206 protein-coding genes are annotated in these 230,686 nt (G+C 44.9%); 130 read left to right on the top strand and 76 right to left on the bottom strand.

Translation table 11 applies throughout. From position 1 onward, the window contains the following. Window positions 1-192: 192 nt before the first annotated feature. From QQL66_RS07015 to QQL66_RS07005, 3 genes are all read left to right on the top strand, one after another. The gene (locus tag QQL66_RS07015) at window positions 193-684 is read left to right on the top strand and encodes a CHAP domain-containing protein (RefSeq protein ID WP_284380334.1); all 492 of its coding nucleotides are present in this window, start codon (window positions 193-195) and stop codon (window positions 682-684) included. Between the two features lie 134 nt (window positions 685-818). Continuing rightward, a complete protein-coding gene (locus tag QQL66_RS07010; RefSeq protein WP_284380332.1) occupies window positions 819-1,280 on the top strand; it encodes a helix-turn-helix domain-containing protein in 462 nt (153 codons plus the stop codon). A 38-nt stretch (window positions 1,281-1,318) separates the two neighbouring features. Further along, window positions 1,319-1,864, top strand: coding sequence for a dienelactone hydrolase family protein (locus QQL66_RS07005; protein ID WP_284380331.1), 546 nt, complete (start codon window positions 1,319-1,321; stop codon window positions 1,862-1,864). On the opposite strand, the gene QQL66_RS07000 is transcribed toward QQL66_RS07005, so the two are convergent. Next, a complete protein-coding gene (locus tag QQL66_RS07000; RefSeq protein WP_284380330.1) occupies window positions 1,861-2,724 on the bottom strand; it encodes a LysR family transcriptional regulator in 864 nt (287 codons plus the stop codon). The two genes, QQL66_RS07005 and QQL66_RS07000, sit on opposite strands and share 4 nt — an antisense overlap. Window positions 2,725-2,842: 118 nt before the next feature. Here QQL66_RS07000 and QQL66_RS06995 point away from each other — a divergent pair, with 118 nt between their 5' ends. Continuing rightward, the gene (locus QQL66_RS06995) at window positions 2,843-3,496 is read left to right on the top strand and encodes an FMN-dependent NADH-azoreductase (RefSeq protein WP_284380329.1); all 654 of its coding nucleotides are present in this window, start codon (window positions 2,843-2,845) and stop codon (window positions 3,494-3,496) included. A gap of 56 nt (window positions 3,497-3,552) precedes the next feature. On the opposite strand, the gene QQL66_RS06990 is transcribed toward QQL66_RS06995, so the two are convergent. Further along, window positions 3,553-3,789 carry a hypothetical protein gene (locus QQL66_RS06990; protein ID WP_284380328.1) on the bottom strand — a complete coding sequence of 79 codons (237 nt, stop codon included), beginning with the start codon at window positions 3,787-3,789 and terminating at the stop codon, window positions 3,553-3,555. 166 nt (window positions 3,790-3,955) lie between these two features. Here QQL66_RS06990 and QQL66_RS06985 point away from each other — a divergent pair, with 166 nt between their 5' ends. From QQL66_RS06985 to QQL66_RS06925, 13 genes are all read left to right on the top strand, one after another. Next, window positions 3,956-4,780, top strand: coding sequence for a CbbQ/NirQ/NorQ/GpvN family protein (locus QQL66_RS06985; protein ID WP_284380327.1), 825 nt, complete (start codon window positions 3,956-3,958; stop codon window positions 4,778-4,780). Window positions 4,781-4,951: 171 nt separating this feature from the next. After that, the gene (locus tag QQL66_RS06980; protein ID WP_284380326.1) at window positions 4,952-5,371 is read left to right on the top strand and encodes a hypothetical protein; all 420 of its coding nucleotides are present in this window, start codon (window positions 4,952-4,954) and stop codon (window positions 5,369-5,371) included. Window positions 5,372-5,635: 264 nt separating this feature from the next. After that, entirely contained in the window at window positions 5,636-6,037 is a 402-nt protein-coding gene (locus QQL66_RS06975; RefSeq protein ID WP_284380325.1) for a c-type cytochrome, read from the top strand. Next, on the top strand, window positions 6,034-7,224 hold the full coding sequence (locus tag QQL66_RS06970; RefSeq protein WP_284380324.1) for a cytochrome D1 domain-containing protein: 1,191 nt from the start codon (window positions 6,034-6,036) through the stop codon (window positions 7,222-7,224). Before QQL66_RS06975 ends, QQL66_RS06970 begins: the two co-directional genes overlap by 4 nt. Before the next feature lie 34 nt (window positions 7,225-7,258). Continuing rightward, window positions 7,259-7,711 (top strand): Lrp/AsnC family transcriptional regulator, encoded by a 453-nt coding sequence (locus tag QQL66_RS06965; RefSeq protein ID WP_284380323.1) that lies wholly within the window; start codon window positions 7,259-7,261, stop codon window positions 7,709-7,711. 26 nt (window positions 7,712-7,737) lie between these two features. Further along, entirely contained in the window at window positions 7,738-8,340 is a 603-nt protein-coding gene (gene ahbB / locus QQL66_RS06960; RefSeq protein WP_284380322.1) for a siroheme decarboxylase subunit beta, read from the top strand. Next, window positions 8,333-8,776, top strand: a complete 444-nt coding sequence (locus QQL66_RS06955) for an Lrp/AsnC family transcriptional regulator (protein ID WP_284380321.1) — start codon at window positions 8,333-8,335, stop codon at window positions 8,774-8,776. The genes ahbB (QQL66_RS06960) and QQL66_RS06955 overlap by 8 nt, the downstream gene beginning before the upstream one ends. Beyond that, window positions 8,751-9,335, top strand: coding sequence for a siroheme decarboxylase subunit beta (gene ahbB / locus QQL66_RS06950; protein WP_284380320.1), 585 nt, complete (start codon window positions 8,751-8,753; stop codon window positions 9,333-9,335). Before QQL66_RS06955 ends, ahbB (QQL66_RS06950) begins: the two co-directional genes overlap by 26 nt. Window positions 9,336-9,380: 45 nt before the next feature. Then, window positions 9,381-10,679 carry a heme d1 biosynthesis radical SAM protein NirJ gene (gene nirJ, locus QQL66_RS06945; RefSeq protein WP_284380319.1) on the top strand — a complete coding sequence of 433 codons (1,299 nt, stop codon included), beginning with the start codon at window positions 9,381-9,383 and terminating at the stop codon, window positions 10,677-10,679. A gap of 133 nt (window positions 10,680-10,812) precedes the next feature. Further along, a complete protein-coding gene (gene cobA, locus QQL66_RS06940; protein WP_284380318.1) occupies window positions 10,813-11,724 on the top strand; it encodes a uroporphyrinogen-III C-methyltransferase in 912 nt (303 codons plus the stop codon). A 4-nt stretch (window positions 11,725-11,728) separates the two neighbouring features. Continuing rightward, window positions 11,729-13,285, top strand: a complete 1,557-nt coding sequence (locus QQL66_RS06935) for a nitrite reductase (RefSeq protein ID WP_284380317.1) — start codon at window positions 11,729-11,731, stop codon at window positions 13,283-13,285. A gap of 486 nt (window positions 13,286-13,771) precedes the next feature. Continuing rightward, window positions 13,772-14,137: a hypothetical protein gene (locus QQL66_RS06930; RefSeq protein WP_284380316.1), complete on the top strand. Its 366-nt coding sequence runs from the start codon at window positions 13,772-13,774 to the stop codon at window positions 14,135-14,137. Window positions 14,138-14,233: 96 nt separating this feature from the next. Continuing rightward, window positions 14,234-15,427 carry a DUF4062 domain-containing protein gene (locus QQL66_RS06925; protein ID WP_284380315.1) on the top strand — a complete coding sequence of 398 codons (1,194 nt, stop codon included), beginning with the start codon at window positions 14,234-14,236 and terminating at the stop codon, window positions 15,425-15,427. Window positions 15,428-15,878: 451 nt separating this feature from the next. Here QQL66_RS06925 and QQL66_RS06920 read toward each other — a convergent pair whose 3' ends face one another. Next, window positions 15,879-16,769 carry a LysR family transcriptional regulator gene (locus QQL66_RS06920; RefSeq protein WP_284380314.1) on the bottom strand — a complete coding sequence of 297 codons (891 nt, stop codon included), beginning with the start codon at window positions 16,767-16,769 and terminating at the stop codon, window positions 15,879-15,881. 129 nt (window positions 16,770-16,898) lie between these two features. Here QQL66_RS06920 and QQL66_RS06915 point away from each other — a divergent pair, with 129 nt between their 5' ends. The 3 genes from QQL66_RS06915 to QQL66_RS06905 all read left to right on the top strand — a co-directional run bounded on the left by QQL66_RS06915 (window position 16,899) and on the right by QQL66_RS06905 (window position 18,485). Continuing rightward, entirely contained in the window at window positions 16,899-17,339 is a 441-nt protein-coding gene (locus QQL66_RS06915) for an SRPBCC family protein (RefSeq protein WP_284380312.1), read from the top strand. A 167-nt stretch (window positions 17,340-17,506) separates the two neighbouring features. Then, window positions 17,507-17,968, top strand: a complete 462-nt coding sequence (locus QQL66_RS06910) for a DUF4267 domain-containing protein (protein ID WP_284380311.1) — start codon at window positions 17,507-17,509, stop codon at window positions 17,966-17,968. 25 nt (window positions 17,969-17,993) lie between these two features. Beyond that, window positions 17,994-18,485, top strand: coding sequence for a GNAT family N-acetyltransferase (locus tag QQL66_RS06905; RefSeq protein WP_284380309.1), 492 nt, complete (start codon window positions 17,994-17,996; stop codon window positions 18,483-18,485). Between the two features lie 75 nt (window positions 18,486-18,560). Here QQL66_RS06905 and QQL66_RS06900 read toward each other — a convergent pair whose 3' ends face one another. The 3 genes from QQL66_RS06900 to QQL66_RS06890 form a co-directional block, all read right to left on the bottom strand. Beyond that, on the bottom strand, window positions 18,561-19,262 hold the full coding sequence (locus QQL66_RS06900) for a hypothetical protein (RefSeq protein WP_284380308.1): 702 nt from the start codon (window positions 19,260-19,262) through the stop codon (window positions 18,561-18,563). 370 nt (window positions 19,263-19,632) lie between these two features. After that, window positions 19,633-21,030, bottom strand: a complete 1,398-nt coding sequence (locus QQL66_RS06895; protein WP_284380307.1) for a sensor domain-containing diguanylate cyclase — start codon at window positions 21,028-21,030, stop codon at window positions 19,633-19,635. Between the two features lie 12 nt (window positions 21,031-21,042). Beyond that, the gene (locus QQL66_RS06890; RefSeq protein WP_284380306.1) at window positions 21,043-22,206 is read right to left on the bottom strand and encodes an acyl-CoA dehydrogenase family protein; all 1,164 of its coding nucleotides are present in this window, start codon (window positions 22,204-22,206) and stop codon (window positions 21,043-21,045) included. Window positions 22,207-22,539: 333 nt separating this feature from the next. Between QQL66_RS06890 and QQL66_RS06885 the strand changes: the two genes are divergently transcribed. Together QQL66_RS06885 and QQL66_RS06880 are read left to right on the top strand one after the other, a co-directional pair. Next, window positions 22,540-23,241 (top strand): hypothetical protein, encoded by a 702-nt coding sequence (locus QQL66_RS06885; RefSeq protein WP_284380305.1) that lies wholly within the window; start codon window positions 22,540-22,542, stop codon window positions 23,239-23,241. Between the two features lie 62 nt (window positions 23,242-23,303). After that, on the top strand, window positions 23,304-23,519 hold the full coding sequence (locus QQL66_RS06880) for a DUF6500 family protein (protein ID WP_284380304.1): 216 nt from the start codon (window positions 23,304-23,306) through the stop codon (window positions 23,517-23,519). Between the two features lie 98 nt (window positions 23,520-23,617). Here the strand turns inward: QQL66_RS06880 and QQL66_RS06875 are convergent, their stop codons facing one another. Further along, window positions 23,618-25,117 (bottom strand): UDP-N-acetylmuramoyl-L-alanyl-D-glutamate--2,6-diaminopimelate ligase, encoded by a 1,500-nt coding sequence (locus tag QQL66_RS06875; RefSeq protein WP_284380302.1) that lies wholly within the window; start codon window positions 25,115-25,117, stop codon window positions 23,618-23,620. A gap of 373 nt (window positions 25,118-25,490) precedes the next feature. Between QQL66_RS06875 and QQL66_RS06870 the strand changes: the two genes are divergently transcribed. The 12 genes from QQL66_RS06870 to QQL66_RS06815 all read left to right on the top strand — a co-directional run bounded on the left by QQL66_RS06870 (window position 25,491) and on the right by QQL66_RS06815 (window position 44,976). Beyond that, window positions 25,491-25,763, top strand: coding sequence for a DUF4242 domain-containing protein (locus QQL66_RS06870; RefSeq protein WP_284380301.1), 273 nt, complete (start codon window positions 25,491-25,493; stop codon window positions 25,761-25,763). A gap of 416 nt (window positions 25,764-26,179) precedes the next feature. After that, on the top strand, window positions 26,180-27,898 hold the full coding sequence (locus QQL66_RS06865; protein ID WP_284380299.1) for a hypothetical protein: 1,719 nt from the start codon (window positions 26,180-26,182) through the stop codon (window positions 27,896-27,898). A 332-nt stretch (window positions 27,899-28,230) separates the two neighbouring features. Beyond that, window positions 28,231-29,454 (top strand): DUF445 domain-containing protein, encoded by a 1,224-nt coding sequence (locus tag QQL66_RS06860; protein ID WP_284380297.1) that lies wholly within the window; start codon window positions 28,231-28,233, stop codon window positions 29,452-29,454. Window positions 29,455-29,807: 353 nt separating this feature from the next. Next, window positions 29,808-30,248 carry a c-type cytochrome gene (locus QQL66_RS06855; protein WP_284380296.1) on the top strand — a complete coding sequence of 147 codons (441 nt, stop codon included), beginning with the start codon at window positions 29,808-29,810 and terminating at the stop codon, window positions 30,246-30,248. 10 nt (window positions 30,249-30,258) lie between these two features. Next, the gene (locus QQL66_RS06850; protein ID WP_284380295.1) at window positions 30,259-31,668 is read left to right on the top strand and encodes a cbb3-type cytochrome c oxidase subunit I; all 1,410 of its coding nucleotides are present in this window, start codon (window positions 30,259-30,261) and stop codon (window positions 31,666-31,668) included. Between the two features lie 228 nt (window positions 31,669-31,896). After that, entirely contained in the window at window positions 31,897-32,886 is a 990-nt protein-coding gene (locus QQL66_RS06845; protein ID WP_284380294.1) for a 4Fe-4S binding protein, read from the top strand. Between the two features lie 20 nt (window positions 32,887-32,906). Then, window positions 32,907-34,763, top strand: coding sequence for a nitric oxide reductase activation protein NorD (locus QQL66_RS06840; RefSeq protein WP_284380293.1), 1,857 nt, complete (start codon window positions 32,907-32,909; stop codon window positions 34,761-34,763). Window positions 34,764-35,226: 463 nt separating this feature from the next. Further along, window positions 35,227-39,255: a TOMM system kinase/cyclase fusion protein gene (locus QQL66_RS06835; protein WP_284380292.1), complete on the top strand. Its 4,029-nt coding sequence runs from the start codon at window positions 35,227-35,229 to the stop codon at window positions 39,253-39,255. A gap of 50 nt (window positions 39,256-39,305) precedes the next feature. After that, on the top strand, window positions 39,306-40,133 hold the full coding sequence (locus QQL66_RS06830; RefSeq protein ID WP_284380291.1) for a BMA_0021/BMA_0022 family TOMM bacteriocin: 828 nt from the start codon (window positions 39,306-39,308) through the stop codon (window positions 40,131-40,133). Window positions 40,134-40,393: 260 nt separating this feature from the next. Then, a complete protein-coding gene (locus tag QQL66_RS06825) occupies window positions 40,394-41,551 on the top strand; it encodes an amidohydrolase family protein (protein WP_284380289.1) in 1,158 nt (385 codons plus the stop codon). Window positions 41,552-41,604: 53 nt separating this feature from the next. After that, window positions 41,605-43,896 carry a YcaO-like family protein gene (locus tag QQL66_RS06820; protein WP_284380287.1) on the top strand — a complete coding sequence of 764 codons (2,292 nt, stop codon included), beginning with the start codon at window positions 41,605-41,607 and terminating at the stop codon, window positions 43,894-43,896. 108 nt (window positions 43,897-44,004) lie between these two features. Beyond that, on the top strand, window positions 44,005-44,976 hold the full coding sequence (locus tag QQL66_RS06815) for an FHA domain-containing protein (protein ID WP_284380286.1): 972 nt from the start codon (window positions 44,005-44,007) through the stop codon (window positions 44,974-44,976). 96 nt (window positions 44,977-45,072) lie between these two features. Here the strand turns inward: QQL66_RS06815 and QQL66_RS06810 are convergent, their stop codons facing one another. From QQL66_RS06810 to QQL66_RS06800, 3 genes are all read right to left on the bottom strand, one after another. After that, entirely contained in the window at window positions 45,073-46,347 is a 1,275-nt protein-coding gene (locus tag QQL66_RS06810; protein WP_284380283.1) for an NAD(P)/FAD-dependent oxidoreductase, read from the bottom strand. A 68-nt stretch (window positions 46,348-46,415) separates the two neighbouring features. Continuing rightward, window positions 46,416-48,488, bottom strand: a complete 2,073-nt coding sequence (locus tag QQL66_RS06805) for a LodA/GoxA family CTQ-dependent oxidase (protein WP_284380282.1) — start codon at window positions 48,486-48,488, stop codon at window positions 46,416-46,418. A gap of 14 nt (window positions 48,489-48,502) precedes the next feature. Further along, a complete protein-coding gene (locus QQL66_RS06800; RefSeq protein WP_284380281.1) occupies window positions 48,503-49,495 on the bottom strand; it encodes a ferritin-like domain-containing protein in 993 nt (330 codons plus the stop codon). 403 nt (window positions 49,496-49,898) lie between these two features. Here QQL66_RS06800 and QQL66_RS06795 point away from each other — a divergent pair, with 403 nt between their 5' ends. Continuing rightward, complete coding sequence (locus QQL66_RS06795) at window positions 49,899-50,693, top strand: YopT-type cysteine protease domain-containing protein (protein ID WP_284380280.1); 795 nt, start codon at window positions 49,899-49,901, stop codon at window positions 50,691-50,693. 201 nt (window positions 50,694-50,894) lie between these two features. On the opposite strand, the gene QQL66_RS06790 is transcribed toward QQL66_RS06795, so the two are convergent. The 3 genes from QQL66_RS06790 to QQL66_RS06780 all read right to left on the bottom strand — a co-directional run bounded on the left by QQL66_RS06790 (window position 50,895) and on the right by QQL66_RS06780 (window position 52,939). Continuing rightward, the gene (locus QQL66_RS06790; protein ID WP_284380279.1) at window positions 50,895-51,641 is read right to left on the bottom strand and encodes a substrate-binding periplasmic protein; all 747 of its coding nucleotides are present in this window, start codon (window positions 51,639-51,641) and stop codon (window positions 50,895-50,897) included. A gap of 171 nt (window positions 51,642-51,812) precedes the next feature. Beyond that, window positions 51,813-52,109: an AzlD family protein gene (locus tag QQL66_RS06785; protein WP_284380278.1), complete on the bottom strand. Its 297-nt coding sequence runs from the start codon at window positions 52,107-52,109 to the stop codon at window positions 51,813-51,815. Then, window positions 52,106-52,939, bottom strand: a complete 834-nt coding sequence (locus QQL66_RS06780) for an AzlC family ABC transporter permease (protein WP_284380276.1) — start codon at window positions 52,937-52,939, stop codon at window positions 52,106-52,108. The genes QQL66_RS06785 and QQL66_RS06780 overlap by 4 nt, the downstream gene beginning before the upstream one ends. A gap of 142 nt (window positions 52,940-53,081) precedes the next feature. On the opposite strand from QQL66_RS06780, the gene QQL66_RS06775 reads away from it, so the two are divergent. Further along, entirely contained in the window at window positions 53,082-53,546 is a 465-nt protein-coding gene (locus tag QQL66_RS06775) for an Lrp/AsnC family transcriptional regulator (protein ID WP_284380275.1), read from the top strand. Window positions 53,547-53,567: 21 nt separating this feature from the next. Here the strand turns inward: QQL66_RS06775 and QQL66_RS06770 are convergent, their stop codons facing one another. After that, on the bottom strand, window positions 53,568-53,957 hold the full coding sequence (locus QQL66_RS06770) for a hypothetical protein (RefSeq protein WP_284380273.1): 390 nt from the start codon (window positions 53,955-53,957) through the stop codon (window positions 53,568-53,570). A 219-nt stretch (window positions 53,958-54,176) separates the two neighbouring features. Between QQL66_RS06770 and QQL66_RS06765 the strand changes: the two genes are divergently transcribed. The 3 genes from QQL66_RS06765 to QQL66_RS06755 all read left to right on the top strand — a co-directional run bounded on the left by QQL66_RS06765 (window position 54,177) and on the right by QQL66_RS06755 (window position 56,087). Beyond that, a complete protein-coding gene (locus QQL66_RS06765) occupies window positions 54,177-54,590 on the top strand; it encodes a hypothetical protein (protein WP_284380271.1) in 414 nt (137 codons plus the stop codon). 22 nt (window positions 54,591-54,612) lie between these two features. After that, entirely contained in the window at window positions 54,613-55,134 is a 522-nt protein-coding gene (locus QQL66_RS06760; RefSeq protein ID WP_284380270.1) for a MerR family transcriptional regulator, read from the top strand. A 98-nt stretch (window positions 55,135-55,232) separates the two neighbouring features. Beyond that, window positions 55,233-56,087, top strand: a complete 855-nt coding sequence (locus QQL66_RS06755) for a type 2 periplasmic-binding domain-containing protein (protein WP_284380269.1) — start codon at window positions 55,233-55,235, stop codon at window positions 56,085-56,087. 102 nt (window positions 56,088-56,189) lie between these two features. Here QQL66_RS06755 and QQL66_RS06750 read toward each other — a convergent pair whose 3' ends face one another. Then, entirely contained in the window at window positions 56,190-56,846 is a 657-nt protein-coding gene (locus QQL66_RS06750; RefSeq protein WP_284380268.1) for a bacteriohemerythrin, read from the bottom strand. A gap of 589 nt (window positions 56,847-57,435) precedes the next feature. On the opposite strand from QQL66_RS06750, the gene QQL66_RS06745 reads away from it, so the two are divergent. The 3 genes from QQL66_RS06745 (at window position 57,436) to QQL66_RS06735 (ending at window position 61,758) form a co-directional block, all read left to right on the top strand. Further along, window positions 57,436-59,067: a cytochrome D1 domain-containing protein gene (locus tag QQL66_RS06745; protein WP_284380267.1), complete on the top strand. Its 1,632-nt coding sequence runs from the start codon at window positions 57,436-57,438 to the stop codon at window positions 59,065-59,067. A gap of 180 nt (window positions 59,068-59,247) precedes the next feature. After that, the gene (locus tag QQL66_RS06740) at window positions 59,248-61,104 is read left to right on the top strand and encodes a NapC/NirT family cytochrome c (protein ID WP_284380265.1); all 1,857 of its coding nucleotides are present in this window, start codon (window positions 59,248-59,250) and stop codon (window positions 61,102-61,104) included. Between the two features lie 339 nt (window positions 61,105-61,443). Further along, window positions 61,444-61,758, top strand: coding sequence for a cupredoxin domain-containing protein (locus tag QQL66_RS06735; RefSeq protein WP_284380263.1), 315 nt, complete (start codon window positions 61,444-61,446; stop codon window positions 61,756-61,758). 176 nt (window positions 61,759-61,934) lie between these two features. On the opposite strand, the gene QQL66_RS06730 is transcribed toward QQL66_RS06735, so the two are convergent. Continuing rightward, window positions 61,935-62,540, bottom strand: a complete 606-nt coding sequence (locus QQL66_RS06730) for a nitroreductase family protein (protein ID WP_284380261.1) — start codon at window positions 62,538-62,540, stop codon at window positions 61,935-61,937. Window positions 62,541-63,127: 587 nt separating this feature from the next. Beyond that, window positions 63,128-64,036 (bottom strand): LysR family transcriptional regulator, encoded by a 909-nt coding sequence (locus QQL66_RS06725; protein ID WP_284380259.1) that lies wholly within the window; start codon window positions 64,034-64,036, stop codon window positions 63,128-63,130. A 187-nt stretch (window positions 64,037-64,223) separates the two neighbouring features. Between QQL66_RS06725 and QQL66_RS06720 the strand changes: the two genes are divergently transcribed. From QQL66_RS06720 to QQL66_RS06700, 5 genes are all read left to right on the top strand, one after another. Then, on the top strand, window positions 64,224-65,186 hold the full coding sequence (locus tag QQL66_RS06720) for a DMT family transporter (RefSeq protein WP_284380257.1): 963 nt from the start codon (window positions 64,224-64,226) through the stop codon (window positions 65,184-65,186). Between the two features lie 74 nt (window positions 65,187-65,260). Next, window positions 65,261-66,214 carry a DUF808 domain-containing protein gene (locus QQL66_RS06715; protein ID WP_284380255.1) on the top strand — a complete coding sequence of 318 codons (954 nt, stop codon included), beginning with the start codon at window positions 65,261-65,263 and terminating at the stop codon, window positions 66,212-66,214. Window positions 66,215-66,366: 152 nt separating this feature from the next. Next, window positions 66,367-67,353: a DUF2157 domain-containing protein gene (locus QQL66_RS06710; RefSeq protein WP_284380252.1), complete on the top strand. Its 987-nt coding sequence runs from the start codon at window positions 66,367-66,369 to the stop codon at window positions 67,351-67,353. After that, the gene (locus QQL66_RS06705) at window positions 67,343-68,452 is read left to right on the top strand and encodes a DUF4401 domain-containing protein (protein ID WP_284380250.1); all 1,110 of its coding nucleotides are present in this window, start codon (window positions 67,343-67,345) and stop codon (window positions 68,450-68,452) included. Before QQL66_RS06710 ends, QQL66_RS06705 begins: the two co-directional genes overlap by 11 nt. Before the next feature lie 2 nt (window positions 68,453-68,454). Further along, window positions 68,455-69,033, top strand: coding sequence for a GDYXXLXY domain-containing protein (locus tag QQL66_RS06700; RefSeq protein ID WP_284380247.1), 579 nt, complete (start codon window positions 68,455-68,457; stop codon window positions 69,031-69,033). Between the two features lie 16 nt (window positions 69,034-69,049). Here the strand turns inward: QQL66_RS06700 and QQL66_RS06695 are convergent, their stop codons facing one another. Beyond that, window positions 69,050-69,847 (bottom strand): DUF1223 domain-containing protein, encoded by a 798-nt coding sequence (locus QQL66_RS06695; RefSeq protein WP_284380244.1) that lies wholly within the window; start codon window positions 69,845-69,847, stop codon window positions 69,050-69,052. 153 nt (window positions 69,848-70,000) lie between these two features. Here QQL66_RS06695 and QQL66_RS06690 point away from each other — a divergent pair, with 153 nt between their 5' ends. From QQL66_RS06690 to QQL66_RS06665, 6 genes are all read left to right on the top strand, one after another. Next, complete coding sequence (locus QQL66_RS06690; RefSeq protein WP_284380243.1) at window positions 70,001-70,597, top strand: glutathione S-transferase family protein; 597 nt, start codon at window positions 70,001-70,003, stop codon at window positions 70,595-70,597. A 12-nt stretch (window positions 70,598-70,609) separates the two neighbouring features. Continuing rightward, window positions 70,610-71,377 (top strand): fructosamine kinase family protein, encoded by a 768-nt coding sequence (locus QQL66_RS06685; RefSeq protein ID WP_284380241.1) that lies wholly within the window; start codon window positions 70,610-70,612, stop codon window positions 71,375-71,377. Window positions 71,378-71,387: 10 nt separating this feature from the next. Further along, the gene (locus QQL66_RS06680; RefSeq protein ID WP_284380239.1) at window positions 71,388-71,699 is read left to right on the top strand and encodes a cupin domain-containing protein; all 312 of its coding nucleotides are present in this window, start codon (window positions 71,388-71,390) and stop codon (window positions 71,697-71,699) included. Window positions 71,700-71,837: 138 nt separating this feature from the next. Next, window positions 71,838-72,059: a DUF1289 domain-containing protein gene (locus QQL66_RS06675; RefSeq protein WP_284380237.1), complete on the top strand. Its 222-nt coding sequence runs from the start codon at window positions 71,838-71,840 to the stop codon at window positions 72,057-72,059. A 181-nt stretch (window positions 72,060-72,240) separates the two neighbouring features. Continuing rightward, a complete protein-coding gene (locus QQL66_RS06670) occupies window positions 72,241-72,948 on the top strand; it encodes an MOSC domain-containing protein (RefSeq protein WP_284380234.1) in 708 nt (235 codons plus the stop codon). Window positions 72,949-73,111: 163 nt separating this feature from the next. Beyond that, window positions 73,112-73,612, top strand: coding sequence for a DUF3592 domain-containing protein (locus tag QQL66_RS06665; RefSeq protein ID WP_284380231.1), 501 nt, complete (start codon window positions 73,112-73,114; stop codon window positions 73,610-73,612). Between the two features lie 28 nt (window positions 73,613-73,640). On the opposite strand, the gene QQL66_RS06660 is transcribed toward QQL66_RS06665, so the two are convergent. Together QQL66_RS06660 and QQL66_RS06655 are read right to left on the bottom strand one after the other, a co-directional pair. Beyond that, window positions 73,641-74,099, bottom strand: a complete 459-nt coding sequence (locus tag QQL66_RS06660; RefSeq protein ID WP_284380229.1) for a hypothetical protein — start codon at window positions 74,097-74,099, stop codon at window positions 73,641-73,643. After that, the gene (locus QQL66_RS06655; protein ID WP_284380227.1) at window positions 74,100-75,086 is read right to left on the bottom strand and encodes a carbon-nitrogen hydrolase family protein; all 987 of its coding nucleotides are present in this window, start codon (window positions 75,084-75,086) and stop codon (window positions 74,100-74,102) included. It lies immediately after the preceding gene. Between the two features lie 111 nt (window positions 75,087-75,197). Between QQL66_RS06655 and QQL66_RS06650 the strand changes: the two genes are divergently transcribed. From QQL66_RS06650 to QQL66_RS06620, 7 genes are all read left to right on the top strand, one after another. After that, the gene (locus QQL66_RS06650; protein WP_284380225.1) at window positions 75,198-75,932 is read left to right on the top strand and encodes an AraC family transcriptional regulator; all 735 of its coding nucleotides are present in this window, start codon (window positions 75,198-75,200) and stop codon (window positions 75,930-75,932) included. A gap of 167 nt (window positions 75,933-76,099) precedes the next feature. Further along, window positions 76,100-76,747, top strand: a complete 648-nt coding sequence (locus QQL66_RS06645) for a class I SAM-dependent methyltransferase (protein WP_284380223.1) — start codon at window positions 76,100-76,102, stop codon at window positions 76,745-76,747. Between the two features lie 346 nt (window positions 76,748-77,093). Continuing rightward, complete coding sequence (locus tag QQL66_RS06640) at window positions 77,094-77,876, top strand: lysozyme inhibitor LprI family protein (RefSeq protein ID WP_284380220.1); 783 nt, start codon at window positions 77,094-77,096, stop codon at window positions 77,874-77,876. A 71-nt stretch (window positions 77,877-77,947) separates the two neighbouring features. After that, window positions 77,948-78,553 carry a hypothetical protein gene (locus QQL66_RS06635; RefSeq protein ID WP_284380218.1) on the top strand — a complete coding sequence of 202 codons (606 nt, stop codon included), beginning with the start codon at window positions 77,948-77,950 and terminating at the stop codon, window positions 78,551-78,553. Next, on the top strand, window positions 78,550-80,424 hold the full coding sequence (locus tag QQL66_RS06630) for a caspase family protein (protein WP_284380216.1): 1,875 nt from the start codon (window positions 78,550-78,552) through the stop codon (window positions 80,422-80,424). The genes QQL66_RS06635 and QQL66_RS06630 overlap by 4 nt, the downstream gene beginning before the upstream one ends. A 103-nt stretch (window positions 80,425-80,527) precedes the next feature. Further along, the gene (locus tag QQL66_RS06625) at window positions 80,528-80,836 is read left to right on the top strand and encodes a hypothetical protein (protein WP_284380214.1); all 309 of its coding nucleotides are present in this window, start codon (window positions 80,528-80,530) and stop codon (window positions 80,834-80,836) included. Window positions 80,837-81,362: 526 nt separating this feature from the next. Next, window positions 81,363-81,776, top strand: coding sequence for a hypothetical protein (locus QQL66_RS06620; RefSeq protein ID WP_284380212.1), 414 nt, complete (start codon window positions 81,363-81,365; stop codon window positions 81,774-81,776). 113 nt (window positions 81,777-81,889) lie between these two features. On the opposite strand, the gene QQL66_RS06615 is transcribed toward QQL66_RS06620, so the two are convergent. The 4 genes from QQL66_RS06615 to aptA all read right to left on the bottom strand — a co-directional run bounded on the left by QQL66_RS06615 (window position 81,890) and on the right by aptA (window position 86,713). Then, entirely contained in the window at window positions 81,890-83,188 is a 1,299-nt protein-coding gene (locus QQL66_RS06615) for an NAD(P)/FAD-dependent oxidoreductase (RefSeq protein ID WP_284380210.1), read from the bottom strand. A 125-nt stretch (window positions 83,189-83,313) separates the two neighbouring features. Next, on the bottom strand, window positions 83,314-83,670 hold the full coding sequence (locus QQL66_RS06610; RefSeq protein WP_284380208.1) for a cupin domain-containing protein: 357 nt from the start codon (window positions 83,668-83,670) through the stop codon (window positions 83,314-83,316). A 117-nt stretch (window positions 83,671-83,787) separates the two neighbouring features. Further along, window positions 83,788-85,275 (bottom strand): CoA-acylating methylmalonate-semialdehyde dehydrogenase, encoded by a 1,488-nt coding sequence (locus QQL66_RS06605; protein WP_284380206.1) that lies wholly within the window; start codon window positions 85,273-85,275, stop codon window positions 83,788-83,790. 133 nt (window positions 85,276-85,408) lie between these two features. After that, window positions 85,409-86,713: an omega-aminotransferase AptA gene (gene aptA / locus QQL66_RS06600; protein WP_284380204.1), complete on the bottom strand. Its 1,305-nt coding sequence runs from the start codon at window positions 86,711-86,713 to the stop codon at window positions 85,409-85,411. Window positions 86,714-86,974: 261 nt separating this feature from the next. On the opposite strand from aptA, the gene QQL66_RS06595 reads away from it, so the two are divergent. The 4 genes from QQL66_RS06595 to QQL66_RS06580 all read left to right on the top strand — a co-directional run bounded on the left by QQL66_RS06595 (window position 86,975) and on the right by QQL66_RS06580 (window position 90,992). Further along, on the top strand, window positions 86,975-88,471 hold the full coding sequence (locus tag QQL66_RS06595) for an aldehyde dehydrogenase (RefSeq protein WP_284380202.1): 1,497 nt from the start codon (window positions 86,975-86,977) through the stop codon (window positions 88,469-88,471). A 300-nt stretch (window positions 88,472-88,771) separates the two neighbouring features. Further along, window positions 88,772-90,064, top strand: a complete 1,293-nt coding sequence (locus QQL66_RS06590) for a DUF3137 domain-containing protein (RefSeq protein ID WP_284380200.1) — start codon at window positions 88,772-88,774, stop codon at window positions 90,062-90,064. A gap of 29 nt (window positions 90,065-90,093) precedes the next feature. Beyond that, window positions 90,094-90,660, top strand: a complete 567-nt coding sequence (locus tag QQL66_RS06585) for a LemA family protein (protein ID WP_284380198.1) — start codon at window positions 90,094-90,096, stop codon at window positions 90,658-90,660. A gap of 38 nt (window positions 90,661-90,698) precedes the next feature. Continuing rightward, window positions 90,699-90,992 (top strand): YciI family protein, encoded by a 294-nt coding sequence (locus QQL66_RS06580; protein WP_284380197.1) that lies wholly within the window; start codon window positions 90,699-90,701, stop codon window positions 90,990-90,992. On the opposite strand, the gene QQL66_RS06575 is transcribed toward QQL66_RS06580, so the two are convergent. Then, window positions 90,989-91,918 (bottom strand): substrate-binding periplasmic protein, encoded by a 930-nt coding sequence (locus QQL66_RS06575; protein ID WP_284380194.1) that lies wholly within the window; start codon window positions 91,916-91,918, stop codon window positions 90,989-90,991. The genes QQL66_RS06580 and QQL66_RS06575 overlap by 4 nt on opposite strands. Beyond that, window positions 91,919-92,674, bottom strand: a complete 756-nt coding sequence (locus tag QQL66_RS06570; protein ID WP_284380192.1) for a transporter substrate-binding domain-containing protein — start codon at window positions 92,672-92,674, stop codon at window positions 91,919-91,921. A gap of 186 nt (window positions 92,675-92,860) precedes the next feature. Here QQL66_RS06570 and QQL66_RS06565 point away from each other — a divergent pair, with 186 nt between their 5' ends. The 3 genes from QQL66_RS06565 (at window position 92,861) to QQL66_RS06555 (ending at window position 94,489) form a co-directional block, all read left to right on the top strand. Next, window positions 92,861-93,112 (top strand): VF530 family protein, encoded by a 252-nt coding sequence (locus QQL66_RS06565; protein ID WP_284380189.1) that lies wholly within the window; start codon window positions 92,861-92,863, stop codon window positions 93,110-93,112. 151 nt (window positions 93,113-93,263) lie between these two features. Further along, window positions 93,264-93,983, top strand: a complete 720-nt coding sequence (locus tag QQL66_RS06560; protein ID WP_284380187.1) for a YebC/PmpR family DNA-binding transcriptional regulator — start codon at window positions 93,264-93,266, stop codon at window positions 93,981-93,983. Between the two features lie 200 nt (window positions 93,984-94,183). Beyond that, a complete protein-coding gene (locus tag QQL66_RS06555) occupies window positions 94,184-94,489 on the top strand; it encodes a hypothetical protein (protein WP_284380184.1) in 306 nt (101 codons plus the stop codon). 129 nt (window positions 94,490-94,618) lie between these two features. Here QQL66_RS06555 and galU read toward each other — a convergent pair whose 3' ends face one another. Next, window positions 94,619-95,539 carry a UTP--glucose-1-phosphate uridylyltransferase GalU gene (gene galU / locus QQL66_RS06550; RefSeq protein ID WP_284380181.1) on the bottom strand — a complete coding sequence of 307 codons (921 nt, stop codon included), beginning with the start codon at window positions 95,537-95,539 and terminating at the stop codon, window positions 94,619-94,621. A gap of 366 nt (window positions 95,540-95,905) precedes the next feature. On the opposite strand from galU, the gene QQL66_RS06545 reads away from it, so the two are divergent. After that, complete coding sequence (locus QQL66_RS06545; RefSeq protein ID WP_284380179.1) at window positions 95,906-96,382, top strand: DUF695 domain-containing protein; 477 nt, start codon at window positions 95,906-95,908, stop codon at window positions 96,380-96,382. Between the two features lie 262 nt (window positions 96,383-96,644). Here QQL66_RS06545 and QQL66_RS06540 read toward each other — a convergent pair whose 3' ends face one another. From QQL66_RS06540 to QQL66_RS06530, 3 genes are all read right to left on the bottom strand, one after another. Continuing rightward, the gene (locus tag QQL66_RS06540) at window positions 96,645-98,903 is read right to left on the bottom strand and encodes a molybdopterin oxidoreductase family protein (RefSeq protein WP_284380178.1); all 2,259 of its coding nucleotides are present in this window, start codon (window positions 98,901-98,903) and stop codon (window positions 96,645-96,647) included. A 122-nt stretch (window positions 98,904-99,025) separates the two neighbouring features. Further along, entirely contained in the window at window positions 99,026-99,382 is a 357-nt protein-coding gene (locus QQL66_RS06535; protein WP_284380176.1) for a 4a-hydroxytetrahydrobiopterin dehydratase, read from the bottom strand. A gap of 71 nt (window positions 99,383-99,453) precedes the next feature. Next, entirely contained in the window at window positions 99,454-99,990 is a 537-nt protein-coding gene (locus QQL66_RS06530) for a YaeQ family protein (RefSeq protein WP_284380174.1), read from the bottom strand. A 180-nt stretch (window positions 99,991-100,170) separates the two neighbouring features. Here QQL66_RS06530 and QQL66_RS06525 point away from each other — a divergent pair, with 180 nt between their 5' ends. The 6 genes from QQL66_RS06525 to QQL66_RS06500 all read left to right on the top strand — a co-directional run bounded on the left by QQL66_RS06525 (window position 100,171) and on the right by QQL66_RS06500 (window position 105,625). Then, the gene (locus tag QQL66_RS06525; RefSeq protein WP_284380172.1) at window positions 100,171-101,694 is read left to right on the top strand and encodes a hypothetical protein; all 1,524 of its coding nucleotides are present in this window, start codon (window positions 100,171-100,173) and stop codon (window positions 101,692-101,694) included. A gap of 109 nt (window positions 101,695-101,803) precedes the next feature. Next, window positions 101,804-102,616, top strand: coding sequence for a DUF4198 domain-containing protein (locus QQL66_RS06520; RefSeq protein ID WP_284380171.1), 813 nt, complete (start codon window positions 101,804-101,806; stop codon window positions 102,614-102,616). A 117-nt stretch (window positions 102,617-102,733) separates the two neighbouring features. Next, the gene (gene cbiM / locus QQL66_RS06515; RefSeq protein WP_284380169.1) at window positions 102,734-103,336 is read left to right on the top strand and encodes a cobalt transporter CbiM; all 603 of its coding nucleotides are present in this window, start codon (window positions 102,734-102,736) and stop codon (window positions 103,334-103,336) included. 42 nt (window positions 103,337-103,378) lie between these two features. Next, window positions 103,379-104,083: a hypothetical protein gene (locus tag QQL66_RS06510; RefSeq protein ID WP_284380168.1), complete on the top strand. Its 705-nt coding sequence runs from the start codon at window positions 103,379-103,381 to the stop codon at window positions 104,081-104,083. Further along, a complete protein-coding gene (gene cbiQ, locus QQL66_RS06505; RefSeq protein ID WP_284380165.1) occupies window positions 104,076-104,864 on the top strand; it encodes a cobalt ECF transporter T component CbiQ in 789 nt (262 codons plus the stop codon). Before QQL66_RS06510 ends, cbiQ begins: the two co-directional genes overlap by 8 nt. Then, on the top strand, window positions 104,861-105,625 hold the full coding sequence (locus tag QQL66_RS06500; RefSeq protein WP_284380163.1) for an energy-coupling factor ABC transporter ATP-binding protein: 765 nt from the start codon (window positions 104,861-104,863) through the stop codon (window positions 105,623-105,625). The genes cbiQ and QQL66_RS06500 overlap by 4 nt, the downstream gene beginning before the upstream one ends. Window positions 105,626-105,665: 40 nt before the next feature. Here the strand turns inward: QQL66_RS06500 and QQL66_RS06495 are convergent, their stop codons facing one another. Next, on the bottom strand, window positions 105,666-106,304 hold the full coding sequence (locus QQL66_RS06495) for a ChrR family anti-sigma-E factor (RefSeq protein WP_284380161.1): 639 nt from the start codon (window positions 106,302-106,304) through the stop codon (window positions 105,666-105,668). After that, window positions 106,271-106,867 carry a sigma-70 family RNA polymerase sigma factor gene (locus tag QQL66_RS06490; RefSeq protein ID WP_284380157.1) on the bottom strand — a complete coding sequence of 199 codons (597 nt, stop codon included), beginning with the start codon at window positions 106,865-106,867 and terminating at the stop codon, window positions 106,271-106,273. Before QQL66_RS06490 ends, QQL66_RS06495 begins: the two co-directional genes overlap by 34 nt. A 307-nt stretch (window positions 106,868-107,174) precedes the next feature. On the opposite strand from QQL66_RS06490, the gene QQL66_RS06485 reads away from it, so the two are divergent. From QQL66_RS06485 to QQL66_RS06450, 8 genes are all read left to right on the top strand, one after another. Further along, on the top strand, window positions 107,175-108,248 hold the full coding sequence (locus QQL66_RS06485) for an NAD(P)/FAD-dependent oxidoreductase (RefSeq protein ID WP_284380153.1): 1,074 nt from the start codon (window positions 107,175-107,177) through the stop codon (window positions 108,246-108,248). Between the two features lie 112 nt (window positions 108,249-108,360). Then, window positions 108,361-109,761, top strand: coding sequence for a deoxyribodipyrimidine photo-lyase (gene phrB / locus QQL66_RS06480; RefSeq protein ID WP_284380151.1), 1,401 nt, complete (start codon window positions 108,361-108,363; stop codon window positions 109,759-109,761). Window positions 109,762-109,983: 222 nt separating this feature from the next. Beyond that, a complete protein-coding gene (locus QQL66_RS06475; RefSeq protein ID WP_284380147.1) occupies window positions 109,984-110,568 on the top strand; it encodes a DUF2878 domain-containing protein in 585 nt (194 codons plus the stop codon). Window positions 110,569-110,993: 425 nt separating this feature from the next. Continuing rightward, a complete protein-coding gene (locus QQL66_RS06470) occupies window positions 110,994-111,953 on the top strand; it encodes a sensor domain-containing diguanylate cyclase (protein WP_284380145.1) in 960 nt (319 codons plus the stop codon). Between the two features lie 181 nt (window positions 111,954-112,134). Further along, window positions 112,135-113,487, top strand: a complete 1,353-nt coding sequence (locus QQL66_RS06465) for a DEAD/DEAH box helicase (RefSeq protein ID WP_284380142.1) — start codon at window positions 112,135-112,137, stop codon at window positions 113,485-113,487. Between the two features lie 47 nt (window positions 113,488-113,534). Continuing rightward, on the top strand, window positions 113,535-114,395 hold the full coding sequence (locus QQL66_RS06460) for a TraB/GumN family protein (protein WP_284380139.1): 861 nt from the start codon (window positions 113,535-113,537) through the stop codon (window positions 114,393-114,395). A 59-nt stretch (window positions 114,396-114,454) separates the two neighbouring features. Next, window positions 114,455-115,813 (top strand): HEAT repeat domain-containing protein, encoded by a 1,359-nt coding sequence (locus QQL66_RS06455; protein ID WP_284380137.1) that lies wholly within the window; start codon window positions 114,455-114,457, stop codon window positions 115,811-115,813. 36 nt (window positions 115,814-115,849) lie between these two features. Further along, window positions 115,850-117,190, top strand: a complete 1,341-nt coding sequence (locus QQL66_RS06450) for a dicarboxylate/amino acid:cation symporter (protein WP_284380136.1) — start codon at window positions 115,850-115,852, stop codon at window positions 117,188-117,190. A 124-nt stretch (window positions 117,191-117,314) separates the two neighbouring features. Here the strand turns inward: QQL66_RS06450 and QQL66_RS06445 are convergent, their stop codons facing one another. Beyond that, window positions 117,315-117,527 carry a DUF2798 domain-containing protein gene (locus tag QQL66_RS06445; RefSeq protein ID WP_284380134.1) on the bottom strand — a complete coding sequence of 71 codons (213 nt, stop codon included), beginning with the start codon at window positions 117,525-117,527 and terminating at the stop codon, window positions 117,315-117,317. 102 nt (window positions 117,528-117,629) lie between these two features. On the opposite strand from QQL66_RS06445, the gene QQL66_RS06440 reads away from it, so the two are divergent. Next, window positions 117,630-118,565 carry a LysR family transcriptional regulator gene (locus QQL66_RS06440; RefSeq protein ID WP_284380131.1) on the top strand — a complete coding sequence of 312 codons (936 nt, stop codon included), beginning with the start codon at window positions 117,630-117,632 and terminating at the stop codon, window positions 118,563-118,565. 320 nt (window positions 118,566-118,885) lie between these two features. After that, a complete protein-coding gene (locus QQL66_RS06435; protein WP_284380128.1) occupies window positions 118,886-120,181 on the top strand; it encodes a hypothetical protein in 1,296 nt (431 codons plus the stop codon). A gap of 81 nt (window positions 120,182-120,262) precedes the next feature. On the opposite strand, the gene QQL66_RS06430 is transcribed toward QQL66_RS06435, so the two are convergent. The 5 genes from QQL66_RS06430 to QQL66_RS06410 all read right to left on the bottom strand — a co-directional run bounded on the left by QQL66_RS06430 (window position 120,263) and on the right by QQL66_RS06410 (window position 125,814). Next, window positions 120,263-123,226, bottom strand: coding sequence for an HD domain-containing phosphohydrolase (locus QQL66_RS06430; RefSeq protein ID WP_284380126.1), 2,964 nt, complete (start codon window positions 123,224-123,226; stop codon window positions 120,263-120,265). A gap of 304 nt (window positions 123,227-123,530) precedes the next feature. Beyond that, window positions 123,531-123,698, bottom strand: a complete 168-nt coding sequence (locus QQL66_RS06425) for a rubredoxin (RefSeq protein ID WP_284380124.1) — start codon at window positions 123,696-123,698, stop codon at window positions 123,531-123,533. Between the two features lie 67 nt (window positions 123,699-123,765). Beyond that, on the bottom strand, window positions 123,766-123,933 hold the full coding sequence (locus tag QQL66_RS06420; RefSeq protein WP_284380123.1) for a rubredoxin: 168 nt from the start codon (window positions 123,931-123,933) through the stop codon (window positions 123,766-123,768). 98 nt (window positions 123,934-124,031) lie between these two features. Further along, a complete protein-coding gene (locus QQL66_RS06415) occupies window positions 124,032-125,249 on the bottom strand; it encodes an alkane 1-monooxygenase (RefSeq protein WP_284380121.1) in 1,218 nt (405 codons plus the stop codon). A 322-nt stretch (window positions 125,250-125,571) separates the two neighbouring features. Next, the gene (locus QQL66_RS06410) at window positions 125,572-125,814 is read right to left on the bottom strand and encodes a DUF1653 domain-containing protein (protein ID WP_284380120.1); all 243 of its coding nucleotides are present in this window, start codon (window positions 125,812-125,814) and stop codon (window positions 125,572-125,574) included. Window positions 125,815-125,971: 157 nt separating this feature from the next. On the opposite strand from QQL66_RS06410, the gene ybaK reads away from it, so the two are divergent. The 3 genes from ybaK (at window position 125,972) to QQL66_RS06395 (ending at window position 128,054) form a co-directional block, all read left to right on the top strand. Continuing rightward, a complete protein-coding gene (gene ybaK, locus QQL66_RS06405; protein WP_284380119.1) occupies window positions 125,972-126,436 on the top strand; it encodes a Cys-tRNA(Pro) deacylase in 465 nt (154 codons plus the stop codon). A gap of 179 nt (window positions 126,437-126,615) precedes the next feature. After that, window positions 126,616-127,695, top strand: a complete 1,080-nt coding sequence (locus QQL66_RS06400) for a mechanosensitive ion channel family protein (RefSeq protein ID WP_284380117.1) — start codon at window positions 126,616-126,618, stop codon at window positions 127,693-127,695. Next, the gene (locus QQL66_RS06395; protein WP_284380115.1) at window positions 127,695-128,054 is read left to right on the top strand and encodes a translation initiation factor Sui1; all 360 of its coding nucleotides are present in this window, start codon (window positions 127,695-127,697) and stop codon (window positions 128,052-128,054) included. Before QQL66_RS06400 ends, QQL66_RS06395 begins: the two co-directional genes overlap by 1 nt. Window positions 128,055-128,194: 140 nt before the next feature. Here the strand turns inward: QQL66_RS06395 and mnmC are convergent, their stop codons facing one another. The 5 genes from mnmC to QQL66_RS06370 form a co-directional block, all read right to left on the bottom strand. Beyond that, the gene (mnmC, locus tag QQL66_RS06390) at window positions 128,195-130,243 is read right to left on the bottom strand and encodes a bifunctional tRNA (5-methylaminomethyl-2-thiouridine)(34)-methyltransferase MnmC2/FAD-dependent 5-carboxymethylaminomethyl-2-thiouridine(34) oxidoreductase MnmC1 (protein WP_284380113.1); all 2,049 of its coding nucleotides are present in this window, start codon (window positions 130,241-130,243) and stop codon (window positions 128,195-128,197) included. 177 nt (window positions 130,244-130,420) lie between these two features. Next, the gene (locus QQL66_RS06385; RefSeq protein WP_284380111.1) at window positions 130,421-131,047 is read right to left on the bottom strand and encodes a peptidylprolyl isomerase; all 627 of its coding nucleotides are present in this window, start codon (window positions 131,045-131,047) and stop codon (window positions 130,421-130,423) included. A gap of 88 nt (window positions 131,048-131,135) precedes the next feature. Further along, entirely contained in the window at window positions 131,136-131,816 is a 681-nt protein-coding gene (locus QQL66_RS06380; protein WP_284380109.1) for a TIGR04211 family SH3 domain-containing protein, read from the bottom strand. Window positions 131,817-131,876: 60 nt separating this feature from the next. After that, entirely contained in the window at window positions 131,877-132,176 is a 300-nt protein-coding gene (locus QQL66_RS06375) for a YciI family protein (RefSeq protein WP_284380107.1), read from the bottom strand. Between the two features lie 90 nt (window positions 132,177-132,266). Beyond that, window positions 132,267-132,842, bottom strand: coding sequence for a septation protein A (locus QQL66_RS06370; protein ID WP_284380105.1), 576 nt, complete (start codon window positions 132,840-132,842; stop codon window positions 132,267-132,269). A 116-nt stretch (window positions 132,843-132,958) separates the two neighbouring features. Between QQL66_RS06370 and QQL66_RS06365 the strand changes: the two genes are divergently transcribed. The 6 genes from QQL66_RS06365 to rluB all read left to right on the top strand — a co-directional run bounded on the left by QQL66_RS06365 (window position 132,959) and on the right by rluB (window position 139,483). Next, window positions 132,959-133,861, top strand: a complete 903-nt coding sequence (locus tag QQL66_RS06365) for a PHP domain-containing protein (RefSeq protein ID WP_284380103.1) — start codon at window positions 132,959-132,961, stop codon at window positions 133,859-133,861. Window positions 133,862-133,897: 36 nt separating this feature from the next. After that, window positions 133,898-134,518, top strand: coding sequence for an L-threonylcarbamoyladenylate synthase (locus tag QQL66_RS06360; protein WP_284380100.1), 621 nt, complete (start codon window positions 133,898-133,900; stop codon window positions 134,516-134,518). Window positions 134,519-134,690: 172 nt separating this feature from the next. Then, window positions 134,691-135,899, top strand: a complete 1,209-nt coding sequence (locus QQL66_RS06355; protein ID WP_284380097.1) for a tryptophan--tRNA ligase — start codon at window positions 134,691-134,693, stop codon at window positions 135,897-135,899. A 168-nt stretch (window positions 135,900-136,067) separates the two neighbouring features. Then, window positions 136,068-137,180 (top strand): segregation and condensation protein A, encoded by a 1,113-nt coding sequence (locus QQL66_RS06350; protein WP_284380095.1) that lies wholly within the window; start codon window positions 136,068-136,070, stop codon window positions 137,178-137,180. Further along, window positions 137,170-138,600 carry an SMC-Scp complex subunit ScpB gene (gene scpB, locus QQL66_RS06345; RefSeq protein WP_284380092.1) on the top strand — a complete coding sequence of 477 codons (1,431 nt, stop codon included), beginning with the start codon at window positions 137,170-137,172 and terminating at the stop codon, window positions 138,598-138,600. Before QQL66_RS06350 ends, scpB begins: the two co-directional genes overlap by 11 nt. Window positions 138,601-138,640: 40 nt before the next feature. Further along, complete coding sequence (gene rluB / locus QQL66_RS06340; protein WP_284380091.1) at window positions 138,641-139,483, top strand: 23S rRNA pseudouridine(2605) synthase RluB; 843 nt, start codon at window positions 138,641-138,643, stop codon at window positions 139,481-139,483. 54 nt (window positions 139,484-139,537) lie between these two features. On the opposite strand, the gene QQL66_RS06335 is transcribed toward rluB, so the two are convergent. From QQL66_RS06335 to QQL66_RS06310, 6 genes are all read right to left on the bottom strand, one after another. Beyond that, complete coding sequence (locus QQL66_RS06335) at window positions 139,538-140,458, bottom strand: GGDEF domain-containing protein (RefSeq protein WP_284380090.1); 921 nt, start codon at window positions 140,456-140,458, stop codon at window positions 139,538-139,540. 235 nt (window positions 140,459-140,693) lie between these two features. Then, the gene (locus QQL66_RS06330; RefSeq protein WP_284380089.1) at window positions 140,694-141,452 is read right to left on the bottom strand and encodes a substrate-binding periplasmic protein; all 759 of its coding nucleotides are present in this window, start codon (window positions 141,450-141,452) and stop codon (window positions 140,694-140,696) included. 119 nt (window positions 141,453-141,571) lie between these two features. After that, window positions 141,572-142,312 (bottom strand): YciK family oxidoreductase, encoded by a 741-nt coding sequence (locus tag QQL66_RS06325; RefSeq protein WP_284380087.1) that lies wholly within the window; start codon window positions 142,310-142,312, stop codon window positions 141,572-141,574. A gap of 75 nt (window positions 142,313-142,387) precedes the next feature. After that, complete coding sequence (locus QQL66_RS06320; RefSeq protein ID WP_284380085.1) at window positions 142,388-143,038, bottom strand: HAD family hydrolase; 651 nt, start codon at window positions 143,036-143,038, stop codon at window positions 142,388-142,390. Between the two features lie 16 nt (window positions 143,039-143,054). Next, entirely contained in the window at window positions 143,055-143,771 is a 717-nt protein-coding gene (gene ubiG, locus QQL66_RS06315; protein WP_284380082.1) for a bifunctional 2-polyprenyl-6-hydroxyphenol methylase/3-demethylubiquinol 3-O-methyltransferase UbiG, read from the bottom strand. Window positions 143,772-143,811: 40 nt separating this feature from the next. Continuing rightward, the gene (locus QQL66_RS06310) at window positions 143,812-145,137 is read right to left on the bottom strand and encodes a TRZ/ATZ family hydrolase (RefSeq protein ID WP_284380080.1); all 1,326 of its coding nucleotides are present in this window, start codon (window positions 145,135-145,137) and stop codon (window positions 143,812-143,814) included. 349 nt (window positions 145,138-145,486) lie between these two features. Here QQL66_RS06310 and gyrA point away from each other — a divergent pair, with 349 nt between their 5' ends. The 9 genes from gyrA to QQL66_RS06265 all read left to right on the top strand — a co-directional run bounded on the left by gyrA (window position 145,487) and on the right by QQL66_RS06265 (window position 158,176). Next, on the top strand, window positions 145,487-148,135 hold the full coding sequence (gyrA, locus tag QQL66_RS06305) for a DNA gyrase subunit A (RefSeq protein WP_284380077.1): 2,649 nt from the start codon (window positions 145,487-145,489) through the stop codon (window positions 148,133-148,135). An 87-nt stretch (window positions 148,136-148,222) separates the two neighbouring features. Beyond that, the gene (gene serC / locus QQL66_RS06300; RefSeq protein ID WP_284380075.1) at window positions 148,223-149,302 is read left to right on the top strand and encodes a 3-phosphoserine/phosphohydroxythreonine transaminase; all 1,080 of its coding nucleotides are present in this window, start codon (window positions 148,223-148,225) and stop codon (window positions 149,300-149,302) included. A 110-nt stretch (window positions 149,303-149,412) separates the two neighbouring features. After that, the gene (gene pheA, locus QQL66_RS06295; RefSeq protein WP_431356894.1) at window positions 149,413-150,504 is read left to right on the top strand and encodes a prephenate dehydratase; all 1,092 of its coding nucleotides are present in this window, start codon (window positions 149,413-149,415) and stop codon (window positions 150,502-150,504) included. A 32-nt stretch (window positions 150,505-150,536) separates the two neighbouring features. Then, a complete protein-coding gene (gene hisC, locus QQL66_RS06290) occupies window positions 150,537-151,664 on the top strand; it encodes a histidinol-phosphate transaminase (RefSeq protein WP_284380073.1) in 1,128 nt (375 codons plus the stop codon). After that, complete coding sequence (locus QQL66_RS06285; RefSeq protein WP_284380071.1) at window positions 151,636-153,888, top strand: bifunctional prephenate dehydrogenase/3-phosphoshikimate 1-carboxyvinyltransferase; 2,253 nt, start codon at window positions 151,636-151,638, stop codon at window positions 153,886-153,888. The genes hisC and QQL66_RS06285 overlap by 29 nt, the downstream gene beginning before the upstream one ends. A 99-nt stretch (window positions 153,889-153,987) precedes the next feature. Beyond that, entirely contained in the window at window positions 153,988-154,665 is a 678-nt protein-coding gene (cmk, locus tag QQL66_RS06280; RefSeq protein ID WP_284380069.1) for a (d)CMP kinase, read from the top strand. 138 nt (window positions 154,666-154,803) lie between these two features. Beyond that, the gene (gene rpsA / locus QQL66_RS06275; protein WP_284380067.1) at window positions 154,804-156,480 is read left to right on the top strand and encodes a 30S ribosomal protein S1; all 1,677 of its coding nucleotides are present in this window, start codon (window positions 154,804-154,806) and stop codon (window positions 156,478-156,480) included. Between the two features lie 160 nt (window positions 156,481-156,640). Then, a complete protein-coding gene (locus QQL66_RS06270; protein WP_284380064.1) occupies window positions 156,641-157,687 on the top strand; it encodes an amidoligase family protein in 1,047 nt (348 codons plus the stop codon). 57 nt (window positions 157,688-157,744) lie between these two features. Continuing rightward, window positions 157,745-158,176 (top strand): YqaA family protein, encoded by a 432-nt coding sequence (locus tag QQL66_RS06265; RefSeq protein ID WP_284380061.1) that lies wholly within the window; start codon window positions 157,745-157,747, stop codon window positions 158,174-158,176. Here QQL66_RS06265 and QQL66_RS06260 read toward each other — a convergent pair. The 4 genes from QQL66_RS06260 to QQL66_RS06245 all read right to left on the bottom strand — a co-directional run bounded on the left by QQL66_RS06260 (window position 158,165) and on the right by QQL66_RS06245 (window position 164,068). Next, the gene (locus tag QQL66_RS06260) at window positions 158,165-159,073 is read right to left on the bottom strand and encodes an alpha/beta fold hydrolase (RefSeq protein WP_284380058.1); all 909 of its coding nucleotides are present in this window, start codon (window positions 159,071-159,073) and stop codon (window positions 158,165-158,167) included. The two genes, QQL66_RS06265 and QQL66_RS06260, sit on opposite strands and share 12 nt — an antisense overlap. A 312-nt stretch (window positions 159,074-159,385) precedes the next feature. Next, window positions 159,386-159,811, bottom strand: coding sequence for an SRPBCC family protein (locus QQL66_RS06255; protein ID WP_284380056.1), 426 nt, complete (start codon window positions 159,809-159,811; stop codon window positions 159,386-159,388). A gap of 135 nt (window positions 159,812-159,946) precedes the next feature. Beyond that, complete coding sequence (locus QQL66_RS06250; protein ID WP_284380054.1) at window positions 159,947-161,494, bottom strand: hypothetical protein; 1,548 nt, start codon at window positions 161,492-161,494, stop codon at window positions 159,947-159,949. A gap of 15 nt (window positions 161,495-161,509) precedes the next feature. Continuing rightward, window positions 161,510-164,068 (bottom strand): tetratricopeptide repeat protein, encoded by a 2,559-nt coding sequence (locus tag QQL66_RS06245; RefSeq protein WP_284380052.1) that lies wholly within the window; start codon window positions 164,066-164,068, stop codon window positions 161,510-161,512. Window positions 164,069-164,753: 685 nt separating this feature from the next. On the opposite strand from QQL66_RS06245, the gene QQL66_RS06240 reads away from it, so the two are divergent. Further along, on the top strand, window positions 164,754-165,794 hold the full coding sequence (locus QQL66_RS06240; RefSeq protein WP_284380049.1) for a radical SAM/SPASM domain-containing protein: 1,041 nt from the start codon (window positions 164,754-164,756) through the stop codon (window positions 165,792-165,794). Between the two features lie 78 nt (window positions 165,795-165,872). On the opposite strand, the gene QQL66_RS06235 is transcribed toward QQL66_RS06240, so the two are convergent. Then, entirely contained in the window at window positions 165,873-166,826 is a 954-nt protein-coding gene (locus QQL66_RS06235; RefSeq protein WP_284380046.1) for a TMEM199/VMA12 family protein, read from the bottom strand. Between the two features lie 338 nt (window positions 166,827-167,164). Between QQL66_RS06235 and QQL66_RS06230 the strand changes: the two genes are divergently transcribed. The 9 genes from QQL66_RS06230 (at window position 167,165) to QQL66_RS06195 (ending at window position 177,051) form a co-directional block, all read left to right on the top strand. Next, window positions 167,165-170,335: a hypothetical protein gene (locus QQL66_RS06230; protein ID WP_284380043.1), complete on the top strand. Its 3,171-nt coding sequence runs from the start codon at window positions 167,165-167,167 to the stop codon at window positions 170,333-170,335. A gap of 223 nt (window positions 170,336-170,558) precedes the next feature. Further along, the gene (gene hxsD, locus QQL66_RS21225; protein ID WP_431356892.1) at window positions 170,559-170,819 is read left to right on the top strand and encodes a His-Xaa-Ser system protein HxsD; all 261 of its coding nucleotides are present in this window, start codon (window positions 170,559-170,561) and stop codon (window positions 170,817-170,819) included. Beyond that, window positions 170,819-172,207 (top strand): His-Xaa-Ser system radical SAM maturase HxsB, encoded by a 1,389-nt coding sequence (gene hxsB / locus QQL66_RS06225; RefSeq protein ID WP_284380040.1) that lies wholly within the window; start codon window positions 170,819-170,821, stop codon window positions 172,205-172,207. The genes hxsD and hxsB overlap by 1 nt, the downstream gene beginning before the upstream one ends. Next, window positions 172,200-173,297 (top strand): His-Xaa-Ser system radical SAM maturase HxsC, encoded by a 1,098-nt coding sequence (hxsC, locus tag QQL66_RS06220; RefSeq protein ID WP_284380038.1) that lies wholly within the window; start codon window positions 172,200-172,202, stop codon window positions 173,295-173,297. Before hxsB ends, hxsC begins: the two co-directional genes overlap by 8 nt. Next, complete coding sequence (gene hxsA, locus QQL66_RS06215) at window positions 173,294-173,812, top strand: His-Xaa-Ser repeat protein HxsA (protein WP_284380036.1); 519 nt, start codon at window positions 173,294-173,296, stop codon at window positions 173,810-173,812. Before hxsC ends, hxsA begins: the two co-directional genes overlap by 4 nt. Further along, window positions 173,809-174,168: a TIGR03982 family His-Xaa-Ser system protein gene (locus QQL66_RS06210; protein ID WP_284380034.1), complete on the top strand. Its 360-nt coding sequence runs from the start codon at window positions 173,809-173,811 to the stop codon at window positions 174,166-174,168. The genes hxsA and QQL66_RS06210 overlap by 4 nt, the downstream gene beginning before the upstream one ends. Before the next feature lies 1 nt (window position 174,169). Then, window positions 174,170-175,408 carry a His-Xaa-Ser system-associated MauG-like protein gene (locus tag QQL66_RS06205; protein ID WP_284380032.1) on the top strand — a complete coding sequence of 413 codons (1,239 nt, stop codon included), beginning with the start codon at window positions 174,170-174,172 and terminating at the stop codon, window positions 175,406-175,408. Between the two features lie 417 nt (window positions 175,409-175,825). Beyond that, complete coding sequence (locus QQL66_RS06200; protein WP_284380030.1) at window positions 175,826-176,464, top strand: hypothetical protein; 639 nt, start codon at window positions 175,826-175,828, stop codon at window positions 176,462-176,464. Window positions 176,465-176,532: 68 nt separating this feature from the next. Beyond that, window positions 176,533-177,051 (top strand): YqiA/YcfP family alpha/beta fold hydrolase, encoded by a 519-nt coding sequence (locus QQL66_RS06195; RefSeq protein ID WP_284380028.1) that lies wholly within the window; start codon window positions 176,533-176,535, stop codon window positions 177,049-177,051. A 52-nt stretch (window positions 177,052-177,103) separates the two neighbouring features. Here QQL66_RS06195 and QQL66_RS06190 read toward each other — a convergent pair whose 3' ends face one another. Further along, the gene (locus QQL66_RS06190) at window positions 177,104-179,566 is read right to left on the bottom strand and encodes an EAL domain-containing protein (RefSeq protein WP_284380026.1); all 2,463 of its coding nucleotides are present in this window, start codon (window positions 179,564-179,566) and stop codon (window positions 177,104-177,106) included. A 603-nt stretch (window positions 179,567-180,169) separates the two neighbouring features. Between QQL66_RS06190 and QQL66_RS06185 the strand changes: the two genes are divergently transcribed. Beyond that, the gene (locus QQL66_RS06185) at window positions 180,170-183,751 is read left to right on the top strand and encodes an ATP-binding protein (protein ID WP_284380024.1); all 3,582 of its coding nucleotides are present in this window, start codon (window positions 180,170-180,172) and stop codon (window positions 183,749-183,751) included. A gap of 107 nt (window positions 183,752-183,858) precedes the next feature. On the opposite strand, the gene QQL66_RS06180 is transcribed toward QQL66_RS06185, so the two are convergent. Then, the gene (locus QQL66_RS06180) at window positions 183,859-184,659 is read right to left on the bottom strand and encodes an ion transporter (RefSeq protein WP_284380022.1); all 801 of its coding nucleotides are present in this window, start codon (window positions 184,657-184,659) and stop codon (window positions 183,859-183,861) included. Window positions 184,660-184,884: 225 nt separating this feature from the next. Between QQL66_RS06180 and QQL66_RS06175 the strand changes: the two genes are divergently transcribed. Beyond that, window positions 184,885-185,469, top strand: a complete 585-nt coding sequence (locus tag QQL66_RS06175) for a TetR/AcrR family transcriptional regulator (protein WP_284380020.1) — start codon at window positions 184,885-184,887, stop codon at window positions 185,467-185,469. Between the two features lie 89 nt (window positions 185,470-185,558). Here the strand turns inward: QQL66_RS06175 and QQL66_RS06170 are convergent, their stop codons facing one another. Then, entirely contained in the window at window positions 185,559-187,829 is a 2,271-nt protein-coding gene (locus QQL66_RS06170) for a molybdopterin-dependent oxidoreductase (RefSeq protein WP_284380017.1), read from the bottom strand. A gap of 278 nt (window positions 187,830-188,107) precedes the next feature. On the opposite strand from QQL66_RS06170, the gene QQL66_RS06165 reads away from it, so the two are divergent. Then, window positions 188,108-189,298 carry a GNAT family N-acetyltransferase gene (locus tag QQL66_RS06165; RefSeq protein ID WP_284380015.1) on the top strand — a complete coding sequence of 397 codons (1,191 nt, stop codon included), beginning with the start codon at window positions 188,108-188,110 and terminating at the stop codon, window positions 189,296-189,298. Window positions 189,299-189,335: 37 nt separating this feature from the next. Here QQL66_RS06165 and QQL66_RS06160 read toward each other — a convergent pair whose 3' ends face one another. From QQL66_RS06160 to QQL66_RS06150, 3 genes are all read right to left on the bottom strand, one after another. Next, entirely contained in the window at window positions 189,336-190,685 is a 1,350-nt protein-coding gene (locus QQL66_RS06160) for a DUF1329 domain-containing protein (RefSeq protein WP_284380013.1), read from the bottom strand. Next, complete coding sequence (locus QQL66_RS06155) at window positions 190,678-192,390, bottom strand: GGDEF domain-containing protein (protein WP_284380012.1); 1,713 nt, start codon at window positions 192,388-192,390, stop codon at window positions 190,678-190,680. Before QQL66_RS06155 ends, QQL66_RS06160 begins: the two co-directional genes overlap by 8 nt. Window positions 192,391-192,519: 129 nt before the next feature. Continuing rightward, the gene (locus tag QQL66_RS06150; protein ID WP_284380009.1) at window positions 192,520-193,125 is read right to left on the bottom strand and encodes a TetR/AcrR family transcriptional regulator; all 606 of its coding nucleotides are present in this window, start codon (window positions 193,123-193,125) and stop codon (window positions 192,520-192,522) included. Window positions 193,126-193,252: 127 nt separating this feature from the next. On the opposite strand from QQL66_RS06150, the gene QQL66_RS06145 reads away from it, so the two are divergent. Then, complete coding sequence (locus QQL66_RS06145; protein ID WP_284380006.1) at window positions 193,253-194,527, top strand: serine hydrolase domain-containing protein; 1,275 nt, start codon at window positions 193,253-193,255, stop codon at window positions 194,525-194,527. Window positions 194,528-194,640: 113 nt separating this feature from the next. Here QQL66_RS06145 and QQL66_RS06140 read toward each other — a convergent pair whose 3' ends face one another. From QQL66_RS06140 to QQL66_RS06110, 7 genes are all read right to left on the bottom strand, one after another. Then, window positions 194,641-195,891 (bottom strand): murein transglycosylase domain-containing protein, encoded by a 1,251-nt coding sequence (locus QQL66_RS06140; protein ID WP_284380004.1) that lies wholly within the window; start codon window positions 195,889-195,891, stop codon window positions 194,641-194,643. 38 nt (window positions 195,892-195,929) lie between these two features. Then, window positions 195,930-197,609, bottom strand: a complete 1,680-nt coding sequence (locus QQL66_RS06135; protein ID WP_284380001.1) for a BatD family protein — start codon at window positions 197,607-197,609, stop codon at window positions 195,930-195,932. A gap of 65 nt (window positions 197,610-197,674) precedes the next feature. Then, window positions 197,675-199,759 (bottom strand): VWA domain-containing protein, encoded by a 2,085-nt coding sequence (locus tag QQL66_RS06130; RefSeq protein WP_284379999.1) that lies wholly within the window; start codon window positions 199,757-199,759, stop codon window positions 197,675-197,677. After that, window positions 199,759-200,835, bottom strand: a complete 1,077-nt coding sequence (locus QQL66_RS06125; RefSeq protein ID WP_284379997.1) for a VWA domain-containing protein — start codon at window positions 200,833-200,835, stop codon at window positions 199,759-199,761. Before QQL66_RS06125 ends, QQL66_RS06130 begins: the two co-directional genes overlap by 1 nt. After that, window positions 200,832-201,359, bottom strand: coding sequence for a DUF4381 domain-containing protein (locus tag QQL66_RS06120; RefSeq protein ID WP_284379995.1), 528 nt, complete (start codon window positions 201,357-201,359; stop codon window positions 200,832-200,834). The genes QQL66_RS06125 and QQL66_RS06120 overlap by 4 nt, the downstream gene beginning before the upstream one ends. Continuing rightward, on the bottom strand, window positions 201,356-202,387 hold the full coding sequence (locus QQL66_RS06115; RefSeq protein WP_284379993.1) for a DUF58 domain-containing protein: 1,032 nt from the start codon (window positions 202,385-202,387) through the stop codon (window positions 201,356-201,358). The genes QQL66_RS06120 and QQL66_RS06115 overlap by 4 nt, the downstream gene beginning before the upstream one ends. 13 nt (window positions 202,388-202,400) lie before the next feature. Further along, window positions 202,401-203,357: an AAA family ATPase gene (locus QQL66_RS06110; RefSeq protein WP_284379991.1), complete on the bottom strand. Its 957-nt coding sequence runs from the start codon at window positions 203,355-203,357 to the stop codon at window positions 202,401-202,403. A gap of 260 nt (window positions 203,358-203,617) precedes the next feature. On the opposite strand from QQL66_RS06110, the gene QQL66_RS06105 reads away from it, so the two are divergent. The 8 genes from QQL66_RS06105 to QQL66_RS06070 all read left to right on the top strand — a co-directional run bounded on the left by QQL66_RS06105 (window position 203,618) and on the right by QQL66_RS06070 (window position 213,180). After that, window positions 203,618-208,411 carry an NAD-glutamate dehydrogenase gene (locus QQL66_RS06105; protein WP_284379988.1) on the top strand — a complete coding sequence of 1,598 codons (4,794 nt, stop codon included), beginning with the start codon at window positions 203,618-203,620 and terminating at the stop codon, window positions 208,409-208,411. A 73-nt stretch (window positions 208,412-208,484) separates the two neighbouring features. Next, window positions 208,485-208,733, top strand: a complete 249-nt coding sequence (locus tag QQL66_RS06100; RefSeq protein ID WP_348524835.1) for a DUF2835 domain-containing protein — start codon at window positions 208,485-208,487, stop codon at window positions 208,731-208,733. A 122-nt stretch (window positions 208,734-208,855) separates the two neighbouring features. Further along, on the top strand, window positions 208,856-209,902 hold the full coding sequence (locus QQL66_RS06095; protein WP_284379983.1) for a quinone-dependent dihydroorotate dehydrogenase: 1,047 nt from the start codon (window positions 208,856-208,858) through the stop codon (window positions 209,900-209,902). Between the two features lie 102 nt (window positions 209,903-210,004). After that, window positions 210,005-210,835, top strand: a complete 831-nt coding sequence (locus QQL66_RS06090; protein WP_284379980.1) for a hypothetical protein — start codon at window positions 210,005-210,007, stop codon at window positions 210,833-210,835. Window positions 210,836-210,882: 47 nt separating this feature from the next. Next, a complete protein-coding gene (locus tag QQL66_RS06085) occupies window positions 210,883-211,383 on the top strand; it encodes a hypothetical protein (protein ID WP_284379977.1) in 501 nt (166 codons plus the stop codon). A gap of 41 nt (window positions 211,384-211,424) precedes the next feature. After that, window positions 211,425-211,796: a DUF4345 domain-containing protein gene (locus QQL66_RS06080; protein WP_284379974.1), complete on the top strand. Its 372-nt coding sequence runs from the start codon at window positions 211,425-211,427 to the stop codon at window positions 211,794-211,796. A gap of 142 nt (window positions 211,797-211,938) precedes the next feature. After that, a complete protein-coding gene (locus QQL66_RS06075; RefSeq protein WP_284379971.1) occupies window positions 211,939-212,346 on the top strand; it encodes a hypothetical protein in 408 nt (135 codons plus the stop codon). 33 nt (window positions 212,347-212,379) lie between these two features. Then, on the top strand, window positions 212,380-213,180 hold the full coding sequence (locus QQL66_RS06070; RefSeq protein WP_284379968.1) for a substrate-binding periplasmic protein: 801 nt from the start codon (window positions 212,380-212,382) through the stop codon (window positions 213,178-213,180). 4 nt (window positions 213,181-213,184) lie between these two features. On the opposite strand, the gene QQL66_RS06065 is transcribed toward QQL66_RS06070, so the two are convergent. From QQL66_RS06065 to QQL66_RS06040, 6 genes are all read right to left on the bottom strand, one after another. Further along, a complete protein-coding gene (locus QQL66_RS06065) occupies window positions 213,185-215,413 on the bottom strand; it encodes a TRAP transporter large permease subunit (RefSeq protein ID WP_284379966.1) in 2,229 nt (742 codons plus the stop codon). Next, window positions 215,410-216,477 (bottom strand): putative solute-binding protein, encoded by a 1,068-nt coding sequence (locus QQL66_RS06060; protein ID WP_284379964.1) that lies wholly within the window; start codon window positions 216,475-216,477, stop codon window positions 215,410-215,412. Before QQL66_RS06060 ends, QQL66_RS06065 begins: the two co-directional genes overlap by 4 nt. A gap of 204 nt (window positions 216,478-216,681) precedes the next feature. Next, window positions 216,682-217,932, bottom strand: coding sequence for an OmpA family protein (locus QQL66_RS06055; protein WP_284379962.1), 1,251 nt, complete (start codon window positions 217,930-217,932; stop codon window positions 216,682-216,684). A gap of 212 nt (window positions 217,933-218,144) precedes the next feature. Then, a complete protein-coding gene (locus QQL66_RS06050) occupies window positions 218,145-219,860 on the bottom strand; it encodes a putative 2-aminoethylphosphonate ABC transporter permease subunit (RefSeq protein WP_284379960.1) in 1,716 nt (571 codons plus the stop codon). A gap of 39 nt (window positions 219,861-219,899) precedes the next feature. Next, the gene (locus QQL66_RS06045; RefSeq protein ID WP_284379957.1) at window positions 219,900-221,117 is read right to left on the bottom strand and encodes an ABC transporter ATP-binding protein; all 1,218 of its coding nucleotides are present in this window, start codon (window positions 221,115-221,117) and stop codon (window positions 219,900-219,902) included. A gap of 267 nt (window positions 221,118-221,384) precedes the next feature. Further along, entirely contained in the window at window positions 221,385-222,452 is a 1,068-nt protein-coding gene (locus tag QQL66_RS06040) for a putative 2-aminoethylphosphonate ABC transporter substrate-binding protein (protein WP_284379953.1), read from the bottom strand. A 433-nt stretch (window positions 222,453-222,885) separates the two neighbouring features. On the opposite strand from QQL66_RS06040, the gene QQL66_RS06035 reads away from it, so the two are divergent. Beyond that, window positions 222,886-223,644: a substrate-binding periplasmic protein gene (locus QQL66_RS06035; RefSeq protein WP_284379951.1), complete on the top strand. Its 759-nt coding sequence runs from the start codon at window positions 222,886-222,888 to the stop codon at window positions 223,642-223,644. A 6-nt stretch (window positions 223,645-223,650) separates the two neighbouring features. On the opposite strand, the gene QQL66_RS06030 is transcribed toward QQL66_RS06035, so the two are convergent. The 3 genes from QQL66_RS06030 to QQL66_RS06020 all read right to left on the bottom strand — a co-directional run bounded on the left by QQL66_RS06030 (window position 223,651) and on the right by QQL66_RS06020 (window position 225,990). Further along, complete coding sequence (locus QQL66_RS06030) at window positions 223,651-224,067, bottom strand: hypothetical protein (protein WP_284379948.1); 417 nt, start codon at window positions 224,065-224,067, stop codon at window positions 223,651-223,653. Continuing rightward, on the bottom strand, window positions 224,054-224,770 hold the full coding sequence (locus QQL66_RS06025; protein ID WP_284379945.1) for a UTRA domain-containing protein: 717 nt from the start codon (window positions 224,768-224,770) through the stop codon (window positions 224,054-224,056). Before QQL66_RS06025 ends, QQL66_RS06030 begins: the two co-directional genes overlap by 14 nt. A gap of 83 nt (window positions 224,771-224,853) precedes the next feature. After that, window positions 224,854-225,990, bottom strand: a complete 1,137-nt coding sequence (locus QQL66_RS06020; protein WP_284379943.1) for a TIGR03364 family FAD-dependent oxidoreductase — start codon at window positions 225,988-225,990, stop codon at window positions 224,854-224,856. A gap of 260 nt (window positions 225,991-226,250) precedes the next feature. Between QQL66_RS06020 and phnW the strand changes: the two genes are divergently transcribed. The 5 genes from phnW (at window position 226,251) to QQL66_RS05995 (ending at window position 230,554) form a co-directional block, all read left to right on the top strand. Beyond that, window positions 226,251-227,468, top strand: coding sequence for a 2-aminoethylphosphonate--pyruvate transaminase (gene phnW / locus QQL66_RS06015; protein ID WP_284379941.1), 1,218 nt, complete (start codon window positions 226,251-226,253; stop codon window positions 227,466-227,468). 11 nt (window positions 227,469-227,479) lie between these two features. Beyond that, window positions 227,480-228,328, top strand: a complete 849-nt coding sequence (gene phnX, locus QQL66_RS06010; protein ID WP_284379937.1) for a phosphonoacetaldehyde hydrolase — start codon at window positions 227,480-227,482, stop codon at window positions 228,326-228,328. Further along, complete coding sequence (locus QQL66_RS06005) at window positions 228,328-228,906, top strand: HD domain-containing protein (RefSeq protein ID WP_284379935.1); 579 nt, start codon at window positions 228,328-228,330, stop codon at window positions 228,904-228,906. Before phnX ends, QQL66_RS06005 begins: the two co-directional genes overlap by 1 nt. Before the next feature lie 71 nt (window positions 228,907-228,977). Continuing rightward, the gene (locus QQL66_RS06000) at window positions 228,978-229,871 is read left to right on the top strand and encodes a DMT family transporter (RefSeq protein WP_284379933.1); all 894 of its coding nucleotides are present in this window, start codon (window positions 228,978-228,980) and stop codon (window positions 229,869-229,871) included. A 275-nt stretch (window positions 229,872-230,146) separates the two neighbouring features. Beyond that, window positions 230,147-230,554: a hypothetical protein gene (locus QQL66_RS05995; protein ID WP_284379932.1), complete on the top strand. Its 408-nt coding sequence runs from the start codon at window positions 230,147-230,149 to the stop codon at window positions 230,552-230,554. Window positions 230,555-230,686: the final 132 nt, after the last annotated feature.

Raw genomic sequence — 230,686 nt, 5'->3', positions numbered from 1 at the left:
GCCGCAGAGTCGAGTAGGATAGGTAAGAACTAGGGTTTGAGGATGGTGGTTCTGAAAATTGAGAATAATATGAAAAAACTACTAGGCCTCTTTTTAGCAATCGTTCTACTCGTGCCCATCCTTTTGTATTTTCTAACGTATAAAGGAGAGCGCGAATTTACGGAGTTAAATAGCTTACCAGAGGTCAGAACTGTGATTGAAAATTCACGTAGTCTTTCTGGGACTCCCTATGATCCGTTCATGGGCATGTATGACAATATTGGTGGTCGTTTTGGCTTTATCGTATGCAGTGACGTTCCGAACATTGCTTATGGCAAGGCAGGGTATTCCTTCAAAATCTTATTAGAGAAAAGCTTTAATCAAAGCCCTGATTTCTACGATTCAAGTAATGGAAATAACCCGAGTAATCCGTTCTTTCATCGACGAGCAAGAAATCTATTCTCGTACTTCCAATCCATTGATTCTCTAAAATCAGTTTCATACTCACCACAGACCGGAGATCTGGTTTTCTATCGTAAATCCCAAAATGGCTACATCGCACATGTTGCTTTGGTGACGGAAGTGTTTGATGGAGGTTATAGGGTTATGGAATCAGCACCCAAAACCCTTTTTGCTCAAGAAGTGGATATGGAATCACCTATCGAAAGAGGTTGGATTTTGGCTGGCTTTGGCAAGGTCTATTAAAGTATTCAGGCTTTCGTTTTCCTTTCCTAAAATCGTCCAAACCACCTACTGTCGGGTAAATGTCGGGTACTTTTCGTAGCTGACAGTGCAAAATACTAATAAAAATTCTGGTTCAGAAGCAAAGGAGAACACGAATGATTCTGAAACAGTTAAGGATGAGTCGCCATTTATCACAAGAGCAGTTGGCAGAAATGTCTGGTTTAAGTGTGAGGACAATTCAACGAATCGAAAGTGGTCAAAAGGCGAGTTTAGAGTCCCAGAAATGTTTAGCCGCAGCGCTTGATATTGATCTTGATACCTTGAATCAACCGGCAATTAAAGTTGATAAAAGCTCTGAAAATTGGAAGAAGCTGCCTATTTTTGTGAAGCTGTGGTTTGTGGTTAATTTTCTGCAAATACGGCCTCAGAGAAATACCGCACTAAGAGTAGAAGTTATTTCTCATATCACGGGCTATATCTTTTGTGGTTTGGGGCTTGTCAGTGAGGCGGCGTTAGTCGGTGGTTTGATTATGCTGGCAACGGGCTACCTGTTTCTTTTGCTGAGGTGGCAGGGTGATAGGTACGGTATTTGGTATGAAAAAGTGGTTCAGGTGTAGTAGCAAATTTTGTTATGCATAAACCGTTAGGACATTAAATGCGTTATATCTTTGTCTCAGATATTTTCGGAAGAACGGATGCGCTCGAACGTTTAGCTTCACGCATCTCTGGAAATGTAGAAATCGTTGATCCCTATCAGTCTAAGCCAATGGGCTTTGCGGATGAAGCCGAGGCTTATAGCGTTTTCACACAAGAAGTCGGTCTGAAACGTTATAGCGAGATGTTGCTGAATCATCTGATAGGCTTTTCTGATGCTGTTCGATTAATCGGTTTCAGTGTCGGAGGGTCGGCAATTTGGAATTGTTCTGAGAGTGGGCAGTTACCTCATGTGGTTGATGCTCAATGCTTTTACAGTTCTCAGATTCGCCATGCCGTTAACACTCAACCTCGTTTTCCTACGAGGCTTATCTTTCCTGCTCATGAAGAACATTTTTCTGTGTCGGATTTGATGGCTTTACTTCAAAGTAAAAACAACGTGACGATTGAACAAACCCGTTACCTGCATGGTTTTATGAACCGGTATTCTAAAAACTATGATCCGGAAGGGTACGAAGAGTTTTGCCAACAGCTTTGTAACGATTAAGTCATTTGCCCAAGTTCTTGTTTCATCCAATCGCTGAATTGTTCAACCACTGAAATACCTTCTCGATCGGGATTCATTCGAAGCCAGTAACTGTAGCCATCGAAGGCGGAGATTGTTTGGTCTTCTTGAATCCAACCTTGTGACAATGCTGTCGCGCTAAGCACATTACTAAGCAGGCCGTATCCTTGGCCAGTCATGATCGCCTGTAACACAAAATACTCTTGCTCAAAGGTCTTAACTTCAAACTGGTTTGAATCAACAAAGTCTTTCCAATTGATGTTTTTGAGCAAGCCATTCTCCGGCCAGTGAGTGACATAGAGGATGGGCTTTTGATTCTTTTGTGGTTGGTAGTGAGGGCTTCGATAGAGAGCTATTCGCTCTGTGCCTAGAAATACTTCGTCTGTTGATCCTTCGTCTAGCCCGTAACGCAAAGCCAGATCTATGTGTTTCTCTCTTCTTAAATCTATCAAACTGTCACTGGCACATATTTTTAATGTGTTACGCGGGAATTTGTGATTTATCTCAGCGCTTCTTGGCGTCAACCAAAGTGCCGCAAACGAGTTGCAGCAGGAGATGGAAATATCATTTTTGTCTTGTCGAATATCATCTAAAGCGTGATCTAACTGCGTTAATAAGTCCTGGCATGAGTGAGCAAGCTTTGCACCGGTACTGGTCAAACTGATGGCACGAGTGTGACGTTCAAACAGCTGAACTCGTAGCTGAGTTTCCAGGCTTTTAATCTGATGTGAAACCGCCGTTGGGGTGATATTAAGAACCTTAGCGGCATCCTTAAAACTTAGATGTTTGGACACGATCACAAAGGTCTTGAGATAGTTTAATGAGGATATTTGATCAAGCATGTCGGTTGTATAGGTATGCTATAGATAAGTTAAAGTTATTTATATGACGAAATAACTCAATTGTCAGTATTTATAGGGTCTAGGCAAAATGAATCCTGTAACGACAATGGAGTAGAACATGAAAACTATCTTATACATTAGCTGCAGTGCTAGAGAATATCATCCTGAACAAGTTGAGCATCTGTCCATCAGTAGATCTTTGGGTGAAGCGTTTTTGAGTGAATATAAGTCTCAATATGGACAAACAAAAGTTATTCATAGAGATCTGTCTCGTCAGCCACCGTCTTTTATTACAACAGACTTTCTTGCAGCCACCTTCAGTGAGGATGTAAGCGAAGAACAGCAGAAAATATTGGCCGAATCCGATGCGTTAATTCAGGAAGTAATGGATGCGGATGTCATCGTCATTTCCAGCCCAATGTACAACTACGGCATGCCAGCGGTGTTGAAAGCCTGGTTTGATCAAGTCATTCGAATTGGCAAAACCTTCACCTTTGATTTGGCGAGGGGTGATAAACCGTTGGAACCCATACTCTGTGGCAAAAAGTTAGTGTTGTTGGCTTCTTGGGGCGAGTTTAACTTTAAGAAGGGAGATTCGTTGTATTTCATGAATCATCTGACCAGCCACATTGAGCAGTTATGCCCGTATCTTGGTGCAGAGCAGTTCTTTGAAATCGCCTCTGAATATCAGGAGTTTGGAGATGAGCGTCATCTGCAATCGAAAGCGCAGGCGTTTGTAGAGGCTAAAGCGTTGGCGAGAGAGTTGGCTTAGCCAATGTAATGTTTAGAGATTGAGTGGAAGGTATTGTAGGTGCCGAGAATATTGATCTATCTCGGCAATACAAAAATCATTACCAGACAGAAGATACTCACCAAAATCACTAAGGTCTTAAAATCCAGCCCCAGCCAAACCCCTTTGGCGTCGCGTTCTGGTGGGCAGGGAATGCCACATTTGAGGCAAAGGCGGGCATCATGTTTAAGGGGACTTCCGCAGTTTTTACAGGCGCGCTTGCTGCCCTGAGTCTGCTTGCCTGTTTCAGTGGGCTCATTTGTTTTGTTGGTCACAGCGACACCTCCAATTTCCATTTTTTAAGGTTAATTGAATTAGCCAACCAAACACTGACTTTGATCAAGTAGAGAGAAACTTGAGTGATCTAGTATGGATTTATCTAGAAGGAGAAAACTCTTTAGTATTCTTTAACCCGATTTCAGTCTTTAAAGGGGAAGCCTGATGACAGTCGAAATAGCGATCAATAATGAGAAACCGACTCAGGCATTGTCGGATGATTTGTATTATGAACCTCAGGGAAATGAGATTCAGATGTTCGAGCACGCGTATCGACATCAGTTGCCGGTTTTGATTAAAGGCCCAACAGGGTGTGGTAAAACGCGTTTTATTGCAGCAATGGCAGAGCGTTTAGGTCGTCCTTTGTATACGGTGTCGTGTCATGATGATTTAACGGCGTCGGATCTGGTTGGGCGGCATTTGATTGGTCCCGATGGCACCTATTGGCAGGATGGCCCGTTAACACGAGCCGTTCGAGAGGGTGGTATCTGTTATCTGGATGAGGTCGTTGAAGCCCGTAAAGACACGACGGTGGTACTTCACCCATTGGCGGATGATCGTCGTGTGTTACCGATTGAGCGTACCGGGGAATACCTGGAAGCGGCGCCCGGCTTTATGTTGGTTGTATCCTATAATCCAGGGTATCAGAACCTGATTAAAGGAATGAAGCCAAGTACCCGTCAGCGCTTTATGGCGATGAGCTTTGATTATCCGAAGCCGGAGGTTGAGGCTAAAATTGTTCGTCGCGAAAGTCAGTGCTCAGAAGACGTTTCGCAGCAATTAGTGACGCTCGCAACAGCGTTGCGTAATCTGAAAGATCATGATCTGGAAGAGGCGGCTTCGACACGATTGCTGATCTATGCAGCGAAGTTAATCACGGGTGGCATTGGTAAGCGTCAGGCGTGTTATGCGGCGATGGCGGAGCCATTGTCAGATGATGAGGCGACGGTTGCAGCGTTGAAGAATGTTATTGATGCTTGCGTAAAGTAGGGATTAAAACTACTGCACTCAAGAATACATCGTTAAAAGAAACGTAGAAAATGCTCATTTATAAAACATAAACTCCGCTTTCATACGTTTCTTTTGCCTTGTCTTCTTATCGTTCGTAACGTTTTAAATGTTGGTCTTAACTTCTAAAAAGTGAATGTTGAAGGGAATGTGATGTCCAAAGCGATTCAAGCACAGGCATGGTATTTAGCAAATTTACTGGCTTTGCCTGGCTTGTCGTTTTTGGTGCTTTTGTATCTCTATCTAAAATATGTAAGACCGTATCAGGGTGAGATTCGGGATCAACGAGACCTTGAGTTGTCTGAGGATTCGTCTCTTCCTAAGATGCTCACGCTTACTCAGCAAGAGCTGGATGCATCACATATTCGATCGGCGTTTTGGCTGTCTGTGATCGGCGGCGGTTCTGTGATTGGTGGCTGTGGTTTGTTGTTTTTATTAACTGGAAACAACGCTAAAGCCTGGGTGATGATCGTTCTTTACTTCACTGTATTGCATACGTCTTTTGTGCTTTGGGGGATGTTCAATCTTGCTAAAGCCTGGTCGTCAAAATTACCTTTCTTTAAGCTGATATAGATTCCCGTTTGTAGGGGCTAACGCTCGGCTTTCTTAGAATATCTCTCTCGTATTTTCATTGAGTTATATCAGTAAAAAATAACTTACTAAAATAAGTGGTTATTAATGTAACTTGTTGAAAAATAATGGCTAAAAATATTAACCCTACTATTTTTGTCAAATAATTGATGTGAGTCAGGATAGCGCCAGTTGAGCGTTAAACATCCGTTTTTTGCGCTTTATACTCTTTCCCAAGGTTGAAAAAAGAGGACAGGAGTAGGCGGTATGAAGTGTAGAGAAGAAGTTCGATTGAACGTCCGTTCTCCGGGACGTTTTTCTAAGATAGACGCTAAAACGAGCCGCAAGAAAGTGGCGCTTGTTGGCTCTGCCTGTTCTCTTATTTTTTCTGGAATGCTGTGGGCGCAAACCATTGATTCGGAGCGTCAGCAGGAATTAGATCATTTATTAAAACAAGATTGTGGTTCGTGTCATGGCATGACCTTAAAAGGTGGGCTTGGTCCGGCTCTGACCGAAGAGGCCATGGCGGAGAAACCCAAACAGTATTTGTTCGACACCATTTTCTTTGGCCGTGAAGCGTTGGCTATGCCGCCTTGGGAAGGTTTGCTTAGTGAAGACGAAATATGGTGGATAGTGGATCGGCTCAAAAATGGAGAAAGCGAACAATGAAAGCATTCAGTCCAATCAGAAGCGTGTTAAGCGTAATGCTTGTTTCAAGCGTGATCTCAGGTTGTTCTCAGTTGATCAAAGAACCACAAGCTACTGGTGATTTGGGCGTCATCATTGAACGTGCAACAGGCACGGTTCAGATTGTCGATACCACAGAACAACGCTCACTAGGTTCTGTGTCTGAGTTGGGGGACTTGTCTCATGCGTCCATCGTGTTCTCTCGGGATGAACGCTTTGCCTACGTGTTTGGCCGTGATGGCGGCTTAACCAAAGTCGATATTCTTGAACAGAAGATTGATAAGCGTGTGGTGCAATCGGGTAACAGTATCGGTGGTGCCATATCTCAGGACGGCAAGTTAGTGGCGGTTTCAAACTACACACCGGGTGGTGTGAAAATCTTCAACAGTGACACCTTGGAATTGGTATTGGATCTGCCTGCAATCGGCCGAGACGGTAAACAATCGAAAACCGTTGGCTTGGTGGATGCTCCGGATCAGAAGTTTGTGTTCAGCTTGTTTGATTCCAATGAAATTTGGTTAGTCGATATGTCCGGTGACGAGCCAAAGATTCAGAAGTTCTTTGATATTGGTGCCAAACCCTACGATGCACTGATTTCTCCAAACGGTCGTTACTACATCGCCGGTTTGTATGGCGAAGATGGCATGGCGTTACTAGACCTTTGGTATCCAGAAAAAGGCGTTCGCAAAATCCTACCTAATTACGGCAAAGGCGAACAACGCCTACCTGTCTACAAAATGCCGCATCTGGAAGGTTGGGCCGTTGCAGGAAACCGTGCCTTTGTTCCGGCGGTGGGTCGTCATGAAGTGTTAGTGGTGGATATGAATACCTGGGAGCAGGTGGGTGCCATTCCTGTACACGGCCAGCCAATTTTTGTGATGGCTCGCCCGGATGGTCGCCATGTCTGGGTGAATTTTGCCTTCCCAAGAAACAGTGTATTGGAAGTGATCGACACCGAAACGCTGGAAGTGATTCACCACAAAGAGCCGGGTAAAACCGTGCTGCATATGGAGTTTAACCCAAGAGGTGAAAAGCTTTGGACGTCTGTTCGAGACGAAAACAAAGTCTGTATCTACAACACGCGTGACTTTAAAGAAGTGGAATGCTTAGCGGCAGAAAGCCCGAGTGGCATCTTCTTCACTAACCGTGCTCATACCATTGGTTTATAGGTTTGCAGAAGACGAGAAAATAAGGGAAACGCTGATGAACAAGCTCGATCGACAACTTATTGATGAATACCAGAAAGGGTTACCGATCTCTTCTCGTCCTTATCTTGAGATGGCGGAGAATCTGGGGGTTTCAGAATCTGAGGTGATCGAGTCATTAGAACGTTTGCAAAATTCAGGTGTGTTATCCCGTGTGGGGCCTGTGTTTAATCATAAGAAAGCAGGGGCCAGTGTGTTGGCTGCTATGGCGGTGCCGGACCACAAACTTAAAGATGTGGCCGAGCAGGTGAATGCGTTCGATGGTGTGAATCACAACTACGCGCGTGAGCATAAATACAACCTATGGTTCGTGGTAACGGCCCCGGATCAAGACAGTCTGGATTTGGCCTTACAAGAGATTGAAGACACCTGTGGCTACGAGGTTATGCCGCTGCCAATGGTCAAAAGTTACTACATCGATTTGGGATTCAAGATTCATTGGGATGCCTGAGTGGTATGCCAATCGGGGAGATCAGTATGGGTACATCATTGCAGTTAAGTGAAGTGCAGCAACAACAATTACGGCAAGCGATTCAAGATGGTTTGCCTTTAACACCTCAGCCGTATCAAACCTTGGCGACGGCATTGGGTGTATCTGAATCTGCGGTGATGCAAACCTTAACTCAATGGATGGACGATGGCTTGATTAAACGCTTTGGTTTAGTGGTAAAGCACCATGCCTTGGGTTATCGATCTAATGCCATGGTGGTGTGGGATGTACCTGATCATCAAGTGGATCAGATTGGTCAGATATTAAGTCAGGCTGATGCCGTTACCCTTTGTTATCAACGTCCAAGACGTTTACCCGAGTGGCGCTATAACCTGTTTACCATGATTCACGGAAAGAGCCGTTCAATGGTGATGGAGCAACTGGCCGAGTTAATCGTGCAGCATGAGTTGGATGGCATCTCAAGAGATGTGTTGTTCAGCTACCGCTTATTCAAGCAGTGTGGTGGGCACTACTCTGGGCGTAGTCAGCCGGTAAATCATGTTACCCGTTGTCATTCTCAACAGACTGTTCGTTCATCATGTACCGCTCGTTCTTCACGTAATGAACAGTCACAGGTGGCCTATGGATAACATTGATAAGCAACTTGTAAACCGTCTTCAAGATGGTTTTCCGGTGACACCTCGACCTTTCCTGACCGTTGCTGAAGAGCTTGGTCTAGAGGAATCAGAGGTCATGGAACGAGTTCAGACTCTGTTGGATGACGGCATTCTGAGCCGCTTTGGCCCGATGTTTCAGGCAGAACGCTTGGGCGGTGGTTTGACGTTGGCAGCGATGAAAGTAGCGCCAGAGGATTATGAGAAGGTAACGGAACAAGTAAATGCCTTTCCTGAAGTGGCACACAATTACCAGCGTGAACACGAGCTGAATATGTGGTTCGTGTTAGCCACCGAAACACCGGAAGGCATTCAAGACACCATTGATCGAATGGAAGAGGTAACAGGTTACAAAGTCTACAACATGCCGAAACAGGAGGAGTTCTATGTCGGACTACGTTTTGAACTCTGATCCAAGCGATATGAATAAAACAGACGTGCCCAGTTTTTCTCAGAAGACACCAGAAGCGCCTGCTGAAAAAGCAAAGAGCTATATCTTCACTCAGATTGATCGTGACTTGGTGATTGCGACACAAGAAGGGTTGCCTGTAGTGGCTCGGCCTTATCAAGCCATCGCAGAACAGCTCGGTATCTCTGAAGACGAAGTGATGTTTCGTTTAGAGAAGATGAAAGAGTGCGGCGTGATTCGCCGTATTGCGGGTGTACCTAACCACTATCGAATTGGCTTCAAAGCCAATGGCATGACGGTGTGGAATGTGGCGGACGACCGAATCAAAGAGTTAGGGCGTCAGGTAGGGCAGTTGCCGTTTGTGAGTCACTGTTATCAACGACCTCGTCATCAACCTTATTGGAACTACAACCTGTTTGCGATGGTGCATGGCTCGGAACGGGCGCAAGTAGAAGAGCGGACTCAAATCGTTAAAGAACTATTAGGTGATGCCTGTTCTGAACACGAGATCTTGTACAGCTCAAAAATATTAAAAAAGACCGGTTTACGATTAGCAAATTAGCCTGTCAGTAATGAATAACCTTGTTTGCTGACTGAGGAGCGAGAGATGTTTCGAATCACTCAATACATGAAAACTTTACTCGAACCCAGCCCGGTTGGGCCTGCCAGAAAGCCACCCGGACCTGTGGTGATTTGGAACCTCATTCGCCGTTGTAACCTGACCTGTAAGCACTGTTACTCCATTTCGGCCGACATCGATTTCAAAGGGGAATTGTCTACCGAAGAAGTCTTCACGGTAATGGATGATCTGAAAGGCTTTCGCGTACCCGTGTTGATTCTATCAGGTGGTGAACCGCTGTTAAGGCCTGATATTTTTGAGATTTCAAAACGTGCCAAAGACATGGGCTTTTACGTGGGCTTATCCAGTAACGGTACCCTGATCACTGAAGAGAATATCGATCAGATTGCCGAAGTCGGCTACGACTATGTGGGCGTCAGTATTGATGGTTTGAAAGCAACCCACGATGTCTTCCGTCAGCGGAAAGGGGCGTTTGAAGAGTCCATGCATGGCATTCAATTGTGCCGTGAACGTGGAATCAAGGTAGGTATTCGCACCACGCTTACGCAAGACAACGCCAAAGAACTGCCTGAATTACTGAATTTGATGGATGAGTACGACATCGATAAGTTCTATCTCTCACATCTTAACTATGCTGGCCGTGGTAATCGAAACCGTAAGCGCGATGCCTTCCATCAAATGACCCGTGACGCGTTGGATTTGATTTTTGATCGCTGCTGGAATGAGCTGAAACAAGGCATTCATCGGGAATACGTCACAGGCAACAACGATGCGGACGGCCCGTTTTTAATGCAATGGGCAGAGCGTAATGTGCCTGACCAAGTCGATGCGCTGCGTCAGCGTCTTCAAAACTGGGGTGGTAATTCTTCCGGCGTGAATATTTCCAACATTGATAATCTGGGCAATGTTCACCCGGATACCTTTTGGTGGGATTACACCTTAGGCAATGTACGTGAGAAACCTTTCTCTGAAATCTGGAGCAACCCGCAAGACGATTTGATGAAGGGCTTCCGTCAAACTCCGAGACCGGTTCATGGGCGTTGTGGTTCCTGTAAGCATTTGGCGATCTGTGGCGGTAATACTCGTGTTCGAGCCTATCAGCTTACTGGCGATCCGTGGGCAGAAGATCCGGCCTGTTATCTCTCCAATGAGGAGATCGGTGTGGATTCTCATGAAGATGATCGTTTAGAGATGCCGAACCAATATCCTAACCAACGCTTCAGTGATCCTTTTCCGATGAAAAAATCGAGTGAAAAATCGCGCGAAAATAACGAAATAACCCGATCTAAATCAAAGGATGAAGCCATTCAATACGTCAATATCTAACCTATTGATGAATGTGAAAACCACCGTGATGGTTTTCTCTAAAAATGCTAGTACTTGAGGTGATTTGATCACCTCATTACTCCCCTCGGGGAGAAGAGATTAGAGCCTGATAACAGGCCATGAGGAGAGCAGTATGCTTGATCAAACTTCAGGAGTTTCTTCTGATTCGGCCAGCGCCGCGCCAACGACTAATTCAACATCAAGTTTAGGCGTGTCCAGGGTTCTTCCTACGTCTTTGGCAGATCGTATCCCTGTATTAGAAGCCGGGCAGGTTGCATTGGTTGGTGCTGGTCCTGGTGATCCTGGCTTATTGACGATTAATGCGTTGATGTTGATTCAACAAGCGGATGTGGTGGTTTGTGATCGTTTGGTGTCTCCTGAAATTGTGGCGCTAAAACCTGCTCATGCCGAGTTGGTTAATGCCGGTAAAAGCTGCAAAGAGCATGTGCTCACTCAAGATCAAACCAATCAATTGCTTGTGGATCTCGCAAAAGAAGGCAAGCGTGTTGTTCGTTTAAAGGGTGGTGACCCGTACATCTTTGGGCGTGGCGGTGAAGAAGTTGAAGTCTTAATGGCGAATCAGGTGGAATCCATCGTTGTGCCTGGTATTACCTCTGCCTCCGGGTGTTCGGCCTACGCGGGGTTCCCATTAACGCATCGTGATTATGCTCAATCCGTTACCTTTATTACAGGCCACAGAAAACAAGACGGCAGTTTGGATTTGGACTGGCCTGCGTTGTCCAGTTCTGAGCGTACCGTGGTGTTCTATATGGGCTTATCCAATGCTGATTTAATCTCTTCTCAGTTACAGGCTCATGGCCGCTCTGGTGAAACGCCGGTAGGTCTGATTGAACGCGGAACAACCTCTCGCCAGCGAGTGGCCTTTACGACATTGGATAAGCTTGTATCGACCATTAAGGACGAAGGATTTAAGCCTCCGACCATGATGATTGTAGGGGAAGTGGTTACCTTGGCGGAGAAGAATCAACGCACCAAGGAAGCAGGGCTAGCAGCTCAATTTGAACAAGCCTGTATCGTGGGGTGAGTCTATGAATTTCCGTAATCTTATCTCTGCGGCCGCACTTGGTAGCCTTTTCCTCGGTTCTTCTTTCAATGTATATGCGGGGGCAAAACCTGTCACCTTGACTGAGCCTGAGCTACAAGAAGCAGAATCACTGTTTAAAGCACAATGTTCTTCGTGTCATGGGACTCAACGTTTGGGCGGCATGGGGCCAGCGTTACTGCCGGATAACTTGTCGAGACTGCGTAAGACGCAAGCCTCCGATGTGATTGCTAATGGCCGAGCGGCCACTCAAATGCCTGCCTTTGGTTCCATTCTGAATAAAGATCAGCAATCGCTGCTCGCCAACTACATATACACTCAACCCAAGCTCAGCCCTCAATGGTCTGACGAGAACATTAAAGCTTCTCAAATCATTAATCACCAACCTAGTGATTTACCGGCTAAACCGAAATTTGAAGCGGATTTGATGAATCTGTTTCTGGTAGTGGAGTTGGGTGATCACCATGTGACCTTGTTGAACGGGGATACCTTTGAACCAATTCATCGTTTCAAAAGTCGCTTTGCCTTACACGGCGGGCCAAAGTATTCACCGGATGGCCGTTTTGTTTACTTTGCCTCTCGTGATGGCTGGATCACCAAATATGACATCTACAATCTAACCGTTGTTGCCGAAGTCAGAGCGGGGGTGAATACCCGAAATCTTGCGGTTTCTTCGGATGGCAAATCGGTGATGGTGGCAAACTATCTACCAAACAACCTGGTGTTGCTCGACTCTGAAACACTTGATCTTATTAAGGTCTATCCCGTTGAAAACGCTGAAGGTAAATCTTCTCGTGTGAGTGCTGTCTATAACGCGCCACCACGCAATACCTTCATTGCAGCACTTAAAGATTTAAAAGAAGTGTGGGAGATCCCATATCCGTCTTCCGACAAATCCAAATCGAAGGAAGAGCGTGCACCAAAGGTTCGCCCAATTGCGGTGAATGACTACTTGGATGACTTCTTCTTTGACCCAGATTACAAGTTGCTGATCGGTGCTTCCCGTGACTCAGCTGGTGGTCAGGTGGTGGACTTGGACTTAGGCAAGGTGACGTCTTCCATACCATTACCGGGAATGCCGCACTTGGGCTCCGGTATCACCTGGGATTATCAGGGCAAACAAGTATTGGCAACGCCAAACCTCAAAGAAGGCAAAGTGTCTGTGATCGACATGAAGACCTGGAAGGTGATCAAAGACATCAAAACCGAAGGGCCAGGCTTCTTCATGCGTAGCCATGAACAATCGCCTTATGCTTGGGTGGATGTCTTCTTCGGCCCGAACAAAGAAGCGGTTCATGTGATTGATAAAAACACGCTGGAAATCGTCAAAACCCTACGACCTGCACCGGGCAAAACCGCCGCCCATGTGGAGTTCAACAAAGACGGCTCCAAACTTCTACTGAGCATTTGGGACATGGACGGCGAAGTCATCGTTTATGACGCGAATACCCTGGAAGAAGAAAAACGCCTGCCTATGGTCAAACCCTCCGGCAAATACAACGTCTGGAACAAGACCCAGTATGAGCGAGGAACCAGTCACTAAGGTGTTCATTGTTTGTTGGCAAAAGCTGAGCTAGAAGAAGCCGGGCGTTCGAAAGGATACCCGGCTTTTTTGTCTCTAACTCGATGAAGAGAATATGGCCTCTTGATTCATCAATGTATCCATAGGGCTTTGAACTGCATTACCTTCGCGATTCAATACGTGAGTATAAATTTATCTGTTTTTTATATAGTCACATCAAGATGCAAATAGGTGTAAATACGGAAAATATCCGACCTTTTGGCGCTTTTTGGGTAAGGTCTAATTATAAGGTTATGAAAATAAATGGAAATTTAATTTTTTTTGAACGCTTTTTGGGAATGCACTAATTGCATACTGAAGACGCACTTTGGGGATGAAGCATTTATATTTATGTATTAAGTTGTTGTTTCGCTGGGAAATGCGTTAGAGAATGAGACGCAAAATTGGAAAAACTGATCTGCGTCCTTAGGGCGCAGAATTTGCTGTTAAATTTCTACAGGTATCGAGATGAAGTGCTATAAACACCAAGATATAGATGCAATCGGCTTGTGCAAAAGCTGCCACAAAGGAGTATGCCCTGAGTGTTCAGCGTTAGTAGGTGGCTCGGTAGCTTGTGCGGAGTCTTGTCAAGAGGATGTTGCCGCACTCAATTACATGGTTGAGCGTGGCAAGAAGGTTTATAAGAATTTGGGTAAGCAGTGGGGCCCTTCCGTAATCATAAATGGTGTTGGTGGTGCATTCTTCCTAAGCTTCGGTATATACAATTTTGGACGAATTTCATCTTGGCTTCTAATTGGTCTTGGTGCAATTATGATCGTTGGCGGTATCATGAGTGCAGTTCAAGGAAAGCGCATGGGCGAGAAAAAAATTTAACAAGTCAATGAATGTCGCCCCTACGGGGCTGGACCTCCGCACTGCGTGCTCCGGCCCATTATTGAGGCGTTATGAATTAAAAGGAGCCATCAGAAAATGGCAGGATTAAGAGTTTTTGTGTCATCCACATGTTACGACCTGTCAGTTATTCGGTCTCAACTGAGAATTTTTATACAAAGTCTGGGGCATGAACCCCTGATGAGCGACTACAGCGACCTTCTGTATGACCCTCGCCTTCATACGCATACAAGTTGTGTCGATGAGGTAGCTACAGCGGATATTGTGGTGCTTATTGTTGGCGCTAGATTCGGTGGTAAAACGGTTCCAGAGGCACTTGCGAAGCTAGATTTTGATTTGCTTAAGAAAGAAAGTAAGAGCACGGAGTCGCTAACTAAGAAGGAAAATTTATCTGTAACGCAGCTGGAAATTCTGAAAGCTGTCGAATCTGGAATACCAGTTTTTACATTTGTAGATTCCTCAGTCTGGCATGATCACGCCCTTTACGAAAAAAACAAAGATAAACCAATAATTAATGATATTTCCTTTCCATCAATAGAAAAGGCTGAAACAGCTTCATTTATTTTTGAATTTATTAATTTTCTCAGACATAGAGCGAGAGGTAATAGCGTTTATACATTTTCCAAGCTTCAAGATATTGAGGATACACTAAGACGGCAGTGGTCTTCATTATTTCAAAAGCTGATTCAGGAGCAGAGAAGCAAAGCTTTTGAGGCAAAACGTTTGGATAATTTGACAGAACAATTTGAAGATCTAAAAACCGCAATTCTTACTTCAATTGGTACAACCAATGAGAGGGATGTGGCTAGAGGTGTGGTTCGGTTCAGAAGGTTGATAGATTTCGTAAGAGCATTGGGCCTAAAAGACCACAACTTCCTAATCCGAGGGCATCATCCGTGGGATGAACTACTACATTACGCTGAAATCGAAAAAGTTCTTGACGCGGCAGAGTTGCCTGAGGAGTTCATTTTTCACAGGCGAAACTTTGGCCCGCGTCCAAGAATGTTTTTAATTAAAAATGACGGTACTTTTTTTGAGCTAAGAACGTCTCCAGATTTCTTCCACAGTCTCTCTTTAGAATGGGAGGCTTTTATGGAGCTTCCCGAGGACACTCGGGAAATCATTGTAGACGCGCTTAGTGAAATGAGGCCCGGAATGGGGCCTTTGAGATATATTCGAGAGCCGTTTGATTACCACGTGAATAAGTGGCTTCATCAAGAGCATTTATTGAAAGACATAGATGATTCTGATGATGAATCGGGTCATTCATAACATCTATATGACCGGGGGTTGTCAAGGCGCAAAAACCTGAAGGCCCCTCCAAGGTCAGAGCTCGATTCTTAATAATCTGTTCTGTTTCCTCTTATTGGCACCACTGCCGATTCTTTCATTACTGTTGTCAGTTCATAAGAACTGTCGGGGTGCCGAACCATCACAAACATCTATCGAGGTTCTACTGAGAATGGTTTCTCAGCATGTGTCTATCCTCAAAAAGTCGTGAGGTGACACCCTAGAAATCAATCGGTTACCCTCGTATCCGGCGCTTCAAGAGTCGGGCTCGCTTAACTACATGCGTCCAGTTATAAGTCACTCGGACGAGGGGGAAGCTACATAGTGAAGTAGGTGGACAACTTATTATCTATTCAAGGCGGAGGTGGTTGGCGTATCGTCCAATCAAGAGGCATCAAGCTCAAGGTTTAGGTCTGTCTCATGCCGTTCAAATCTACGGTTCCGACAACATCAGATTGATATGTTCTTTAAACGCTTTGTGCTTCTTGGTCTGCCATTGTGTTTTCTTTGAAAGAAGGTAGAGGCGTTTTCTGGGAAGGTTGCAATCGGATAACACAGAAATAAACCGTCCTTCGTCCAGCTCTTTTTGTACCGAAATATCCAGCAACATACCAATCCCCATATTCCCGTTAATTAGTTGATAGACACCTTCGACATCGTTTGTTGTATGTGAAACCGCTTGCTCAAAGTCGAACTTTTCTTTGTTTAAAAAGGCTTTCAGTTCACCCGTAGGATTTAATGACGACATTAGGATGAACTTTGCGTTGCCAGGTGAAGAAAAGCTTTTCGGTTTACCTGCGTTTTGAATGTAGGCAGGCGTTGCACAGGCAACGAGTTGAGTCTCAATCAATGGCATAGCCACCATTGTGCTGCTGTCGTTGAGTCGGCCGAGGCGGAAAGCAAAGTCGATGTCTTTATCGTACAGGTCTATAAGCTCATCGCTGAATTGAACATCAAACTTGATGCGGGGATGTTTGCTGGTAAAGCTGGATAAAATATCAATGATCTTTGAGCGGCATAAGGCTTTGGAAAGGGTGATGGAAATCGTGCCGCTTATGCTTTCTTGCTCAGAAAGTAATGTTTCTTCTGCATGATCTATGGATGACAGTATCTCTTTGCACTTGGGGTAAAACTGCTTGCCGGACTCTGTGATGTCTAATCGTTTATGAGATCGGTGAAAGAGCTGTACTTGCAAACTTTCTTCCAGTTGAACAAGTTGTTTGCTGAGTGCGGGTACTGACAGGTTCAGCAACGCCGCTGCTTTGGTGATGCTTCCTTGTTCAACGACGGTAATGAAGGTTTGATACTGATCAAGCTTTGACATGATATGTTTCGAACTTGTTTTGGTTTCTTTTTGGTTAATCTAAGTCTTTAAATAATTCAATTTATTCTAATTAAGTCTGCTCATATAGTCACTTTTGTTCTGTTTCAACACACTAAATAGGGATCAAAAATGATTGAACTGGCAAAAGTAAGTACTACGATTTCTGCACCTGTCGCCGTTGTATTCGACTATGTCACCAACATGGAGAATTACGGAGACTGGTTTCCTGGAGTGGTGGCTATAAGGTCTGATAACGACTTACCACACGCAACGGTTGGAAAAACTTACCTTGAAACTTTGCAGCTTCCAGGCGGTGAATACGAACTTTCCATCGAAGTTATCCAGAGTGAAGCCAAGGGTCTGTTCCTCACTCAAGGTGATTTAGAAGGCGTCTTGCCTCAAATGACTATGAGATTTTCTGAAGAACAAGAGGGGACTTGCACGTTTGATTTGCAATACCACAGCCGGAATACGACTCTATCCGAAGAATCAGAGATCATTATCGCTTTGAGGAAAGACTTAGCTGAACGGGCTTCTACCGCCTTGGTAAATCTCAAAAATACGTTCTAATAATTTACTAATAAAGGCTATCGGTCTCAGCGTTTGATTGTTCTGAGGCCAGCTGTCTTGCTGCAGTACATTCCTTATAAACGACCACGTTTTGGAACGGATTAATGCAGTGTTTTAATATATGCTGGTTCAAAATGATGGCTCGGTGTTAGGACGATAGGTAAGCAATGAATAATTCAAATGGCAAATTACTGGAAAAACTCGCATGTGTTTTAGTCTTCTTAATGGCTGCACTTCAGGGGGCGTATGCCATTTTTTCGTATGTTGATCCTGCTGGATTTTCTTTAGTCCGGGGAACAGAGCTCTTTTCCTTAGCTGATTCGGATTGGGTTCAAATTTATGCGTCGCGAACCTTGTTTGTCGCCTTAATTATTGGGTATTTACTGTATCTTAAGAACTACCAAGTATTAGCTTGGGCTGCGTTATTTGGTACGGTAATGCCAATCACAGATGCTTATCTTGCTTATGAAGCGCAGGCAGAAAATAAAGTGGTAATTAAACATATTGCCACTGTTACCTATTTGGCCGTTACTTTCGTAGTGCTAAATCTAGTGGTTAAAAGTAAGAGTAAAAGTAAACGAGATCAGGCTAATCCGGTTCAAGACTCTTCTGTAAACTCTTCGATATAAGCCTATGTATGTTGAGGATTCATTTATGATTCGCCCGATACAGTCCAGTGACGCAGCCCAAATCGCAGCCATTTACAATCACTATATCGAGAACAGTGCTGCAACCTTTGAAGAGGAAACTGTTACTTCTACAGAGATGGAAAGCCGAATTGAGACTGTTCTTAACTCGGGGCTGCCTTGGTTGGTCGCGGAAGAGAATGGCGAGATCGTTGGCTACGCTTATGCAAAGCCTTGGAACCCGCGCACGGCTTACCGTCATACCGTCGAAGTTTCCATCTATATCGCAAATGGTGGGGCTACCAAAGGCACGGGTAGCCGACTCTACGAAGCGCTTTTTGAGCGACTCAAAGCGCAGTCTATTCGTGCTGTTATCAGCGTAATTACCTTACCGAATCCTGCGAGTGTTGCGATCCATGAAAAGTTCGGCATGACGCAAGTTGGTCACTTTAGGCAAGTAGGCTACAAGTTTGGACAGTGGATTGATGTCGGGTATTGGCAACTGCTGCTGGACGAGTAGTTTCGATGTTCCATTAAAAAGCCGAGTGTTCATGACAAATACTCGGCTTTTTAATGTGGAAGCTTTCCTAAAATGCTATCCGATGTGTACGTCTCTGAAGCTCCATTGACCTTCTGGATCTGCATTATCAATTAATTGACAGGATTTTTGGCACCAGGCGCTCAAGCACGCAATGTAGTTACTTAATTGGTGGAATGCTTTGTCTGGTGCATCGGGTTTAATCAAAGACATTGTAAAGCCGGAATAGGTTGCAATACGGCCAAGCCAGTTTACGGTTGCACCTGCAACGCCGCTGGTTGCAACAAATCCCGCAGTTGTAGCAGCCAGCCCCAACGCAGTCGCTGCGCGCTGAACACCGCTATCATTTTTTGTTACATCGTTTCTGAGCATAGGGTGCAACAGTGAAAGCAAATTGATTGCTTGAGGCTGATTTGAGGCCACAGCAACTTCGTTTACTGTTCTGGTCACATTACTTGGTAAACCAGCGCCTGTCTTCATCGCTTGTTCCAGTTTTCTTAATGATGAGCCGCCGCTGGATCTTTGTGAAAAGGTTACACTCTCAGTCGTTATACGACCTGCTGCCACGCGTTTTTGATCCTGCTTGGTGACGTTGGCGGAATAGGTTCTTTGTAGGCGGTTGTACACCGCTCCGCTCGCCAGGGTTATATCAATGGCATTGTCGACTTGTTTCTTGAAATCCTGGCCAATAGCCCGATCAGAAAGACGCTTGAGTTGCTGAACCTGTTTTTGAATATGTTGATTAATGATGATATCCATGACACATCCTTTTTGTCATATCACATGAGAGAAATTTAAAGGTTTGAAAGGCGTTTAACGAAGGGAAAATACCGATAAATTCTATGATCGGCAAAAACAGAATGTTAGTTTTGTTAAATCAGTCAAAATCTTAAAAAGGCGCTCCGAGCCTATTATGTCGGTAGTTCTCGGTGAATCGGGACGTAGCCATAAAAATGGATGGATTGGCGTTCGTTTAAATAGAATCAGCATATTTTCTGATATGAGGATATCTGGGGTTGTCTAGAGGAGGGGAGGATTTCGTTAACCCGGACGGCGCAACTTTCTGATCCTTGTCTTTAATGACGTTGGTGACGTGGTATCCATGTAATAGCGTGAGGCATTGTTTATATTAGGTAGGCTGCACCTGGTTTCGACCATTTTTTTTAGCAATATAAAGCATGTTATCGGCCATTTTGATAATTGCTTCCGGTTTGCTGGTTTGTATGGGAATTAAGGAGCCCACACCGCCACTAACCGTCACTGTGTTGGAAATCTCCGACGAGTCATGAGGGATGTTTGCTTTCCGTACCGCAGTACAACACTTCAGTGCGAGTGACTTTGCATCCTCTTCGTTGGTTCCTGGAAGTAATAAAATAAACTCTTCACCTCCATAACGAGCAATCAGATCCGAAGATCTTTTTATTTCATTTTTAAGAATCTCTGCCACTTTCTTCAGGCACTTGTCCCCCTCTTGATGACCATAGGTGTCGTTGTAGTGCTTAAAATAATCAATGTCGAACATGATAATGGAAAGCGGGCTTTGGGTTCTCAGCAGACGCCCCCATTCGTTGCGAAGTGCTTTATCAAACATTCGTCGGTTTGCAACGCTTGTTAATCCATCCTCATAAGACATCTTTTCCAGATCTTTTCTGATTTCAGCAAGAATATTCTCTGTGGCTTTTTTCTCGGTGATGTCTCTCATTACCGCTGACACACCAATGTCTTCCCCGTTGTTATCTCTGATCACCGATAGGATGATGTTGTAATAGTTCTCTTGAAGATCTACAGCGCGAGTAATTGAAATCTCATGCTCAATGAATCCATGATCAGAATTAAATAATGAGTGGTAGTCAGTCTGCAGACGGCGTCCCCAGTCATGGTCGTAAATTTCAAAAATGGATGTACCGACGGCCTCGTCACTGCTCATATGGAAAATCTTTTGGGAGGCCTGGTTCCATTTCACGATAATACCGTCACTCGTTGTTGCGATGATGGCGTCGTGTGCGTGTTCCACAATGTGGGACAAGTGCTGTAGTGACACTGTGTATTTTTGCAGTTCGGATACTTTGGGTTTTGACGTTGCTTTCAATTTGTTTTGTAGATGAGTAAGCGTTGTACGAAATTTTCTTCTCTTGTGTACAGCCTTTAATGACGTACTGAGCTGATGAATGAATCCTTCAGAATGGATATCTTTAACCTCCCAATGGCTACCAAGTACCGAGGTGGGGGATTGTAACTCAGTTAACAATTCCTGAGATGATCCTTCAACCAGGAAAATGAAATCTATATCGGATAACAGGCTTCGTATCTGTTTGGCAACTTGAATCGGATTGTTAATGGTAGGGGATATAAAGGCCAGGCAGGGCTGTTCTGATGTCGCGTTTTTATGTCGTAGACAATCAAGCTCCAGGGTTGAGATATTGCACTCCGTGAGAAAGACATCAATCTTCTCTAAAGCTTGATTCAACTTTGAAATATGAGCATTGGCGCCTTGCTCATTAACGATGTGGAGTGCGGAGATTATCATGCGTTAACACAGCTAAATCAAAGGCAAGTCGAGAAGAAGACGACCACACCATATTTTTAATAGGTCAGTTGTTGGAGACATGATATGACCAGCTCTGGCATCTCGTAATAGACGGGTTAGATCGCTGTTTTCACGATATGCACTGCCCCCACAACAGGTCATCGCTTCATTACAAATATTGACTGCCAGATCTGCGGCATCAGCTTTTGCCATTAAAATCATTTTAGTGGCTTGATTATCACCGATGTCTCCCATGTAGGCTGCTCGATAGAGCAAACCACGGCTTTTCTGAAGCGCGATATGCATTTCAGCCAATCGATATTGCAGAGTGGGGACGTCTGCCAGGGTTTCTCCTGAATGACTGTAATGTCTGTTTTTAATGTGATTGGTTGCAATATCGAGAGCTGATTGTGCTAAACCAATGTAGGTTCCCGCCATTGCAATCAGGAAATAGGGTGCAACGACTTCAAAGGTATACCATATTTGATCGCCTTCTTCGCCGAGTAGGTTTTCCGTTGGAACATGAACATTGTTGAGTTGCATTGCTCTCGATGAGTTACCACGCATTCCGAATCCCTGCCAGGGTTCATCCCAGATTATTCCTTCTGAACCTTGGTCAACCATAAGGCAGGAAAAGTCGCCTTCTTCTGCTTTTTGGCTGCTTGCAACTGTAGAAATAACGTAGGAATTCGCATGGTTACCGTTGGTCACGAACTGCTTTTTCCCATTTACAATGAATTCGTTTTCCTGAAGCTGCAACTTTGTTTGCGGTACATAAAAGTGGGCACCTGTCCCCAGTTCAGACAAGGCCAGTGTAGTGATATGTTGGTTGTCAGCGATGGGTTTTAAGTATTTGTCTTCATGGTATGGCGTAGCCTTGGCGGTAATAACGGCGGTGCCTACACAATGCATGGCATAACAGAGTGCCGAAGAAGAGCAGCCATTTGCAATGGTCTCACCAATGACGGCCAGCGCTAAGAGACCTTGCTCGTGACCTCCGAATCGTTTGGGTACATGTAAACCGAGTAAGCCTGCATCCGCTAACGTATACATTGAGTGTTGAGGCCAGCATGCATTCTTGTCCACTTGTGCTGCCCTGGGGCTGATTTCGGCCTCGGTTAGCTCTCGCGTTAAGTCGCGGAGTTTTACAATGGATTCAGGTAAAAATTCATCCATGATTCTACATAAGCCCAATTAACAAATAATGTGATCCAATAAGATTAGTTGAGAGTTATAGAAGGTACAAAATGAATGATCGCTAAGTCGTTGAATACGTTTGTGAAGTTAAACTATTAACAGAAATAAAATGAGAATACGTTTAATTCTTATCCTGTGTTTAACTACATGCGTCGGTAGATAAGGAACAAGCTGGATAGCTTTATTGTGACTATGGTTTAAGTCGATTTCATTGTAGGTTCATTTGTACTCTCTCCTTATTTATGAATAAATACAGTTGGCGTTAAAAGGATGTACGTCTAAAAATAAATCTCTATTTCTCAAGGAGGAGTTATGTACCCACCTGCGTATCCGCACGATGAATTGAAAGCTTTGTATCCTGGCGTCTATTTTCTACATGGCAGTATTAAGATGGGACCAGGGATGCGAATGAACCGGAACATGATTGTTCTTGAAGATGATGGCGACCTGACGTTAATTAATCCCGTTCGTATGAATGAAGAAGGGTTGAGCTCTCTTGAGGCGCTTGGCAAGGTAAAGCGAATCATCCGCCTAGGTGACTTTCATGGCTTAGACGACTCGTTTTATCTGGAACGTTATCAATGTGAATTTTGGGCTCAAAGTGGTCAAGATACCTATCCAAATCCCAAAGCTACACGATTAATTTCTTCGGAAACTGAAAGTCCTTTTCCTAATTCTACTTTCTTTGTGTTTGAAACAGCTCAATACCCGGAAGCAGCGTTACTTTTAAATGACCATAAGCTTCTGATTACCACTGACAGCGTTCAGTATCATGCAGATTGGAGTTATTTCTCTCGATTTACCAAGTTCGTCTTCAAATTACTCGGATTCAAAACGGGGATTAACATTGGGCCTCCTTGGTTGAAACGAGTGACACCCAAAGGCAGTTCCATGAAATCTGATTTTGAAAAACTACTCGCTCTCGATTTTGATGCCCTGGTCGCAGCTCATGGTGCGTGTTTGGAGTCTGGGGCGAAAGATGAGCTTAGACTCGAAGTACAGAATACTTTTTAAGACGGATTATTAGCTTGTTGGTTGAGCTATTACTGATGTTATTAAGAGCCATGTAGGTGTTTATGAGAGAAAGCCTGAGAAATAAAATTATCGAAATCTGTGATAAGAAAATTGCCAGCAAGGGTGATAATGTCGGGCTTTCTTTCTATGCCTTCTTTGCGAATAAGAACGACGATCCAGAGTTGTTGATGGAAGCCGCCGAATGGTGGATCAGAACCCATCAGCTGGATTATTTTGAAAAGGCTGTGAAAATCAAACAGCTAGTTCAGGTTGGCTAGAGAGGTTGACGTAGGCTTTTCAGTCGTTTGACCTTTGTTTTGTAGTTAGACCTTTGTTTTGTAGTTAGACCTTTGTATAGGTCATTCGAGAAGATCCCTCACACAGCCGGCTCTAAAAGCCTTTCAAGTTCATGTGCGGCTCTTTTATTGAGCGCACATTGAGCCTCTTCAACATCATTAAAGTGGTGTTTTACGCCACACACTTCCTGATAGGTTTCATGGCCTTTTCCAGCGATAAGAATCGTGTCTTCTGGGCCTGCCTGATTAATTGCCTTTTCAATGGCTTCTCGTCGATCGACATATCGCTGGAGTTTGCTTTGGGGGGCAAATACTTCCGGTGATATGAGTTCACAGGCATCGTTAATGATGGCAAGTGGGTCTTCAAAGCGGGGGTTGTCAGTGGTGAGTATCACGACGTCAGAGCCCATCAAGGCGGCTTCGGTCATTAAAGGACGTTTTCCTTTGTCTCTGTCGCCTCCGCAACCAAACACGCAATATATTTTTCCTGACGTGTGTTGTCCTAAAGCTCTTAGAGATACCTCAAGCGCATCGGGAGTATGGGCATAATCGACGACAACCAGAGGCTGTTTGTCGAGCTTGATTTGTTGCATACGACCTGGTGCCCCATGAAGAAAAGAAAGGGCTTGAATGAGTGCTGTTTTGTCTTCTATTGAATCCCATAGGGCCGCTAACGCTGCGAGAGCATTTGAGGTATTGAAGTCTCCCAATAAGGGTAGATTGATTAATTGATTCCCTATGGGGGTGTGTAAGTCGATGATTTGATAGTCGGCCTCATAACTGAGGATGTTTGCGAAGAAGTCTGCGTCAGGTTGAATGAGACTGTAGCGATAACATTTATAGTCTTTACCTTCGATCATGGATTCGGCAAAAGGATCGTCGATGTTGATGACCGCAAGTTTTAAGTCAGGGTGGGAGAACAACTTCTTCTTCGCGGAAAGGTACGCTTCCATTGTATTGTGATAGTTCAGGTGATCACGGCTGAAGTTGGTGAAGATGGCGACTTCAACGGGGATGCCTTCTAAACGACGTTGATCCAGACCTTCAGATGACGCTTCAAAGGCCACTGTTTTTACTTCTGCGAGAGCCATGTCATTCATGGTGTGATGAAGATAAATAATATCCGGTGTTGTTCTGGGGCTAGGTTTTATTGCCTCTAAAGGGCCAACACCAAAGGTGCCGATGATGCCAGAATGGAGTCCTACTTGTTGAGATAACTGTGCACAGTAATAACTGATTGAACTTTTGCCATTGGTGCCTGTGACTGCAATTAGGTTAGGTGGATAGTTAAGATGCTTGCGTGCCAGTTGTCCCAAGAGCTGAATAGGGTCAGGAACGGGAATCAAGTTAAGCCCTTGGCAGCTTAACCCTTCGATGTTTTCTGGAACGACGGCCCATTGAACTCCATTGTTTCTCACTTCGTCTAGTTGTTCCCAGCCTTTTCCATAAGGGCTTTGAATAGCAAAGAATAGGGCGTTCTGGTGTGCTTGCTTGAAATTTGTGATTGGTTCCAAGCTGGTGTTCGGAGCGTCTGAATTAATTCCCAGAACGTCAAATATTTCCTGAATGGTTATTCTCATTACTCATCATTCCCTAATATACAAAGCTCGTCCTAACGGCTTTTTATGAGCCTGTTCCTGGTGTTGTTAACTTGTTGAATCCGTTGTTGTGGTTGGTGCCGCCTGACATTAGTAACCGTCTTGATCTGAGCTGAAGCTAGCAAGGATGCAGGGCTCTAACAATTATTTCGTAGTGAATAGCGTCCGTAGGTCTCATAAACAAAAAGTGCTGAAGAAGGAGTAATACTTTAGTGCTTAAGAGTACGGTATGGATGAGCAGTGGAGAGGAAAAATTTCTTGGCAATTCCTCGACCAAGGGTAGTTTGAGGCCCAATCGAATGAGTATCTTCAACTATACTTTAGATCCCACTCATCGTTAGATAGGAGGTGACTTGTGCCACGGTATGTTGTCGAAAGAGATCTGCCTGATGCAGGCAAACTCTCAAGCAGTGATCTACAGGGTATTTCTCAAAAGTCCTGTGATGTGCTTGAGCAGTTAGGCCCTAAAGTGCAGTGGGTAGAAAGTTATGTAACTGACGATAAGGTTTACTGTGTTTATATTTCGCCAGATGAAACCTTGATTCGTAAACATGCTGAACTGGGAGAGTTCCCGGTTACGAGTATTAAAGAGGTAAAAACCATTATTGATCCAACCACTGCGGAATAAATGCATCCCATCTGCAGTCAACAAACGGATTTGGGTTAGCTCTCTACGTTTCTCTCTGGATTTGTCGATAGTTTACCCAAACCGTTTTGATGATTATCGATTCACTTTCTAAAGATCTTGTCCTCATTACAGTGCACGTCTCCTTGCTTTCTAAGCTTGATTTACCTTGTTGCGGTGCGTTTTTATCCAGTCGAATACTTGGAAAAAAGTAACGACAGGTTCGGTTAATCCTTTTTTCGTGCCTTAATGCCTTTTGTTTAAATTCTTAAAATTCAAATATTTACAGTGTAAATGATAATTACTAGCATTTGATGTCTTTGGTGGGTATGGGAACTGCATGCTTGCCGAGGAGAGATTCCAGTGACGGAGTCTTTATCACATAAGTAACTAAAAACTACTACATCATAGGAAATTTGATGAAAAGGATCTTTAACAAAAGGACGATAGCAAATCTACGAATGGCCATTTTAGGTGCAGGTATCCTTGGAACCTCCAGTGCCTTTGCGTTTACTCAGATAGGCGGCGGTGGCGCGCTTCCGATGGGGCATGAATGGTTAACCCGAACATCAGCACTGGAAGTCTTGAACGCGGAGCATATCATTCCCGCAGACCCGCAAGACCCTCGCACAAGCTGGGTAAACGGCTTGGCTAAGAACACCGATTTGTCTTCGGCTCAAAACGAAGTGGACCGCCTAACAAGCATTGAGAATAACAATGCCCGTTTCGAGCCAAGGTATGACGATGTCTATGCTGCCATTATGGGGGAGCGCTGGGTGGATATGGCGGGCTTTAATGTCGTTAAATCCACCACAGGTAAATTCGATTGCTTTGATGCCGTTGCTCAGGAACCCGCCGATCTTCAGGAAGACCATTATATGCGTCGTTACGATGACATTGGTGCGGAAGGGGGCGTCATTGCTGCACGAAGAGCGCAACAGCGCTTCATCATGCACTTTGTGAACGCCGCGATGGCAGAGAAGAAAAGCATCAATGCTTGGGATGGCGGTGCCTATTCTTCTAAAAAGAAACTGGATCAAAATTACTTTTTGTTTGGTCGTGCAGTCCATTTATTCCAGGACTCCTTCAGCCCGGAACATACAGTCCGTCTAGCCGAAGACAATTATGAAAGAGTGCATCAGGTAAAAGCGTATCTGTGTTCGGAAGGTGCCGAGCAGCATACGCACGATACCAAAGCCGTGTTGAACTTCACTAGTGGTGATGTGATTTGGAAGCCAAACACGCGTCTTGATTCTGGTTGGGCCAGTTACAAGGTCAGCAGCATGAAAGACGTTGGTTTGGTGGCAATGGAAGCCAGCAAAGATTTATGGGCTGCCTTTATCAGAACGATGGCTGTTCCGCGTGATCAGCGTGAAGCCGTTGCACAAGAAGAAGCGCAAACGCTTGTAACGAACTGGTTGGATTTCGACGAGCAGGAGATGCTCGACTGGTATGAAAACGAAGAGCACCGCGATCACTCTTACGTGCTGGAAGAGGGCCAGACGGGCAAAGGCAAATCTCAATACGATTGCATGATTGGCTTGGGTGTGACATCTGGCAGCCAGGCCGAACGCGTTGCGGAACTTGATCAACTGCGCCGTCAATGCTTGTACAACGTCCAGGCAACACCGGGTTACAGCGATATGAATGACACCTACATGCACATTCCTTACAACTGGCAGTGGAAATCTAAAGAGTGGCTTTCCGTGCCTGATGATTGGACGATGCCTGAGCTGGAAGCCGATACGGGTAAAACCGTTACCATTAAAAACGCCATAAACGGTAACCCGATGACGGCACCGGATGGTGTGACTACCAACTCCTATCTTTACTCGAAAGAGGGTGAGGCGATTGAATTTGTGATGGTGGGTGATCCTGAAGAGGGGGCTTACTTTCGGGCCAAAGACGATGCGAATCTATTCTTGAGTTACAAGGCCACCTCATCGGGCCGAGCCAAGTTATTTAACTCACCAAAGCAGGCGGCGTATAAAGTCGAAGAGTTTGGCGTGTTATGGGGATTGAAGAACACCTATTGGGATCAATACCTGTGGTTCGATCAGAACGATGAAAGCGTTCATTTAACTCGCGAAGGCGATACAGACCAAGCGCATTCTCTGTGGATTATTGATGGGCTATAAGTTCATTCTCCTTCAAGAATTTGATAGGAAAGATACCTATTAACCTGCCTAGCAAAGAGAACCTGATAACAGGTTCTCTTTGTTTTACTTTTCTTCTTCAGTCTTTTGATTTATTCATGATTCAGCGTGTTATCGCGAGTGATGGCCGATAGTGATTCAACTGATACATGTATTTTATTTGTTAGATTGTCTATCAAAATGAGGTGAAAATTCAGTAGACTAGCTATCTCTCTATTCAGGATATATTTTTTAATGCTGGGTATAGTTGGAATCGATTTAGTGGAATTGATTTGATGTTTTAGTTCGTGTTTAAAAGGTAGATTGAGTCGAAGATGGATTTTCAAGCAATTTGGTTAGATATACAGGCGCATCCGTATTATTTGTTAATGCCGCTAATCGCGGGTTTTGTAGGGTACATTACAAAAATTATGGCCCTTGAAATGATGTTCTTACCTTTGGAGTTTAAGGGCATTAAACCTTATATAGGTTGGCAGGGCGTTGTTCCTCGTAAAGCACCCAAAATGGCGGAGTCTGCTACCGATCTCTTGTTAGGGCGATTGCTAACTCTGGAAGAGTTGATCGAGCGCTTAGACCTCAAACGTATGGTGGGTGAGGTCGAGCAGCATTTGATGCAAATCACCGATCACATGATTCGTGAAGTCGGTGATAAATTCTTACCTGAGTACTGGCATAGATTACCGAACGTTGTTCAGTTCGCAGTGATTAAGCGGATTCAAAAAGAAATCCCGGACATCGCAGAATCCATCTGGATCGACATTCGTAAAGATCCGAACCATTACATCGATATCAAGCATCTTCTGGTCTCAAACCTTACCAAAGACAAAGCATTATTGAATCGGATTTTCAGGCAAATCGGAGGAAAGGAGTTTATTTTCTTTCGTAATGCCGGATTCTGGTTTGGCTTGGTCTTAGGGTGTATTCAACTCATGTGTTGGCTGATTTGGCACCAACCCTGGTTAATGCCGTTGTTTGGTGGGCTGGTTGGATTGGTGAGTGATTGGGTGGCGCTTACCTTGTTGTTCAGACCGCTTCAGAAGATCCGTGTTTTAGGCTTATCGTTCCAAGGTAAGTTCATTGCTCGTCAGGACGAAGTGGCCAAAGATTACGCCAGTTTGATTGCTAAAGAGTTGTTAACCCCAGCCAATATGATCGAAGAAGTAATGCGAGGCCCGAGTGCCGATCGATTGGTCGAGTTGATTCAAAAACACATAGAAGACGCATCCAAAGAACAGTTTGGTCGAGCTGGGGCATTAGTTAAGTACGCGCTGGGCTCTGAAAAACTGGATCAAATTAAACACTTTGTAGTGAACAAGAGTATCGAGGTCATTCCTGAAACCGCCAGAGACGTGGAAGACTATGCGATGGATGCGTTAGATATTAAAAACACGCTTATTTCTCGAATGGACAAGCTGACGCCTGAAGAATTTGAAGGGCTCCTGCGTCCTGCTTTTAAAGCGGATGAAAAAACGTTGATTCTGGCGGGTGCGATTTTGGGCTTCATCATTGGTGAACTGCAAGTTCAGGTGATGTTGTAGAGAGCACCACAATCAGAGGCAATGTCCTTATGTAAACGGTTTTGGGGCTTAAATGGGAAAGGGCGTTTTATGCTATATCCAACCAACCTTGACCCATCTCAACATCCGCTCACTCAAACCCTATAGTCTGTTTCTTTTTTGAGTACTTGCTCTAAGCTTTCAAATTAAGATGACCTTTGTCTGATCGTTTTTTGTTCATGCTTCCTCCGAAAAACTCCTTTAAAACCAGCCTTTTAATACATTTTCAAAAACCCGACTAAAACGCTCAACTTTATTGATCTGAGTCAGTAACGGAAAAATCCTACGGCGTATCTTAGAACCTACAACAAATAACGTAGTCGAGGAGAAAAACCATGGCTGAACGCTTTACCAAAAGCATGGCCAGGAATATGTATTTAGGTGGAAGTGTATTCTTCATCCTCTTATTTCTTGGTCTAACGATGGATACCGTACGGCAACTGCCTCAACGGGATAACCGTGAAAATCTTACCGAAGAGGTTGCACACGGTAAAAAGCTTTGGGAGGACAATAACTGTATTGGTTGTCATTCCTTACTTGGTGAAGGGGCGTATTTCGCACCTGAGCTTGGCAATGTGTTCTATCGTCGTGGCGGAGAAGATAGCTTTAAGATTTTCTTTAAGTCATGGATGAATGCACAACCTCTGGGTGTAGAAGGTCGTCGTGCAATGCCTCAGTTCAATCTATCAGATGAAGAACTGGATGCATTAGCTGCCTTCTTAGAGTATTCGGCCAAGATCAAGACCAACGATTGGCCACCTAATATTGAAGGATAAGGAGCGAACTATGAAATATGAGTCTCAAGCCGTATCAAAACCGTATTTTATCTTTGCTCTTATCTTATTCGCAGGGCAGATTGTATTCGGATTAATCCTCGGCACACAGTATGTTATTGGTGATTTCCTATTCCCGGAAATTCCGTTCAACGTGGCACGTATGGTTCATACCAACTTGCTGATTGTCTGGCTTCTCTTTGGCTTTATGGGGGCAGCGTATTACCTGATCCCGGAAGAGGCTGAAACTGAGCTTCACAATCCTAAATTAGCAATCATTCTATTCTGGGTCTTTGCAGCAGCAGGTACGTTAACTGTACTTGGTTATTTGTTGGTGCCTTATGCAACTTTGGCTGAAATCACTGGCAACGACTTGTTACCTACTATGGGACGTGAGTTCCTTGAACAACCGACCATTACTAAAGCAGGTATTGTGGTTGTAGCTCTGGGCTTCTTGTATAACATCGGTATGACCGTACTGAAAGGCCGTAAAACTGTAATCAACATTGTTTTGATTACTGGTCTGCTAGGTTTGGCGTTGATGTTCCTGTTCTCTTTCTACAACCCGGAAAACCTTGCGCTAGATAAGTTCTTCTGGTGGTTCGTGGTTCACCTATGGGTAGAAGGCGTTTGGGAATTGATCATGGCATCTATCCTTGCGTATGTACTGATTAAAGTAACTGGTGTTGACCGTGAAGTGATCGAGAAATGGTTGTACGTGATCATCGCAATGGCGCTTATCACTGGCATCATCGGTACTGGTCACCACTTCTTCTGGATTGGTCCACCGGAGTACTGGTTGTGGTTAGGTTCTATCTTCTCAGCACTAGAGCCAATTCCATTCTTCATGATGACACTGTTTGCTTTCAACATGGTTAACCGTCGTCGCCGTGAGCATCCAAACCGTGCAGCGACTCTATGGGCTCTTGGTTGTGCAGTGATGGCTTTCCTTGGCGCAGGTGTATGGGGCTTCCTACACACATTAGCACCAGTGAACTACTTCACTCATGGTTCTCAAATTACAGCAGCACACGGTCACATGGCGTTCTACGGAGCTTATGCAATGATCGTTATCACTATCATTTCATACGCGATGCCAGCAATGCGTGGTCGTCCTAACGGCAACAGCAACAAGGCGCAAGTGGTTGAAATGTGGGGCTTCTGGTTGATGACTGTCTCTATGGTGTTCATCACTCTGTTCCTAACAGGTGCTGGTATCCTACAAGTATGGTTGCAACGTATCCCTGAAAGTGGTGAAGCACTAAGCTTCATGGTGACTCAAGATAAACTGGCTCTGTTCTACTGGTTGCGTTTGGTAGCAGGTTTGGTCTTCTTCGCAGGTATCGTGGCTTACTTGAGCAGCTTCTTCATCAAAGGTGAAGACCCTCTGGTAGAAGCGCAAGCCCGCCTACAAGAGTCATAAGCCATAAGATAGTAAGAACGTTGTAAGAAAGTATTCGTCTGACGCCACAAGCGAAGGACGATTACAAAAGAAGTGTTAAAAGCACTTAGGAAGCAAGCCGGAGTAGGAACTCAGAACACTGAGAACGCTCCGGCTTTTTTGTCTGATGAATCATTTCGTTTATAGAGAGCAACAACGCTCAGACAAGTTAAAGAACTCGACGGTTTGAGAGACAATTAAGGAGTCATCATGAATAAACAATTACAGGAAGCGCGCTTGTTTACCCGTGTGGCTTTCTTCGCGTTATTTCTGTTGGCTCCGGTACTGAACATCTTTCGTTTTGACTTAACTACCACCAACTTTGTGGTACTTGGGCAGGTTTTATCTTTCGACATCACTGCTGAGTGGATTCAACAAAGTGACGCTGTGGATGCGGGGCTGCGCATTCTTACTCGATTCATTTTACCCATCATCGTGATTGTGTCTGTCGGGTTGTATGTTTTTTGGCGTTGGGGCCGAATTTATTGTGGCTGGTTGTGCCCACATTTCTCCGTGGTAGAACTCATTAATGGTTTGATGCAGAAGCGTACTGGCAGGGTAACAATCTGGGAACCCGCCAAAGGCAATAAGCCATCAAGCTGGTTAGATTGGGCTGTGATTGTTGTTGTGTCGGCCACCATCGCTTTCCTGTGGGCGCTGGGGCTGTTGTCTTATTTATTACCGCCCATTCCTTTGTATACCGATTTGGTAACGGGCGAATTAAGCCGTAATCCGATGATCTTTTTGATCGCCGCAACGACGGTGTTTACCATCGACTTCGTCTTTGCCCGTCATCTCTTTTGTAAATACGGTTGCGCGCTCGGTGTGTGGCAAAGCTTGTTCTGGATGATGAACAGTAAGGCCATGCTGGTGAAGTTTGATCGTGATCGGGCCAAGCTCTGTCAGGATTGTGATAAAGACTGCGAAACTGCCTGCCCGATGCGTCTGCCTGTTCGTAGCTTTAAACGCGCTAAATTTACATGTACTCAATGCGCTCAGTGCATCAGTGCCTGTCAAAACGTTCAAAAAGATAATCCCGACGGTGCCTTGCTTGAATGGAGTAAAGGTGAGAAAACAAGGCACAGCTCTTTGATACCCGTCAAAACAATTGATCCCAGAAAGATGCAGACTGATGACTCAAAGAGTTCAACTGCTCACGGTTCAACGTCAGGCAGTCCAGATAAGTCATCTGATGAATAGTCGTTATATGAGAGGTTCTGATGGAAGAATATGTTGGCTTTAAGTGGCATGAATATATCACTGGTAAAGCCTCGACGGATTTTGAAGATGCCACAGTCGCGCTGAAAGATGCAGGCTATGAAATCGGAGTGTTATTTCGGGCGTTGGGCGGTGATTGCGGCTTACGCATCGAAGCGGCTACACCCCGCGATTACTTCATGCGTCGTAACTTTCTTCAGAAACTGGCCGGTACACACCAGCAGGTTGAGTTAACCTGGCGAGATAACGAGACATTGCGCTTGCCTGAAACGCTTGGGATTTTCGAAACGGCTGAACTCAATAAATACCTCTATCTATGGCTGGCTGCATTGGCGGCGCAACAGTCGGAAGAATTTTCAGATTGGTTTCAAGACAACCAAGCCTTAACCAACAAAGTGTTGGAAACCTATCCGGGGATGAAACGAATTTACCTTGCTTTGGTGGATGCCTTTTTAGCCTTGCGACCCGCCATTTCAGAGTTGGATGAAGAATCTGCAGCTCAGGAACAGGCGATTCAACAAGCCTTAAAAGAGCCGGGCAGTATTGATGAATTACCGCCGGCCAAATACGCGCCGAACCCTGTCTACCTATGGTTGTATCCGGGTAATATGAGTACCTGTATGACCATGCCGTCACCCATTGAAGACGATGACGGTTCTGTGTCGAGCGGGAAGAAGAAACACGGAAAAAGGAAGCAAGGCGAACGTATAGAGAGCTATGACAAAAATCACGGTTTGATGGTGTTTCGACTTGAAAACCTGTTCAGTTTCAGCGAATTCGTGCCAGTGGATAGAGCCGGTGATGATACCGACGAGGATGATGCAGAAAGTGTGGCGGATGATCTCGATGTGATTTCTGTGTCACGAGATCGTAAAGCGGCATCGTCCAGCATTAAATTTGATTTGGATTTACCTGCTTCTGAAAATGATGATCTTCGCTTAGGTGAGGGGATTTTGCTTCCGGAATGGGATTACCGAAGTCAGAGCTATCAAGAAAACTATTGTTGTTTACAGCCGATGTTGGGAGAGCCAAATGATAGTTCAGCTGAGGGTGATTCAGAAGGGAGTGTGACAGGTCAATTGCCCAGCCATCTGCGTGCAGATGCAGCTAAGCTAAGACGCCAGTTTTCTGGTTTGAAGCCAGTTCGCCAGTGGTTGAACCGTCAGCAAGATGGGGAAGAGTTGGATCTGGACAACTGGTTACATCACGTGGCAGACGCCAAAGCGGGCAGTGACTCCGGTGAACAGGGCTTCTATCGAACCTTCAACAATCAGGTACGTGACTTGTCTTGTTTGATTCTGGCGGACTTAAGTCTTTCAACCGATACCTGGGTGAACAACGACCAACGTGTAATTGATGTGGTTCAGGACAGTTTGCAGCTTCTTTGTGAAGCGCTTTCCGCAGCCGGTGACCGATTCTCTGTTTATGGGTTTTCTTCTCGTAAGCGGGATCATGTGCGTTACCACGTGATCAAGAATTTCAATGAGCGCTACTCGGATCAGATTCGCGGGCGTATTCAGCACCTCAAGCCAGGTTATTACACCCGAATGGGCGCTGCGATTCGCCAATCCATCAAGGTGTTATCAAATGAAAAGAGCCACCAACGTGTGCTTATGATCATCACTGATGGCAAACCGAATGATCTGGATTTATACGAAGGGCGTTACGGTGTCGAAGACACGCGTATGGCAATCATCGAAGCTAAGCGAGCTGGCTTACAACCTTTCTGTGTGACCATTGATGACGAAGCGGATGAGTATTTGCCACATCTCTTTGGGCAAAACGGTTTTGTGGTTATTAAAGACCCGGCGCAACTGCCAAAAGAGTTGCCAAGGTTGTATGTAAACTTGACTCGATAATGAAGATAAAGGGAAAGGCAGGTCTTATTTTATCAATGAGGCTTGTCTTCCGATTGCAATTCAATCGCTTCTACACCCTCTTGAAAAATCTAATTTTCACGCATTCACCGAACATTCTCAGCTTATATTGCTGACTCTCATATTTTTGTCTGATTTTTGTCTGGCTTTTAGTTAGTGACCCGTGATTGATGATTCGAGACAGGGTGTTTTCTGACCTCAAACTATCCGAAATGTCCCTAATTTTTTTCCGAAATTACTGAATTAGTATTAGTCGTGTTAGTGCAATACTTTAATTTATTGTTCAATCGGATTTTTTTCTGGGTTTTCACAGAATGATTGTGTGAAAGTTAGTAAATGTTAGACATGAACGCGTATCTAAAGCGGTTTTCGTCATTTCATTTATCGGTAATAACAATAATTTTAAGTAAGAGTTTTCCTTCTTGTTTCATAAGGAACGTGATTAATGCTTGTTCAAGACACGGTGAAACCAGCGATCAGTCATAGATTTAAGTCCAAACATTACCAGCTGCTCGAAAAAATTGGTCAGGGTGGCTTTGGTGAAGTATATCGAGCAATTCAAATCAATACCGGGCAACCCGTTGCCATTAAGTTTCTTACCTTAAATTCAGACTTTGATGAGGAAAAACGTCGTCGTTACATCGAACGCTTTGATCGGGAGACCAGTTTATGCAGTCGTTTACAGCACCCGAATATTGTTCGTCTGTTGGATAAAGGAATTTGCGACCAGGATTTAGTTTACGCAGTTTTTGAGTACGTTGAAGGGCAGTCGCTCAAAGAGATTCTACAGAACAGCGGAGCATTGCTACCTTCCGAGGCCGCTAACCTGATGGCTCAAGTGTTGGACTCTTTAGCCCATGCTCATGCCCAGGGGGTCATTCACCGGGATTTGAAACCGGCCAATATTATGGTGACCAAATCCGGCGCCAAGAGCCATATCAAAATTCTGGACTTTGGTATCGGCACATTAACGAACGAAGCGAGACGACAAGACTATAAAACTCTCACCTTGACTCAAGAGTCTCTGGGCACCCCGTCATACAGTGCACCGGAGCAATTACGCGGTGAGCCACCAACCATCAAAAGTGATTTATATGTCTGGGGGTTGGTGTTCATTGAATGCCTGACCGGACAACCTGCGATCTCCGGTTCCAGTCTGGCGTCTATTTTTCATAAACAGCTCAGTCAATCCAATGTACCGATTCCTGTGTCTATAGCAGGGCATCCGGTTGCAAACCTGCTACGACGGGTATTGAAGAAAAAAAGTCAGGAGCGGGCAGGGAGTGCGTCCGATCTCTATGAGGAGCTTTGCCAGCTTAATGTCTCATCTTTGGTCGGAGCGTCGCTTTCAACGGGTGAGCACACGTCGTATTGTGCCAATGCCTACACAACGATCGATCTTCACGAAACACAAATTAATAACCCGGATGCACTGTACACAGGGAGAACAGAGCGAAAACAGCTGTCGGTTCTTTGTGTCACTCTCACCATTAATTCGGTACTGGACGAGGTATTTGATGGAAGGGTGTTTGATGGTGAAGTGATTGATGCGATGCATCACGATCAGAAATCGCAATGTATTGATATTGCTGTGCGCTACGGTGCGTATCATGCGGGGTCTTTGGGCGATACGTTATTGTTCTATTTCGGCTATCCGTCGGTAAGTGATAATGACAGCCGTTTGTGTGCGCGAACGGCGTTAGAAATTTCAAGTAACCTCAACCAAAGAAACGCGTTATTGAAAACGAACCAAGGTATCGAAGTCCATGTAAAAATGGGGATGCATACCGGATTGGTTACCAATTATTCGGACTCTGCGCCAGAGGGTGAGACACCGAATATTGCGATGGAATTGGCAAGACTCGCTGAGCCTCAGCAGGTGTTGTGCTCCAATGCCTGTAAATCATTGTTGGAAAACTACATTGAGTTTCTCCCTTGCGACTTGAAGCCGATTGGCGTCCAACGAAAGATTACGTATCTCCATCAGCTAGTAGGTGAGCGTTCGGTGGAAGCCTTTGGCTTTTTGCGTGCCAAAGAGTCGAGTTATGAGTTTGTTGGTCGTGACGTTGAGTTAGATGCTTTGATGGAGCTTCTGGATCATGACGCTGGCCCGATTTCAGCTCATGTTCATGGTGAGGCGGGTATTGGTAAATCGCGTTTGATTTTTGAATTCAGAAATCGTGCGAAAGGTTATCGACACTTTATAGCCCAGTATCTGCCTGAACATAAGTTTAATGCGCTGTATCCCGTGTTAAACATCCTAACTCTGAAATACTCTCTTGATTCTGTTTCTCCTGAACTTGCTGTCAAACGTCTTGATGATCATTTAACCGAAGTGTCTGGCCTAAATCGAGCGGCGGCACTGACCTTGCTTTGCACTTGGTTAGGTTTTCCTATCGAAGCAAAAACAGATCTTTCGACGCTTTCAGCCGACGCTCAAAAAAGCATCTTATTTACAGCATTGTCAGAGCTGCTTCTTAATGATAATGACGTGAATGACAGCCCAGCGTTGTTTATTTTTGAAGACATGCATTGGGCCGATCCAACCAGTCTTGAGTTTCTTTCCGGCTTTTTAACGCATCCTTCATTTAAAACCAGTCAAAGTCTGTTTATTAGTACGTCTCGAAACGAGATGCCTGAGGGATTAGTGGGTATCTACGATCTAGATGTGGCTATTACCGGGTTAAGTGAAGAAAAAGCCCATACCTTTATCCAGGCGTTATTTGACCAAAAAAATGTCTCCTCAAACGTGATGGATGTGGTTACTTCAAGAACAGACGGGATACCGCTCTTCATTGAAGAACTAGTCAATATGTTGCTTTCCAGAAAGTTGGTCCAGCATTTAAATGGTGTGGTTGATTTTATTGCCCCGGATAAAGTCAAAGAAGTACCGGAAACTCTGCTGGAATCACTGCAACAAAAGCTCGACAGCTTGGTCTCGGCCAAAGATACGGCTCAACTTGCGGCCACGATCGGAAGAGAATTTGATTACGCCTTGTTGCTTGCTGCTTCTCCTAAATCAGAAGAAGAGGTGCAGACGGATCTAAACGAATTGGTTTCCAGCGATCTTGTCATTCGTTTGCGTCAGGTGAATGGTGACAGCTATATGTTCAAGCATGCTTTGGTACGTGATGCGGCGTATGAAGTTATGGGAAGTAAATATCGAATTCTTTCTCATTCATTGATTGCCAACACGCTTGAATCAAGGATGTCAGATGTCTCGGGCGGCACTCGGGCCATGGTTGCCCGTCATTTTGCGGGTGCAGAAAACTATCTGAAAGCGATTGAACATGGCTTGATCATTGTTAAAACTTTTTCACAGATAGGGTCTAATGTAGAAGCGTTAAGCTTCAGCTCTGAGCTGGAGGCGTGGATTTCTCTATTGGATAAACCTTCCGACAAAAACCTGTATTCGCTTAAGTTTTATCATTTGGCTGTACCCATTGCATTAGCGGTGCACAGTTATACCTCCGAGAAAGCATTGCAATGGAATCAATCCATCAAAGAGCTTTTGGCTGAGTCGAGTGATAACGAGCTATGGGAGCAGGAACCGGAGTTATGTGAGTCCATCAAGGCAAGAAGTGAGTTTCTCGACTTCTTGAGCTTGCACCACAGCTCCCGGTATCAGGAAGCTCAGGAATTGGGTGAACGTTTATTAGTGACCTATGAAACCCAAAGTGCACACCATGATTATCTGATACCCGTGCTTTGCTTCTTATCTCAGAATTACCAAATCCAAGGTGAATTTCATAAGTCGATTCTGTCATTTGAGCGTACCTTGAGGTTGTATGAGGAAAATTCAGCCTCGGTATTTATGGAGTCAGACAACGACTTCAAGCCTTATTGCCTGGGTATGTTGTCACTTTCTTATATTCACATTGGTGAGCTTGATAAAGCGATACAAGTAGCGAAACAAGCTACTGATTTATCCGTGGCCGATAAGTACCCGGTATCCTGTGTGGCGTCGCATATTTTCTATGCCTTGTGTTTGAGCTTTAAGGGGCTGGACGATCAGGTTATTGAGGTGTGTCAGAGCTATTACCAGCACTTCTATGACAAAGAAAATCCTACCTTCTACACGGTATACATAGATATCTTGCTAGAGACGGCACAAGGGAATTTGGACAACGCCAAAACGCTAGTGATTGATTTGTGTAATTCGGATTATGACTTTGCAACGGGCTGGTACATTCACTTTATTGCTAAAAAAATGTTGAACGAATCGCGAGTGGAGGAGGCAATTTCATTGATGGAATTGTCACTCAAAAAGTCCACGGACAATGGTGAGGTTGGGGCATTACCTATCGTAAAAAACACATTAGCACTTGCCTTGTACAAGAAAAATAATGAGGCAACCTTAAGCATTCTCTCTCTTTTAAACGCTTCTTTAGAATTGGCTATTGAGCAAAAGGCTTATTTATTTGTACAGGAATCAAAGGATTTGCTGAATTTGATGACTGAGGTAGTTGAATAAGAATGGTCAATAAATGGATGTAACTTTTTAACTATACCGAAGGAAAAATAATGAGTAACTCGATTTTGAGCTTTAAAACGGCTTATTTACAGGCTGTCGCTAAGTCATGGGAAGATGAAGTTTTTGCAAAAGAATTTCATGAAAAAGGCGAAGAGAACATTCTGACGTTTCTTGAGCAGCACTCCGGCTCACCCAAGGATTTTATCAGCCCTTGGGAAAATCTGGTGATTAACTTTTTGGATGATGAAAGTCATACCTTGTATTGGGACCCGATTCAAACGGGTCGCTGGGTAGGGAATGATGACCGTTTGACTATTTTTTTGCCGGAAGATCCGGGCTTGGATAACCGTGTAGAAGGTCTTGCTCAGTACAACTTCATTTTCCCGTCGTTCATGGGTAAGGTGAAATCCGATATGCAACTGCTCTTTAATGATAAAGAGCAAATTGAATTTATTGATTACCTGGTATCTAAAGGCATCAAGATCCCGACGATCTTGACCCTGGGTGAGACTGACATGGATTTGTTGTCTTTTAGTGCAGTGATGCTGAGAACCATTGCTCTGTACTGGGATGACCCATGCTTTAAAGAAGAAATTCTTAACGCAGACGGTGATCACTCAGACAAAGCCCCTGTATTGTCTAAGTTCTTTGGTTTCAGCAACCCGTGGAACTTTGCTATCAACTTCAAGGAATGCAAAACCTTCATTCTGAATAAAGATGACGACTCTGAGTTCGATTACCCAGCTAACGTTATTTCGTTAGGTAAGCCGAGAAAACCTCAGGTGCCTGAAGGTGTGAAAGGGGCACAAGGTATTTATCCAATTGCCCTGGCTGCCTATAACGACGATGGTAAATCTTATCCATTTACTTGCTGCTAAGTTAGTTCGTTAGTTAGTTCGTTAGTTAGTTCGTTAGCTAGTTCGGGCATCAGTTTTTGATGCCCGATGTCGTGTGGCTTTGCTGTACTTCTTAACTCTGCTGCATTTCTAAGTTCGCCGTGTTTTCAGCTTTATGGCGTTTTGAAAAGTACAGAATAAGTGAAACCTTCAGGCAAAATGGATGTATATCTGTGTACCTGTTTATCCGTGTGAGTATCACCCGGCATGCAGGTATGTCAGTCGAAATGGATTTGTAAAAAATGACATTAGATATATTTGATGCTGATCGGCATGTAATGGAACCATTGGATCTATGGGCGCAATATCTTGACCCTGAGATTTACCGAACCTATCCCATCAAAGTGGTACAGGATAACCAGCTCACACGACAAGACAGGGTAGAACGCCTTGGGCGACGCGGGGATTTATCCCTGCCACCGGTATTTGTGGTGGGTGATTTACCGCTTCTGAATAACTGGTCTGAAGACATTCAGATCGCAAGTGCCATGCAGGACAAAGGCAATCGTTCTGCTCGAATTGCAGCCATGCATCCTGATTCCCAGTTGGCGTCAATGGATGATTCAAGTATTTCTGTCGCTTACTTGTTTTCGACCTTTGCCGGTTATGTCGTAAACCATGAGGGACTTCCAGCGGAAGTTTCACTGGCTTATGCGGACGCTTATAACCGTTGGTTGAAGGACTATTGTTCAGTGAATCCAGAGCGATTGAAAGCGGTAGGCTTACTCAGTCGTCACGAGCCGACCACATTGTGTTGTCAGCTGAACCAGATCATTGAAAACGGTTGGCGGTCTATTTGTCTGAGGCCGGAAGTGATCAATGGCAAAGACTTTGGTTATCCCGAATACATCGACTTTTGGGCTAAGTGCGAAAAGCACAATATTTCGGTGGTGTTTCATGGTGGAACCAATCTGAACGCACCAACGGCCGGGTCGCATCGATTCCAATCTCGTTTTGCGATGCATGCGTGTTCTCATCCGATGGAAGCACAAATGGCGTTTGTTTCCTTATTAGAGTCTGGTGTATTTGAACGTCATCCTAAACTGAAGTTCGCTTTTCTAGAGGCTGGGGCGTCCTGGGTTCCGCACTGGTTGTGGCGATTGGATAATATTTGTTATCCGGAATTTCCTTCATTGGTGGAAGAGAATATTAAGCTACTTCCTTCAGAGTATTTTAAGCGCCAATGTTGGGTTGCGGTTGAGCTGGGGGAACCCTGTTTACGAGAAGTGATAGAGACCGTTGGCTCTGAGAAACTACTCTATGGTTCTGACTTTCCTCATCCTGATCACATGCATTTCACCACGGAAGATATAGCCAATCAGTTAGGTGATTTCTCAGAAGCCGAGCTTAAGAATGTTTTAGTGAATAACGCTAAAACATTTTTCGGTTTTGACGGATAGCGTGTTTTCAAAAGCAACGTTTTCTGATCGCAAGACATCAAGGAAGAGTATCCATGCCGCTAGAAGCAAGAAAGCAAGACACCACCGTGTCTGACGTGCCAATCCAGGACGCAGTCAGAACGCCGATTACTGATCAAATACTTTGTTGGCATCCTTCATATAATGTTTATGTTTTCGAGAATAGGGATGTCTTGCTGTTATCAGAAAGTCAGCAGTGGTTGCTTCCTCATGCCCAGTTTCCGTATTTGGATCTGCTTAACGGTCTGCTATCGTGTAATGATATTGTTTCTATGTTTTCAGGCCACAATCTTTTAGGCGGAGGCTCGGAGTTCCTGGGTGATCGAACGGATGGCTCTGGAAATTATGCATCGAAGACGGCATTGTTTTATCAGCAAGTACAACAATTGAAATCCTCTTCGATTCTCATCGAATCAGCGCTTGCTGAACACTACATACAGCCGGAGTTTAGTGGGGACGGAGATCTAGCCGTCCTGGATCATTCCCTTGAGATTCAGGTGATTAATCTCTCGGTGGCGTCTGAGCTAGGGGCTATTCACTCCGTGTTGTTGGATGCCGGTCATTCAGTTCTTTCCACAATGTCTGAATCGCTACCGATCACCTATGTGGTGGTGGATGATTTTCTTGATCCAAGAATTACAGGGCTGTCTCTAACGGGTCGAGTGTTAATCATTAAACTGACCGGGGAGTCTGTCTGGCTAAGCCCGTGGTATCTGGCATCTCATTTTCATCATTTTGAAAAACTGCAACGTAGAGTGCTCGACAATCAACCGGTCAGAAAGTCTGCCATGATGAAATGGCCAGAGCGCATACACAGTATTCCGGTTAGGGTCGATGGCTCTCTTTCTCAATCACAGCGGAATACGTTGAAGGAGATGGTTGTTGATCAGTTAAGCTCGGGTGCATCGAATTACTTATTTGTTTTTCACAAAGCAACGTCTCAGTTAGAGAAGCATCCGATTAATCCTGAACTACTGATGGATGTTGGTATAGCTGGGCAAGTCGGTGCTCCTGTGGTGCTCAAGTCTTGTATAAACCGTTTTAATCAGGACGGTGGCTCTCGATCCGTTTCTGCGGATGAAACCGTCTCACGGTTACGTGCGTTAGTCAGTCCTATCACGGGAATCATTAATCATTTTCGAGAGGTTACTCTAGGCCATGAGTCGCCGGTTAAGACTTATCGAACCGGTTTTTTTAAGACGCCTGCTGTTTTAAAACCTGAGGTGATGGAACAAGGGTTTGTACAGATTTGTATGGGGAAGGGGGTTGAACCGATCCAGTCTCAGGCCAGTGCATTGTGCGAAGCGGTAGAACGTTATTGTGCTCTGTATCGTGATGAACTGCCGTTATTACAAAAAAACGAATCTCAATTGCAAGAAGAGGGCAAACGAACGGTTAATTATCAGCAGTTGGTTCCATACAGCTCCGTTCAGTATCAGACGTTTAACGATTCAAATCACCCTGACTCTCTGTTGAAGCAGGCCGCCATACCGTATCAGAACCAGGTCATACATTGGTTGCCTGCCTGGTCCTTAACTCGTGAAGAATCCGTCTATGTGCCGTTGAGTCAATGCTATAGCGGGATTCCGTTTGAGGAAGAACAGTATGGCCGATGGCATTCCAATGGCTGTGCTGCAGGCAATACGGTGGAAGAGGCCATTCTTCAGGGCTTGTTTGAGTTGATTGAACGAGATGCGGTTGCCATTTGGTGGTACAACCGCCTGACCCGGCCAGCGTTTGATCTGTCCCGAATCCATCCTGAAAACCTGGAAAAATTAACCAAGACGTTATCTCCAACTCATGAGACGGGCCATGCCTTTTGGGTGTTGGATCTTACGTCGGACATAGGTGTGCCGGTGATGGCTGCGATAGGAAAAGACAAGCAAACCGGAGGCTTTGTAATGGGCTTTGGATGCCACTTGCGTGCGGATATCGCAGCCCAACGTGCCTTAACAGAGCTTTGCCAGCTCATCCCGATTCGAAATCAAAACGGTGCGCCTTTTGACTTTGATGCCATTGTCGATGGTACGTATTTGCATCCTGATGATGCTCATCTTCCGCCGACTATGTCATCTGACGGTCAGGATATCGCGGAGGATGTGGTGGCATTGGTGCATAAACTAAGTGATTTGAACATGGAAACGTTGGTTTTTGATTATTCACGCTCAGACATTCCTCTCAAAACGGTGAAGGTCTTCGTGCCCGGGTTATGTCATATCTGGCCACAGTTAGCGAACGAGCGACTTTACACCGTGCCTGTGACTATGGGGCTTCGAAGTGAAGTGTATTCTGAAGCAGCATTGAATCCTCAAGCTTTGTATATCTGATCAGACGGGTTCGAGGTATTAACATTTAACCATGTGTAATGGTATGTAATGGCGAATTATGAGCACTGTTGTACTGTATAAGCACAGAAAAATACTTTAGGTGATCTTATGGCGATACTCATTGGTGAACGTACAGGTGTGCAGGTTGATCTACAACCTCAGCATGTTTTCGGTCGACATCCATCTGCCGCAACCTCTCTGACGAACTCTGAGGCTTCCCGAACCCATGCTGTGGCAATTTGGGATGGTGAAGTGTGGCTGTTGAAAGACACCAGTTCCAACGGCACTTACATTAATGGCCGGTTTTTGGCGCGTGGCGCACAACAAGTGTTGAATGTCGAAGACCGAATTCAATTTGGTAGTGATCAGGCTGAAGTTTGGTTCGTAAAAGATACATCGCCGCCAGACAGTTTGTTAATCCCCGTGACCTTAGGCTTACCGACTATTAAGCTGAGTGAGATTACTGCACTGCCTTCAGAAGATGATCCACAGATATCCATTTACCGGACGCTGACCGGACAATGGATGTGTGAAACAGCCTCATCCGTGTATGAGTTACAAACGGGAGATCGGGTTGGCACCTGTGACAAACAATGGCGTTTTGTCAGTTCCCATGCAGGGGTTGAAACAGAGGTCATCAGAAACAAAGTAAAACGGACGCCTAAACAACTGGTCTTCAAATTTGATGTCAGCCAAAACGAGGAACACGTGTCCCTGTCTCTTCAGGTGGACGGTGAGACGGTTGATCTGGAAATGAGAAACCACCATTACCTTGTATTGGTGTTGGCTCGTAAGTATTTGGAAGATAAAACGTCGGGCATTGCGGAATCTGAGTGCGGATGGATTGATAAAGACCTGCTTTGCAAGATGTTAGGGCTAAACGGCAATCACATTAACATTCAGGTATACCGTTTCAGAAAGCAGTTTGTTGATGCGTATCCCATGGCGGATCATTTACCGCCGTCTATTGAGCGTAGAACCGGTGAGATCCGATTCAGCCCGAATGCCGTGGAGATTAATGGCGGTGTCAGTCTTGATTCTCACAACCAATTACTGCGTGACAATGTGCGGTTGAACTGATGCTGATTTAAAAATACATGGAGAATGGCTACCTGAGGGTAGCCATTTTCTTTTCGCTGACTTTTCGGTTATCTATTTTTACCGATCTATCTAACCCTACAGCGCCAGGTTCATCGGTGGCGTATGAATCCGTTTTCGCCAGAAATCACACTCCCGCCAACGTTGTTCCAGACTGTACATGTGTATGCGGTTGTTCTGATACACCCGGTATTGTTTTTGAAGCATTTGAGAATAGTCTGAACACTCTGAACTGTTGTTTTCCAGCCAGTCCTTTACCTTCTTCGCAGCTAACAGGCCATGACTTAATCCTTTGTAAATTCCTTGAGCACTGATCGGGTCGAAGCTTGTGGCGGCGTCACCGACTGCCATCCAATTAGATCCTTCCAGTGTCGGCAGGATGCCGGAATAGATGGCGCAGCTATGATAACTGGGGTTGGTGATTTCGAGTTTATTGACACTTGGGCCGACGAAGGTTGTCGTTGCCAGCGCTTCTTCAAAGCCTTGATGATTTCCTTCCCGAAGGTGAGGAATAATTTCACGCTCAGACACGATCATGCTGACTACCTTCTGTTCCGGTAACAACGCCTGATAGCACCAACCTTGTTGAGTGGCTTCTAACTGGATTTGTTTAGAACCTTTACCACTGGCAACGTGAGCAAAGCGGACGGTAGCAAACAGTTGGTCATCTACCGTTTTCTGAATGTTAAGTGTTCGGGCAAATCGTGCCTTACTGCCAGTCGCATCGATAACAAACCCGGCTGTGACGGTCTGGGGATGTCTATCTGTCCCTTGAGTTAGGTGTAGCGTATGAGCGTGATGACTAGCTGTTTGTGGGACAATGTCAGTCCCGATAAAACGGGTAGACCAGGTTATTTGGGCGCCACAGTCTTCCGCTCTTTTGGCAAGCATCTTGTCGAAGGCAATGCGATTGAGTCGCCAGGATGGCCCTAATGGATTGACGATAAAGTCGTTGTAGCCAGGGGTTGGTCGTCCCCACACCGACGCATAGCCAGGGCAGGGTTCGTGATTGTCTTGATAAAATTCTTTCGCTACACCGAGCTGTTTGAGTAACAGTACAATCTCTGGCGGACAGTTTTCTCCAAGCCGTTCCTGTCCTGGTGATTGCCGCTCCACAACCAATACCGACACATTTGTATGTTTGTTGAGGTTGGCGGTACGGATGGCGATGGCTGCCGCTAAACCAGCGGGGCCGCCACCCAGAATAACAACGTCATAGTGTGCGTTTATGCGGTTTACTTTACGCTTGTCTGTTTTGAAAGAACTTGATTTAAACGTCCTTGTTTCAAACGTTCTTGCTTTAAACGCTCTTGTTTCAAACGCTCTTGCTTTAAATGAATCGGTCCTGAGCATATTCATCCTAAACCTTGTTATCCGAATGTGGATGACCCTGTACGGGCCATCCTTTGGGCATCATTCCGTTAATGCGGGCAGTCGCGTTTCTTCTTCGACGGGTTGGCATTAAACGGCCAGGCGGGAACGGGGTCAGTCGAGTCGCCAGGATTCGTCAGCTGACTCTGAACCTCAAGGTAAAGTTCAGGGGAGTATTCCTGAGTCTCGCTGTCTACATTGGTGCCTTGTACTATGATTCCGATTTTGTCCCAATCCTGAACTGACTGCAGTGGGTCTTGGAAGGTCGCAGCGGACGCCGGATTAACTGCATAGGTCCCTTTGCCCCGGATTGACCATTGTTGCTGAGGCAGCACATTGTTAAAGACTTCTTCCGCCACATAGACGGCATCCGGACGTTGTGAAGGCCAGGACCAGTACAAGGTCGTTTCAGCGCCGTTACTTTCGTTGACGCCATCAGTATTGATAGCGGTAGCATGGATGGAGCAGGAGTTGTAATCCGTCTGCCAGGGAATCGCCATGAATTTAGAAACGTCTCCGGGTTGCAGCCCGTCAGTCATGTCATGAAGCGGAATCCAGCCACTGGAAAGATAAGGGGTTTCTCTATTCAGGTTTTCATACGACAGAGGGTATTGTTTGATTCTGAACGGGCCAGCTCCGGACGTTTTCCAGTCTTGCAGATAAATGTCTTTTTCCATGATGGTGTAGCTGACTTCGATGCCCGGTACATAGCGCCCGCCGAGGCAGTTTGCCATCGATGCCATGTCCAGTATTTCACCTGGCCCTAGTTTTGTTTGCCCGCCTTTTTCGAACTTGTTTTTGCTCCATTGTTCCAGCAGGAAGTACTGGGTTTTGGTCACCGTCAGAAATGATGTGCCCGCTGCGCCTAAAGACAGCGGCATAAGCGGTGTACCCAGGTTGGTTTCATTCTTGTTGGGGTTTCGAATGAAATTCAATGCAGCCATGATGGTGGCATTCGGATCATCATCTTCAGTAATCGACTCAACTGCCGTGTGAGCGCGTAAGGCAAGCGGTGGTAAATTCGCTGTCCAACGTTGAAGGTTACACGCAATGAAAATGGGTTGAATGTCTTGAGTGAAGTTCGGCAGGTAGCTGGACTTATAGTCACGCTTGTCTTCTTTCGGAGTGATTCCGTAAAGTTCGGGCTGAAGATCAAGATCTCGTACGAACATGTTGTAGACATCATCCCATACCGACACCACATTTCGAATTTGAGGTGCGTACGCCGGGTCGCCACAGACCACCCAAGCCCCAAAGGCGTCTTCGGTGGAACCGTCATCAAAGACCAGCGTTACGTTGACCGGGCCATCGGCGGCAGAATCAAACCAGCCTACGTTATTGAGGTCGCCCGTCATTTGGATCGGTACGCCGTATTCGTCGTATTGACCGACGGCGTTACCAGGGCTTGCCAGTACAAGCAAACGGCCTTCGTCATCGGTGCGTATCTCTCCCAGAGTATTTAATGGGCCGCTAGGCTCGAAGAGTTCGTCATTGGTGTCTTCTGGGAAGCGAATAGGGTAGTCAGGCAGTGGCACAATCTTTCCACCGGCTTTGACGCATTTTGCTTCAGAGCAACGATCAAATTTGGCCGTTTCGCTCTGGCTGGCGCAAATGGCCCTTGGGCCTGCATCAATCATAAGGCGGTTCAAACGGTAGTCCGAATCAATGGTGCCGTGCACCTCAGGGTTACGCATTTGAGGTACTTGATTATTGGCGTAGGCTTCAATGCCTTTATTGTTCACCACGTTATAGGCAGCGGCTTTCTTATTGGCCAGATGGCTAGACCAGATCAGGTCAGTGACCGTTCGGCCATCGGCCAATGTTGTGCCGATCACGATTTCAGTGCCAGCGCCACAGGGATATGAATCTTCACCGTCGATGTCGTAGGCGTAGATACGAAAACGGGCCGCTTGTTTCTTCAAGTTCCCTTCGTGGTCACGTAAGTCGTTACTGGTTACCGGGGTGTTTTCAGTGCCTTTTTTAATGGGCAAACCGCCGGTGACTGCCGTGCCTTCTTGCGGAAGTCCCGCACTGGTTTCTGGTGAAAGAATATAGTCTTCACTGGTTCCAAAGCGTGCAAAGTTAACGCTTGGATGTACTCTGAATACGGTTTTATTAGTCATGATTGGAACATCCCTTAACGCTGATTGGTTTCTTTGCTGAACTGTGGAGTGACGCCATGTTCCCAACAGTTTCGGATGGCACCGCCGACGCTTGCCATGATCGGAAAGAAGTTGTCAGGATTTTGGCCGCTGAACAGCGCTTCAAGGAGTTTGGTGAGTTGTTCGAACTGGTTCACCAGAATGCTTTGTAGTTGGAGATCTTCCTTGGTGTAATCGCAGGGTGGCTTGGTGCTGAAGGTTTCGGGGAGTTTGCAACCATCCTGACCGCCGGCATCCTTGATCTGGTTGAATTTCACAAAGTGGTCACCGTCGGGTTCGATGTCATTAGCGGTATTCTGGAATACTTTTGGAATGGTTGGGTCCTTCTTGCATTGCCCTTCACCCTGGTCGGTAATGAGATCGATCAACAAGGAAACCTGATCAAACCCGGCCGCTCCTGATTCACTTACTGTCATATTTGGCATGTTCCGATAGAACGCAGAGAAGTAGTCTACCTGTCTGACGCCACCATTGATCTGGTCTTTAAGTAACGAGGCCCCGAAGCGTAGTGCATCGTAGAATTCACCAATGGTGCCGTATTCATTGATTATGGTTTGAAGCAGGATCTCCCGCTTTGAGACGCCGAATTCAGGCAGTTCCACTAAACACATGCCATTGATGTGTAACAGATCTAACGGGCCAATCTCTGCGGTATAAGGCATGTAAGGTTCGGTATCCGCACTGGGATCGAGGCTAAAATCGAGATGAGGGATTTTAGTCCCGCTGTACACTGGGGGTGTGATTTTTGGGGAAAGTCCATAGGCATTTGCCATATTGGCAGCGCACTGTAGGTGGAGCATTTCCTGATTAATGATGGTTCGAATCAGTTGGTAGGCGTCTGAATCACGGTCTTTGATTGAGTACATGGCGGACATATAAAAGGGAATAGTCCATAGCTCCAGATCCACCGCAGCTTGGAGGTGGTCATGAAGGTGCTCCATGGCCCAATCTGTATGTTGTATTCTCATGAGATTCCATCTTCTTTTTAGGTGAGTGATAGCATCGATCGCATCATTCAGGACTAAAGCTCTTTTCTAGAAGTACATGAAACATCTGCACTTAAAACTGCGCTTGAGCTGAATATCTCCTCATCAGATACATTTCAATCCTGTTTGAAATGATCAGGTGCTGTGCTTAACGAGGTGTCTTTTTATGTAAGATCTTTGTTGGCCTGCATAAAGATCTAGACCTGCATTAAGAGGTATAGATAAGCCTAGACATAAAAAAATTACGCTGGATTACACGGGACAAATGCCTACTTAGCTTCTTACCGGGTAACGACGAATAGGTGTAAGCGACTGTAATTGTTGAAACCGTAATAAATGCTTAGTTTTAGTAAGACAAATTCTTGATGTTGGCAGAGGGATAGCTGTGCAAGCGAGTCACTTTTCTCAAGTAGCAAATAGGTTTGGCGTACAAACGTCCGAGGCATTCTCGCAAAAAGCTTGGCGGAATAAGGTCTATGTCTGGGACCCGGGTAAATTATGTGCCGGTTTATGTCATATGTGGTTGCAAGAGAAACTGCGTGGGCGATCCTTATTGACGTTTCTAGAGACGCAGCAACCGATTCACTATTTCACTGATTTATTGGATGAAATCCATCGTTATCAGCAGCTTAGTCATTACCCTTTATTTCCGGAAGAGTATCAGCCAACGCAGCGAGATCTACAAAAACTGGTGGAAAAATATGGCACGGACGATTGGTTGTCTATCCAGTGCAAGGTTGATCTGGACTATCAGGGGGATTTTGTTCTGTATGATCTTTCACGTACTTATGCTTACGACAAAGCATCGGTGACTCAGTTTATAAGTACGCCCGAATTTATTTCTTGGTCCTCTCTGCCTTATGGCTCTCTTATTCTTGGTGTCTTGCGATACAGCCGTCAGGGAAAACAGCGGAGCCATCGATTTTGTTATTTTCTGGATCATCAAGGGAATCATCATTTCTTTGATCCTAACGCTGGAGAAGTGGTTGAAGCCAATGAGGCGCGTTTCTTTGCATGGTTGAACGGCTTCTTTGCTGAATCGGAGTACTTTCAGAAATACGAGAAAAGCGATAATTCATTTTTAACCCTGTATCAGCTTGATGATGTGTCAGTGAAGTCTGATCTCGGTATGGATCTTTTTCTTAATTGCGGTTCGGAGAAGACGGCGGCTTATCGCTGACAGTTGATTGCACAAGCTCCTGAATATGGCTCGCATTTTTTGTGATGTTTTTTTTGTGATGTGTTAGTTAAATTCAGAGGTTTGGTCGGGGGATGTGACCCAGATTGAATAAAGTCCCGAATGAATAAAGATCCGAATGAAGAAAGATCCATTTGTTAATAGGGCATAGAAAGCCAAGGATGCTCAGAAAAAGGGTGGAAGCTAATTGATGTCAGACGATTTCAGGATTTCTTCATAGCGCCCCGAGTTTTTAAGCTTCGAAAAACCAGCCTCAAATGCATTCATGTACTTTTCTGAATCCTTAGCCTGTTTGCTAAACAATATGTGGTATATGTCCGTGGTGTAAGGCTCTGGATGATTGGTGAATTGTTTCACTTCATCAGGAGGGAACATGGATTTGATCATCGCGTATCCGACTCGCTTAGATGCACCATAAACATCAATACGACCTTGAAGCAGCATTTTGAAGTTTAATTCTTCATAAGGTACTACTTCTGCCGGAATACCCAGTCGTTCGTAGATTTCCTGATTTTTATAGCCAACCGTAACTCCGACTTTGTATTGTTTGAGACTGGTTAAGGTGGCCCACTCAAAGTCGGTATGTTTCAGATGAAAGTAGACGGAAGGGTCTTTTAATATGGGGGTTGGATTAATGTTGAAATCTTCAGCCCGGCTTCTCAGGTGAGTCCAGGGAAAAGTGCCTAGAAACCGGCCTTTCTTTGCGTAGCCATAGCTGCGTTTCCAGGGAAAGTAACTGTATTTAACCTCTATCCCTTCAAGTGCATAGGCTTCGGAGACAATCTTTTCTAACGGTGAGTTTGGGTCTTTGTTGGATATGTAAGGCGCCCATTCACCAACGGCGAATTCAATAACATCCGCATCTGCTGGCAAAGCAAAAAAGCACAGGCAGGTTATAGAAAGTAAGAGGCGGTTGATGAGTTGAGGCATACAAAGTTTTTCTTAGATAACCAAACATTCTAAATCGGTGTTTTTACATCATAGTATATAGTTTTGCTGTACTCGTATATTGACTGCGTCACTTACTGATAAGTATGTCTATAAAAGTGCTTAAGTGAGCTGTTATATGTACTTATAGGACAGTAGGTTGGTATTTGATTTTTATAAAAACTGTCGAAGCAGCCCTGTCGATACCACTCCGATGATTACCGTCGGCAATAGAGAAAGCCGGGTAGCCGCCACGATGGTAATCACCAGCGCCAGGAGATCAGAAGGCCGATCTGATACAAAACGCGGCGCAATTACTGAAATCAGTACGCAGCCAGGAACGTTCTCAAGCACGGCCATCAAACGCGGGCTTAGTGTTCGGTTGTGAACGGCGACGTAGCCTAAAATTCGCGTTAAATAGGTCGTCAAAGCCATTAATAGGATGGTGGCCAGGGTCAATGAGTCGATCATTGTGGATGTCCACCCTGAACATTTCCTGCTGTAGAGCTCGGACTTTCTTCTATCGATTGATTCTCCGCCTCACCCGCCTGATAGGCTGCGTAGAGTAGGCCAGAGAGTGCACCAGCCGCGACATACCAGGCTCCAGGAATCAGTAAGTAAGTGAGCGCAGCGAAGACCAAACTGACTAACCAGGGACGGCAGGCTGTCGTGCCTTTCCACATGCCTTTCAATAGCACCAAGAAGACCGCTGTGAAGGCCATATCAAAACCAAACTGATCCAAATTTCCTAAGGTTGGGCCAAGCCAAACACCCAGTGTTGTGAACGTCACCCAGGTTAAATACAAGCCTATCGCTGTCCCTAAATAGTAGGGAAGACTAATGTGTGCTGCGCCTTTCTTCTTTGCATCGGCCAGCGCCATAGCCCAGCTTTCGTCACACATGAAGAACAGACTCGGGATGGCCTGCTTTTTAGATAAGTGTTTTAGGTAGGGAGCAAGTGCGGCTCCCATCAAAATATGGCGACTATTTACCAACATCGACATGGTAACGATTAACAGAATATGGGGCGGGGAGGTCCATAAGCCCATTGCCGTGAATTCAGAACCGCCCCCAAAATTCAGGCCGGTCATGAGTGGGACTTCAAATAAGTTTAAACCTTTAGCGCTGGCCTGGGCACCGAGTACCAAAGCGACGGGAACAAAACCAATCATTACCGGAATGGCTGCAATAAGACCGCGTATAAATTCGCGTTTATTGAATTTTCCGACAGTCGAGCTTGAAGACAATTCCCCCGTAAGGGCATCCGTAGCCAGCGGTAAAGTTGCAGTTTCCGTGTTCATCTCATCACTTCTGTATTGAACAAATGGTTGATATTGGAAGCTGAATTATCTGCTAAAGTTTGTAGAATTTGGTTGCTTTGTTGCTTTCTATTTGTAGTAAAATGGAACTTAATTCTGTTAAAAGTTATTTTGGTGGTAATAAATGCCAATAAAATTAGATGCTATAGATCGGCGTATCTTGAGAGCCTTACAGCGGGATGGCCGCATGCAGAACAATGAACTGGCGAAAGAGGTGGGGTTGTCGCCATCGCCTTGTCTGCGACGTGTTCGTCTCTTGGAAGAAAGTGGTGTCATAGAACGTTATGTCGCGTTGTTAAATGCCAAGAAAATCGATAAAGGCCTAACTATTTTTACGCGGGTTTGGTTGGTAGCACAGGACTTGGATACCGTTGATCATTTTGCGGAAGAAATTAAGCAGTTTCCACAGGTGGTAGAGTGCCACTTGATGTCCGGAGATTGCGATTTTTTCTTGCGAGTCGTGGTTGCAGATATTGATGATTACCGTCGATTTCAGGTGGAACATCTGACTCGTATTAAAGGGGTACAGAGTGTGAAAAGTGAGATCCCTATGCAGAAGATCAAATTAACTTCTGAACTGCCGATCTAAATCAACCGTACGTCTGCTGGTTTAAGCAGACGTGGTTTGTTTGGGAATCACCAGGTTAATTCCTTTTTCAAAGGGGATAAAGGCTGCGATAAAGAACATGATTGTGGTGACTGTAATACCGACATAGCCTTCCACTAAATAACCGTCAATATTGGCAAGAATGCCTTGTTCGTAGAGTAACTTCTCGATCAGACAAATGCCGATCCCAATACCAAGCAGCGTATATTTGTTGGTGTGGCCTTTGGCTCCGATCAATCGGGCGACACCATAACCCACGACAGGAAAAAACGACCAAATAAGAAATACTAAGACCGAGAAAACAATGGTCAGAAAGGGTATGCCCGAGGTGTAGATCACTTTAACTACAGAGTAGGTATTCGCTAATAAAAAACCGAGATAAAGATAGAGCATATTTCCTCTCAACAATAAAACCTATCAACGGCAAAATATGAATATGATTCTTATCTTATGCTCTGCTTTGTTAAGGGTATGAATCTAAGTCAATAAATGATGCAGTTTCTAAGTGTTTATTGAAGAATCATTGGCAGAAAAACAGGGTTGACCTGTCTATTGCTTCACCCTTTACCATCGGTGGTCGCAAATGACATACGATATTAAAAAGGTAAGCCAATGGTATTTTCACAAACTGATCTATCGGATGCAGACTTTATTGCTCAGTTTGAGGCACTGACGCTAGATTCTGTCTACTTTGATCATAAAGGCCATATTCGTTTGGCTTATCTGTATTTAGCTCAGAATTCTTTGGATGTGGCAATCCAGAAAATCTCGTCAGGAATTAGGGCTTACGCCAACAGTCTAGGTGCTAGTGAGAAATTTCATGCCACGATTACCGATGCGATTATTCGTGTAATTGCGACGAGAATGCAGACGACACGATGTAAACACTGGCAATCCTTCCTTCTCGAAAATAAAGACTTGGTCGATGATGCCTTGTCTATACTCCACCAATACTATTCTAATGATCTGTTATTCAGTCAGACGGCGAAGGAGCGGTTTGTTTTACCGGATCGTCAATGTTGGTAAACCGGATTTGGGTGGGGAAGGTATGTATCGAATAGGTCAGCTTGTAAAGGACTTTGGTCTCTCTCGTTCCACGCTTCTTTATTACGACCGCATCGGTTTATTAAAAAGTCAGATTCGGACGGGGGCAAATTACCGTATTTACAGCGAAGCGGATTATCACAGATTAGGAAAAATCTGTACCTACAAACAAGCTGGAATCAGTCTGGAAGACATCAAATCCCTGTTGGATACCTCTGAATGCAATATAACGAACGTGCTGGAAAAACGGCTGGAATCCCTCAACTCTGAAATCAGCGAGTTGCGTAAACAGCAGCAGGTTGTTGTTAGCTTGCTAGGAAAAGATTCTCTCTTGCGATCCACTAAAACCATGAGCAAAGAGCAGTGGGTGGATATCCTCAAAGCCTCTGGAATGACCGAAGAAGACATGCATCGGTGGCATGTGGCCTTTGAGCGCAGCTTGCCTGAAGCACATACGGATTTTTTGGAATCACTCGGTATTGATAACGCGGAAATTGCTCGGATCAAGCAATGGTCTAAACCTTAGAGTATCTCTGGATTTCTTTCGAACCTCTCTTAATCGTCTATGGTTAGTGGGTGAGTTTACTCACCCAGCGAGAAATTCCTTATCTGAAAGAGGTTGTTATGATGAGATTTCTAACGATTATCCTGAGTTTGTTACCTGCCTGGGTAATGGCGCTTGATATCCGGCACCCTGAGTTACGAGAGGGGTCTGTACTTGACCAGTACTCAATTGATCTGATTAAACACGTGGCCGCTAAAAGCGGGCAAGAGCTTAAGTTGATTTCGTATAAAGCCGCAAAAGCGCAATCCAGAAAAGAAATTCAGCTGCAAAAAGGTGAATACGACATTGATTGGTTTGGGGCCACAGCAGACATCGAACAAAGAGTGTCACCGATTCGATACCCCATTCTGAAGGGCTTGCTGGGCAATCGCGTGTTTATCACGAATAAAGTTACCTACGGCAAGCTCAAGCGAGACATGTCCATGAGTGACGTTCAACAATTTAAACTGATTCAGGGAACGGGATGGGGCGATGTGCCTATTCTACAGGGTGGTGGTTTTTCCAATCTCACAACTACGGCGAGCTTTGAGAATATTTTCAAAATGGTCGATGGCGGTCGTGTAGATCTATTTCCTCGATCGGTTATTGAACCTTATGGGGAACTTGCCAGTCGTTGCAGTTTAGACAGTCATCATCAATGCTCAGATAAAAATCTGTTGGTGGACGATAAATTACTGGTGGTTTACAAACTGCCTATGTTCTTCTTTGTCTCGCCCAAGAGAACGGATCTGATTGATCTCTTTAATGGGTATTTTGAGAATAACTACGACGACTTTGAAGCCTTCTTTCAGAGTCATCCGTTGGTGCAAGACTCGCTTAAAAAGCTTGAAGGCAGAACGGTGTATAACATCGAGAAAAACAATTCGTTGAGCGCCAAGACCAATCAACTACCTGATAAGTATTGGTTGAATTAAGCAAGGCTAATGTAAGAAAAAGAAAAACCCTGAACATTACAATGCCCAGGGTTACGCCACGCACTCTAATTTATGGAATGTGTGGCACCAACTAACTTGATGCTAATGGATGCCATTCTGATTCAGGTGCTTGCTGTATTGTTTGTCGGTTCCATTGATGTGATTCAGTAACCAATGGGTCAGAAAGTCACTGACTTCATTCAATGAATCGTGGCCTTCGCGCTTGTATTTCTCAACAAAGCTTTCAACCTGGCTGATCATGGTCAGATGCTGACGCTTATGATTTTCGAGATCCGGGTAGCCGGTTTCAGCCATGTATTTTTCTTCGCGTTCAAAGTGGAATTTTGTGTAAGCGACCAGTTCTTCCAGGGCCTGACGTTCAAACTCCGTTTCTGTGTAGTAGTCATACGCAGTTTTGAATTGGTTGAGCAGGGAGATGAGCTTTTTGTGGTCGTTATCCAAAACTTTAACGCCGACGCTGTATTCGTCTTTCCATACCACAGACGGTTTCTGGTTCAGTCGTCGGTACAGAATAGGGGTTAAGATCAGTACCACTAACAGTAACCAGGGAATGGGGTTATCCAGCCCGATCAGGAATCCTAAGCCTATGGCTACGATGATTAGTCCTATCATGCTGGCTACTAACAGTGCGCTTAGTCTTTTGTTCATCTCGCTACCCACTTTTTGTTCATTCTGAGTGTGTTCTTGCTGAGTTTTCTTTTGTTGAGCTTTCATTTGTTGAGTTTGCTTTGGCTTCAACGTGTTTTCTTTGATTGGTCACAACGTTGAATGCTTTAAATCAGTAAAGACATTGTTCTTGCAAACAGTTTCATTATCGTCAGGTTATTTCTGGTTTGTGATGATCTGGCTCAAAAAGACTCCTCTTCGTTTTGGCTTAATCAATCCACCAAAATCAGTGGTGTTAACTCACTTAACCTGATCGGTTATCGGGAGTCGGGTTTGCAGATCTTCGCTGAAATATGAATGAAAACCGAGTAATTTACTCAGGTTTTTACTCGATCATTGAGCTATATCAATTTGATCCTGATTAAATTAGTCGGTTTTTTCTCTATTGATCGAAGTCATTATTTTTATTTCGATTTCCTTCCATAGTTTCTCCCAAGCAATCAACCACTGAGCACAAGGTTCAGTCATTGCTTTACTGGTCATCTCAGTTTTTTAGGTTCTTCAGATTCACGTCATTGAATCAGACGACAGTCAAAAGAATTTAACGGATTGGGCAGACTAGAACAGAGAATCACCTACAGGACGAAAGCCAGGAAACACAGTCAAACGAACCTGGGCGAGCTTGTAGAGTGCACCATGTAAGCACTGGGGAGAGTGTCCTATGAAAAAGCTTAAATTTGGATTATCAGCCATTGGTTTAGCCGTGGGAATGGCCGCAACGGGAATCAGTTTGCCCGTTTCTGCTGGTGGACCAACCCTATCCGAAGAAGACTTTGATAAAGCCAACTTGATGTACTTCCAACGATGCGCTGGTTGTCATGGTGTTCTAAGGAAAGGGGCGACTGGTAAAAACCTAGAACCTAAGAACACATTGAAAAAAGGTCAGGCTCGTCTAGAAAAAATCATTTCCTACGGTACTGAAGGCGGTATGAACAACTTTGATGACATCTTCTCTAAAGATGAAATCTCTAAGTTGGCCACCTATATCCAAATGGAACCACCTGTGCCACCTGAAATGTCCTTGGCACAAATGAAAGAGCACACAAAACAGTTTGTAGCGCTTAAAGATTATCCAACTAAGCCTTTACATGGTCGTAACTGGAAGAATTTCTTCGTGGTCATCGAGCGTGACGCAGGTAAAGCGGCAATCGTTGATGGCGATACCAAAGAGATTGTGACTCACATCGATACTGGTTATGCAGTACACGTAATTAAGGGTACAGAGCACCACGCAACGCAACATCCTAAAGATGAAGTAGGTCGTTTCTGGTACACCATTGGTCGTGACGGCAAGGTGAACAAAATCGACTTGTTCCAAACGCCTGACAAGATGTTGGTTGCAGAAACCAAAATGGCGTATGACGCACGTGATATCGCGGTATCCGGTGACGGTAAATACGTGATTGCTGGTGGTTACTGGCCAGCTCACTTCGTGATCATGGATGCAGCAACACTTGAACCGTTGAAAGTTGTATCAACTCGTGGCTACAACACCAAAGGTGAGTTCATTAACGAAGCGCGTGTAGCAGCTATCTACACTACGCCAAATGAGCCTACTTTCTTGGTTGCTGTGAAAGAGCTTGGCCAAATGTGGCAAGTTGACTACCGCGATCTGGACAACCTTCGCATCGAGCAAATCAACTCTGCTGAGTTCTTGCATGACGGATTCTTCGACCCTTCAGGTCGTTACTTCCAGATTGCTGCGAACGCATCTAACAAAATGGTCGTGGTGGATACCAAGACACGTAAGCTAGAGAAAATGATTGATGTAGACAAGCTTCCTCACCCGGGTCCTGGTGCTAACTGGATCGATGAGAAGTGTGGCCCTGTGGGCGGTACAACGCACTTGGGTGTAGGTCTGGTATCTGTTTGGGGTAATGACCCAATCAATCACCCAGACGAAGCGTGGAAACTTTGCTACGAAGTTGAAACTGATGGTGCAGGTGTATTCATCCGTACACACGAGACGTCTGACTACGTTTGGGCGGATCAGTTGAAACACCCTGAGCCTGAAGTTCAACAGTCAGTACAAGTTTTCGATAAGAAAACTCGTGAAATCGTTAAAACAATTCGTGTGACTGAAGAAGAAGGTAAAGCAGCACTTCACATGGAGTTCAACGAAGACGGTACTGAAGTTTGGGTATCTGTATGGAACCGTGCGGATGCGAAGAACCCAACTGGTGAAATCGTAGTATACGATGCGAAAACTCTAAAAGAGAAAGCGCGTATTAAAGGTCTGACTACACCAACTGGTAAGTTCAACGTATACAACCGTTCTCACCATAAGACTTAATCGTCAAACCACACATCAATCATTGGTTGATGTAATTTGAAGCAAAGCTAGTGCTTCAGGGGATAGGAGAGCGGGCAACCGCTCTCCGATCACAGTGAAAGCACACAAAGCAACAAACAGGAAAGGGCAACACCAAAATTATAAGCCCTGCTTGGATTCACCCTGGTTAGCGAGTTCACTATGAAAGAACAAAATTCAGCTGAAGAGATCCTACATAAACCGGGTTTAATGAAACGTCGACTCATTCTCGGAACCACCATCGGCGGTGCAGTAGTGTTCTTCATTGTCGGCATCATCTTCTGGGGCGGTTTTAATACGGCCATGGAAGCGACCAACCAACTGGAATTCTGTATCGGTTGCCATGAAATGGAAGCCAACGTTTACCAGGAATACAAACCTACGATTCACTATTCCAACCGTACAGGTGTGCGCGCAGGCTGTCCTGACTGCCACGTCCCAAGACCTTGGATTCATAAGATTGTCCGTAAGATCCAGGCGTCCAAAGAAGTGTTCTCTTGGCTAACCGGTAAAATTGATACCAAAGAAGAATTTGAAGAGCATCGTTTAACCATGGCGAAAAGCGTGTGGAAAGCGATGAAGGAAACCGACTCTCGTGAATGTCGTAACTGTCACACCATTGAGTCAATGAACCCTGAGTTCCAACGTCCGAGAGCGCGTAATCAACACTTGAATGCCTTCAAAGAAGGTCAAACTTGTATCGATTGTCACAAAGGCATCGCGCATAACAACGTTCGTCATATGTTGACAGATGAAGAACTTGAAACGATTGAAAAGCCAAACCCAGATTACATTCGTGAAGTACCTGAAATGTATGTTGAAGGCTTAGCCCGTATCGAAGCGAAAGAAGCGGAAGAAGCGGTTGCTGATCAGGCGGCGAAACAAGCGGCTAAAGAGAAAGAGCAAAAACGTATCGACAGTGCAGTTGCTGACGCGTTGGAAAGCTACAAGGCCGAAATGGAAGCTAAAGCGGCAGCCCAAGCACCTAAACTGCTAAAAACCTCTGCTAAGCCACAGGCAAAACCTGCTGCAGAGAAAGCCTCTGGTACTAATGCTTCTGAAATAAAGGTTAACTGGTCTAAGGCAGGAAACCGTGAAATCACTTTGTTCTACCCAGGTCAAACCTCTATCGAGTGGATTCAAAACGGCCGTGATCACGGTGGTGCTCGTCCATTCACTAAAGGCGGTGATCGTTGTGTAACTTGCCATGACAAAGAAACAGCCGACATGGGTGCCAAGATCGTTAGCGGTGAGAAAGCAGAAGAAACTCCGATTCCTGGTAAGCGTGGCAGTATTGCTGTGAATGTTGATGCGTCACACGATGACGAATATCTCTACATGCGCTTTAGCTGGGAAAATGGTGAACATGCTCCTGTACCGTTTGTTGACGGCGGCAAGATGGACCCTGAAAACCCAATGAAACTTGCTTTGATGCTATCGACTGATGACGTTGAGTTCGCTGACCGTGCAGGTTGCTGGGGAACTTGTCACCATGATGCTCGCAACATGCCGGATGCGCCTGACAAAGACAAACTTGCAGTCAGTGAGTTTGCAAGCCAAATTAATTTGGGTGAGGGCGTGACTAAGTACCTGAAAGAAAGCCGCACCAAGATTGAACTCAAAGGTCGTCGTGGCAAAGCTCGTGGTGGCTGGGATCAGCTAAAATCGGCTGATGAGATTAAAGCCGAACAAGACGCTGGTAAGTTCATGGATCTGGTTCGCTACAAGTCTGGTAAAGGCATTGTAGAAGACGGTCACATTCTGGCTGAACGTACTATGCACGGCGGGCATGGCGCTGAGTTTGATGCCAAATTGAAAAACGGTACATGGACTGTTGTCTTGAAACGTAAACTGAAGTCAGACAAGCCTGGTGATATTTCACTAGAGAAAGGCAAAGTATATAACTTCGGATTCGCGATTCACGATGACTATGCAAACTCTCGTTTCCACCACGTATCTCTTGGTTACAAGCTAGGTATTGGGAACAGCGACTCTGACATCAATGCTGAGCACCAATAGGTGCTCTTGCTGAGATGCCTGGAGATGTTGATTAGAATGAATCACATAGAGTAATGAGATTGCAAAAAGTTAATTTGGCCATTAACGGATGAATCCATAATAGAACGATCCATAAGAGAACGTTCCAAAACATAAACATTAAGATCTGAAAACTTTGGATCTACTACTCCGGGAGCCTAAGTGCCCCCGGAACAACGAATCGCAGAGCACCGATTGGATTGGTATTTACCCGAAAGGGTAATTATTATCACGGACAGATTTAGACACCTGGGTGTGCATGGTCCCCTTAGACTTGTCACATCCTTCCGGTGTCCTTTTTTGTTTCTAAGGAGATGAAATATGAAAGCGTTTTTTGCCCTGTTAGGTTTAAGCGTTTTGGCGATGAATGTTCAGGCTGAGACTCATCATGTTGAGATCAAGAAATACAAATTCATACCTCAGCATATTGAGATTAACGCCGGGGATACCGTGGTATGGACAAACAAAGAAAAACGCCAATATCACAGTGTCTGGTTTAAAAGCCTGAATCCCGAAGAGCCTGAATATGTCTTCCCCGATGAGACGGTGACCATGACCTTCAATGATGCGGGTGAATTGAATTACGAATGTGGGCCACACCCGGAAATGACGGGTTCGGTATCGGTAGTTAAGTAGTTAGCGTGTTAATCAAAAAAGCCCCTTACCAACAAGGAAACACCATTAGACGATGAAGAAATAGTCCTGCTTCATCGCCGTGATTTGTAAGAAAAATAAGGGGCATAAAAGTGACGGATTAACCAGTCAGGGGAACGGTTAATCCGGGGCTTTTGCTAACTGTGTTAGCGTTGGTACTAGTGAAAGCGGTTTTCAAACAACAATTCTTCCAGTGGAAGCTGACCACCACGAGGGTTCGCCGGTGCAGTGGCCTTGCCAATTGCAACCATCAAACCGATCACATGGTTCTCCGGTAGACGGATGATGTCTGCCAACGCATCCGCATCAAAACCAATCATTGGGTTGGTGTCATAACCCATGCCTTTTGCTGCAAGCATCATGGTCTGAGCGACCATACCAACACTGCGGAAAACTTCATCGCGTTGCAGTTGTGGCTTACCTTCGTAGAAGTTTTTCATCATTGGTAATAGCATGTCTTGGGCTTCTTTCGATGCATCGGCCCAGTAACGCTCTGGTCGATCTTTCCAGGCATCCACATCCGCACAGATAATGATGACCTCTGATGCATCTCCGACCGGTCGTTGACCCCAAGCGGCGTCTTGAATCTTCAGTCGTGTTTCACGATCAGTAATACGAACGAAACGCCAGTGCTGAATGTTGTATGAAGTTGGCGTAAGAATCACCGCTTCCATCAGCTTTTTGAATTCTGCGTCGCTCATGACCGCTTCAGTATCAAATTCTTTAATAGCGCGGCGTTGTTCGATGGCATCAAATAGTTCCATGATTATCTTCTCCAATTGAAATCTTTGAGGTTCAACTTTGTTCTAACTTCGACGAATCAAAGTCTCAGTTTGTGACATTTGGTTCAACTTGAGATGCAGTGTAGAGCGTTTCTTGAGGTGTGATAATGGATCTAAATGGAAAACCTTTGTTGAATAAAAGTTAACAAAAGTTTTCACGGAGTTTTGAATGTGGTGGTTAGATCGTTGCTGTGTGTAGATCATTGTGGAGTTGATTACAATGCGCTGTCTAAAACATGATTGAGCTAGGGAACCTCTGAACAAGTCCACTCTAGCTCAGCGGGCGCTAGAAGCCTTGTCAGCCCGAAAACGTTAGAACAAGGCGAGCTTCGTAGAGAATGTCTAGACCTTCAGTCCGAGACCTTTTCAAGAAGTTCAACACATAACGTGGTTACCAGTTCTAACGTTTTTAAAGCCCCGCCCTTCGGGGCCTTAAGAGAAATGCCTCTTTTTTGTTGCGGCTTTTTGACGTAACCCTTCGGGTCGAACCCGTTATGCCTTCAAAACCGCGCCTCAAATAGACATTTCTATAATAGGCCTGAGCAGAGAGGGACTTATTCAGAGGTTCCCTAGATCTCATCCCAATAAGGAATGTCGCCACCAAACTTTTCGCTCATGAAGTCGATAAAAACACGCACTTTGGCTGGCAGGAACTGGCGTTCAGGGTAGACGGCATACATGGTTTTACCCGGCATTTCATAGTCCGGGAATAATTTTACAAGTCGACCTGCCTTGATTTCCGGGTTGGCCACAAAGGTGGGCAGACGACCAATTCCGACGCCCTGAATCATGGCTTCTCGAAGTGCTTCACTGTTGTTTACCTGATAATTTCCTGAGACTTCAATGGCACGGGTTGTGTTGTCTTTGATGAAATACCATTCGCGAACATCTTGCGAGTATGAGAATGCCAGACAGTTGTGCTGTTTAACTTCTTCCAGTCGTTTAGGCGTCCCGAACTCTTCCAGATAGGAAGGCGAGGCACACAAGACATTCTTTAAATGCGTGATCTTCTTGGCGATTAAGGTGGAGTCTTTTAAATCCCCAAGCCTCAGTGCCATATCAAAACCGCTGCCTATTAAGTCGGTGAATTCATCGTCCATCACCAGTTCAAGGTTGATCTTGGGGTATCGTCTCAAAAACTCGGGAATAACAGGCGCAACGTAGAGTCGTCCAAAGGACATAGGAATACTGATTCTAAGGCGTCCTTGCGGCACGCCCTGAAGCTGGGCCACCGCGTCTTCGGCATCCTGGGCTGCTTGGCTGGCTATTCTGGCGTGTTGGTAAAAGTGTTCGCCTGCCTCAGTCAAACTCAGTTTTCGTGTGGTGCGATGTAAAAGCTTAACGCCCAGATGTTCTTCCAGTTGGCTAATGCGTTTACTTACAGCGGATTTCGAAATGCCCAGCTTGTTTGCGGCTGGTGAAAAACCACCTGTTTCTATCACAGTGACAAACACAGGGTAGGCGCCAAAACTTTCCATGATTCAGTGATCCTGACTTTCGTTAAGACAAAAATTGGTTACGGCTAATATTGGGTACGACTAGTATTGGTTACGACATATAGTTAACTTTTGGTTAACAGTGTTTATTGTATTTTACGGATTATGGAAGTAAAGGAAACAGAGTAAGCTTGTGCAAATTACGAATAAACACTTAAGTGAGGATGCAATGCAAACGCTTACTAAAGATTTGACTCCGGACGCGACAGAAATGGATGTTCTGCCGCATGAGTCTCAAACATCATCGTCAAACCTGTATGTTCATGCCTTAATGCTGCTGATGATCTTTTTGGCTGCAACGTCATTTCCGGTAGGAAAAGCAATCACCTATGGTTTACCGCCGGATGTCATGATGATGCTGAGATTTTTTACAGCGGCTTTGTTGTTTGCTCCTTATGTGTTCGGGAAACACGGATTTAAACTTCCTCCGATGCATTCGTTGCTTGGCTATGGCTTGTTAAGTATTCCGTTGGTGACTTGCTTTTGGACCATGTTTGAAGCATTGCGCTACACCTCAGCCGTGAATACCGGAGCCATCTATACGATGGTGCCGGCGATCACCGCGATCTTTGCTTTTTTAATTAATAAAGAAAAAGCCAGTATTCGAAGAAGCTTGGGGTTGATGGTTGGAACCATTGGCGCGCTTTGGATTGTTTTTCGTGGGGACGTACAAGCGGTGATTGGTTTGGAGCTGAATTACGGCGATGTGATCTTTATGTTTGGTGTTACTTGTATGAGTTTCTACAGTTCAATGATCAAACGTGTCTACAAAGGGGAACCTATGGTCGTGATGACGTTCTGGGTGATCTTAACGGGTGGTTTCTGGTTGTTGATGCTGTCATTGAGCTCTTTACCCAGTATTGAGTGGCGTCAGGTGGAGTTAAGTGTGTATGGTGGCGTGCTGTATCTTGCGATTTTTACCACGTTGGCGACGTTTTTCCTGATTCAATATGGCACCGTAAAGCTGGGGCCAACCAAGGTGGCGGCTTATGGCTTTTTAACACCAATTTTTGTACTGAGTATGACGATGATAATTGGTATGAGTAAGTTTGAATGGTCTTTTGTTCCCGGTGTTGTTTTAGTGTTGTTGGCGATGCGTTTAATCCAGATGGATGCCTCGGTCGTAAGATAGGCGGTCTGACACTGGGAATCGGTAAAAAATCCTGTATGCTTTCAGCTCGTTTTGGAAGATGACAAGGATAGATAATGGCCGGTGCAAGCCTTTTAACCTTAATTGATGACATTGCAACCTTATTGGATGACGTTGCCGCTTTATCAAAAGTTGCGGCAAAGAAAACGGCGGGGGTACTTGGAGATGATCTTGCCGTAAACGCAGAACAAGTGAGTGGCGTTAAAGCTGATCGTGAACTGCCTGTAGTTTGGGCAGTTGCAAAAGGGTCATTCAAAAACAAATTCATCCTGGTACCCGCTGCACTAGCAATCAGTGCGTTCATTCCCTGGTTAATTACCCCCTTGTTGCTAATGGGTGCCTGTTTCCTTTGTTTTGAAGGTATTGAGAAAGTACTTCATTGGTTATTCCCTCATAAAGAAGAGGATAAGCAAGCCCATGATGCCTTGGTTGAGGCGGTCAGTCATGAAGAGGTGGATATGGTGGCCTTCGAACAGAAGAAGATTAAAGGGGCCATTCGAACCGATTTTATTCTCTCCGCAGAAATTGTCGTGATTGCTCTTGGAACCGTTCAAGAAGCGACGATCCAAATGCAAGCCTTGGTGGTATCGACGGTAGCCTTGTTAATTACCTTTGGTGTCTATGGTCTAGTGGCAGCCATTGTGAAACTGGACGATGCCGGTTTGTATTTGCTGGAGAAGGGTGAAAAGCCTTCTGGCAGTCAATTGCTCAAGATTGTTGGAAAGGGGTTGTTAAGCTTTGCGCCTAAGCTGATGAAAACCCTAACCGTGGTTGGAACCGTGGCCATGTTCCTTGTGGGCGGTGGTATCTTTACTCATGGCGTTCCTTTCCTTCATCACTTTACTGAAGAGTCTTCAGCCGCATTCGAACATTTACCTTCTATGGGCTATATCTTAGGAGAGGTTACTCCTGTCTTTATCAATATGGGGGTTGGCCTAGTTGTAGGTTTGTTGGTGCTGGCTGCCGTCAAGGGTATCCAGTCTGTGAGAAAACCACAGCAGGGGCATTGATCGGCTCAAATTAAACGTCCATTAAACGTCTACAATGCGTTAGGCGTTTAAGCGTGGCCGGGTAAATTCAAAAAGGGCCTTTCAGGTGTTCATGAATTTACTCTGCTTTCTTTGCTGTCATTTTTGCTGCAATCATGAGAGGGAGTTCGTAAATGACTCAGCAACTTATTCCGTCTGAAACACGTGCTCATCTACTTGAGTTCGTGGAAGACGGAAAAATCCCGGTCGAACATCAGGAGCAGGCGGTCGTTGCAGCTGGTGTCCGTCCCAATTCCGGTACCTGGTTTCTTTTTCTCGATAAGCTTTTGTTGATCCTGGGTGGTTTGGCACTGAGCTTTGCATTGCTATTTTTCATAGCCTACAACTGGCAGGAATTAGGCCGTTTCGCCAAGTTTGCCATCGTGGAAGTGGCTGTGATCATCGGCACCCTGGTGTTTGTTCGTCGATCCTCTAAAGACTTAATGGCCCGAATTGCGTTATTGGGAGCCTCGATCTCTCTGGGTGTGTTGATGGCGCTTTACGGCCAGACGTATCAGACGGGGGCTGACCCCTGGGAACTCTTCTTTAACTGGGCATTATTGATTACGCCTTGGGCTGTTGTGGGCCGTTTTTCTGTGCTTTGGATGTTTTGGCTTGGGCTTCTTAACGTTTCCTTGATTCTTTATCACCACACCTTTGGCCGGTTCTTTTGGGTGATGGGGCGAGAGCATGAATTATTGTGGATGCTTTTTGCTTTCAACTTATGCGCCTGGGTTGCCTGGGAGTTGCTTAGAAACAGGTTTCGTTGGCTCAATGATGATTGGTCTGTACGGATTATTGCGACAGCTTCAGGGGCCTGTATTACCTGGTTGTCTGTCGATGCCATTCTTCGGCCTTATGGGCTTTCAGGCTTTTGGGTCTGGATGATTTGGTGCGTGGGAATCCTGTACCTGTATCAGTTTGTGAAGCGTGATTTGTTTATCTTAGCGGGTGCCTGTTTATCGACCATTGTGGTGGTGATGAGTTTCTTGATTGAAGAGGTCATGAAGTTTGATTCGGCGGGCAGTTTTCTCTTTATCTCGTTGGCAATGATCGCAATGGGAGGCGGCTCGGCCATGTGGCTGCGTAGTCTGCATGTGAGGTGGCTAAATGAAGAGTAAATCGGATCAACGTCGTCAACTTTGGGAACGCTTGTCTTCTCAGGGGCTGACTCAAGGTGAGCTGAATGAGCTGCCTTTGCAATCGAACCCGTGGTTTGTCAAAACCCTGATGGCCTTTTCAGGTTGGTTGGCTGCGCTGTTTTTAATGGGCTTTATTAGCATCGCGTTGGAATTCATCATTGAGAACATGATGATCAGTTTCTTCACCGGTGCGGGGCTGATAGCGTTGTCCTTTTCAATGCTTGCAAAGGTGGAACGCGAACGCCTTCAACATCGTGTTTCCAAACAGGAGTTTTTAGAGCACTTGGCTCTTGCCATTAGTCTGGCGGGGCAGATCTTAATTGGGATTGCGATCTTTGATTTTGTGGATGATGTGTCGGACAGTGATGTGCCAGCAATCATTGCCTTTGGTGTGTTGCAAGCCATCTTGTCTGTGATCATGCCAAACTATTTGCATCGTTTGTTATCCGCCTTTACTGCGGTGTTTTTCTGGTATTTTGCCTGCGTCGTTCGCAATTCTGGGCTCAATGGGGTGGAAACCTTGTTGGTTCCTGCGGTGCTTTTGGGGGTATGTTGGGTGTGGCTCAATGAGTTTCGATTAACCCAACGCTTTCCCTTCATTCAGCCCATCGCTTATGGCGCTACGCTTGCTTTGGTTTACATCAAAGGGAGCCTGATGTTCTCTCAGCACAGTTTGGTTTGGTACATGCGTGATACGGAAGAACTGGTGGTTGATGTGTGGGTCGGAGAGTTAGCGACAACGTTGGTATTACTTTATGCCGTTACCCGATTGCTTCAATCGCAAGCCATTGAACTTTCCTCACCAAAATCTATGGCTGCAATTGTGGGTTGTCTATTGGCTGGTGCGATTTCTTTTGAAAGCTACGGTATCAGCTTGGGTGTGTTAATTATTTTATTAGGATTCCACAACAGCAATCGTTTGTTGATGGCGGTAGGCGTTGTCTCGATGTTGTTTTATATCAGCTCGTATTATTACTTCCTGGATGTGACCTTATTGGTTAAATCTTTCACATTGTTGGGCATTGGTGCTGTGCTACTTTCAGGCCGGTGGATGATGCTGAAAAAGTGGGGGGCGTAACTGTGCTTGGTATTGGACCTTCTGAAAATAAACAAGATAAGTATCTGAACCTTGTGGCGCTTGCTACGTTGGTGATTGCGCTGTTATTGACGAATGTGTCGATTTATCAAAAAGAACAACACATTGCTCATGGTCGTACCGTGCTACTTAATTTGGCGCCTGTCGACCCTCGTTCGTTGATGCAGGGCGACTATATGGCCTTGCGCTTTATGGTTGAAAACGAAATTTATAACCATCACCCTCGCAATGAAGAAGATAGAAGCCGATGGGGTAACGATCTTAAACCTGGCGATGGTATGGTGGTGGTTGAGCTGGACGAAAACGGAGTGGGAATCTTCAACGCTCTCTACGACGGTCAAGCGTTGAAAGAGAACCAAGTGCTGATGAAATACCGCATTCGTAATGATCGTGTGAAGTTTGCTACCAATGCCTTCTTTTTTGAAGAAGGTCAGGCAGACATCTATGAAATTGCTGAGTACGGCCAATTCCGTGTGAATGATGACGGCGAGCTGCTGTTGGTGGCGATGTTTGATAAAAACTACCAGAAGCTTGAACCTTTGCCTGCTAATTCAGCAGAATAATCCGAGCTTTTTTAACCTACTCCTGATGTGTATCTGGTCCCATCTCAATCCAGTCACCAACGGCCTGGATTGGGCTGGGATCATTCTCTTTTGAGACCCAAACTGCTACCGCGTACTGAGTTGCCGGATGTGCCTGTACGAGAGTCGTCATATCGGGAAACGCGATGTTAGTTACTGAACGATCCGCCTGACTTATCAAAGGTGCTGAATCGTAGGCTAACGCCACAAAATCCTGAACGAAGGTTTTTCCCCGGTTTTCGCCCCGTTTGATGTAATCTTCAAGACCGAATCCCATGATGACCAGGTGCGCTGTCAGGGCTTGGAGCTTCTCTTGTTTGTGTTCGAATTGAATGTTTGTCCGCTTTGACTGAGCTGTTTTGTTTGATGACAGGTCATCCGGAATGTCTACCGTCAACACGCCTGCGTTGCTGAGACTTTCGGCGGTCATCGATTTTCGGTAGAACCAGCCATTCCATCCTTTGCCATTTAAAATGAAGCCTGGCGTTGCCACCGTGCGGCTATGGCCCAGTCGCTGATAACGTCGTTGACGTTCAGAAAAAAGCGGATTGGAGTATCGATCTCTCCAGCCAAGGTAATCCCAATAATCCACCCGGAAGTTTATCGGAATCAGTTCTTTCCACAGTTTAGGATCATCAGTAAAGCCGGATATCCATTTCTCTGCGGGCGGACAACTGCTGCAACCTTGTGAGGTATAGAGCTCTAACATTACCGTTTGGTGGTTTGGGCTAACCAGCGTTTGCCCGTTGGCGAACCAGGAGAGGGTGAGTAACAATGGTAATGCGCTGATTCGCATAAGAAAAACCTTTTGCTTTTCCGCACTCTTCATTAAAAAAAGTGAGGTAGGGGATAAGTTAATTGTAGTTAGGAATTTAAACGATTCAGACTGTACTTTGACTGCAAAAAGATGCACATTCAGCGTTCTGGTTTCGACATTTGAGGGAAGTTGATGAAGATTTACGGAGATATTCAGTCGGGCAATTGCTACAAAATCAAACTGCTGGTTGAGCTGTTAGGGCTAAGCTACGAGTGGATTCCAGTGAACATTTTGGCTGATGAGACTCAGACAGCTGATTTTCTTGCCAAGAACCCGAACGGTAAGGTGCCTGTGCTTGAACTGGATGATGGCCGTTGCCTGTCGGAGTCCAACGCTATCTTAAATTACCTGGCCGAAGGCACCCTGTATTTACCAGACGACTCATTCGCAAGAGCGAAGGTGTTGGAATGGCAGTTCTTTGAACAGTACAGTCATGAGCCATTTATTGCGGTTGCTCGCTTCATCAATAAATACTTGGGGATGCCGGAAGACCGAAAAGCCGACTTCGAAAGTAAGCAAGCGGGTGGTCATAAAGCCCTTCAGGTGATGGAAAGGCAACTCAGCAAAACCGACTTTCTGGTGGGCGATCGTATGACCACCGCCGACATCACCTTGTACGGATATACCCATGTGGCGGATGAAGGTGGTTTTGACTTGGCCCAGTATCCGGCCATTGAAGCCTGGATTAAACGTATTCAACAATTGCCTGGTTATGTCGGGATGTCTTAGGCCGGCTTCCTCATGACGGCCTATTTCACAAAAGGTAATACCAGTGGCTTTGGTGATGCCCTGATTGTCGAAGCTCGGGGCTTAGCGCTTTTACTGTCAACGATCGCTGACGCTGGTATTCAGGAACTAAGTGTACCTGAGGTCCATCGTGTTGATCGGCAGACGCTGATGATCGAACGTATTCATTCGTCAGTGGCTTCTTCTGATCAAGTGGCGCGGTTAGGGCGGGGGCTCGCTAAGCTCCATCAGATCAAACAAGCAGATTACGGTTTAGAGTACGACAATTACATCGGTCTGAACCCTCAGAAGAACGGCCAGTTTAACGATTGGGGACGCTTCTTCGTCGAACAACGCTTGGCTTACCAAGTGTCCTTAATTAAGTCATCGCCATTAAGACAGACGTTTCAAGCCTGTTTGGATAGCGTTCGTGATTCACTAATCCTGTATCTTAATGAACACTGCGATCATCCGAGCTTAGTGCATGGTGATCTGTGGTCGGGGAATGTCTTGTTCGATGACCAATATTGTTGGTTAATCGACCCTGCCGTCTATTACGGGGATCGGGAAGTGGATCTCGCGATGACCGAACTGTTTGGTGGATATTCTTCCGATTTCTACCAAGCCTATGACGCTGAGTACCCAAGAACGAAGGCGTATTCATCCAAGAAAATCATCTACAACCTTTACCATTATTTAAATCACTACAACCTGTTTGGTGACAGTTATTTGAGTGCCTGCGAACAGGGTTTCCAATGGCTAGAACAGACATTCATTCGATAGGGATAACCTGATGAGTAGTATTTTTGACAAGATTCCCAGTGAACTTCCCACGGAAGTGTTTGAAGACATCATCAGTCACCAAGGGGTTCGTATTGAACGTATTCTCTCTCACGGTCATACATCCCCTGAATCCGGTTGGTATGATCAGGAAGAACATGAGTGGGTGTTGGTCTTAAAAGGTGCGGGCACGGTAGAGTTTGAAGACGGTTCCAGCGTCACTTTGGAACCAGGGGAGTATTTGAACATTCCTGCGCATACCAGGCATAAGGTCAGTTGGACAGACCCGAATCAAGTTACCTTATGGTTGGCCGTTTTTTATTGATGAGGCTCCCTAGGGCCAGATATTCGATGTAAGGTCATCTATGAGGCGTGATTAGAGCTATCTTCAATATTAGACATCAGGAATTCTCCATTAAGAATTAGAGAATAGAGATAGCTTCATTATTAACAGGCTTACCCCATGGCTGACTTTCAGCAGGGCTCTGAGATTAGATCCCCGTGCGTTCGTAACTGTTGTTTAGACATGAATGATGTGTGTTTAGGCTGCTTTCGTACCTATGAAGAAATTCTGGAGTGGTCACACGCGACGGATGAACGACGTGAGGCAATTCTGAATCTGGCTCAAACACGTAAAGATCAACATCAGAACCGAAAGCTCGCGCGTTCTTGCTCGATCTCTTAGATAGTATCTTCCGGCCTTCATTCTTAACTATTCACTTCTTTGATGACTAACTGTACCCATTAATTAAACCTATTTTGACTCTGTTCTGCCGAAATGCAGCGCTTGATAATCAGCAGTTGTTATTGAGTGACTCGTCAGTTGTTCATGGAATTCACTAAAACACGGGATGAAGGGGTTAATCATGGAAACTCAAACCCAGTCTGTATTGATTGATCATTTATTAATGGGGAAAACCCAGCCGTTTGGGCCTAAAGGTGAGCCAAGTGGTATTCACAAAACTCAGGTGTCAGAGGTCGTTTCGATTACCTTTCTAGGATTTGCAGGTGATGAACAAGGCGACTTACGTGTTCATGGTGGGCGAGAAAAAGCCATTCACCATTACCCGAGAGAACACTATCAATCTTTGCAGCCTATGTTTCCGTCTATTGAATTTGCGGTAGGTGGATTTGGTGAAAATATGTCGTCTCATGGTCTGTTGGAGAAGGATGTGTGTCTAGGGGATATTTTTCAGTTTGGCACGGCCAAGCTCCAGGTGTCTCAAGGCCGACAACCGTGTTGGAAATTGAACGAACGCTTTGGTGATAAAGCGATGGCGAAGACCATTCAAAAGCAAGGTCTGACGGGGTGGTACTACCGTGTTCTGGAAGAAGGCGAAGCCAAAGCCGGTGATACCTTGATGTTCCTGGAACGAGTTAGTACTGAAGCCAATCTACATCGGGTTATGCATTGCTTACACAGAGACCCTCTGAATATCAAAGAAATGGAAGTATTGGTGGATGTGCCTGAAATCCCTGAAGGTTGGCGTAATATTTTTAGGAAGCGTCTCGCTAAAGGTCAGGTGGAAGACATGTCTGGCCGTTTAATAGGGGCTCATGCGAAGTCGGTCTAAGGCGTTTAAAGCTGATCTTACCGGAGTAGTCCCTGCACATGCTGATGCATTGCAGCCAGATAGACGCATTTCTATGCGAAGAAATCCGTGAACAGACTCTGCAATAGATACATCCCTTAATCCTTATGCTAGCTTAGGATTTATTTTCGGGAATGAGGTCTCTATGGATTTTATATCGATCTATCTGGTGGATATGTATCAGCTGGCACTGAGTGGCGACGATCAAGCAATCTTCTTTTGGATTGCAGCGTACGCCTGGTTGATGTGTACCATCTCCGTGATCTGGCAAATCAGAGTTTCCCGCTGGCCTTTTGTGGCCGGGCGCCTGTTACGTCATGGCCTTGAGAAAGTAGGCAGAGAAGCAGTGCGTGTTGAACAAGCCTATCAGGCATCGGCTGTGTATGAGTATGAGGTAGACGGGCAGCCTTATACCGGCAGCCGGGTTTCTTATTTGGTCATGACCGGCAGCGGTGGTTTTAAAAACGTAGGCGAGACTCAACTAAAAGGCATTCAGCGTCTTCCAGATGGTTCAGTGAAAGTCTTTTATAACCCCCGACGCCCTAAGAAATCTATGTTGGTGATACCGGGAGTGACCAGTATCACCGTTACCTTTGTTTTGAGTCTGGTGATGCCGTTTTTCTATTTCCTGAAGTTCTACACCTAGCGCTATCATTCATTGCTTAACAGCGTTCTCATCCATTGCTTAACAAGGTACTCATCACTTCAATCATGATGTAACCAAAGCCAATGGTGGTCGGTAGGAAGGCGGCGCAGACAATGATTTTCCCGATCACAGTGTCGCTTTGGCCTGCTTTTGGATTAATGGATTTCAACAAGAAACCAAACGGGTTGTAGATTGCACCGAAGCACAACAACGCAATAATGGCTTTAGGAATGTCGAGCTGTAGATGCACAATACTGAAATAGGCCACGCCCAGTAGAGCGGTCATGATTGTGTAGTCGACGTGTGAACGAATCAAATTTTGTGGTGCTTTGAATACCTTCTTTAGCGACTTTACACCGCCGTAGTAAATCAATGTGGCAATCCAGGCCTCGACCAAAGAAATAACCAGAATCAGCGCCGCCGTGAATAGAATCCAGGTATTGGATATTTCAGAAAAGCTAACGCTGGGTAGATTTGATTCAACCATTCAATGAACTTCCTTTTGTTGTTTTAGTGTGCTTGTTTTATATGTTTGTTTTACGTGCTTCTTATAATAACGTCGGCCTAAAAAGCCGTGATAATGCCATGAAAGCGTTGGAATTACGCCACGCGTCCTAAGCCAGAAACTGTCTGGAATCGGTGGTAAGTCATTTGATACTGCGCCAGGCGTGACCTGAGCGATTACCACGCCTTGACCTTCATCCCAAGAGCGCATTGCCAACACCTGCCCATAACCATCAATGATTGCGGTGTTGCCTTCCATGTTGCCTTGATAGGTGATCGGGAGACCAGGAGTAGGGCAATCAAAGGCATTGCAGTGCGCGGCATGTACAATGGGCACACCAAGCAATCTTGCGGTGTCTTGAACACATTGAAGGCTGTTCTGATTGTTTGCCGTTTCCATATGTGACGCCAGCCAAGCGGGCCAGTTATTCGGAATGCTCCACCAATTTGAACCGCCCAGAAGAATATCTATCTTCCCGCGAAGTCGTCGTGATGTCGCTGTTCTCATAAATTCCCAGCACACGGCACTGCCGATTCTAATCTCATCAGCACGTCCTAGTGCTCCGGTGTCTGAAGCATCCCCAGCTTCGTACAGACTACTTTCCCACATGGTTGGCAGATCTTTGTCATGAACGCCAACAAGGTGCCCCTCGTTAAAACAAAAATAACGATTTCGGACGCCGCCGGATGGTTCGCGATAGAGCAATGACCCGCCAATAACAATGCCTAGTTCCTGGGATAGTGAACGAAGAAACTCAAGGCTTACTCCCGAGTCATCTTCTATGCAGTCTGCCAGTTCAGGCTTCCAACAAAAGCCGGTATTAAAAAATTCAGGCAGGGCAATCCAGCGGGCGCCTTGGGCGCGTGCCTCTAAGACTAAGGCTCTGCACTGTTGAAGATTTCGTGATACATTGCCTATGTCTGTGTCTAATTGAATTGCTGCTACCGTAATTGGTTGGGTGTTTGGCATGATGAACTACGTCTACCGGATAAAACAAACTGTGATGGTAGAGGAGTGTATCAAGCCGCATGTTTGGCATCTTGTAAGATTAGGCTGTTCGTTTCTTGGATAAATCAACGTATGGATAAAATTCTTCACATTCGACCTGAACACGCGGTGTTTTTAGGGAACTTCGGGGTTGCTTCCAAACATCGTCATGGTGCGCTGGTTTTGCTTATCGGGTTGTCCGGGCCTTTTCAGGTGCAATTGACTGACGATACGGTGGTGAGTTGTCGAAGTGCCTTGATCGATGCCCATGTGGAGCACGCGGTTGATTGTCTGGATGAACATCTCGCAGCGCTCTACTTTGAAACCTCATCAGAACTTGGTCGAGGACTACAGCACACATTTTTGCGCGAACAGCCTGTTGTCTTTGATATTGTGATCAGTGACTTCTTCAATAAGCGCATTGAACGCAGGATTCTAGCCGCTGACTTACCGTCATTACTTTGTAAGCCGCTGGAATACCCTGACATTCTCTTGGACACTCGGATCATCAACTGTTTGTCGATGATGCAGCAGAGTGAATTTCTCGACGCCTCCCAAACGGAGGTTGCACAGTACATAGGCTTATCTAATTCGCGATTGAATCATTTGTTTAAACAGAGTGTGGGCGTGCCGTTTCGGCATTATAAACTGTGGTCTAAACTGTCGCTTTTCATGCACGACTATCATTCAACCGCCAATCTGACTCAATCGGCTCTAAACACCGGGTTCTCGGATGCTTCTCACCTAAGTAACAGCTATCGCAAAATTTTCGGTATTACCCCGTCCAAGGTGTTCTCCAACCTGGATGAGTTTGTCGTCGCCAGATAGCGCATAAAAATAGTCGGTTAATTGGCCATAATATGCATTTTCATCCTTTGGATGGGTTGTCTTAGCTGAGAAGTTTTTATAGCCTAATTTCTCCATTGGTTCGGGACAGGGAAACATCACCGAACCGGTATAACAAGAATTAAAATAATCAAATAACAAGAGTTATCATGGCAGACAAGTATAAATACATAGGGCCTTTGTACGATTTCCTTAGCACCATTTATGGTGGTGAATCGATTCATAACTGCAAACGAGCAATGCTTTGCGAAGAACATGTGAAACCGGGCGACAAAATCTTAATTGCAGGTGCAGGGCACGGCAAAGATGCCATTCGTGCGGCTGAGATGGGCGCTGATGTGACGGTGGTTGATCTTTCCAAAACCATGCTCGAAAAACTTCAAAAAGCCTTTGATAAACACCCGAAAGACCTCAAAGTAAACGTCGTACATGCTGATATCTTGAAGTTCGAAGAATACGACAAATACGACATGGTTATCGCCAATTTCTTCCTTAACGTTTTCTATAAAGACACCATGCTCACCTTCATGGATCACCTGATCAAGTTGACCAAACAAGGTGGCAAGTTTGTAGTTGGGGACTTCGCCTTCCCGAAAGGCAATGTTATCAGCCGAGCCATCCAAAAAGGCTACTGGTACATCGCGGCGATCATCTTCTACTTCGCCTCCGACAATGCGATTCATGAAATCTACAACTACCCGGAACTGATGAAAGAACGTGGCTTGGATATCGCTGATGCTCGCCACTTCCGTTATCTGGGGATGAACTGCTATACCTCGGTGTTGGGTGTGAAGTAGTTCGGCCTAATATTTACGTAAAAGATAACTGCATAGATCCCAGCTTCGGCTGGGATTTTTTGTTTTGGGGTTATAGGAGAAACGTCCTGATCACCGACTTGGAGTCGCATTTTGGCCTAGCCTGATCATAACTTATTGAAATTAAACAAGGCTTTTGGTTTTTTGACGCTTTTTGGGAATACATAGATCAAACACAATAGACGCATTTTGGGAAAATAGACCAAATGATTGCGTGTTAAGCTGTTGTTTTAATAGTGAATACGTCGGAGAATGGTTCGCAATATAGGAAAAACTGATCTGCGTCTTAGGGACGCAGAATTCGCTGTTATGACAGAAAGGATACGGTGTGAAATACCTTGCTTTTTTACTAATTTTAATTCCCTGCATTACATTATCCAAGACCTACTCTGAATTGGGAGCAGTAAATAGCATACCACCATCCTTCAATTGTGATTTGGCTTCTACCGAGATTGAAAAGAAGATATGTTTTAGTGAGAGTTCTCATGATTTAGGCGAGTTGGATTTCTTTCTTGGAGAGCTATTTAAAATTACGCTTAAACATAGCCCGGATAGCCTTATCGTTAGACGTACTCAACGTGAATGGTTGAAATATAGAAACGAATATTACAATCGATATGATATCGGGGATGAAGACGGATTTGAGTGCAGTAGGAAATATCTAACTGAATGCTATCAGTGGGGAATATCTAGACTTTACTATCTAATTAGACAGTTTCCAGAGGAAAAACAAGAAGCTGCATATAAAGAAATTAGTGAGGTTGAAAGAGAAATGCTTGAGCTTTGGGGTGTAGGTGATCGCAAAGAAAATCAAATTGATGACTTCTTTTACAGCTTACAAAAAGAAAGCTTACTTTCTAACATTGGCCCCGACTGTACTTACGCTACCTATAACCTAATCAAAGTATCAATGAATGCGGTTATTTATAGAGCTACTTATGGTCGTACCTGCCAAGGTATGGGACATTCGGCTGTATTGAGGTTGGCTTGTTCCATTGAAGGCCAGTATCAAGTAATAAATGAGGTAGAGCTAAATGTTGGGAAAGATTACTTGAATTATGAAAAAGAAATTTTGAAATTGAATTTAAACAGTTGTGCACAAAGCAGCTAGTCATAACAAATGTAGGCAGTGGACCGTTGGCAACTGCTACAAGCGTTATGTTTCCACAGTAGGAGAGTCATTTGCCATTTTCTTATAAGACTGAATCAAAAGAGTTTGGAAAAGCCCTGCTTGAGATGGCTATCAGAGCGCATAGAGAGCAGATTTCTCAGTACGTGTCTAAGGATAATATGCATAGCTTTCAACACGGAAGAAGCTGGCTGACGGTTAGAGAGGATGGAACAGAAGAATCATCATTCAAAGAGGCTGGCGTTGAGCTAAGTATTGGATATGAAGACCTTATTAAAAACGACATTAATCAGTTTTTTCAATTCCTTAATACTTTTATTGAAGGCTTTACCTCTCAAACTATGCAGGGCATGTTTCAGACGATAAGCGAAAGCTGTGAAAAAATTGGGAATACTGTAGACCAAAAAGAATATGTCTCTCAAGCCGAGGCGTTTTTAGAGATGCTGAAAAAAGTTGAGTTTAGCGTTAACGAAAATGGCCAAGTAGAACTCCCACAGATTCATGTCGGTACTGATGCTGCGGAACCTCTAATGCAGTCACTGGAAGCACAGGATGAAGAATTTCATGCAGAAGTAGAAAGAATAAAACAAGAAAAATCTGAGGCAGCACTATTAAAAGAAAAAGAAAGACTAAATAGGTACAAAGGTATAGATATATGAAGGCTTATTTAGTCTCTATTGGTTGTGACAACTACCAGAGTGAAACGCTTAATAATCTGTCCGGTGCTGAAAATGATGCATTAGCGGTTTATGATGTCTTAGTTGACTCAGAATACTCGATATACGAAAAAGAAAGCTCATATTTTCTGAAGTCCCCAGTAATAAGTGATGTTAAAGGAACGCTCGAAGAAGCTTTATTCGATAAAGAATGTCCAGATATTTTTACGTTATTCTTCGCGGGGCACGGAGGGGTGGTTGACGGTACGTACTACCTTTGCTTAAACGAGACTAAGACAGACAGAATGAGCTTTACTGGACTATCGCTAACCGAGATCTTTAGAATAGTCTCGTCTTCGGGGGTTAAGCACGTAAATTTGGTCATTGACGCCTGTAACACCGCAGGATTAGTTAATGACTTGTTGTCTCTGATAAAACCCGAACTTATGGGAGCTAAAGGTTCATTTGGTATTTCAATACTAGCAGCAGCTGCCTCAGATGAATATGCTGGTGAGGTGGCGGGCCAAGGACTACTAACAGGTAGTCTAATAAATCTAATTTCTGGAAGAGACAAAGTTAATTCAGATGTTGAATTCCTCGATCTTGTAAATCTAGGACGTGTAATTTCGACGAAATTTATACAAGAAGGAAGGGATCAGACACCTTCTTCTTGGGGGATGAATCTTTACGGGCCAAGCATATTTTCTAAAAATCCATATCATAGTCAAGATGACACAATTTCAACTCATGATTTTTCGTTTATTCCACCTGCGTCTAGAGTCGGAATGGTGCTACTGAATTATAAAGATGATCTTTGGGGGCTATATGACGACCTAGGCAATACAGAAGGTGTTCGTGAATTTTTAGAGGTGATTAGATCTGCAGGGGAAGCAGTTGATAACACTGATGATCTAGTAACCTTGCTAAAAGGCGTTGGCTATCGATTCATAGAGAAATTTAGTCCTGAATATGATTTTAAACAGCTTGAGCTGATCAACGCTATTTCCACAGTCCTCATTCCTCACTTGTCAAACGAGAAGGCTCGAGTAGCCTTTTCTGAATTCATGGCTTTATTCAAGTTTTATGGAATCAGATTGCTTGATGATACATTGGAAAACCTTCAAGAAGACAAATATTACTTGATAAACAAGGAAGGGGCTGGATTTGATGTACTATCAAATTATTACTATTTACCTATCAGATTATCAAAGCTGGTAGGGTATTTTTCGCAATTATTATTGGTTGACGAAGGGGTAAACGAAAAAGTTTCTGCATTCCTTGATTTGGTTCGTAAGGACTATAGTGGCCACCTTATGGTTATGTCTGAAGAGCAGGCTCCGTACCTACATTCTTTTTTTGGGGTATACCATGCTTTAGGTAAAGGGGAGCAAGTTAAAGACCTCCTTATCTCCTATATGCGCGACTATATTGGCTGTACAGGACAAGTTGCGGCTCTTAATTTGCCTGCTGAAAACACGTTAAAATTCCTAATTCAAAGATATACACAGAATAAGGTGAATATAGAGTACAAGTCCAATCCGGATAGTCTGGGTGCTTCATTATTACTACAGTCTAATGCCTATGGCATAGGTGAAGATGTAGATTTAGTTTTGCATGCTTTGGATAGGCATAGTTTTCACCTATTTATCCCCGGAAATATTGGCCAGTTTGGAGGTAAAATAATAGAAAACGGATTCAATATGGTTCTCCGATGTGGATCAAATTTTTGGACGTGCAAAGACTTCAGCGATATTGTTAAAGAGCATTTTGAAAAATATTCAGAAATTGATCTTTCTTCCTTAAGCTCTATTGAGAAATATTCCTGTGTTGCCAGTTCTTTTGTTCAACCTGATCGTATTCCTCTAATGGTTTAATCCGTGAAAAAACATAACAATCGCAAGCACTCGGAACAATTCTCCGCTTCGCTACAAATTGTCCGGTGTTGCGGGCGTTAGAAGTAATCGGGAATTCGAGCATATGGAAATATTCACAGAAGGAAATCTTATTCTTTGGGATAAAAGTGAGCTTGAAAGAGCTGAAAAAGAGGTTTCTGCTGAAGAGGTTATTTCACTTAGAGTAGGAGCCAAATGCTACAGTGAAGTTGGATTATCAAACTTGTATAAGCGAATTGCGAAATACAAGAATATTACTAAAGTTTCAGTTGCCGATGATCGTATTCTTGATCCGGATATGTCTAGTGTAAAAGCCAAATTTGAAAAGCTATTTCCAAATGCAAGTTTTGAGTGGAGTTATGATTTACTCGTAGGTGGAAAGCACGGAAGGTAAATTACTTCTAACATCTATATGACCGGGGGTTGTCAAGGCGCAAAAACTTGAAGGCCCTCCAAGGTCAGAGCTCGATTCTTAATAGTCTGTTCTGTTTCCTCTTATTGGCACCACTGCCGATTCTTTCATTGCTGTTGTCAGTTCGTAAGAACTGTCGGAGTGCCGAACCATCACCAACATCTATCGTGGTTCTACTGAGGATACCCTCAGCATGTGTCTATCCTCAAAAAGTCGTGAGGTGACACCCTAGAAATCAATCCGTTACCCTCGCATCCGGCGCTTCAATAGTCGGGCTCGCTTAACTACATGCGTCCAGTTATAAGTCACTCGAACGAAGGGCAGCTCCAACGCGAAACAGGCGGACTACTCATTACCAATTCAAGACAGAGGTCCTCTAGACTTACTTTTACCAGCTAACAGCGAGTTACTGTTTCTCAGCATTCGTGGTCAACCATTCTTCTCTATACTTTAAACGGAGCCATTGTTTTTGTTGGCAGGACAAAAAACAGTATGGGTGGAGAATGTGATGATGTACAAAAATCGAATTTTTTATAGCTTCTTTTTACTTCTATTTCTTGCATCAGTTAATCCGAGTGCGCTTAGCGCTCCTTTGGATGGACTGCATTTTATTGGCGAGACTGGTATGCAAGGCAGTACGGCAGATCAGGATGGCGATGATGAACTTAGTTTTACCAACGGTATGTTTTCATCGTCAGGATGCGTTGAGTGGGGATTTAGTCCCAGCGTATATACAGCTGAAGAAACGGCCGATGGCATACAATTTATGTCTACCTCACTAAGTGATGATCACGGAAAGATCGTTTGGGAGGGAACCGTACGAGGAAAAAACATTGAAACGACTTTTACATGGACGAAGGAGCGTTGGTGGTGGAGTGATGCACACCAAGTAAAATGGTTTAAAGGAAAGCTAAAGGAATGATGTAACCATGTGTGTGAATGCGATTATGCATTTCATGTATATCGGCAATTACTAGGGGCAGGGTGCCCCTTAGCTTGGCTGTTAATTCGGTTCCGGCTGTAGAAGAGAAATATTTAAATCCCCAACTTATCCCTCAATCCATAATAGAACGCACCAATGGCGGTGTAAGGCACTCTAAACATGCGTCCGCCAGGGAATGGGTAGTGTTTCAACGCAGCAAAGGAGTCAAAGCGCTCTGCGTGGCCTTTGATGGTTTCCGCTACCAGTTTACCAACCAAATGTGTTGTGGTGACGCCATGACCGCTGTAGCCCTGAGCGTAGTAGATTGTATCAGTTAGTCGGCCTAGTTGTGGGAGGCGGCTCATGGTCAGAAGGAAGTCGCCGCCCCAGGCGTAATCAAATCGAACGCCTTTCAATTGAGGGAAGGTCTTTTCTAAGTGTCCACGTACAAACTGTTCGATAGAAGCCGGGTCGCCACCGCCGTAGGTCACACCGCCGCCGTACAGCAGTCGGTTATCACGGGTGACACGATAGTAGTCGAGCTTGAAATTACAGTCCTCAACGCAATGGCCTTTAGGAATCAGTGATCGAGCGGTGCTTTCATCCAGGACTTCGGTGGTAACAATCTGAGTGCCGCACGGCATGGATTTAGCCGATAACTCAGGGACTAATCCGCCCATATAAGCATTACCTGCGAGTAGTAGGTAGTCGCAGGTGATGGAGCCTTGTTCGGTGAAGACTTTCGGGCGCTTGCCTGGGGTGTGTTCGTTGCGATCAATTTTGATAACTGTTGAGTCTTCAAAGATTTGTCCACCTAAGGATTCGAAGGCGGCAGCTTCGCCAAGCACCAGATTGAGCGGGTGAATGTGTCCGCCTGAATGATCCAGTAAGCCGCCAATGTATCGATCAGTGGCAATGTGTTCACGGATGGCGTCTTCATTCAGGAGTTCTAACTGATCATTGCCGTAGCGTTCCCAAAGGGCTTTTTGCTCTTTTAGTTCGTTGAATTGTTTGTCATTAAAGGCCGCAAAAATACCGCCTTCTTTGTAGTCACAGTCGATGTTGTACTTTTCAATGCGCTCACGAATGATGTTGCCACCTTCGAAGGCCATATTGCCCAGTGCGCTGCCGAGGTCCGAACCGTAGTTGTTTTCAATGGTATCAATGTCTCGGCTGTAGCTGTTTACTAATTGGCCGCCGTTGCGTCCGCTGGCTCCAAAGCCAATGCGTGCGGCTTCCAGTACGATCACTTTATAACCCGCTTCAGCCAAATGTAGGGCGCTGGAGATACCTGTAAAACCGGCACCTAGAATACAGATTTGGGTGTCTAGAGCTTCAGTAAGAGGGGGTCGATCGCTTTTCTGATTCGCTGTGGCTGCGTAATAAGAATTGGTATGCGGCGTACGTTTCATATCAGCTCCTGACCTTGGTTTGTCTACTACTGAGGGTTATGAGTTTTGTTTTTCGTTATTCTTGGTTCGATTTGTCTTTGTTTATCTGTCTTGCTTTATCTGTACTAAATGATCTTCTGAAATGCTCAGGCTTCGTAAATGACGTAGATCTTTTTACAATAGCTTGGTACTTCCCAGGTGCCCTGAAAACCAGCGGGAATCACAAAGTGATCGCCTTGTTTTACTCGTTTGGTGTTTCCGTCGGCATCATGAATGATGGATTCACCTCCCAGAATGACGCAGTACTCATCTTCCGTGTAGCTGACTTTCCAATGCCCGGCTTGAGCATCCCAAATTCCGGTGTGAAATTTATCATCTTTGGACGAGAAAACATTCCAGACATTTTGTTCTGGGCGACCAGAAAGGATTTTCTCATCGTCAGGGAGGTAATTGTCAGCAGGGATGTTATCCGCGCTGACATCTTTAATGCTTTGAATGCTCATAATCGACTGTTCCAAAATGGTTGGCTGTCCTAAAAAAGCCCTCATGATTTTTTGGAAATCAGGGGAGGGCGAACAAGGGATGTTCTCTTGTGCTATTTAGGCGGTTTTATTGATCGCTTATTTCATCGTCGGCATGACGAACTCAGCCCCGATGTCGCCTTCCGGCCAACGAACCGTGACGGCTTTGCGTTTGGTGTAGAAACGAACGCCTTCAGGGCCATGAACATGGTTGCTGCCAAACAACGAACGTTTCCAACCCCCAAATGCATGGAACGCCATCGGTACAGGGATAGGCACATTCACGCCTACCATGCCCACCTGAATGTCATGTGTAAACTTGCGGGCCACTGCACCGCTGCGGGTAAATATACTGGTGCCGTTGCCGTATTCATGATCGTTGATCATTTGGGCGGCGGTGGCGTAATCAGGAACACGCACCACACAAAGGACCGGGCCAAAGATTTCTTCCTGGTAGATGGTCATGCCGGTGGTTACGTTGTCGAATAAACAGCCGCCCATGAAGAAGCCATTTTCACAGCCATCGACAGACAGATCTCGGCCATCAACAACCAGAGTAGCGCCTTCAGAAACACCGGTATCTACATAGCCTTTCACTTTGGCTAAATGTTCTTTGGTGACCAGTGGCCCCATGTCCAGGCCTCGATTAGCACCATTACCGATTTTAAGCTCGCGAGTTTTGGCGGCTAATTTTTCGACCAGTTCATCCGCAATGTCCCCCACGGCAACGGCCACAGAGATCGCCATACAGCGTTCACCTGCAGAGCCATAAGCAGCACCCATCAACGCATTTACGGCTGAATCGATGTCGGCATCCGGCATGACAACCATGTGGTTTTTGGCACCGCCTAACGCTTGAACACGCTTGCAATGCTTGCTCGCGGTGGAGTAGATATACTCTGCAATTGGTGTCGAACCTACGAAGCTGACCGCCTGAATGTCGGGGTGCGTCAGAAGGACATCAACGGCTTCTTTATCACCATTCACAACATTGAAAACACCATCCGGGAGGCCACATTCTTTTAACCATTCGGCGATCAATAGAGAAGCTGATGGATCTTTCTCTGAGGGTTTCAAAACGAAGGTGTTGCCACAAGCAATGGCCACAGGCCACATCCACATAGGTACCATTGCCGGGAAGTTAAATGGTGAAATACCAGCAACAACGCCTAGCGGCTGATTGACAGAATAAGCATCAACATCACTACCTACTTGTTCAGTAATTTCACCTTTCAGCATCTGAGGGATGCCACATGCAAACTCAACCACTTCAACACCGCGAATGATTTCGCCTTTAGCGTCTTCAAAAACTTTACCGTGCTCTGAGCTGATCAGCTCAGCCAGTTCGTCAATGCGTTCATCCAGAAGCATCTTAAACTTGAAAAGAATTCGGGCGCGATTCAACGGGGTAACTTTCGACCAGCTTTCGAATGCGGTTTTGGCCACCGAGATTGCTTCTTCAACCTGGCTTGCCGATGCCAGAGACACTTCTGCGGTTTGTTCGCCCAAAGCGGGGTTAAAAACAGGCGCTTGGCGCTCGCTCGGAGCGGTAACTTGACCGTTAATAAAGTGAGTAATTTGCTTCATGTGAATTCCGTACTTCTAATGTATTTAAAGTCGTTAATCTTTGTCGTTACGCTTATTGATTGCTTGCTAAAAACCAGTACTTGTAAAAACCAGTAGTTGTAAAAACCAGTAACTGTAAAAGAGAATAGGGCAATTAAAGCGTTTTAATGGCATTGCCTAGCGATGCAACCAGTTCATCAATTTGGTTTTCGCTGATAATCAGTGGCGGTGACATGGCAATCACATCGCCTGTGCATCGAACCAAGGTGTTTTCTTTCCAGAAACAATGGTTAAAGGCTTTGTAGCCGCGCTCACCTAGTTTGTCCCCTTGATGGAATTCAACCGCGCCGACCAGACCGTAGTTACGAATGTCTTTTACGACATCGTATTCACGAAGCGAGTGAAGTGCTTCTTGCCAGTGCTGTTCTAATTCGATGGCTTTATTAAACAGATTTTCTTGTTCATAAATGTCCAGCGTAGCAAGTGCCGCAGCCGCTGCAACCGGATGACCGGAATAGGTGTAACCGTGGAAGAGTTCAATGACTTCCTCTGGCCCATGCATGAAGGCATCGTGGATGAAGTCCTGTACAAAGACGGCACCCATTGGGATTGCACCATTGGTCAAGCCTTTCGCAGTAGTAATGATGTCTGGAGTAACGCCCATGCGGTTTGCTGCAAAGGCTTCACCCACACGACCATACCCGGTAATTACTTCATCAAAAATTAGGAGGATGTCGTTTTGGGCGGTAATTTCACGAAGGCGCTTTAGATAGCCTTGCGGTGGCATATAAACACCACCTGAGCCAACAACGGGTTCAACAATAACAGCGGCAATGTTTTCGGCACCATGAAGTTGAATCATTGTGTTCAATTCTTCGGCCAGTTCAACACCATGATCAGGTAGGCCTTTACTGAAGATGTTTTCTGGTGTCCATGCATGTTGCAGATGATCGACGCCAGTAAGAAGGCTACCGAAGAAACGACGGTTGTTGCCCAGACCGCCTACAGAAATGCCACCGAAGTTGGTGCCGTGATAGCCTTTTTCACGACCAATTAGACGTGTCTTGCTGCCATTGCCTTTGGCCTTATGATAAGCCAATGCAATTTTAAGCGCGGTGTCGACGGATTCTGAACCCGAGTTTGTGAAGAAAACATGGTTCATGCCTTCCGGGCTGTGCTTAACTAGACGTTGTGCTAGCTCAAACGGAAGAGGATGGCCCATTTGAAAGGTAGGTGCGTAATCCAGCTCGTGAATTTGTTTGGCAACTGCCTCTGAGATTTGTTTACGTCCGTGGCCAGCATTCGTACACCATAGTCCTGCGGTGCCATCCAGAATGGATCGGCCATCATCCGACTTGTAGTACATCCCTTCTGCTGAGACCAATAAACGTGGCTCAGCTTTAAACTGACGGTTGGCAGTGAAGGGCATCCAAAAAGCATCAAGAGAAGTGGATGACATGATTGAAACCTCTGTTTGTTATTTTGAACATATGTTTGGGAGTGTATGTCAAAAAAATAAAACATCAAGCCTTTGATTGAAGAAAATAACAAAAAGCCAACATTTGTCTTTCGTGATGCCTTCGGGAGCTCATAAAACCTGGCTTCTTTGTTTTTAATAATAAAGTGAGATTAAAAACTTTGTGTTCGATATATTGAAAATGTTGCAGCTTTTGGAGTAAGGTCTATCTTCAAATTGAACGTCAAACAATAGGTAATCGATATGACTAATGTTCAAAGTCTTGAATACTGGACTGCTCTTAAAGAGCAAATCACTATGGAAGGTCGTGCATTTATCAATGGTCAGTTAGTCGATGCACAAAGTAGAGACACCTTTGATTGCATCAGTCCTATCGATAATGGTTTGCTTTGCAAAGTAGCCAGTTGTGATGATGTCGATGCCAATATTGCGGTAAGTGCTGCCCGAGCTGCTTTTAATTCCGGGGAATGGTCCAATAAAGCGCCTGCTGAGCGCAAAAAGGTTTTGCAAGCATTTGCTGATTTGATTGAGGCTAATGCTGAAGAGCTTGCGTTACTTGAAACCCTTGATATGGGTAAGCCGATTAATGACTCTTTTAATGTAGACGTGAATGCGACCTTACGCGCATTACGTTGGACGGCAGAAGCCACAGATAAAATCTACGACGAAATTGCGCCAACTCCCCATAATGAATTAGGCATGGTCACTCGCGAAGCGGTAGGCGTTGTAGCGGCAATTGTACCTTGGAATTTCCCAATGATCATGGCGACCTGGAAATATGCACCAGCCTTGGCAATGGGTAATTCGGTGATTCTTAAACCGTCCGAGAAGTCTCCGCTGACTGCTATTAAACTTGCCCAACTGGCTAAAGAAGCGGGCATTCCTGATGGGGTATTCAATGTGCTTCCTGGCTTTGGTCATACGGTGGGTAAAGCGTTAGCGCTTCATATGGACGTAGATACCTTGGTGTTCACCGGTTCTACGGGTGTTGCCAAGCAACTGATGGTGTTTGCTGGTCAATCCAACATGAAACGGGTATGGACCGAAGCGGGTGGTAAATCGCCGAATGTGGTGTTTGCCGATGCGCCAGATCTGGATGCCGCTGCCGAAGCTGCAGCCAGTGCTATTTGTTTCAATCAGGGGGAAGTCTGTACAGCCGGTTCTCGTTTATTGGTAGAAGATAGCATTGCGGATGCGTTTATGGAGAAGGTCAGGGCAGCCGTTAAAAACTGGAAGCCTGGCAACCCTCTTGATCCGGAAACGAATGTCGGCGCCATTGTTGATGAAACCCAGTTAGAGAGAGTTTTGGGGTACATCGAAAAAGGTCAAAGCCAAGGTGCGAAACTGACTGTAGGAGGTAGTAAAGTCGCTCCTGTTTCCGGTGGCATGTACGTTGAGCCAACGGTGTTTGAAAACGTGGACTCGACCATGGCGATTGCAGAAGAAGAAATCTTTGGCCCTGTGCTGTCTGTGATCCGTTTTAAAGACGAAGAACAAGCACTCAAGATTGCTAATGACTCAGTGTATGGCTTAGCGGCTGCAGTGTGGACATCCAATCTGAGCCGCGCTCATCGATTTGCGAAGGGCTTAAAAGCTGGCTCAGTTTGGGTTAATCAGTATGATGGTGGTGACATGACTGCGCCGTTTGGTGGTTACAAACAGTCAGGTAATGGCCGTGATAAATCGCTTCATGCCTTTGATAAGTACTCAGAAATCAAGGCAACCTGGATTAAGCTTTAGTGAATGTATCAGTGATGGGTTACCAATTAGGTAGCCCTTTTTTGTAAACTCTAAACACTATTTTTTAGTAATAGTTCTCATTTGTGTTCTGTATACGGGCTGGGTGCACTGGTTTAGTGCGATATATTAGTGATAATATAGTCAATATCAATTGCGACTTACTTAGTTAAGTCATTCAGTCTTAACGAACAAGTTCTACAGTGGTCAACGGCCGCGTCGAGTGTTTCATTCTTTTGGAATCCCAATCTTCAGCTCACCGTGTTCACTTTTGCTTGGAAATTACCGTACTAAAAGGAATTTATGTATTCACACAATAGTCAAGTGACTGCCAATATTGCGGATATTAAAGCTCGTGTAGAGTCTGCAAACTCTCAGGATGAGTTGGTATCGATTATTCAAGATGTAGAAAATCACACAGGCCCTTTGGATTATGACGATACTCCGTATCGTATCTATTGCTGGCTTCATTTATCGATGGTTGTGCTGATGTTGCTAGAGTTCTTTCTTGCTTATCGGCTAGGCAGCATGGGCATCATCTTTTTACCCGTTTCTTGGTTTATCGGGTTTAGCTCTCTCTGGCTTCCAGCGGTATCTCTGTATGTTCTTTGGACTCTACTGGATGATCGTAATATAAGACTGCCGTTACCGGAGGGTTCCAAAAAGCCTTGGGTACGGGGGCTTGTCTCAGTTGGTTTGGGTATAGGGCTTTGGTTCTTGCCTGTGTGGCATTTTTCATATTGGGAGTATTTTTCTACGCTCAGCCGATTTGTCGGTGGGTATGATGCTTCGTTTGGTCTAGGTATTCACGCTCTTGTAGTGGGTGGGTTACTGTGGTTTTGGCTTCGTAAAAGGGCGAAGTGGCGTGATCCTGTTTCTGAACAGATTTTTATTATGGATGCGCTGTTCAATAATCAGCTTAAGCCGGTCAAATGCGATGGTGAGGCAATGGCGAAGCAGCTTGGTGAGGACTTTCGTGAGTTCATTCGAGGTAATGATATTCGACGTATAAAGAATCTGTACGAAGGGAGCTTTGCCGGTAGTGATCACAGCTTTCAATATCAGATGTATTGTTTTCACTATGTCAGAAAAAGAACAGAAACCTATACAGATTCAAAAGGAAATACCCGAACCCGTACAGTGCGAGATCACTACTATCGACATGGCTTCTTGTTGGACTTCCCTTATGCCAAAGGTTTGAGTCTGGACGCTGACAGAAGTATCAAATTTAGTGGTGAGAAATATCGTGGAACCTCAAATGAATTTAATCGTGAGTTCAAAGTCAGAGCTCATGACACTATGAATGCAGCCAGATTATTAACGCCCGCAGTTGAGGAACGCTTAGTGGCATTTGCCAAAGCCTTTAAATCACCGGTCGTGGAAATTACCCCTAATGGGCGGTTGTGTTTGGCGGTGACTGATGATTTGTTGGCGATTAAACGTAAGCACGGCCTTGAAAATCCTAAGGAATTTGCTGAGGAAATTGCAGGTCATACCGAATTACAGAAAGTTCAGGATATGTTGGATTTGATTCACGATCTAATGCGTTTCAGTGATAACAATTTCACCACACCATATAAACCAGTGACAGCTTAAATTGGATGTAAATAGACAAGGAATAAACTATGAATGAATTAGTAATTTTACTAGGGCTTGTGGCGATCATCGTCATTCCAACAATCCTCTTGTATAACGGAATTATTGGTAAACATAACGCTGTTGATCGTGCGTGGGCGTCTGTTTTAACCCAAGAGCGTCAAAAGAATAAAATTATTCCGCAAGTAGAATCTCTGGTTGAACAATACAAGTTGCACGAGTCATCCGTGTTGACGGCGGTAACAGAGCTTCGTAGCGCCATTGCGGAAATGGGGAACGGTGTTGAGCCTGAAAAACTTGCTAAGGCTGAGCAGCGAACCAAAGAACTCATGCAAGGCTTACAAGTTACGGTGGAAGCCTATCCGGATCTAAAAGCCAGTGACGTGTATTTACGGTTGATGGCAGAAATCAGCGAACAGCAGTCTCAAATTGGTGCGGCTATTCGTATTTTTAATGGCAATGTTGAAGACTTCAATAACGCCATTGAGATGTTCCCAGGTTCTTTAGTTAATGGGATGCTATGTCGTAAGCAGAAGATCCAAAGCTTTCAGGATTCAGAAGCCCAGAGTGGTTTTGAATATAAGCCTAACCTTTAGAACATCAGCAGTATTTTATTAGCAGGGAAGGGAATTTTATGTTTGTTGTTTCATTAACCTATAAAGCCGAACTGACGGACGTTGATAAGCTCATCGAAGCGCATGTGGCTTATCTTGATGAGCAGTATGCCAAAGGGCACTTTTTAGCTTCAGGAAGGAAGGTGCCTCGTACGGGTGGAGTGATCTTAGCGAAAGTAAGTAGTCGGGAAGAACTGGATAAGATTTTGGAACAAGACCCTTTTTTCAAAGCCGATGTCGCTGATTATGAAGTCACTGAATTTATTCCGACCAAGACAGCACCGGAGTTTGAATCCCTGAAAGAGGACGCTTAATTCTGAGTTTTTTCAAATAAGGTGCTGTCAAAAATCTCATCATGACGGCCACTTGCCTTTAATTCAGCTAAGCCTCGATTAAATCGTTGAAGTAGCTCCGGAGAGGTTTTCAATGCTTTAGGAAAGAGCAGGTGGCCCGTCGTCTCCATCAGAGGCTTGGGATGATAATCAATCATGTGAATGACATGAGCCTTAAATTCCTTTTGTAAAATACTAAATGCAAGGTGCTTTTCTACCGGGAAAACATCAATCCTTTGGTGTAACAGCTTTGCCAGATTGAGTTTGTCTTTAACCGTCGTTTCAACGTTAAGTTTGCCTGATTTGGCCAGTGCCCAAAACTCTTCTGTGTAGGTATAGCCATCGGTAGCCCCTACATTAAAGCCTTGGAGATCTTCCAGAGTCTCCCAATTCTTAAGCGGTTTGGATTTGTGATAAAAGAAGTGGGTGGCCTCAACACTTAATGGGTCACTGTAATAGAAATCTTTTTTTCGCTCTTCTGAGGTGTACCAATACGCCGTTGCGTCGTATTTTCCTCTGCGCGCCTGATCGTAGTTCCGTTTCCAGGGAAAAAACGTAAATTCGACCGAATAGCCTTCTAATTCGAAACTGTCCCTGATGACCTGGGCAATGAAACCATTATCTTTTAGTGTCTCGCTGATCCAGGGAGGGTATTCACCTGCTGAGATATGTACCAGCTTCGTTTGAGCGGATGATTTTTGTGTCTGTGTCTGTGTCTGTGTCTGTGTCTGTGTCTGTGTCTGTGCTTGAGGAACGCTTGTTCCACCATGAGCGGCTAGCACTTGATAAGACACAGGCGTTGGTTCTGGTTGAAGACTTGATGGCGGAGATCCCAGCACAACAGCAGGAACTCCACCCAAGGTTACCAGAAGAGAACAGAGCACAACCTGAAAACCAACCGGTTTCATTTATTTCACACCATGTGTTTTAAGCAAGGAATCATAGACACCATTGGCTTTGATTTCCTTCAACCCATTATTAAATGCATCAAGAATTTTGTCTTTAAGGCTATTTTTGAGGCCCACGGTTACGTGCAATGTATTACTGCTGAGTGGTGTTGGAGAGAATTCGATCTTATCCAGTAATTGCGGAGCTTGTTTATTTATCAAGGCTCTTGCAACGATTTCATCCTCTAGGGTGAGATCCACACGGCTACTTACCAGTTTTTTAATATTAGTCATCAGGTCTTTTGCTTCAGGTCGTTTAAACCCAGGATGGTTTAAAAACTGATCGCCATATCCATAATCACGAACAACGGCCACATTCTTACCTGCCAGGCTGTCTAAGCCGCCGTATTCAAAGGTATCACCCTTACGCTTAATAAACTTAATTTGATTTTCTAAATATGGATCACTGTAGGCCAGATATTTAGTTCGTTCTTCGGTATACCAAGTACTGACCAGAATATCGTAATCTGCTTCTTTTACGCCTTTAATGGCTCGGGCCCAGGGAACAAAATTCATTTGAACCTCGATGCCTTGAGTTGCAAATGCCGCCCTGACTAATTCAAGGGAAATCCCTTGTTTGGGCTCATCCGGGTCTAAGAAGGGAGGCCAGGGGTCGCCAGCGGCTGAAATGGTTTCAGCACGAGAAATAACGCTAAAGCATAAAATAAATAGCAAACAGAGTAGGTGGGTGATAGAGCGAATCGTACAGAGCTTCATAACAAAACCTCATTTCTCTCAATGTGTGATCTAACTGTAGACCAGATTTGAAAGTTCTCGTGTTTGTTGCGCCGGGATTGTTGGACTGTAATTAATAAAGAGATTAAATGAAGGAACTGGTAACTTACTTTTTCGTTTCGTTGATATACTCTCCCCATCTTTTTATCAGGAAATTAAGGGCTGCGTATGAACCACAATTCCAATGACCCCATGCATGGCATGACGTTGGAGAATATTTTGATTGAGCTTGAAGACCGTTATGGTTGGGATGGCTTAGCCAATCGAATCGATCTTAATTGTTTCAAGAAAGACCCGAGCATTAAATCGAGTTTGAAGTTCTTACGTCGTACACCGTGGGCCAGAGCGAAAGTAGAAGCTTTGTTTTTAGATATGAAACGCGGCCCGTGGGGCGGTGCCAAGAGTAAATTCAGCAGCTAATGTCATTACTATAATCTTTCATATTCTAGAAAAAGCTCTGGAAACCTCCTTTATATAAGGATTAGAATATTCCGCTTTAAAAATATCGTCGAAAGTCTTCGTAAAGAAGATTTCCAGAATTCTTGATCACAGTTAAGTAAGAGTAGATCCGATGGGTAGAGCGTTTCAAAACCGTAAAGAGTCAATGGCTAAAACAGCCGGCATGAAAACGAAACTGTATTCTAAATACGGTAAAGAAATTTACGTGTGTGCTAAGAACGGTGGTATTGACCCGGATGGTAACCTTTCTTTGCGTCGTATGATTGATAAGGCTAAGAAGGATCAGGTTCCTGGTCATGTAATTGATAAGGCGATCGAGAAGGCTAAAGGTGGTTCCGGTGAAGATTACGTAGCCGCGCGTTATGAAGGTTTCGGCCCAGGTAACACTATGGTGATCGTTGATTGCTTAACCGATAACAACAACCGTACCTACGGTGATGTGCGTACTTGCTTCAACAAAGCGAAGTCTAAGATCGGTGCACAAGGCGCTGTATCTCACTTGTTTGATCACGTAGCGGTGTTTGCATTTCAATCTGATGACGAAGAAGCCGTGCTTGAAGCCTTGATGATGGAAGACATTGATGTGTCTGAAATCGAAAACGAAGACGGTATGATCACTGTGATGGTTCCGCCAAATGAATTCCATCAAGCGAAAACAGCACTGGAAAGCAACTTTGAAGGTATTAATTTCGAAATGGATGAAATCACCTTCTTGCCTCAGATGACGACTGAGATTTCTGGTGACGAAAAAGAGATGTTTGAAAAGTTGGTTGATATGCTGAACGATTGTGAAGACGTTCAGAACGTATACCACAATGCTGAGTTCGTATAACCTTTTATAGACCTCTGGCATTCTGATCTTCGTGATCTCCAAAAGCACAGCTAAGGCTGTGCTTTTTTGTGCCTGTTTGTTGTGTTGTCTATATAAATTTATGTTTTATTTAGTAAAACTGGGCGATTGTTAATTGATAGACTAGGATAACTCGTTATATTTAACAGCGCATAATGAATATAAAAAGGATGGAGAAACGAATGAAACTACGTACATTGGCAATGGGAAGTCTTATCGCTCTTTCTGCTGGTACTGCGATAGCAGGTGACAGCTATGTGTGTGTGAATGGTGATGCTGAGCGTAAGATTAGTGTTGTTTACACCCAACCAGGGTTTACTGTGCCTTGTGAAGTTGTCTATGAAAAAGCTTCTGGAATGCAGACGCTATGGCGTGCTGAGAATGAAGAAGGTTACTGTGAAGAGAAAGCCAAGGCTTTTGCTGAGAAACAGGCTTCTTGGGGCTTCGAGTGTAACATGATGTCAGAACAAGCAGCCGCTGCTAATTAACTCTTAATGAGCAGCGATCATTGATCTTTAGTCAGAATGGTTCGGTCTGATGAATTCAGGTCGAACCTTTCGGTCATGTTTCTTTACTTATTATCAGTCGATACAGACTGCATTCAAGCATCTCACGTTTTAACGTTTAGCCAGTTTCAGGGAAGGGGGCTTTCCCGAGGACTGAGACAGCGCCATTAGATATTCTCTGAACTCGCCATTTAGATCCGGATGACGTAAGCCATATTCAATATTGGCTTTCATGTAGCCAATCTTGCTGCCACAGTCGTGGCTTTTTCCGATGATTTGATAGGCTTCTACCGTTTCAATATCCATTAACATCGCGATGGCATCGGTTAATTGAATTTCGTTACCTGCACCAATGGGGGTTTTGCGCAGTAGTGGCCAGATGAATTTGGAGAGAACGTATCGGCCCACCACGGCTTTGTTGGATGGGGCGTCTTCCACTTTAGGTTTTTCGACGATGGAGTGCATCGCAAGGCTTTCTCCAGCCGAAAGCTGTTCGCCAGCAGTATCTACGACACCGTACTTTTGAACCTCATTGATGGGGACTTCTTCAACCATGATTTGGCTGGATCGCGTTTGTTTGAAGCGCTGAATCATAGACGCTAAATTGTCTTCTTTCAGATCGGATGCGGCATTATCAATTAATACGTCTGGTAGAAGGATGGCAACATCATCGTCTCCTACCACGGATTGGGCGCAGAGAATGGCATGCCCCAAGCCTTTGGCTTCATGTTGGCGAACCGAGATGATGGTGACATGATCAGGACAAATGCCTCTGACTTCTTCGAGCAGTTGTCGCTTAACCCGGCGCTCTAACTGGGTTTCCAATTCGAAACTGGTGTCAAAGTGGTTTTCGATGGAGTTTTTACTGGAATGGGTGACCAGTACAATTTCATGAATGCCTGCATCAACGGCTTCCTGAACCACGTATTGAATGAGCGGTTTGTCCACGACGGGCAGCATTTCTTTTGGAATCGCTTTGGTTGCAGGGAGCATTCTTGTCCCTAAGCCGGCAACCGGAATCACAGCTTTCATAGAGTTCGTCCTTTTGTCTATTTTATTTGTTTGAACAGAGCTGATTTAAATAGAGCAGAAAGGGTGCCAACTGTTAGCGTTGCATTCTTGATGCAAGTGAGTAAAGCAGGCAAAGCCATGATGTCATTAGCTTTTTCGGTGGAGACCTTACTGACAGGGTTCATTGTTTAACAAGGAAATGATTTCCTGAGCCGGAACAAGGTTGTTTCTATTTCGAGAATAAGGTCGAGTATGAACTAAAAGAGTGCGTTGCTCTTTTGAAGCTTTCGTTGCCTTAAGTCGGAGCAGCCCATCATTTCGACTTTAAATACCCTCGCCATCGTTTATAATCCCACGCCTTCACTAGCAAACAGATGACTAAAGATTATGACTGAACAAGCCCCTCAGAAATATAACGTGGTTATTCCTAAAGAAGATTACGCAGGTTTGCGTTGGGAAGAGCACAAAATGCCAGCCATTTGTTCGGTAAATAAGTCATTGGTGGATTTCCAGCCAAAAGAAGTGTTCGCTTGGCATTTGGCGATTGTGATTGAAAACAATGATACACAAACAGACGGCCAGCCAACGCCAGAAGAAAAAGCCATAATTGATGGTTTCTGCGCTCAGATTGCCGAGTTGGTGACAGCAGACAAGAACGCAATGGTGTTGGCTAAGTCAGCGTGGAATGGTTGCTGCCAATTCTTCTTCCGTGTGTTTGATCCGGAAGTTGCTGATCAGAAGTTGCAGGATTTGATTAATTCAGAATCTCAGCCGCGTGAATTTCAATATCATATGGAACACGATAAAGATTGGAAATTTGCAGGCCATTATCTTAAGCCGTTTATGAATAAAGAGGCGCTGTAGGAAACAGAGTGAAAACTATTGCGCTTGGTTAAGCGTTGTTAAAATTAAACTCAAAATGCTCATTTAATACACATAAACTGCGCGTTTTCGTTTAATTTTGCCTAGCCTAACCTGCGCTCATAACGTTTTAACACTGTCTCCTGTAGATTAGTTCTTTCGATCTGTCCTGAACCTATTTACCTAAAGAAAAACCGGCGTTAAATACGCCGGTTTTTCTTTGAGTCTTGCTTTTTTCTTAATCGACAACGTTGTTCTTTCGAATCTAGATATTTTCAGTAGATACCGACTTCTTTTTAGTTTTTTTCTTTGGCGCTTTTTGAAATGCTTTTAAAGTCAAAGAGTCTTTCGGATCACTTGCCGCTCTTACGGTCACAGGTACTCCGTTTAACACCGCGTTGCCGCTGAGTTCATCCACCTGACTGTCATCGGTCAGCGCATTTACGCTTTGTCCTGAATGCTGTTCTGCTTTAGTCCAGCGAGAGCCTGTTTTGGTGTGGCCCCAGCCATGAGGAATGCTGACTACCCCAGGCATAATGTGATCAGTCACTTCTAGAGACAATTGGATATTGCCCACTGTCGAGGTGACATCGACCAGTTGTCCGTCCTCCAGGTTCAGGCGTTGAGTATCCTGCGGATTGATCATTACGGTGCAACGGGATTTGCCTTTCACTAATCGATGACTGTTGTGTAACCAGGAGTTATTGCTACGGACATGTCGTCGGCCAATGAGTAGGAGTTTGTCAGTCTGGTCGTATTGGCTTGCTTCTGAGAAGTAGGTTTTTTCAATACGGTGTAAATCCTTCATGAAGAAATCGCGGTTTAATTCAACGCACTTGCTCTTGGTTCTCAGGCTTTTTGGTAATTGAGGTTGAAGAGGTCCTAAATCCACACCGTGCGGGTTGTTCAATAGTTTTTTCAGGGAAAGCCCTTTGAATGGGTTCAGTTTGTTGCCGTAACGTCCGGTTCTTAATAGCAGATCCAATTGACCTCGTACCCCTAAGGCTTCGGTCAGTTTCAGTTGTAGTCGCTGCTTTAACGGTGCTTTTTTTAGTAACCGTTCGGTGAGCGCGCAGTAGATTTCCCAGTCCTGTTTCGCGTGTTTAGGGGCTTTAAACAGGGCTGGTGAGAACTTGGCCACATTGCGAATAGCAAGCATGTTGAACGCCAGATCATAGTGATCCCGTTCCAGAGGACTTACCGGAGGTAGAATGAAGTCTGCGTGTCGGCTGGTTTCTGTGAGGTAAAAATCGACCGAGACCATGAACTCCAGCTCGCCCAGGGCTTTGTCTAGTTGTTCTCCATTCGGTGTAGATAAAATCGGGTTGCCGCCAGCCACTAATAAGGCTTTGATTTGTCCTTCTCCTGGCGTGAGGATTTCTTCTGCAAGAGTGGAGACAGGAAACTCGCTGTTGAAATCAGGCAGGTTTCGAATTCGGGAGCGATTTCGATCAAATCCACCGCGACTGGTGAGGTTCATCAAGTCAATGGCGGGAGAGCTGAACATCAGACCGCCCACCTTATCTACACGGCCTAGCAGCAGGTTAAAGACGGTGATCAAATACTGAGTCAGCGTACCAAACGCTTGCACGGATGTTCCCATGCGACCATAACACACCGGGCGTTTAGCTTCGGTAAACTGGTAGGTTAAGCGACGTATTTCAACGGCATCGATGCCAACAATCGGAGCGACCCGTTCTGGCGAATAATTCAGTACATCTTCCTGAATACCTTCGATTTCATTGGACATCAAAGATGTGGCCTTGGCATCCAGTAAAGAGCTTTCAAAAATCACGTAAAGCATGGCCAGCATCAGCAGGGCGTCAGTACCCGGTTTGATGAAGTAATGCTGGTCAGCCAGTTCTGCGGTTTCGGTTCGCCGAGGGTCTACAACCACGACTTTACCGCCTTTCTTCTGAATGTCTTTGAGGCGGGTTTTGACATCTGCCACGGTCATGAGACTGCCATTTGAGGCAACCGGGTTAGCCCCTAACATTAAGAAGAAGTCGGTGCGGTCTATATCCGGAACTGGGATCTTCAACATATGGCCAAACAGCTTACTGGCCACAATGTGATGGGGGAGTTGATCTACAGATGTTGCTGAATACATGTTCTTGGTATTAAGCGTATGCAACAGATGCCTGCCATATAACATACCACCGGTGTTATGGACGTTCGGATTGCCAAGATAAGTCGCAACGGCGTCTTTACCGTATTGGGCTTGAATGCGTTGAATTCGTGAGACGACTTTGTCGAAGGCTTCGTCCCAACTGATGGTGGTCCAGCCATGTTCGGTTTTTTCAAGAGGTTTGGTCAGGCGTTCAGGGTCTTCATACAAGTCTTGTAAGGCCGTTGCTTTAGGGCATATGTGGCCACGACTGAACGGATCATTCTTATCGCCTTTGATGGAAAGTATTTGTTCCCCATCGGTTTCAATGGCGATACCACACATGGCTTCGCATAAATTACATGTGTGGTAACTCGTTTTACGAGTATCCGTTACACTTCCGTTGTCTGCCTTCATGTTTCCTATCCCTCTTATCGTTCTTATGCTGTTGTAAACGAACCGTTTGTGCGTAATGTGTTTGTTCAACCTGATTACGTTCTGTGTGATGGCCGTTACAACGCTTATTGTTATTCGGTGATTCATTTATTCGTTGTTAGAAAAACCTGATCACTCTTTGCGGCCATGATGAAATCGTTTTTATGTAGACCTGAAATTTTATGAGTCCACCAGAACAGCGTTACCTTTCCCCATTCCGTACGAATTTCCGGATGATGATTATACTCTTCAGCCAGTGCACCGACTGTGTTTGTAAAGGCCAATGCATCGACAAAGTTTTTAAAGGAATAGCTTCGCGTCAGTTGATGAACGTCATCAATGGTTTCGACTGACCAGTCGGGTATCTGTTTCAACAGTTCAGGAAACTCATGTTCATCTACCAAGGGGGCTCCCACTTGGCAGGCTTCACAGGTTTGCTGATGAAGTGCTTCATCAGACATGGTGTTCTCCTTTAGCGATCCCATAAATAAGTAGATTCAGTTTAGACATATTTCCGTCAAGGAGAGGGGAATTATTGGATACGTTTAGGGGCAATTTCGACATTAACGTCTCCCATACTTAACCACATCTGATCATCCTGAATCGTTGCTTGTAGTTCATTACTGCGTTCGAGTGATTGTGCCAATTCGGCAACTGGGGCTTCCGCGATTGAGTAGATGGAAAGATTGGAAGGGTTACCCAGGGTTTTCGACAGACTAAGCCACCATTTTTCAAAGTTAGGGGAGTCCATATCGTAGACGATCACCTGACGGCTTTGCTTGATGACTTTACGAAGTCGCTTTTCGTCCGGTTGCCCCAGTTCAATCCAAAGTTCGATATCACCTTGATCCGATTTGAGCCATAACTCCGGTTCCTCTTTGGTACTGAGTCCTTTTGTGAACGTCAGGTTGGGGTGAGCGTTCAACACAAAGGCAATCAGCCGGGTCAGCATGCGTTGGTCTGTCTCAGAAGGGTGTCTTGCGATGACCAGGTCGTGTTGTCCATAGTAATGTCGATCCAGATCTGAGATCTGAACATTTGCTTTGAAAATTGTCGCTTTTAACGCCATGTAGTTTGTTCCTGATTACATCGTGATTGTGTTTCTAGTATCACTTTTAGTTAACCATACTTTTACCGATTTTTTTGGATAAGTGGTCATTAATATTCCACTGAGTTGGCCGATTACCTGTTATGGAGGTTTACGTTTATTGGCTTGGCCGCCAATAAACACCAATGGCTGGAGGTTACTATGAGAATACTTGCATCTGATGTCCAGATGGAGACGATGTCTCGTCGTTCAGAGTTAAGTGAAGTAACGCGAGAACAGATTAATACAAGCGAGCGTACTACTTCTACGGATGGCGCTGCATTAACAGGAACAGGCACAAGAACAGGTCGGGTTATTGGCATCTCCCAAGATACTCGAGTGGAATACGACCAAACCTATAAACAGTACAGCTATCGCAATAGCGATGTCTATTCATTCAATGAACTCATGCATGCGGGGGCAATGGCTGAAGCTACCACAAGCTTCACTGATACGTCCTTTATCGAGCAAACCCTGTCAGTGGTTTTTTCCGGGCAACGCGCTGCTCGATTCCTGATTCAACCGAATACCCAGAACATTCAAGGCATGTCAGGCGTTGATCGATCGATCAATGTTAGTTCAACCGACGGTGGCCCGGTGAATGTGAATGGCGTTTCTGTGACGCCCAGAAACGATCAAAGCAGCTTTGGTGAGTTTGGGCCGTCTGGCAGTCGTGTTCTCACCGGGAACAGCATTCCGGTATCAGGCACCGGGTTAATGCAAATCAAGCAATACACTCAGTCCCAGATTGATCAGACGCAGTTATTTAATGGGCATGGTACGGTGACGACCGCTGATGGACGGGTCATTAATTTTGGTTTGTATTTGGCGATGGATCGTCAGGAACGTGTTGCTACCCAGTCGGAACTCCTGGTGCAATCCCGACCGATGACTGATCCGTTGGTGATTAATTTTGGGGCAGAGACTGCTCGGCTTGAGGATCGGTTCTTTGATTTCGACATTGATGGGGACGGTGTCTCAGAACAGATAGGAACCCTAGCGAAAGGCAGCGGATATCTGGTGTTTGATCGTAATCATAACGGTAAAGTGGATGATGGCACTGAGCTTTTTGGCTCTCAGTCCGGCAGTGGGTTTGGCGAGCTGGCGCAGTACGATTCTGATGGCAATTTATGGCTTGATGAAGGTGATCCTATTTTTCATGAGCTACAAGTCTGGGTAACGTCTGAAACCGGTGAAGAGTCGTTAATGAGCCTGTCTGAGGTGGGCGTGGGTGCCATCTATCTTGGTTCGGCTGACGCGGATTTTGATTTGGTCAGTCCGGAAGGGCTTGCTCTCGGTCGAGTGAAAACGAATGGCGTGTATCTGACGGAAGAGGGTGAAGTTCGATCTGTGCAGGAAATTGATCTTGCGAATCAATCCCAACCTCAATCAGAAACTCCGGTAGTAATGACCACCGCAGCGATGGAGGATCAGGTTGAGCAAGCCCGGTTGATGATTCCTGGGCAAACGGAAGACGAGTCCGATTCTGAATCTACTAAAGTTGTGATTCCTGACATGTCGATGGCAATTCAGCGGTTGGAACAGCTCAGAGATGATCAGAAGGCGTTTGCGTTGTCCTTTAAAGACGATGATAACCCTTCGGTATTATCTCGTCTGGTTGAAGCATTAGAGGAAACTCTGAAGCTAAACCGGGAGAAATTAAATCAGGAGAAACTAGACCTGTAGAGAAAAGCCTGAACAATTAGTGCTGCTGTATTTGAAAATCATTTGCAAGTAGAATGGGCGAAATCCTGTCTAAACGGATAGATCTGTTCACTTGCAATTTGAGGTCACGATGACATCTGAGGTCATGATTCAATCTAAATTTACTAAGCGTTTTTCTAAGGCATTGATGTCTTTGACGCTTCTTTCTTCATTATTTTCTTCGACTGTTCATGCTCACTTTCAGGAAATCATCCCAAGCTCGGATATTGTTGAGTCTGCTGAGCAGCGATCTTTGACACTGGATCTCACCTTTACCCATCCGATGGAACTGGGGCCTGTCATGGATATGGCACAGCCCAAAGTACTGGATGTCATTACGCCTGAAGGTCGAGCAAGTCTGTTGGGTAACTTATCTCTGAGTTCTCAATCGGGGGAAGCGAAACGCTATCAGGCAAGCTACCAGATTAAGAAGCCGGGTGATCACATTTTTTATATAGAACCTGCGCCTTATTGGGAGCCTTCAGAAGGTGTGATGATCGTGCACCACACCAAAGTGGTGGTGGATGCATTAAATGGTAAAGCCAATTGGGATGCGCTGGTTGGCGCACCGGTGGAAATAGAACCTTTGACGCGTCCGTATGGTTTATGGACAGGTAATCTTTTTCAAGGGATTGTAAAAAAACACGGTAAGCCTGTGCCATTTGCAGAAGTCGAAGTAGAATGGCGAAACGATGGCTCGGTAACCGTTCCTTTCGAAAGTTACATCACTCAAGTTTTCAAGGCAGACGCCAATGGTGTGTTTAGCTATGTAATGCCCAAAGCCGGTTGGTGGGGATTTGCGGCCTTGGTGGAAGCAGATGAGAAAATGAAAAACCCTGAAGGCAATCTGGTGCCAGTGGAAGAGGGTGGATTAATCTGGGTTCGCACCCGAGACATGAAATAACATATTCACACGATCTTTGAGACGCACGTTCAGACAGAGAGTGCGTCTTATGACACGCGATGTTAATGGCAATATACGTCGTTTGTCGTGTAAGAAAAAGCAGTACAGGACGAAATTTTGGCTCATATCCCCGACGGAATATTATCAATGCCGGTGTTGATTACCGGCGCCATTGCATCCACTGGTTTGTTGGCCATTGCCATTAAGAAACTGGATCACGATAAGATTCCTCCGGCGGCGGTATTGGCGGCTGCATTTTTTGTTTCATCATTAGTAAGCGTGCCGGCGGGGCCGAGCAGTGTTCACCTGATCCTGAATGGGGTAATGGGGATTTTGCTGGGTTGGACGGCTTTGCCAGCGATTCTTGTTGCACTATTGATGCAAAGCTTATTCTTTGGGCATGGCGGGCTTCTTACCTTAGGTGTGAATACCTTCAATATTGCCTTGCCTGCGTTGCTGGTAGGTTGGTTTTTTCGGCCCAGAATTGTTAACGCTACGCCCAAACAGATTGGTATCATGGGAAGCGTTGCGGGCGGCTTGTCTGTTTTGATGACGGCGATACTTATTTATTTGAGCCTGACGGTGACTGGTCAAGAATATCAAGTCTCAGGTAAGATCATCGCTGTGACCTACCTTCCGCTGATGATCGTGGAAGCATTGATCTCCGGTGTTATTTTGTCATTTCTCATGAAAGTATCTCCCGACTTGCTTAAATCCTAGGGATTCTGGGTGTCGGTTCTTAGAACATTAGGATAGAAATTCATGCTTTTCAGCACTAAACATGTAATCGGTACTCATGTGATAAGAACACATTCATTACTACGCTTCGTTACACTCGTCTTTGCCCTGTGTTTTTCTTCCCTTAGTTTTTCTCATGCTCTTAAAGTGTTTGCCTACTTTGAGGGTAATGTCATTAAAGGGTCCGTGTACTTTGTTGGCGGTGCACCAGCAAAAGAAGCCAATGTTCGCTTGTTAACTCGTGACGGACAGGTATTGGGTGCTGTAGTTACTGATCAAAATGGGGAGTTCAAAACTCCGCCGGTAATGGACACTTTTGTTCAAGTTGAAGCGGATTCGCGAGATGGCCACATTGGTGTGTGGGAGGTGACTAATCCTAAGCCTAAAGCTGGCAATATGTCTTCTGGAACTATGTCTTCTGGAACTATGTCTTCTGAAACCGAGTCTTCAAAGGCCATGTCTTCCAAACCCTCCTCTATAAAAACAATGCCTGACGGGATGGCACTAAACGGTCAGGACGCAGCTTCATCGGCCTTAACTGCAGAAGCGCTTGAGGTGATGATAGAACGCGCGGTTGCTGCTCAAGTTGCGCCCCTGCGTGAAGAATTGCATCGCTATCAAAACAGCGCGCGGTTGAGTGATATTTTAGGTGGGTTGGGTGTTATCTTTGGTTTGGCTGGTGGCGCTTTGTGGTTGAAATCTCGCAAACCGAACGAATCGAATGAGTGAGCTAACCTCTTTAGCCACTGCTACAAAAGCCAAGTGGTTGGAAGCGCTTGATCCCAGAGGCCGTCTGATCGCAACCTTGGTGTTTGCCATTGCAGTGGTTGCCATTGAGCCTTTGTTTCTGTTGATGCTTGCTTGTGGCTTTTCGCTAAGCTTGATGGTGGCTTCGAAATTGCCTTTCGACCGATTGATGAGTCGACTGATACCTTTTGAATGTTTCATGCTGGTATTGGTTTTATTTATTCCGTTTACCGTAACAGGAACTTCGGCAGGTGAGTTGTTTGGATTGCTGCCCGTATCGGAAAACGGGATTGAACGCGCGATTCAGGTGTTCTTGCGTGCTAATGCCATTTTATTGTGTTCTTTAACGCTGTTGGCTTCCATGCTTCCCGAAACCACTGGTCATGCTTTAGCTCGCTTGAAGGTGCCTCATAAGTTGGTGCACCTGTATTTGATGACCGTTCGATATGTCTCTGTACTTGGGCAGGAATACCAACGCTTGAGAACAGCAATGCGAGCAAGAGCCTTCGCGCCTGGCAGTAACATGCATACCTGGCGGAGTTACGGTTGGTTGATTGGAATGTTGCTGGTGCGAAGTCTGGAACGGTCAGAACGTGTCTTGCAAGCGATGAAATGCCGTGGTTATCAAGGCCGTTATTTAATCGCCGATGAATCCGAGTGGCGCGTTAAAGATACTGTGTTTTTAGTGATGGTAACGGGGTTCTCTGTCACGTTAGTTGTGCTTCATCTAATAGTCGTTAATTCGTTGGAATCCGTTTTATGAATCAAACCCTCTTTGCGTTAGACCGAGTCTCTTTTCAACGAGGGGCGAAGGTTATCTTTTCTGACGTGACGATGACGCTAGAGCGCGGTGATCGGTTGGCGTTGTTGGGGAGTAATGGCACAGGCAAAACCACCTTGTTGCAGATGATGGTTGGCCTTAATAAACCCTTTACAGGCAATCTCATTGCATTTGATCAGGAACGGGTCTCCGAATCGGATTTCAGAACGGTTCGACAAAAAGTCGGTCTTTTGTTTCAGGATTCTGACGATCAACTGTTTTGCCCAACCGTGTTAGAAGACGTTGCGTTTGGACCGCTGAATTTGGGGAAGTCTGATGCTGAAGCTCGTGATATTGCGTTGTCGACATTAGCGGATCTTGGGTTATCTGACTTGAGTGATTGCATAACCCATCGTTTGTCAGGCGGTCAGAAACGTTTGGTGGCGTTGGCGACTGTTTTGGCTATGTCGCCCGAAGTGCTTTTATTGGATGAGCCAACGAATGCACTGGACGATGACTCGAAAGAGCGTTTACTGAGTTTACTGGCGTCTTTGGATATGACCATGATAATCGTTTCGCACGACCAAACAGTGATTGAGCGTTTGGCAAATAGGGCGATGATCATGAGAGAGGGGTCATTGGTTGATGCGGTAATGCATCGACATCCTCATCAGCACAGTCATTCGCATCTTCATATTCATGCGAAAAGCGACTTGTCTCATCATGACCCCGAGACACATACCGATCATCATTTGGCTGATTAGCCAGCGTAACGCCGCTGTTGATGCAGGTCGGAGATGTGAATCAGAGAAAAGGGTTTAATAGCTGGGTAAATAAGCCCGTCATTTTTAACGGCGCATCCAGAACAGCAAAACAAATGCAGTCCTTGTCTTTATGCGCGTAGGGCCGGTGTAATGTGTCGGTGTTTGCGACCACGAAATCACCCGGGTAATAACTCCCTAGAATGTCTGAAAAAGCGCCATCCAACACCAAGGTAAATTCATTTCCCTTGTGAGTGTGTTCTGCGATTTCTTTACCCGCCGATATTTTGAATAACTTTGCAGTGTATGTGTCATTGGAAAATGGCAGGGTGATTTCCTGGATGCTAGGAATTAAGCCTTTCCAGTTCAGTTGGTTCAGATCGTTATCGATAAACCGCCAGAGAGGACGGGGGACACGAGAATCCGGGTTTGTCTCTACCTTGTGATCCGGCTTAACCGTGTCATTCAGCCGATTGAGAAGAGCGGTGCGAGTTGTATTTGAAACGGCAACAGGTTCCGCCAATTCGAGGATGTCCCCGCCGAGCTGTTCGAAACTATGCGCTTTTGCCTGACAGACTTTACAGCGATCCACATGACACGCTACCAGAATGCCAAGCGCATTGGTAAGATGCCCTGCTGTGAAGGTCATTAAAAGTTCGTCATTAGGATGATAATTAGCCATGTCATCTGCTCTTGTACTAGCGCGTCTAATTTTTTCATTGCCAGGCGCAGTCTGGATTTAATCGTACCCAACGGGAGATCTAACTCATTCGAGATCTCAGAGTGGGTTTTTCCTTCGAAATACACCATATAAACAATTTGACGTTGTTCATCTGGTAGAGCGGTAATAAGGGTACGAACGATTTGTCCGTTCAGATCTCTTTCAACATCGGTTTCCAGATCAACGGTTGTAGGTTCGGGGTAGAGATCCTCTGACAGTACTTGCTCATATTTTCCCTTCCTGGCCATATCGATCCGCTTGTTTCGGACAATGGTGAAAAGCCAAGTGGTTGCAGAGGCTGTTTGGGGGTTGAACTGATGGGCTTTCCGCCAAACGGTCAGAAGGCTTTCCTGAACGATTTCTTCGGCCTCAACATCGCTTGCGCCGCAACGCATGGCGTAGGCTTTTAATCGTGAGGCAATGGTATCGAAGAGTTCTAAGAACGCTTGTCTGTCTTGATGCTGAGCAATTCTCAGGATCAATTCGTTAAGCTGTGTCGGGTCTTTTTGATCCGTAGTTGTCACTTCCAGCCCTTACCTTCCTGTCCTGATATGGGTACTAAGACCATCACTAACCTAGGTATAACTTACTTAGCTACTAACTTACTTAGCTACAAACTTACATAACTACAAATTTAGATAGCTACAAATTTAGATAGCTACAAATAGCATCAGTGTTGAATCTAATCTAGTGATTCTATGGATATGAGTAAAGTTCAATTGTTTATTTAGCGCGATTTTATAAGGAGTGATCCATAAGCCTTCTGGCTTCGTAAGAATTTAACACATAAGTTTTCTTACTATAACGTGTGTTATCTCGATAGGAGGGGTTATGCATCGAGCTCAAGTCGTAGTAATTGGCGCAGGTATGTCAGGTTTAGCGGCCGCAAATTCGATAGCTGAACAGGGCATTGAGGTTCTGTGTCTGGAGAAAGCCCGGGGAACAGGCGGTCGGCTTTCTTCCAAACGAATCAATCTGGATGAACACGGTGTATTGAGCTTTGATTTGGGGGCCAGTAGCTTTTATGCCTCGTCCGAGCGTTTTGTATCCTTCATCGAGGATAAATGCAGTTCAATGCAGGGAATGACTCGTCGTCACTATGTGCCTAACGTTCGCAGTTCTTCCTTAACCCGGGCTTTGGCTGAAAGCGTCAGGTTGGAGTGTGGGGTCAAAGTGTCGGACATTAAACGACGCAATGGTCGTTGGTTAACCTTTGTGGAGGACGAGCACGGGAGTCCGCAAGTGTTTAGCGAAAGTCTCTTTCTGGTATTAGCCACGCCACCTGAACAAGCGAGGGCACTGATTCCTCCGTCACATCCGTATCAAGCGGCATTAGAGTTTGTCTCCTCTCAACCTCAATGGGTGTCTGTTTATCTCGTGCCATATTCTGTCTATGAACATATTGGCTTGCAGGTAGCGGGACCGTTACTCAATCTAAACTGCTCAGAGATCAAGCGTCTTTCGGTGGAATCTGCGAAACCCGGTCGCACAGAATCTCTGTGTAACGATGAGGAGCAGGAAGAGCGATGCGTATTAGTGAAACTTGAAGCACAGCCCGAATGGACGAATCATCGTCTTGAGCTAGATAAGAACGAAATTGCTTCTGAGTTATGGGCGGCGCTGTTAAGAGAGTTTGGTTTGGAAGGTGACAGCAATGAATGCCAGTTCCGGTTTCAATACACGCATCGATGGTTGTATTCCTTACCCTCTGGCAATGTACTAAGCCGGTCAGGCGAAGTAACGGGCAGTCATCACCAGGGGCCTCATGAAAATCTTTGCCTATGTGGTGACTACCTGGGTATCAGAGAGGGGATTGATGGGGTTGAGGCTGCTTATCAAAGTGGTTTGTCTTTGGCGGAAGCAATGGTGGAAATGTTGACTGATGAGCCTGCTTTAACGATGTGACGGGTTTACTGCTGCAAAGAATTTAACTGTGTTAGGTAATTGAAACCGTTAGTTTGTCGTGTAACAAGTAAGCACGACATACGATGGTTGAGAAAGGTAAGAGTGAACAAGAATGAATGTTGTCTGGTTTAAACGGGACTTACGAATTTATGATAACCCTGCGCTAAAATCTGCAATGGAGTCGGGTCCAACAATTGCGGTCTATTGCCTATCGGAGTGGGAATGGGATAAACACCATATTTCACCTGCACAGCGTAGCTTGATTCTGGATCATCTTGAGACTCTCTCTCATGCATTGGCTGCGTTAAATGTGCCTCTAATCATTCTGAAAACGTCTACCTTCGGCAACACAGCGGATGAACTGAAAACCTTTATTCGATCCAAGGGTGTGAAGGCGCTATTCTTCAATAAACAATACGAATGGAATGAGCGTGGTCTGGAGGCGCGAGTCTCGCAATGTCTTGCCGACGAGGGCGTGAGTTGTCACGGTTATGATGATCAATGTGCGATTGCCCCGGGAACCATCATCAATAAACAAGGCGAATGTTTTAAGGTATTTACAGCCTTTAAACGCAGCTACTTTGAGCACTTCTATTCTATGGCTCGTCCCATCGCCCCTTTACCGGCAGCGCAAGAGACCATGAATATTTCGTCTGATCTTGAGCTCTTGAGGCACGTAACTCACAAGCACGTTCACTCCTGGCCGGTCGGTGAAGCAGCGGCACATCAATTATTGAATGACTTTGTTGATGACAATGGATTGCTGTACAACCGGGATCGAGACTTCCCGTCGATTAATGGCACCAGTGGCTTGTCGCCCTATCTTGCCATCGGTGTGTTGTCTACTCGGCAATGCATACAGGTGGCATTGAATGCGTCTGACGGTCAATTAGACGATGGGAATCCAGGGCTGACAAGTTGGATCAACGAACTGATCTGGCGGGATTTTTATCGGCATTTGATGTTTTTCCATCCTGATCTGTCTAAACACAAAGCCTTTAAGCAAGAGACGGAAGCCTTGCCTTGGCGAAAAGACAATGCCAGCTTTAAACGATGGTGTGAGGGAACGACCGGCTTCCCCATTGTGGATGCAGCCATGCGGCAGCTCAATCAAACCGGGTGGATGCATAACCGGCTACGGATGATAGTGGCAATGTTCCTCACCAAAGATCTGTTCATCGACTGGCGATGGGGCGAACAATATTTTATGTCCAAACTGGTGGATGGAGATCTGGCTTCTAACAATGGTGGTTGGCAGTGGAGTGCTTCGACGGGTGTCGATGCTGCGCCGTATTTTCGGATTTTTAACCCAACCCGCCAGTCAGAGCGCTTCGATCCTGAAGGCACTTTTATTCGTAAATACCTGCCAGAATTAGCAGGGATTACCGGAAAATCCATTCATGCTCCTACCTCGCAACAGCGAGCAGCCGTGGGCTATCCCGAGCCTATGGTGGATCACAAACTTGCCACAGAACAGACCAAGGCCTGGTTTAAGGGCGAGACCATAGGGTGAAGTAGATAAAAATGTAGGACAGTTCTGAAGGTTAGACTGCTCTATGAGATGAGTTTGTTTTAAGGGATAAGACAGTTTTGGGGTGAGATATTCTTTGAGGTGTGAGATCGTTCCAGCGTCTGAGAAGCTCTGTACCGGTTGAAAGGGTTGGATCGAAAAGCAAAGGCGTCTAACTTTAGATTAAGGTTTTTTAAACCTTTATCTGTGTTTACGAGGCGCTTCATGAGATCCATTGACGCTCGATATCGTACGAGAATCAGTAGCCGAGCCAAAGACGTATTGATTAATGCGTTGCTGTTTCAAGCCTGTTGGTTTATGGCTATCTATCAAATCTGGCCGTTGATGATGGTTCCGTTATTTGCGATTTTGGGGCATTACTTCCAAAGCAGCACTAACTGTACTCGAGACTTTAATGTGATGATTATGGTCTTTCTGATAGGAGTATTGGCGGATACCTTATTCTTACAGTTGGGCGTCTACAGTTTTCCCGGGCATCCTTCCCCTGAGTGGGTTGGCAGTTTTAGTTTCGCTGAATATCTGGAAACCATCAAAGGCAGTTTTGCACCTGACTGGTTGCTGGTGCTGTGGGCTGCGTTTGCCACCACAATTACACGCTCCTTGTATTGGATGTTCACCAGACCTCTACTGGCCTATGCCGTGTTAACTCTTGGCGGGCCTTTGGCTTATGTCGCGGGTAGGGCGTGTGGTGCCATCGAATTCTCAAATTCTGATCTGGGCCTGATGATGGTCTTGTGGTTCTGGATCACTCACCTATGTCGTAAATTCCTGATTGCATTCGATTCTTAATGAATGAAGAGATGAACGAATGTGATGAGGTGTTGAGAGAAGGACATCGTTAGTTAGAACAACATTGCTAGTTAGAACAACATCGTTAGTTAGAACGAACCAAATGCCCATACAAAAAAGGCCACCATCATTGGGTGACCTGAAGGAAGAAACACTACGACTTAAAACTTCCTTCGAACTAATAACCTTAGTTCTCAATAAGCACTTAGCAATTAATAGGGGGGATAACAATAACTATTTCTCCATCGCGTCTCCTGTCCAATTAATCTATGAACCCAGTCTATGACGCAATGGATAACCACAAGATTGAGAAAAAGTTAAAAAAAATTAATTTAGTTGGCGCTAAGAATGGGGAACTTTTTAGCTCTCCCACATGATTTTGCACTGCTACACTGAATAGATAATAAAAATAGATGGGCAAAAAAATGCAGGGATATCCGAAACCAGAGAATGAAAGGACTCGGCTAACTACTCTCAGGTCATTGAACATTCTTGATACTGAGCCAGAAGAGCGTTTTGATCGATACACCCGGTTGTGTACAAAGCTGTTTAACGTGCCGATTGCGTTAGTCAGTTTAATGGACGATGAACGTCAATGGTTTAAATCCCGTCAGGGTATGGTTCTGGAAGAATCTGTTCGTGATTCCTCCTTTTGTTCACGTGTCGTGTTCGATGGAGCACCTTTAGTGGTGGAAAACGCGCTTGAAGATCCGGGTTTTATACAAAACCCGCTTGTTACCGATTTTCCAAGTGTGCGGTTTTATGCCGGCTACCCCTTGTTTCATTCCAATGGCACCTGTTTGGGTACTCTGTGTTTGATGGATCAGCTTCCCAGACGTTTTACTGATCATGATTTGGAATCCTTAAACGATATGGCAACGATGGTTGAACGGGAGCTATCGACACTTCATTTAGCGACTTCCTGTGAACTGACAAGCCTGTCTAATCGTCGCGGTTTCATAGCTCTGGCGCATCAGGCGTTCAATGTGTGTGTTCGAGAACAGATTCCGCTATCCATCGTATTTTTTAATTTAAACAAGTTTAAACACATTAATGACCAGTATGGCCGTGCTGAGGGCGATTTGGCACTCAAGGCATTTGCTGAACTGTTGAAAGACAGTTTTAGAGACTCTGATTTAGTTGCCCGGCTTAGCGGGGATGAGTTCGTAGCGTTGCTGACCAGTACCAATGCATCGCAGGCTCAGGAAGCTATAGATCGGTTCCAGATGTCTGTGGTGAACTATAATTCCAACTCTGGGAATGCCTACGAAATTGACTTCTCTTCAGGCGCATTGTCGATTATTCCTGACTCTGATGAACAATTTGAAGCGTTGTTAGCTCGGGCCGATGGTTTGATGTCTCAGAACAAAAAAGCCAATGGCTAAAAAGCGAATGATAAGCAGGCCCAAGTCTTTGAGAATGAACAGGCTATTCAGGAATGAATAAGCCTATTGGTTTCAGCTTATCTGCGGCAGGAATAAATCTTAGGTACTCTTTGGTCTGCCATATGTGATAAAGTGCGGCCTCTTTTCTTAACCCTTCTTACTTGCTCGGAAATCGTGTTGTATGCAATCTGAATCAACTGAATCTACTTCTTTTTCGGACTTTGAACTCGCCAGTGAACTCCTGGAGTCGTTAACAAACATGGCGCTTCAAGAACCGACGGAGGTTCAGCAGCGAGCAATTCCAGCCATTCTCGATGAGCAGGACGTGGTCATTACTGCGTCGACGGGGTCAGGTAAAACTCTGGCGTATTTGGTGCCTCTGGCCCAAAAGATTCTGAACAGCTATGAGTGGCTGGAACAACCTAAGAAGGGTCAGCGTGTTCAAGCGTTGATTGTTGCCCCGACCCGTGAACTGGCGTCACAGATTACCGACGTGTGTGATCAGCTCCTTGAGCACACTGAGTTGACTGTGTGTGGTTTGGTCGGTGGTGAAGACTTTAAAGTTCAACAGAAAGCGTTGAATCGTTTTCCTGATATGGTCGTTGCAACACCTGGTCGCCTTATTGAACACCTGGATGCCCGCTCGTTAAGTTTGATTGAAGTAGCAACGGTGGTGCTGGATGAATCCGATCAGCTCTGTGATTTAGGATTTACCGAAGACGTTCAGACCATTCTTGGCTATGTGGATGAAGCTATTACCCAGAATGAAGAGCAAGAGGACGACGCGCGTCGCTGTCAAACCTTGATGGTTTCTGCAACGACCACCGGGCGTACCCGTAAACTGGCGGCCGATGTGTTGAATGATCCTGTAATTCTCACAATTAATGCCCGCCGAGCTCAGAATGCTAACATTCGTCAACAAATGCTGACGGCGGATGATGAGCGTCATAAGCTACAACTCTTGCTTTGGTTGTTTGATCACGAACCGTTTGGTCGTGCATTTGTCTTCGTTAATACCAAAACCCAAGCCGATAATTTGTGCGGTAAGCTCAGATATCACAATCAGAGAGCTGCTGTATTGCACAGTGACATGAAGCAAAGTGTTCGCGAAGGAACGCTTAAATCTTTTAAAGAAGGTCGTTCAAATATACTGGTTGCCACAGATCTCGCTGCGCGTGGTTTGGATGTTGAGAATGTTGATATCGTGGTGAATTTCGACATGGCACGTAAAGGCGATGAATACATGCATCGCATTGGTCGTACCGGTCGAGGTGGCGCACAGGGGCAGTCTTTCTCTTTGATCATGCCGAATGAATGGAATTTGATGGCCTCTATCGAACGCTATCTGAAAATAAAATTCGAACGACGTTTTATTCCTGAACTGAAAGGCAGTTTTAACGGGCCGAAGAAGTTGAAGGCATCTGGTAAAGCGGCTGGGGTTAAGAAAAAGAAAACCAAGACCAGTGCCGGTAAAGCCAAAGCCGGTGCAAAGTCTAAAAAAGCCAAGCCTAAGAAAGCGAAGTCTGCAAAGTGAGTCAATAAGACGTAGAGGTAATGATGGCAGGGATGATACGAAAGATAATGCAAAAGCTACTTAAGGTGGCGTTGGGATGTCTTTTGAGTACATCTCTCTTTGCCTCGTCACCAGTCTGGAAGGTCACGCATGGTGAAAATACGCTGTATTTGGCGGGAACCATTCATGTCTTGAGTCGCTCAGATTATCCCTTACCAGAGGCATTTGATTTAGCTTATTCAAAGTCAAAACGATTAGTCTTTGAAACGGATATCGATCAGATTAAATCGCCTGAAATGCAGCGCTATTTTTTGTCTAAAATGGCGTATCAAGATGGGCACCGGCTCAATCAGTTCTTGTCTGCTGAGACTTTCCAGGCTTTGGAAGACAAACTTCAGGCTCAGGGCATTCCTATTCAAAATATGATGGGCTTTAAGCCCGGATTCGTTGGAACCACTCTTACGGTGCTTGAACTGCAGCGTTTAGGCATGGCCGAAGATGGGGTTGATGATTTCTTTTTCCAAAAAGCCAAAACAAATGGAAAGCCCATAGGTCAGTTGGAAACCGTTGAATCACAAATTGACTTCATTTCCCAAATGGGAGTTGGCAATGAAGATGCTTTGATTCGTCATATGCTTGATGAGATCAATCAGATCCCTCAATTAATGGCCGCTACTAAAACGGCATGGCGTAAAGGCGAGTTAAGTTCGTTGGAAGAGGTTCTTTTGACTCCGCTGGTGGAAGAGTACCCCGATGTCTACCAAACGTTGTTGGTGAACAGGAATAACCTCTGGATGCCTCAGCTCTACCGTATGTTAGACACCCCTGAGACCGAATTTGTGCTTGTTGGCGCGTTACATCTCATTGGTAAAGATGGCTTGCTTGAGCAATTACAAGCCAAAGGCTATCACCTTGAGCAGCTTCGATAACCAGGATCGCATTTTTGCTGTAGTGTGAATTCTGATGGGAAAGATTTAAGAGATTAATCATGGGTGCACACGTCAACAAAGAGTACATCCTTAGACTCCTTCTTCAAGAAGAACCTCTCTGGTATTTTGAAGACACATTAATTCCTGATTTTGACGCCATATTTGAAGCCTGTCAGTTCTTTGAAAGCGCTTTAATGCAAGGGAAGTCTGTTCTTACTTCAGTATGTCATCAGCACGTAATCCAGGCTCTTGAGAAGGTGATTTGTTACCAATGTCCATTGTCTGGCGCTGAATATAACGAACTCGACTACGATGATCAGCAAAGCGTTCTGTTTTTGGATGAAATCGAGACGGCCATTGTGTGGCTGATTAAAGACGGGTTCAGTGAACAGCCAGTCAGACATTTGATTCAGTTGGTTCAAGATGAAGCGTTAAATGAACAGATCCGGTGTTTTTCTCTTGAGTTACTTAGCCAGCAGATTGAATCACTTGATCCAGACACTCAAACCAAGGTGCACTCATTACTGGTCGCGTTGAGTGAGCAATATACTTTAAAGGAGCTTCAACAGGCTGCGCTCCTTTCTCTGATTCAGTATTTTCCTGATCACTCTGACACCTGGCCGCAGGTTCAAGGTTATATTCTTGCTCAGACAAGTCCAACGACCCGACAGATAGTTTGTCAAACCATTGCATTCAGTTTGACTCATCGGCAAGACGTACTGACCTGGTTGATAGATACAATCAGAAGCAATACCAACTTGGTGACTCAATCCTATTGTCTGGGGGCATTAGAAGGGGATTGGGAAAATTCCGAGTCTGTATTTAATCTTTGTTTGGACTATTTAGTTCGCCATGATCTCGATTCATTCCGGCAAAGTGGTGTTCGTCTCTTGGGACGTTTCTTTCCGAACGCAGATGAAACGAAAATAGCCGTTGTGCATGCGCTGAAAGACCCCGATATGTGGGTGAGAGAAGAGGCCGTTAAACTTTTGCCAAGTTTAGCCGTTGATCCCAAAGATGTTCAGAACTTGCTGCAGCAATGTGTGGACTCAGACCTGGAAAGCTTAGTTCAGGAGACTGCACTTGAGTTGCTGATCGAACATATCAGTGATCCGGATGGCTTGATCTTCTGGCTCAAAACCTGCGCCCATAAAAACCATAATTTTCTGGTACGAATCAAAGCAATAGAAGCGTTGAGTGAGTTAGACTTCAACGATCACCTTCTATTTCAGCAGCTTAGTTCATTATACCAACAGGAAGAGCATGCCTGGGTTCGTGAAGCTTTAGTGAAGCAAGTTGCCCGATATTGCAAACAACCGTTTGAAAAAGTATCTTGGCTGCAAGGAATTGCTGAACAAGACCCGGATGAAGGTGTCAGATATCAGGCGCTCAGTGCGTTGAGTTTTCACTCTGAATAGGGACTGATTGGGATAATTTAACGGAATGAAGACGTCATGACAGAAACACACGCTTGGTACACCCCTTTTGATAACAGCCTGAAATCTATCAAGGTCATGATTCGCAGTCAGCTCTGGGCGCAAATTATTCTTGCCTTAATTCTGGGAATTGTCGTCGGCTTGATGTTGTCACCACAAGGTGGGGGCTTGCTTGAGAAAGAAACCGCTGGAATTGTTGCCGAATGGGTAAAACTGCCGGGCAGTGTGTTCCTGGCGATGATTCAAATGGTGGTGATGCCTTTGGTGGTGAGTTCTATCATGCTGGGGGTGGCGACAGCGGGCGACCCGGATTATCTCAAACGTATCGGCTTGAGAATTTTTCCGTACTTTGTTTTAACCACCTGTGTAGCGGTGACCATTGGTGCAGCTTTGGCAATTTGGATTGAACCTGGTCGTTTTATTGATGGTTCTCTGCTTTCAAGTGTTAATCAGACCGCAGCGCCTGCCACCGAAGCGTTGAATATCTCGCTGCCTGAACGCCTGGTTTCGTTGTTTCCTAAAAGCATGACGCAAGCGGCGGTGGATCAAAGTATGCTGCAGCTGGTGGTGTACTCCATCATCATGGGCGTTGCCTTAATTGCTTTGCCAAAACAAAAAGCCAAGTTGATGCTGCAGGTGCTGGACAGCGTGCAATCCATCACCATGAAGGTGGTGAGCTGGGCGATGATGTTGGCGCCTTACGCCGTATTTGGTTTGTTGTGTGATATCACCATCAAAATCGGTTTGGATGCCTTGCTGGGGATGTCTGTGTATGTGCTTACCGTTCTGCTGGGGCTAGTGATCCTGTTGTGTTTTTATCTGCTGATCGTGAAGTTTTTGGCAGGTCGTTCACCAATTCAATTCCTTAAAGAAATCCGATCTGTCCAATTGCTGGCTTTCTCTACGTCGAGTTCTGCAGCGGTTATGCCTCTGTCGTTAAAAACGTCTGAAGAAAACCTCAAGGTAAATCCATCTATTGGTCAGTTTGTCGTGCCATTAGGCGCAACCATTAACATGGATGGCACGGCACTTTATCAGACCATTGCGGCTATTTTTCTTGTCCAGGCCTTTGGTATTGAACTCAGTACCAGTGCCATGATTTTGTTGATGCTTACCACGGTCGGTGCGTCAATCGGTGCACCAAGTACGCCAGGGGTAGGGATCGTGATTTTGGCTTCGTTGTTGGAAAGTGTCGGAGTGCCGGGGGCGGGAATCGCCTTGATTCTTGGTGTGGATCGCATTCTGGATATGAGCCGAACAACTCTGAACGTTTCTGGCGACATGACTGCCTGTTGTGTCATGGACAAATGGCTACCGGCTTCTGACGCCCAGAAGCCTATGGACTATTGGTCTAGTTAGACAGTGGTCTAGCTAGAACACTTGGTCTGAAATGATGGTGTTTTTCCTGTCAGGCTAACTCATCTTCATGGGCGATTCCCTTCGCCCATAGTGTTTTATTCTAATTGATGGTGTTTTATTCCAATTAATTGCTGAGCAGTCTTTGCGTGATCTTCTGGGCAAGTGGGCCAACAAAGAACGCAATTACGGCTGCTGCAGGCCAGGCCAAAGAGAACGCATGTATCCACTGACTAATGAAACTGGATGTGAAACCCAGGTTTATATAAGTTACCCAAAGGCTCATAAGCGACGATAAGAAAAACGACATTATGACTGTGAACAGTAGTCGGTGTTTCATTTGTTTTCCTCCTTAGTAATCATTGCTGATAAGATATTAAATTACATAAGTGAAATAAATGTCTTAAAATGGAAGCTTAAATACCATAAATGGAATCAAAGGATGCTCGATGATATTTCTTTATTCGCAGTCATTGTGAATGCGGGGAGCTTAAAGGAGGCCAGTAGAATCATTGGTGTACCTCCTGCCACGGTCAGCCGACGCTTGAAATCCCTGGAGCAGTCATTGGGCTGTCGATTGGTGCATCGAAGCAGTCATCAGTTTACCCTGACTAATGAAGGGCAGGAGCTGTATCAGCAGAGCTCACACTTGGTGGATTCGTTGAATTCCATTCTTGATAACTTCAGCAGCGATGTCTCAGGCGTGAAAGGTAAAATCAAGGTGCTCACTCCGCTGAGTATTGTGGCAAGTACTTTTCAGCCTATCTTTTCTAATTTTATAGAGTCTCATCCTCGCATAGAGTTAGAGCTTGAGATGCGAAATGAGGTGACCCGGTTCTTATCATCCGGTGCCGATTTTGCAATTCGTATTGGTCCTCAGGAAGATTCGGAGCTTAGCCAGGTGAAATTGGGTGAGACTCGATCTCTCTTGGTTGCGTCGCCCGAATACGCCGAGACAGTTGGCACCTTGAATTCATTGGCAGACTTGTCGAGATGTCATCAGATTGTCAGTAATCCTTTATCACGTTGGACGTTAGAGGAATTTGACCCAACGGGGCGTTCCATCGGTGTTGAGCCGTTTTTACCTAACCGCCCAAGGGTAAGTACTAATGAACTGCGTGTATCCAAACAATTCGCACTTGATGGGTTGGGGGTCGCTTTGATGCCAGCGACGGAAATGATGGACGATCTTCGTCAAGGGCGGCTGGTGAACGTCATGCCAAATTGGCAAGGGGTGAAACGAGATGTTTTTGCCGTCTGGTATCGCCGCCAGCTGTTAACACATCGTGCTTCGATGTTAATTGATTATCTAAAAGAAGAATGCCAGGCCTTGCTGGAGCTAAACTCTGATGTTCAACGCTTGTCACGGTTGGGCTAGCACGGTCGTTAACCCGGTTGCCGGTCTGTGCTTTGATCCGCTTGTTTGGCGCTCCTGTTTTACGTGCTGTTTCACGTTCTGCTTCAAGATGCGTCCGGTCGGGGTCATCGAAAGGCGTACACCAGAATCAGCAGATCAGACCTTCTCATGAGTTCTTGGAATGAAACGTGAACCGTGTATCTCTTTCACGGTTCTCTGTCTTTTTCCTACTGCGTTTCTATCAGAGGCCCGATAGCATCTCCGAAAGATGTACCGGTTCTGTTGTACGGGTTTTGTTTTCCTTTCCCCTATACGACCTACTTACGCTCAAGGAGCAACTCATGGCAGAGAAGACCGCAGACCCAGTGGCAGGGTCATCGACTTTAGATCCAAAGCTGGCAAGCTTCATCAATACTGAATTGAAGGTGAATGAAGTAAAAGCACCCAATGACTATGAAGTCTTAACAAAAGTGGCGTTGGAAGCTCTTAAGTTTTTCCCTCCGTTTTATTTCAAATCCATTTTTGGCTCGGTGAAGAGTTGGTTGCCGCCTCATCGGGATCTCTCTGAATACACAGTCTTGAGTCCGTGGCGACCAGCTCGAGCTCTGAATTATTTGGTCGATACTACTGTGCCCGCGTTTTCTCATGCGCCTGGGCCTTGGGCAAGCACCTTGTTGCCGCCATTTGTTCGAGACTTGTTTTGGCGACCAAGTAACTACTTCCAACAAGCTGACCCATTTGATTGTGTGACAACCTATTCGGATGAGCATTGGTTCTTCCTGAATGGTATCGCTACAAATCAGGCCGTGGCTGAAATGAATTCCTCTTTGATCAGTGAGATGTTTCTTCGCCCGGTTACCGTAATTCATAACGAGACCGATTCTACTGTGCTCGATCTCATTCAGTGTGCGATCGGTAAGTCCTTTAAAACGGACCCGTCTCTGAATGATGCCCAATCGATGACCGAACCGGCGGTTAAAGCTACTGTTGCGATTCTTGAAGCGCTGAAAGACCCGGCGCGGAATCGGGTGGTCTTGTTGTGCCATTCTCAAGGCACGATCATCGCGGCAAATGTCTTGCGAGCGTTACAGCGCTGTTTCGAAAACATCAGACGTCTGGCGAAAGAACCGGATGCCAAACCGAAGCTGACTTTGGATCTGCTCGATGAGTTGGCGCTGGGTATTTTGTACACGGATCAACTTAAAAGCTGTGATTGCCCGGCCGTGGATCGGAACCTGCTGGAAATGCTATGCAAGCTGGAGGTTTACACCTTTGCCAACTGCGCCGATAAAATGAATTACATCACCAGTGTTAAAGATGCGTCGGGCAAAGCGATTGGTCTTCCATACATTGAAAACTTTGCTAATGAGTTTGATTTGGTGGCTCGTTTGGGTGTGTTATCACCGTTAAAAGGGCAGGAAAATTATGTGGAGATTGATGGCCCTGTGTATGAGAAGAAAGGGTTAACGGCTTGGGGGCATTTGTTGAATCAACATTATCTGTTTGGGGTTGATAATTACCTCGAAGGTAAGGCACGTAACCCGTATGTACTGTCGGATAACAGCTCGCAAGCGATCAGTGAATTGCCTCGGTTGTATGAGTACGCTTCGGGCAAGCGTCCGTCAGCCTATTACTAATATTTAGTAATACCAAAAAGTAAAAAGCCAGAGTTGTTTCGTATGCGACTCTGGCTTTTTTATTTGTTTTTTGGAGGTTCCCTAGAGTAGGTATTCCTCTTCGCTGATCTCATCCATTTGGCCTGATGCCAGGAACTTCTCTGAGTACTCTTTGTAGGTTCCTGAGCGAATGAATAGTTTGAACAGGTCCGGGTCGATATGACCTTCCTTCGCCATAAACTTCATGATGTTTAGGGCTGCACTCAGCGATTTAGCTTCCTTATAGGGGCGATCGCAAGCGGTGAGTGCTTCAAAAATATCAGCAATGGCCATGACTTTCGACTGTAAGGACATTTCTTCACTGGTCCGCTGTCTAGGGTAGCCTTTACCATCCATGCGTTCATGATGATTACCTGCGATGTCAGGCACATCTTTCAAATGATTAGGGAAGGGCAGTTTATCCAGCATCACAATGGTTTGGATGATGTGATCGTTAATAATGAAACGTTCTTCTGCTGTGAGGGTTCCAGTGCAGGCAGACAGGTTATAGATTTCACCTTGATTGAACTTGAGTTCCGGAACCGTCATTTTAAAGCCCCAAGGATTATCTTCACCTGAAAGGTGTTTGGTATCTCGTGGGATCAGGTGATCGACACGGTCATCGAGTACTTTTTCTGTGATTGGCAAAGACTGCTCTGGAATTCTGTCCTTACGTTTCCGTTCTTCCCAGGAGATGCCCAGGCGATCACTGATGGTTCTCTGCCATGTGCGTTTTGAGATCTGGTTAATTTTATCCAGGGCATCTTGATCCATGAATTTGTCTCCCATATTGCACTCGGCAATGAAAGCAAATTCTTCGTCCAGCGTGCTGAGAGTGGCAGATAAGGCTTCCTCTAATTCGCGTTCTTTCGTTTCTGTTAATTCGCCTTGGCGCGCTAATCTTACACGTTCCTTATGATGGTCAATAAGCGTGTCCCGCTTTAAGATTTCGAAGCGGGTACGGATCTCATGAATACGGTTGTAGATGGTTTCTAATCGGGTGGCTTTATCGACCACATATTCGGGTGTAGTGACTTTTCCGCAGTCATGAAGCCAACTGGCGATGTGCAGTGCTTCCCATTCCTCTTCACTCATGGAGAAGTCTTTAAATGCTTCGGTCTCATCCTCACACGCTGCTTGGGTTAATAGCTTCGCTAATGCTGGTACTCGTTGGCAGTGTCCGCCGGTGTAGGGGGACTTAGCATCGATAGCGCCAGCGATCAGCTTGATGAAAGATTCGAGTAACTGCTTCTGATCGTTATAGAGACGGTTCTTTTCCAGAGACTCCGCACAGAAGCCAGCCAGAGACTTAGCAAAACTGATCTTGTGATCACTGATGGCATCACCTGTAGAGTGTCGTTCAAAGATCATCACCACAATGCCGGTCAGGTCTTGTTTCCGGTCCAGAAGGGGGATGGCCACCACATCTGCTAGGGTCAGCTCAGACGTCAAAAGCAAGTCATCAACCAGGTTAGGGTTATGAGCTTTGCCTAAGGTGTAATCTTTGGATTGTAGGTTGTGTTGATCTATTGAGAGCTGGATTACCGAAGGCTGGTCTGCAATGGTGTAAGGTCGGCTAACGGTATGTGGTGAATCAGAGGTTTCAAAATCGTGGCTAACACAGGCTCGGGTCAGCATGTCTCTCTTGCTGTTGCACAAGTAGATGGCAACGGTTTTAGCCTGACTGGCGAGGCGTGTTTCTTTGGTGACGGTAGAAAGCAGTGTTTCATGTTCCTGTTCGCTTGTTACGGTATTCACCAAGGTGATAAATTGGTTGATGGTGCCTCGCATGCTATTAAGCGAGGCCGCAAGCTCGTCAATTTCCAACACAAAGGAGCGGGCTGTTTTTCGCTGTTCAAAGTCCAGGTCTTTGATCCTTTCAGATTCTCTGGTTAAGGCAATCAAGGGGCGAGCTACTCTCAAAGCAAGCAACCAGGTGAGGGGCAGTGAGAAGAATAGAATAACTGCTGTAATGATGGTGGAAGAAGTACGAATGTTAGTGGCTTCTGTCAGGAGTTCGTTTTCAGGCGATAAGACAATCAACGACATTTGATTATCACTCATTGGAATCGCTGTCATGATGCCAAACCAATTAACACCGTTTAGGGTAAAAGAGCGTTCTATTCCGCCATTATCTGAGCTGTTACTTGTTTTTGATAACTCGATAAATTCGTTAATTTCCGGCTTATTTAGATCACTGACAGTTGATTGTTTCAATTGACCCGATTCGTCAACTTTCAGAACCTGATTGATGTCCTGATAGGCCACCAGCTTATTATCAGAATCAATGAGCAGTATGTGAGAACTTGGGGTGAGATACGTGCTGGAGAGTTGCTGACTGATCTCATCCAGTGTTAAGTCGGCGGCAATCACGGCCCCTGATTTTTTATCTTCATAGGAGAGCGTAATACCGAGTTTGCCAATGAAATAAAACAGGTAAGGTGCAGTAGTGACCGGGCTGTCCGACTGCTGCGCCTGAAGAAACCAGGGTCTGATGGTTGGGTTGTATTCAGTGTCGAGATAGCTAATGTCACCAATCAGTTTGAGGTCGTTATCGATGAACTTCCTTTGAATTTGTCGTGTGGGGTCATCAGATTCAATATGATCAATCATGAAGCGAGCATTATCAGGCGCTTCAAACTTCTCTCGCATGTAATTGCTGACAATCGCCCGAATGATGAAGTAATCCCCGTCCGGGTAGCCCAGTGATATGGCGGCTGTTCGTGGATTGTTGTCTAAAATTGCGATCATCGCGGACTCATAATGCTGTCGGTCTGCGTATGTGTCTGTTTTGGGGAGTTCTGTCTCTGCTAGCAATTTTACATTGCTGATGACACTGAAGTAGTTGTTTTCAATTGAATCGGTGACTTCATCCGCCAGATGATCAAACAAGCGGTTACTGGTACTGATCAATATTTCAGAGACTTTCAGGTAGTTAAACCAGGCTAACACTCCGCCGAGAATCAAAATCAAAGATATGAATAGAGTCGTGATGTGGATCTTTATCGAGAAACGATGTTTTAGCATGTTCAATCCATTGAAACATTATGTTGAGCGTATAAGCTTTAAGCTTAGCTGAATATAACGTTTTTGAGATTAAAACAATCGCCTTATCGTGTATATGACCTGTGTCCCATTGCTTTCTGCTCAGAGATTACCACGATTCCCTTCAGACCTGCTTTTAAGCCTTATCCTCTGAGAGCTCATTTGGTTCAAGTCTTGGTGAATCTTGATTTTGTCATCGCTCAATATGAAAAAAGCCCCATATTTGGGGCTAAGCTCATCATCGCGATGATAAGAAAACGTATTTAGGTGGTCGAGTACTTAGGTGTTATGCAATTAATTCAAAGTCGTCCTTTGATGCCGAGCAATCCGGGCACGTCCACTCGTCTGGCACATCTTCCCATCTGGTTCCCGGAGGAATGCCTTCATCCGGCCAGCCCAGGGCTTCGTCATAGAAAAGATCACAGCATTGGCACTGATATTTTTTATAATCCATCGTCTTTCTCGCTATTCAATCTGGTAACTGTTCAATCCAGTTACAATTCAATCTGTTTAATTCAGTATTATTCGTTGATTTCTACAAAGTCGGGTTTGTCTCTGACAAAGCATTCCGGGCAAGGGAAGTCGTCTGGAATGTCTTCCCATTCAGTGCCTGGCGCGTAGCCTTCTTCTTCGCAGCCCTGTGTTTCATCGTAAACATAGCCACAATCCGGACATTGATACTTGCTCATTATTACTACCTCTTAATAGTGAGTACCTCTAAATAGTGAGTACCTCTGTATGAACGTTACTCGCTGGTCCTTCCTAAGGTTTTTACTTGGGTTCATTCTCAGGACGTGGCGACCTGCGGATTATGGTATTTGTTGAACAGTTTGTTTTTAGAGGCTGGATCCATATTCACCAGAGACATATTTCCATTCGCCCACTTAACGACACGGTGATCCATAACCAGTCTCCATAGTGGTGGTACCATCGCCAGAGCCATCATTGCCGGATAACCATGTGGCAACTGAGGCGCTTCTGGATAATCTCTTAGAATCTGATACGCACGGGTTGGATGTGCATGATGGTCTGAGTGACGTTGTAAGTGCAGTGTAATCAGGTTGGTGGCTTTGAAATTGTTATTCCATGAATGTTTAGGTTGGCAGCGCTCATATCGACCGTCTTCGCTTTTCTGGCGAAGTAAGCCGTAGTGCTCGATGTAGTTTGCCATGGTGAGCTGGAACCAACCATAAGCTGCTGTCAGTAGTAAGAAAGGCAGAGCCATCCAGCCGAAAGCAGCTGTCATCAGGCCATAGGCCACGAAGGTAATCGCCAGTGTTTGTAACAGCTCATTGTCTTTTGAGAAGAACGACTTGTTCAGGCGCTTTAATCGGTCGGCCTCCAGTTTCCAGCCGCGATGTGCTGCTCCCGGAAGCTCACGAAGTGCAAACTTATAGAGGGATTCCCCCATGCGGGAAGAAGCCGGGTCTTCCGGGGTCGCAACGTGTTTGTGATGACCTTTGTTATGTTCAATATTGAAATGAGCATAGCCACTGCAAGCCGAGCAGATCTTGGCAGCCAGAGTCTGATGTTTGTCTCTGACCTTGTGGCCAAGTTCGTGGCTGATGGTTAGGCCGATGGCATGCAAAGCTCCGACACTGAGTACCGCACCTAGGATGTCGTACCAGGCCCAACTGTATTGAGTTACCACATAAGTCATCGTGATAAGGCCCGCCCATTGAGTGGCCGTCGCCAGATACAGGATGTTCTTGTAGTAATTATCGTTGCTACTTAACTCGACTTCTTCTTCCTTAGAGGGGTTGTAAGGATCTTCACCCACTATCGTATCGACGATAGGAATGATGACAAAGAAGATGGCAGTGAAGCCCCATAGCCAGCCTCCTTGGCCGGTGATTGCGGCCAGCAGGGCGGTAGCTAACAGTGCTGCTGGTGCAATGAAGGTTACTAAGTACCAATATTTCTTCGCGGTTGCCCAGTGACTGTTGTCTTTGGGACTGTTGTCTTTAGCTGAACTCAACGAGCTTGCGGTATTCATTTCTGACATGTTTTCCTCCTATGGATCATTCTTTGATCTTAATGTTGGATTGTCCGACAATTTATCAAAACAAAAGCAAAGAGGTAATCCCAACTTTAGTTAGGTATTTCATTACGGTTCTTAGGGTTGTATGAGTGTTGTATGGAGTAGAGGCGTGAAAGAACAAAAGAAGACTCATAAAGACAGGCTTTAAGGTCGCTGTCTTGATGAGTAGCATCTATAAGGCTAGACCGATTTATTTCATACAGACTAGTCGCGGGAGAGTAGTGCCTCTATGAGTAATACGTAAGATAAGCGAGGAAAGAAGGACAGATATCATTGGTGGGATAAATTAATCACCGATTTTCTGGAAGCGTGGTTTCGTTTCGCCGTTAATGGTGATGGTTTCGGTAAACATATCTAATGGTCGAACCCAAAACCCTTGCTCACCATAAAGCGCTTGGTATACAACCAGCCATTCTTCTGTTTCACTGTGTTGAGCGGTACCAAACACGCGGTATTGTGGGCCTTTATAGTGCTGGTATAAGCCCGGTTCTACTTTATGGCTGCCATTTGTAAGTGGAAGTTCAATCATAGAATCTGCTCCTGAGAAATTCTGTCCTGAGAAATACGGCATTGTACAGGGCTTATTGATTGTATGGGAACAGAACTCCTGAGATCCGCTTTAGATGGTCGGGAGAGTTCCATATAATGCGTTTCTTTTATTCATTCTCGCTACTACAGGGAAAGCGATGACTCCAGCGATTAATGTGGCGAAAAAAGCCAAAATATCATTTCAGGTCCATCAATACGAGCACGACGCCAATGCCGAATCCTATGGTTTGGAAGCGGCTGAAAAGTTAAATATTGATCCGTCACTGGTGTTCAAAACGTTACTGGCAGAGGTGGACAAGCAATTAGTGGTGGCTGTACTGCCAGTTAGTCACCAACTAAATTTAAAAAGCTGTGCAGCCTCGTTTAAAGCTAAAAAAGCGGTGATGGCGAAGGTGGAAGACGCTGAGCGTGCTACCGGTTATGTGGTTGGTGGTATTAGCCCTTTAGGACAAAAGAAGCGTTTGAAGATGGTCATTGACTCTTCGGCTCAGCACTTGCAAACGATCTTTGTTAGTGCCGGGCGGCGAGGGTTGGAGATTGAGTTGGCATCGAGTGATTTAGCCCAACTGACAGGGGCAATTTTTGCAGATGTTTGCGCTTAGCTAATATTCGTTAAACGAGTATGCTTTAAACGAATATGTGTTAAATGCATGATTGTTAAATGAATGTGTCAGCTGATCTGAACTGAATAGACCGTCTTTTTTGCAGGTGACGTTGTTATAGCAAGTAACGGGTGGGGTTTGTCTATTCAAACTGTCAGTTTTACTTTTTTGGAGTCAACATGGATGTTTTTACCAACTTCATAGACGCAGCCAGAGAATTCTTACCAGTTTTGGTGAGTGTGGCGGTTGTTTTTCTGATCTTGTCATTGGCCAATTGGTTTTTCTTAGGACGGCGACTCAGACTCGGTGCGGAAGCAAAGCTTCCCAGACAGTTACTGATGTTGTTACTGAGTATCTGCGGTCTTTTGACCATTGTTTTATTGCTGCCAATGTCAGATTCCACACGGGGTCAGGTGTTGAGTTTGCTGGGTGTGGTCTTCACCGGTGTGATTGCCTTGTCTTCCACCACCTTTGTTGCGAATGCCATGTCAGGTTTATTGTTGAGGCTCATCAACAGTTATAAACCGGGAGACTTCATTCGCATCAATGGCAGCTTTGGACGGGTAACTGAGCGTGGATTATTCCATACTGAAATTCAGACGGAAGATCGTGATTTAACGACTTTTCCTAATCTGTATTTAATCTCAAATCCTGTCACTGTGGTGCACAGCTCCGGCACCATTATCACGGTCGAGTTGTCGTTGGGCTATGACGTGGCCACCTCTAAAGTTGAACCTCTCCTTCAAAAAGCCGCGATTGAGACAGGGCTTACTGATCCGTTTGTGCTGATTACCAACTTGGGGGACTTCTCCATTAGCTATAAGGTTGCAGGCTTCTTAACGGATGTTGGTCAGTTGGTGACGGTACGTTCCTTGTTGCGAAAAAATGTGGTTTCGATTCTTCATGGTGAAGGCATTGAAATTGTATCGCCTGGCTTTATGAATCAGCGGCCGTTAGATCCTAAACAGAAAGTGATGCCAAAAGGTCAGAGTCGATCTGAATCGAAAGATGATCTGGCAGCGACTCCTGAAAGCTTGATGTTTGATAAAGCAGAAGGCGTGACAGAGTTAGAGCGCCTTCGTAAACATCGTCAGGAATGCAGGAATCAGATTGATACGCTGGAAGAGATAAAAACCAAATTAATCGATGCGGAAGCCATCGAAAAACTGGATAATCAGCTCAATACCATAAAGTTAGAAATCAATCGTACACAGCAAGCGATTGATTTGATGAAATCGAAATCAAAAGAGGCGTCTTAATGGCACGGCAAAAGAACTCAAAACTTGTGTTTTCTACTGAATTCGGGCGAGCGTGCCCTGAGTGTGGAAACCCTGTAGATCAATGCAGCTGTGGTAAGGATGAGGGTATTCCTGAGGGTGATGGCATTGTTCGAGTCAGTCGTGAAACCAAAGGTCGTAAAGGCAAAGGTGTAACCTTGGTTACTGGGGTTCCGGTGACCAAAGATGAGCTGAAAACGTTAGCCAAAGAGCTCAAACAAAAATGTGGAACGGGTGGCGCACTTAAAGATCGTGTTATTGAGATTCAAGGTGATCAACGAGATCTTCTCGTAGAGCTTCTCAAAGCAAAAGGTTTTCAGGTTAAAAAAGCCGGGGGTTAGTGACTTGGCATTAGGTTGTTATCGCCAATATCTTGCTTAGCTACTCAAATAAAAGAACCTGCCAATTGTGCAGGTTCTTTTGTATTTGGTAGGGCGGAAAGTGGGGGTTCACTCGTTGCTAAGAACAAAGCTTGTAGTGATTAAAACTTCCCTTTGATTAAACCGTTGATGGTGAATCGCGTTGGATTCAATGAGTCAATCAACTCTTGATGTAATAGCAGTGGATCATTCTCAACCATTGCACAGAGTAATTCAGAGCACAGAGGAATGGTAGTCAGTCCTTTTGATCCATGTCCTAAGTTTGCGTATAGGCCAGGGTGATAGCTGCCAGGTTCCTGATAGGGCCACTTTCTGTCTTTCGCTAGTTGTTGATACTGATCCAGCATCGCATCATGATCGTTGATCATGCCCACTACAGGAAGCCGATCACTTGTAATGCATCGTACCGAGGCTCTGCCTGTAATTTGTTCTTCATTCAGTTCGTCCAGTACTTTGAATTCAGTTGAAATAGACTGGAGTTTAGAGACATTGGTTTTGATGTCCTCGTTACGATAGCTGGCGTCGCTGTCTTTAAGGTCAAAGGTGGCACCAAAGTTTAACTTGTTGTTGTCGCTTGGCGTCACGTAAGAATCTGCACAAATTACAGTATTTGGTGCCTCAGCGGATGTTGTTGCAAGATCAACCTGACTCACTTGTCCTCGGATCGGTGTTAATGGCAGGTGTTTCATCTGCTCAAACTGATTCGCTTCCCAGGCGGAGCAGAGGACCACTATGTCCGCTGATAACACTTTGTTTTTTGATGATATAGTGTCTTCTGATGATCTAGCGTCTTTTGATGATTCATTCGAAAACGACGCTGTTTCAAGGGTGACATTCCAGATGCTGTTCGTTCGTTCAACAGATGAAGCCTTGGTGTTGCAGATGACCTGAATATTAGAGTGATTCAACAATGCACGACAGGCTTCTGCCGGATTTACCCAGCCAGAGTCCGGGTAGAACAGAGCATCGAAGTTTGTGTTTAAATCAACGCCTGCCTTTTGTGTTGCTTGTTCTGGCGAAAGCTTTTGATTGAAGCTTGTCCCCAGATACTTTTCATTCACTCGAGTTAATTTGAGCGCCTCTTTTTCGGATTGAGCCAGTTGAATCAAACCGGCTTGCTGCCATATCTCGCTCTCGGAAAAATGCGCTTGATAATGCTGTACGGCGTATTGAAACGAAGCCAGGTAGAACGAGTCTTCTTTCGTCTCTTGTACCGAAGGCTTGGTGTACAGCACACCTTGATAGTTGCCTGAAGCGCCACTGGCGACACATTCACCTTGCTCTAGTACGGTCACTTGCCAGCCTCGGTTGGCGAGTCCATTGGCAGTGTGTGCTCCTGCTAAGCCAGCGCCAACGACAATGGCTGTTTTATTGGGGTGGCTCAGAATCGGTGTCTGATACCAAACCTCTGTGTTGGCGTTGGAGTTATGAGGGGCATTGGCTTGAACGAAATGGCCGTGGATCATGTCCCGCTTTCTACCGAAGCCTTTGGCTTTCTTGAACTCAAATCCATGATTGGTGAGTAAATCTTTAACCACTCGGGCAGCGGTAAAGGTCGCAAAACTGGTCTTCTGATGGCTTAACCGTTGGATCTGTTGGAATAACCGGTCAGACCACATTTCCGGGTTTTTGGATGGCGCAAAACCGTCAAGAAACCAGGCGTCGATAGAAGCGTTCAATTTTGAAAAAGATTCAGCGGCATCACCAAAGGCAAGAATGAGCCGAATTTTGCCGGAAATCCGTAACGTTTGTAACCCTGTGCAGACCTTTGGATAGGAATTCATCAGTGGTGTTGACCATTTCTCAAGTTCAGGCCAAACAGAGAGCGCTTTCTGCAAATCCTCATGTGTTAGCGGATACATCTCTGTGCTGACAAAGACAAGTTCATGATTGGAATTGGCCATATGCTCATCCCACAGTTGGCAACACGCCAGAAAGTTAAGCCCGGTTCCAAACCCTGTTTCAGCGACCACAAATGTTTTGCGTTCGTCCTGCTTCGACAGTGCCTGAAAACGCTCTGGCAGTTGGTTATGTGCCAGGAATACATGCCTGGTTTCGTCCAGTCCTCCAACTTTGGAGAAGTAGACGTCATCAAATTGTGAAGAACAGGGCGTTCCGGTTTCGTCCCAAATAAGATCGGCATGTTTCATGAGTAGAGTCTTTGTAGAGGATGTGTTTAAAGCGTTGAGTGGTCAGATGCTGGCTCAAGGAAGGCGATTATAAGTCTGACGTATTGGAAAGGAAATGAGTTAGCTCAGGGAATTGCTTAGTGACATAAACGAGGTAGAGCACTTACCCCGTTTATGTCTACTACTAAGACTTGGATACTAAGATTCAGCTGCAGTCGATGCATCAACGGTTGCTGTTTCTTCTTTTACTTCGTAGGCGCGCTTAATGATGACGTCTGATACAGGCATGAATTTGTGTTCTTGGTAGCGAGTTGTTTGTACTTTGGATATTTCATCAATGATAGTGAAACTGTCGTTTGTTATTTTTCCAAAAACAGTGTACCCATAGGTTTCTTGTGTTTTTCCTTGATGATTTAAATGAAGGTTATCTACAAGGTTTATATAAAACTGCGATGTAGCACTGTTTATCGCTCTGGTTCTTGCCATTGCCACAGTGCCGCGTGAATTGCTCAATCCATTGGTGGCTTCGTTTTCAATGGGAGTACTGGTTGCTTTGCGAACTTTTGCTGTTGTAAATCCACCTGTTTGAATCATGAAATTAGGGATTACGCGGTGGAAGATAACACCATTGTAAAAACCGTCGTTCACATAGTTCAGAAAGTTCTCGACTGTTTTGGGTGCTTCATTAGGGAATAATTCGATCGTGATGTCGCCTTTGTTAGTCTCCAGCACTACTTTGGGTTCGCCGTCTGCAAAGCCTGCAAAAGATACAAGAGTAAGGGCTGTAGCAACAAGGGTGTTACGCATCATGTTCAGTAGTTTCATGATAAATACGGTTCCAAATTCAATCTGTTCAAATTTAATATGCAGCAAAAAGCCGAACGTAAGTCCGGCTCGAAACTTTGCGGGAAAATTATAGGCCTGAGTTACCCCAGCCAGAGTCTTTACGTTTACGAGTGGCGATAATCCAACCTAGACACGTAAACACGAATGCAATGGAGGCTCCGGTTAACCACATGCTTTTTGTGGTGTCGTTTTTAAGGCGAATGTTGTCCGCTTCAAGGAGATCAATTTTATTCTTGAGCAGTTGTGTACTTTCAGTCAGCTTGCGATTGTCTTCATTCAATTTGATCGCGTTAGCTGAAACTTCAGTGATCTCTTTTAGCTGAGAAGAGAGTTCTGCGTTTTCTTTTTCCAGACGAGTGACGGATTGCTCAAGGCCGCTCTTCGCGCCTGATAGTTCTTTACGATTGGACTTTAGCTCTTTGTTTTGTTCAATCAACTTGGCTAGCTGAGCTTCTGCTTCTTCAAGTTTGATGCTGGCAACGGGTTCGTAACTTAGGTATTGGCTTTGAATCCAGCCTTCAACGCCTTTTGTCGTCATAACTTTTGTATAGTTTTCGTCTTCTGATACTTCCAAAACTGTCAATTTTGACCCGGTTTTTAACCCTTTATGAACGATACGGAAGGCAGTGCCTTGGCCGCTACGAAGTGGAACATAAAGAGTGTCTCTGATGTATGCAGTTTGCGCTGATGCAATATCCATAGCCAGTAATGAACCGGCCAGGGTAATGATTTTAAATAGTTTTTTCATTGTTTTATTTGCCTTTTCCATGTGCCAGATGTTCGCCTTAAGTACGGTTAGATAAAAACATTAAGGCAGCACTTTTTTAAAAGGTTTTACTATTACTGATTGATATACGCCTGCTGCAACATAAGGATCTTCATCCGCCCAAGCCTGAGCAGCGTTCAAATTATCAAATTCAGCAATAACCAAACTACCTGTAAACCCATCTTCACCAGGGTCTTCAGAGTCTATAGCCGGATGCGGGCCTGCAACCAAAAGGCGGCCTTGTGTTTTTAATTCTTCCAGACGCGCCAGATGAGCTGGCCTTGCTTCTTTGCGTAATGGAAGACTGTTTTCAACATCTTGGCTAATAATTGCGTAATACATATAACAAGCTTTCCTAAAAATTTAAAGTTCTGAGCTAAGACTTTATTTAGATGATAAGTTCAGAAATCGACTGAAATTCCCGGTCTTTCATTATTCTGCTTTATCTACGTTAATCTCTTTACCGGTTATTTCTTTGTCATCTTTCATATGTTGGGCCATATAAATCCCCTGAATAATGACAAACACAAAGGTCATGCCTAACAGGCCAAACAGTTTGAAATTAACCCAAGCATCTTCACTGAAATTGTAGGCAACATAGATGTTTGCCGCACCTGCAACAATAAAGAAGCAAACCCAAGATAGATTCAGGTTTTTCCATACATTGGCTGGGAGTTCTATATTGCCGGACATCATCATTTCGATAATGGTTCGCTTACCAATAAATTGGCTTCCCAGGAAGGCCACAGCAAATAACCAGTTCAGTAGTGTCGGCTTCCACTGGATAAAGGTCTTGTCATTAAGGGCAATTGTTAAACCGCCCATAATCAGTACCAGTGCAAACCCGAAAATATGCATTTTCTCTACTTTTCTGTGTTTTACCCAGGTATATAAAATTTGTAGCGCGGTAGAAGGAATCAGAATGGCCGTGGCTAGAATGATATCGTTGGTATACTTATAGACAGCGAAGAAAATGGCGATGGGGAAAAAATCAATTAAGAACTTCATAATAGCGACACACTGTTTTCCTAAAGGGTAGGCGGATGAAACAAATAGCCTGCAACGCAGGTTAATGGCAAAATGATAAAGGTTTTTAACTGGAAGTGAAGGGGTTAACCGCTGAAATGCAGCAGTTTCGACATAATATTGATCTGCATTGCCACACAACGGTGTCAGATGGGGCATTATCACCCAATGAATTGATCGAGTTGGCAAAAGCAAATGGCATTGAAGTGTTGGCGGTTTCCGACCATGACACGCTTAATGGCTTTCGACGATCAGAAGCGTTAGCGGACGCCGCTGGTATTACCTTGATTCCGGCGGCTGAGTTTTCTACCCGAATTGATCGAACGAATGTTCATGTGGTTGCTTTAGGCGTGAATGTTACTCACCCTGCTATGTTGAAAGCGGAAGCTTTTCAGGATGAGATTCGATTACAGAGAGCAGAAACCATTTCTGCCAAGTTGGAGAAGCACTTGGGCTTGTCTGATGTGTTCAGTCAAGTTCAAGGTATAGCTAATGGCAGTGTGATCGGGCGCCCTCATTTTGCCAAATTCCTGGTTGAGCAGGGTGTGGTTTCGAGTATGGATGCGGCTTTTAATAAATTTTTAGGTGCTGGCAAAATTGGTGATATTAAGCTTATTTGGCCTGAAGTCGGTGATGTTATCGAGTGCATTCATGAGGCGGGTGGAAAAGCCGTTCTTGCTCATCCGCTTAAATATAAAATGACCAAAACAAAATTATCTCGTTTGATTGATGATTTTTGGGATATGGACGGCGATGCCATTGAAGTGGTCAGTAGTCGTCAAACAAAAGATGATACTGGTTGGATGTTAAGACAGGTTCAAAAGCGTGACCTACTGGCTTCGTTTGGCAGTGACTTTCATGCATCCACCAGTTGGTCTGATCTGGGAATGTTTAGTGCCATTCCAGAGGTTGGGCTAGACTTTGTTCATAATGCTGTGTTGAAAGAACCCAAAGTTCTTACACAGGTTGATCCGCTTTTTGATAAGCAGGCTGAAAACTGAGTTTGTTTTAATAGAAGCTCTTATTGAGAAATACCAATGAGCCAATTTTTTCAGATACACCCTGAAAACCCTCAACCCCGATTAATTGCCCAAGCCGCCGAGATCCTGAAACAGGGCGGCGTTGTTGTTTATCCCACGGAATCTGGTTATGCGCTTGGATGCCACTTGGGGGATAAAAAAGCACTGGAACGTATCAGAACGATACGACGCTTGGATGATAAGCATAACTTCACATTAATGTGTAAGGATTTGTCCGATATTGCGACTTATGCGCGTGTTGATAATGACATGTATCGTTTACTGAAGTCTCATACGCCTGGGCCTTATACCTTCATTCTGAAGGCGACACGAGATGTTCCTCGTCGAGTATTGCATCCTAAAAGAAAGACCATTGGCATTCGTGTTTCAGAAAACTTGATCTGTCATGCCATGTTAATGGGGTTTGTTGAGCCGGTTATTTCAACAACACTTATTCTTCCTGGTGACGAACTTCCTCTAACAGACCCGTACGATATTCGTGACACTATCGGAAATCAGGTGGATCTTATTATCGATGGCGGTTTTTGTGGCTTTGAACCAACAACGGTAGTCAATTTATCGGACGATGAAGTACAAATCCTTCGCGAAGGTGCAGGGGATGTTACCCCGTTTCAGTAAGGCGTAAGAAATCTTCCCTTTGAATCAGAAAAATCATGATTCCCTACCAATAATCGCGCTATAATGCGCGCTTTATTTTTGGTCCCGAGGTTTTCGGGAGTTATATAAGAGTTTTTAAATTCTACGATACGTTTTTAAACTCTATGAATAGTTGTTAAAGGAGTTAAACACGGTGGACTCGCAACGCCGCATATTGTCAGGTATGAGACCTACGGGTCGTCTGCATTTAGGTCACTACCATGGTGTATTGAAAAATTGGGTAAACCTACAGCACAACTACGATTGTTTCTTCTTTGTTGCTGATTGGCACGCATTAACCACGCATTATGCTGAGCCTGGTGACATTGAACATCATACCTGGGATATGGTGATAGATTGGTTAGCCGCTGGTGTTAATCCAGGCTCATCCACCATGTTTATTCAATCCAAAGTGCCTGAGCACGCAGAACTGCATTTGCTGTTATCTATGATGACACCACTTAGTTGGTTGGAGCGTGTACCAAGCTATAAGGATCAACAGGAAAAGCTGAAAGACCGTGATCTTTCGACCTATGGTTTCCTTGGTTATCCGTTGCTTCAGAGCGCAGACATTCTTATGTACCGTGCTGGTCAGGTGCCTGTGGGTGAAGATCAGGTGTCTCACATTGAATTGACTCGTGAAATCGCACGTCGTTTCAACCATATCTATGGTCGTGAACCAGGTTTTGAAGAGATGGCCGAAGCCGCTATTCGCAAGATGGGCAAAAAGGCTTCGAAACTATACAAAACCATGCGTAAAGAGTTCATGGAGCAGGGTAATGTAGAAGCGCTGGAGAAAGGCCGGGCGCTGCTTGATGATCAGCAAAACATTACGATTGGTGATAAAGAGCGTCTGTTAGGTTATCTGGAAGGTAGCGGAAAAGTCATTCTTCCTGAGCCACAAGCTTTGCTAACGCCTGAATCTAAAATGCCAGGCTTGGACGGGCAGAAAATGTCTAAGTCCTATAACAACACCATTGCTTTACGTGAAGAGGCTTCGGTTGTTGAAGAAAAGATTAAGCGCATGATGACTGATCCTCAACGTGTTCGCTTGACTGACCCGGGCGACCCTGAGAAGTGTCCTGTGTGGCAGCTTCATGAAGTCTATTCAGATGACGATGTGAAGGATTGGGTTCAGAAAGGATGTCGTACAGCAGGCATTGGTTGTTTGGATTGTAAGAAACCGGTTATTGAATCCGTACTTAAAGAGCAGGCTCCAATTCATGAGCGTGCCGTTGAGTATGAAAACAACCCTCAGTTGGTGAAAAACATCATCAAAGAAGGCAGCGAAAAAGCACGAGAGGAAGCGCGAGCAACCTTGATTGAAGTAAGAGATGCAATGGCATTATCTTACCGAAATTAATATCGTGTGTTTGATATTACGTTGCGTTTGAGTCTGTTTGATTTAAGAGCGCAATGTATGAGTAAACCCAGATCGCTTAGTGAGGCTGTTCTGGGTTTTCTTCTTTCATCGAGTGTCGTATTCAATTGATGCATTGATCAATGATTGTTGGGAAACAATAGGAATACTATGTCAGATTCTGATATTCAATCTGCAGAAGCGTCTCCTGAATTAGAGGCTGAGCAGGCTATTTCTCCTGAATCTTCGGAAACGTCAGGTTCTGAAGTGTCTGTTTCTGAAGCAATCAGCGATTCAGCAGAACGTTCGTCTCAAGATGACGTATCGACTCCTACCCAGCACCAATTGCCGTTGGCAAAAGTGGCTGGCCAGCCGGTTACTGAATTACCGCAAGATCTGTATATCCCGCCTGAAGCTCTAGAAGTCTTTCTTGATGCTTTTGAAGGGCCGCTGGATTTATTGTTGTATCTGATCCGAAAGCAAAACATTGATATTCTGGACATTAACATCAGTCAGATCACGACTCAGTATATGGAGTATGTTGAGCTGATGAAGGTTACTCGCTTCGAGCTGGCTGCCGAGTATCTTGTGATGGCTGCAATGCTGGCTGAAATTAAGTCCCGATCTTTATTGCCTCGACATAATGAGGATATAGAGGAAGAGGAAGACCCAAGGGCTGAGTTGATCAGGCGCTTGCAGGAGTATGAGCGCTTTAAGGTTGCGGCAGAGAATCTTGATGAAATCCCTCGCGTAGAGCGCGATGTGATGTTGGCGCCAGCGAGAGATGATGAGTTTGAGCATGTAAAGCAACACCCTGACGTGGATCTTCGAGAAGTGTTGCTGGCAATGTCGGATGTGCTTAAGCGTGCAGAAATGTTTGAGCATCACCATATCTCCAGGGAAGTCCTATCGACCCGAGAGCGTATGTCACAGGTTTTAAGCAAGTTAAAGTTTGGTCAGTTGATGGCATTTAAAGACTTGTTTTCAATCGATGAAGGCAAAATGGGTGTGGTGGTAACTTTCTTGGCGATCATGGAGTTAGTTAAAGAGTCTTTGGTGGAGCTTTCTCAATCTCAAGTGTTTGGTGAAATTCATGTTCGTGCCAAGCAGAATGTGATGGAAGATGATGTCAGTGAGCTTGATCAGAGTGATGAGCTCGAAGTCGAGATGGCGGCAGAGGGTGAGGCTTCTGAAGATGCTGAGATAGCCGAAGATTCTGAAATAGCCGAAGAGGTTGAGGCGGCCCAGCCGGATAGTGAGCAGGACGAGAAGGATGACGAATAAAATCAGTGCAAAATTGCTTGAGCAGATTATTGAAGGTGCTTTGCTGGTTTCTGGTAAGGCGATTTCTGTTTCGGATGTGAAGGGCTATTTTGGTGAAGACGATGTTGTTCCCCATCATTCTGATATTCGTGCTGCCTTCCAAAAATTAGTAAAGCGCTACAAGGCTCGCGGTATTGAATTGAAAGAGGTGGCATCGGGCTATCGCTTTCAAGTGGCGGAGCAAGTGGCGCCTTATGTGATTAAACAATGGGAAGAGAAGCCGCAGCGGTATTCCAGAGCGCTGTTGGAGACGCTGGCTCTGATTGCCTATCGTCAACCCATTACTCGTGGTGATATTGAAGATATTCGCGGGGTTTCAGTAAGCAGTAACATCGTTCGAACTTTGCTGGAACGAGAGTGGGTGAGAGTGGTTGGGCATAAAGATGTACCTGGTCGACCAGCGCTTTATGCCACAACCAGTAAATTTTTGGATTACTTTAATTTGAAGTCTTTGACGGAGTTACCTGAGCTGTCTGAAGTCAGGGATCTTGAGCAGATTAATCCCGAGTTGGATTTTGGTGATGAATACCTTCCTTCAGCGCCTATGGAGCAGGTTGATCAGGGTGCCGAATTTGACGGGGAATCAGCGGACATGATTCCTGATACTGAAGAGCCTGTCGATGTTGCTTTGGATGAGGCTAGTTTAGCTGACAAAGAAGAAGTTCGACTGGCCAAAGAAATGGCACAGAAGGAAAAAGAACTTCAGCAAGAGATGGCTGCGCGTGAAGAGCTGACGGACATTGATCGATTCAATAAGGCTTTCGAGAAAATGATCCGTTCACCAGAAGCTCAGCGTGGACAAGTGGTTTCGTCTGGTGTTGGTACCGATTCTACTGATGGTTCAGGGGTGGTGGATGCGGATGGAAATCAGCAAGCTGATGAATTACCAGGTTGGTGGACTCAGGCTCAAGCTGATGCTGAGCCGGAACACCAAGATGTTTCTGAATTTCAGAGTATGGAGCCTGAGAAGTCTGTGGCTTCACGTTCCCGCTTTGCCCAGTTAGCTGATCGTCTAGAATTATCGGTTCAAGAAGTTGAGCAGCAAGAGTTGTTAGTTCAGGAAGCTGATGATGAATTGAGTGAGTATGAGAACCACGGCTCGGTAGAGGCGTCTGATCTTGAAGTGTCAGGGGTTAGTGGATTTGAAACAGGTGCATCAGATGATGAGATGTCGACTGCGCTGCATCAAGTGGAAGTGGTTGAGCCTAATAATGAAGATGCGGAAGTCAAACTGACAGAGCGCACCTTTGGACAGAAAATTTCTGGCGATGAAATGTCAGAAGCGGATATTGAGCGTTTGATTCAGCAAAAATTGGCTGAGCAAGCGGCTTTGTTGAATCAACGTCCTTCAGAACAGGACTCTGAAGATGAAAGTGAATAGCACTGGATAGGGAAGCCAATCAGTGCCTTGAGGTTAAAACATGAAAGAAAGAATACAGAAAGTGCTAAGTCAGATTGGCTTGGGATCTCGTCGAGAGGTTGAGCGCTGGATTACTGAAGGACGTATTAAGGTCGGTGAAACGGTTGCACAGTTGGGTGATCGAATTGACTCCAGAGATCAAGTGTTTTTGGATGGTCGAAAAGTCGAATTGAAAGGTTTGGATGAAGGTCAGTGTCGAGTACTTATTTATAACAAGCCTGAGGGTGAAGTATGTACGCGAAATGATCCGGATGGTCGTCCAACCGTTTTTGATCGTTTGCCAAAAGTAAAAGGGCAGCGCTGGATCAGTGTTGGTCGTTTGGATGTGAATACAACAGGTTTGTTGCTGTTCACAACGGATGGTGAGCTGGCCAATAAGTTAATGCATCCTTCAACAGGCATTGATCGTGAGTATTTATGTCGTATCCACGGTGAAGTGGACGAGCCAATGGTTAATCGTCTACTTGAAGGTGTGCTTCTTGAAGATGGTATGGCTCAATTCACTGACGTGGTACACGGTGGTGGTGAGGGTCGAAACCAGTGGTTTTATGTCTGTTTGATGGAAGGACGTAACCGTGAAGTTCGACGCTTGTGGGAATCTCAAGGTGTAGAGGTTAACCGACTGAAGCGTGTTCGCTATGGTTCAGTATTTATGCCTTCTGAGTGTAAGGTGGGTACTTGGGTTGAAATGCCAAACAAAGAAGTGAATGAGCTTCGTACTCGTTTAGGTATGTCCAAAATTGCCTTTACTCGTCGTACTCAGCAAGAAAAATTAGATATGGGTCGTCGTAAGCGTCAGCAACAGCATACTCAACGTCGTGTGGCTAAAAAACGTCGTTTCTAACGGAAGGCTTATTGGATCAGTAAGTTTGAGTGTGAAAGTAGAGAGTAGCGAAGGCTACTCTCCAGATCGTGTTTGATTTCTTCCTGAAATCTTTGCTTGATATAGAGCTTTATCCGCTCTTCCTACCAATGTTTCAGTTGTGTCGGTGCTGCGGCAACTAGCTACGCCAATACTGGTAGTAACTGCAATGTTGGATTCCCCGCACTTCATGGCGTGGCGTTCCAATCCTTGACGGATGCGCTCAGCAATGATTTGAGCTCCGTTATGATCAGTTTTGTTTAAAACTAACAAAAATTCTTCGCCGCCGTATCTGAATAGCAGGTCGGTTTGACGGCTTGCGCGATTGATGATTTTGGCGGTTTCCTGAAGAATTAAATCCCCGGCGCTGTGGCCATAGCGATCATTCACTGCTTTAAAGTGATCAATGTCCAGCATTAGAACAGACATAGGCTGATTGTGGCGTTTTGATAGTTCTACTTCACGATCAAGCGTTTCATCCATTGCTGCTCTGTTCCATGTGTTGGTCAGAGGGTCTTTTCTTGCTGCCATAATGGCTGAGCGATACGCTAATGAATTTCTTAATGGAAAATAAAGCGTGCTGAATAGGCCTTCAAGAATGGTTAGCTCTTCTTCAATGAATCGTTTAGAGCGGGAAAGGGTAATTTCGCCCATCGCCTCAGTCTCTGACGATAATTGATAAGTGCAGCGATGCGTATGTTGTTGTCCTAGATTGACGGTCAGCTGATCGCTGTCTTTCATTTGGTAGACGATACCTCCCACCTGAACAACCTGTTGCACTTCTTTATAGAAGATGGTCAGAAGTTTTTCTACATCCAGAGTAGTTTGTAATTGAGCAGTCAATCGTTGACGAACTTCTTTTTGGCGTTCTTGTGTCTTTACAAGATTGGTGAAAGCCGAAAAGGATTTGGCATCTTTCAAAGAAACTCGTTGTCTTGGTTGAACTGTTGTAACCATACATACCTCTGGTTCTTAACAATCGTGTCTTTAATGACGATGATTAATATGATTTTTAGTAATAAGAGCCAAAGGTGTGCCAATAATAAAAATTATAAATAAAACAGTTAGTTATAAGGCTATCTATCTTGAGGTGACGGTTTTCTGATGGTTTGTTGACGCCTTTTAAATAGGGCGGCAATATTTTGCCGTCATGGTTATGACGTTAATTATGGGGTGTTGTTGCTTTGTTGTTTTAGGGTTGGTTTTTTGACGTTGATAGGTTCTTTAGGTTGTTTTGGATGATTTTCTGAAGTTTGCCGCTTTGTTTTAGTGCTTCTATTCCTTGATTTAATTGTTTAAACAGCTTTGCTTCGTAGAGGCTGTTTCTTGATGTAGCAATAAAGGTGTTTTCTTGGCTTATTTCAGGGGGGATATATTTAATATTTTGGGCTTGGTTGCTGTATCTTGATCCGTTGAGTAAATGTTGTATTACCAGTTCGTTACCTACCATGAAATCAAGGTGTTCTCTCAAGAGCATGTCCAGGCCTTGTTGGTAACTGTTAACTTCAGTGATGTTGAGGTTGTTTGAGAGATCCTCGTGGGTAGAGGAATGCCGAATCATTCCGATTCGTTTGGAGATTAGGTCGTTGAGGTTGTGAGTTTTTATTGGGTTGCTTGTCAGTGTGTATAGCACTATTTTGGCGTTTATAATCGCATCGGTGTAGTGAAAGAATTGTTCTCTTTCTGTGGTTTTGTAAAGCCCTGCGATGATGTCTGCTTTTCCTGATTTTGCTTCTATCAATGCGCGAGCAAAGGGTTTTATTTTAAAGCGGGGTTTGAAGTCGGTGTTCTCAAGGCTTTTCTGGATGACTTCTCCAATGATGCCGTGGTTATCTGAATGCTTGGTGTAATAAGGTGGGAACTCTGCGCCTACAATATTAATGGTTACTTCTTCAGAGTGGAGAAAGGCAGCGTAAAAAGATAACAGAAAAGCAATCAGGGCTCTAAGCATGTCGGCACTCTTTGAACGATGTTTTTATTATAGTGCGAGCAGTATAGCTGGATTTTGGGTTGTATTGGGGAGTCGTGAACGTGTTTGTTCACGACTTTTGTTTACTTTTGGGTGTTTGGTTATTGGGCGTTTAGCTGTTGTCCGGTTGTGCCGACGCTGTCATCGCTCATTAGATAAAGATATAGATTCATGATGTCAAATGGCGATGGGTTATCATTCGGGTTTTCACCTGGGTAGGCCCATGCCCGCATTTCTGTTTTAGTTGCGCCTGGGTTGATCGAGTTAACGCGAACTTGAGACATGCCTGATAGTTCATCTGCCAGGGTTTCCATCAGTCCTTCGGTAGCAAATTTAGATGCAGCATACGCACCCCAGTGTGCTCTTCCTTTTCGGCCTACACTGGAGGACGTTAAGATAATAGATGCAGGACGCTCATGCTGCATAAGCGGCAGCATCGCTTGTGTCATCATGAAAGAGCCATTGACGTTCACTTGCATCACTTTCATCCAAAGCGAAGGGTCATAGGACTGAATAGGGGAGCGAGCGCCTAAAATGCTCGCGTTATTGAGCAAGCCATCTAGTGTGCCGAATTCTTGTTCTACCAGTGCGGCAAGTTCTTCATAATGTTCTGGTTGTGCAAATTCGAGATCGAGAGGGCAAATAGCAGGTTCGGCGTACCCGGCATTGACGATTTCGTCATAAACAGGATTAAGTGTTTTTTCTTTTCGGCCGTGTAGTAGGACTGTGGCGCCGTATTTTGCGTAAGTGATAGCGGCAGCTCGTCCAATGCCGGCTGCAGAACCTGTTACTAGAATTTTTTTACCTTTAAGGCAGTTTTCTGGGGCTTCGTAATTAAACATCTTAAATAAGGATCTCGATTAAAGTGTCTGCCGGCATTATAGCGAAGTTCGCCAATTCAGCATAAGAACAGTTCGTTAGATAAATTGCATTAGATCATTCGGCGATTCAAAAATATGTGTCGCATTCCATTGACTGGGTTGATCTCCTGGTTGAAGGTAGCCCCAGTTTGCTACAGCGCTTGGCATTTGTGCGTTGTGTGCTGCATCAATATCTCGTTTGTGGTCGCCAATATAAAGGCAATCGGAAGGCGGCACTGATAACTTTTTACTGCAGATTTCTAGCCCTTCCGGATTAGGTTTGATTTCGGTGACGTCATCACGGGTAATGCCAATAGCAATTGGCGCAATCTCTGAAATCTGTGGTTCGATGTGCTGATAAAATCGTCGGCCTTTATTGGTAATGATGCCTAGAGGGATGTTTTTATCTGCGAGCTTTCTTAAAAGTGCTTCCACCCCGTCAAATAGTGGGCAACTTTCGTGAACTTCGGTGTCATAAAGCTTCAGGAATTCATCGCATAGCGATTGATGTTGTTCGGTATTTGCCGAAATCTCTAGACATTGCTCAACCATGACGGCGGCACCGTTGGATGCCCAGCTTCTGACGCTGGTTTCGCTTGGGGCTTTTAAATCATGTTTCTTGGCAAGTCTGTTGAGAATGGTGTGAAAGTGGACGGCTGAGTCCAATAGGGTGCCGTCCAGGTCAAACAGTATGGCCTTGTATGTCATGGTGTTTGATTGCCAATTATTCTGATAGCGTGGTGTGAACCATGTAATTAACATCAACGTCACTGGAAAGTCTGTAGACTTTAGTGAGGGGGTTGTACGTTAAACCTACGGTTTCGTGTGCTTTTAGATTTGCATGGCGCGTCCAGCGAATAAGTTCAGCAGGTTTGATGAATTTCTTAAATTCGTGAGTGCCTTTTGGCAGCATTTGAAGAACGTATTCTGCTCCAACAATAGCAAACAGAAATGATTTAGGATTTCTGTTGAGTGTCGAAAAGAAAACGTGGCCACCTGGCTTAACTAAAGTGGCACACGCCTGGATGATGGAGGACGGGTCGGGAACGTGCTCTAGCATTTCCATGCAGGTAACGACATCAAAGCTTTGCGGTTGTTCTGCGGCAAGTTGCTCTACAGGGATTTGCTGATAGCTAACATTTTCAACTCCCATTTCCAGTGCGTGGAGTTGAGCAACAGACAAAGGTGCTTCACCCATATCGATACCCATTACATCTGCGCCTCGACGAGCCATTGATTCGGCCAAAATTCCGCCGCCACAACCAACATCCAAAACGCGTTTTCCGTTTAAGGATGTTTTCTCATCAATGAAATTTAATCGTAATGGATTGATCTCATGTAGTGGTTTAAATTCGCTGTTTGGGTCCCACCAACGGCTGGCTAGGGCTTCAAATTTAGCAATTTCTTCTCTGTCTACATTTATGTGGTGCTGTTCGCTCATTCTACTTCCTGAGGAAAAATTGTGCTGTTAGGCAAAAGTCTTATTGGTTTTCTTGGGCGGCTTTGATTTTGTCTGCCCAGTTTTTTGCATTCTTTATGATGCTTGTTTGGTCCAGAGTAGTCAGTTCTCGGTTTTTGACCAAGAGCTTGCCTTCTGACCAGACGTTGGTAATTTGATCGCTTCGGCCAGTGTATACGATTTGAGAGATTGGATCATATACCGGTTGGCAGTGGATGTGAGATAGATCAATTGCTGTAATGTCTGCTAACTTTCTGATCTCAAGGCTTCCGGTTTTGTTTTGGATGTTCAGTGCTTTGGCGCCATTAATGGTGGCTGCTTTTAATGCGTCCAGTGCATTAAAGGTGGTCGCGTCTTGCTTGACTGCTTTTGCCATTAGCGCGGCAGTCCTTAGTTCGCCTAGCATGTCGAGATCATTGTTGCTGGCTGCGCCGTCTGTGCCAATAGCAATGTTTATGTTTTGTTCTTGAATAGTGCCAATGGGGGTGAAACCGCTTGCCAGTTTTAGGTTTGATTCAGGGCAGTGGATCAGGTGAGTTTCACTCGCTTGAACTGTTTTTAGGTCGTCTTCATTCAGTGCGGTCATGTGAACACATTGTGTGTTTTTGTTGAGAACTCCCAGGCGATTTAGGCGCTCAATGGGTCTCATGTTGTGTTCTTTTAGGGATTCATCCACCTCAAACTGGGTTTCATGAAGATGAACTTGAATGGCGCAGTTTGTTTCTTGTTGTAGCTTTAAGCACTCAGTAAACGTGGCGTCTGAAACTGTGTAAGGGGCGTGTGGGCCTGCTGCGATTTCAATTCGAGAATGTTCTGAGTATTGCTCAATTAGCTTGCGTGTTTTTTCTAGATATTCAGTTGGTCCGCTGCCCCACGCAGTTGGGAATTCCAGAATTGGGGTGCATAGTTGGGCTTTGATACCGGCTTTATCTACTACCTCGGCAGTTGCTTCTGGAAAGAAGTACATGTCGCTGAAGGTTGTGGTGCCTGAAAGCAACATTTCCGCGATGGCCAGCTCTGTTCCATCTTTTACGAACTCATGGCTTACCCATTGTCCTTCGGCAGGCCAGATGTGATCGTTTAGCCAGGTCATTAGAGGTAGGTCGTCTGCCATGCCTCTAAATAATGTCATGGCTGCATGGTTGTGCGTATTTATGAAGCCGGGTATAAGAGCGTGTTGTTCAAGGATGTGGCGCTTGGCGTCTGGATATTTTTCTCTTGCTTCGGTGGTGGGCAGGATGTCGTGTATTGAGGAATCTAAAATAATGAGGCTGTGATTTTCAAGAACATGAGGGAGGTCAAATTGAATAATCCATTGTGCTTCAATTGCTTGTAAAGTGCTTGTCATTGTTTGTTTCTCCCTTTAATAACAGCGTAAATGATCTTGTTGGCCTCATTAATTTCCAGAGAAGAAAGCGCTGTAAATAAATGTGGCACCATTGTCCATGATTGAGTGATGTTTTTCTATAAAAAACAGCTTGCTTGGTGTATGATTTCGATCTTATTTTCAGACAGTTAACCCACCATTTTATGGAAGCTTCTGATTAGGCGTTGCGAACTGCGCATGTCCAAGCTGTGGTTGCTGAGTTTTCAGAACTTGAGATTTAAAACAACGAACAAAGTTCTTGAAATCGACAAATTTTTCGTCGCTGACACATTAGTGCGCATCCTGTGTGACGACAAGGGAATTAGGTTTTATGGTTGAATTTGCCAAACAAGTAAGCAATATCAATATTGAGGAAGAGCTCCAGCAGTCTTATCTAGATTATGCAATGAGCGTTATTGTTGGGCGTGCATTGCCTGATGTAAGGGATGGTTTGAAACCTGTGCATCGTCGTGTTTTGTACGCTATGAATGTATTGGGTAATGATTGGAATAAGCCGTATAAAAAATCTGCTCGTGTGGTAGGTGATGTGATCGGTAAATACCACCCACACGGTGACTCTGCGGTATACGATACGATTGTTCGTATGGCGCAACCTTTCTCAATGCGTTACATGCTTGTTGATGGTCAAGGTAACTTTGGTTCAATCGATGGTGATGCTGCAGCTGCCATGCGTTATACCGAAGTTCGAATGAACAAAATTGCACATGCAATTCAAGCGGATCTTGAAAAAGAAACCGTTGATTTTGTACCTAACTACGATGGTACTGAGCAAATCCCGGAAGTTATGCCGACCCGCGTTCCAAACTTGTTGGTGAATGGTTCTTCTGGTATCGCCGTTGGTATGGCGACAAATATCCCACCGCATAACCTTACCGAAGTCATTAATGGCTGCCTTGCCTTGATCGAAAATCCTGAGCTTGATATTGATGGTTTGATGGAATACATCCCTGGGCCTGATTTCCCAACCGGTGCTTTCATCAATGGTCGCGCTGGTATTATTCAGGCATATCGTACCGGTCGTGGTCGCATATATATGCGTGCGCGTCATCATGTTGAGGAAGATCCAAAGACTGGACGTGAGACAATTGTGTTCACCGAAATTCCTTACATGGTGAACAAAGCTCGTTTGATCGAGAAAATTGCTGAGCTGGTAAAAGATAAGAAGATTGAAGGTATCTCTGAGCTACGTGACGAATCAGATAAAGACGGTCTTCGTATCGCAGTCGATTTGAAACGTGGTGAGAATGCCGACGTTGTGGTGAACAATCTGTTCTCGCAAACACCTTTGGAAAATGTATTTGGTATTAACACTGTTGCCTTGGTCGATGGTCAACCGAAAACATTAAATCTAAAAGAGCTGTTAGAAGCGTTTGTTCAGCATCGCCGTGAAGTTGTAACTCGTCGTACTGTATACGAACTGCGTAAAGCACGTGAACGCGGCCATGTTTTGGAAGGTTTGGCCGTTGCACTTGCTAATATTGATCCTGTGATTGAAACCATCAAGAAATCTGAAACTGCAGCGATTGCAAAAGAGCGCTTGATTGAAACACCTTGGTCACCTGGCAGTGTTCTGGATATGTTGGAGCGTGCTGGTTCTGATGCGTGTCGTCCAGAAGAATTGCCTGAAAAGTACGGTTTGCGTGATGGTAAATATTATCTGTCTCCGGAACAGGCTCAAGCAATTCTGGAATTGCGTTTGCACCGTTTGACGGGTCTTGAGCACGAAAAACTGATCGCAGAGTACAAAGAAAAGATCGACTTGATTGCAGAGTTGCTTGAGATTCTTGGTAGTCGCGAGCGCTTGATGGAAGTGATTCGTGAAGAGCTTGAAGCAATTGTTGAAGAGTATGGTGATGAGCGTCGAAGTGAAATTATTGCGTCTCGTCAGGATCTAACTGTTGCTGATTTGATTCCAGAAGAAGAAATGGTAGTGACCATTTCTCATGGCGGTTACGCGAAAACTCAGCCATTGGATACTTATCAAGCGCAAAGACGTGGTGGTAAAGGTAAGTCCGCAACCGACATGAAGGATGAGGACTATATTGAGCACTTATTGGTTGTGAATTCTCATGAAACCATCATGTTGTTTACCGATAAGGGCAAGGTTTACTGGTTGACGGTATTCGAGATTCCATCAGGTAGTCGTCAGGCAAAAGGTCGTCCGATTGTAAATCTTCTTCCTCTGGATGAAGACGAAAAAGTTTCTACGATCCTTCCTGTTCGCGAATACGTTGAAGGCCATTATGTCTTTATGGCGACTCAGCGCGGTATTGTTAAGAAAGTGGACTTGACTGCATTTGCTCGTCAGCGCAGTTCTGGTTTGATTGCAGTTGAACTTCAAGACGATGATCGTTTGATTGGTGCAGCAATTACCAATGGTGAATGCGATATCATGCTTTCATCAAACACAGGTAAAGTTGTTCGCTTCAGTGAAGAGGATGTACGAGCTATGGGCCGTACGGCACGTGGGGTTCGTGGTATTAAAATGCCGGAAGATGCTCGTGTAATTTCACTTATTATTCCTGATGAAGAAGGTTATATTCTGACCGCAAGTGAGCGAGGATATGGCAAGCGTACGAAGACGTCTGATTTCCCGACTTATAATCGTGGTAGCCAAGGGGTTATTGGCATGCAAACCACTGAGCGTAACGGTGAGATGGTTGGTGCGACTCTGATTCATGATGGCGATGAAATGATGCTGATCAGCGATCAGGGTACTCTGGTTCGAACTCGAATTGATGAGGTGTCGGTACTTGGTCGTAACACGCAGGGTGTTCGTCTGATTAACTTGTCCACTAATGAGAAGTTGGTAAGTGTAGAACGTATTTCTGAGCCTGAAGTAAAAGAGGGCGAAGAGGGTGACGTCTTAGAGGGTGGAATGGTTGAAGGTGAAGCAGTAGTTGTCGATCAATCATCTGGACAGTCCAGTGCGCCTGATGCGGATGCGCCTCAAGAGTAAGTTTTTGAAGCCTACTGTCTTGTAGGCTTCTTTTTCTATTTGTATTTTCTAATTAAATAATATTTTAGTAACTAAGCTGGAAATCGAATGGCTAGAGCATACAACTTTTGTGCGGGCCCGGCGGCATTGCCGGAAGAAGTGTTATTTCAAGCACAGGAAGAAATAGCAAATTGGCATGGTGTGGGTTGTTCCGTTATGGAAATGAGCCACCGAAGTGATGAGTTTGTCTCGATCGCTGATGAAGCAACGCAAGACTTTAAAGACTTGCTGGCAATCGGTGATGACTATGAAGTGCTGTTTGTTCAGGGTGGTGCGAGTTCGCAGTTCAGTATGGTGCCGCTTAACCTGTTGAGTGATAAAACAACGGCTGATTATGTGAATACAGGGCAATGGTCCAAGAAAGCGATTTCTGAAGCTAAACGTTATTGTGATGTGAATGTAGTTGCTTCAAGTGAAGCTGAAAATTTCACAACGGTACCGGATTTCGATCAATGGGCATTATCTAAGGATGCTGCCTATTTGCATTACACTCCAAATGAAACCATTGGTGGTGTCGAGTTCGACTTTATTCCAAATGTCGATGCTCCTTTGGTTGCTGACTATTCTTCAAGTATTTTGTCTGAGCCGTTGGATGTGAGTAAGTTTGGGCTGATTTATGCGGGTGCTCAAAAGAATATTGGCCCGGCTGGTCTTACGATTGTCATCGTGCGTAAAGATCTTTTAGGAAAAGCAAAAGACTTTACTCCAACTATGTTTGACTACCAGGTTCATGCAAAGGCTGGCTCTATGAATAACACGCCACCAACTTATGCATGGTATTTATCTGGCTTGGTATTTAAGTGGTTGAAGCGCCAGGGTGGTTTGAAAGAAATGGCTGAAATTAACAAGCGAAAAGCGGACAAGTTATACGGCTATATTGATCAAAGTGATTTCTATTCAAATCCAGTAGATCCAAGGTATCGTTCAAGAATGAATGTGCCGTTTGTACTGGCTGATGATCAGTTAGACTCCAAGTTTCTTCAAAAGGCGGAAGAGGCTCGTCTGTTGAATTTGGCTGGTCACCGTTCTGTCGGTGGAATGAGAGCCAGTATATATAATGCTGTACCAGAAAGGGCAGTGGATGCTTTGATTGATTTCATGAAAGCATTTGAAAAGGATTATGCATAATTCCGTTTGGTTTTGATTCTATCTCTATTTGTTTTATTAGAGTGTGATCCCGGAACTAAACTTTGAAGAATATGTATCTTCTTCAAAATCGAAAAGACAGGGTAAAAATAGTGTCTACAGAAAAAGAATTGCTCTCGTTAAGAGACCAGATCGATTCCATTGATAAGCAGATCCTTGATCTGATCAGTAATCGGGCTTCATGTGCGCAACGAGTGGCTGAAGTTAAAACGAATGCTGGTGCTGACTCAACGTTATTTTACCGACCTGAGCGGGAAGCTCAGGTGTTGCGTAAAATTATGGATCTTAATCAAGGGCCATTGGATGACGAAGAGATGGCGCGTCTCTTCAGAGAAATTATGTCCGCTTGTTTGGCATTGGAAGATCCGGTTAAAGTCGCATTTTTAGGGCCGGAGGGTACATTTACTCAGGAAGCGGCTCTTAAGCACTTCGGGCATTCCGCAGTTACTGTGCCTATGTCTGCTATTGATGAAGTGTTTCGTGAAGTGGCGGCGGGTTCTGTGTCCTATGGCGTTGTTCCTGTTGAAAACAGTACCGAAGGCGTCATTAATCACACGCTTGATAATTTCATGGATAGCAATATTCATATTTGCGGTGAAGTGGTTTTGAGAATTCATCATCATCTGCTGATGAGTGATGTCACCAAAGAAGACAAGATTAGCCGTATTTATTCTCATGCTCAGTCATTGGCTCAATGCCGCAAGTGGCTTGATGCAAACTATCCTCATGCTGAGCGTGTGGCGGTTAGCAGTAATGCTGAAGCGGCTAAGCATGTACGTGGTGAATGGAATGCTGCGGCCATTGCTGGTGAAACCGCTGCTCAGCTATATAGCTTGAAAAAACTGTCAGAGAAAATTGAAGATCAGCCTGACAATTCTACTCGATTCTTGATTATTGGCAGTCACCCTGTTCCTGAAAGTGGTGACGATAAGACGTCGATTCTGGTTTCCATGCGTAATAAGCCTGGTGCTTTGCATGATTTGTTGGAACCTTTCCATCGAATGGGTATTGATTTGACTCGGGTAGAAACGCGTCCTTCTAAATCCGGTGCTTGGAATTATGTGTTCTTCATCGACTTTAAAGGTCATGCAAGTGACGAATTAATTCAAAAAGCACTTAAGGATGTAGGGGAAAGAGCTACGGATCTTAAGATCCTTGGTTCATACCCTTGTGGTGTTCTTTGATCTTAGGGCAATAAGGAAGTAAGGATTTTCTGATGGGTTCAAATATAGACAAGCTGGTTCAAAACGCTGTTCCTGGTGTGGCAAAACTACATCCATATCAACCGGGGAAACCTGTTGATGAGTTGGCGCGTGAGTTGGGGTTAAACCCCGATGATATTGTCAAACTGGCCAGTAATGAAAATCCATTAGGCCCTTCGAAGCGTGTCTTAGCTGCAATCGAGGCGGAGTTACCTGAATTAACACGTTATCCTGATGGTAATGGGTTTGAGTTAAAGCAGGCTCTATCAAGTCGATTTGATCTTAAACCGAATCAAATAACGCTCGGAAATGGTTCAAACGATGTATTGGACTTAATCGCACGTGCCTTTTTGCAGCCAGGAACCAACGCTGTGTTTTCGCAGTATGCGTTCGCTGTTTATCCTATTTCTACCCAGGCAGTGGGTGCTGATTTGAATATGGTGCCTGCTAAAGACTACGGTCATGATCTGAGTGCTATGGCGAAGGCGATTAACTCTCAGACTAGGGTGGTATTTCTTGCAAACCCTAATAACCCGACGGGTACCATGTTTGGGCGTGACGAGTTCAGAACGTTTATGACTGAAGTGCCGGGTGATGTTCTGGTGGTGCTTGATGAAGCATACAGTGAATATGTGTCTGATGAGAATTATCCGGACGGGATTGAACTGCTGACTGACTATTCCAATTTGGTTGTGACTCGCACTTTTTCCAAAGCATATGGTTTGGCATCATTGCGAGTGGGTTGGGCTGCGAGTGCTCCGGAGATTGCTGACCTACTTAATCGTGTTCGGCAGCCATTTAATGTTGATTCATTGGCTTTGGCAGCTGCAAAAGCGGCACTGGCAGATGTTGATTATCTTGAAGCTGGCAAAAAACTAAATGATCAGGGATTGATTCAAATTACGGAGGCCTTGGATGCGAAGGGGCTTTCCTATATTCCGACAAAAGGGAACTTTATTGCTGTAGATTTTGCTCAGGATACGGCTGCGATTAACCAGGCTTTCCTTGAGAAAGGAGTAATCTTAAGACCGATTGCTAATTATGGGTTGCCTAATCATCTTCGGGTAAGTATTGGTACTCAAGAAGAAAATCAGCGATTTATAACTGTATTAAATGAGTTGGACCTTAATGGCGAATCCTAAAAAAATAATTCAGGCGTTACCTGTTGAAAATATTTTTGTCGTTGGTCTAGGGTTGATTGGTGGTTCATTCGCAAAAGCCGTAAAAAAAGCCAACCCTGCTCTTCATATAATAGGGTTTGATCGAAACCCTGAGGAAATGGAAACTGCACTTCGAATAGGGGTGATTGACGAGATTGCTCCTTCGCTTGAGTCTGGTGCTGAGCGTGCGCATGTGATCATGCTGTCTGTGCCTGTGAAAGCTATGAATCCCGTATTGCGTGCCATGCGTGATCATATTGCAGATCAGACGATCATCACGGATGTGGGCAGTGTGAAAGGGACGGTCATTGATGCGGTTGCTGATGCATTTGGCTTTCTTCCTAGGTGTTTTGTGCCAGGTCATCCGATTGCAGGTTCTGAAAAGAGCGGTGTGATCTCTGCAGATGCAGATCTCTTTGTGAAGCATAAGGTGATTATTACACCTCCTCACGGGGTATCTTCCAAAGCAGTTAACTCGGTCAGAAAGTTGTGGGCATCTACTGGCGCGGAAGTGTTAGCAATGTCCCCTCAGTACCATGACCAGGTATTAGCGTCGACCAGTCATTTGCCGCACTTGCTTGCATTCTCTTTGGTGGATACATTAGCGCGAGAAGACCAGAGTCTGGATATCTTCCGTTATGCTGCCGGTGGTTTTCGTGATTTCACCCGAATTGCAGCCAGTGATCCGACGATGTGGCACGATATTTTTCTGACGAATACCAGAGCTGTAATGCAGTCATTAGAGCACTTTGAGTCTGGAGTGCAGCGTTTAAAAGACGCAATTTTGAATCAAGATAGCCAGGAAATGCTTGGTATTTTTACACGAGCGAAGGCGGCTAGAGAACATTTTAATCGAATATTAGACGGTACACCGTACTTAAAACCTATGACTACAAATAATCTTGAATATCATGTAAAACCAGGTGGATCTGTTCAGGGATCAATTCGTGTTCCTGGTGATAAGTCCGTTTCTCATCGTTCTATCATGCTGGGTGCTTTGGCGAAAGGCATCACGGAAGTAGAGGGCTTCCTGGAAGGTGAAGATGCGTTATCAACCCTTCAGGCATTTCGAGATATGGGTGTTGTTATTGAAGGGCCTTACGATGGTAAGGTTAAGATTTATGGTGCCGGTTTGCATGGACTTCAGGCGCCTCCTGGTCCTTTATATATGGGGAACTCGGGGACTTCAATGCGCTTGTTGTGTGGTCTTTTGGCTGGTCAGGAGTTTGATGTCACGCTGACAGGGGATGAGTCTCTATCTAAGCGTCCAATGGAACGTGTTGCTAAGCCTTTACGTGACATGGGTGCAGTGATTGAAACCGGTGAAGGTGGTCGTCCTCCTATCAAAATTAAAGGTGGTCAGTCTCTAAAAGGTATCCACTATGATTTACCGATGGCGTCTGCCCAGGTTAAATCTTGTGTGCTTTTAGCTGGTCTTTACGCAGATGGTCAAACAAGTACGACGGAGCCTGCGCCGACCCGTGATCATACTGAGCGTATGCTGAATGGTTTTGGCTATCCAGTGAAAACAGAAGGTCCAACGGCTTCTCTTCAGTCGGGTGGTTCTTTAACGGCTACGAAGATTGATGTGCCGTCCGATATTTCTTCGGCGGCATTTTTCATGGTGGCAGCTTCTATCGCGCCTAATTCTGATCTGACGATTCGTCACGTGGGAATGAATCCTACGCGTGTTGGTGTGATTAATATCCTGAAAGCAATGGGCGCGAATATTGAGCTTTCTAATGAGAAAGAAGTGGGTGGTGAGCCTGTAGCTGATATTCGAGTTCGTTCTGCTCAGTTGAAAGGAATTCATATCCCTGAAGATCAGGTGCCATTGGCTATCGATGAGTTTCCTGTATTATTCATTGCAGCCGCATGTGCTGAAGGTGAAACTGTGCTTACAGGTGCTGAAGAACTTCGTGTTAAGGAAAGTGATCGCATTCAGGTAATGGCGGACGGATTGATTGAATTGGGCATTGATGCGACGCCTACACCTGATGGCATGATTATCAAGGGTGGTGACATGGGCTCGGCGACTGTATACAGTCATGGGGATCACCGTATCGCGATGTCTTTCACTGTAGCAGGCTTACGCTCTAAAGGTGAAATTGTCATCAAGGGTGCGGAGCATGTGGCGACATCATTCCCGGGGTTTGTTGAGTTAGCAAATCAGGTGGGAATTAATATTGAGGCTACGGAAGTTTAGTTTGTAGTCATATAAAAAGGCCTCGAAAGAGGTCTTTTTTGTGTCTAAAGAAGTCAATAACAAACAAAGTAATATCAGAGATCAATACAAAGGAAAGGCATGTTGAAAGTTCTAACAATTGATGGACCTAGTGGCAGCGGTAAGGGCACAGTAGCGAAAATTCTGGCTCAAAAGCTGGAATGGGATTTATTGGATAGCGGAGCCTTGTATCGTCTTGTGGCCTATGGTGCGCTGAAACATGGTATTGAATTGGATGATGAGCAATCTTTGTCAGAGTTAGCCTTGAACCTGGATGTGGAGTTCCGATTGGAAGAGGGCAGTGAGTTGTTAATTCCTGTCTTTGAAGGTGAGGATGTTTCTAAGAAAATTCGTACGGAAACTTGTGGCGATGCTGCATCAAAAGTGGCGGCCCTGACGCCTGTTCGAGATGCTTTATTAGATCGTCAGAGAGCGTTTGCGACGGAAGCAGGGCTGATCGCTGACGGACGAGATATGGGGACGGTTGTTTTCCCTGATGCACCTGTAAAAGTTTATTTATCGGCTTCTGCTGAGGAGCGTGCTGAGCGGCGCTATAATCAGTTGAAATCAAGTGGTGAGTCTGTTAGTATTGCCGCCATTTTAGACGAGATCAAAGCGCGCGATGCTCGTGATATGAATCGTGAGGTAGCGCCATTAAAGCCGGCCGCCGATGCCATTGAAATCGACAGTACTCATCTTTCTATCGATGAGGTTGTTAATCAAGTTTCAGATGCGCTCTCTAAAGTAGGCTTGATCTAGACTGCTCGAGTATGCTCCACAAATTCCAGTCAAAGCATACATCAAGCGATTATAAATAGACCCATGTAGACTGGTACATGGTGAGTGGTATGACCGGTTTCGGCTGGGCTTAACCACACTAAAACATTAGGTATAAAAATGAGCGAAAGCTTTGCTGAATTATTTGAAGAAAGCCTTAAATCCGTAGACATGAAGCCGGGTTCAATCGTAACCGGTATCATCGTAGACATCACTGGTGACTGGGTTACAGTTCACGCTGGTCTAAAGTCTGAAGGCGTTATCCCTCGTTCACAATTCGTTAGCGAAAGCGGTGAATTCGATCTAAACGTTGGTGACGAAGTTCAGGTTGCTCTAGAAGCAGTAGAAGATGGCTGGGGTGAAACTCGTCTGTCTCGTGAAAAAGCTAAGCGTGCTGAGTCTTGGATTGATCTTGAAAAAGCTTACGATGCTGGTGAGATCGTTAAAGGTATCATCAACGGTAAAGTTAAAGGCGGCTTCACAGTTGACGTTAACAGCATCCGTGCATTCCTACCTGGTTCTTTGGTTGACGTTCGTCCAGTTCGCGATACTGCGCACTTGGAAGGCAAAGAGCTAGACTTCAAAGTAATTAAGCTAGATCAGAAGCGTAACAACGTTGTTGTTTCTCGCCGTGCTGTTCTTGAAGCTGAAAACAGCGCTGAGCGTGATGCTCTATTGGCTGAATTGGCTGAAGGCGCAGAAGTTAAAGGTATCGTTAAGAACCTTACTGACTACGGTGCGTTCGTTGATCTTGGTGGTGTTGATGGTCTTCTACACATCACTGATATGGCTTGGAAGCGTATCAAGCACCCAAGCGAGATCGTAAATGTTGGTGACGAAATCAACGTTAAAGTACTTAAGTTTGACCGTGACCGTAACCGTGTATCTCTAGGTCTTAAGCAACTAGGTGAAGATCCATGGCAAGCAATCACTGATCGTTACCCAGAAGGTGCGAAAGTGACTGCACGTGTTACTAACCTAACTGACTACGGCTGCTTCGCTGAGCTTGAAGAAGGCGTTGAAGGTCTTGTACACGTTTCTGAAATGGATTGGACTAACAAAAACATCCATCCATCTAAAGTTGTACAAGTTGGTGATGACGTTGAAGTTATGGTACTTGATATCGACGAAGAACGTCGTCGTATCTCTCTAGGTATCAAACAGTGTCACACTAACCCATGGGAAGATTTCTCTGGCAACTTCAACAAGGGCGACAAAGTTACTGGTAAGATCAAGTCTATCACTGACTTCGGTATCTTCATCGGTCTTGACGGTGGCATCGATGGTCTAGTTCACCTTTCTGACATCAGCTGGAACGAAGCTGGTGAAGATGCAGTTCGTGCATATAAGAAAGGCGACGAAATCGAAACTGTTATCTTGTCTATCGACCCAGAGCGTGAGCGTATCTCTCTAGGTGTTAAGCAGCTAGAAAGCGATCCATTCGTTGAGTTCGTTGCTGAAAACGACAAAGGTGCAATCGTAACTGGTACAGTTAAAGAAGTTGACGCGAAAGGTGCTGTAGTTGAACTAGCAGCAGACGTTGAAGCGACTCTTAAAGCTTCTGAGATCAGCAACGACCGCGTTGAAGATGCTCGTAACGTACTAAACGAAGGTGATTCAGTTGAAGCTAAGATCGTAGCTGTTGACCGTAAGAACCGCACTATCAGCCTATCTATCAAGTCGAAAGACACTGATGATGAAAAAGCTGCGATGAAGAAGATCCGTGATCAGGAGCAAGAGCAATCTGGCCCTACTACGATCGGTGATCTTATCAAGCAACAGCTTGCTGATCAGTAATCACTTGTAATCTGGATTGTTAAGATCTGGATTGAAGTATTACGAAAAACCCGCGCATGTCGCGGGTTTTTTTATGCCTGTTAAACGCGTGATTACGTAACCGATCTGACATAGATATTCCATAGACTCGGAGGAAATTAGTTTTGCCTGAGAATTTCCTATGGATATGCCGCCAGTTATTCGAACACAACAAGGTCAAATCCGGAAGGTTGGTGTAGAACTTGAGTTTGTTGGCATTGAATTGTCAGCGGCTGTTGATGCAGTAGTAGAATGCTTTGGTGGCTCAATATTAGCAAACTCGGATTATGATATTCGCGTTAAGGATTCGCGCTTAGGCTCATTTCGCATAGAGTATGACTCCAGCTACCTGAAGAGTATTTCAAAGGCAGATGAGTGCTCAGGTGATAGCATCTTCTCCAGATTCCTGCGGGGAAAAGAACATAATGATTCTCTATCGTCAAAAGTAGAATTTGAGGGGGCGTTAGAACCAGGTCTTATGGAAAGGCTTTTCCGTTCAATGACCTCTCTGGAGGTTGTATCTCCACCAATTAATATCACAGAGCTGTATGTATTTAATCAATTAATTGAGCGATTACACAAGCTGGGGGCCAAGGGGACTAGAAATCAGCCTCTGAGAGCGCTTGGGTTACATTTTAACCCTGAGGTTGTGTCTTTGGGTGTAGATGATCTTCTTCCGGTTCTGAAGGCATTTCTCTGCCTTTATGAACGACTGGTTATTCTGGAAGACGTGGACGTTGTTCGAAAAATATATCCCTACATTCAGCCATTTCCACAGGATTACGTAAAGCTGGTTGTTGATCCACGGTATAATCCACCGCTAGATCTGGTGGTTCTCGATTATTTAAAATTTAACCCGACAAGGAATCGTCCATTAGATTTGCTGCCTGTATTTATGACTGTTCTGCCAGAGTTAGTTGAGGCGCATGTAGACAGCTCTTTAGTGTCAGCAAGGCCGACATTTCATTACCGTCTTCCAAACTCTGAAATTGATAGGCCGATGTGGTCGCTTACTAAGGCTTGGAATCACTGGGTGTTAGTTGAAAGACTTGCTTATGATGCTGAAAGTCTTGAGAAGCTCTGTCGGATGCACACCCATTATTTTGATGGAATACAACAGCTCTCTTCAAGTAGCTGGAAAAGAGCGTTAGATGATGTTTTCATGTCGCCAGACTTTTTATCTGGCTGATATTTGCTTTTTGGGTGATTTCTACGATCTGTCCTTGAGGTGTTCTTGGAATATTTATTGTTATTTCTTTCAGCGTTTGGAGCGGCCACCATATTGCCATTTTATTCAGAGGTGGTTCTTGTTGGTATGTTGGTGAATAGCCCCGATCAGTGGGTTTACTTGTGGTTGACTGCATCCATAGGGAATACGCTTGGGGCTTGGGTTAATTGGTATATCGGTCTTTATATGTTGCACTACAAAGAGTCGAAATGGTTTCCTTTCAAGGGGCGGGCGTTGGAAACGGCTCAGTCCTGGTTTCAAAAATATGGGGTTTGGTCTTTATTAATGGCGTGGGCGCCAATTGGTGGTGACGCAATAACCTTCATTGCGGGTGTAATGAGAGTCAAGCTTGGTGTTTTCTTAACTCTCACTTTTATCGGTAAGTCATTACGTTATTTGATTTTAGTTGCTGCTACCCTTGAGTTAGGGTTGCTGGAATTATTGAGTTAGCTTATTTCTCTCTAGAAACATCTTAATAATTTCAGCGGTGGCCTCTGGATCTTCAATCATTGGGGCGTGGCCCATATTTTTCATCATGACGGTTTCTGTCTCTGGCCTTTGTTCTTTTATTACTCTTAAACCGTCAGCTGAAAGAATTCGATCATCATCGCCCCAAACGACGAGCAGGGGATTCTTGTATTTCTTCAATGATTCTTCGATTGGGTAGGTAAACGCAATTTTTCCGTCTTTCACTTTATGAATTTCAAAGGCGATACGCTCGTTTGATTCGTAGTGACGTTGGAAGTCCTGATTCAATGCGCGTATGGCAAAATCAGGTGTGTAAGGAAGTTCATGGAAAACTTTGGATAGCAGTAATCTGAATTCTTTTTCATTTCTCGGAAGGACATAAGGATGTAATCCTTGCGAGAACATTTTGAACATCTCACTGGGCTCGGATGACTCTACGCCTAGTGGGTTGAGTAGCCAGGCGGATTTGGTTATTTCAGGGTAATTACTCGCAAAGTGAGCGGCAATATACCCGCCCATGGAATTTCCTGTGATATGTATTTGCTTTATCCCAAGCTGATCTATCAAGGCTTTCAGTCGCGTAGTTTGGCTTTCTACATCGTAGCTGGCTGTTTTCAGGATGGTTGATTCTCCGAAGCCTGGTAGGTCTGGAGAGATAACCCGATAATTCTGTGTAAAGTACTTAGCGAGCCGAATCCAGTTGTCTTTATTGGCGCCGAAGCCATGAATCATTAATATTGTTTCACTGTTTTGGGGTCCGCTATCAAGATATTGAATGGTGTGATCGCCTACTTGTATCTGCTTCTGTTCAAGCCCTGCAATAGCACGTTCTGTAGAGATGCTGAGAGACAGTTTTGTTTCATCGTTGAGCGTGTACATTAGCCCAAACAAAACAAGAATTATTGTTGCTATTGAGATGAGAACAGGTTGTTTTTTCATTTTTCGACCATGAGGCAATTAATTGCTGGCAGAGTAATACAAAAATTACGAGAAAAGTATTGAATAATTATACAGTACTGTATATAAATACACTTATTGTTTAACTATGCAGTGGTGGGCATATGAGTGTTTCTCTGGCTGGTGATGTTATTTGTGTTAAGTATCCTGCTGAAGCAGGCGAGTTTACTTACTTTTACAAGCTGATCGACAATCAGCTTGTGAAGTATAAACGCCTCTTCACAATGCTTTGAATTATTGAATCTTATTTAAACCTGTTGTGATTTGGTGTTTTAGGACTTTCGCGAGTCCTGAACCAATCAGCGGTAATGGCAGTTTCATATCAAAATCTATGGTATAGCGTAAGGTCGTTTTGTCACCTTGTTCTCTAAAGGTAAGCTTACCAATGTGGTTTTTGATTGGGCTGCCTTTGGAAATTTTGTATTCGAAGTATTCGTTTTCTACGAACCCGGTGACGGTTTCTTCAAACGAGGGAAGTGGGGTTGCGACAATCTTTCGGACTGAACCTAGTCCGTTTGGAACTCCATTCTCTCCATCTTTGGTTCTCACAATTTTTGCGCCGATTAGTTTGCCAAAGTTTTCATGATCGCAGATGGCGCTAAATACTTCTGAAAGACTCGACTTAAATTCTTTTTCGATAAGGATGTGGTGTTTTGGCATGTCTCTTTCCTGAAATTATTATTGTGTATAGAAAGATGCCAAAAGATGAGTAATTTCTCAAATTTTTAACGGGTAGATTGGTTGTTTTAAACAGACACCTTCAGCAACCGCCTGGATTACTGAAGGTGTTGGTGATTACAGCTCTACTTCTTCGATTTCAAAGTCGAAGGTTAGAGTGTCTTCTGAAGGTTTTGTTGGCGCTGGCGCAGGGGCTGCTTTCACTGGCGCCGGTTCTGGTGCTGTCGCAACAGAGTTACGCTGTGGTGCAGACGCAGTTTGTGCCTCCGCAACTTCGGTGTTTACTTGTTTATTCTCAGCTGGTTTCGTGTTCTGAGCGTTTGTATGAGCCGGTTGGCCTTGGCTAGCTAGTTTCAGTTGTTCTTGAGCCTGCTGATGTTGCTGTTTAAGTTGAGTCAACTGAAGAGCTGTTTGTTCATAATCAAGTTGAAGCTTGTTTCGTTCTGCGATTACTTGATCAAGCTTTTGTTTATGAGTTGCAGCTAACTGTTTTTTCTCTTCCTCAAACTTTGCTTGTGCAGCTTGAGTCGCTTTTGCAACAGCGTCTTGTTGTGCCTTTTCTTGATCTTGAAGAGCCTGGTAATGCTTGCCATTCAGCTGCTTTTTCAGTTCTTCAGCTTTCATGTCTGCAATCTTTTGAGCTTCGGCCTTAATCGTTGCTTCGTCTTTAGAGCTAACTTCCTGTTGAAGGCTCGATTTAAGATTGGTAACAAGATAGGAATACTTGCTCACTTGGTCTTCAAACAGCAGTTCAGAGTGGTCTTCTTTAAGCACATCCGGGAAGGCACGATCCATTGGTTTGCGATAGCGCAAGACAATGTGTTCCAAACCTTTGCTGGTGTTTTCGTCAATCCAGTTGATTTCTTTCAGAATGTTCTGAGCTCGTGTTAGGGCTTTTAACGCCTCTTTCTGTCTAAGTTCAATCGTATCCATTGCTCTCGGTGTTGCCTCAATGGTTTTCGACAGTGTTGTTAGACGCTTTTGAGCTTCGATATAGGTTACTGGAAGAGTACTTTCAGGTAATTCCTCAAGCTCTTTCTGTGGATTGTTGTAGTACTTTTCTTTGATGACAGAGACTTCGAAAGCTCGTAAGTCGTTCAGCACCTTCAAACGGTCATTTTCTAGCCCTTGAAATTGTCCAGCTTTTTCAACGTCTTTAAAAAGGCGTTTTACATCGGATTGTAGGCTTTTGTATTTGCTTTCAAATTTGCTGAGATCCAAATCTTCAATGTAGGTTTGGTTATCAATCACATCTTTAAGGTTAAGGGTGATGAGTTGCTTGGTTTTTTCAGATTTTTGTGTGTTCTGGTTTACCAGGTTTGCCTGTTCTTTTAATTCATCCAAGCTGTAGCCAGAAGCAAACAGACCAGATTTGTTTGGATTGAACTCTTTATGCATTTCCTTCAGTTTAGCTAGCTCTTTCTTAGCTTGAGGGAAGTAGATTTGAGAGTACAAGGATACCTGGTCATTCTCGGCCGTCTGAAAAGCCTTTTGAGCAGAAGAGACAAGAGTGCTTGCTTTATCTTGTGCTTGAGCAAGTTGAGCTTTCTCTGTGGCCGACATGGCGGAAACCGGCTTTGTTTGCTGGCTGCCACATCCTGTAACAGCTGCACCTATACACACTGAAAGCGCTAATGTGCGAAGTTTGGTTGTCTTTAAGTACATGATCTTTCCTGTAAATTACTGAGCCGGAATTTCAAGTGAAACGGTTTGCGTCGATGGAGATGAGCCTATTGGCGCAGCAATTAGGTTCTCTGGTTCACCATTTTTGAGTGCTGCAACTTCAGCATTCAAATCAAACGCAGGTAAATCGATCGTCGGGCGGCTAACGAATGCAAACGTAGCTGCTTTCTTGGCGGCGTTTAGTTCGTCGTCGCTCAATGTATAGCTGTTATTCGCAAAGTTCTGATAGCTTTTGTTTGCTCCGTATTTAGCAATCATGTCAGGTGTGAACCCCATGTATTTTTGAATTGCTTGGTTTGCTGAAGCAATTTCCTTGCTGCCACTTGCTGTTCTTGGTGCAAGGGCAATACATTGGGAGTAAGCATCTGCTGAAGCGTGATCAAGTTTTTGCTTTTCAAGAGCTTCACCTTGGTAACAGAAGCGTTTCCAGTTATGGCTTTCCAGGAACATTGCCATCTGCGTGCGAGCATGTTTAAACGCAGATTGCTCTTTCTGTTGGATCTCGTTGTCCAGATTTGGAACGTTCTTTTCGCCATTCTTAAGGCCGTTTACGTCCTCGCGTTCAACGTTCTTAAGGATTTGTCCGCTTTTCTCTACCGAAAGCTTCACTGGTTCCAGTTTGATGGTTTTTTTGTTGCGACGGTCATAGGCATATAGATCCGCAATCAACTCACCCTTAACAGAAACGGTGTATTCTTCGTAGCGATAACGAGAAATTTCTTTCTTTTCGATTTGTCTTGGAGTGTTTCTAAATTCCGCTCGTGCGTCATCACGACCAGTTACTGCATCTGTTAGGGCATTTGTACCCATACGACATCCAACACTTGCGGCAATATTTCCAAAAGGTCCTAGGGCAGCAGCAGCTCGTGAAGCTTCTCGTTTACAGGCATTGTATAGCTCCTCTGCTGCGTATTTTGCATCCTCGTATGCTTCTTCGGCACGTTCTTTCTTATCCTTCGCTCGATCCCATTCAGGGTTGTGCACCATATAACGTTTTGAAACGTACTTAGATGATTTGCGTTTAGGACGATCGCGACCTCTTTCTTCGAATTGGTACTTTTTAACGTCTAAATAGAAAAGTACTTCTGAGTGCTCAAAAGGAACAACTTCGCCATTAAACGCGTCACGACGTGAAATTCCTTTGCCTTGATTAGGAAGGTCGTAAGCATCGGCCGCTGCAACGTTATCAATACCTAAACGTGGGATACTTGAGAATATTTCTTCGTTCATCCAGTCGCGGAAATTTGGGTTTCTATTGGCAGCTTGGCCGCCAGTTGTGAAGAATACCGGTAATGCCTGCTTTTCTTTTGAAATTTGATTAGCTCGATAGGCCATGCGCTTGAAGGGTAGGGCTGCTTTATCAGAGAAGCCGTGAGCGCTGGTCAATAGTGCGGTAATGTTTGAAGAGTAGGCAAATGAATTCTTTGTATTCAATACGATTGCGCGTTCTGTTAGGTTGCGTGCAACTTGATCCTGAAGCTTGCTGATTGCAACGTTTACCTTGCTGGTTAACGGCGCGACTGGTTGGGCAATTGGCAATAATCCATGATAAATATCGAATGCTTTTGCTTTATCTTCAATTGACGCAGTAAGTGTTAATTGTTCTGCTCGTGCAAGGCCGCGATCAACTACTTTGGTGCGGATTGTGCCGATATGCTTTTTATAGAACTTGCTGCTTGGATGTGTTCTTTGAATTTCACCCAAGGACGCATAGGCATCTTCGAACTGGTTTTTGTTGATTTGTTGTTTGGCTGTAACCGCTAAAAGACCTGCACTGGCCTGGTGTGAATTTCTAATGATGGCTTGGGCTGCTTTAAAGTCTTTTGATGCTAGAGCAAAGGCGTCTTTAGAGACGTAAAACAAACCTCTGCCTTCGTAGAAGTTAATGGCCGTTTTTTCAATAGCTGCTTTCGCTTTGGCCGCTTTCTTCATGTACTGCGCATATTTATCGAAGGGTTTGTAAGCCTCATAAGCCTTTACTGGGCCTTCAGGCTTTGTCTTCATTAAGGCAACAGCTTCTTTTAAACCTTTAACCACGTCAGCCTGATTTTGCTCTTCTTCCATAAGAGCTTCTGCTGTACGTGCTTTTAGTTTTGTGAGAGTGTGCTGATACAGCTTTATTTTTGCTGTGTACTCCATCTCGTCGCTATTTGGAGGGAGAAGTAATTGACCAGGGCGAGCATTTGGTGCTTTAACCCCTGGATCCAGTGGTTCTAACACTACAGCTTTTTCTAATTCTTTCTTTGCATTGGCGTTAGCTGTTCGTGATTGCTTATACAAATCAATCTTTGTATCGATGTCTTCTTCCGGACGAGACTGTGCTTGCTCATACAGGGCAACGGCTTTATGTGAGTAAGCTTTTACAAGACCTTGTTTAATGTGGATGTTGTCTGGGGATTCCTTGTCGGCAGACAAGTAAGCACTGATGGCTTTATCGTATTGTTTTGCTGTGAAACTGGTCTCAGCGTCGTCGTATTGTTTAGGCAGTAAGAGTTTACAGCCTGTTACTAGTGTCGCTAGTAATAGGTATAGCAAAAGGTTTCGGGTGTGCTTCACCGAGGTTCTCCTTCGTTAGTTTCTTCTGTGCTCGCTTATTTGTATTGGTTTGGTGCGAGTTCTCGATCCATCAATTGTTTGAATTTTATCCACTGCATAAGTTTATCACGCTATCAGTAAACTTGTGTATCGAAAAAAAATGTGATTCGTAACAAATGGTTTCTGTATGAAATTTAACCAAAGGTGAGGTTCTTTCATCTGATGGTGATTTTCATTGTTCTGAAATGTGGAAATTTTGCGCAAATTCACACTATTTTCTCGTAAATTTTTACGAATTAATCATAATCCTGCAAATGAATTGTTATTAATATGAAAAAATATTCCGTGATTTTGCGTACTAAATGGTTTGCGTTTCTTATCCTACTACTTACTACCTTCTGAAACTTTAAGTCCTAAAAATTGATTATCTTGCCGCCTGTTTTCCTCTGGTTTTGCCGCTTCTCTTACCGCTAAAGTGGATGATCTTTTGTTGACTAATACCCCTAAATGCCAAAGGGTGATTAAATATTAGTCGTTTGAATAATAAGGAGTTTATTAAAACTGGTCTCTTTTATGCTGATTAGTACTGCTGAATATTATCTTGGCAAGCTATTGATTTAGATCAATTAATTTCGGCAAGAATTGCCGATAGAGCTTTCAAGACAAACATAAAGTCAAACAGAATTCAGCGTCGAAGGTAATGAACATGAGTGCTACAGCAGAACAAATTTTATACGGTAATGACTCGCCAAACATCATCGCAAAAGATTCCACGTGCAGAGTGAAACCTAATTCCAAAATTGACCGAAAGATCACAAATAAAATCGATAGCATCACCGGCATTCGTGAAGAGCAGAAGCAAATTGCACCACCTTGTCCTAAGTCGGTAAAAATTGAGCTGACGGCTCGTTGTAACTTTAACTGTGCATTCTGTGCGACGGGGTATAAGTTGCGTGATAAGCGCGATATGGATTGGGATTTCTACGTGAATTTGCTTGATCAGTGTAAAGAAGCCGGCGTAGAAGAAGTGGGTATGTTCTATTTGGGCGAGTCCTTCATGTTGCCTTGGCTGCCTAAAGCTATTGCGGCAGCGCGTGATAAAGGCTTCCCTTATATCTTCCTGACTACCAATGGTTCGCTCAGCACTCCGAAGAAAGTGAAAGAGTGTATGGACGCTGGTTTGAACTCTTTGAAATTTTCATTGAACTACGCGGATGAAGCTCAGTTCACTGAAGTAGCAAGAGTGAAAGGCAGCTTGTATCAGAAAATGTTGGATAACATCAAAGCGGCGTATGAAATTCGTCAAGAGGGCGGTTACGACTGCGGGCTGTATGCATCCTACATTCGTTATGACGGTGAGCAGGGTGAACGTATGATGGACGTTCTGGAAGATGTAAAACCGTATCTGGATGAAGTCTATGCCTTGCCTTTGTATTCTCAAGCCGATCTCACCGGACAAGAAAACCAGGATCGTGGTTGGGATGTGAAAGCTGGGAACCCTGGTCGTGCAGATAACATGCGTGCACCACTGCCATGTTGGGCGGTATTTACCGAAGCACGTGTTACCCATGATGGTTTCTTAAGTGCATGTTGTTTCGATCACTCTCGTGATTTCAATATGGCTAACTTAAATGAGGTAAGTTTCATGGAAGGCTGGCACAGTCAGGCATTCCAAGGCTTACGGGATGCACATTTGAGAATGGATGTACGTGGTACGGCGTGTGAGTCCTGTGCGGCGTATAACTGATTAGTTTCAGTTTTAAGAAGAGAAAAAGCCCGAACGCCATCGGGCTTTTCTTTGTCTGAGTTTCGGTATAATCCGGGATTACACAACGTCAGCAAGCAGTTCCTTGGGTGCCTTGTAAGGCTGCAACATGATCTTGAAGGCAATGACCATAAAAGACCATTTGATCACAGGAGCAAGAAGCGTTACAGCAATGAATATCCAAGCGTTGTAAAAGTAAATTTCTAAATAAAGCCAGCTAATTAAAACCGATATTAGCGAAGGTACAATCAATAAAAACAACATCCAGGGCAGTGGTTTCCAGCCTAAGTTTCTTAATCGTTTTACGGCATACCAAATGCTTAGAATTATTGCGCCAGCGCTGATGACCAGGTTAAGAATCATCATAGGTTCTTGGCTTCCATAACTGCCAAAGATTGCAAATAAAATGTTGATGACCAACATGATTACCATCACACCTACGTTAAGAATCAACATTTTATGCAGGAATGCGACAGGGGTAAGTTGCATATCGGGATTAAGATTCGGGTTCTGAGTAAATAAGTCGTGATTAGGATTACGCTCTTTTAATCCTGAACGGAAGAGCATAAAGAGAATCGGAAGTAGCCAAATGCCACTGATGATTGCCAGCCCAATCACTACTTCATCAGGAAAGCCGTATCCATAAAACTCTTTGATGCTCATTAAGACTACGCGTAGGCTGCCAATGGTCGCGATGAGAGAAATTAGCCCCAGAGGAACCCCCAACCAACGACCAAACGCACGCGCAGCTAATAAAACATGGAGCGCCAGAAAGATAGGATCTATCAAAAAGTCCATTCGAAGAAAGGCCCAATAAACACTGAGGATGGAAGCACGCTCTTCACCGAAGAAAAGGGTGTCAGGTGGTGGCATCAATAAGCCGTTATCGAGTAGAAAACAGGTTTGGAAGTAAATCAGTGCCATTAGGCCCAACAGATATCTGTCTCGATCCAATAACGTAGCATCCCGTTTGAATGCGCCTTCCCAGAATATTTCTTTCAATAATGTGAACATGCCTTCCTTGTCTCCTGGTCAACTATTTGCAGGTTTCGAAGGCCGCGAGTATATAGATCGGTGTCCACTAAAAATAGGAAACCAAACTATTTATATTGTTAAAAGACGTAAATAGTTGACTAAAGAGATAGCGAATGATGATGGAGAAATTGATTGCTATTCACTTTGATAGTATTGATGAATTAAAGGGGTTTTTGATTTGGCCGCACTTGTTAGTATAGCGAGTCGTTACGAAATTCATGGTTTCCTATCTTTGCCTTCTTATATGAATGGCTTCTGAAGTTTTTCATTTTTATCGTTAGATTCTTCTCTCTGTATCTAAAAAGGATTTTTGATTTATGAGTCAAAGCATTGCTACTCATTTTATTTCGGTTAACCCTCATGACTCGGCCAGCATTAAAAACGCGTTGGAACTTTATACCCAGCTGATTCGCAGTGGCGAAGCGTTTCGTCATACCTACTGCAAATACTATTTCAAATTTACTCAACCCGTGGATTGGGCCCAATACCCGAATCAGCCTTTGATTAAAGTGCTGATGGAAGAGGGCATACTCGAATACCCATACAAAGAGGAAACCCTGGCCAACATAGAGGATGTGTTTACCTCTGAAACCTTACTGGTGCTCCAAGCGATCCAACATGACGAACTCTACGATACCTTAGTGGCGTTGGCGGAAGTAATGCGTGATCGCGGTCGTTTGATGAATAATTGGTACAACTTGTTCATTGCGGAAAGTGAATTCTTTGGCCTATACAGCTTGTTTATTATTGCCTTGAAGTACCCGCAGATGGGCTATTTATTTACCGGGTTTATGCCAAGTGCCGATAAATACTTCCCGCCGAGTGTCCCTATGTTGGCAAATATTTGGGCAGCTCAAGTGGGGATCTGTGAAGACAGCATTAAGGCTTGGTGTTATTGCGACCACCCGGTGGTTCGCAACCTCATGTTTGCGTCGGGCATTGATGTTCATGATGAAGACTTGCACGAAGAGCCGATCAACGGTTTGTATGCCCATTTGTCAAAAGACGATGAGGCTATACATCAGCTGAAGGCCGTGTTGAATGAACGCTTTGTCAAACAAGGCTTTTTACCTTTTGAAGAGCACCTTGACCCGTACGATAACTGGGGCAAAGACATTCAACCTCAGACACAAGCCATCAAGCCGCTTCATTACTTCTACTACAGTCTGGTGGCTCGTGGTGTTCGTGAATTCGACGGCTCGGCGTATTCCTTCGATTTCCCATTCCTCAAAACATCGGTTTCAGAGTTTGCAGATCAGCATCAGCAGCAGTTAGAACATTATCTGGATGAGCCTCTGTCATCTCGCATTGATCCTTGGGCAGAACAACGCAAAAAGATTGTTTACCTCGCAAGCTATACCGGGTCTTACTGCTGGAGCGAACTGCTGGAACGAGGTCTCAGTAACGGTGAAGCGGTTTGGGAGTATGTGATCAAGGGTGAAAACCCTGAACTTCTTGATTCCATTCCCTCGGTTAATCTCTATAAGTTCAGTGAAGACAATTATGGCTTAGGTGAGTTGACGGACATGGCTGGCATTGAGTCTGCTGAAGACATGGATGCCAAACGCTTTGAGTTAGTCAAAGACTTAATCGACGACTATATGGATTGTCAGATACAGGAAGAACGAAGACCCGACACTGTATTGCGCTTCTTTGATGTGTATTTCCGTTTGTGTGGTGGTGAGCCATTATCCGATGACATTAAGACTCGATTGGTTGATGATTATGACGTGATTGATTCCGATGGCTTCGATGAACGTTTCCGTTGTGAAATCGAAGTGAATGAAGCGATGTCCTCGCTGCATGATTTACAAGAGCTGTTTGACGAACCGAATCAACAGAAACTCGATAAGGCTTATGAGCTGATTTGTGAGCATCGAAGGGGAGCGCTGGATTGGTTTGAAGATCTGGACGATGACAGAGAGCGTTATACCTTTAGCTGCCTGGTGATTGGCCGGGAAGGGGTAGAGCCAGAGGATGCCGATGAACTTCACGAAGAGTGCTTGGACTTTGTCGAAAATGATGTTGTCGATGCCTTGTTGGAGGAAATGGAAGGCAGAATCGCTACCAATTATCTCAGAGGCGAGAACGAGACGTTGTGTTATCAGCGCTGGGAAGACCTGAAATCCTTTGTGTATGGTAGAAATACTGCACTTACCGCTCAGCAAGCAGAAGCACAAATGAAACCCTTCTATTCGCCTGAACGCGAATTTATCTGGGACCTTCAGCTGCGTTTTGAAGGGGCGTTCCAGTTCGAGGATGAGTATTACTTGTTGACTGCATTTTGGCAGTTACTCGATCTACCGTTGAAATGCGCGCCTGCCTTGCAACGTGTTCTTGATTGTTTGATTGAGACAGAAGCGACTCATTTGGTCGAGGCGTTAAATGATTTTTATCTGGCCAAACCCGTTGTTGAGAGTGAAGATGAAGAGGATGATGATCTCGATGAGCCTTTCGATGTCGCGCTTCATCAAGACAATGAAAAGCAACTGTTGGCAATCATGGCCCGTCTGAACATTCCTGCCGCCAACTACTACGCTTGGGTGCTTGATAAGCGCAGAGATTGTTGGGCCTACTTCGCTGAACACTATGGTTTACCAGGGTATGAGACATTGTCCCTCGGCATCGACGAAAGTATGCACATTCTTGATCAGTACGATCGCGTCCGATTCTTGCGAGAATCTGAAGCATACGCTGAAGAGCGTGTAGAAGAGCAAGAGACTACGGAAGGTTCCTCCAGTCAACAGCAGCTTCAAACGGTGCGTCAACGTTTGCAGGAAGAATGTTTCTGGGCGCTGGGCCGGTGGTTGGAACGCAGCTTGGCCACACCAGAAAAGCGTTTGTATCAGCGTCTGACGAAAGAGCAGCAGATTGAAGCACAACATCAGGCCAGTGATATTACTGAGAATGCCAAAGCGTATCATGCGTTCATGGGCTCGTTGACGTTTGACTCATCGTTGGCGGACTTTTCACTCGAAGAAATGCATAAACACCTTTTGGATGAGAGCGTTTTTCTGAATCATCAATATTTTATGGTCCAGAAACAAAGTGCACAGAGATTGGCAGCAGAGGGGCAAGACTACCAAGTATTAACCAAACCCTGGTTGGTAGAAGCAATGCGAACAAGCTCGCCTTTGATCAACACGTATGAAGGTCTCTATCCAGGCCTTTATGCCATTGATGAGACGGTTGATCCGCAAGCCATTAAACAAATGCAGCAAGAGGTCGAAACCGGTGTATTCAAACAACAGGTCGCAGACGTTTTAGCCTTTATTCGTGGTGAAAAAACAGTAGCCAAAATTAAACCGGCGATTGAGCACGCCACATTCATGCCTTTAAATTATTTGCCTGAATATGGCGAGAACTATTCCGTTGAAAAACTGATGGAATATCTGAGTAATGAGCAAATGAAGCGATTGGAATGTTTGCTGCAGCAGGGAAGTAACCCTGGGTTGATGGCTCGGTTCAAGCGCTTGTTCCGTCGGTAGTTGATGGTGATTTAGAGCACGAAAGCCCAACACATGTTGGGCTTTTTAGTATTGTTTGATTAGGTATAGCTAATCATTACAGGGTTGTTTCGTGGTATTTGCATTCAGTTCTTTTTCGTATAGTCTTAAAGTATTAACTTTAAGGGTGGCTAATAGGCTTTAAGTTCTACAGGAACAGGGCCGTTCGTTGCTTTTCTGGAAATAACCAACGGATGGTCTTAGTTTGCGTGAAATCAGATTATCAAAAGATGAATACTCTGAGTGGGTATTAAGAAACGCCCTCTATTGGGTAAATGTTCCGTGGCAACTTGTGTCAGATGAGAGCAGTTGGATAGTTCTTATGGACGGCTCTAGTGAATCAATAGATAACCTGTATAAGTTATTAAATGACTATAAGCTTCGGGAGATGATTTCTTTAAGAACAGAGAACTTGCGATCTACTCTCATTTGCTCTGTGTTATCTGGGCTTCAGGAACGAATCTAATGCGATTGTTGCCCTTCAACTTTGATAGATTAACTGAATCAGAGGTAATAATAACCAATGTAGCTGGTTTTCATCGCTGCATATCTTCGGATGATTTGAGTACTCTTGTCTATGAGCCTTCTCTCTTGGATTGTGAAGCTAAAGAAGATCTTCAGAGTGGTCTATTTTTAGCCGAAGGTGCTGACAGTTCTGTGCTTAGCGCTTCTTTGGCTTCTGGATTATCAAAGCGGTTAATGGCTGAAATGACTTTTCAGCCTGTCTACATGATTATTCCGACTTTGAGGTGCGATCATACATGTAGCTACTGCCAAGTAAGTAGAGCATCAATTAATGCTAGTAATTATGATTTAGATAAGAGTCTTATTCCTCTCATAATGAGGAAAATTCGTTCTTTGTCTCAGCCTCCCTATAAGATTGAAATCCAAGGTGGCGAGCCTTTATTACGTTTTGATTTGATCCAGGCTATCTATGATGAAGCTGTAAAGGTTCTAGGTGATAGTTTTGAAATTGTCATTGCTACAAGCTTATCGTTGTTCAATGAAGAAGTTCTGGTGTGGTCTTCTGATAAGCCTATCAACTTTTCAACTTCACTTGATGGAAGTGGGTTAGTTCATGATGCTAACCGAATACTTCCGGGAACAAGCTCTTTTACTAAATTTTCTGATTCTTTTTGGTTGATAAAGGAAAGGCTTGGAGCGGATCGAGTTTCTTCTGTTACCACTGTCACTAGTGAGCTTATAGATAATCCCCATTCATTGATTAATGCTGCACTGGAGTTGGGCTTAAACGATTTATTTGTTCGACCTATTAGTCCTTATGGTTTTGCTGGCCATACTTTTGAATATTCCATTAGTGATTATATGCGTTTTTATTCAGAGCTTATGGCAAGTGTCATAGACCTGAACTTGTCTGGTAGACGCCTCACAGAACACTCGGCTGCTATTCATTTGAAGAGGATTTTTAATCCAGGCTTCTCACATTATGCAGACCTGAAGTCTCCTTCTGGTTTCTTATTTAATAGTCTTTTATTTAACTATGATGGAAAAGTGTATGGCAGCGATGAGGCAAGGATGCTTCAGCGGGTTGCTACAGATGTCGATTTATCATTTGGGCATGTAGAGACTTTAGATTTCACTGCTAATACAGTTGCTAAGCATGTAATGGAAAATGGCTTTAACTTGGTTCAGCCTGGGTGTGAAAGTTGTGCTTATCAGCCGTATTGTGGTGTTGATCCCATGCAAAATATTAGTTTATTCGGTGAACCCGTAGGGTTGAAGTCTAACTCCTTTTACTGCACATACCATAAGTCCATGTTTCGCTATTTATTTTCAAAATATTATAGCGATTGTACTTATAAGAATATGTTTGATAGGTGGACGGATGAGTAACCCTATCAGACGCGACTATTTTACTCTTCCTGCCGAATTAACCATTGATTCAGGGTTTTATCAGTTGATCAAAGAAGATCATTATCCTGAGCAACAGTTTCTTCCTCGTTTGTGCGTTCACAATACTTCTAATAATTGTGATGATGTTGGGGTATACGACTCTGAGCTGTACCAGGCTATTGAAAGTGGTGATATAGGCTTTGTTACTAGGTCTGGAAAAATCCGGGTGGCCTTAACCGCATTAGCAAATCACAACACTTTGCTTGTTACGGAACGCTGTGACAATCTATGTTTATTCTGCTCTCAGCCACCTAAAGACATTGACGATGAGTGGCTATTAATTCAATCAGCTATGGCAATTGCTGCTTTCACGACACGTGATGATATTGGTATTAGCGGTGGAGAACCTCTCTTATATGGAAACTCGTTTCTTAGGTTCCTAACATTTCTGAAAACTTATCGTCCTTCTGCACGATTACACATTTTAACTAATGGACGTGCGTTTAATGATGTTGAATTTGCCAAAAGCATTGCTCTTCTAACTCACGAAATGACAGTTACTTTTGGTATTCCCTTGTATTCCTCGCTGTCTTCTACACACGATAAATTAGTCGGCTCATCTGGTGCTTTTGTTGAGACTTTAGGCGGGTTGATCAATGCCGGGAATCTGGGAATTAATATTGAACTTCGTATTATTCCAACTCAGTTGAATCGTGCCGAATTGCATAAGGTGATTGAGTTGTGTTCGCGTTCTTTATCCAACGTTTCTCAAATTTCAATTATGAATATGGAACCTGTCGGGTGGGCGCGGAAAAATTGGCGAGACTTATATATTGATCCTAGTGAATATTGGGATGAATTACGTCTGGCTTCTGTTGCTGCTAGTCGGGCTGGTTTGCCTTTCTTTTTATTTAATTATCCCTTATGTCATCTTCCTGATGATATGAGAATGTTCAGTGTCAAATCGATCTCTGATTGGAAAAATGTTTATACAGAAGAATGTGAAGGTTGTTCTTTGATTGAGCAATGTGGTGGTTTCTTTGCTTCAGATAAAGAAAACTTCCGTTTAATCCCCAGGAGGATTCTATGAAAAAATGGAAGAAGATTAGTTTGTTACCTGGTTTCATCATTGCATCGGAAGTTGATGCCAATGCTTTCCCACTTGAGGATACCGAAAATCCGTTTAATGAAAGGGTTATCGCTCCTTTAAATGCAGAAACTCCCTTCTATATTGCAGGGCATAGAAGCCATAGCTCTCATAGTAGTCATAGTTCGCATAGATCATCTTCTGGCAGCAGTTATAAGAGAACTCCCACTTACTCGGCTCCTAGATATAACGCATCAGATTCTTTAGGTCAGCCCTCAAAACCTTCATATTCTCAGCCTGCAACTAAAGCAGCAGTTGACTATGAAGCTAGAGCCGCTTTGATAAAGCGAGTTCAATTGGGATTGAATATTGCTGGTTACTATGATGGAGCAATAGACGGTATTTTAGGGCCCAAAACACGAGAGGGGATTTTGCTGTATCGGATTGTTAAGGGCCTTGGAAGCAGTGATAAGATTGATGCAGATTTATTGAATGCTTTAGGAATTGTCGCGAAGTGATTTTAAAAATCTATCGAGTAACTGTGTTTGTTTTTTGTGTTTGCTGGCTAACGTTGAATATAGTTTTTCCTGTTGTAGGTTATGGGATCTACGGCAGTGAATACAAAGAGTTATCTTCAAAATGTGCTGATGCGATGGACGAGACTTGGTTTGTTGAACAATTAAAGGACGAACAGCTAAACGTGTCCTCAAAAATTCATCTCATGAATTGTCATGAATACGATAAAACAAGAAAGATTATGCTGTCCTTAGGGGTGTCCGAACACCTTCTTTCATACCTCAATTTAGAAGCACTTGAACTGAATCAGATTTCTGTAGACAGGTTTGTCGAACAGCACCGGTTTAATGAGAGATGAAATGAAATCTCTTCTAATATTTTTACTGCTTGCTTCTTCAGTTTCTACGTATGGCCTTAGCTTAGATCAACGTCTTGCTAAGGTTATTAATGCCTATTCGCTTGAGCCTGTTGAATGTGATCGAGGTGATAGTGGGGATGTTCTTGAACCTGAAGCCTCTATTGGGAAACTTTTGTTTACTTCCAAGTTTTTAAGTGGTGGCAATGATACTTCTTGCTCAACATGCCATATCGAGGCGCTTTCAATGACCGATGGACTTTCCTTATCTGTAGGTGTGTCCGGTCATGGAGAGGGTCTTGAACGTATGGATAGTAAAGGTGTTTTAGTTCCGAGAAATGCCTTCACACTGTTTGGTCGTTCTAAGCCCGGATACACAACGTTCTTTTGGGATGGAAAAGTTCAAGAAGAAGATAGTGTTATTTTTTCGTCTATTGGAAATGGCTATCTATTAGGTTTTGATTCCCCGCTTGCTGTTGCTTCAATTATGCCTTTATTGGCTAGAGATGAGTTTCTTGGAGAGCACGGGATTGTATTCCAATCTGATGATGTAGCTGAGGTGAATACTGCCTACTATCAAGACCAATTCTGGGCTGCCAACAGAGTCCTGCAACAAAAGCTATCTAACAATTCTGAAGATGTTTCAGAACTTAAACGCCTGTTATTCGCAAGTGGAAGGGAAACATTGACGCTTGCGGAAGTTGGTAATTTTTTAGCTAGATTTATTCAATCATTGGATAAGCCTTGTCTTCAAACTGGTTGGCAGCGCTATCTTACTGGTGATTTAGGTGCCTTGACTCAAAATCAGAAGCGGGGAGCGTTGTTGTTCTACGGTAAGGGACGTTGCGCTGTATGTCATAGTGGAAAGTTAATGTCTGATTTCCAGTTCCATTCTATAGGCGTTCCTCAAGGTGGTTTTGGTCCTTATATACATGGGCAGGATATTGGCAGAGCAGCTGTGACGTTTAACCTGAAGGATCGTTATAAGTTCAGAACACCGCCTCTGCTACTTGTCTCAAAGACCTCACCCTATGGTCATAATGGCGTATTTAAGGATCTAGAGAGTGTTGTGTTGTTCCACATTAATCCTATCTCGTTTCTGTCAGACTGGTCTTGGTCTTCAGATCGTGAGTTTTATAAATATGGAAATGTAATGTCGACTCGATCTGAGCTACTGGGTTTTATAGATATTTCGGATGATGATCAGTTTTCAGATTTGATGGATTTTATTAGATCACTGTAAATGGAACGTCAGAGAATTTATGAATTTGATTTATGGCCGGTTCTTTAAGTTAACGCTATTCAACCAAAAGACTTTTGCTTTTTGTTCTTTCTAATTTCAAGTTTGCCTGCTTACCTAAGTGTTGTTCACTCAGCTAGATTTTTAACTCTGTTTTCTGATGATTCTTATCACTGACGAGGCTTAATTTTTTCTCCACCATGGCTAGTAAGAGATCATTCTGAGTACTCAATCGGATCTTGGAATGTTAGATATAGCAGGCGATGCTGCGAGTTGATAAATTGATTGAGTACCAGCACAGGTGTTCATGCCGTGCTATTAAATTCTTCCCATAAAAACTCCTTACCCGTGAAAAGGCGCTAGACTGGAGAAATAGCAATGCATTTTCTCTCGCCAAGGTCATGGAATGATTAGCCCTTTATGATCAAACTTTTATCACTTGTTCTTCTTGTTCTGTTTCCAACCGTGGCATTGGCCTCAGATATGACTTTTGGTCTGGTGATATTCATAGGGGCACCGCTCTGTTTTTTCGCTCTGCTATTTGCTGTTGTTTGTTTTACGTCGCCCAAACAAGGAATTAAATTATCCGTTGTACTTTTGGCGATTGAGGTGGCTGTTTTCTTACTCTTTTCAAATGAAGAGTCTGCCATTGAAATGCTGGGGGGATGGTTGTTTTTGGCGATAGCGATCAGTGTATGTTCCATTGCCTATGCGGTTTCCCGTTCTCAGGGAGATGAGAAGCATGAGTCCATAACATTGGATGATCATAGAAAGATTCTTGGTGCGCTTTTTATTACGTTTGGCGTGATAAAATTCCTGGCTGCCATCTATTTTTCTGTCGTTTCGGATGATATGACCGGCTCTGATTTCATGTACATTCTAGCCGGGAGTATCCTGTATGGGGTGGCTGGTTATTCCATGATTTACACAACACCTTGGTCATTCAAGCTGTGTATCCCATTGTCTGCGGTTTCTTTGATATTTATCCCTTTGGGTACGGTACTAGGGCTTTATTATTTTTGGTTTTACATTCGGCATGTTCAATCTCTGCGTTCTTAACGGTTATTCCAATGTGTTTAAGGCCAAGGGTTAGGCAATTTCAATCGTAAATGTTTTAAGTGAGTGCTATGAAAATCTATTTTGCACATGGTAAAGAAAGTGGGCCCTGGGGGGCAAAAATCAAATGTTTGGCAAAGGCTGCCCAAAACCTGGGAATCAAGGTCGAGAGTATCGATTACTCGGATCTGATGAACCCGGAGGAGAGGGTGGAACGCTTAGTTGAGATTCTGAAGGTTGAATCACTGAAAACTGAAAGCGACGAGGTGTTGTTAGTCGGTTCCAGTATGGGCGGTTATGTTTCCTTGGTCGCTGCTGAAAACGTGCAAGTACAAGGTGTGTTCTTGTTGGCTCCAGCACTTTATCTGGAGGGCTACAAGAAGCAGGATTACCACAGCAACACGAATATCGTGATTGTTCACGGCTGGTCGGATGAGGTTATTCCGCCTGAGCATTCCATTCGTTACGCCAAACAAGCGGATTGTACGCTCCATCTGATTTCCGGTGATCACAGACTCAATTCTTCGCTTGATCAGGTGGAAGCCCTGTTTCTTCAATTTTTAAGTCAGTACCAGAATCCGTTTAAATAGGGGCTGCTTAACAAGTGCCTGTTTAAATCCGCGCTCCTTTATCATTACAACATCAAGGCTGATGTGATTGGAAATAGTCCTCAAGCTGGTCGGCCGGCATCGGGCGACTGAAATAGTACCCTTGTCCGATCTGGCACCCTAGAGAGAGCAGAGCATCCCGTTGTTCAGGGGTTTCAATGCCTTCTGCGATGGTGTGGAGTTTCATCGAATTCGCTAAGGATATAATGGTTTTTACGATGTCGAGGTCACTGGCATCGAGCAGCATATCTTTGACAAATGATTGATCAATTTTAAGGATATCCACTCTAAACTTTTTCAGATAAGAAAGACTGGAATAGCCCGTACCAAAGTCGTCAATAGAGACTTTAATGCCCCGTTTGCATAGTTCACTCAGGATAGAGTAGGACTTGTCGTTATCTGACATTAATGCACTTTCAGTCACTTCTAATTCCAGTTGTTCTGGCGGTAGGCCCGTTTTTTCGAGTGTCGAGAGCACAGTTTCTACAAAGTCATTTTCGCCAAATTGCCCCACCGATACGTTGACAGAAATAGAAGCATCACAGCTCGTTTGATGCCATAGCGCGGCTTGAGCGCAGGCTTTTTCAAGAACTTGCAAGCCAAGTGCGGTGATTTGACCGGTTTCTTCTGCGAGCGGAATAAACTCACACGGCGAGATAAAGTTTCCGTCCTCATCCTGCAATCTGGCCAGGGCCTCAAAGCCTATAAGCTTGCCACTGGATAGCTCAACTTTAGGCTGATAGAACACCTGGATTTCGTTGTTGTTAATGGCTTCTCTCAGCTTGATTTGTAGTGAGTGACGTTGAAGAACTTGTTTTTCAAGTTCATCAGAGAAGAAGCAATACCGGTTTCGGCCTTCGTGTTTGGCTCGATACATGGCTACATCTGAATGACGCATTAAGTCATCCTGCGTTGCTGCATCGTCAGGGTAAATGCTGATGCCTAAACTGGCGGATACATTTAAGCGCTGACCCACAATTTCAAAAGGGTGATGCATGGCTTGAGTGATGTTATGGGCCATTTCGTCCACTTCTTCGACGTTAGAAATGTTTGGCATCAGCAACAAAAACTCATCCCCGCCAATGCGTGCCAGGGTACAACTTTCAGGAATCATGGTTTGGATTCTGTAGGCCAACTGACGGATGAGTTCGTCGCCAATAGCATGTCCCAATGTGTCATTAATGTATTTGAAGTGATCAATATCGATTAAAAAGGTCGCAACCTGTTTATTGGAATAGTGTGCCAACTTGCAGGCGTAGGTTAATCGATCGTGAAGCAGAATGCGGTTTGGTAAGTCGGTGAGCTGGTCGTGATTGGCTAAATGGCTCATTTTAATCGACATTGCAATGGCTTCACTGACGTCATGGAACACGATAATAGCCCCGGTAATCACTCCATTTTTATCCCGAATCGGTGCGGCAGAATCTTCCACATGGAATTCTTCCCCAATCCGGTTTTGTAACTTGGAGTTGAGTGCCATGCCTACGATACGTTCTTCTTGAAGGGCTAATCGAATCGGGTTTGTTGGTGCATCGCCCACGCCTTCAATGGCAATCTTCATGACCTCTTCAATGGGGTGTCCTATGGCGTCCTTGGTATGCCATCCTGTCAGCCTTTCTGCGATGGGGTTGATAAAGGTAATTAAACCTTCTGTATCGACAGCGATGACTGCATCCCCGATGGAGTTCAACGTTACCCTCAAACGTTCTTTTTCGTCATACAGTTGTGCCTCTGCCTTTTTGAGTGTCGTAATGTCCGCTAGGGTTATCAGATACCCAATGTGTTCCTCTTTTTGCATACTCTTGGAGAGGCTGATGGATACATGAACGGTTTCGTTCGCGGGGGTTTTGTACGTAGACTCAAAGGTATAAAGTGGGCTCTCCGGTTCGTTCAGGGTTTGATGTATCTGACTCACAATATGAGGGGGAAAGAGTGCTTCGAGCGATCTACCGATTATTTCTTCCGTACTGAACCCGAACCATTTGCCATGATGATCATTGCTGAATTGGTTTTTCCAGTCGGTACTCCAGTAAGAAATGAAAACCGGGAGGTGTTTGATCAAACTGTCTAAGTCGTCTCTGGTCGATGTGATCGACTTTGCGTACTCCTGAAGTTTTAGTTGATTATTAACCCGCAACCGACAGGTTCCAAAATCAATGGGTTTGTGAATGAAGTCAGCACCTCCGGCTAGTAACGCAGACGCTTCAACTTCACTTTCATCGTAGGATGTAACAAATACGATGGCTGTATATTCTGTGTTAGGAAGTTGTTTAATGTGCTTACATGCCTGGATGCCATTCATTCCTGGCATGTCGATGTCCATCACAATGATGTCTGGTGCAGCTTCCTGTACGATCTCTATGGCTTCACTGCCACTTTTGGCTGTCTTTATCTCACCTAAGTCATTCAATGCTTCCCTTAGCAACAGGAGATTCGTTTCTTCATCATCGACAAGCAGAATTTTGTTTGCCGCTTTAGGTGTTTGATTGAAAAGCATTCTCCCATCCTTGTATTTGAATGTTTGAAATTAGGTCGAGTCAGTATTAGGTCGAGTCAGTATTAGGTCGAGAAAGTACAATAACTATTTAATTGAGTATGGACGCTAATTTCCTTTTTTCTAGGCGTTTAAGGTATGTGATGAGGGGGAAATTGAACCGGTTTTTCCTTTGGTTCGTAAGACAAGTAGGACTGTGTACTTTGTTTTAGGGAATGAGTGTGGAATATAGTGGATATAGGTTGTAGGAAAACTCTCTAGGCTATGTAAGTGATGCGCTCAATCAATCATTCTGATGGATGTTATCCGTTAATACTTCCAATGACTCAGCCGATAGGTTAAGTGATATGAATGCTTTAAAATTCAGACCTTTGCATGTTTTTGCGTATGGTGAGAAGTAGGGTGCCGCTCATGACAACGCAGCAGCCTGGGTCTGAACCGGTTCAGAATCGGAATCTACTCAAAGGCATTGTGACAATAGACCAGCTATTCTAATTAGTTAAGGCTGCGAGTTTAGTGTCTTTTAAAAAGTTACTTTTATGAGAAGTTGATTTTATAAATGTAGTTCTGACAACACTTGTAGCGAGATGAACTAAAGGGTTTTTCATGCAGCAACAAAGTCGTTTTTTATTTACATCGTTTTTGAGTCTGGTGGCTTTGTCTGTCGTACTCTTCGTTATTCTGGATTTCTATGGAAAGAAGGAAGTCATAGAAAAAGAAGCTAACGAAATTAAAAGCCAGGTGTCTTTGGTTACCCAAAGCTTTGAAATGGAATTGGATGAAGCCAAGAGCAATATTGATTTTCTATCATCTACCCCACCAATTCAGGGCATTATTCGCGCAGTTCAAAACGAGGGTATCGATCCTTATGATGGAACGAGTTATAAACTGTGGACCGAACGATTAGAAACCATTTTTAAAGCGATGTTGGCGAGTCATCCGGACATGTTCCAACTGCGTTACATCGGGGTTCAAAATGATGGTGTCGAAATAGTTAAAGTAGAAAAGAAGAAAGGGATAATTTCTGCAATTCCCAGTCATCAACTTCAGAACAAATCTGAATCGGATTACTACCAAAGTGCTCTGAAGCTAAATGCCGGTGAATATTATGTCTCGGATATCAACTTAAACCGCGAATATGGCAAGATTCAAATTCCCAATATTCCGGTAATCCGTGTTCTGACGCCGATATACGACGATTATAATCGTTTATTTGGCATGGTAATTGTCAATATGTACGCGGACAGCTTGTTTGCTGTATTAGAGTCCGCGCTGATCGAAGGCCTCAAACTGATAGTTACCAATAGCTCAGATGGCATCATTAAACACCCGAACAAAGCGCTTGAATATAAATTTGAATTCGATCCGGAACAGCGTTGGCACAATTATTTGAAACCTGTTGAACAGGTTAGAACCGGACGGATTGCTCTTAATCGCGTTTTTGATGAAATCTTGCAGCAGCATGTCTATTTTGTTCAAGAAAAAATATATCTGGACATTGAGCACACCCGCTATCTGGCTTTTTCCGTAGGTATTGAAGACAGTGCCATTAAAGCGTTGGTAAACAAACAGTTGGTTAATCTGTCTATCGCTTTATTCATCATTTTGATTGTTATTGCTGTTATTTTGGTTCTCGTTCAACGGTATTTAAACAGCCGTGCTTCGTTGATGGATATTCAGTCCCGCTATGTTTCCATGATTAATCAGTCATCCGATGCCATTATCGGTTTGGACCTGAATGGTATAATTCTTAGTTGGAATGAGGCGGCTGCCAAACTACTGAATGTGCAACAAAAAGAGGCCATAGGCACCAATATTTTCACCATTCTCAGGTTTGCCGATTTAGGTGAGTTTAACTTCTCTCATATTGAACGCGTGTTGAAAGGTGGTCAGGGAGAGTCTATTGAAGGTGTGATCGAACTGAGTCAGAAGTCGTCTTTCTTTGCGAACATTTCAATTTCCCCGATTAAAAATGAACAGTCATTTGTTACTGGCGCAACGCTGGTCATTCGTGATGTGTCAGAGAGAAAAGCCTTCGAAGAAGAAATTGTTACGATCAACAACTCTCTGGAACAACAGGTACAAGAGCGCACTAAAGAGTTAGAAATTGCGAAAGATCTGGCTTTACAAGCGAATCAACACAAAAGTGCATTCGTTGCCAACATGAGCCATGAAATTCGTACGCCTATGAATGGTATTTTAGGCATGTTGTCCATTCTGAAAAAAGAGGAAATGTCAGAGCGACAGCATCATTATCTGACGCTGGCTGAGGAAAGCTGCTCTCTGATGTCGATCATCATCAATGACATCTTGGACATTTCAAAGATTGAATCCGGTAAGCTTGAACTGGATTCATCCGAATTCAACATTGTTGAAACGACCAACTCTTTGGTCTCTTCTTTGTCTTTGCGTGCCTATGATAAAGGATTGGAAATTATCACCGACTTTACAGACGTGGACTGTTCAAACGTGGTCGGTGATCAGCATCGTTTCAAACAGATCATTACCAACTTGTTAGGCAACGCGATTAAATTTACTTCTCATGGCGAAATTGCCATCTGCTTGAGCACCCAAGCTTCGAATGATGGACAAATAAGGGTGATGGGAAGTGTCCGTGATACAGGAATTGGTATCGAAAAGAATAAGCAACACCAGTTATTTGAAAGCTTTACCCAAGCCGATACCAGTACCACTCGCCAATACGGCGGAACTGGTTTGGGGCTTACGATTGCCAAGCAATTATGTGAAATGATGGGTGGCCGTATATCGTTAGAAAGCCAGCCCGGTGTAGGAACCACCTTCAGCATCGAGTTGAATCTGGAGCAAGGTTCTGAAGATGAAATGGGTGATCTGGGCAACACTGTATTTAAAGACCGTCATGTGGCTGTATGGGTTGCCAACAAAACCCTTGAAAATGTATTAACGAAACAAATACGTAAGTGGGGAGCTGAAGCCATCGATATCAGCAGTGCCCAATCTCTGGTTTCTAAAATATATAATCAGAATGATGTCCCGGATTTGGTCATAATCGACCAAATACTCATTACTCAAAATCACGCAGAACTGCACAAAGAACTCTTTAGTCAGCTGTCAGAAATGGCAACCAAAGTGATGATTTTGTCTTCATATAATGCCAAGACGTCAGAATTTGAAGATGATAGCTCAGGCAATATTCTGCAATTACTAAAACCTATCTCTCCAAATGATTTGCTCTTTGGTGCAAGCCGACTGCTGTTATCGAAGGATATCGAGCTGCCATCCCGTACTTCCGGTAGTGACAATGCTCATGATGAAGCCCTGAATGCATTCAGTGGTCAACGTATCCTGGTTGTGGATGATGTATTTATTAACCGTGAAGTGGTTGCCGGAATTCTTGAACCTCATGATTTGAAAATATTGATGGCGGAAGACGGTCGTCAGTGCGTAAATGTCCTTTCATCATTACCTGAAGGGGATGAACCGTTACTTGTGTTGATGGATTGTGAAATGCCGGTCATGGATGGTTTTGAAACCACCGAACGGATACGTTCTGGCGGTGCCGGAGAACGTTATAAAGATGTGTTCGTGTTGGCTATGACGGCTGGTGCAATGGCGGGAGACAAAGATAAGTGCTTGGCCTATGGCATGAACGACTACATTACCAAACCGGTGGATGTTCATGTATTGAAAGAAAAGCTTGTTTACTGGTTATCAAAGGCTGCGGGTAAACGATCTGATAAAGATGAAACTCTGAAACCTGCTTCGTCAGAAGAAGATAAAAAAGATGATCCTGCCTTAAATGCATCCAATGTGTATTCGATAGGAAGTGTTTTTGAAGGCATTTCAAACGGAGAGTTAGCATCCATCTTTGAAGAGTGTGAGCATATCTCAACATGGGATCGTGATCAGGCTTATGTCCGCATGGGCGGGCGTGAGGATCTGTTGTCACGCCTAACCAAAATCTATGCGGAAGAGACGCAAGATTGGATAGACAGCATCGATGCTGCAATCGAAGGTAAAGAGTGGGAAGAGGTTCGTCGCTTAGCTCACTCAATGAAGGGTAAAGCCGGTGCAATCGGTGGCAGTAAAGTTCAGTTCATGAGCAGTCATTTGGAGAAAAAAGCAAAAGAACAAGATCAACCAACCGTTGAAGCCTTGTTTGCCCATCTCAAAAACCTGACACAAGAGCTGTTGAAAGAGATTGCTTAGTGACTGTGATTGATTTTTAAGCGTTTCATAATCCAATGTTCTGATACAACATTTATGATGTAAAAAGGCCCTGAGATTCTCCAGGGCCTTTTTCTTGTTAGAAGCGTCTATGACTTCATGTCTTTAAGCTCTTGCACCATCTGTTTTAATTCAGCGATATCTCTTCCCAGATCAGAACGACTTGGTTCACCTTGTTCGTGCTCTTGTGCGGCGTTCTCTTTTTCAATTACGCTGACCACGATTCCGATCACCATGTTCAAAAAGGCAAAGGCCGTTAAGAAAATAAAGGTGAGATAGTAAATCCAACTGAGTCGATAAACCGTCATGGTTTCGTACATCACATCCGTCCAGTCTTCAAAGGTCATTACGCGGAACAGCGTCAACAATGCGATAGAAATGTCTCCCCAAAGCTCCTCGTTGATATGAGCGAATAAGGTGGCGCCAATGGCTGCGTAGATATAGAAGATAATGAACATCAAAAGCATCACATAACCCAGTTGTGGCAATGCCTTGAGTAATGAGTTCAGTAGCAGTCTTAATTCAGGAATGATCGAGACCATCCGCAATACCCGGAAAATTCGAAGTAGTCGGCCGATAAAGGCCATATCACTTTCTTCAACGGGTACTAAGCTGGCAATGACAATGATGCTGTCAAAGATGTTCCAGCCCTGTTTGAAGAAGTCACGCTTACGTTCTTCACCAGCAAAACGAATCAAGATTTCAACAAGGAAAATGGCGGTAATTAAGTTATCCAACCAACCCACGACGGTGAGGAAACTGCTGGGCAACTCATAGGTTTTAATGCCCACCACAATGGCAGAGAAGACAATGACGCCAATAACAAAGAACTCAAAGGCTTTATTACTTCTCAACTTCATGAACGACTGTTGTAGACTGGCCGTTTCCATAGATATTGTTCGCTCCTGATATCTCATAATTAAGTGTGGGATTATAAAGAAGGTGTCATAACGAGACTATGAAAATTAGTTAATGTTTTACGTCATATTTACCCGTGCCAAATGAATCTCAAAGCAGAAATTGACGGGCTGAAAATAGGGCGTACTTTATGTATAACATTCGTTATAATTATGGATTATAGTGATGGTGTTAAGCGTAGTAACGAGTAGGAAGGAATGGCAAGAACCAACCCGGAAGCAAGACAAAGATTGGTAGCAACAGCGGCGGATATGCTGCGTCGTAGAGGCATGAATGCCACCAGTATTCGTGAGCTGGCAAAGGCAGCAAAAGCCCCATTAGGCTCTACCTATCATTATTTTCCAGAAGGTAAAAAACAGGTTGTTTTAGAGGCTGTAGAGTTTGCCGGAAATAGAGTCACCGAGTTGATAATTCAAGCCTTTAAGCATGGGCCTATTGCCGGATTAGATGCTTTCCTGGCGATGTGGCGAAAGATTATTGAGCAAAGTGAATTCAACGCCGGTTGCCCTGTGTTGGCTGTGGCGATGGAAGAGGCGATAAACGAAGAGATTGAGGCGGCGCACTTGTTAGCTTCGAAGGTCTTTGATTCCTGGCAATCGCTGCTAGCTGAGTCTTTATCCGAGCACGGTGTAGAAAAATCTGAGGCGGATCAGCTTGCGACTTTATTCATTGCTTCTGCCGAGGGCGCAATAGCAATGTGTCGGGCTCAAAAACGTATCGAGCCCTTTGATCAGGTGACTGCCCAGTTGAAGAAAATTTTAGAGTCAGCAATACCCGGTTGATAAAGTCTGAACTACTACAGATAAAGCCCCCTTAAGGCACTTGGTTTAGGCACCTTGTTTCAGGTGCCTTTTCTTTAACTGCTTTGTTTTTAGGTGCGTATTTCTGTATTTAGCTTTTGGATGTTTACCGGAACACATTTGTGAAACGGTGTTTTAATCAATGGGTCGCAGTGAGTGCTGTGGGTCAATTGGTTCAACGCCGGCCCGTTAGGGGCGCTTTCGTCGTAACGGCTGCCATAGCCATGCGGCATGGTCACGACGCCTCGACGAACACTGTCATCAATATCTATCACCACTTGAAGTTCACCATGTTCACTGGCACAAAGAGCGGTGTCTCCTTTCTCTAAATTCAGTGCAACAGCATCGTCGGGGTGCATTCGCATCGCGCCATCTCGATCTACTTTACGCCACGCCGGATCTCGATAGATTTGGTTTGCGTTGTAGCTTCGGCGCTCTCCGGCGGCCAGTATAAATGGGAAGTGCTCGTTTGTTGGCGTTGTCGACTCTAATGCTTTCCAAGCGTCGAGCATTTCAGGGATCTCCAGATGAATCCGCTTATCTTGGTGTCGGATCATCGACCAAATTTCTTCAAATTTATGCTCTGAGAAGATCACGCCAGAACGGCCATTAAGAATTTCTTTAAAGAGGTTAACCCCCAAAGTTAGCTTATTACCTTGATGACCGGCACGGCGAACTGCGTCAGGGTACTTCTGGGCAAATGTGATGGCCAATGGCAGAAGAAGACTCGCTGCGGCTGCATCGTCTTTCAGTGTTGGTCCGAGTGTCCTGTACAGTATGGATACCGCATAGTGGGCGAGTTTCTTATTGCGAGTCAGCAGTGCCGCAAGACCCGCCATATAACCTATATGACTAGAGAACTCGGGCTCGTGTTTCGCCACTTTAGAGAGAATAGGGAAGTCTTTTGGAAGTTCGCCCATCTCCTCAAGCAGACGAGTATAAATTTCCGCTTCTGGCAAGGTTTCGCCTAATGGCTCAAGCAATGGGTGTCTTAGGTGGAAGGCGTTACGAGGAAATTCCAGGTTAAAACCGGTAAATTCCCATTTCTCGAATTGAGAGGCGGCCGGTAGCACATAATCGGCCATTCTTGCGGTCTCTGTCATCGTAACATCGATAACCACAAGCAGTTCGAGTGATTCAAAGGCTTTCGATAAGGCGGGCGTATCCGGCCAGGTTAAAAGCGGGTTGCAGCTATCGACGAACATCGAGCGAATGCGTTTGTCGCCGGCCAGTAAAATTTCATCCGGCAGAATATTAGGCGGAAAGATTCCTGAGACAGGAAACATCTTATGGTAAGCGGAGCGCTTATATTTCGGATTGCGCTCATCCGTATGATTCAGGATAGGAATCAGATAGCTGTGAAGGTTGTTTGCGCCTTTTTTGGCAAAGTTTCCGGTAATCAGGAAAAGCAACTTTTCAAAGTAGCTATTGAGTGTGGAGTTAAAAGTGTGCTGAATACCGAGGTCGACACGCAGGCAGCCAGCGTCGGCCTTTGCATAGCCTCGGGCCACCGCTTCAACATCATCAAGTGGTACATCGGCAATCTTCACATACTCTTCGACAGGAACCGAGAGTAGCATCTCTTTCACTTGATCAAAGCCGGTACAGTGAGCTTCCAGAAACGACTGATCGTGGAGCTCTTCCTGAACAATGATGGCAAGTATTGCACTCAGTAAATACGCATCTGTTCCCGGTTTGAGTTGCAAGTGAACATCGGCCTGTTTAGCCGTTTCGGTGCGTCTTGGGTCAATCACCACCATCGTACGGTTAGGGTCTTTCCTGATTTCTTTTAAGGTATCGCGAGCATTGGGAATACCGTGGGACTGAAACGGGTTGCAGCCTAAGAAAATAACAAAGTCAGAGAGCTCCACATCTTCTGTGGTGTGGCAGGTCTGGCTTCCAAAGAGACGACCGTTTACCCAGAAATCGCCAGTTTTTTCCTGTGCCAGAGAGTTGTACTGGTTATGACTTTTCATCGCTTTTCGAATCTGAGACAGATACGCGCCCGTCAGGTGGTTGCCTTGTCCACCGCCTCCGGCCGTGGCAAAGGCATCGCCGCCATGTTGCTCTCGAATAGCAATAAGGCGTTGAGCAATGTCTTTCAGCGCGTCGTCCCAGGAGACCTTGGCGAAACTGCCGTCAGCTTGTTTCTTTAAAGGATGGGTTAACCGATCCTGGTTGTTTTGGTAGTAATCGAGGCGGGCCGCTTTTTGGCAAATATAGCCATGCGTCATAGGGTGGTCCTGATCCCCGCGAATTTTAGTAAACTTGCGATCTTCGATTTCCACTTCTAAACCGCAATTTCGCGAGCAAAGAATACAGGCTGTCTTTTCTGTTCTCATACTGACCCTCCTATCCCAAAAACTAATTTATAAGACTAATCATAACAGTCGTTATAGTAATGTATTTATAACGGGTGTTATAGTCAATGACGTATTTAGCTTTTCTGGTTTCTTTGGATAGCAGGAAAGTAAGGGGTGTTCAGATATAGTCATAAAATCCGTCATACAAGCAGTCATAAAAAGTCAGTCGTTAAAATACTCTGAAAAATGGTAGCATCTGAGCCTGGGTTCTGTTGCGTTACCAGATTTCTACCTGCTTCATACTAAAGTGACTCTCAATGCTGCAAGTCAAATTCATTCCTTCAATTACTGCTGTTCTAGAGCAGGAATTTGCTCCCTTGGTCGGGGATTATCCTTTCTTGTCTTATTCCTTCTTGCGGTTATTAGAAGACTCAAAGGTGGTCGGTGAGGGCACTGGCTGGCATGTGAACCATTGTGTGTGTTATCAGGATGGCCGTCTAATTGCTTTCCTTCCGTTATTTTTGAAGTACCACAGCTACGGCGAATATGTGTTCGATCATACCTGGGCTGATGCCTATTATCGGTACGGCTTTGATTATTATCCTAAGCTGGTGTCTTGTGTACCGTTCACACCTATTACTGGCCCAAGGTTCTGTTGCAAGCTGGGCGATCAGCAACGGATGACGCTTTACACGCAGGTGATTCAAACCATTAAAGCGTCTGCCAGAGAACAGGAGGTGTCTTCGTTTCATCTGCTGTTTCCAACAGAACAAGAACTTTCGGTGGCTCAACCAGACCTGGATTTTTCACGACGTGCCGTGCATTTCCAATGGTGTAATCGTAATTACCAAAGCTTTGATGATTTTCTGTCGCGTTTCAGTTCTCGTAAACGTAAGAATGTTAAGAAAGAGCGCAAAGCATTGCAGGATAAACTCATCAGCTTTGAAGTGCTTTCCGGAGATGATATCCAACCTCAGCATTGGGATGCCTTCTACAAGTTTTATGTGATTACCTATGCAAAGCGAAGCGGTCATGGTGGTTATTTAAATAAGTCCTTTTTTGCGGCGTTGTCCGAAACTATGTCGGATCAATTAGTGTTGGTAATGGCGAAACGCGATGGTAAGTACATTGCCGGTGCATTGAATTTTAAGGACAAAGATAAGTTATATGGTCGTTACTGGGGCGCTATTGAACACCATGAGTTTCTTCATTTTGAAACCTGTTACTACCAAGGCATTGAATATTGTATTCAGAATCAGCTGATAGGATTCGATCCCGGGGTTCAGGGAGAACATAAGATTCAACGAGGGTTCGAGCCGGTTTATACCTTCTCAGGCCATTGGATTCGGGATGAGGCTTTCCGATTAGCTATACTTCGAGCAGTGGAAGAAGAAGGGGCGTATATAGACGCTTACTTTAATGAAACAACCAATGCCTTACCGTTTAAGCATGGAATAGATGAATTGGACGGTGCTATTGAAATTCAAGACGGTAATGAGAAACGCTAAAAGTAGGCCATTTGTAATCACCGATACGCTGGAGTTATTAGCGGGTGCTGCGTCGCTTCAGACTGACAGGATTAAAGTGAGACTTCTCGGGGAGCTTATTTGAAAATTCAATCCAGCGGCCATTATCTTCAATGAGTGATTGAACATAGTAACTCTTGCTGTTCAGGTCATGAAATACATCCGCAACCTTCATCACGCCCGGCATATCAGGCATGTACTGAGTGTGGGATAGACTCACTCGCCAGAGCGCATCGGATTGGTCGTATTGTTCAGCGATCAGAGCCATCCAACTGTCTTCATCGAGATAAAGCTTTCTTCGGGCATAAATATGATGTTGTTTTTCTTTGAGTGTGGCTTCAAGTTCCCAGACTCTATGTAATTCATAACGGGTAGGTGCTGTATTGAGATGATAGGGCGTTAATAACGATTCAATATCTGAAGTTGACTGAGCTAGCACCTTTGAATTGTAGGGAATATAGAGGGTCTTTCTCCCGTTTGATTTCCAGTTATAACGGTCTGGCGAACCATTAAACAAGTTCACTTCATCCACCACCCGAATATCATCCGAATTCATGTTGGGTGTGTCATACCCTAAAAAGGGTAGGCGACGAACTCTGCGCTGGGATACGTTGTAAATCCAAGATTGCCTTTGGCCCATTTTGGGGTTCATCGAATCATGAACCAGTGTGGCGCCTCCTGCGATACGAGCAGGGGAGGTAATGCGGGTTAAGTAGTAGGTCAGAATAATATTGTCGGTGACCGGCACCCTATCTGGTTGGTAGTAGGGCATGGCAATTTCCACTTCTGTTTTAATCAGATAATGGCGTTGTTCAGGATGAATAGTAGCCTCAACGAAGGTCCCTTTGGCCGATATACTCCGCCATGCAATTAAGTGATTCCATAGAATTTCCAGTGCATTTTCGGGGGTTGGAAACGGAACTCCTGGCCAGACATTGGTAATGCCGTTGCCATCATCTATCAGTTCTGCGTCCTTTTGGTTTTTTCGTGTTGCTTCTTCAAGCCACTGCGGAATGTGATGCAGGCGCTTGCTTTGGTATATCGGCATTTCAAAGGTTTCTGGATACAGCTCAAACAACGCAACCTGTCCAGCGGTTAGGTGTGCCTGATATTTCTGATAGTTAGAACCGTTGATGACAAAGAGCGGGGTGTCTTTGTCGAGTTGTTGATGAAGCTCATCTGCGACGGTTTTGTCTGATACCCAATCCGGTATTTGACCGTCGTCAGACCCTTGTAAGATTGCCCCTGTGGGAGTCAGTGAATCATCCATCGTTTGTCCGGCATAAGATGTTGTGCAGAGCATAAGCATCATCAGACTGATGAACGCTTGTTTCCGTCGTCTGCGTAATACCGGGGATATCCTAATCATGACTACTGATCCACCGATTCCGACCTGCTTCTTTGGCTTGATACAAAGCGTTGTCGGCTTTGGTCACCAGCAGATCATCAGTACAAGATGAGATCAGACTGGAGGTTGCTATGCCAATACTAATGGTCACAGGAATGGTTTGTTGATCGTAGACGATCGACAGGTTCTGAATATTTGTACATAAGGTTTGAGCCAGACTTTTTGCGCCGTCCAGATCTGTGGCGGGAAGCAATACTGCAAACTCTTCACCACCATAACGAGCCACCTCGTCATTGGGGCGAGACAAGCTATTTTTTAACGTTTGAGCCACTTCAATCAAACATTGATCGCCGGCTTGATGCCCATAGTTGTCATTAATTTTTTTGAAAAAGTCGATGTCGATCAGTAACAAACTGGTTGGCTGATCGGTTCTATCCGATAGGGAAAGGGCTTTTGTCAGGGTTTCGTTAAAATATTTCCGGTTTCGAATTTTGGTTAAACCGTCGGTTATGGTGATTTCGATCAGTTCTTGCTCGCGTGCTTTCAATTGATTTCGCATTGAATCAAAAAGCATGGCCAAGCGGCCAATTTCATCGTTGGATGTGATGCGAATGGTTTCGTCCAGTTGGCCTTCTGCTACGTGTTTAGCCGCGATAGACAGGTTGCGAATGGAACTACGAAATACCATAACAAATGCGAAGAAAAGATATCCAAACAGTAAAATAAGAAATCCGATGCCAGCAGTATAAGAGAAGTTCTGATGTTGGAGTTGTTCTTTCCTGACAAGATAGTGGCCTTCCAGAAACACGCCTAAACTCAATCGAAACGTATTCAGTCGTCGAATTTCTGTGGACGTTTGTTGATAGAAGTCTTCCCATTCAGTGAGAAAGTCCGGGTCCAGCATGACGTTGTCTTCTACCATCATGGCAAGGTTTCCAAGGCTGTTGATGTTCTCTGAGAGAATCAGGGAGTTTTGTTTCAGTTCCGGATATGTGGCCACCAAAACAATAAGGCGTTGCTGCAATCGCTCTTGATGGCTAAACAGTTTTTGAATTGTGTCTTCGAGTAGATTGATCCCGATTGAGGTGAGGTTAGATAGCGTCAGAAAATAACTGCCAAATGCACGAGCTCGTCCTGCTGTATCAAAAATGGGCTGTGTCTCTTTGTTTAAAAAAGCAACTACTTGAGTACTCAGCAGGTCCGAGTCCGAGAACAGGCCAAACTCATTCATCAGTATGGACTGTAGGGTATAAGCACTGTCTACAAGACGATTACTGTTATCGTAGAGATTACTGACAATGTCACCTTCCGAACCTGTGCTGATGCGAGTTTTCTGGAGTTTGTCCCGTAGATTTTGGGACGATAGCGACAGTAGCTGATCACTCTTAATTTCAGATCGTTCGCTGAAATGGGTAAGGAGCTTCAGGGTCTTATCTCTTTGTTGGGCGTAATCAGTTATTCCTTTATTTCGTTGTTCCGACCTGGACAGTACCGTCATATCGCGCAATTGTTCCAGTTCGATGATGACTTTCATGAACTCATTGATCAGCTGTATTCCAAGATGTTTTTCTTCAATGGCGTGCATTTCCTGTTGTTGATATCTCATGGTGTCAAACAGGTTCAGAGATAGCGGTACTGCAAACAGAGCAGAAATGAGAGTCAGTTTGGATGGGTAGCTTAGGTTATTCATCAGCGCCAAAGCGGGGCCGAATAGTAGTTTGAGCATAGATACGACTTAGCCAATTTTTTTAATCATTTTGGCTAAGTGTAGCAGCTAGAACAGAGATCGTAGGGGAAACATTAGTTTAATTTGTTGTTCTAAGTTCTTGATTTATAGAGCTGTATTTTCAGTAGTTTAACTCTCGGTACAAGAAAGTTTGGCAAGAGAAAGGAGATCATGTGCCACTTTTTCATTTCGATGCTCACCAAACCCTAATTTTTTGGCCCAGTCGTGCCCAATAACAAAACACATGATCATATAGGCAAGGTGTTCTGCATTGGCAATGTTGGCCTGTTCAAGGTGGCAAATGATTTCTTGAAGAAAGCGATGATAAACAGAAGAAAGTTTCTGAAACATCTCGTCACCAAATCCACCTTGGCCAATCAAACAGAAGAACACTTCATTTTGTCGACTGATTTTGTGGAAGTCATCTGAGCATACGAATGAAATCACTTGCTCAAGGGACGGCGCTTCATTGGATTGGACGAATTCATTCAGTGCCTGGCTGTATCGCGAGATGATACGAGCCAAAAAGGCATCCAGTAGTTCATTTTGCCCGGAGAAGTAGTGATGAATCATTGGCTGATTCAGATCGGCTTCCTCTGCAATCTTTCGTTGTGATGCTTTCGCATAACCGTCACGCAGAATAATTCGTTCAAAAGCATCCAGGATCTGCTCACGTCGTTCTTCGCTTTTGCTTGGGCGTCCCATGATCTCATTTCTGTCCGTTGGTTTATCCAAGGTCGCTATTGTCGTTAAAAAGCACTGGTAAATATAGGGCTATTTACAAATTTTATTTGATTTATCGATTGATAAGTTTATATTGATTTATCGATTGATAAATAAAAATAACATTAGGGGAATATTTATGGCTAAAACGATAAGGTTCGTTGGATCTGTTATTGCAGTGCTCGCTGCGATTGCTCTGATCCTGATTCTGTTCAATTGGGCGAAGGTTGTTCAGCTCTATCACGTAATTACCTTGTTTGACGAGGAAGTCATCGTCGAGAACTTTATTCATATGGATCAACTGTTCGATGCCAAAGAAATTAAGGGGGAGCTGGAACCAGTAACTTTCCCCAAACAATTGAAGCCTTTGCCTGACAGCTATCGTTACAACGGTGAAGAGAAGTCGTTGGAAGATTTTTTAGCTCGCTCCCAGACCACTGCGCTTTTAGTGATGCAAGGGGATGAAATTACTCACGAATCTTATCGTCTGGGGACAAAAGCAGAAGACAAGCGCATTTCATGGTCGGTGGCTAAATCCTTCTTGTCTGCATTATTTGGCATTGCGGTTGAGCAGGGGCATATCCAGAGTCTGGAGCAAGCAGTAACCGAGTATGTACCTGAGTTGAAGGGCAGTGGTTACGAGGGCGTAAGCATTAAAGACGTATTGCAGATGTCCAGTGGTGTACGTTTCAATGAAGATTATCAGGACTTTAATTCCGACATTAACCGTTTCGGCCGTTTGATGGCACTGGGTGGTTCGTTTGATGAGTTTGCCGCAAGCCTTGAAAATGAACGTCAGCCAGGCACCTACATGCATTACGTCAGTATGGATACCCATGTGTTAGGGATGGTGCTTCGAAGTGCTACGGGAGAGTCCATCGAGGATTACTTCAACAAAAATTTATGGACGCCATTGCGCCCTGAAGCCAGTACCCATTTTATCGTCGATTCCACTGGTCAACCTATGGTATTGGGTGGGTTGAACATGCGAACCCGTGATTTTGCCAAGTTAGGTAAGCTCTATCTCGACGATGGGAAATGGATGGGACAACAGTTGGTACCGTATGAGTGGGTAAGAGCTTCAGTAACGCCCGATGCTCCGCACTTGGTACCAGGTAAGCGTGACACGGCTGATCTTGTATTAGGTTATGGATATCAATGGTGGTTACCTGTAAATGCAGATCAGGAGTTTATGGCCATTGGTGTTTACGATCAGTTCATCTATGTGAATCAGAAAGCCAATGTAGTGATCGTGAAGAATTCAGCCAATACCCACTTCATGGATAATCATTTTGAGTCTGCCCTGGAAACGGTTGAAGCGTTCAGAGCAATTGCTGAATCCTTGGCTGAAAAGGACATTGGTGAAACGGTTTCTGTGTCGGAAAATACAGACTCAGAAGTGTCTGAGATATAACGCTTGTGAAACCCAACTCGACTGTGCTGATTTTATTCTGCAAAGCACAGAGAGTTGGGGCTTTTAACGGAACACTTCAAACCGGTATTTGAAGTGGATTGCTGTACCAAGTTTTACAGCACACCTTTCTTGTAAGCCTCATATCGAGAACTGACGCGTTTCAAATAGTCTTTGGTCTCATCGTGAGGCAGGTTTCTTAGCAAATGGTTATACACCTGGAATGGCGTCATGCTGTTAATCTTAGGTGCAGCCTTAGTCACGGAGGTTTTTCCTGTAAAGGCTCGTGCAACATTACCAGCACCTGTGTTGTACGCTGCGATGATGCAATACAAGCGCGATTCAGGGTTTTCAATTTTACTTAAATAACGGCTGTTAAGAATATGCAGATAGGCTGCGCCGACGTTAATGTTCTTATCCGGGGTATACAAGTAGCTGGAGGTGAGCATCCGTGAATTGCCATAAATCAGAGCGGAGGCATCCTGACCTGCTGATCTAGGCACAATTTGCATTAACCCATAAGCCGGTATGTGTGAACGTGCCATTGGGTTGAAACTGCTTTCCGTATGAATTACTGCCAGAATCAACGCATCATCAATCTTCCACTTGGTGGACGAATTGGTGACCGGTTGTTTGAAGCGTTCCGCCTTGGAAGAAATAGCCACTTTAGGCATGGGAACGGTCACTACGATTCTATGCTTGTTGGAAGGAGATTTTTTAACCGGGGGCGCGGATTTGTTTACCGGTTTCGGCGCGGGTTTAATGTCGACTTTGGCCGTTTGTACCAGCTGTTCAATTTGTTTTTTGCCGCCCGTCGATGAAACCGGTTGATCTGTAATCGTAATGACAGGTTTTAAATCGGGTTTGAATTCCGGGGGAAGCGTAGGGGCAATGACCTTAGTTGCAATGATTTCGTCGACCTTTTGCGAAATTGGATCATTTCGGTTGGCCTGATCTACCGAGGTATCTGCTATCTTGGTCAGTTCTTCCGTGATTCGGGTTTTGATTTGATCTTCAGGAAGGTCGTCTTCAACCACTAAGGTGATACGAATTTCATCATTTTTAAAGTCGACTTCGTTTCGGGTGGTTAAGTCGTCGGAATGAGTTACCCAATTAGTCTTATCGCTGATGACCACGTCATCACCCCAAACGGCGGCCAGCTCTTTCTTGTATTCGTTGAATGCGTCCCGATAAGCTTTTACATAAGCTTTGAATTCGTCTTCCTGGGTTTGTTGGTATTGAGCCGCTTCACCGAGATGTTGTTGCTTAAATTGTTCAAACTCATCGGTGGCATAGCTCATATTTGCACTAATCGCTAAACCCAATATGGCCGCCGGGGCAATGGATTTTAATAAGACACTCACCATAGTCTTCTTCCTTTTCTGTGCTCTACCTATATTCACTGTTACTGAGGGTAGAGGCTCGGTCCTTGCGCATTCACTGTTTTCGCTTCAAAAAACTGTTTGAGCTGTTGTCTCAATTGCTCTCTATCACTGTCTGTAAACGAAGCGTTGGTCTGAGAAGAACCATAGTGTGTTGCCCGGAATCTATCAATCAGAGATTGGGTTTCATCTGGAAGAGATTCAATCGTCAAGTGATGGTCCTGCAACGCTTTTTGTATGATGCGGAAACACACCACAAAGTCATCCGGCAGTGATTCATCCCAATCTGTAGGACGATTGGTTTCTGCCGGTTCATCAGGAAGGTCAGGGGTTTTCTGATAAAGCCTAAGAATGACACCTGTTTGTACTATGACAATGCCACACACCAGACCAAAGATGAGTAAAAACCACCCTGGGATAGCATCTTCTTTCACCACTTGAGGTTCGTTTTGAACCGCAGATTGTGCGGCTTTGTTGGCACTGGATGCAGGGGGTTGAGCCAAGTTACCAGGATTTTGTGGCGCGGCAGGCATGGCTGGTGATGGTTGAGTCTGATTGATCCCCGAGCCTTTGATCGTGATGGTTCTGGATGGCAGGGTTGCGATCTCTGTTTTACCTGTTGTGGTGTTAAACCACGGGATTTGAATTTCCGGCAGTATCAGGCGTCCAGGTTTTTTAGAAATCAGGGCGATATTGTCCATACGCACACCCGTCATGCCATCCTGAGTCAATTGATTATTCAACTCCGGGCTGTCGGCGTAAACGTTTATCAGATCAGAATCCAGTTCTGGCATATTAGGGATGACTGCTGCTTCTTGACCATACACAGAAACGACCAGGTTTCTGTTTAGCGAATCACCCAATTCCAGTTCAATGTTATCAGCCAGATCATCTGAAATCTGAAGATCCCTCGCAGGAATCCAGTTAGCTGAAGGATAGTTTTTTGGAATGTCCTTAACATTAACAGTGATTTCATCTGAACGGGCTTCTAATCGTTTGCCATAGCGTGAAGCACGGCTTGGCATTTGACCTTCAAAAATGAATTCCGGAAGCTTGAAAGAGCCGGGAGTGTCAGAGTACAGCACATAATTTAGTTCAGTGACATGGTAAGTAACGTTATTGCGCTTACTTTGGTAGGTCTTGTTCTCACCAATTTTTTCAATGGTCAGCCCCATCTGTTGTAGTTCTTTTACGCCCAACAGCTCAAGATTGTAGAGTTCCACAGATTGAAACAGCTTTATCTTGAGGAGCATCTGCGCTTGAACCCAGGTGTCGGGTGTGTCCAGCGTCACTTCAATGTCAATGGGCGCTGGCATGTTCGGATCGCCCGCATTCCCTTGGCCTGCTTTGGTGACATTCAGTTGGATCGGCTTGCTTGATTCTCCTTCAATGGTAATAGGGGGGATCGTCAGAAGCCCGGAACGCTTAGGCTCCAACGTGACCGTTAATGTAGTTTTAGCCGCGAAATTGCCATTGATGTACTGCATATTAGTACTGCGACGGTTGTCGAGCACCCGAAAATCTTTATCCAGAGGTGATAAATCAATACTCAGGTTAAATGCACTAAAAGAACCTGACAGTTCAAGTTGCAGTGTTTCGTTATCTGGCAATGTGGTTCGATCCACACGGGCATCCAATGCCATGACCAGCGAACTGAACATAGATAAAAGAAGGGATGTGATTATCGCTATCGTTTTCTGCATGTTGTTACCAAGTATCCCGATATTAAAAGGTTTAGTGCACCTTAATAATTTCATTTTTATTCTTACTACCAAACCTGAGCTTCGTTTTCAGGTTTATTCCTTTGGTAGTGCTGGATTCTGAATTTGTTTTCTAACAGGACCGAAGGGTCTGATTGAACTTTACGAAGTATCTGCTGATATTTCTGTTCTTCAATGTCTTCTTGTGACGGTTCCATGCTTGATTGCACAGCGGAGCCTTGCTGATAATCTGTCACATCATTCTGGTCATAAGGCTCGGAGTTCGTTGCCTGCGCTCCTTGTGCTTTCTGCCCATCTGTCGGGCCATCTTGCATTTGCGCTTCGTTTGCCTGAGCTTTCTGCGCTGCACTTTGAGCTTGCTCTTCGTCTAGACCTGCATCAGAAGAACTAGAGGACGATTGTTGATTCGAGGCGTCCTGGTTTTTGTTCGATCCCTGAGACTGTTGGCTGTTCTCAGTATCACTGTTTGGATCCTGATTGCTGTTGCTTGAATCGCCATTAGCGCCTTGTTGTTCATCCTTGTTTTGGCCTGACTGTCCCTCATTGGACTGGCTATCATTCGATTGCCCTTCATTCGATTGATCTTGGCCTGACTGCTGATCGGAGTTCTGACCGTCGGAACTCTGTTGGTCGGAACTCTGTTGGTCGGATTGATCGCTGTTGTCTTGTTGTCCGTCCTGACCTTCTTGCCCATCCTTACTCTGTTGATTTTGCTGCTGTTCCTGTTGCTTTTTCAGCGCTTCAATAGCGGCTTTATCTTTTTTGGCTCGGTCTAGTACAGTTTGATTGTGTTCTTGCTTGGCGGCATCAATTGCTGCTTGATAGCTTTGAATCGACTCATCCAGCTTGCCTTGTTCTGCCTGAACGTTGGCAAGATTGTATTTAGCGGTCGCGGACGGTTGGCCCCGATAGGACTCTTCCGCTAATTGCCACTGTTTGTTTTTGGCGTAGGCATCGGCTTTTTTCAGCGGATCTGAAAACAGTTTTGCGGCGGTGGCGTAGTCTTTTTGATCGTAGGCTTTCTGGGCTTGTTGTGATTGATTCAGCCAAAGGTCATCCCACAAGGAACTTTGATAACTTGGGCTTTCTGCCTGACTTGTTACTGCAAAGCCATCCGTTGGATTGATCAGAATAAAGCCAACAGCTAATAACCAGCCTTTTCGGAAGGACATAAGCATCAGGAAGAGGGCTGGAATCAATAACAGATAGCCATAGTCTTTAATGGCAGCCATTTGTTGCAGCGCTTCGGGTGTTTCACTTTGGTTTGGCTCAAAAGAAAGGGCCGGAGTGATGTCGCTATCATCCACATTGAGGGTTGAGAAGATTCCGCCGGTTTTCTTTGCCAATGCTTTTGGTTGCTCGTCTATGAACTTGGTGATCACAATGTTTTGTTGATTGTCTTTCAAGAGTTTGCCATCGGGAAGCGGGATCGGTGCGCCTGCTTCGGTCCCCACGCCAATCACGAAAGTAGGGTAGTTTGATATCGCGAGTGTCTTATCCAACTGTTGGTCGGAGATCTCATCGGTCAGCAGCAGAATACGTGCATTACTGGATGGATACGCATCAAGCAGCTTATTGGCTTCTTCTACAGCGCGAGATAAACGGCTGCCCTTGGATGGAATCATCCACGGGGATAGGGTTTTAGCCAAATGCTTAATGGTGTCTGCGTCTTCGGTTAATGGCACGACTACGTGGGCATCACCGGAGTAGACAATCAATGCTGTATAGCCGGTTTTACGCTTATCCAGTAAATCCTGAAGCTTAAACTTCATTCGCTGAAGTCGGGACGGCTGCATGTCCTGAGCCATCATCGACAAGGACAGATCCATAATAACGACCAGAGTATCGTCAGTTTTCAACGTTTTAACTTGTTGGGATTCAAACGAAGGCCCTGCTAAAGCAACAATGCATAGAGTCAGGAGTACGCCCACCAAACCGGAAAAGAGGTAGGATTTTCCTGAGCCGCTTTGCTTATCGGTAAGCTGACTGAGCAATTCAGGGGCAATATGCTTGCTCCACAACTGCGCGCTTCTTACTTGGTTCAAAAAATAGTAAATCGCAACCACTACCGGTATTAGTGCCAGAAACCATAACGGGCGTGCAAAATGAAATGAGTCAAAAAAAGCGTCCATTACATCTGCCCCTCTTTTTGATCAATCTGATTGGTAGCGGAGCGTGTTGAGCTTCGAAATGGACCAATCCATGTCGTGAGCTGGTCAAAGTGTTTCAAGCTAAACGCCGCGAAATATAGAAGAAAACATAGGCTCAACGGCCAATAGAACCACTCTTTCACTGGATGAATGAATTGCTCATCCTGATCAATTGGTTCTAAGGCATTAATCTTTTGGTAGATGCTTTCGAGCTGTTCAGGGTTTTTCGCGCGGAAATACAAGCCAGCGGTTTGTTCCGCGATGGATTTCAATGTTTTTTCATCAAGATCTTTTGATGGATTTACCGTGTTATTGAGTAATCCGAAGAGACTGCTTCGCGTCATACTGTCAGCGCCAATCCCGATGGTATAGATCTTAATGCCATGCTTGGCCGCAATCTCGGCGGCCGGTAAGGGCTGAATTTCGCCAGCGGTATTCGCACCGTCGGTAAGAAGAATCATGATGCGGGCATCTTCTGGTTGTTTACGCAGCACTTCAGTGGACTTAATAATGGCATCACCAATAGCGGTGTTCGGGCCTGCCATTTCTACCTGTGCTTCCATCAGAAGCGTGCTCACTGATTCAAGATCACGGGTGATCGGTGTATGGATAAAGGCGGCATCACCAAACACTACTAAGCCAACCCGATCTCCCTGACGTTCTTTCAGGAAGTCTCGCACCACCAGTTTTACGGTGTTTAAACGGTTGAGACGTTTGTTTTGATAGACCATATCTTCCATATCCATACTGCCGGATAGGTCCACGGCGAGCAGCAGGTCGTGGCCTTTCGCAGGAAGGGGAATAGGTTCGCCAATCCACTGAGGACGCGCCAAGGCAACAATAAAAAATAACCAGCTGATCATGACCAGAGCCATGATCCACTTGGAATCGACGCGCTGGGATGCGTTAGAGGAAACTCTACCTTGTGTTAATTCCCATTGGCTGGCACCCGGCATATAAATAGGGGATTGCTGCTGTTCTTCGGTGGACGTTTGAAAGCGCAAAATAAGCCAGGGTAATGGCAGTAAAAGGAATACAAGTGGCCATGCGAATATCATTGGCAGACCTCCTTGCACCACTGTTCACACAGTTCTTTCAGATGCTCCAGATCCGGCTCGTTAGGCAGTGATTTCTGATACAGGCCAACACCAAACACTTGGCCTGCACCTTGGGTAAAGTGGTTGCATTGACCGCTTTGGTCGAGGAACTGGAGCCAGGCTTTTCCAGACAAGGCTGCTACTTGGGCTGCTCCGTATTTTTGAATGGAAATGGCTTTCAGGGCTCGGTTGAGCTGTCGGATGAATTCGGCCTTTTCATCGGATGATGCGCTGGAATCGGGTGCTGACAGTGATTCAAGGGCATTGTTTAAGAATCTGTATTCCGCACGTTTCTGAAGGTATTGGCGGGTTTTTATCACGATAACAATACAAACGATGATCAAAAGGGCTGTGATAATCCACCAACCGATGGCCGGCGGCCAAACCAAAGGGCCGTTGTCTATGGTGGGTGATTCGATCACTTCACCAATTAACTGAGTTAAATCCTGTGCGCCAGTTGGGCTGGCGGATTGCAATCCGTTCATCTTTGTTCAACCTCCTGATGACGCTTAGTGAGGCGATGTTTAGATGCTCGCGTGTTAAATAAATCGATCGGATTGTCTGTGGTGTTGACTGAAATAAGCGGAATGTTCCAGTTATTCAGATAGCTCACCACTTGCTGATAATGGTTCTGGTAGTGATTCACAATGGTTTGCTGTTGTTGCTTGGATAAGAGAACCGACATCACTTGTCCGCCAAGACTGATACGAGTTTGGCCGGTGCACGGTGGTTCGATTTCCAGCGGGTCGTTGATTGCAAATAAGGTTATTTCGGTATGGGCAGAAAGCTGTGCCAGCGCTTTTAATGCATTTGGTGTGTAGGCATAGATATCTGAGAGCACATACAGGCGCGTTCCAGGCGTTACCATGTACTTCAATTGATGAAGTTTTTTAGCCAAAGCAGAATAGTTTGCTGAACAGTGGTTGTTCAGACGATGATTCATTTCCACAGATTTTTCTAAAAACTGCAGCAGACGGGAGCGGTTACGTGACAGTTTGAACAGTTCTGAATGACTGTTTTCACCAAGGATTTCCCCACCGAAACGGTCACCTTGTTTAAGGCTGCTCCAGGCAATGAGTGCTGCTATGTTGGTCGCCTGAACGCTTTTAAAACGCACCTGACTGCCAAAGAACATGTAAGGGCTTTGATCACACAACACAAAAACCGGTTGCTCTCGCTCTTCTGCAAATACCTTGGTGTGGGTTTTTCCTGTACGAGCAGTAACACGCCAATCGATGCTTCGAATGTCATCACCCGGTTGGTAATGACGGGATTCGATGAACTCCATGCCCCGACCACGCTGGTTGGAATGGTGTGTTCCAGAATTCCTACTTAACGCATAAGTCGCCTTGGCAAGATTGATTTTGCTACCTGCCGCCGCCAATTGCAGCAAGGTTTGCTTGTCGGCATAAGCCCCCATGCAGGAAATATCATCCACCACACCATGAGATCTGGCGTTGTCAGAAGGGCGGTCGGTTGCAGATTTTCGCTTGTTAAACAGAGTCTCTAACATACTAAAAATCGCATTAAGCTACGGGTACAACGTCAAGAAGCCTATCAATTACCATGTCAGTAACTATGTGTTCTGCCTGAGCACCGTAGGTAAGCAGCAGACGATGACGGAAAACATCATGTAACACGCTCATTACGTTATCCGGAGCAACAAAGTCCTGGCCATTCAACCATGCATGGGCTCTGGAAACCTGATCCAGTGCGATGGTTGCTCGCGGGCTCACACCGAATTCAATCCAGTGAGCCAGATCCGAATCGTATTTGTCCGGCGTTCTGGTTGCCATCGTTAAATGGACGATGTAATCCTCAACCGCATCCGACATGTGCAATTCGGCAATTTCTTTGCGAGCAGTGAAGATGGCTTGTTTGGTCAGCATGGTCTCTGGTTTAGGGAAGTCTGCCGTTTGCTCGCCACGCACCAATCTCAAGATTTGTTTCTCATGCTCGGCATTCGGGTAATCCACATTACAGTGAAGTAAGAAACGGTCAAGCTGAGCTTCTGGCAGCGGGTAAGTGCCTTCTTGCTCGATCGGGTTTTGAGTCGCCATCACCATGAATAGGTCATCAAGCGGGTAAGTTTTGCTGCCCACACTCACTTGTTTCTCGGCCATCGCTTCCAGAAGCGCCGCCTGTACCTTGGCTGGGGCACGGTTAATTTCATCGGCCAGTACCAGGTTATGGAAGATAGGGCCTTTCTGGAACTCAAAGGTCGAGGTTTGGGAACGATAGATCTCTGTCCCCGTAATATCTGACGGGAGAAGATCCGGCGTGAACTGTATTCGCTGGAAATCTCCTTCCAGTAAATCCGATAACGTTTTGATGGCTTTGGTTTTTGCCAGCCCCGGTGCACCTTCTACCAGTAAATGACCACCACAGATAAGACAAATCAGCAAACGATTAACTAATTGTTCCTGACCTAGAATTTGGTTACTTAAATAACTTTGAGCGTCTTTGAAATTAGCTTGTGACATAGATGAATCTTTATACTTTTTATCAACGAATGATCGACTGAATAATTATTTCCGTTTACTCAATCCTAAAAGGTTCTAATTTATACCCCTAATTTAAGGACTGTGACCAAGATTACAACCGTTTAGTTCATAACAATTTTCTTTTAAATCAGGGTATTTGGTCTAACCTTTAGAAATTGGTTGAACGTTGATCAATGGGCTTAGACATTGGCCTGTTTCAATTGCTGTAACTTTAATAACGTTTTATTGGAGCAAGATTCGTGGAAAGAACATTGGATAAGTTTGCTGAGATTGTTCAGGAACGACTTCAAGGGAAAAAAGGTCAGGATGTAGAGGCGTTTGGCAAGCACCTGATCAGCTGTGCCCCCAGGGAGGACATTGAGGCACTGAAGCCATCTGATTTGTATGGTTTGGTGCTGGATACCTGGCAGTTTATTCAGGACTTTGAAGATGATCTCTTCAAGATTCGGGTCTTTAATCCGGATTATGAACAGAATGCCTGGCAGTCAACGCACACTATTATTCAGGTGTTAGGTCAGAATATGCCGTTCATGATTGATTCCATGCGTATGGAGTTGAATCGTCGACACATCACCATTCATTCAATTCATTACAGCCTGATTGCCACTAAACGAGACAATAAAAATTTACTGACGTCCTGGAATCGACCTGAAAACGACAAGATCGATAAAGAAGTCATTATTCATCTGGAAATCGATCGCCATACCGCTAAAAAACAATTAGACGAACTTCAAAACGCGCTCGCCCAGATTCTTAAAGATGTAGAAACCTGTGTGCACGACTATAAGTCCATGCAGGAAAAAGTCTTGGCGATTTCTGAAGAGATTAATAAGCCGGTGAAAGGGCTGGCTAAAAAAGATCAGAAAGAAGCGTGCGAATTCCTTTCATGGTTGGATAACAATCACTTTACATACCTTGGCTATGATGAATTCAGCTTCGACGAGAAGAGCAATAGTCTGAAGCGTCAACGTGGTAATCAGTTTGGTTTGTTAAAGCACTATCGCCGGGACGAAGCCGAAATTGAATTCTGTTTAGGTAAGGACCTTAAGGAAGTCTATGGTAGCCCAGTACTGCAATTCCTAAAGTCCGGTGTTCGTTCACATATCCATCGCCCAGCGTATCCTGATTACCTCATCGTTAAACGATTTGATGAAGAGGGTAATTTGACAGGCTTGGCTCGTATCCTGGGGGTTTATACCTCTGAAGTATATACGGCGGACCCGTCTTCTATTCCTATTGTGCGGAATAAAGTCGACAGCATCTGCGATCGGTTTGTTGAACATGGCAATATGCAAGAACGTAATATGTTGTTGCGTATTCTGGCTGTGTACCCTCGTGATGAGCTGTTTCAATCCAGTGTAAAAGAGCTGGGTGAGATCGCAGTAGGCGTGCTTCAAATTCGCGAGCGTCGCAAAATCCGTTTATTCGTTCGGCAAGGGCGCTTCGGAATGTTTGCGAACTGCTTGTTGTACATGCCGAGAGATTTGTACTCAACTGAGTTACGTGAACGCATTCAGAATATTTTGGTGGAAGAACACAACGCTACGGACATCGAATTTACCACCTATTTCTCTGAGTCCATCTTGGCTCGTACTCACTTCATTGTTCGTCTGGATTCAACCAACCGCGCTAAGCCGAATCATCAAGAACTAGAACAAAAAGTGATTCGTGCGTGTTCAGATTGGGAAGACGATCTGGAACATGCTCTGGTAGATCAGTTTGGTGAAGAGAAGGGCAGTGCGCTGTCTCTTCGCTTTGGTGAAGCCTTCCGTGCCGGTTATAAATCCGATTTCCAACCGCGTACCGCTGTGGCGGACATCGAACACATTCACGAGTTGGATGAAGGCAAGCCTTTGGCGCTGAGCTTCTATCGATCACCAGAAGACGAAGATCATCAGTTACGTTTGCGTTTGTTTAAACGCAACAGCCCGTTACCATTGTCTGATGTGATGCCAGTTCTCGAACAAATGGGACTTCATGTGCTGGGCGAGCATCCATACAAGATTCATCCAAAAGATGAAGATATTGTTTGGCTACATGATTTCCGTATGCGGACTAAAGAAGATTACGAACTGGATGTCCCGTTAGTTCGTGAGAACTTTGAAGAAACTATCTTCCGAGTGTGGGAAGGTGAGCTGGCCAGTGATACCTTCAACGAGTTGGTATTAAAAGCCGGGTTGAATACCTTCCAGGTGAATATGCTTCGGGCTTACGCTTCGTATATGAAGCAAATTCGTTTTGGTTTCTCACAAACCTACATTAGCTCTACGTTAGCCAATCATCAGTGTTTGGTTCAAAAACTGGTTGAGCTGTTTGAGGCCAAGTTTAATCCTGAATTAGCGGATCAAGAAAAAGCAGAGTGCCTACGTGAAGAAATTCTGAAGGAGTTGGAAGACGTATCAAACCTGAACGAAGATCGCATCTTGCGTCGCTATATCGAATTGATCTCTGCGACCTTGCGGACCAATGCTTATGTTCAGGATGAAGAAGGGCGTACGCGTCCGTATTTATCCTTCAAATTCTCACCGGCCCTGATTCCTGACATGCCACTTCCTAGGCCATTGTTTGAAATCTTTGTGTATTCGCCTCGTGTGGAAGGGGTTCACTTACGCGGTGGTCGTGTAGCACGTGGTGGCCTGCGATGGTCGGATCGTCTGGAAGATTATCGAACCGAAGTGCTTGGTCTGGTTAAAGCTCAGCAGGTTAAGAACTCAGTGATTGTTCCGGCAGGTGCGAAAGGTGGCTTCATCGCTAAGCGCCTAACGCCTTCCATGAGTCGTGAAGAATTCCAAAATGAAGGCGTTGCGTGTTATCAGCAGTTCATTAGTGGCCTGTTGGATGTGACGGACAATCTGGTGGAGGGGAACGTTGTTCCACCTAAAGATGTAATCCGTTTGGATGAAGACGACACCTATCTGGTTGTGGCAGCGGACAAAGGCACTGCGACCTTCTCTGATATTGCCAATGCCATTGCCATTAAATACGGCTTCTGGCTGGGCGATGCCTTTGCTTCGGGCGGCTCCGACGGGTACGACCATAAGAAAATGGGCATTACTGCCCGTGGCGCTTGGGTCTCTGTTCAGCGACATTTCCGTGAGCGTGGCATCGATGTTCAAACAGACAACATTACCGTGGTCGGTATCGGTGACATGGGCGGGGACGTGTTTGGTAACGGCATGTTGCGTTCAAAAGCCATTAAGTTGGTGGCAGCATTTAACCACATGCACATCTTCATTGATCCGCATCCAGACCCGGAAAAGAGTTTTGTAGAACGTGAACGTATGTTCTATATGCCTCGTTCAACCTGGGAAGACTTCGATTCCAACCTGATCTCTCAAGGTGGCGGTGTTTATTCCCGTTCGGCTAAGTGGATCAAGATCACACCTGAAATGAAGGAAGTGTTCGGCATCACTGCAGATCGTTTGGCGCCAAACGATATGATCCAGCATCTGTTAAAAGCAGAAGTGGATTTGCTCTGGAACGGAGGTATCGGCACCTATGTGAAATCCTCTGAAGAGACCAATTCGCAGGTGGGTGATCGTGCTAATGATTCCTTACGAATCAATGGTAAGGATTTAAGAGCAAAAGTGATTGGGGAAGGGGGCAACCTCGGCTTTACCCAGCGTGGCCGTATTGAATACGCATTGAATGGCGGTGCCTGTTACACCGATGCCATTGATAATGCCGGTGGTGTGGATTGTTCTGACCACGAGGTAAATATCAAAATTCTATTGCAACACCTCATGGAGAAGGGCGAGCTTACACTTAAACAGCGTAACGACATGCTGGTCGATATGACGGCCGAAGTGGCGGATCTGGTATTAAAAAATAACTACCGTCAGGCCACCTCAATATCGAATGCATCGCAACGCAACTTTGCCAAGATCAATGAATACATGCGTTTTATTTCGCACCTGGAAGACTCTGGGCGTTTGAACAGAGACCTTGAGTTCTTACCAAACAATGAAGTGTTGGATGAGCGGCGTAGACAAGAGATTGGTCTCACTCGTCCTGAGCTGTCAGTACTGATTTCTTACGCCAAGAATGAATTGAAAGATACCTTGTCTGATGCAGAAGGTTTGGATGATCCGTATGTGCTGAAAGAAGCACTGCGTGAGTTCCCTGTACGCCTTCGACATAAGTATTTTGAAGAAATCATGTCGTTACGCTTGAACCGCGAAATCGTTGCAACCCAGCTTGCGAACGAAATTGTGAATCTGATGGGCGATCTGTTTGTTCATCGTATGCGTAACTCCACAGGCTTACCGGATGGGCAAATCGCCAAAGCCTTTATTGTTGCTCGTGATGTATTCCGTCTAAGAGAATGGTGGCTGGCCATTGATAAGTTGGATCATCAGGTGAACAGCAAAATGCAGTTTGTCTGTCATGAACGCTTGATGCGCTTGATTCGACGAGCCACTCGCTGGTTCCTTCGCAACACCAATCTTGAGCAGCCATTGGAGCAAATCGTTGATACTTACCGTCCGGTAATGGACTCGCTCTTTGATCATCTCGACGATCATCTCAGCGATACCGTACGCGATGAGTGGATGACGCAGAAACAAGAGTTTATCGACTCGGGTGTCCCAGAAGATTTAGCTCGGTTTGTGACTGGCACGCCATCGCTTTACGGAGCTCTGACAATTTGTGATGCAGCACGTGATACCAATACCGATGTCGATACCACGGCAGGGCTCTTCTTCAAATTGCGTGAAAAACTGGGGCTTCATTGGTTCATTCAGCAGGTTAATGGTTTGGAAGTGACGAACCATTGGCAAGGGCTTGCCAGAGAAGCATTGATGGATGACATGGACTGGCAGCAAAAAGCCTTGTTGATTCATATTATGAATTGCCAGGTGGCCGAAGGGCCGGAAAGCGATGTGAAAATGTGTCTCGTTAATTGGTTCGATGAAAGCAGCCCTATGGTTCAACGCTGGTTAACCTTGCTGAATGAAGTAAGAAACACCGAAAATCCTGAACTGGCAATGTTCACTGTTGCCATGAGGGAGTTAAGTAATCTGGCTCATGTGTAGGGTCTGGGTAAAAACGTTGGTATGACCAACGTTTTTACACTTCAGATATTAATTTTTTGAAATTTCTATAGTAATGTTTAGGCCCATGAACGGGTCTAAACACATCATAGTCAATTTAAATATTTCGCCGGAAGAGTATACCTATTGGTATACCGGATCTGCTCGTACAGTTTTAGCTACCAGCATTGACGGTCGATCGGTGCGCTTTCCGGCAAATATTCTTCAGCCTTTTGTAACACGTAGCGGCATACAAGGTACGTTTTGCATATTTTTCAAGCCAGACGGCAAGTTTGATCGCATTGAGCGTCTACAATCTAAATAGCCATCATTCGTCCCAGTAGAAATCCCTTTAAAAATTCGAGTTATTCCGCTTCCAGCATGTAAAAATTACTCGAATCTGGCTAAAATAGCGCACAATTTGAATTCACCCTTTAGGATACGTTGATGATATATCCCGCTTTGCGTTCACTGTTGTTTAAACTGTCCCCGGAAACTGCTCATGAATTGACGCTGGAAGGCTTACAAGCGATGAGTCGAATGGGGATTGCTGGCTTAATGAACCAGAACATTCCGTTCAACCCAGTGGATGCAATGGGCATTGAGTTTCCTAACCCGGTTGGCCTGGCGGCTGGCTTGGATAAGAACGGTGACTGCATTGATGGTTTGGCCGCGCTTGGTTTCGGTTTTATTGAAATTGGAACGGTGACACCAAGACCTCAGCCAGGTAACCCGAAGCCTCGTATGTTCCGTCTGCCTGAAGCACAAGGCATCATCAACCGCATGGGCTTCAACAACAAAGGCGTTGATTATCTGGTTGATCGTGTTCAAAAAGCCAAGTTTGAAGGTGTGTTAGGCATCAACATTGGTAAGAACTTCGATACAGCAGTCGAAGACGCCAACAGTGACTACGTGAAATGTCTGCAAAAAGTCTATGACCATGCGACCTACGTGACGGTGAATATTTCTTCTCCAAACACCCCTGGGTTACGTGACCTGCAAATGGGTGACTCGCTTGAATCACTGATCATTGCCGTTAAAGAAGAACAAACCAAACTGGCTGGCAAAACTAACCGTTATGTACCGATTGCGGTGAAAATTGCGCCAGACATGGACGATGCTGGTGTCGAATGGGTTGCTGAAACGCTTGTGAAACACGAAATTGATGGTGTAATCGCAACTAATACCACCATCGCTCGTGATAAAGTTGAGCACCTGCAATATGGCAACGAACAGGGTGGTTTGAGTGGTGCGCCTGTGTTTGAATCTTCGACCGAGGTTACAGAGAAATTGGCTAAAGCGTTGAATGGCAAACTACCAATCATCGGTGTGGGTGGCATTACCAACAAAGAAACCGCAGCAGCCAAAATCGAAGCCGGTGCAAGCTTGGTTCAAATCTACAGCGGCTTCATCTACGAAGGCCCAAGCTTAATCAAACAAGCGGCAGAAGGCGTTAACGAAGCAAGACGCGCGTTGATTCAAGCTAAAGGCTAAGATCGTAACGGATCTGAATGTTATGAAAGCCAGCACAGTGTGCTGGCTTTTTTGTGTTTGTTGATTTGGAAAGAGTTCCATGAATAAATGGTATGTTTGAATATGAATAATGAATTTCAACGATACGCCGAATGTTTACAAGAGTTTCAGGCGATCTTGTCTTTTGCTGAAAAATTTGTGAATTCGCTTGTGGGCCAACAGCCAAGTTGTAAAAATGACGTTTATGGTGAAAGAATTTTTGTGAAATTGTTGTGCCATGCGGTGACTCTTATAAAAATATCACCGTCAATAGAAACAAATAAACAACAAGAGTTATGGGATATTTCTTCTAGCTATTGTCTAGCTCGAGCACTGATAGAATCATTTGACGCCCTTTCATATATAGCCCTTGCCAACATAGATAATCAAGAAAAGGAATTTCGATTAATTTTTTGGAAACTACATGCTGAAGCTAGGCGTTTTAATATGCTTTCAAAAATTGGTAGTACAGACCCTAGGGTAAAACACACTGAACGAGAAGTTGATAACTTAAAATCTAAGCTCCTTGCTCATAATCACTTAGATATGTGCTCTAAAGGCCTAAGAAAAGATATCGAAAAGGGAAATTATCAACCTTATCATCTTACTCAAAGACAAAGAAATGAAGAGGCTGGTGTATCCCATGAATTTCGAGATGTAGTTACTATGCATTTATCTTCACATGTTCATACCCATCCATTTTCAGTTATGCAAATTGTAGACTTTAAGGCGGGAAGCCCCGAGAGCATTGGTCTAATGAGTATTGCTATTCAGTATTCTTCAGGTTTTTTGGCAAAAGCAGTTCAGGGGATGTTGCAGGTATTTAATAAAAGTACACCTGTAATGGATACAAAAGCTAAAGACGCGTACAGTAAATGGATAACCGTTGTTGAAAACGGTGTCAAAAAAAGCTAATTGGACTATGAGCTTTTTCCTTGACTCCAGTAATAAAGATAAAAACCTTGTTAGAAGTATTACGTGCTATGAAAGCCTCGGAACTACAAAACATATTTATAGATGAACTTAAGGTTCTTTTACCTGATTGGAGGTTTGTGAAAAGCCAGCGCCAATTTAAGAGGGTTGAAGAAGGTGTTGTTTGGCTTTTTCATATAAATTGTATTAATCATTTGGATGACTTTGATGCTGTGGCTGACGTTGCTGTAGAGTTTAAATCAGGCAAAGAGAATATTTGTATCGTTGGTGCAGAGCTTGGCAACATTGAGGGTGTTGGGCAGAAACGCTTTTCTGTAACTAGCGCTACGGAAGCTAAATCTTCGGCCGAAAGAATGCTCTGTTACTTTAAGGCGCATGGAATGCCTTTTCTTCGTAAATACAGTAATCCAGTTGATGTAATTAGCACTTTGAAACAAGGTGGTAAAGAAGCGATGTTGATAAGCCCATTGTTGAATCAACATCCAGAACAAATTAATCGTTTGACTAATTTCTATGGTGTTAGCATCTAAAGTGCTTGCTCTGAAAAAATATCTACAAGGATGCAATACGAATGGAATCAACATTGAAATATCTTCTCTATGCAATATCCGCAGTAGCTCTGATTACTGGGTTAAATGTTGTGATTGGTGGCGCTGCCGCAGTGCCTGGTTCTTTAGGTTCTGTCGAAGCAACCGTGGATAACGAATTGAGATTTTTCTCAATTTATTGGGTTGCTTTTGGCGTATTTTGTTTTTGGGTTGCCCGTAATATCGACACTCAGTTTTTCTTCATCCCGTTCATTGCATTATTTTTCTTTTTAGGCGGCGTTGGCCGATTGATATCGACGTTGACCATTGGTAATCCTGCCAGCATTTTGGTTCCTGCAATGGTCTTAGAGTTTGTATTACCTGTCCTTATTTATTGGCTCTACGTTAAGCAGTAGAAAAATGCATAACTGTTAATTGAGCGCTTACATTAGGATCGGAGGCTATTAGGCTTAAAAGCCTGTGACTTCCGACATCACTCACCACACACTGCTACAGTTAGTAGTACGTCGTTCGGGCTTATTTTCAGAGTGTGTAGCTATGAAAAAAGTGTTGTGTGTGGTTCTTCTATTCTTAGCGTCTTTCCTCTCCAATGCTGATTCCATTGTTGATCAATGGAAATCAGGGTTGGCTGGTTCTCGGCTAACGTCTTATTCTGGTTCCGCCATAAGCTCAAACAGCACATTGACGATTATCAACTTTTTTCGGAATGGGCGTTATTCCTATTACAAAGAGGGAAGTTGGTCTGTGCCGGGGACAGCGGGAGGCGCATCCAATAACACGGTGACAGGTATTTGGGACGTTCAAACCTTAAATTCAATCACCTATTTAACTTACAAAACCGACAGAGGGGAGCAAGGCGCATTCCCCATTTACCTTCAAGCCAATGGACGGGGCAATATTGGCGGGGCTGCCTATGCGGTTGAACGAGGTAAGTCCGGTTGCTAATTGTATCCATTAAGTAAAAACGGAAGTCATTCAATGAAGGATAACGTTTATGTTAGCCGGGTGTTATGTCTTTTACTTGGGTTTGCTCTCCAAAGCGCACCGGATACTGTGTTCGCTCAGGAGTCAGTTTCGATTTCCTCCGATATTTGGTGTCCGTTTATTTGTGGTGATGATCAAAGCATAACCGGCGGGCTTTTGGTCGATGTGGCGGATGAGGTTTTTAAGCAGGCGAATATAGCGTTAGAGTCTCCGCTAATGCCGTTGAACCGGGCCATGATGTTGGTGGCTAAGGGGCAAGTTGATGGTATTTACGCGCCGGCAATTACCGATCAGTTAATTATGAGTGAGACAATTGTTGCGTCTCGTGCCTGTTTTTATACTCATATCAATGACGACTGGCGGTTTGAAGGTATTGAATCGCTTCCGGCGGTAACTGTGTCGATTATTGATAGTTACGGGTATGACGATGGTGAGTTTGACGAATACGTTGCCAAGAATAGCTCTAATCAGTCAAAACAGCTGGATGTCAGGGTTGGTGAGACGGCTGGTTTAACGAATGTTCAGATGCTGCTTGCTGAAAGAATCGACGTTCTCATTGAGCATGAGTCGGTCATGGCGCATTTGATGGATGAGGTTGGTGGCAACGCCAGAAATCATATTCGGAATGCAGGTTGCTTAAACACGGCTCTGCCACTAAATATTGGATTTGGTGTTACGAATCCATACTCAGCTAAATGGGTTGATATTGTTAATCAGGGAATCAGTCAGCTCAAGGCGTCTGGTCGGCTCGATGAGATTAAGTCCCGCTATGGATTAGGCTCAGCATCTAAATAACCCCCTAACTGACAAACAGCAGGGGCATGAAGGTCACTATCAGCAGGCATGTTCCTAATACCAGTATCGGCAATATGACTCGTTCATGTTTTAGGTAGAGGTGTCTTATTCCCGAGTCTGTTTTTTCTGAATCAATGAAGTCCAGCTGAGCCCATTCCCGCGCAGGCACTTGTTGTCGCGTCAGCAGGTGATTCATCGCCACCGGAGGTGTCACATACGCCAGCTCAAACGCTACGAGTGTGATCATCCAGAAGTGGATGGGATTGATGCCTTGTTCGTAGGCGAAAGGGGCGAGAGTCATGCTCACCAAAATCAGTGCGCCGAAGGGGTCGAGAATCATGCCGATGACAATGAGCACGATCACTAGCGCACACAGCGTGTTCACCATAGATAATCCATTCATGGGTAGGTGGTTGAGCCAGCCGGGGTCGAACGAGGTATTACCGAGCGAGTAGGAGCAAAGCATTACGAGCAGAATTGCGCCGCTGTGCTCGAAACTTTCAGAGAATGCGTTCCTGAATTTGTTTTGAGGGATGGGCTCGGTCACTTTTGCTGCTGAAACGTGCGGTGTTTTATCTTGACGCCTTTCTAAACAGACAACCCCCAGCATCAATAACAAAAGGAAGTAGGGGGCGGTGAATTCATTAAACGAGAGTCCAAGCACAAGCTGTAAAACAAGGATGATGCCCCCGCTTATTAATAGGTACGGGATGCAATCTTTGATTACGGAGGATGCGGGTGTGCGTTTCGGTTCAGTGAGTGTTTGGTTGTTTGTTCTGTTGAGTGCTTGGACGTGCATGGGGCCGGGCAACAGTTTTGTAATCACTATCAATAAGCTTAATGTTAAGCAGAATACCCAGCCGCCCCAATAAAACAGCTCATTGGTGGTGACTTCTTTGTTCAAAAAGGCGATGGCAACGATCAGTAGGCTCGGGGATAAAACCACGCCTGTGCTGCCGGTCATGGCAGTGATGGCTAGGATGAATTGTCTCCGCAGAGGGAGTTTCTTTAGGCTCTGATACACCAAACCGCCCATTGCTAGAATGATGATTCCTGAGGCGCCCGTGAACGCAGTGGGTATGGCCATAAATGCAACGGTTGCGAAGGCAACGGCCAATGGGTTTCGAATAAGACTTAATAGCAGTGTGATCAGAACCTCGGCTAGGTTGCTGTGTTTGATGAGCATACCTAACCAAATGTAGAGGCCAATTTGTAAATAGATCATTGGCATTTCATAGATTTGACCAATCAATAACGCCAGTTCGTGGTCTGTTCTTTCCTTATCGAGCAAGACGGAAAGAAGAATCATCCAACTATAGATAGGAATGGACTTTAGGGCTTGAAGGAAACCTTTGCTCTGGGTGTCTCGCTGTTCTCCTGACTTTCTTGTAACTAGATAGTAAAGGCATAGCAGAAGATTTAATCCAAATCCCAGAGAAAGGATCAGATAGGCATACACATTGTCGTTGAGAAAGTTTCTGCCCATAAGATGCATTGCATATTCATAGCAGGCGTAGCAGATCAACAGATTACTTAGGATTTGAGCACTGAGAGATGTTCTGGATCGTTGGTCGTCCGGTGCCAATGACAGGTGTTTTTGATGAAGAGTAGCGGACAGCAAACAGACCAATATAAACAGCGAAAGTATGTGTGATTGCTGACCTGTTAACCATAAGCTAAGGGATTGCAGGCTTTGTTCAACGCCTTTGATTCTAAGTGCGATGGTTTGAGGGGCTTGAGTGTTTTTTCGATCCCCATGACTCTGAACCAATGTGTCTGAACACGCTTCGGTAGTTAGTTCCAGAGTTGGTTCCGGAGTAGGTTCTTGTTGGGCCTTGTCCAGTGCCTTATCAATAGGATCATCAAGCGGGGTATCAAATGAGTTATCAGCCAGTAGTAAATCATCCAGTAGTAAATCATCCAGTAGTTGCAGGTCTTCATCGCTGGTTCGTTCTACGGACTGGCAGGGTATGTTTGCTAATTCAGTGGACGACAGGGTCTCTTGTGAAAGTGTCAGATCAGAATAGGTCGGCCACAGATAAGTGCCTAAATTGTAAATACGTTCTTGCAGTCCGCTGGCGATACCAATCACTAGCACACAACAGAGCGCAAGCCCGCCAATAATATTCAGCAGAAACCGGGCGATCTTAATGGTCATCGATTGTGGTGTTTTATTCGTGTGTAACGCAGAGGGAGTGTCGGTCTGCTCCCCTGACCAGTGAGTGTTCGTCATTCTTTGTTATCTGCAGAGCATTCGGCCATTGTAGGGTTGAATTTACAGCGCACTTTTCTGAATAAGGTGAGGGCGGTGGTGTTGTAAATACCTTGGTTTCTGAGGTGAATACGAGAGAGGCGATGCTTTTCATTCCACTGTTCCTTGATCTGAGCATCGACTTGAATCCAGTACTTGGCTGGGATGTTTTGTTCAAAGACATTCAGTACATTAAAGCTGTGCTCAAGCTGTTTCTGAACATAGCTTCGGGAATGCTGACCAAACGATTCAGGCATTTTCGACGAGCGTATGACTAGTTGCATGGTGCTTTGATGCAAAGGCCAATTGATGATGCCGCCATCTGGTTCCAGCCCTTTGTTCATTTCCAGCAGTTCATAGGCAGCGGCGGGTGCGCCTGTCATGTCCACCAAATGGTTGTTGAATTTCTGAATGGCGTTGTTGAGGGTAGAAGGCACAGGGATTAAGCCGGTTTGTTCAATTAAATAATTTGTTTCCGGGGTGTTGTCTAAAACAGTTATTTTTTTTCCGGTAAGTGCATCAGGGTTGCTAAACGCTTTATCGATGACAAACCCAAAGAGCGCGCCTGTTGGAACGATGGCTGCGATCTCATAGTCCTCCTGTTGCATAAACTTCGCAGCTTTGGGCGAAGATAGTGTGTCCAAGATCAACTTTAGATGTTGGTAGTCCGGGATGGCGCCAATGGCGTTCAGTGAACCTGTGAAATGATTAAAGTTGCGTGCTCGAATACCGGGCAAGTTTACTAAATCACAATACCCTGATTGAAAATCTTCCAACGCCAATCGATCACTGGCGTAATGTTTGAACTCAAGTTGAACACCCCATTGCAATGCTTGCGTTTGGTAGTCCGTCATTATCTGACTCATCGGGCCGTTCTGACCAATCATGTCATAGAGGCACATGGTTCGTTTGGTTTGTGTTGCTATAGAAGGGGTTATTGAAGAACTTGCCTGCACGTTCAAGGCAGTTGTCAGCAAAGTTGCTAACAGAGAGAGCAAAGCAAGGCTTCTGAAATAGCCGGTATCGTTGAGGTTAATGTAGAACATGATTTCACCACTTTTTATTTTTCAGCATACGGTGTGTGGTGAAGATGGGGTTCCTACTTAGGGTGGAGATCTAGGATTAGAAAGGATGATATTTGTTTGTCTAAATACGCTTGAAGAGTGAAGAGTGAAGAGTGAAGAGTGAGAGCCAGAATACACTGGCTCTCTTTTATTTATCTCGTGTTATTTATCAATGATGAATTGAGACTACTGAACCACGGTTTCTTTAATCTCAGCAACAACACGACGGTTTTCTGTCCGACCCGCAGCAGTGCTGTTGTCTGCAATCGGCTGCTCTTCACCGTAGCCTATGGCATTCACCCTGTTTGCTTCCACGCTATAGGTGCCTGTTAAAATGGCCATAACAGAATCCGCACGACGTTGAGACAAGGATTTATTGTATGCTGCACTGCCTCGGTCGTCCGTATGGCCTTCAATGGTCACTTTGGTTGTGGTGTGTTTCTTCATGAAATCGGCCACACGCTTAATCTCGCCATAGGCGGATTGAGGAACTTCCGCTGAGTTATTTGCGAAGTTAATGGCAAGATTAATAGAAACCGTCTGTTTCAGCGGTACTCGACATCCTTTCTCATCAACGTCCACGCCAGCGGCGGTTGTTGGGCATTGATCTTTATAATCCGGGACACCATCGTTGTCTGAATCTAACGGGCAACCTTTACTGTCAACGGGGGCACCAGCCGGTGTGGCAGGGCATTGATCCTGATAGTCATAGACGCCATCGCCGTCTGAATCCAGCGGACAACCCGAGCTATTTACTGCGACACCGGCAGGCGTATTCGGGCACTTATCCATGTCATCAGTAACGCCGTCTCCGTCTGAGTCTTTTACGACTGCTACTACGGCCATTGCTTCTTTTTGAGCCGGTTCTGATTTCATCGGTTCTGATTGTGCGGGTTCGGATCTCATGCTTGAAGAGCCGCCAAAGGCATAGCTGACACCGACGCTAAGTAATGCGTCCCAATCTTCTTCATCGAGGCTGTTGATCGCACGAGCTTCCAGTCGGGCCGACCAGTCGTCATTGAATGCATAGCGTGCTCCGCCGCCCAGGTGTAGTTGTGTTTCTACGTGATCTGAATGGTCGTATTCAAACTGGGCTTCACCAATGGCGGCACCAAGGAAAGGTTTCCAGTTGCCGGTTTCAGGCAGGTAATACAGCGCGCCCAGTCGTATCTGATCAAGGTCAGCATCTTCACCGCCGTTTTGACCATCAGGTTCTGAAAGCATGTAAGTGGCTTCGACACCCCAATTGCGAGTTAACACGTATTCGCCCCCTAAAATCGCTGTCACGGTGTCGTCGGCATAGCGATCTTCGTCGAACGTTTGGTAGCCAATGGCTGGGTTGATGTAGAAGGTGCCTGGTTCCTCGGCAATTGCTTGGCTTGAAGCCCCGACCAAGGATGAAATAAGCAGAAGGTGCTTCAGATGCGTGCTGTTCATAGTGACTCCGATGTCTTAAATGAATGGCGGTTCAAATTCAGTTCAAATAGGGGACTGCGCTTTGATTCGAGTACTTTTGATACTAGTACTTGGATATCAGTACTTTTGACAAGAATACTTAAGAGGATAGACCAGATACCTCTCAACAGAGTGAATGTTATAAGAGGTATCTGGAAATGACGATTCAAGCGTTGAAAGATAGGAAAAAGGTACTACTTAGTTCGCCAGGTCTGTGTCTTGGAGATAATGACCTGACTGATCAGGCTGTAAAGAAGTTTTACGCCAAGGGCACTGACGAAAATCAGCATCGCCATCGCAGCCGCTGGCGCTGTATCGCCAGCGTCATCCATATTCAAGACGGCAACGGACGCCAGCATGGTATCGACACTGTATAGGAAGACGACAGCAGAAACGGTCGTCATCGCATTCACAAATAGATAGATACCTACCTCTAGAATAGCTGGAATCGTCATGGGTAAGGTGACTCGGCCAAGCGTCACATAGAATGGCACTTTTAATGATTCGGATACCGATTCGATCTCTCCCGGCAGTTGTTTAAACGCTGTCACCATTGTGAGATGACCCACTGTCAGGAAGTGCACAACCGAGGAAATCATCAAGATTACAAAGGTGCCATAGATAACATTCAACGGGTTGTTCACCTGATTGAAGAAGAAAATGTAGCTCAAACCAAGCACCAGACCAGGGACGGCCGCAGGAATGACAGACAGCATGTGAATGGCTTTACGAACGATCGGCCAGACTTCAATCTTCTGACAGGCGTAAGCAGACAGGAAAATAAACGCGGTCCCTAAAATCATGGTGCCGGTCGCCATGATCAGAGAGTTCTGATACGCGCCCCAGCCACCTCCGTCCATCATATTGAATTGGTAGTTGTTGAATGACAGGCTTAAATCATAAGGCCAGAAGGTCACCAGTGATGAATATCCCGCCATACCGATGATGGCAAGAATAATCACTGATAACAGCGTGCAGTATAGAAAAGCAAAACCATCGCGGTAGCTGGATGAGTGTGGTTGATAAGTAACGGATTTACTGTCAAACATGGTTTGCTGTTTGCGTTGAACCCATTGATCGACGATGAAGGTAATCAGGGCTGGTATCAGCAACATGATGCTCACCACTGCGCCCATCGAGAAGTTCTGTTGACCGATCACTTGCTTATAGATGTCAGTCGCTAAGACGTTGTATTGACCTCCAATGACTTTTGCGACACCAAAATCTGTCACGACGAGTGTGAAGACCACTGCGGTGGCAGAAATTAATCCGTATTTGCAGCCCGGTAAGGTAACCGTGAAGAAGGTTTTGATCGGGCTGGCACCCAGCACTTCACTGGCTTCATAGAGTCGGGCATCTTGTTGTTTTAACGCCGTAGTAAGAATGATGAGAGCATGAGGAAAGGCCCAGAATGAAATACCAAAGACAATCCCTGATACCCCATAGATAGATTCGAAGGGCCAGAACTCTTTTAACACCCCTTGGTTGCCAAACCAATAGATCAAACTGATTGCAGACAGCAGAGACGGTGTAAGCAGCGGGATATAAGCAATGCCCTTAAATAAAGTTTTACCAGGCATGTTCGAGCGGGTGAAACACCAGGCCGTGGTGAAAGCCAGGGCAATAACGATAACTGTGGCAATAAACCCGAGGTACAAGGTGTTGGTGATGGAATAGGTCAAAGCCGGATTGCTGAGGTAGCTTACAAAGTTTTGAAGACCAATGAACTGACCGCTTTTGTCTTCAACACTGTGAACCAGCAAGCTGTACAACGGAAAGACTAAACAGGTGAGTAAGGTAGCAAGCAGTAGCAGTAGCCAAACACGTTTAATGATCGATTCTTTATCAAGCGTCATTAGCTCAGCGAAACGATTAGGCTTTGAGACTAGGGGGGAATGAGTAGATAACATGGCTTTCCAAACGTCTTAGTAATTAGCGCATTCTTCGAATTAATGCTGAGCACTGCATAAATCTTTATGAGCAATTTCAAACCACACTGGTTGGTTTGTCTCAAAGCTCATTTTTTTACAGTAGGGGGTTGCTACATCCACCAGCACGGACTCTGATGAAATGCTCTGATCCGCTGGTGTCAGGGTCAGGCGAGTGGTCGCGCCACGGTATTCCATGCTGTCGATCACTCCGGACATTCGCTGCTCGTTGGGGGTATTAAATACCTCGATCCATTCCGGACGAACAATCAGTGTGCTTTCAGCGTCAGGTAACGTCATACGATTGATGGTGCCGACGAATTCCGCAACAAACTCAGTCGCGGGAGTTGAGTAGATCTCGTCCGGAGTACCGATTTGCTCAATTTCTCCGTGATTCAATACGGCAATTCGGTCTGAAATGGCTAAGGCTTCTTCTTGATCGTGTGTCACCATGATGGTGGTGATGCCGGTTTTCTTCTGAAGATCTTTTAACTCTTGTCGTAGATTATGACGAACCTTGGCGTCCAGTGCCGATAGCGGCTCATCCAGTAATAACAGTTTAGGGTTCGGAGCTAACGCACGAGCTAATGCCACGCGTTGTTGCTGTCCACCGGATAATTGGACAGGATAGCGGTCTGCCAATTGATCTAATCCCACTAGAGCCACCAATTCATCAACACGTGTCTGAATGTTTTTCTTGGCCATACTGCGAGATTTCAGCGCATAACCAATATTTTCTGAAACCGTTAAATTAGGGAACAGCGCATAGGATTGAAATACGATACCAAAGTCACGCTGACGCGCCGGTTTGTGTGTGACTTCCTTGCCTGAAAGAACAATCGTGCCCTCATTGCAGACTTCCAGTCCGGCAATGGTTCTCAGTAGCGTGGTTTTACCACAGCCAGAAGGCCCTAAGAAACTGATAAACTCGCCATCATTGATGGTTAGGTTGATGTTTTTCAACGCATGAAAATCATCGTAATACTTGTTGATGCCAGTCAGTTCGACACTCTTTTTCAATTCGACACTCTTTTTCAATTCGACACTCTTTTTCAATTCAACACTCTTCACCGGAATATCTGAAGAACACGCTTGAGGTTGGGAGGAAGTTCGATGAGTCCCCTGGTTACCCGCGCCTGGCTTATCTGACGATTGCTTGCTTGATGTTTGATGCCCAGATGATCGTTTAGCGCTTGGAAAAGCCGGGGCGGAAACAGAGACTGTTGACGATGAGATCATACTTAAAGGTCGTTGTAACCGCTTGTTCAAAGATAAAAATATGTTTAAACGCGAAAAAAGAGAGGCCATCGTTCAAACTCCTAATGTGAGATGAAAATTAAAACAGGGCAGAGACTTCAACATTCGTTGAGGGCGCTGCCCAACTCATACCGATGCTGCCAGATCCATCATGGTGCAGAGTATGAGAACTCTTGATAACTGTGCTGTGCAGTGGGTAGGTGCATCTATCGCTAAATACACTCCCACCTTGTAATAATGTTTTATTGATTAACTCTTAGGTTCTGACTTGGAGTCATAACGCTTCTGCCATTCCGACAGGATCTTGTCGCGGTTTTTGGCGGCCCACTCAAAGTCGTTTTTAATCATTTTCTCGCCAACTTCCGCAGGGAAGTGTTCAACCGGTTTTGCTACGCCAGGGTAAGCAACTACCGCATAGCCTTGGTTATACAACTCGTTAGCGGTTTTGGTGATAGACCAATCAACCAGCTTCTTCGCGGCTGCCATTTTCTTTGTAGTGTTCAAGATTGCAGTGGCTTCGATTTCCCAGCCAATACCTTCAGACGGGATAATCAACTCAAGCGGAGCACCTTTCTTGATTAGATTCGCGCCGCGATAAGCGAAAGAGATACCGATGGCTGTTTCACCAGATGCTGCCAACTTACATGGCTTAGAACCTGAATGGGTATAGCGGCTGATGTTTTGATGTAGGCCGTCCATGAACTGCCAGCCTTTGTCTTCACCAAAGGTTTGCAACCAGCTTGATACGTCAAGGAAACCCGTGCCTGAAGAGTTCGGGTTAGGCATGATGACATGGCCTTTGTACTCAGGCTTGGTCAGATCCTGCCAGGAAGTTGGCTTGCTTAGATTGTATTTCTCAGCTTCCACTGTGTTGAAACAAATTGCGGCTACCCATGCGTCCATACCGACCCATGCCGGGTTTGTGCTGGTATCGCGGAATTTTTCATCCAGCTTTTCAACCTGAATTGGCGAGTAGCTTTCTAACATACCCTCGCTTTTCATTTTTAGAAGGCTGGTGCCAGCAAGACCCCAAACAACGTCTGCGCGAGGGTTTTCTTTTTCAGCCAATAGCTTTGCAGTGATAGTACCGGTTGAGTCGCGAACCCAGTTGATCTTGATATCCGGGTGCTCAGCCGTGAATGCTTTGCCGTACGTGTCCAGAAGGTCTGCTTCCAACGCGGTGTAGACGGTTAATTCGGTAGGCTCATTACTAGCCTGAGTCGTCTCGGCGGAGTCATTTCCACAGCCCGTTAGTAACAGGGCAGAACCTGCCAATACAGCGCCGCATAGGGTTTTTAATTGTGTGCTTATGCTCATTGTCTTCCTCGTCCTGAATCGTATTTAAGTCTTAGATTTACAAATTCTTGCTCTTGATCTTGCTCATATTAATGGTTCTGGTTGATACCAGATTCTTATAAGCTATCAGCAGAATAAGACAGAAATATTTCAAAAATATTAATCTGGTTTATACCAGATATGTATGCGGAAACTATGCCATTCAACGTCTGGGGTTAGACTGGAATTTGTACAGGTGCGTAACCATGGGGCTTAGGACGGATTTAAGAGCGATAGTAAGGATTTTAGGCTGTATGATGAGGTGAAAAAAAGCGAACGCTTTTTGGGCAACTATTAAAAATATTTAATCGAAGTGGGGCAGGATTCATACAGAAACTTCTGTGGAAACTGGGTAATCTCACCAGACTGAACTAGCTTTGTAATCAATGAAGGCATTTTTGTTGGAGTTGGTCGCGTGGTTAAACAACCCATTTCTTTTCTGTTCAATGCTTTGCTGCTCTTCGTGTTTTGTATTGTTCGAACTAATGCTTCTGAGAGCGAGAAACTCATTGTGCTGACAGAAGAATGGGCTCCGTACAACTATATGGTGGATGGTCAATTGACCGGCTTTTCCGTCGAAATTGTACAGCACATCATCCGTGATTTAGGTGCCGATGTAGCGCTTGAGCTTTACCCCAGTATGAGAGCGTCTTACATGCTCAACAATGAACCAAGACGCCTGTTCATTTCCATGTTCAAAACCAAAGAACGTGAAAACCAATACCAATGGATTGGCCCGCTGGTGGATTCTTCCATCTACTTTTATAAGAAGAAAGGGAGCCCGTTAGTTATTGAAAGTCTGGAAGACGCAAAACAGGTCGATATGATCTCAACTCGTCACGCCGGACTTGTTTATAACAAACTCAAAAAGGCAGGATTCCGTAATCTAGATAACGTTTCTGTTCAGGCAAAGACCGTCTATGAGAAGTTGTTACATGGTCGAACGGATTTAGGAATCAGCGAATCGCCTCTAGGGACAAAACATATCTTAAGAGAACTAAACTACCCGGTAGATGCCTTGGTTCAAACGAATGTTAAAGTCGTTGATTCCTCTCTGTACATTGCTGCAAGTAAGGACATTGCTGATTCCGAAATTGCCCTGTGGCAGACGTCTTTAGATAAGCTGAAGGCTTCGGGTGTCTATGATCAGGTGTTGCGGAAGTATCATGAGTAGCGGGGCTCAAACGTCTTCTTGTCTTCTGAAACTTCGTTTACTTGATAAAAGCTCTATTACTGAAATCACTATAAGCCCTAAACAGCTGAACGCCGCCAAGTAACCTCCCAGCATAAGAACTCCGGTAAAGTAGTGTTGGCTTACGAGTACCAATACGGGGATAGGAACAACAAAGTGAATGGCTTGAACCAGTCCCTGTCTTTTAATTCGTTTTGAGTAGAAGCACCAAGTAGCTGGAGCCAGAAATGCCAATATCCATAAGTAGTACATTGGGGAGGCATTTTCAGGAATGATGTAACGCTCAATTGATTGAAATTCTATCGCTTGTGTTTCTTCATTAATCACTTTTCGATCACATGATGAAAGCGGAAGAAACATTGAAAAAACGAGTATAAATGCCAAGCAAATTCTAATTTTGTCCATGCCCCAAACTCATCCTCAGCTCAACCGCATCATGCCGCCAGTATTCGATATCGTATTCCAGCACTCGTCCTTCGTCAGTAAAACGGCAGCGTTTGATTTCCAAGCATGGGCTGCCTGCCGAGACTTGCAGTTCCTGCGCGGTTTGTTCATCCAATGATGTGGCGTACATGTTGACGCCGGTTTGAGTAACTTCTTTCTGGTAGTGAATCGAGAAGATTTCAGTCAGTGATTGGCTGAAGTCGTGTTTCAGTAAACCAGGGCAGAGGTTGGCGTCCACATAAATTTGTTCGATGAGAATCGGTCGTTGTTCGACGCTTCTAAGTCGTTTGATGAGATAAACCGGGGAGCCTTCTGAAAGGTCCATGACAGTGGCAATGGCTTTAGGCGCTTCGGTTAGCTCGTAACTGATCGGCGTGGTTTCGCCAATCCGATTTTGGCTGGCGAGCATTTGGTTGAAGGTTGCAGGTGAGGTCGGGTCGTAGATCAAACGAGTCGGGCTAACAAACCAACCGCGACGATTGAGTCGATAAATAACACCTTCTCGTTCCAGTTGCAGTAATGCTTCTCTGGCGGTAATCCGGGAGGCATTGAACTGATCACTTAGTTGTCGTTCTGAAGGCAATTTATCCTGAGTCGACAGCTTTCCGGCTGAGATCTGGTTCTTCAAATGGTCGACGATGGTTTTGTATTGGGGTAATGACATACTGCTGGCTATCTATCCTGCTATCTGTGCTTAACAAGCTATTTTGCCTAATGGCTGTTTATTATGGCGCTGGAACTCTGTTGTTATCCGGCTTGGTTTTCCAAAAACCATTCTTCGGCGATAGCAAAGCTGGTGCTCATGCCTGTACCACCCAGACCCGTGACTAAAAATACATGATCTTGTGGTTGAGTCCAATAGACATGATCATCTTGGGTCTTGCTGTAGATGCCAATCCATTGCTCTTTTATTTCCCAACTAGGCAGCTGTAAGACCTTTTTGGCGTACTGTGTGATTAGGAAATTTACTTCCTGATTGATGAAGGGGTCAGGGTCATCTCCGTAGTGATGAGAATCCCCGAGCGTGATTTCACCGACCTGATTTTGAGCCGCCAAAATGTGAATGCCGTGCTTTTCAAACTCGGGGTGATCATAGGTTACACGTTCTCTAACGGCCGCCAGGCTTTTCACGTTATCGAAGGCGGGGTAATGCAACATCGACAAACCTGTCGAGAACATGGAACCGAAGGCCCAGTTTTGCTTTTGTTTGATGGTTCGCATCATTTGTAGCTTACAGGTCTTGGGTCTGGTCTGTTCATCGCATGGGATCAGATCATTAAATTCATGACCAGGGCAGCATACAATGCGCTTGGCGTTAAAGGTACCTTGTGTGGTTTGAACCTCACAGCCCGCATCACCCGAGTGAACTTGCAGTACGCGTGTTGAGAAAAGCAATTCAGCCTCGTCTTGCTTCGCTAAATAATGAGTAAGCTGCTTGATGGCTTGTTGCGGATTGATCTGTACTTCGGTTTGACTTAATAAACCACCGACCAAACCTTTAGGGTTTACGCCAGGGCAGATCACTTGCGCTTGATCCGGGTTGAGTAGTCGAGTCCTGTAGGGGGGAAGGCTGTGATGACTGTTAAACTCTTCCATTGCGGTCATTTCGTCATCGTGGTGCGCGGCCATCATCATCCCGCAAGGGTTCGCCCAAAAGTTGGCTTTCTTTGAATAATCCAACCATTTCTCTTTGCTTTTGATAGCTCGGTTTAACGCATTACCTGTTGGCATACCTAATGGCAGTACCATTCCAAAGTTTCGGATTGAGGCACCTTGAGGGGCTTTATTCTTTTCAATCACAAGCACCGTTTGTCCTTGCTCAACGGCAGTAAGTGCGAACGCCAAGCCAGCGATACCAGCACCTACAACAATAAGATCGTACATAGTTCTTTTCCTAATCAGTCATTTTCCATCCTGCTCTTGTATTGGTGATTAGCCAAAAACAGAACAAAGAGGTATCGGGATTTTTCTTATTATTGGTATATACCAAAATATATTTCGTTTCTGTTTCAGTTTGATGAATCTTTTCTGGTCTCTATTGACCTGTTGAATAGCTTCTCATAGTATCCAAAATAAATTGGTATATACCAGATTGGCAATGAAAGACGATTTGGTATCAAAATGAGAGTTAGAGGGAATCATCTATGGATTACGTTACAAACAATCCATCATCAGAAGAAAACACCACTGAGAACCCGTACTTGTTGCTCACGCCTGGGCCACTTTCAACCAGCCCGACGGTGCGCCAGGCGATGATGAAAGACTGGTGTACCTGGGATAAAGACTACAACGACTTGGTTCAAGGCATTCGCAGCCGCCTGGTTTCTTTGGCGTTGCCAAAACACTCGGAGCGTCAAGCGGAGTTTACGTCTGTTTTGATGCAAGGCAGTGGTTCTGCCTCGGTAGAAAGTGTGATTGGTTCTGTGATCGGCAACGATGACAAACTCTTGGTGCTCGCCAACGGCGCTTACGGAAAACGGATTGGTCAGATCGCGTCTGTACTAAGAATTGAACATAAGCTTTGGGACTTTGGCGAAGCCGATACCATTGACCTTGATGCGTTAAAAACGCTGCTTGAAGAAGACCGTTTATTGAATGCAGATAAGCCTTTCACGCACGTTGCCGTTGTGCATTGCGAAACCACCACAGGCCGCTTGAACCCAATCGAAGCCATTGCGCCGATCGTGAAGGCTTCCAATTGTTCTTTCATTGTTGATGCCATGAGCAGTTTTGGTGGTATCCCGATGGATGTGGCGGATTTAAACATCGACTTCTTAATCAGCAGCGCCAATAAGTGCATTCAAGGCGTGCCGGGCTTCGGATTCGTCATTGCGAATCGTCAGAAATTAGAAGCCTCTACAGGCAATGCCCGTTCATTGGCCTTAGATCTCTATGATCAGTGGAAAGGCATGGAAGACGGCGGCGGAAAATGGCGCTTTACCTCGCCAACTCATACGGTTCGTGCGTTTGATCAAGCTCTGTCAGAATTGGAAGAAGAGGGTGGAATTGCAGCTCGTTACGCTCGTTATCAAGAAAATCATGATGTGTTGGTGGCTGGTATGAGAAAACTGGGCTTCCAAACTTTACTTGAAGATGCGGCCCAATCGCCATTCATCACCACGTTCTTTAACCCTGATCATCCTAGTTATCACTTCAATGAATTTTACGCACGTTTGAAAGCCAACGGCTTTGTGATTTATCCGGGCAAAGTATCGGACGCAGATTGTTTCCGTATCGGTAATATCGGCCATGTGTTCCCACAAGATATGGCCCGTTTAATTGATGTGATTGAACATCAAAGATATTGGTTAGAAGACAACACAACAGCGACCTCGTCACTAGAACAAACCGCGATAGCCTAAGGAACAGACGAATGAATACCATCAACAAAGCGCCTTATTCTTTTCAACGACGTTATGCCGGTCAAGTTAAAGCCGTTATCTGTGATTGGGCGGGCACGACGGTCGACTTTGGCTCGCGTGCGCCGATCATGGCGTTTATGACGTTGTTTGAGAATCATGGCGTAGCGGTGACTGAAGCCCAGTGCCGTGAACCAATGGGCACAGAGAAAAGCGTTCACATTCGCATGATGTTAGCCATGCCTGAAATCCAAGAGAAGTGGCAAGCGGTGAAAGGCCTGGCATCGACAGAAGAGGATGTGATGGCGCTGTATCATGAATTTCTTCCCATTCAGTTGGAAACCATTCGCTTAACGGGTGGGCTGATTCCTGGCTGGAAACAGGTGTCGGATGATCTGCGAGCGCAAGGCATCAAGCTGGGTGGAAACACCGGCTATAACGAACAAATGTATGCCGTGGTCGCTGAAGTAGCCAAAGAAGCAGGTTATGAAGCGGATGTAAACGTATGCGCGACCGAGGTGTCCAAAGGGCGCCCATACCCGTACATGGCACAGGCGGTGATGGAAAAACTGGAGATTCTTGAAGCGCAGGCCTGTATCAAGATCGATGACACCGAAACCGGCATCGAAGAAGGCTTGAATGCGGGTATGTGGACTGTGGCTGTGGCCGTCAGTGGTAATGCCAATGGCCTTAGCCTTGAGCAATGGCAAGCCTTGCCTGGTGATGAACAAGAAGCCATTGCAGTAAAAGCCCGCAAGAAAATGGCCTTGAGTGGCGCCCATTATGTGATTGATTCTGTGGCTGAACTGCCTGCGGTGATCGACGACATCAATCGCAAGTTGGCATCTGGAGAGCGCCCTTAATGGAAACGTGCATCGCTCAGGCTGACTTCGTCTATCAAACGTTAGTCAGCTTGTTTAACCGCTTCGGTGACGAGCAATACGGCGAAGCCGTTACCCAAAAGCAGCACATGTTGCAGTGTGCGTTTTTGGCGGAACAGGAAGGCGAAACAGATGACATCATCGTAGCCAGTTTGCTTCATGACGTTGGTCATTTCATTGGCCCTCAGGATGCTGGTTTGATTGCAGATGGGACGCCTGAAGAGGACTTTAATCACGAAGTGCTCGGCGCACGTTTCTTAACAAAGTATTTTGGTAAAGAAATTACCGTACCCATTCAACTGCATGTGGCCGCGAAGCGTTACCTTTGTGCAGTGAAAGACGATTACTACGATGGTCTCAGTGATGCGTCCAAACACAGCTTAGCCTTACAAGGTGGGCCGATGACCGCTGAACAGGTGGCCAAGTTTGAGCAAGGGGAGTATTTTCGCCAAGCATTGAGAGTCCGCTACTTTGATGATTACGGCAAACAAGTGGGCTTGGAGATTCCTGATCTAGACTATTATCGGGATCGGATCATAAAGCTAGTAAACCCCTCATAAACTATTTGGATTCATAAAGCCTCGATGTATCGGGGCTTTATTTTTTCTTAACTTTAAAAAGGTTGTACTGAATGACTTGGCTGCCGTTTTTACTGGTTGTTGTGTCTGCGTTTTGTCATGCGGCTTGGAACTTTATTGGCAAAAAGTCCGTGCCTTACATGTCCTTCTTTACGGTGGTGAGTAGCTTTGCGGCGTTAATGCTGCTGCCGTTCGCACTCTATTATCACCAAATTTCCACCACAATTGTGACGGATCATTTTGGAATGCTGGTACTGACGGGGTGCTTCCAAGCCTTCTATCTTTTTGGCTTAAGCCAGGGGTATCGAGGATATGAACTGTCTGTGGTGTACCCGCTAGCCAGAGCATTACCCGTCGCCCTTGTGCCCATTGCTGTGAGTGTGTTCAGTCACAAGCACTACAACCTGATCCAATATGTGGGTGTGTTCTTAATCATCATTGGGTGCTTATTGATTCCCTTTAAAGGTAAGGACGTCTTTTGGTCTTCCCTAAAAAGCCCTGGCGTCTTCTTTGCTATGGTAGCGGCCTTAGCAACCACAGGTTACAGCTATGTGGATCAGACGGTACTCACAGGGTTATCTCAGAGTTTGCCTGATCATCAAGGCTGGCAACGTTCCTTGGTGTATATGTTTTGGCTATCTCTGTCATCGGCCATTTGGTGTTTAGGCTTCTCCTTCATCAGCCGATCTTCCGCCGAACAATGGCGCAGCACCGTCACCCAACAAATGCTTAGCACCGCGTCCACCGCCTTTGTGATGACACTGACCTACAGTTTGGTACTCATCGCCATGAACTACACAGAACACGTAGGGCAGGTCGTGGCACTTCGGCAAGTCAGTATTCCCATTGGCGTCGCGATGGGCGTGTGGCTGCTTAATGAAGAATTCAATCGGCTGAAGTTACTGGGGCTGGTGAGTTTGATGGTAGGGATTTATTTGGTGTTGTGATGTGGATGATATGCGACTCGTGACGCATTTTCGGAAAAGTGAATCGGTAATTTATTGAATATAAAGAATATTTTTCGGTTGCTGACGCTTTTTGGGGGAGTGCTGGCCGGAAATCAAAGTCGCATTTTGGGGATGTAATATCTGCACTAATGGGTTAAGTTGTTGTTTTAATGGATTATGCGTCAGAGAGTGTGACGCAAAATAGGAAAAACTGATCTGCGTCTTTAGGACGCAGAATTCGCTGTTAGAGTGCAACAAACGAAAGGAGAACCACTATGAAACAAAAAGTGACATTAGCAAGCGTATCAATCGTCGCAATTCTTGCGTTTCCAACTCAGTCGATAGCTGGATGTAATAGCTATTCAGACGGATATGGAAATACATCAATAAACTGTGATGACGGAACATCGGGCAGTCTGTACACAGACCCATATGGAAATACCTCAGGAACAATAGGTGGTAAAAGTTACAACACTTATTCAGATCCCTACGGTAATACTTCGGGTTCATATGGTGGCAGCTCAATAAACTCGTATTCTGATCCCTATGGAAATACATCGGGAACCGTAGGCGGTCAAAACTTCAATAGCTACTCAGACCCATACGGAAACACAAGTGGTTCATTTGGTGGCGGCAGTTACAACTGCTACACGGATGCATACGGAAATACTCAATGCAACTAAGCACTCTAACATCTATATGACCGGGGGTTGTCAAGGCGCAAAAACCTGAAGGCCCCTCCAAGGTCAGAGCTCGATTCTTAATAATCTGTTCTGTTTCCTCTTATTGGCACCACTGCCGATTCTTTCATTACT

Source organism: Litoribrevibacter albus (assembly GCF_030159995.1).
Classification (GTDB): domain Bacteria; phylum Pseudomonadota; class Gammaproteobacteria; order Pseudomonadales; family Litoribrevibacteraceae; genus Litoribrevibacter; species Litoribrevibacter albus.
Note: the sequence above shows the minus strand (reverse complement) of the source record. Positions and strands in the feature narration are given on the sequence as shown.

What these genes read in the sequence shown, in the direction of transcription:
- QQL66_RS07010 (WP_284380332.1), top strand. Translation starts at nt 819, where the DNA reads ATGATTCTGAAACAGTTAAGGATGAGTCGCCATTTATCACAAGAGCAG.
- QQL66_RS07005 (WP_284380331.1), top strand. Translation starts at nt 1,319, where the DNA reads ATGCGTTATATCTTTGTCTCAGATATTTTCGGAAGAACGGATGCGCTC.
- QQL66_RS07000 (WP_284380330.1), bottom strand. Translation starts at nt 2,724, where the DNA reads ATGCTTGATCAAATATCCTCATTAAACTATCTCAAGACCTTTGTGATC.
- QQL66_RS06995 (WP_284380329.1), top strand. Translation starts at nt 2,843, where the DNA reads ATGAAAACTATCTTATACATTAGCTGCAGTGCTAGAGAATATCATCCT.
- QQL66_RS06985 (WP_284380327.1), top strand. Translation starts at nt 3,956, where the DNA reads ATGACAGTCGAAATAGCGATCAATAATGAGAAACCGACTCAGGCATTG.
- QQL66_RS06980 (WP_284380326.1), top strand. Translation starts at nt 4,952, where the DNA reads ATGTCCAAAGCGATTCAAGCACAGGCATGGTATTTAGCAAATTTACTG.
- QQL66_RS06975 (WP_284380325.1), top strand. Translation starts at nt 5,636, where the DNA reads ATGAAGTGTAGAGAAGAAGTTCGATTGAACGTCCGTTCTCCGGGACGT.
- QQL66_RS06970 (WP_284380324.1), top strand. Translation starts at nt 6,034, where the DNA reads ATGAAAGCATTCAGTCCAATCAGAAGCGTGTTAAGCGTAATGCTTGTT.
- QQL66_RS06965 (WP_284380323.1), top strand. Translation starts at nt 7,259, where the DNA reads ATGAACAAGCTCGATCGACAACTTATTGATGAATACCAGAAAGGGTTA.
- ahbB (WP_284380322.1), top strand. Translation starts at nt 7,738, where the DNA reads ATGGGTACATCATTGCAGTTAAGTGAAGTGCAGCAACAACAATTACGG.
- QQL66_RS06955 (WP_284380321.1), top strand. Translation starts at nt 8,333, where the DNA reads ATGGATAACATTGATAAGCAACTTGTAAACCGTCTTCAAGATGGTTTT.
- ahbB (WP_284380320.1), top strand. Translation starts at nt 8,751, where the DNA reads ATGTCGGACTACGTTTTGAACTCTGATCCAAGCGATATGAATAAAACA.
- nirJ (WP_284380319.1), top strand. Translation starts at nt 9,381, where the DNA reads ATGTTTCGAATCACTCAATACATGAAAACTTTACTCGAACCCAGCCCG.
- cobA (WP_284380318.1), top strand. Translation starts at nt 10,813, where the DNA reads ATGCTTGATCAAACTTCAGGAGTTTCTTCTGATTCGGCCAGCGCCGCG.
- QQL66_RS06935 (WP_284380317.1), top strand. Translation starts at nt 11,729, where the DNA reads ATGAATTTCCGTAATCTTATCTCTGCGGCCGCACTTGGTAGCCTTTTC.
- QQL66_RS06930 (WP_284380316.1), top strand. Translation starts at nt 13,772, where the DNA reads ATGAAGTGCTATAAACACCAAGATATAGATGCAATCGGCTTGTGCAAA.
- QQL66_RS06925 (WP_284380315.1), top strand. Translation starts at nt 14,234, where the DNA reads ATGGCAGGATTAAGAGTTTTTGTGTCATCCACATGTTACGACCTGTCA.
- QQL66_RS06920 (WP_284380314.1), bottom strand. Translation starts at nt 16,769, where the DNA reads ATGTCAAAGCTTGATCAGTATCAAACCTTCATTACCGTCGTTGAACAA.
- QQL66_RS06915 (WP_284380312.1), top strand. Translation starts at nt 16,899, where the DNA reads ATGATTGAACTGGCAAAAGTAAGTACTACGATTTCTGCACCTGTCGCC.
- QQL66_RS06910 (WP_284380311.1), top strand. Translation starts at nt 17,507, where the DNA reads ATGAATAATTCAAATGGCAAATTACTGGAAAAACTCGCATGTGTTTTA.
- QQL66_RS06905 (WP_284380309.1), top strand. Translation starts at nt 17,994, where the DNA reads ATGATTCGCCCGATACAGTCCAGTGACGCAGCCCAAATCGCAGCCATT.
- QQL66_RS06900 (WP_284380308.1), bottom strand. Translation starts at nt 19,262, where the DNA reads ATGGATATCATCATTAATCAACATATTCAAAAACAGGTTCAGCAACTC.
- QQL66_RS06895 (WP_284380307.1), bottom strand. Translation starts at nt 21,030, where the DNA reads ATGATAATCTCCGCACTCCACATCGTTAATGAGCAAGGCGCCAATGCT.
- QQL66_RS06890 (WP_284380306.1), bottom strand. Translation starts at nt 22,206, where the DNA reads ATGGATGAATTTTTACCTGAATCCATTGTAAAACTCCGCGACTTAACG.
- QQL66_RS06885 (WP_284380305.1), top strand. Translation starts at nt 22,540, where the DNA reads ATGTACCCACCTGCGTATCCGCACGATGAATTGAAAGCTTTGTATCCT.
- QQL66_RS06880 (WP_284380304.1), top strand. Translation starts at nt 23,304, where the DNA reads ATGAGAGAAAGCCTGAGAAATAAAATTATCGAAATCTGTGATAAGAAA.
- QQL66_RS06875 (WP_284380302.1), bottom strand. Translation starts at nt 25,117, where the DNA reads ATGAGAATAACCATTCAGGAAATATTTGACGTTCTGGGAATTAATTCA.
- QQL66_RS06865 (WP_284380299.1), top strand. Translation starts at nt 26,180, where the DNA reads ATGAAAAGGATCTTTAACAAAAGGACGATAGCAAATCTACGAATGGCC.
- QQL66_RS06860 (WP_284380297.1), top strand. Translation starts at nt 28,231, where the DNA reads ATGGATTTTCAAGCAATTTGGTTAGATATACAGGCGCATCCGTATTAT.
- QQL66_RS06855 (WP_284380296.1), top strand. Translation starts at nt 29,808, where the DNA reads ATGGCTGAACGCTTTACCAAAAGCATGGCCAGGAATATGTATTTAGGT.
- QQL66_RS06850 (WP_284380295.1), top strand. Translation starts at nt 30,259, where the DNA reads ATGAAATATGAGTCTCAAGCCGTATCAAAACCGTATTTTATCTTTGCT.
- QQL66_RS06845 (WP_284380294.1), top strand. Translation starts at nt 31,897, where the DNA reads ATGAATAAACAATTACAGGAAGCGCGCTTGTTTACCCGTGTGGCTTTC.
- QQL66_RS06840 (WP_284380293.1), top strand. Translation starts at nt 32,907, where the DNA reads ATGGAAGAATATGTTGGCTTTAAGTGGCATGAATATATCACTGGTAAA.
- QQL66_RS06835 (WP_284380292.1), top strand. Translation starts at nt 35,227, where the DNA reads ATGCTTGTTCAAGACACGGTGAAACCAGCGATCAGTCATAGATTTAAG.
- QQL66_RS06830 (WP_284380291.1), top strand. Translation starts at nt 39,306, where the DNA reads ATGAGTAACTCGATTTTGAGCTTTAAAACGGCTTATTTACAGGCTGTC.
- QQL66_RS06825 (WP_284380289.1), top strand. Translation starts at nt 40,394, where the DNA reads ATGACATTAGATATATTTGATGCTGATCGGCATGTAATGGAACCATTG.
- QQL66_RS06820 (WP_284380287.1), top strand. Translation starts at nt 41,605, where the DNA reads ATGCCGCTAGAAGCAAGAAAGCAAGACACCACCGTGTCTGACGTGCCA.
- QQL66_RS06815 (WP_284380286.1), top strand. Translation starts at nt 44,005, where the DNA reads ATGGCGATACTCATTGGTGAACGTACAGGTGTGCAGGTTGATCTACAA.
- QQL66_RS06810 (WP_284380283.1), bottom strand. Translation starts at nt 46,347, where the DNA reads ATGCTCAGGACCGATTCATTTAAAGCAAGAGCGTTTGAAACAAGAGCG.
- QQL66_RS06805 (WP_284380282.1), bottom strand. Translation starts at nt 48,488, where the DNA reads ATGACTAATAAAACCGTATTCAGAGTACATCCAAGCGTTAACTTTGCA.
- QQL66_RS06800 (WP_284380281.1), bottom strand. Translation starts at nt 49,495, where the DNA reads ATGAGAATACAACATACAGATTGGGCCATGGAGCACCTTCATGACCAC.
- QQL66_RS06790 (WP_284380279.1), bottom strand. Translation starts at nt 51,641, where the DNA reads ATGCCTCAACTCATCAACCGCCTCTTACTTTCTATAACCTGCCTGTGC.
- QQL66_RS06785 (WP_284380278.1), bottom strand. Translation starts at nt 52,109, where the DNA reads ATGATCGACTCATTGACCCTGGCCACCATCCTATTAATGGCTTTGACG.
- QQL66_RS06780 (WP_284380276.1), bottom strand. Translation starts at nt 52,939, where the DNA reads ATGAACACGGAAACTGCAACTTTACCGCTGGCTACGGATGCCCTTACG.
- QQL66_RS06775 (WP_284380275.1), top strand. Translation starts at nt 53,082, where the DNA reads ATGCCAATAAAATTAGATGCTATAGATCGGCGTATCTTGAGAGCCTTA.
- QQL66_RS06770 (WP_284380273.1), bottom strand. Translation starts at nt 53,957, where the DNA reads ATGCTCTATCTTTATCTCGGTTTTTTATTAGCGAATACCTACTCTGTA.
- QQL66_RS06765 (WP_284380271.1), top strand. Translation starts at nt 54,177, where the DNA reads ATGGTATTTTCACAAACTGATCTATCGGATGCAGACTTTATTGCTCAG.
- QQL66_RS06760 (WP_284380270.1), top strand. Translation starts at nt 54,613, where the DNA reads ATGTATCGAATAGGTCAGCTTGTAAAGGACTTTGGTCTCTCTCGTTCC.
- QQL66_RS06755 (WP_284380269.1), top strand. Translation starts at nt 55,233, where the DNA reads ATGATGAGATTTCTAACGATTATCCTGAGTTTGTTACCTGCCTGGGTA.
- QQL66_RS06745 (WP_284380267.1), top strand. Translation starts at nt 57,436, where the DNA reads ATGAAAAAGCTTAAATTTGGATTATCAGCCATTGGTTTAGCCGTGGGA.
- QQL66_RS06740 (WP_284380265.1), top strand. Translation starts at nt 59,248, where the DNA reads ATGAAAGAACAAAATTCAGCTGAAGAGATCCTACATAAACCGGGTTTA.
- QQL66_RS06735 (WP_284380263.1), top strand. Translation starts at nt 61,444, where the DNA reads ATGAAAGCGTTTTTTGCCCTGTTAGGTTTAAGCGTTTTGGCGATGAAT.
- QQL66_RS06730 (WP_284380261.1), bottom strand. Translation starts at nt 62,540, where the DNA reads ATGGAACTATTTGATGCCATCGAACAACGCCGCGCTATTAAAGAATTT.
- QQL66_RS06725 (WP_284380259.1), bottom strand. Translation starts at nt 64,036, where the DNA reads ATGGAAAGTTTTGGCGCCTACCCTGTGTTTGTCACTGTGATAGAAACA.
- QQL66_RS06720 (WP_284380257.1), top strand. Translation starts at nt 64,224, where the DNA reads ATGCAAACGCTTACTAAAGATTTGACTCCGGACGCGACAGAAATGGAT.
- QQL66_RS06715 (WP_284380255.1), top strand. Translation starts at nt 65,261, where the DNA reads ATGGCCGGTGCAAGCCTTTTAACCTTAATTGATGACATTGCAACCTTA.
- QQL66_RS06710 (WP_284380252.1), top strand. Translation starts at nt 66,367, where the DNA reads ATGACTCAGCAACTTATTCCGTCTGAAACACGTGCTCATCTACTTGAG.
- QQL66_RS06705 (WP_284380250.1), top strand. Translation starts at nt 67,343, where the DNA reads ATGAAGAGTAAATCGGATCAACGTCGTCAACTTTGGGAACGCTTGTCT.
- QQL66_RS06695 (WP_284380244.1), bottom strand. Translation starts at nt 69,847, where the DNA reads ATGCGAATCAGCGCATTACCATTGTTACTCACCCTCTCCTGGTTCGCC.
- QQL66_RS06690 (WP_284380243.1), top strand. Translation starts at nt 70,001, where the DNA reads ATGAAGATTTACGGAGATATTCAGTCGGGCAATTGCTACAAAATCAAA.
- QQL66_RS06685 (WP_284380241.1), top strand. Translation starts at nt 70,610, where the DNA reads ATGACGGCCTATTTCACAAAAGGTAATACCAGTGGCTTTGGTGATGCC.
- QQL66_RS06680 (WP_284380239.1), top strand. Translation starts at nt 71,388, where the DNA reads ATGAGTAGTATTTTTGACAAGATTCCCAGTGAACTTCCCACGGAAGTG.
- QQL66_RS06675 (WP_284380237.1), top strand. Translation starts at nt 71,838, where the DNA reads ATGGCTGACTTTCAGCAGGGCTCTGAGATTAGATCCCCGTGCGTTCGT.
- QQL66_RS06670 (WP_284380234.1), top strand. Translation starts at nt 72,241, where the DNA reads ATGGAAACTCAAACCCAGTCTGTATTGATTGATCATTTATTAATGGGG.
- QQL66_RS06665 (WP_284380231.1), top strand. Translation starts at nt 73,112, where the DNA reads ATGGATTTTATATCGATCTATCTGGTGGATATGTATCAGCTGGCACTG.
- QQL66_RS06660 (WP_284380229.1), bottom strand. Translation starts at nt 74,099, where the DNA reads ATGGTTGAATCAAATCTACCCAGCGTTAGCTTTTCTGAAATATCCAAT.
- QQL66_RS06655 (WP_284380227.1), bottom strand. Translation starts at nt 75,086, where the DNA reads ATGCCAAACACCCAACCAATTACGGTAGCAGCAATTCAATTAGACACA.
- QQL66_RS06650 (WP_284380225.1), top strand. Translation starts at nt 75,198, where the DNA reads ATGGATAAAATTCTTCACATTCGACCTGAACACGCGGTGTTTTTAGGG.
- QQL66_RS06645 (WP_284380223.1), top strand. Translation starts at nt 76,100, where the DNA reads ATGGCAGACAAGTATAAATACATAGGGCCTTTGTACGATTTCCTTAGC.
- QQL66_RS06630 (WP_284380216.1), top strand. Translation starts at nt 78,550, where the DNA reads ATGAAGGCTTATTTAGTCTCTATTGGTTGTGACAACTACCAGAGTGAA.
- QQL66_RS06625 (WP_284380214.1), top strand. Translation starts at nt 80,528, where the DNA reads ATGGAAATATTCACAGAAGGAAATCTTATTCTTTGGGATAAAAGTGAG.
- QQL66_RS06620 (WP_284380212.1), top strand. Translation starts at nt 81,363, where the DNA reads ATGATGTACAAAAATCGAATTTTTTATAGCTTCTTTTTACTTCTATTT.
- QQL66_RS06615 (WP_284380210.1), bottom strand. Translation starts at nt 83,188, where the DNA reads ATGAAACGTACGCCGCATACCAATTCTTATTACGCAGCCACAGCGAAT.
- QQL66_RS06610 (WP_284380208.1), bottom strand. Translation starts at nt 83,670, where the DNA reads ATGAGCATTCAAAGCATTAAAGATGTCAGCGCGGATAACATCCCTGCT.
- QQL66_RS06605 (WP_284380206.1), bottom strand. Translation starts at nt 85,275, where the DNA reads ATGAAGCAAATTACTCACTTTATTAACGGTCAAGTTACCGCTCCGAGC.
- aptA (WP_284380204.1), bottom strand. Translation starts at nt 86,713, where the DNA reads ATGTCATCCACTTCTCTTGATGCTTTTTGGATGCCCTTCACTGCCAAC.
- QQL66_RS06595 (WP_284380202.1), top strand. Translation starts at nt 86,975, where the DNA reads ATGACTAATGTTCAAAGTCTTGAATACTGGACTGCTCTTAAAGAGCAA.
- QQL66_RS06590 (WP_284380200.1), top strand. Translation starts at nt 88,772, where the DNA reads ATGTATTCACACAATAGTCAAGTGACTGCCAATATTGCGGATATTAAA.
- QQL66_RS06585 (WP_284380198.1), top strand. Translation starts at nt 90,094, where the DNA reads ATGAATGAATTAGTAATTTTACTAGGGCTTGTGGCGATCATCGTCATT.
- QQL66_RS06580 (WP_284380197.1), top strand. Translation starts at nt 90,699, where the DNA reads ATGTTTGTTGTTTCATTAACCTATAAAGCCGAACTGACGGACGTTGAT.
- QQL66_RS06575 (WP_284380194.1), bottom strand. Translation starts at nt 91,918, where the DNA reads ATGAAACCGGTTGGTTTTCAGGTTGTGCTCTGTTCTCTTCTGGTAACC.
- QQL66_RS06570 (WP_284380192.1), bottom strand. Translation starts at nt 92,674, where the DNA reads ATGAAGCTCTGTACGATTCGCTCTATCACCCACCTACTCTGTTTGCTA.
- QQL66_RS06565 (WP_284380189.1), top strand. Translation starts at nt 92,861, where the DNA reads ATGAACCACAATTCCAATGACCCCATGCATGGCATGACGTTGGAGAAT.
- QQL66_RS06560 (WP_284380187.1), top strand. Translation starts at nt 93,264, where the DNA reads ATGGGTAGAGCGTTTCAAAACCGTAAAGAGTCAATGGCTAAAACAGCC.
- QQL66_RS06555 (WP_284380184.1), top strand. Translation starts at nt 94,184, where the DNA reads ATGAAACTACGTACATTGGCAATGGGAAGTCTTATCGCTCTTTCTGCT.
- galU (WP_284380181.1), bottom strand. Translation starts at nt 95,539, where the DNA reads ATGAAAGCTGTGATTCCGGTTGCCGGCTTAGGGACAAGAATGCTCCCT.
- QQL66_RS06545 (WP_284380179.1), top strand. Translation starts at nt 95,906, where the DNA reads ATGACTGAACAAGCCCCTCAGAAATATAACGTGGTTATTCCTAAAGAA.
- QQL66_RS06540 (WP_284380178.1), bottom strand. Translation starts at nt 98,903, where the DNA reads ATGAAGGCAGACAACGGAAGTGTAACGGATACTCGTAAAACGAGTTAC.
- QQL66_RS06535 (WP_284380176.1), bottom strand. Translation starts at nt 99,382, where the DNA reads ATGTCTGATGAAGCACTTCATCAGCAAACCTGTGAAGCCTGCCAAGTG.
- QQL66_RS06530 (WP_284380174.1), bottom strand. Translation starts at nt 99,990, where the DNA reads ATGGCGTTAAAAGCGACAATTTTCAAAGCAAATGTTCAGATCTCAGAT.
- QQL66_RS06525 (WP_284380172.1), top strand. Translation starts at nt 100,171, where the DNA reads ATGAGAATACTTGCATCTGATGTCCAGATGGAGACGATGTCTCGTCGT.
- QQL66_RS06520 (WP_284380171.1), top strand. Translation starts at nt 101,804, where the DNA reads ATGACATCTGAGGTCATGATTCAATCTAAATTTACTAAGCGTTTTTCT.
- QQL66_RS06510 (WP_284380168.1), top strand. Translation starts at nt 103,379, where the DNA reads ATGCTTTTCAGCACTAAACATGTAATCGGTACTCATGTGATAAGAACA.
- cbiQ (WP_284380165.1), top strand. Translation starts at nt 104,076, where the DNA reads ATGAGTGAGCTAACCTCTTTAGCCACTGCTACAAAAGCCAAGTGGTTG.
- QQL66_RS06500 (WP_284380163.1), top strand. Translation starts at nt 104,861, where the DNA reads ATGAATCAAACCCTCTTTGCGTTAGACCGAGTCTCTTTTCAACGAGGG.
- QQL66_RS06495 (WP_284380161.1), bottom strand. Translation starts at nt 106,304, where the DNA reads ATGGCTAATTATCATCCTAATGACGAACTTTTAATGACCTTCACAGCA.
- QQL66_RS06485 (WP_284380153.1), top strand. Translation starts at nt 107,175, where the DNA reads ATGCATCGAGCTCAAGTCGTAGTAATTGGCGCAGGTATGTCAGGTTTA.
- phrB (WP_284380151.1), top strand. Translation starts at nt 108,361, where the DNA reads ATGAATGTTGTCTGGTTTAAACGGGACTTACGAATTTATGATAACCCT.
- QQL66_RS06475 (WP_284380147.1), top strand. Translation starts at nt 109,984, where the DNA reads ATGAGATCCATTGACGCTCGATATCGTACGAGAATCAGTAGCCGAGCC.
- QQL66_RS06470 (WP_284380145.1), top strand. Translation starts at nt 110,994, where the DNA reads ATGCAGGGATATCCGAAACCAGAGAATGAAAGGACTCGGCTAACTACT.
- QQL66_RS06465 (WP_284380142.1), top strand. Translation starts at nt 112,135, where the DNA reads ATGCAATCTGAATCAACTGAATCTACTTCTTTTTCGGACTTTGAACTC.
- QQL66_RS06460 (WP_284380139.1), top strand. Translation starts at nt 113,535, where the DNA reads ATGCAAAAGCTACTTAAGGTGGCGTTGGGATGTCTTTTGAGTACATCT.
- QQL66_RS06455 (WP_284380137.1), top strand. Translation starts at nt 114,455, where the DNA reads ATGGGTGCACACGTCAACAAAGAGTACATCCTTAGACTCCTTCTTCAA.
- QQL66_RS06450 (WP_284380136.1), top strand. Translation starts at nt 115,850, where the DNA reads ATGACAGAAACACACGCTTGGTACACCCCTTTTGATAACAGCCTGAAA.
- QQL66_RS06445 (WP_284380134.1), bottom strand. Translation starts at nt 117,527, where the DNA reads ATGAAACACCGACTACTGTTCACAGTCATAATGTCGTTTTTCTTATCG.
- QQL66_RS06440 (WP_284380131.1), top strand. Translation starts at nt 117,630, where the DNA reads ATGCTCGATGATATTTCTTTATTCGCAGTCATTGTGAATGCGGGGAGC.
- QQL66_RS06435 (WP_284380128.1), top strand. Translation starts at nt 118,886, where the DNA reads ATGGCAGAGAAGACCGCAGACCCAGTGGCAGGGTCATCGACTTTAGAT.
- QQL66_RS06430 (WP_284380126.1), bottom strand. Translation starts at nt 123,226, where the DNA reads ATGCTAAAACATCGTTTCTCGATAAAGATCCACATCACGACTCTATTC.
- QQL66_RS06425 (WP_284380124.1), bottom strand. Translation starts at nt 123,698, where the DNA reads ATGGATTATAAAAAATATCAGTGCCAATGCTGTGATCTTTTCTATGAC.
- QQL66_RS06420 (WP_284380123.1), bottom strand. Translation starts at nt 123,933, where the DNA reads ATGAGCAAGTATCAATGTCCGGATTGTGGCTATGTTTACGATGAAACA.
- QQL66_RS06415 (WP_284380121.1), bottom strand. Translation starts at nt 125,249, where the DNA reads ATGTCAGAAATGAATACCGCAAGCTCGTTGAGTTCAGCTAAAGACAAC.
- QQL66_RS06410 (WP_284380120.1), bottom strand. Translation starts at nt 125,814, where the DNA reads ATGATTGAACTTCCACTTACAAATGGCAGCCATAAAGTAGAACCGGGC.
- ybaK (WP_284380119.1), top strand. Translation starts at nt 125,972, where the DNA reads ATGACTCCAGCGATTAATGTGGCGAAAAAAGCCAAAATATCATTTCAG.
- QQL66_RS06400 (WP_284380117.1), top strand. Translation starts at nt 126,616, where the DNA reads ATGGATGTTTTTACCAACTTCATAGACGCAGCCAGAGAATTCTTACCA.
- QQL66_RS06395 (WP_284380115.1), top strand. Translation starts at nt 127,695, where the DNA reads ATGGCACGGCAAAAGAACTCAAAACTTGTGTTTTCTACTGAATTCGGG.
- mnmC (WP_284380113.1), bottom strand. Translation starts at nt 130,243, where the DNA reads ATGAAACATGCCGATCTTATTTGGGACGAAACCGGAACGCCCTGTTCT.
- QQL66_RS06385 (WP_284380111.1), bottom strand. Translation starts at nt 131,047, where the DNA reads ATGAAACTACTGAACATGATGCGTAACACCCTTGTTGCTACAGCCCTT.
- QQL66_RS06380 (WP_284380109.1), bottom strand. Translation starts at nt 131,816, where the DNA reads ATGAAAAAACTATTTAAAATCATTACCCTGGCCGGTTCATTACTGGCT.
- QQL66_RS06375 (WP_284380107.1), bottom strand. Translation starts at nt 132,176, where the DNA reads ATGTATTACGCAATTATTAGCCAAGATGTTGAAAACAGTCTTCCATTA.
- QQL66_RS06370 (WP_284380105.1), bottom strand. Translation starts at nt 132,842, where the DNA reads ATGAAGTTCTTAATTGATTTTTTCCCCATCGCCATTTTCTTCGCTGTC.
- QQL66_RS06365 (WP_284380103.1), top strand. Translation starts at nt 132,959, where the DNA reads ATGCAGCAGTTTCGACATAATATTGATCTGCATTGCCACACAACGGTG.
- QQL66_RS06360 (WP_284380100.1), top strand. Translation starts at nt 133,898, where the DNA reads ATGAGCCAATTTTTTCAGATACACCCTGAAAACCCTCAACCCCGATTA.
- QQL66_RS06350 (WP_284380095.1), top strand. Translation starts at nt 136,068, where the DNA reads ATGTCAGATTCTGATATTCAATCTGCAGAAGCGTCTCCTGAATTAGAG.
- scpB (WP_284380092.1), top strand. Translation starts at nt 137,170, where the DNA reads ATGACGAATAAAATCAGTGCAAAATTGCTTGAGCAGATTATTGAAGGT.
- rluB (WP_284380091.1), top strand. Translation starts at nt 138,641, where the DNA reads ATGAAAGAAAGAATACAGAAAGTGCTAAGTCAGATTGGCTTGGGATCT.
- QQL66_RS06335 (WP_284380090.1), bottom strand. Translation starts at nt 140,458, where the DNA reads ATGGTTACAACAGTTCAACCAAGACAACGAGTTTCTTTGAAAGATGCC.
- QQL66_RS06330 (WP_284380089.1), bottom strand. Translation starts at nt 141,452, where the DNA reads ATGCTTAGAGCCCTGATTGCTTTTCTGTTATCTTTTTACGCTGCCTTT.
- QQL66_RS06325 (WP_284380087.1), bottom strand. Translation starts at nt 142,312, where the DNA reads ATGTTTAATTACGAAGCCCCAGAAAACTGCCTTAAAGGTAAAAAAATT.
- QQL66_RS06320 (WP_284380085.1), bottom strand. Translation starts at nt 143,038, where the DNA reads ATGACATACAAGGCCATACTGTTTGACCTGGACGGCACCCTATTGGAC.
- ubiG (WP_284380082.1), bottom strand. Translation starts at nt 143,771, where the DNA reads ATGAGCGAACAGCACCACATAAATGTAGACAGAGAAGAAATTGCTAAA.
- QQL66_RS06310 (WP_284380080.1), bottom strand. Translation starts at nt 145,137, where the DNA reads ATGACAAGCACTTTACAAGCAATTGAAGCACAATGGATTATTCAATTT.
- gyrA (WP_284380077.1), top strand. Translation starts at nt 145,487, where the DNA reads ATGGTTGAATTTGCCAAACAAGTAAGCAATATCAATATTGAGGAAGAG.
- serC (WP_284380075.1), top strand. Translation starts at nt 148,223, where the DNA reads ATGGCTAGAGCATACAACTTTTGTGCGGGCCCGGCGGCATTGCCGGAA.
- hisC (WP_284380073.1), top strand. Translation starts at nt 150,537, where the DNA reads ATGGGTTCAAATATAGACAAGCTGGTTCAAAACGCTGTTCCTGGTGTG.
- QQL66_RS06285 (WP_284380071.1), top strand. Translation starts at nt 151,636, where the DNA reads ATGAGTTGGACCTTAATGGCGAATCCTAAAAAAATAATTCAGGCGTTA.
- cmk (WP_284380069.1), top strand. Translation starts at nt 153,988, where the DNA reads ATGTTGAAAGTTCTAACAATTGATGGACCTAGTGGCAGCGGTAAGGGC.
- rpsA (WP_284380067.1), top strand. Translation starts at nt 154,804, where the DNA reads ATGAGCGAAAGCTTTGCTGAATTATTTGAAGAAAGCCTTAAATCCGTA.
- QQL66_RS06270 (WP_284380064.1), top strand. Translation starts at nt 156,641, where the DNA reads ATGGATATGCCGCCAGTTATTCGAACACAACAAGGTCAAATCCGGAAG.
- QQL66_RS06260 (WP_284380058.1), bottom strand. Translation starts at nt 159,073, where the DNA reads ATGTACACGCTCAACGATGAAACAAAACTGTCTCTCAGCATCTCTACA.
- QQL66_RS06255 (WP_284380056.1), bottom strand. Translation starts at nt 159,811, where the DNA reads ATGCCAAAACACCACATCCTTATCGAAAAAGAATTTAAGTCGAGTCTT.
- QQL66_RS06250 (WP_284380054.1), bottom strand. Translation starts at nt 161,494, where the DNA reads ATGTACTTAAAGACAACCAAACTTCGCACATTAGCGCTTTCAGTGTGT.
- QQL66_RS06240 (WP_284380049.1), top strand. Translation starts at nt 164,754, where the DNA reads ATGAGTGCTACAGCAGAACAAATTTTATACGGTAATGACTCGCCAAAC.
- QQL66_RS06235 (WP_284380046.1), bottom strand. Translation starts at nt 166,826, where the DNA reads ATGTTCACATTATTGAAAGAAATATTCTGGGAAGGCGCATTCAAACGG.
- QQL66_RS06230 (WP_284380043.1), top strand. Translation starts at nt 167,165, where the DNA reads ATGAGTCAAAGCATTGCTACTCATTTTATTTCGGTTAACCCTCATGAC.
- hxsB (WP_284380040.1), top strand. Translation starts at nt 170,819, where the DNA reads ATGCGATTGTTGCCCTTCAACTTTGATAGATTAACTGAATCAGAGGTA.
- hxsC (WP_284380038.1), top strand. Translation starts at nt 172,200, where the DNA reads ATGAGTAACCCTATCAGACGCGACTATTTTACTCTTCCTGCCGAATTA.
- hxsA (WP_284380036.1), top strand. Translation starts at nt 173,294, where the DNA reads ATGAAAAAATGGAAGAAGATTAGTTTGTTACCTGGTTTCATCATTGCA.
- QQL66_RS06205 (WP_284380032.1), top strand. Translation starts at nt 174,170, where the DNA reads ATGAAATCTCTTCTAATATTTTTACTGCTTGCTTCTTCAGTTTCTACG.
- QQL66_RS06200 (WP_284380030.1), top strand. Translation starts at nt 175,826, where the DNA reads ATGATCAAACTTTTATCACTTGTTCTTCTTGTTCTGTTTCCAACCGTG.
- QQL66_RS06195 (WP_284380028.1), top strand. Translation starts at nt 176,533, where the DNA reads ATGAAAATCTATTTTGCACATGGTAAAGAAAGTGGGCCCTGGGGGGCA.
- QQL66_RS06190 (WP_284380026.1), bottom strand. Translation starts at nt 179,566, where the DNA reads ATGCTTTTCAATCAAACACCTAAAGCGGCAAACAAAATTCTGCTTGTC.
- QQL66_RS06185 (WP_284380024.1), top strand. Translation starts at nt 180,170, where the DNA reads ATGCAGCAACAAAGTCGTTTTTTATTTACATCGTTTTTGAGTCTGGTG.
- QQL66_RS06180 (WP_284380022.1), bottom strand. Translation starts at nt 184,659, where the DNA reads ATGGAAACGGCCAGTCTACAACAGTCGTTCATGAAGTTGAGAAGTAAT.
- QQL66_RS06175 (WP_284380020.1), top strand. Translation starts at nt 184,885, where the DNA reads ATGGCAAGAACCAACCCGGAAGCAAGACAAAGATTGGTAGCAACAGCG.
- QQL66_RS06170 (WP_284380017.1), bottom strand. Translation starts at nt 187,829, where the DNA reads ATGAGAACAGAAAAGACAGCCTGTATTCTTTGCTCGCGAAATTGCGGT.
- QQL66_RS06165 (WP_284380015.1), top strand. Translation starts at nt 188,108, where the DNA reads ATGCTGCAAGTCAAATTCATTCCTTCAATTACTGCTGTTCTAGAGCAG.
- QQL66_RS06160 (WP_284380013.1), bottom strand. Translation starts at nt 190,685, where the DNA reads ATGATTAGGATATCCCCGGTATTACGCAGACGACGGAAACAAGCGTTC.
- QQL66_RS06155 (WP_284380012.1), bottom strand. Translation starts at nt 192,390, where the DNA reads ATGCTCAAACTACTATTCGGCCCCGCTTTGGCGCTGATGAATAACCTA.
- QQL66_RS06145 (WP_284380006.1), top strand. Translation starts at nt 193,253, where the DNA reads ATGGCTAAAACGATAAGGTTCGTTGGATCTGTTATTGCAGTGCTCGCT.
- QQL66_RS06140 (WP_284380004.1), bottom strand. Translation starts at nt 195,891, where the DNA reads ATGGTGAGTGTCTTATTAAAATCCATTGCCCCGGCGGCCATATTGGGT.
- QQL66_RS06135 (WP_284380001.1), bottom strand. Translation starts at nt 197,609, where the DNA reads ATGCAGAAAACGATAGCGATAATCACATCCCTTCTTTTATCTATGTTC.
- QQL66_RS06130 (WP_284379999.1), bottom strand. Translation starts at nt 199,759, where the DNA reads ATGGACGCTTTTTTTGACTCATTTCATTTTGCACGCCCGTTATGGTTT.
- QQL66_RS06125 (WP_284379997.1), bottom strand. Translation starts at nt 200,835, where the DNA reads ATGATATTCGCATGGCCACTTGTATTCCTTTTACTGCCATTACCCTGG.
- QQL66_RS06120 (WP_284379995.1), bottom strand. Translation starts at nt 201,359, where the DNA reads ATGAACGGATTGCAATCCGCCAGCCCAACTGGCGCACAGGATTTAACT.
- QQL66_RS06115 (WP_284379993.1), bottom strand. Translation starts at nt 202,387, where the DNA reads ATGTTAGAGACTCTGTTTAACAAGCGAAAATCTGCAACCGACCGCCCT.
- QQL66_RS06110 (WP_284379991.1), bottom strand. Translation starts at nt 203,357, where the DNA reads ATGTCACAAGCTAATTTCAAAGACGCTCAAAGTTATTTAAGTAACCAA.
- QQL66_RS06100 (WP_348524835.1), top strand. Translation starts at nt 208,485, where the DNA reads ATGTTTAGGCCCATGAACGGGTCTAAACACATCATAGTCAATTTAAAT.
- QQL66_RS06095 (WP_284379983.1), top strand. Translation starts at nt 208,856, where the DNA reads ATGATATATCCCGCTTTGCGTTCACTGTTGTTTAAACTGTCCCCGGAA.
- QQL66_RS06090 (WP_284379980.1), top strand. Translation starts at nt 210,005, where the DNA reads ATGAATAATGAATTTCAACGATACGCCGAATGTTTACAAGAGTTTCAG.
- QQL66_RS06080 (WP_284379974.1), top strand. Translation starts at nt 211,425, where the DNA reads ATGGAATCAACATTGAAATATCTTCTCTATGCAATATCCGCAGTAGCT.
- QQL66_RS06075 (WP_284379971.1), top strand. Translation starts at nt 211,939, where the DNA reads ATGAAAAAAGTGTTGTGTGTGGTTCTTCTATTCTTAGCGTCTTTCCTC.
- QQL66_RS06070 (WP_284379968.1), top strand. Translation starts at nt 212,380, where the DNA reads ATGAAGGATAACGTTTATGTTAGCCGGGTGTTATGTCTTTTACTTGGG.
- QQL66_RS06065 (WP_284379966.1), bottom strand. Translation starts at nt 215,413, where the DNA reads ATGACGAACACTCACTGGTCAGGGGAGCAGACCGACACTCCCTCTGCG.
- QQL66_RS06060 (WP_284379964.1), bottom strand. Translation starts at nt 216,477, where the DNA reads ATGTTCTACATTAACCTCAACGATACCGGCTATTTCAGAAGCCTTGCT.
- QQL66_RS06055 (WP_284379962.1), bottom strand. Translation starts at nt 217,932, where the DNA reads ATGAACAGCACGCATCTGAAGCACCTTCTGCTTATTTCATCCTTGGTC.
- QQL66_RS06050 (WP_284379960.1), bottom strand. Translation starts at nt 219,860, where the DNA reads ATGTTATCTACTCATTCCCCCCTAGTCTCAAAGCCTAATCGTTTCGCT.
- QQL66_RS06045 (WP_284379957.1), bottom strand. Translation starts at nt 221,117, where the DNA reads ATGATCTCATCGTCAACAGTCTCTGTTTCCGCCCCGGCTTTTCCAAGC.
- QQL66_RS06040 (WP_284379953.1), bottom strand. Translation starts at nt 222,452, where the DNA reads ATGAGCATAAGCACACAATTAAAAACCCTATGCGGCGCTGTATTGGCA.
- QQL66_RS06030 (WP_284379948.1), bottom strand. Translation starts at nt 224,067, where the DNA reads ATGGACAAAATTAGAATTTGCTTGGCATTTATACTCGTTTTTTCAATG.
- QQL66_RS06025 (WP_284379945.1), bottom strand. Translation starts at nt 224,770, where the DNA reads ATGTCATTACCCCAATACAAAACCATCGTCGACCATTTGAAGAACCAG.
- QQL66_RS06020 (WP_284379943.1), bottom strand. Translation starts at nt 225,990, where the DNA reads ATGTACGATCTTATTGTTGTAGGTGCTGGTATCGCTGGCTTGGCGTTC.
- phnW (WP_284379941.1), top strand. Translation starts at nt 226,251, where the DNA reads ATGGATTACGTTACAAACAATCCATCATCAGAAGAAAACACCACTGAG.
- phnX (WP_284379937.1), top strand. Translation starts at nt 227,480, where the DNA reads ATGAATACCATCAACAAAGCGCCTTATTCTTTTCAACGACGTTATGCC.
- QQL66_RS06005 (WP_284379935.1), top strand. Translation starts at nt 228,328, where the DNA reads ATGGAAACGTGCATCGCTCAGGCTGACTTCGTCTATCAAACGTTAGTC.
- QQL66_RS06000 (WP_284379933.1), top strand. Translation starts at nt 228,978, where the DNA reads ATGACTTGGCTGCCGTTTTTACTGGTTGTTGTGTCTGCGTTTTGTCAT.
- QQL66_RS05995 (WP_284379932.1), top strand. Translation starts at nt 230,147, where the DNA reads ATGAAACAAAAAGTGACATTAGCAAGCGTATCAATCGTCGCAATTCTT.